The sequence below is a fragment of the Bacillus sp. WMMC1349 genome, from assembly GCF_013155385.1.
In the GTDB taxonomy this organism is placed as follows: domain Bacteria; phylum Bacillota; class Bacilli; order Bacillales; family Bacillaceae; genus Bacillus.
The window spans coordinates 2,406,718-2,637,403 of record NZ_JABJUQ010000007.1; the positions used below are offsets into that span (position 1 = coordinate 2,406,718).

Annotated in this window: 234 protein-coding genes, 1 tRNA gene, 1 other RNA gene, 13 pseudogenes, 1 riboswitch and 4 other annotated features (1 of these 254 cut by a window edge); of the genes and pseudogenes, 52 read left to right on the forward strand and 197 right to left on the reverse strand. The window is 38.7% G+C overall.

Going from position 1 to position 230,686, the window contains the following annotated elements:
* Positions 1-344 precede the first annotated feature (344 nt).
* Positions 345-710, forward strand: a complete 366-nt coding sequence (locus HOO54_RS14685; protein ID WP_253907798.1) for a YoqO family protein — start codon at positions 345-347, stop codon at positions 708-710.
* A 24-nt stretch (positions 711-734) separates the two neighbouring features.
* On the opposite strand, the gene HOO54_RS14690 is transcribed toward HOO54_RS14685, so the two are convergent.
* The 3 genes from HOO54_RS14690 to HOO54_RS14700 form a co-directional block, all read right to left on the reverse strand.
* Positions 735-3,851, reverse strand: a complete 3,117-nt coding sequence (locus tag HOO54_RS14690) for a bifunctional cytochrome P450/NADPH--P450 reductase (protein WP_172299593.1) — start codon at positions 3,849-3,851, stop codon at positions 735-737.
* 57 nt (positions 3,852-3,908) lie between these two features.
* A complete protein-coding gene (locus tag HOO54_RS14695; RefSeq protein ID WP_172296541.1) occupies positions 3,909-4,484 on the reverse strand; it encodes a TetR/AcrR family transcriptional regulator in 576 nt (191 codons plus the stop codon).
* Between the two features lie 194 nt (positions 4,485-4,678).
* Complete coding sequence (locus tag HOO54_RS14700; RefSeq protein WP_172296543.1) at positions 4,679-7,759, reverse strand: S8 family peptidase; 3,081 nt, start codon at positions 7,757-7,759, stop codon at positions 4,679-4,681.
* 304 nt (positions 7,760-8,063) lie between these two features.
* On the opposite strand from HOO54_RS14700, the gene HOO54_RS14705 reads away from it, so the two are divergent.
* Positions 8,064-8,213 carry a YjcZ family sporulation protein gene (locus HOO54_RS14705; protein WP_172296545.1) on the forward strand — a complete coding sequence of 50 codons (150 nt, stop codon included), beginning with the start codon at positions 8,064-8,066 and terminating at the stop codon, positions 8,211-8,213.
* A 193-nt stretch (positions 8,214-8,406) separates the two neighbouring features.
* Here the strand turns inward: HOO54_RS14705 and HOO54_RS14710 are convergent, their stop codons facing one another.
* The 7 genes from HOO54_RS14710 to HOO54_RS14740 all read right to left on the reverse strand — a co-directional run bounded on the left by HOO54_RS14710 (position 8,407) and on the right by HOO54_RS14740 (position 13,024).
* The gene (locus HOO54_RS14710) at positions 8,407-8,550 is read right to left on the reverse strand and encodes a hypothetical protein (protein ID WP_172296547.1); all 144 of its coding nucleotides are present in this window, start codon (positions 8,548-8,550) and stop codon (positions 8,407-8,409) included.
* 161 nt (positions 8,551-8,711) lie between these two features.
* The gene (locus HOO54_RS14715; protein ID WP_172296549.1) at positions 8,712-8,861 is read right to left on the reverse strand and encodes a YrzI family small protein; all 150 of its coding nucleotides are present in this window, start codon (positions 8,859-8,861) and stop codon (positions 8,712-8,714) included.
* A gap of 376 nt (positions 8,862-9,237) precedes the next feature.
* Positions 9,238-9,471, reverse strand: coding sequence for a YrhC family protein (locus HOO54_RS14720; protein ID WP_172296551.1), 234 nt, complete (start codon positions 9,469-9,471; stop codon positions 9,238-9,240).
* An 82-nt stretch (positions 9,472-9,553) separates the two neighbouring features.
* Positions 9,554-10,696: a bifunctional cystathionine gamma-lyase/homocysteine desulfhydrase gene (locus tag HOO54_RS14725; protein WP_172296553.1), complete on the reverse strand. Its 1,143-nt coding sequence runs from the start codon at positions 10,694-10,696 to the stop codon at positions 9,554-9,556.
* 1 nt (position 10,697) lies between these two features.
* Entirely contained in the window at positions 10,698-11,621 is a 924-nt protein-coding gene (locus HOO54_RS14730; RefSeq protein ID WP_172296555.1) for a PLP-dependent cysteine synthase family protein, read from the reverse strand.
* A gap of 42 nt (positions 11,622-11,663) precedes the next feature.
* Entirely contained in the window at positions 11,664-12,362 is a 699-nt protein-coding gene (gene mtnN / locus HOO54_RS14735) for a 5'-methylthioadenosine/S-adenosylhomocysteine nucleosidase (RefSeq protein ID WP_172296557.1), read from the reverse strand.
* Positions 12,363-12,376: 14 nt separating this feature from the next.
* Entirely contained in the window at positions 12,377-13,024 is a 648-nt protein-coding gene (locus HOO54_RS14740; RefSeq protein WP_172296559.1) for a class I SAM-dependent methyltransferase, read from the reverse strand.
* A gap of 177 nt (positions 13,025-13,201) precedes the next feature.
* Between HOO54_RS14740 and HOO54_RS14745 the strand changes: the two genes are divergently transcribed.
* A complete protein-coding gene (locus tag HOO54_RS14745; protein WP_172296561.1) occupies positions 13,202-13,402 on the forward strand; it encodes a DUF2536 family protein in 201 nt (66 codons plus the stop codon).
* A gap of 37 nt (positions 13,403-13,439) precedes the next feature.
* On the opposite strand, the gene HOO54_RS14750 is transcribed toward HOO54_RS14745, so the two are convergent.
* The 16 genes from HOO54_RS14750 to HOO54_RS14825 all read right to left on the reverse strand — a co-directional run bounded on the left by HOO54_RS14750 (position 13,440) and on the right by HOO54_RS14825 (position 29,735).
* Positions 13,440-14,153: a YrrS family protein gene (locus tag HOO54_RS14750; protein WP_172296563.1), complete on the reverse strand. Its 714-nt coding sequence runs from the start codon at positions 14,151-14,153 to the stop codon at positions 13,440-13,442.
* Between the two features lie 64 nt (positions 14,154-14,217).
* Positions 14,218-15,972, reverse strand: a complete 1,755-nt coding sequence (locus tag HOO54_RS14755) for a peptidoglycan D,D-transpeptidase FtsI family protein (RefSeq protein WP_172296565.1) — start codon at positions 15,970-15,972, stop codon at positions 14,218-14,220.
* A gap of 53 nt (positions 15,973-16,025) precedes the next feature.
* Complete coding sequence (gene greA, locus HOO54_RS14760) at positions 16,026-16,502, reverse strand: transcription elongation factor GreA (protein WP_172296567.1); 477 nt, start codon at positions 16,500-16,502, stop codon at positions 16,026-16,028.
* A 236-nt stretch (positions 16,503-16,738) separates the two neighbouring features.
* The gene (gene udk, locus HOO54_RS14765; RefSeq protein ID WP_172296569.1) at positions 16,739-17,374 is read right to left on the reverse strand and encodes a uridine kinase; all 636 of its coding nucleotides are present in this window, start codon (positions 17,372-17,374) and stop codon (positions 16,739-16,741) included.
* A 6-nt stretch (positions 17,375-17,380) separates the two neighbouring features.
* The gene (locus tag HOO54_RS14770) at positions 17,381-18,649 is read right to left on the reverse strand and encodes a peptidase U32 family protein (RefSeq protein WP_172296571.1); all 1,269 of its coding nucleotides are present in this window, start codon (positions 18,647-18,649) and stop codon (positions 17,381-17,383) included.
* A gap of 14 nt (positions 18,650-18,663) precedes the next feature.
* Entirely contained in the window at positions 18,664-19,593 is a 930-nt protein-coding gene (locus HOO54_RS14775) for a peptidase U32 family protein (protein WP_172296573.1), read from the reverse strand.
* Complete coding sequence (locus HOO54_RS14780) at positions 19,580-20,182, reverse strand: O-methyltransferase (protein ID WP_253907799.1); 603 nt, start codon at positions 20,180-20,182, stop codon at positions 19,580-19,582. The genes HOO54_RS14775 and HOO54_RS14780 overlap by 14 nt, the downstream gene beginning before the upstream one ends.
* Positions 20,183-20,412: 230 nt before the next feature.
* Entirely contained in the window at positions 20,413-21,501 is a 1,089-nt protein-coding gene (gene mltG / locus HOO54_RS14785) for an endolytic transglycosylase MltG (protein ID WP_172296577.1), read from the reverse strand.
* A gap of 168 nt (positions 21,502-21,669) precedes the next feature.
* The gene (locus tag HOO54_RS14790) at positions 21,670-21,951 is read right to left on the reverse strand and encodes a DUF1292 domain-containing protein (protein ID WP_172296579.1); all 282 of its coding nucleotides are present in this window, start codon (positions 21,949-21,951) and stop codon (positions 21,670-21,672) included.
* Positions 21,952-21,963: 12 nt separating this feature from the next.
* Complete coding sequence (gene ruvX, locus HOO54_RS14795; protein WP_172296581.1) at positions 21,964-22,380, reverse strand: Holliday junction resolvase RuvX; 417 nt, start codon at positions 22,378-22,380, stop codon at positions 21,964-21,966.
* 2 nt (positions 22,381-22,382) lie between these two features.
* The gene (locus tag HOO54_RS14800) at positions 22,383-22,649 is read right to left on the reverse strand and encodes an IreB family regulatory phosphoprotein (protein WP_172296583.1); all 267 of its coding nucleotides are present in this window, start codon (positions 22,647-22,649) and stop codon (positions 22,383-22,385) included.
* An 82-nt stretch (positions 22,650-22,731) separates the two neighbouring features.
* A complete protein-coding gene (gene alaS / locus HOO54_RS14805; protein ID WP_172296585.1) occupies positions 22,732-25,368 on the reverse strand; it encodes an alanine--tRNA ligase in 2,637 nt (878 codons plus the stop codon).
* A gap of 333 nt (positions 25,369-25,701) precedes the next feature.
* Positions 25,702-26,778 carry an AI-2E family transporter gene (locus HOO54_RS14810; protein ID WP_172296587.1) on the reverse strand — a complete coding sequence of 359 codons (1,077 nt, stop codon included), beginning with the start codon at positions 26,776-26,778 and terminating at the stop codon, positions 25,702-25,704.
* Between the two features lie 72 nt (positions 26,779-26,850).
* On the reverse strand, positions 26,851-27,756 hold the full coding sequence (locus tag HOO54_RS14815; protein WP_172296589.1) for an ROK family protein: 906 nt from the start codon (positions 27,754-27,756) through the stop codon (positions 26,851-26,853).
* A 39-nt stretch (positions 27,757-27,795) separates the two neighbouring features.
* Entirely contained in the window at positions 27,796-28,758 is a 963-nt protein-coding gene (locus tag HOO54_RS14820; RefSeq protein WP_172296591.1) for an acetylxylan esterase, read from the reverse strand.
* Positions 28,759-28,760: 2 nt separating this feature from the next.
* Positions 28,761-29,735: a glycoside hydrolase family 113 gene (locus tag HOO54_RS14825; protein WP_253907686.1), complete on the reverse strand. Its 975-nt coding sequence runs from the start codon at positions 29,733-29,735 to the stop codon at positions 28,761-28,763.
* Between the two features lie 414 nt (positions 29,736-30,149).
* On the opposite strand from HOO54_RS14825, the gene HOO54_RS14830 reads away from it, so the two are divergent.
* On the forward strand, positions 30,150-32,294 hold the full coding sequence (locus tag HOO54_RS14830; RefSeq protein ID WP_375335840.1) for an alpha-galactosidase: 2,145 nt from the start codon (positions 30,150-30,152) through the stop codon (positions 32,292-32,294).
* 221 nt (positions 32,295-32,515) lie between these two features.
* Here HOO54_RS14830 and HOO54_RS14835 read toward each other — a convergent pair whose 3' ends face one another.
* The 12 genes from HOO54_RS14835 to cymR all read right to left on the reverse strand — a co-directional run bounded on the left by HOO54_RS14835 (position 32,516) and on the right by cymR (position 43,920).
* Positions 32,516-33,358 (reverse strand): carbohydrate ABC transporter permease, encoded by an 843-nt coding sequence (locus tag HOO54_RS14835; RefSeq protein ID WP_216664910.1) that lies wholly within the window; start codon positions 33,356-33,358, stop codon positions 32,516-32,518.
* A gap of 44 nt (positions 33,359-33,402) precedes the next feature.
* Positions 33,403-34,290, reverse strand: a complete 888-nt coding sequence (locus tag HOO54_RS14840; protein ID WP_172296597.1) for a carbohydrate ABC transporter permease — start codon at positions 34,288-34,290, stop codon at positions 33,403-33,405.
* Between the two features lie 215 nt (positions 34,291-34,505).
* A complete protein-coding gene (locus tag HOO54_RS14845) occupies positions 34,506-35,813 on the reverse strand; it encodes an ABC transporter substrate-binding protein (protein WP_172296599.1) in 1,308 nt (435 codons plus the stop codon).
* Between the two features lie 177 nt (positions 35,814-35,990).
* The gene (locus tag HOO54_RS14850) at positions 35,991-37,001 is read right to left on the reverse strand and encodes a substrate-binding domain-containing protein (RefSeq protein ID WP_172296601.1); all 1,011 of its coding nucleotides are present in this window, start codon (positions 36,999-37,001) and stop codon (positions 35,991-35,993) included.
* A gap of 122 nt (positions 37,002-37,123) precedes the next feature.
* Positions 37,124-37,237, reverse strand: coding sequence for a DUF3918 family protein (locus HOO54_RS14855; protein ID WP_172299597.1), 114 nt, complete (start codon positions 37,235-37,237; stop codon positions 37,124-37,126).
* Between the two features lie 27 nt (positions 37,238-37,264).
* Positions 37,265-37,456, reverse strand: coding sequence for a hypothetical protein (locus tag HOO54_RS14860; protein WP_172296603.1), 192 nt, complete (start codon positions 37,454-37,456; stop codon positions 37,265-37,267).
* Positions 37,434-37,934 (reverse strand): PRC-barrel domain-containing protein, encoded by a 501-nt coding sequence (locus tag HOO54_RS14865; protein WP_172296605.1) that lies wholly within the window; start codon positions 37,932-37,934, stop codon positions 37,434-37,436. The genes HOO54_RS14860 and HOO54_RS14865 overlap by 23 nt, the downstream gene beginning before the upstream one ends.
* 88 nt (positions 37,935-38,022) lie before the next feature.
* Positions 38,023-40,389, reverse strand: coding sequence for an SF1B family DNA helicase RecD2 (gene recD2, locus HOO54_RS14870; RefSeq protein ID WP_172299599.1), 2,367 nt, complete (start codon positions 40,387-40,389; stop codon positions 38,023-38,025).
* A gap of 62 nt (positions 40,390-40,451) precedes the next feature.
* On the reverse strand, positions 40,452-41,102 hold the full coding sequence (locus HOO54_RS14875; protein WP_172296607.1) for a tetratricopeptide repeat protein: 651 nt from the start codon (positions 41,100-41,102) through the stop codon (positions 40,452-40,454).
* A 100-nt stretch (positions 41,103-41,202) separates the two neighbouring features.
* Complete coding sequence (gene mnmA / locus HOO54_RS14880; protein WP_172296609.1) at positions 41,203-42,318, reverse strand: tRNA 2-thiouridine(34) synthase MnmA; 1,116 nt, start codon at positions 42,316-42,318, stop codon at positions 41,203-41,205.
* Between the two features lie 26 nt (positions 42,319-42,344).
* Positions 42,345-43,484, reverse strand: a complete 1,140-nt coding sequence (locus HOO54_RS14885) for a cysteine desulfurase family protein (RefSeq protein ID WP_172296611.1) — start codon at positions 43,482-43,484, stop codon at positions 42,345-42,347.
* Between the two features lie 19 nt (positions 43,485-43,503).
* On the reverse strand, positions 43,504-43,920 hold the full coding sequence (cymR, locus tag HOO54_RS14890; RefSeq protein ID WP_172296613.1) for a cysteine metabolism transcriptional regulator CymR: 417 nt from the start codon (positions 43,918-43,920) through the stop codon (positions 43,504-43,506).
* A gap of 333 nt (positions 43,921-44,253) precedes the next feature.
* On the opposite strand from cymR, the gene HOO54_RS14895 reads away from it, so the two are divergent.
* Positions 44,254-45,519, forward strand: a complete 1,266-nt coding sequence (locus HOO54_RS14895; protein ID WP_172296615.1) for a replication-associated recombination protein A — start codon at positions 44,254-44,256, stop codon at positions 45,517-45,519.
* A gap of 47 nt (positions 45,520-45,566) precedes the next feature.
* Here the strand turns inward: HOO54_RS14895 and HOO54_RS14900 are convergent.
* The 6 genes and pseudogenes from HOO54_RS14900 to HOO54_RS14925 all read right to left on the reverse strand — a co-directional run bounded on the left by HOO54_RS14900 (position 45,567) and on the right by HOO54_RS14925 (position 50,771).
* Positions 45,567-46,067 (reverse strand): annotated as a pseudogene (locus tag HOO54_RS14900) (SF0329 family protein).
* Positions 46,064-46,828 (reverse strand): tRNA threonylcarbamoyladenosine dehydratase, encoded by a 765-nt coding sequence (locus tag HOO54_RS14905; protein WP_172296619.1) that lies wholly within the window; start codon positions 46,826-46,828, stop codon positions 46,064-46,066. Before HOO54_RS14905 ends, HOO54_RS14900 begins: the two are co-directional and overlap by 4 nt.
* Positions 46,829-46,922: 94 nt before the next feature.
* A non-coding RNA gene (gene ssrS / locus HOO54_RS14910) (6S RNA) lies at positions 46,923-47,119 on the reverse strand.
* A gap of 65 nt (positions 47,120-47,184) precedes the next feature.
* Entirely contained in the window at positions 47,185-48,963 is a 1,779-nt protein-coding gene (gene aspS, locus HOO54_RS14915) for an aspartate--tRNA ligase (protein WP_172296621.1), read from the reverse strand.
* 15 nt (positions 48,964-48,978) lie between these two features.
* A complete protein-coding gene (gene hisS / locus HOO54_RS14920) occupies positions 48,979-50,247 on the reverse strand; it encodes a histidine--tRNA ligase (RefSeq protein WP_172296623.1) in 1,269 nt (422 codons plus the stop codon).
* 68 nt (positions 50,248-50,315) lie between these two features.
* Positions 50,316-50,551, reverse strand: a binding site (T-box leader).
* Between the two features lie 58 nt (positions 50,552-50,609).
* A complete protein-coding gene (locus HOO54_RS14925) occupies positions 50,610-50,771 on the reverse strand; it encodes a YrzK family protein (protein WP_172296625.1) in 162 nt (53 codons plus the stop codon).
* A 228-nt stretch (positions 50,772-50,999) separates the two neighbouring features.
* On the opposite strand from HOO54_RS14925, the gene HOO54_RS14930 reads away from it, so the two are divergent.
* Positions 51,000-52,193, forward strand: a complete 1,194-nt coding sequence (locus tag HOO54_RS14930; RefSeq protein WP_253907687.1) for an N-acetylmuramoyl-L-alanine amidase family protein — start codon at positions 51,000-51,002, stop codon at positions 52,191-52,193.
* 41 nt (positions 52,194-52,234) lie between these two features.
* Here HOO54_RS14930 and HOO54_RS14935 read toward each other — a convergent pair whose 3' ends face one another.
* From HOO54_RS14935 to HOO54_RS14970, 8 genes are all read right to left on the reverse strand, one after another.
* On the reverse strand, positions 52,235-53,548 hold the full coding sequence (locus HOO54_RS14935) for a TcaA 3rd/4th domain-containing protein (protein WP_172296627.1): 1,314 nt from the start codon (positions 53,546-53,548) through the stop codon (positions 52,235-52,237).
* Positions 53,549-53,707: 159 nt separating this feature from the next.
* The gene (dtd, locus tag HOO54_RS14940) at positions 53,708-54,151 is read right to left on the reverse strand and encodes a D-aminoacyl-tRNA deacylase (protein ID WP_172296629.1); all 444 of its coding nucleotides are present in this window, start codon (positions 54,149-54,151) and stop codon (positions 53,708-53,710) included.
* Between the two features lie 12 nt (positions 54,152-54,163).
* Positions 54,164-56,365, reverse strand: a complete 2,202-nt coding sequence (locus HOO54_RS14945) for a RelA/SpoT family protein (protein ID WP_172296631.1) — start codon at positions 56,363-56,365, stop codon at positions 54,164-54,166.
* 172 nt (positions 56,366-56,537) lie between these two features.
* Positions 56,538-57,050 (reverse strand): adenine phosphoribosyltransferase, encoded by a 513-nt coding sequence (locus HOO54_RS14950; RefSeq protein ID WP_172296633.1) that lies wholly within the window; start codon positions 57,048-57,050, stop codon positions 56,538-56,540.
* Between the two features lie 17 nt (positions 57,051-57,067).
* The gene (recJ, locus tag HOO54_RS14955) at positions 57,068-59,404 is read right to left on the reverse strand and encodes a single-stranded-DNA-specific exonuclease RecJ (protein WP_172296635.1); all 2,337 of its coding nucleotides are present in this window, start codon (positions 59,402-59,404) and stop codon (positions 57,068-57,070) included.
* Positions 59,405-59,467: 63 nt separating this feature from the next.
* Complete coding sequence (locus HOO54_RS14960) at positions 59,468-59,743, reverse strand: LapA family protein (RefSeq protein ID WP_172296637.1); 276 nt, start codon at positions 59,741-59,743, stop codon at positions 59,468-59,470.
* A gap of 342 nt (positions 59,744-60,085) precedes the next feature.
* A complete protein-coding gene (secDF, locus tag HOO54_RS14965) occupies positions 60,086-62,299 on the reverse strand; it encodes a protein translocase subunit SecDF (protein WP_172296639.1) in 2,214 nt (737 codons plus the stop codon).
* 39 nt (positions 62,300-62,338) lie between these two features.
* Positions 62,339-62,635 (reverse strand): post-transcriptional regulator, encoded by a 297-nt coding sequence (locus HOO54_RS14970; RefSeq protein ID WP_172296641.1) that lies wholly within the window; start codon positions 62,633-62,635, stop codon positions 62,339-62,341.
* Positions 62,636-62,750: 115 nt separating this feature from the next.
* On the opposite strand from HOO54_RS14970, the gene spoVB reads away from it, so the two are divergent.
* On the forward strand, positions 62,751-64,304 hold the full coding sequence (gene spoVB, locus HOO54_RS14975; RefSeq protein WP_172296643.1) for a stage V sporulation protein B: 1,554 nt from the start codon (positions 62,751-62,753) through the stop codon (positions 64,302-64,304).
* A 7-nt stretch (positions 64,305-64,311) separates the two neighbouring features.
* On the opposite strand, the gene HOO54_RS14980 is transcribed toward spoVB, so the two are convergent.
* A complete protein-coding gene (locus HOO54_RS14980) occupies positions 64,312-64,944 on the reverse strand; it encodes a DUF421 domain-containing protein (protein ID WP_172296645.1) in 633 nt (210 codons plus the stop codon).
* Between the two features lie 148 nt (positions 64,945-65,092).
* Here HOO54_RS14980 and HOO54_RS14985 point away from each other — a divergent pair, with 148 nt between their 5' ends.
* On the forward strand, positions 65,093-65,476 hold the full coding sequence (locus HOO54_RS14985; protein WP_172296647.1) for a TIGR04086 family membrane protein: 384 nt from the start codon (positions 65,093-65,095) through the stop codon (positions 65,474-65,476).
* 67 nt (positions 65,477-65,543) lie between these two features.
* On the opposite strand, the gene yajC is transcribed toward HOO54_RS14985, so the two are convergent.
* The 7 genes from yajC to HOO54_RS15020 form a co-directional block, all read right to left on the reverse strand.
* Entirely contained in the window at positions 65,544-65,804 is a 261-nt protein-coding gene (yajC, locus tag HOO54_RS14990; protein WP_172296649.1) for a preprotein translocase subunit YajC, read from the reverse strand.
* 36 nt (positions 65,805-65,840) lie between these two features.
* On the reverse strand, positions 65,841-66,986 hold the full coding sequence (gene tgt / locus HOO54_RS14995; RefSeq protein ID WP_172296651.1) for a tRNA guanosine(34) transglycosylase Tgt: 1,146 nt from the start codon (positions 66,984-66,986) through the stop codon (positions 65,841-65,843).
* 28 nt (positions 66,987-67,014) lie between these two features.
* The gene (gene queA, locus HOO54_RS15000) at positions 67,015-68,043 is read right to left on the reverse strand and encodes a tRNA preQ1(34) S-adenosylmethionine ribosyltransferase-isomerase QueA (protein ID WP_172296653.1); all 1,029 of its coding nucleotides are present in this window, start codon (positions 68,041-68,043) and stop codon (positions 67,015-67,017) included.
* 39 nt (positions 68,044-68,082) lie between these two features.
* Positions 68,083-68,283, reverse strand: coding sequence for a DUF2905 domain-containing protein (locus HOO54_RS15005; protein WP_172296655.1), 201 nt, complete (start codon positions 68,281-68,283; stop codon positions 68,083-68,085).
* Positions 68,276-69,280 carry a Holliday junction branch migration DNA helicase RuvB gene (ruvB, locus tag HOO54_RS15010; protein ID WP_172296657.1) on the reverse strand — a complete coding sequence of 335 codons (1,005 nt, stop codon included), beginning with the start codon at positions 69,278-69,280 and terminating at the stop codon, positions 68,276-68,278. Before ruvB ends, HOO54_RS15005 begins: the two co-directional genes overlap by 8 nt.
* Positions 69,281-69,291: 11 nt before the next feature.
* The gene (gene ruvA / locus HOO54_RS15015; protein WP_172296659.1) at positions 69,292-69,897 is read right to left on the reverse strand and encodes a Holliday junction branch migration protein RuvA; all 606 of its coding nucleotides are present in this window, start codon (positions 69,895-69,897) and stop codon (positions 69,292-69,294) included.
* Between the two features lie 101 nt (positions 69,898-69,998).
* Complete coding sequence (locus HOO54_RS15020) at positions 69,999-70,532, reverse strand: BofC C-terminal domain-containing protein (protein ID WP_375335841.1); 534 nt, start codon at positions 70,530-70,532, stop codon at positions 69,999-70,001.
* A gap of 215 nt (positions 70,533-70,747) precedes the next feature.
* Between HOO54_RS15020 and HOO54_RS15025 the strand changes: the two genes are divergently transcribed.
* Entirely contained in the window at positions 70,748-71,395 is a 648-nt protein-coding gene (locus tag HOO54_RS15025; protein ID WP_172296661.1) for a phosphotransferase, read from the forward strand.
* Positions 71,396-71,759: 364 nt separating this feature from the next.
* Here the strand turns inward: HOO54_RS15025 and HOO54_RS24380 are convergent, their stop codons facing one another.
* From HOO54_RS24380 to nadB, 12 genes and pseudogenes are all read right to left on the reverse strand, one after another.
* A complete protein-coding gene (locus tag HOO54_RS24380) occupies positions 71,760-72,197 on the reverse strand; it encodes an ATP-binding cassette domain-containing protein (protein ID WP_253907688.1) in 438 nt (145 codons plus the stop codon).
* A 124-nt stretch (positions 72,198-72,321) separates the two neighbouring features.
* Entirely contained in the window at positions 72,322-73,668 is a 1,347-nt protein-coding gene (locus HOO54_RS15035; RefSeq protein WP_172296663.1) for a sensor histidine kinase, read from the reverse strand.
* The gene (locus HOO54_RS15040) at positions 73,665-74,336 is read right to left on the reverse strand and encodes a response regulator transcription factor (protein ID WP_172296665.1); all 672 of its coding nucleotides are present in this window, start codon (positions 74,334-74,336) and stop codon (positions 73,665-73,667) included. The genes HOO54_RS15035 and HOO54_RS15040 overlap by 4 nt, the downstream gene beginning before the upstream one ends.
* Positions 74,337-74,638: 302 nt before the next feature.
* Entirely contained in the window at positions 74,639-74,818 is a 180-nt protein-coding gene (locus HOO54_RS15045) for a small acid-soluble spore protein H (RefSeq protein ID WP_172296667.1), read from the reverse strand.
* Between the two features lie 94 nt (positions 74,819-74,912).
* Positions 74,913-75,343, reverse strand: a pseudogene (locus HOO54_RS15050) (DinB family protein).
* Between the two features lie 282 nt (positions 75,344-75,625).
* Entirely contained in the window at positions 75,626-75,916 is a 291-nt protein-coding gene (locus HOO54_RS15055; RefSeq protein ID WP_309244880.1) for a hypothetical protein, read from the reverse strand.
* Positions 75,917-76,023: 107 nt separating this feature from the next.
* Positions 76,024-76,749, reverse strand: coding sequence for a YebC/PmpR family DNA-binding transcriptional regulator (locus tag HOO54_RS15060; protein WP_172296669.1), 726 nt, complete (start codon positions 76,747-76,749; stop codon positions 76,024-76,026).
* A 93-nt stretch (positions 76,750-76,842) separates the two neighbouring features.
* A complete protein-coding gene (locus tag HOO54_RS15065) occupies positions 76,843-77,484 on the reverse strand; it encodes a YhcN/YlaJ family sporulation lipoprotein (RefSeq protein WP_172296671.1) in 642 nt (213 codons plus the stop codon).
* Between the two features lie 157 nt (positions 77,485-77,641).
* A complete protein-coding gene (gene safA / locus HOO54_RS15070) occupies positions 77,642-78,685 on the reverse strand; it encodes a SafA/ExsA family spore coat assembly protein (RefSeq protein ID WP_172296673.1) in 1,044 nt (347 codons plus the stop codon).
* A 106-nt stretch (positions 78,686-78,791) separates the two neighbouring features.
* Positions 78,792-79,901 (reverse strand): quinolinate synthase NadA, encoded by a 1,110-nt coding sequence (gene nadA, locus HOO54_RS15075; RefSeq protein WP_172296675.1) that lies wholly within the window; start codon positions 79,899-79,901, stop codon positions 78,792-78,794.
* A 24-nt stretch (positions 79,902-79,925) separates the two neighbouring features.
* Positions 79,926-80,759 (reverse strand): carboxylating nicotinate-nucleotide diphosphorylase, encoded by an 834-nt coding sequence (gene nadC / locus HOO54_RS15080; protein WP_172296677.1) that lies wholly within the window; start codon positions 80,757-80,759, stop codon positions 79,926-79,928.
* Positions 80,740-82,314 (reverse strand): L-aspartate oxidase, encoded by a 1,575-nt coding sequence (nadB, locus tag HOO54_RS15085; RefSeq protein WP_172296679.1) that lies wholly within the window; start codon positions 82,312-82,314, stop codon positions 80,740-80,742. Before nadB ends, nadC begins: the two co-directional genes overlap by 20 nt.
* A 98-nt stretch (positions 82,315-82,412) precedes the next feature.
* Between nadB and HOO54_RS15090 the strand changes: the two genes are divergently transcribed.
* Positions 82,413-83,591: an IscS subfamily cysteine desulfurase gene (locus HOO54_RS15090; protein ID WP_172296681.1), complete on the forward strand. Its 1,179-nt coding sequence runs from the start codon at positions 82,413-82,415 to the stop codon at positions 83,589-83,591.
* A complete protein-coding gene (locus HOO54_RS15095) occupies positions 83,560-84,102 on the forward strand; it encodes a transcription repressor NadR (RefSeq protein ID WP_172296683.1) in 543 nt (180 codons plus the stop codon). Before HOO54_RS15090 ends, HOO54_RS15095 begins: the two co-directional genes overlap by 32 nt.
* Before the next feature lie 121 nt (positions 84,103-84,223).
* Here HOO54_RS15095 and pheA read toward each other — a convergent pair whose 3' ends face one another.
* The 10 genes and pseudogenes from pheA to tnpA (HOO54_RS15145) form a co-directional block, all read right to left on the reverse strand.
* Positions 84,224-85,075 carry a prephenate dehydratase gene (gene pheA / locus HOO54_RS15100; RefSeq protein WP_172299609.1) on the reverse strand — a complete coding sequence of 284 codons (852 nt, stop codon included), beginning with the start codon at positions 85,073-85,075 and terminating at the stop codon, positions 84,224-84,226.
* Positions 85,076-85,081: 6 nt separating this feature from the next.
* Positions 85,082-85,528 carry an ACT domain-containing protein gene (locus HOO54_RS15105; protein WP_172296685.1) on the reverse strand — a complete coding sequence of 149 codons (447 nt, stop codon included), beginning with the start codon at positions 85,526-85,528 and terminating at the stop codon, positions 85,082-85,084.
* A gap of 54 nt (positions 85,529-85,582) precedes the next feature.
* A complete protein-coding gene (gene obgE / locus HOO54_RS15110; protein WP_172296687.1) occupies positions 85,583-86,869 on the reverse strand; it encodes a GTPase ObgE in 1,287 nt (428 codons plus the stop codon).
* Between the two features lie 32 nt (positions 86,870-86,901).
* Positions 86,902-87,471: a sporulation initiation phosphotransferase B gene (locus HOO54_RS15115; protein ID WP_172296689.1), complete on the reverse strand. Its 570-nt coding sequence runs from the start codon at positions 87,469-87,471 to the stop codon at positions 86,902-86,904.
* Between the two features lie 193 nt (positions 87,472-87,664).
* A complete protein-coding gene (gene rpmA / locus HOO54_RS15120) occupies positions 87,665-87,946 on the reverse strand; it encodes a 50S ribosomal protein L27 (protein WP_172296691.1) in 282 nt (93 codons plus the stop codon).
* 12 nt (positions 87,947-87,958) lie between these two features.
* On the reverse strand, positions 87,959-88,300 hold the full coding sequence (locus HOO54_RS15125) for a ribosomal-processing cysteine protease Prp (RefSeq protein ID WP_172296693.1): 342 nt from the start codon (positions 88,298-88,300) through the stop codon (positions 87,959-87,961).
* 13 nt (positions 88,301-88,313) lie between these two features.
* Positions 88,314-88,622 carry a 50S ribosomal protein L21 gene (gene rplU, locus HOO54_RS15130; protein WP_076762987.1) on the reverse strand — a complete coding sequence of 103 codons (309 nt, stop codon included), beginning with the start codon at positions 88,620-88,622 and terminating at the stop codon, positions 88,314-88,316.
* Between the two features lie 12 nt (positions 88,623-88,634).
* Positions 88,635-88,710 (reverse strand) — a sequence feature (ribosomal protein L21 leader region).
* Between the two features lie 216 nt (positions 88,711-88,926).
* Positions 88,927-89,793, reverse strand: a complete 867-nt coding sequence (locus tag HOO54_RS15135) for a M50 family metallopeptidase (RefSeq protein WP_172296695.1) — start codon at positions 89,791-89,793, stop codon at positions 88,927-88,929.
* A complete protein-coding gene (locus tag HOO54_RS15140; RefSeq protein WP_172296697.1) occupies positions 89,786-90,565 on the reverse strand; it encodes a peptidoglycan DD-metalloendopeptidase family protein in 780 nt (259 codons plus the stop codon). The genes HOO54_RS15135 and HOO54_RS15140 overlap by 8 nt, the downstream gene beginning before the upstream one ends.
* A gap of 386 nt (positions 90,566-90,951) precedes the next feature.
* Positions 90,952-91,212, reverse strand: a pseudogene (gene tnpA / locus HOO54_RS15145) (IS200/IS605 family transposase); the annotation flags it as partial.
* Positions 91,213-91,365: 153 nt separating this feature from the next.
* Here tnpA (HOO54_RS15145) and HOO54_RS15150 point away from each other — a divergent pair.
* Positions 91,366-92,016 (forward strand): PTS sugar transporter subunit IIC, encoded by a 651-nt coding sequence (locus HOO54_RS15150; protein WP_309244909.1) that lies wholly within the window; start codon positions 91,366-91,368, stop codon positions 92,014-92,016.
* Positions 92,017-92,143: 127 nt separating this feature from the next.
* Here the strand turns inward: HOO54_RS15150 and minD are convergent, their stop codons facing one another.
* The 11 genes from minD to HOO54_RS15205 form a co-directional block, all read right to left on the reverse strand.
* Positions 92,144-92,950, reverse strand: coding sequence for a septum site-determining protein MinD (gene minD / locus HOO54_RS15155; protein WP_172296701.1), 807 nt, complete (start codon positions 92,948-92,950; stop codon positions 92,144-92,146).
* A gap of 2 nt (positions 92,951-92,952) precedes the next feature.
* Positions 92,953-93,633, reverse strand: coding sequence for a septum site-determining protein MinC (minC, locus tag HOO54_RS15160; protein WP_172296703.1), 681 nt, complete (start codon positions 93,631-93,633; stop codon positions 92,953-92,955).
* A gap of 54 nt (positions 93,634-93,687) precedes the next feature.
* Positions 93,688-94,206 carry a rod shape-determining protein MreD gene (mreD, locus tag HOO54_RS15165; protein WP_172296705.1) on the reverse strand — a complete coding sequence of 173 codons (519 nt, stop codon included), beginning with the start codon at positions 94,204-94,206 and terminating at the stop codon, positions 93,688-93,690.
* Positions 94,203-95,114, reverse strand: a complete 912-nt coding sequence (mreC, locus tag HOO54_RS15170) for a rod shape-determining protein MreC (RefSeq protein WP_172296707.1) — start codon at positions 95,112-95,114, stop codon at positions 94,203-94,205. The genes mreD and mreC overlap by 4 nt, the downstream gene beginning before the upstream one ends.
* A gap of 31 nt (positions 95,115-95,145) precedes the next feature.
* Positions 95,146-96,156: a rod shape-determining protein gene (locus HOO54_RS15175; protein ID WP_172296709.1), complete on the reverse strand. Its 1,011-nt coding sequence runs from the start codon at positions 96,154-96,156 to the stop codon at positions 95,146-95,148.
* An 88-nt stretch (positions 96,157-96,244) separates the two neighbouring features.
* Positions 96,245-96,934 carry a RadC family protein gene (gene radC / locus HOO54_RS15180; RefSeq protein ID WP_172296711.1) on the reverse strand — a complete coding sequence of 230 codons (690 nt, stop codon included), beginning with the start codon at positions 96,932-96,934 and terminating at the stop codon, positions 96,245-96,247.
* Positions 96,935-96,972: 38 nt separating this feature from the next.
* Positions 96,973-97,545, reverse strand: a complete 573-nt coding sequence (locus HOO54_RS15185) for a Maf family protein (RefSeq protein ID WP_172296713.1) — start codon at positions 97,543-97,545, stop codon at positions 96,973-96,975.
* 238 nt (positions 97,546-97,783) lie between these two features.
* A complete protein-coding gene (locus HOO54_RS15190; RefSeq protein ID WP_172296715.1) occupies positions 97,784-98,773 on the reverse strand; it encodes an SPOR domain-containing protein in 990 nt (329 codons plus the stop codon).
* Between the two features lie 197 nt (positions 98,774-98,970).
* The gene (locus HOO54_RS15195; protein ID WP_253907689.1) at positions 98,971-99,714 is read right to left on the reverse strand and encodes a prepilin peptidase; all 744 of its coding nucleotides are present in this window, start codon (positions 99,712-99,714) and stop codon (positions 98,971-98,973) included.
* Positions 99,715-99,825: 111 nt separating this feature from the next.
* Positions 99,826-101,121 (reverse strand): bifunctional folylpolyglutamate synthase/dihydrofolate synthase, encoded by a 1,296-nt coding sequence (locus HOO54_RS15200; protein WP_172296719.1) that lies wholly within the window; start codon positions 101,119-101,121, stop codon positions 99,826-99,828.
* 67 nt (positions 101,122-101,188) lie between these two features.
* Positions 101,189-103,831 (reverse strand): valine--tRNA ligase, encoded by a 2,643-nt coding sequence (locus tag HOO54_RS15205; RefSeq protein WP_172296721.1) that lies wholly within the window; start codon positions 103,829-103,831, stop codon positions 101,189-101,191.
* Between the two features lie 58 nt (positions 103,832-103,889).
* Positions 103,890-104,119 (reverse strand) — a binding site (T-box leader).
* Between the two features lie 174 nt (positions 104,120-104,293).
* Between HOO54_RS15205 and HOO54_RS15210 the strand changes: the two genes are divergently transcribed.
* Positions 104,294-104,488, forward strand: coding sequence for a hypothetical protein (locus HOO54_RS15210; protein WP_172296723.1), 195 nt, complete (start codon positions 104,294-104,296; stop codon positions 104,486-104,488).
* Between the two features lie 12 nt (positions 104,489-104,500).
* Here HOO54_RS15210 and ysxE read toward each other — a convergent pair whose 3' ends face one another.
* The 8 genes from ysxE to hemA all read right to left on the reverse strand — a co-directional run bounded on the left by ysxE (position 104,501) and on the right by hemA (position 113,303).
* Entirely contained in the window at positions 104,501-105,523 is a 1,023-nt protein-coding gene (gene ysxE, locus HOO54_RS15215; RefSeq protein ID WP_172299611.1) for a spore coat protein YsxE, read from the reverse strand.
* A gap of 27 nt (positions 105,524-105,550) precedes the next feature.
* Positions 105,551-106,942: a LysM peptidoglycan-binding domain-containing protein gene (locus HOO54_RS15220; protein WP_172296725.1), complete on the reverse strand. Its 1,392-nt coding sequence runs from the start codon at positions 106,940-106,942 to the stop codon at positions 105,551-105,553.
* 129 nt (positions 106,943-107,071) lie between these two features.
* On the reverse strand, positions 107,072-108,367 hold the full coding sequence (gene hemL / locus HOO54_RS15225) for a glutamate-1-semialdehyde 2,1-aminomutase (protein ID WP_172296727.1): 1,296 nt from the start codon (positions 108,365-108,367) through the stop codon (positions 107,072-107,074).
* A 24-nt stretch (positions 108,368-108,391) separates the two neighbouring features.
* Entirely contained in the window at positions 108,392-109,366 is a 975-nt protein-coding gene (gene hemB, locus HOO54_RS15230) for a porphobilinogen synthase (protein WP_172296729.1), read from the reverse strand.
* 3 nt (positions 109,367-109,369) lie between these two features.
* Positions 109,370-110,158 carry a uroporphyrinogen-III synthase gene (locus HOO54_RS15235; RefSeq protein WP_172296731.1) on the reverse strand — a complete coding sequence of 263 codons (789 nt, stop codon included), beginning with the start codon at positions 110,156-110,158 and terminating at the stop codon, positions 109,370-109,372.
* On the reverse strand, positions 110,151-111,089 hold the full coding sequence (gene hemC, locus HOO54_RS15240; protein WP_172296733.1) for a hydroxymethylbilane synthase: 939 nt from the start codon (positions 111,087-111,089) through the stop codon (positions 110,151-110,153). Before hemC ends, HOO54_RS15235 begins: the two co-directional genes overlap by 8 nt.
* A gap of 37 nt (positions 111,090-111,126) precedes the next feature.
* Positions 111,127-111,957 (reverse strand): cytochrome c biogenesis protein, encoded by an 831-nt coding sequence (locus HOO54_RS15245; protein WP_172296735.1) that lies wholly within the window; start codon positions 111,955-111,957, stop codon positions 111,127-111,129.
* A 5-nt stretch (positions 111,958-111,962) separates the two neighbouring features.
* Positions 111,963-113,303, reverse strand: coding sequence for a glutamyl-tRNA reductase (gene hemA / locus HOO54_RS15250; protein WP_172296737.1), 1,341 nt, complete (start codon positions 113,301-113,303; stop codon positions 111,963-111,965).
* Positions 113,304-113,488: 185 nt separating this feature from the next.
* On the opposite strand from hemA, the gene HOO54_RS15255 reads away from it, so the two are divergent.
* Complete coding sequence (locus tag HOO54_RS15255) at positions 113,489-113,974, forward strand: hypothetical protein (protein ID WP_172296739.1); 486 nt, start codon at positions 113,489-113,491, stop codon at positions 113,972-113,974.
* Positions 113,975-114,227: 253 nt separating this feature from the next.
* Here HOO54_RS15255 and yihA read toward each other — a convergent pair whose 3' ends face one another.
* From yihA to ilvE, 14 genes are all read right to left on the reverse strand, one after another.
* A complete protein-coding gene (yihA, locus tag HOO54_RS15260; RefSeq protein ID WP_172296741.1) occupies positions 114,228-114,815 on the reverse strand; it encodes a ribosome biogenesis GTP-binding protein YihA/YsxC in 588 nt (195 codons plus the stop codon).
* Positions 114,812-117,136, reverse strand: a complete 2,325-nt coding sequence (lon, locus tag HOO54_RS15265) for an endopeptidase La (protein WP_172296743.1) — start codon at positions 117,134-117,136, stop codon at positions 114,812-114,814. The genes yihA and lon overlap by 4 nt, the downstream gene beginning before the upstream one ends.
* 195 nt (positions 117,137-117,331) lie before the next feature.
* Positions 117,332-118,987, reverse strand: coding sequence for an ATP-dependent protease LonB (lonB, locus tag HOO54_RS15270; protein WP_172296745.1), 1,656 nt, complete (start codon positions 118,985-118,987; stop codon positions 117,332-117,334).
* Positions 118,988-119,354: 367 nt separating this feature from the next.
* Positions 119,355-120,620, reverse strand: a complete 1,266-nt coding sequence (gene clpX, locus HOO54_RS15275; protein ID WP_172296747.1) for an ATP-dependent protease ATP-binding subunit ClpX — start codon at positions 120,618-120,620, stop codon at positions 119,355-119,357.
* Between the two features lie 257 nt (positions 120,621-120,877).
* A complete protein-coding gene (gene tig, locus HOO54_RS15280) occupies positions 120,878-122,152 on the reverse strand; it encodes a trigger factor (protein ID WP_172296749.1) in 1,275 nt (424 codons plus the stop codon).
* Positions 122,153-122,364: 212 nt separating this feature from the next.
* Complete coding sequence (gene ddcA / locus HOO54_RS15285; RefSeq protein WP_172296751.1) at positions 122,365-123,366, reverse strand: DNA damage checkpoint antagonist DdcA; 1,002 nt, start codon at positions 123,364-123,366, stop codon at positions 122,365-122,367.
* Between the two features lie 145 nt (positions 123,367-123,511).
* A complete protein-coding gene (leuD, locus tag HOO54_RS15290; protein ID WP_172296753.1) occupies positions 123,512-124,111 on the reverse strand; it encodes a 3-isopropylmalate dehydratase small subunit in 600 nt (199 codons plus the stop codon).
* Positions 124,112-124,123: 12 nt separating this feature from the next.
* On the reverse strand, positions 124,124-125,542 hold the full coding sequence (gene leuC, locus HOO54_RS15295; RefSeq protein WP_172296755.1) for a 3-isopropylmalate dehydratase large subunit: 1,419 nt from the start codon (positions 125,540-125,542) through the stop codon (positions 124,124-124,126).
* 13 nt (positions 125,543-125,555) lie between these two features.
* Positions 125,556-126,668 carry a 3-isopropylmalate dehydrogenase gene (gene leuB, locus HOO54_RS15300; protein ID WP_172296757.1) on the reverse strand — a complete coding sequence of 371 codons (1,113 nt, stop codon included), beginning with the start codon at positions 126,666-126,668 and terminating at the stop codon, positions 125,556-125,558.
* Positions 126,669-126,693: 25 nt separating this feature from the next.
* Positions 126,694-128,250, reverse strand: coding sequence for a 2-isopropylmalate synthase (locus HOO54_RS15305; protein WP_172296759.1), 1,557 nt, complete (start codon positions 128,248-128,250; stop codon positions 126,694-126,696).
* Positions 128,237-129,265, reverse strand: coding sequence for a ketol-acid reductoisomerase (ilvC, locus tag HOO54_RS15310; protein ID WP_172296761.1), 1,029 nt, complete (start codon positions 129,263-129,265; stop codon positions 128,237-128,239). Before ilvC ends, HOO54_RS15305 begins: the two co-directional genes overlap by 14 nt.
* A 23-nt stretch (positions 129,266-129,288) precedes the next feature.
* Positions 129,289-129,807 carry an acetolactate synthase small subunit gene (gene ilvN / locus HOO54_RS15315; RefSeq protein ID WP_172296763.1) on the reverse strand — a complete coding sequence of 173 codons (519 nt, stop codon included), beginning with the start codon at positions 129,805-129,807 and terminating at the stop codon, positions 129,289-129,291.
* Positions 129,804-131,528 carry an acetolactate synthase large subunit gene (gene ilvB / locus HOO54_RS15320; protein WP_172296765.1) on the reverse strand — a complete coding sequence of 575 codons (1,725 nt, stop codon included), beginning with the start codon at positions 131,526-131,528 and terminating at the stop codon, positions 129,804-129,806. Before ilvB ends, ilvN begins: the two co-directional genes overlap by 4 nt.
* 115 nt (positions 131,529-131,643) lie before the next feature.
* Positions 131,644-131,900: a binding site (T-box leader), on the reverse strand.
* A gap of 4 nt (positions 131,901-131,904) precedes the next feature.
* Positions 131,905-132,819: a branched-chain-amino-acid transaminase gene (gene ilvE / locus HOO54_RS15325; protein ID WP_172296767.1), complete on the reverse strand. Its 915-nt coding sequence runs from the start codon at positions 132,817-132,819 to the stop codon at positions 131,905-131,907.
* Positions 132,820-133,191: 372 nt separating this feature from the next.
* Between ilvE and HOO54_RS15330 the strand changes: the two genes are divergently transcribed.
* On the forward strand, positions 133,192-133,413 hold the full coding sequence (locus tag HOO54_RS15330) for a hypothetical protein (protein WP_172296769.1): 222 nt from the start codon (positions 133,192-133,194) through the stop codon (positions 133,411-133,413).
* A gap of 37 nt (positions 133,414-133,450) precedes the next feature.
* On the opposite strand, the gene HOO54_RS15335 is transcribed toward HOO54_RS15330, so the two are convergent.
* Complete coding sequence (locus HOO54_RS15335; protein ID WP_172296771.1) at positions 133,451-133,933, reverse strand: hypothetical protein; 483 nt, start codon at positions 133,931-133,933, stop codon at positions 133,451-133,453.
* 1,289 nt (positions 133,934-135,222) lie between these two features.
* A pseudogene (gene tnpA, locus HOO54_RS15340) lies at positions 135,223-135,537 on the reverse strand (IS200/IS605 family transposase); the annotation flags it as partial.
* A 298-nt stretch (positions 135,538-135,835) separates the two neighbouring features.
* Here tnpA (HOO54_RS15340) and HOO54_RS15345 point away from each other — a divergent pair.
* A complete protein-coding gene (locus HOO54_RS15345; RefSeq protein ID WP_375335809.1) occupies positions 135,836-136,249 on the forward strand; it encodes a hypothetical protein in 414 nt (137 codons plus the stop codon).
* 594 nt (positions 136,250-136,843) lie between these two features.
* On the opposite strand, the gene HOO54_RS15350 is transcribed toward HOO54_RS15345, so the two are convergent.
* Positions 136,844-137,356 (reverse strand): hypothetical protein, encoded by a 513-nt coding sequence (locus HOO54_RS15350; protein WP_172296777.1) that lies wholly within the window; start codon positions 137,354-137,356, stop codon positions 136,844-136,846.
* 266 nt (positions 137,357-137,622) lie between these two features.
* Complete coding sequence (locus HOO54_RS15355; protein ID WP_172296779.1) at positions 137,623-138,066, reverse strand: cell wall hydrolase; 444 nt, start codon at positions 138,064-138,066, stop codon at positions 137,623-137,625.
* A 542-nt stretch (positions 138,067-138,608) separates the two neighbouring features.
* Here HOO54_RS15355 and HOO54_RS15360 point away from each other — a divergent pair.
* The 3 genes from HOO54_RS15360 (at position 138,609) to HOO54_RS15370 (ending at position 140,333) form a co-directional block, all read left to right on the forward strand.
* Positions 138,609-139,154, forward strand: a complete 546-nt coding sequence (locus tag HOO54_RS15360) for an NADPH-dependent FMN reductase (protein WP_172296781.1) — start codon at positions 138,609-138,611, stop codon at positions 139,152-139,154.
* 166 nt (positions 139,155-139,320) lie between these two features.
* Positions 139,321-139,764 carry a hypothetical protein gene (locus tag HOO54_RS15365; RefSeq protein WP_172296783.1) on the forward strand — a complete coding sequence of 148 codons (444 nt, stop codon included), beginning with the start codon at positions 139,321-139,323 and terminating at the stop codon, positions 139,762-139,764.
* 284 nt (positions 139,765-140,048) lie between these two features.
* Complete coding sequence (locus HOO54_RS15370) at positions 140,049-140,333, forward strand: hypothetical protein (RefSeq protein ID WP_172296785.1); 285 nt, start codon at positions 140,049-140,051, stop codon at positions 140,331-140,333.
* 333 nt (positions 140,334-140,666) lie between these two features.
* Here HOO54_RS15370 and HOO54_RS15375 read toward each other — a convergent pair whose 3' ends face one another.
* Positions 140,667-141,899 carry a cytochrome P450 family protein gene (locus HOO54_RS15375; RefSeq protein ID WP_172296787.1) on the reverse strand — a complete coding sequence of 411 codons (1,233 nt, stop codon included), beginning with the start codon at positions 141,897-141,899 and terminating at the stop codon, positions 140,667-140,669.
* Positions 141,900-142,105: 206 nt separating this feature from the next.
* Here HOO54_RS15375 and HOO54_RS15380 point away from each other — a divergent pair, with 206 nt between their 5' ends.
* The 4 genes from HOO54_RS15380 to HOO54_RS25395 all read left to right on the forward strand — a co-directional run bounded on the left by HOO54_RS15380 (position 142,106) and on the right by HOO54_RS25395 (position 144,290).
* On the forward strand, positions 142,106-142,465 hold the full coding sequence (locus HOO54_RS15380) for an MmcQ/YjbR family DNA-binding protein (protein WP_172296789.1): 360 nt from the start codon (positions 142,106-142,108) through the stop codon (positions 142,463-142,465).
* A gap of 198 nt (positions 142,466-142,663) precedes the next feature.
* A complete protein-coding gene (locus tag HOO54_RS15385; RefSeq protein ID WP_172296791.1) occupies positions 142,664-142,849 on the forward strand; it encodes a DUF4177 domain-containing protein in 186 nt (61 codons plus the stop codon).
* Between the two features lie 924 nt (positions 142,850-143,773).
* Positions 143,774-144,196, forward strand: a complete 423-nt coding sequence (locus tag HOO54_RS15390) for a DUF2247 family protein (protein WP_253907690.1) — start codon at positions 143,774-143,776, stop codon at positions 144,194-144,196.
* Positions 144,186-144,290 carry a DUF2247 family protein gene (locus HOO54_RS25395; RefSeq protein ID WP_253907691.1) on the forward strand — a complete coding sequence of 35 codons (105 nt, stop codon included), beginning with the start codon at positions 144,186-144,188 and terminating at the stop codon, positions 144,288-144,290. Before HOO54_RS15390 ends, HOO54_RS25395 begins: the two co-directional genes overlap by 11 nt.
* A 456-nt stretch (positions 144,291-144,746) precedes the next feature.
* Here HOO54_RS25395 and HOO54_RS15395 read toward each other — a convergent pair whose 3' ends face one another.
* Positions 144,747-145,562, reverse strand: a complete 816-nt coding sequence (locus HOO54_RS15395; protein WP_172296793.1) for a hypothetical protein — start codon at positions 145,560-145,562, stop codon at positions 144,747-144,749.
* Positions 145,563-146,347: 785 nt separating this feature from the next.
* Between HOO54_RS15395 and HOO54_RS15400 the strand changes: the two are divergent.
* Positions 146,348-146,859 (forward strand): annotated as a pseudogene (locus tag HOO54_RS15400) (SMI1/KNR4 family protein).
* Positions 146,860-147,180: 321 nt separating this feature from the next.
* Here HOO54_RS15400 and HOO54_RS15405 read toward each other — a convergent pair.
* From HOO54_RS15405 to HOO54_RS15415, 3 genes are all read right to left on the reverse strand, one after another.
* Complete coding sequence (locus HOO54_RS15405; protein ID WP_172299613.1) at positions 147,181-147,612, reverse strand: SMI1/KNR4 family protein; 432 nt, start codon at positions 147,610-147,612, stop codon at positions 147,181-147,183.
* Between the two features lie 220 nt (positions 147,613-147,832).
* Complete coding sequence (locus tag HOO54_RS15410) at positions 147,833-148,336, reverse strand: hypothetical protein (protein ID WP_172296795.1); 504 nt, start codon at positions 148,334-148,336, stop codon at positions 147,833-147,835.
* A gap of 216 nt (positions 148,337-148,552) precedes the next feature.
* On the reverse strand, positions 148,553-149,239 hold the full coding sequence (locus HOO54_RS15415) for a hypothetical protein (protein WP_309244910.1): 687 nt from the start codon (positions 149,237-149,239) through the stop codon (positions 148,553-148,555).
* Between the two features lie 649 nt (positions 149,240-149,888).
* On the opposite strand from HOO54_RS15415, the gene HOO54_RS15420 reads away from it, so the two are divergent.
* From HOO54_RS15420 to HOO54_RS15430, 3 genes are all read left to right on the forward strand, one after another.
* A complete protein-coding gene (locus HOO54_RS15420) occupies positions 149,889-150,065 on the forward strand; it encodes a hypothetical protein (RefSeq protein WP_172296799.1) in 177 nt (58 codons plus the stop codon).
* A 365-nt stretch (positions 150,066-150,430) separates the two neighbouring features.
* Positions 150,431-150,757: a hypothetical protein gene (locus tag HOO54_RS15425; protein WP_172296801.1), complete on the forward strand. Its 327-nt coding sequence runs from the start codon at positions 150,431-150,433 to the stop codon at positions 150,755-150,757.
* Between the two features lie 19 nt (positions 150,758-150,776).
* On the forward strand, positions 150,777-151,394 hold the full coding sequence (locus tag HOO54_RS15430; protein WP_172296803.1) for a hypothetical protein: 618 nt from the start codon (positions 150,777-150,779) through the stop codon (positions 151,392-151,394).
* Positions 151,395-151,497: 103 nt separating this feature from the next.
* Here the strand turns inward: HOO54_RS15430 and HOO54_RS24390 are convergent, their stop codons facing one another.
* Entirely contained in the window at positions 151,498-151,755 is a 258-nt protein-coding gene (locus HOO54_RS24390; protein ID WP_309244911.1) for a helix-turn-helix domain-containing protein, read from the reverse strand.
* 273 nt (positions 151,756-152,028) lie between these two features.
* On the opposite strand from HOO54_RS24390, the gene HOO54_RS15440 reads away from it, so the two are divergent.
* Positions 152,029-152,211 carry a helix-turn-helix domain-containing protein gene (locus tag HOO54_RS15440; RefSeq protein ID WP_216664786.1) on the forward strand — a complete coding sequence of 61 codons (183 nt, stop codon included), beginning with the start codon at positions 152,029-152,031 and terminating at the stop codon, positions 152,209-152,211.
* Positions 152,212-152,259: 48 nt separating this feature from the next.
* Complete coding sequence (locus tag HOO54_RS15445; RefSeq protein ID WP_172296805.1) at positions 152,260-152,970, forward strand: alpha/beta hydrolase; 711 nt, start codon at positions 152,260-152,262, stop codon at positions 152,968-152,970.
* Between the two features lie 426 nt (positions 152,971-153,396).
* On the opposite strand, the gene HOO54_RS15450 is transcribed toward HOO54_RS15445, so the two are convergent.
* The gene (locus HOO54_RS15450; protein WP_172296807.1) at positions 153,397-153,615 is read right to left on the reverse strand and encodes a helix-turn-helix domain-containing protein; all 219 of its coding nucleotides are present in this window, start codon (positions 153,613-153,615) and stop codon (positions 153,397-153,399) included.
* Between the two features lie 114 nt (positions 153,616-153,729).
* On the opposite strand from HOO54_RS15450, the gene HOO54_RS15455 reads away from it, so the two are divergent.
* The 3 genes from HOO54_RS15455 to HOO54_RS15465 all read left to right on the forward strand — a co-directional run bounded on the left by HOO54_RS15455 (position 153,730) and on the right by HOO54_RS15465 (position 154,744).
* Complete coding sequence (locus tag HOO54_RS15455) at positions 153,730-153,876, forward strand: hypothetical protein (RefSeq protein WP_172296809.1); 147 nt, start codon at positions 153,730-153,732, stop codon at positions 153,874-153,876.
* Between the two features lie 203 nt (positions 153,877-154,079).
* Positions 154,080-154,271 (forward strand): hypothetical protein, encoded by a 192-nt coding sequence (locus HOO54_RS15460; RefSeq protein ID WP_172296811.1) that lies wholly within the window; start codon positions 154,080-154,082, stop codon positions 154,269-154,271.
* A 329-nt stretch (positions 154,272-154,600) separates the two neighbouring features.
* Entirely contained in the window at positions 154,601-154,744 is a 144-nt protein-coding gene (locus tag HOO54_RS15465; RefSeq protein ID WP_172296813.1) for a hypothetical protein, read from the forward strand.
* A 112-nt stretch (positions 154,745-154,856) separates the two neighbouring features.
* Here the strand turns inward: HOO54_RS15465 and HOO54_RS15470 are convergent, their stop codons facing one another.
* From HOO54_RS15470 to HOO54_RS15490, 5 genes and pseudogenes are all read right to left on the reverse strand, one after another.
* On the reverse strand, positions 154,857-155,165 hold the full coding sequence (locus HOO54_RS15470; protein ID WP_172296815.1) for a hypothetical protein: 309 nt from the start codon (positions 155,163-155,165) through the stop codon (positions 154,857-154,859).
* Positions 155,166-155,391: 226 nt separating this feature from the next.
* Entirely contained in the window at positions 155,392-155,622 is a 231-nt protein-coding gene (locus HOO54_RS15475) for a helix-turn-helix domain-containing protein (protein WP_172296817.1), read from the reverse strand.
* A gap of 94 nt (positions 155,623-155,716) precedes the next feature.
* Positions 155,717-155,851: pseudogene (locus tag HOO54_RS24395) on the reverse strand (peptidoglycan-binding domain-containing protein); the annotation flags it as partial.
* A 185-nt stretch (positions 155,852-156,036) separates the two neighbouring features.
* Complete coding sequence (locus HOO54_RS15485) at positions 156,037-156,417, reverse strand: pre-toxin TG domain-containing protein (RefSeq protein WP_375335810.1); 381 nt, start codon at positions 156,415-156,417, stop codon at positions 156,037-156,039.
* A 49-nt stretch (positions 156,418-156,466) separates the two neighbouring features.
* Positions 156,467-156,802: a hypothetical protein gene (locus HOO54_RS15490; RefSeq protein ID WP_172292303.1), complete on the reverse strand. Its 336-nt coding sequence runs from the start codon at positions 156,800-156,802 to the stop codon at positions 156,467-156,469.
* Between the two features lie 108 nt (positions 156,803-156,910).
* On the opposite strand from HOO54_RS15490, the gene HOO54_RS15495 reads away from it, so the two are divergent.
* Positions 156,911-157,399 carry a hypothetical protein gene (locus HOO54_RS15495; RefSeq protein WP_172296819.1) on the forward strand — a complete coding sequence of 163 codons (489 nt, stop codon included), beginning with the start codon at positions 156,911-156,913 and terminating at the stop codon, positions 157,397-157,399.
* Positions 157,400-158,160: 761 nt separating this feature from the next.
* Here the strand turns inward: HOO54_RS15495 and HOO54_RS15500 are convergent.
* The 3 genes from HOO54_RS15500 to HOO54_RS15510 all read right to left on the reverse strand — a co-directional run bounded on the left by HOO54_RS15500 (position 158,161) and on the right by HOO54_RS15510 (position 159,244).
* Complete coding sequence (locus HOO54_RS15500; RefSeq protein ID WP_216664787.1) at positions 158,161-158,331, reverse strand: hypothetical protein; 171 nt, start codon at positions 158,329-158,331, stop codon at positions 158,161-158,163.
* A 145-nt stretch (positions 158,332-158,476) separates the two neighbouring features.
* Positions 158,477-158,905 (reverse strand): SMI1/KNR4 family protein, encoded by a 429-nt coding sequence (locus tag HOO54_RS15505; protein ID WP_172296821.1) that lies wholly within the window; start codon positions 158,903-158,905, stop codon positions 158,477-158,479.
* 12 nt (positions 158,906-158,917) lie between these two features.
* Positions 158,918-159,244: an HNH/ENDO VII family nuclease gene (locus HOO54_RS15510; protein WP_172299617.1), complete on the reverse strand. Its 327-nt coding sequence runs from the start codon at positions 159,242-159,244 to the stop codon at positions 158,918-158,920.
* Between the two features lie 49 nt (positions 159,245-159,293).
* Between HOO54_RS15510 and HOO54_RS15515 the strand changes: the two genes are divergently transcribed.
* Together HOO54_RS15515 and HOO54_RS24400 are read left to right on the forward strand one after the other, a co-directional pair.
* A protein-coding gene (locus tag HOO54_RS15515; protein WP_172292672.1) for an IS3 family transposase occupies positions 159,294-160,444 on the forward strand; the annotation gives its coding sequence in 2 pieces (ribosomal slippage) (positions 159,294-159,555 and positions 159,555-160,444; 1,152 coding nt in all).
* A gap of 149 nt (positions 160,445-160,593) precedes the next feature.
* Positions 160,594-161,163, forward strand: a complete 570-nt coding sequence (locus HOO54_RS24400; RefSeq protein WP_253907693.1) for a hypothetical protein — start codon at positions 160,594-160,596, stop codon at positions 161,161-161,163.
* A 312-nt stretch (positions 161,164-161,475) separates the two neighbouring features.
* Here the strand turns inward: HOO54_RS24400 and HOO54_RS25200 are convergent.
* Together HOO54_RS25200 and HOO54_RS15525 are read right to left on the reverse strand one after the other, a co-directional pair.
* Positions 161,476-161,799, reverse strand: a pseudogene (locus HOO54_RS25200) (transposase).
* Entirely contained in the window at positions 161,739-162,476 is a 738-nt protein-coding gene (locus tag HOO54_RS15525; protein WP_375335811.1) for a transposase, read from the reverse strand. The pseudogene HOO54_RS25200 and the gene HOO54_RS15525 overlap by 61 nt, the downstream one beginning before the upstream one ends.
* A 166-nt stretch (positions 162,477-162,642) precedes the next feature.
* Here HOO54_RS15525 and HOO54_RS15530 point away from each other — a divergent pair, with 166 nt between their 5' ends.
* Positions 162,643-163,521, forward strand: a complete 879-nt coding sequence (locus tag HOO54_RS15530; RefSeq protein WP_172296823.1) for a tyrosine-type recombinase/integrase — start codon at positions 162,643-162,645, stop codon at positions 163,519-163,521.
* A 118-nt stretch (positions 163,522-163,639) separates the two neighbouring features.
* Here the strand turns inward: HOO54_RS15530 and HOO54_RS15535 are convergent.
* From HOO54_RS15535 to HOO54_RS15565, 7 genes are all read right to left on the reverse strand, one after another.
* Positions 163,640-163,713: transfer RNA gene (locus tag HOO54_RS15535), tRNA-Arg, on the reverse strand.
* 110 nt (positions 163,714-163,823) lie between these two features.
* On the reverse strand, positions 163,824-164,345 hold the full coding sequence (locus tag HOO54_RS15540) for a YfcE family phosphodiesterase (protein ID WP_172296825.1): 522 nt from the start codon (positions 164,343-164,345) through the stop codon (positions 163,824-163,826).
* Entirely contained in the window at positions 164,342-164,941 is a 600-nt protein-coding gene (locus HOO54_RS15545) for an XTP/dITP diphosphatase (protein ID WP_172296827.1), read from the reverse strand. Before HOO54_RS15545 ends, HOO54_RS15540 begins: the two co-directional genes overlap by 4 nt.
* Positions 164,942-164,966: 25 nt before the next feature.
* Positions 164,967-165,707, reverse strand: coding sequence for a ribonuclease PH (gene rph, locus HOO54_RS15550; RefSeq protein ID WP_172296829.1), 741 nt, complete (start codon positions 165,705-165,707; stop codon positions 164,967-164,969).
* A 101-nt stretch (positions 165,708-165,808) separates the two neighbouring features.
* Positions 165,809-166,906 (reverse strand): GerMN domain-containing protein, encoded by a 1,098-nt coding sequence (locus HOO54_RS15555; RefSeq protein ID WP_172296831.1) that lies wholly within the window; start codon positions 166,904-166,906, stop codon positions 165,809-165,811.
* Positions 166,907-166,996: 90 nt separating this feature from the next.
* Positions 166,997-167,737, reverse strand: coding sequence for a sporulation protein YunB (yunB, locus tag HOO54_RS15560; RefSeq protein WP_172296833.1), 741 nt, complete (start codon positions 167,735-167,737; stop codon positions 166,997-166,999).
* Positions 167,738-168,024: 287 nt separating this feature from the next.
* Positions 168,025-168,699, reverse strand: coding sequence for a hypothetical protein (locus HOO54_RS15565; protein ID WP_172296835.1), 675 nt, complete (start codon positions 168,697-168,699; stop codon positions 168,025-168,027).
* Positions 168,700-168,919: 220 nt separating this feature from the next.
* Here HOO54_RS15565 and HOO54_RS15570 point away from each other — a divergent pair, with 220 nt between their 5' ends.
* Positions 168,920-169,135 carry a hypothetical protein gene (locus tag HOO54_RS15570; RefSeq protein WP_172296837.1) on the forward strand — a complete coding sequence of 72 codons (216 nt, stop codon included), beginning with the start codon at positions 168,920-168,922 and terminating at the stop codon, positions 169,133-169,135.
* 189 nt (positions 169,136-169,324) lie between these two features.
* Here HOO54_RS15570 and HOO54_RS15575 read toward each other — a convergent pair whose 3' ends face one another.
* Positions 169,325-170,107 (reverse strand): thermonuclease family protein, encoded by a 783-nt coding sequence (locus tag HOO54_RS15575; protein WP_172296839.1) that lies wholly within the window; start codon positions 170,105-170,107, stop codon positions 169,325-169,327.
* Positions 170,108-171,414: 1,307 nt separating this feature from the next.
* Positions 171,415-172,581, reverse strand: a complete 1,167-nt coding sequence (locus HOO54_RS15580; RefSeq protein ID WP_172296841.1) for an MFS transporter — start codon at positions 172,579-172,581, stop codon at positions 171,415-171,417.
* Positions 172,582-172,682: 101 nt separating this feature from the next.
* On the opposite strand from HOO54_RS15580, the gene HOO54_RS15585 reads away from it, so the two are divergent.
* Positions 172,683-173,552: a LysR family transcriptional regulator gene (locus HOO54_RS15585; RefSeq protein ID WP_172296843.1), complete on the forward strand. Its 870-nt coding sequence runs from the start codon at positions 172,683-172,685 to the stop codon at positions 173,550-173,552.
* 339 nt (positions 173,553-173,891) lie between these two features.
* Here HOO54_RS15585 and racE read toward each other — a convergent pair whose 3' ends face one another.
* From racE to HOO54_RS15605, 4 genes and pseudogenes are all read right to left on the reverse strand, one after another.
* A complete protein-coding gene (racE, locus tag HOO54_RS15590) occupies positions 173,892-174,710 on the reverse strand; it encodes a glutamate racemase (RefSeq protein ID WP_172296845.1) in 819 nt (272 codons plus the stop codon).
* 7 nt (positions 174,711-174,717) lie between these two features.
* Complete coding sequence (locus HOO54_RS15595) at positions 174,718-175,161, reverse strand: MarR family winged helix-turn-helix transcriptional regulator (RefSeq protein WP_172296847.1); 444 nt, start codon at positions 175,159-175,161, stop codon at positions 174,718-174,720.
* A 157-nt stretch (positions 175,162-175,318) separates the two neighbouring features.
* Positions 175,319-175,405, reverse strand: a pseudogene (gene gerE / locus HOO54_RS15600) (spore germination transcription factor GerE); the annotation flags it as partial.
* Between the two features lie 33 nt (positions 175,406-175,438).
* Positions 175,439-176,962, reverse strand: a complete 1,524-nt coding sequence (locus HOO54_RS15605) for a recombinase family protein (RefSeq protein WP_172296849.1) — start codon at positions 176,960-176,962, stop codon at positions 175,439-175,441.
* A 514-nt stretch (positions 176,963-177,476) separates the two neighbouring features.
* Here HOO54_RS15605 and HOO54_RS25205 point away from each other — a divergent pair.
* The 5 genes from HOO54_RS25205 to HOO54_RS15625 all read left to right on the forward strand — a co-directional run bounded on the left by HOO54_RS25205 (position 177,477) and on the right by HOO54_RS15625 (position 181,752).
* Positions 177,477-177,560: a putative holin-like toxin gene (locus tag HOO54_RS25205; protein ID WP_375335842.1), complete on the forward strand. Its 84-nt coding sequence runs from the start codon at positions 177,477-177,479 to the stop codon at positions 177,558-177,560.
* A 480-nt stretch (positions 177,561-178,040) separates the two neighbouring features.
* On the forward strand, positions 178,041-178,481 hold the full coding sequence (locus HOO54_RS15610; RefSeq protein WP_172296851.1) for a DUF5082 domain-containing protein: 441 nt from the start codon (positions 178,041-178,043) through the stop codon (positions 178,479-178,481).
* Positions 178,478-178,738, forward strand: coding sequence for a DUF5344 family protein (locus HOO54_RS15615; protein ID WP_172296853.1), 261 nt, complete (start codon positions 178,478-178,480; stop codon positions 178,736-178,738). The genes HOO54_RS15610 and HOO54_RS15615 overlap by 4 nt, the downstream gene beginning before the upstream one ends.
* A 20-nt stretch (positions 178,739-178,758) precedes the next feature.
* Complete coding sequence (locus tag HOO54_RS15620; protein ID WP_172296855.1) at positions 178,759-181,041, forward strand: T7SS effector LXG polymorphic toxin; 2,283 nt, start codon at positions 178,759-178,761, stop codon at positions 181,039-181,041.
* The gene (locus tag HOO54_RS15625; RefSeq protein ID WP_172296857.1) at positions 181,042-181,752 is read left to right on the forward strand and encodes an SMI1/KNR4 family protein; all 711 of its coding nucleotides are present in this window, start codon (positions 181,042-181,044) and stop codon (positions 181,750-181,752) included.
* A 661-nt stretch (positions 181,753-182,413) separates the two neighbouring features.
* Here the strand turns inward: HOO54_RS15625 and HOO54_RS15630 are convergent.
* The 5 genes from HOO54_RS15630 to HOO54_RS25210 all read right to left on the reverse strand — a co-directional run bounded on the left by HOO54_RS15630 (position 182,414) and on the right by HOO54_RS25210 (position 184,568).
* Positions 182,414-183,340 (reverse strand): peptidoglycan-binding protein, encoded by a 927-nt coding sequence (locus HOO54_RS15630; RefSeq protein WP_172296859.1) that lies wholly within the window; start codon positions 183,338-183,340, stop codon positions 182,414-182,416.
* A 61-nt stretch (positions 183,341-183,401) separates the two neighbouring features.
* Positions 183,402-183,665 carry a phage holin gene (locus HOO54_RS15635; RefSeq protein WP_172296861.1) on the reverse strand — a complete coding sequence of 88 codons (264 nt, stop codon included), beginning with the start codon at positions 183,663-183,665 and terminating at the stop codon, positions 183,402-183,404.
* Between the two features lie 16 nt (positions 183,666-183,681).
* A complete protein-coding gene (locus HOO54_RS15640) occupies positions 183,682-183,951 on the reverse strand; it encodes a hemolysin XhlA family protein (RefSeq protein ID WP_172296863.1) in 270 nt (89 codons plus the stop codon).
* A gap of 81 nt (positions 183,952-184,032) precedes the next feature.
* On the reverse strand, positions 184,033-184,308 hold the full coding sequence (locus HOO54_RS15645) for a hypothetical protein (RefSeq protein WP_172296865.1): 276 nt from the start codon (positions 184,306-184,308) through the stop codon (positions 184,033-184,035).
* A gap of 86 nt (positions 184,309-184,394) precedes the next feature.
* Entirely contained in the window at positions 184,395-184,568 is a 174-nt protein-coding gene (locus tag HOO54_RS25210) for a hypothetical protein (protein ID WP_172292305.1), read from the reverse strand.
* Between the two features lie 141 nt (positions 184,569-184,709).
* Here HOO54_RS25210 and HOO54_RS15655 point away from each other — a divergent pair, with 141 nt between their 5' ends.
* Positions 184,710-185,036, forward strand: coding sequence for a lectin (locus HOO54_RS15655; RefSeq protein WP_172296867.1), 327 nt, complete (start codon positions 184,710-184,712; stop codon positions 185,034-185,036).
* A gap of 206 nt (positions 185,037-185,242) precedes the next feature.
* On the opposite strand, the gene HOO54_RS15660 is transcribed toward HOO54_RS15655, so the two are convergent.
* From HOO54_RS15660 to HOO54_RS15710, 12 genes and pseudogenes are all read right to left on the reverse strand, one after another.
* Positions 185,243-185,428 carry a hypothetical protein gene (locus tag HOO54_RS15660; RefSeq protein ID WP_172296869.1) on the reverse strand — a complete coding sequence of 62 codons (186 nt, stop codon included), beginning with the start codon at positions 185,426-185,428 and terminating at the stop codon, positions 185,243-185,245.
* Between the two features lie 143 nt (positions 185,429-185,571).
* Positions 185,572-186,026 (reverse strand): annotated as a pseudogene (locus HOO54_RS24950) (sigma-70 family RNA polymerase sigma factor).
* A 12-nt stretch (positions 186,027-186,038) separates the two neighbouring features.
* Positions 186,039-186,170, reverse strand: coding sequence for a hypothetical protein (locus HOO54_RS24780; RefSeq protein WP_301539289.1), 132 nt, complete (start codon positions 186,168-186,170; stop codon positions 186,039-186,041).
* Positions 186,171-186,273: 103 nt separating this feature from the next.
* Positions 186,274-187,092, reverse strand: a complete 819-nt coding sequence (locus HOO54_RS15670) for a hypothetical protein (RefSeq protein ID WP_172296871.1) — start codon at positions 187,090-187,092, stop codon at positions 186,274-186,276.
* A gap of 116 nt (positions 187,093-187,208) precedes the next feature.
* Positions 187,209-187,892, reverse strand: coding sequence for a hypothetical protein (locus HOO54_RS15675; protein WP_172296873.1), 684 nt, complete (start codon positions 187,890-187,892; stop codon positions 187,209-187,211).
* Between the two features lie 90 nt (positions 187,893-187,982).
* On the reverse strand, positions 187,983-188,285 hold the full coding sequence (locus tag HOO54_RS15680; protein ID WP_172296875.1) for a hypothetical protein: 303 nt from the start codon (positions 188,283-188,285) through the stop codon (positions 187,983-187,985).
* Positions 188,286-188,298: 13 nt separating this feature from the next.
* On the reverse strand, positions 188,299-188,532 hold the full coding sequence (locus tag HOO54_RS15685; RefSeq protein ID WP_253907695.1) for a hypothetical protein: 234 nt from the start codon (positions 188,530-188,532) through the stop codon (positions 188,299-188,301).
* A gap of 232 nt (positions 188,533-188,764) precedes the next feature.
* Positions 188,765-189,041 (reverse strand): annotated as a pseudogene (locus HOO54_RS15690) (hypothetical protein); the annotation flags it as partial.
* On the reverse strand, positions 189,038-189,229 hold the full coding sequence (locus tag HOO54_RS15695) for a hypothetical protein (RefSeq protein ID WP_172296877.1): 192 nt from the start codon (positions 189,227-189,229) through the stop codon (positions 189,038-189,040). The gene HOO54_RS15695 and the pseudogene HOO54_RS15690, both read right to left, overlap by 4 nt.
* 85 nt (positions 189,230-189,314) lie before the next feature.
* Positions 189,315-189,515 (reverse strand): YqaI family protein, encoded by a 201-nt coding sequence (locus tag HOO54_RS15700; protein ID WP_216664915.1) that lies wholly within the window; start codon positions 189,513-189,515, stop codon positions 189,315-189,317.
* A 127-nt stretch (positions 189,516-189,642) separates the two neighbouring features.
* Complete coding sequence (locus HOO54_RS15705) at positions 189,643-189,900, reverse strand: YqaH family protein (protein WP_172299625.1); 258 nt, start codon at positions 189,898-189,900, stop codon at positions 189,643-189,645.
* 54 nt (positions 189,901-189,954) lie between these two features.
* A complete protein-coding gene (locus tag HOO54_RS15710) occupies positions 189,955-190,095 on the reverse strand; it encodes a hypothetical protein (protein WP_172296879.1) in 141 nt (46 codons plus the stop codon).
* Between the two features lie 491 nt (positions 190,096-190,586).
* Between HOO54_RS15710 and HOO54_RS24785 the strand changes: the two are divergent.
* The 4 genes and pseudogenes from HOO54_RS24785 to HOO54_RS15725 all read left to right on the forward strand — a co-directional run.
* Positions 190,587-190,646, forward strand: a pseudogene (locus tag HOO54_RS24785) (transcriptional regulator); the annotation flags it as partial.
* Positions 190,647-190,826, forward strand: a complete 180-nt coding sequence (locus HOO54_RS24790) for a hypothetical protein (protein WP_301539290.1) — start codon at positions 190,647-190,649, stop codon at positions 190,824-190,826.
* Between the two features lie 353 nt (positions 190,827-191,179).
* Positions 191,180-191,530 carry a YjgN family protein gene (locus HOO54_RS15720; RefSeq protein WP_172296881.1) on the forward strand — a complete coding sequence of 117 codons (351 nt, stop codon included), beginning with the start codon at positions 191,180-191,182 and terminating at the stop codon, positions 191,528-191,530.
* Between the two features lie 97 nt (positions 191,531-191,627).
* Positions 191,628-192,091, forward strand: a pseudogene (locus HOO54_RS15725) (ImmA/IrrE family metallo-endopeptidase).
* On the opposite strand, the gene HOO54_RS15730 reads toward HOO54_RS15725, so the two are convergent.
* The 6 genes from HOO54_RS15730 to HOO54_RS15755 all read right to left on the reverse strand — a co-directional run bounded on the left by HOO54_RS15730 (position 192,084) and on the right by HOO54_RS15755 (position 196,847).
* The gene (locus tag HOO54_RS15730) at positions 192,084-192,290 is read right to left on the reverse strand and encodes a helix-turn-helix domain-containing protein (RefSeq protein WP_172296883.1); all 207 of its coding nucleotides are present in this window, start codon (positions 192,288-192,290) and stop codon (positions 192,084-192,086) included. The pseudogene HOO54_RS15725 and the gene HOO54_RS15730 overlap by 8 nt on opposite strands.
* Before the next feature lie 154 nt (positions 192,291-192,444).
* Positions 192,445-193,140 carry an SDR family NAD(P)-dependent oxidoreductase gene (locus HOO54_RS15735; protein WP_172296885.1) on the reverse strand — a complete coding sequence of 232 codons (696 nt, stop codon included), beginning with the start codon at positions 193,138-193,140 and terminating at the stop codon, positions 192,445-192,447.
* A 24-nt stretch (positions 193,141-193,164) separates the two neighbouring features.
* Positions 193,165-193,620: an acyl-CoA thioesterase gene (locus HOO54_RS15740; RefSeq protein WP_172296887.1), complete on the reverse strand. Its 456-nt coding sequence runs from the start codon at positions 193,618-193,620 to the stop codon at positions 193,165-193,167.
* Positions 193,621-193,680: 60 nt separating this feature from the next.
* Positions 193,681-194,445: a succinate dehydrogenase iron-sulfur subunit gene (gene sdhB, locus HOO54_RS15745; protein WP_172296889.1), complete on the reverse strand. Its 765-nt coding sequence runs from the start codon at positions 194,443-194,445 to the stop codon at positions 193,681-193,683.
* Positions 194,442-196,205, reverse strand: coding sequence for a succinate dehydrogenase flavoprotein subunit (sdhA, locus tag HOO54_RS15750; RefSeq protein WP_172296891.1), 1,764 nt, complete (start codon positions 196,203-196,205; stop codon positions 194,442-194,444). Before sdhA ends, sdhB begins: the two co-directional genes overlap by 4 nt.
* 33 nt (positions 196,206-196,238) lie before the next feature.
* Positions 196,239-196,847, reverse strand: coding sequence for a succinate dehydrogenase cytochrome b558 subunit (locus HOO54_RS15755; protein WP_172296893.1), 609 nt, complete (start codon positions 196,845-196,847; stop codon positions 196,239-196,241).
* Between the two features lie 296 nt (positions 196,848-197,143).
* On the opposite strand from HOO54_RS15755, the gene HOO54_RS15760 reads away from it, so the two are divergent.
* Positions 197,144-197,587 carry a YslB family protein gene (locus tag HOO54_RS15760; RefSeq protein WP_172296895.1) on the forward strand — a complete coding sequence of 148 codons (444 nt, stop codon included), beginning with the start codon at positions 197,144-197,146 and terminating at the stop codon, positions 197,585-197,587.
* Positions 197,588-197,906: 319 nt separating this feature from the next.
* Here HOO54_RS15760 and HOO54_RS15765 read toward each other — a convergent pair whose 3' ends face one another.
* The 13 genes from HOO54_RS15765 to zapA form a co-directional block, all read right to left on the reverse strand.
* Positions 197,907-199,139, reverse strand: coding sequence for an aspartate kinase (locus HOO54_RS15765; RefSeq protein WP_172296897.1), 1,233 nt, complete (start codon positions 199,137-199,139; stop codon positions 197,907-197,909).
* A 129-nt stretch (positions 199,140-199,268) separates the two neighbouring features.
* Positions 199,269-199,450, reverse strand: a riboswitch (Lysine riboswitch).
* Between the two features lie 65 nt (positions 199,451-199,515).
* Positions 199,516-201,288 (reverse strand): excinuclease ABC subunit UvrC, encoded by a 1,773-nt coding sequence (gene uvrC / locus HOO54_RS15770; RefSeq protein WP_172296899.1) that lies wholly within the window; start codon positions 201,286-201,288, stop codon positions 199,516-199,518.
* 130 nt (positions 201,289-201,418) lie between these two features.
* Positions 201,419-201,733 carry a thioredoxin gene (trxA, locus tag HOO54_RS15775; RefSeq protein ID WP_172296901.1) on the reverse strand — a complete coding sequence of 105 codons (315 nt, stop codon included), beginning with the start codon at positions 201,731-201,733 and terminating at the stop codon, positions 201,419-201,421.
* A gap of 161 nt (positions 201,734-201,894) precedes the next feature.
* On the reverse strand, positions 201,895-202,872 hold the full coding sequence (locus HOO54_RS15780) for an electron transfer flavoprotein subunit alpha/FixB family protein (protein ID WP_172296903.1): 978 nt from the start codon (positions 202,870-202,872) through the stop codon (positions 201,895-201,897).
* 47 nt (positions 202,873-202,919) lie between these two features.
* Positions 202,920-203,693, reverse strand: a complete 774-nt coding sequence (locus tag HOO54_RS15785) for an electron transfer flavoprotein subunit beta/FixA family protein (RefSeq protein WP_172296905.1) — start codon at positions 203,691-203,693, stop codon at positions 202,920-202,922.
* Positions 203,694-203,717: 24 nt separating this feature from the next.
* Positions 203,718-204,491 (reverse strand): enoyl-CoA hydratase, encoded by a 774-nt coding sequence (locus HOO54_RS15790; protein WP_172296907.1) that lies wholly within the window; start codon positions 204,489-204,491, stop codon positions 203,718-203,720.
* Positions 204,492-205,091, reverse strand: a complete 600-nt coding sequence (locus HOO54_RS15795) for a fatty acid metabolism transcriptional regulator FadR (RefSeq protein ID WP_172299627.1) — start codon at positions 205,089-205,091, stop codon at positions 204,492-204,494.
* 147 nt (positions 205,092-205,238) lie between these two features.
* Positions 205,239-206,918 (reverse strand): AMP-binding protein, encoded by a 1,680-nt coding sequence (locus HOO54_RS15800; RefSeq protein WP_172296909.1) that lies wholly within the window; start codon positions 206,916-206,918, stop codon positions 205,239-205,241.
* 205 nt (positions 206,919-207,123) lie between these two features.
* Positions 207,124-207,528 carry a DUF350 domain-containing protein gene (locus HOO54_RS15805; protein WP_172296911.1) on the reverse strand — a complete coding sequence of 135 codons (405 nt, stop codon included), beginning with the start codon at positions 207,526-207,528 and terminating at the stop codon, positions 207,124-207,126.
* Between the two features lie 18 nt (positions 207,529-207,546).
* Positions 207,547-209,904: an endonuclease MutS2 gene (locus HOO54_RS15810; RefSeq protein ID WP_172299629.1), complete on the reverse strand. Its 2,358-nt coding sequence runs from the start codon at positions 209,902-209,904 to the stop codon at positions 207,547-207,549.
* 16 nt (positions 209,905-209,920) lie between these two features.
* A complete protein-coding gene (gene polX / locus HOO54_RS15815; protein ID WP_172296913.1) occupies positions 209,921-211,636 on the reverse strand; it encodes a DNA polymerase/3'-5' exonuclease PolX in 1,716 nt (571 codons plus the stop codon).
* A 117-nt stretch (positions 211,637-211,753) separates the two neighbouring features.
* Entirely contained in the window at positions 211,754-212,287 is a 534-nt protein-coding gene (locus HOO54_RS15820; protein WP_172296915.1) for a CvpA family protein, read from the reverse strand.
* Positions 212,288-212,295: 8 nt separating this feature from the next.
* On the reverse strand, positions 212,296-212,553 hold the full coding sequence (zapA, locus tag HOO54_RS15825; protein WP_172296917.1) for a cell division protein ZapA: 258 nt from the start codon (positions 212,551-212,553) through the stop codon (positions 212,296-212,298).
* A gap of 147 nt (positions 212,554-212,700) precedes the next feature.
* On the opposite strand from zapA, the gene rnhC reads away from it, so the two are divergent.
* Both rnhC and HOO54_RS24415 read left to right on the forward strand, forming a co-directional pair.
* Entirely contained in the window at positions 212,701-213,633 is a 933-nt protein-coding gene (rnhC, locus tag HOO54_RS15830) for a ribonuclease HIII (RefSeq protein ID WP_172296919.1), read from the forward strand.
* An 11-nt stretch (positions 213,634-213,644) separates the two neighbouring features.
* Positions 213,645-213,743 (forward strand): annotated as a pseudogene (locus HOO54_RS24415) (hypothetical protein); the annotation flags it as partial.
* Between the two features lie 165 nt (positions 213,744-213,908).
* Here the strand turns inward: HOO54_RS24415 and pheT are convergent.
* From pheT to HOO54_RS15845, 3 genes are all read right to left on the reverse strand, one after another.
* Entirely contained in the window at positions 213,909-216,323 is a 2,415-nt protein-coding gene (gene pheT / locus HOO54_RS15835; protein WP_172296921.1) for a phenylalanine--tRNA ligase subunit beta, read from the reverse strand.
* A 14-nt stretch (positions 216,324-216,337) separates the two neighbouring features.
* Positions 216,338-217,372, reverse strand: a complete 1,035-nt coding sequence (gene pheS / locus HOO54_RS15840) for a phenylalanine--tRNA ligase subunit alpha (protein WP_172296923.1) — start codon at positions 217,370-217,372, stop codon at positions 216,338-216,340.
* A 353-nt stretch (positions 217,373-217,725) separates the two neighbouring features.
* Entirely contained in the window at positions 217,726-218,478 is a 753-nt protein-coding gene (locus tag HOO54_RS15845) for a TrmH family RNA methyltransferase (protein WP_172296925.1), read from the reverse strand.
* A 115-nt stretch (positions 218,479-218,593) separates the two neighbouring features.
* On the opposite strand from HOO54_RS15845, the gene sspI reads away from it, so the two are divergent.
* Positions 218,594-218,806, forward strand: a complete 213-nt coding sequence (sspI, locus tag HOO54_RS15850; protein WP_172299631.1) for a small acid-soluble spore protein SspI — start codon at positions 218,594-218,596, stop codon at positions 218,804-218,806.
* A gap of 32 nt (positions 218,807-218,838) precedes the next feature.
* On the opposite strand, the gene cstA is transcribed toward sspI, so the two are convergent.
* The 9 genes from cstA to abnA all read right to left on the reverse strand — a co-directional run.
* Positions 218,839-220,635, reverse strand: a complete 1,797-nt coding sequence (gene cstA, locus HOO54_RS15855; RefSeq protein ID WP_172296927.1) for a carbon starvation protein CstA — start codon at positions 220,633-220,635, stop codon at positions 218,839-218,841.
* A gap of 443 nt (positions 220,636-221,078) precedes the next feature.
* Complete coding sequence (gene arfA / locus HOO54_RS15860) at positions 221,079-222,587, reverse strand: arabinosylfuranosidase ArfA (RefSeq protein WP_172296929.1); 1,509 nt, start codon at positions 222,585-222,587, stop codon at positions 221,079-221,081.
* A 24-nt stretch (positions 222,588-222,611) separates the two neighbouring features.
* Positions 222,612-223,454 carry a carbohydrate ABC transporter permease gene (locus HOO54_RS15865; protein ID WP_172296931.1) on the reverse strand — a complete coding sequence of 281 codons (843 nt, stop codon included), beginning with the start codon at positions 223,452-223,454 and terminating at the stop codon, positions 222,612-222,614.
* Complete coding sequence (gene araP, locus HOO54_RS15870) at positions 223,454-224,398, reverse strand: arabinooligosaccharides ABC transporter permease AraP (protein WP_172296933.1); 945 nt, start codon at positions 224,396-224,398, stop codon at positions 223,454-223,456. The genes HOO54_RS15865 and araP overlap by 1 nt, the downstream gene beginning before the upstream one ends.
* Positions 224,399-224,431: 33 nt before the next feature.
* A complete protein-coding gene (gene araN / locus HOO54_RS15875) occupies positions 224,432-225,712 on the reverse strand; it encodes an arabinooligosaccharides ABC transporter substrate-binding protein AraN (RefSeq protein WP_216664916.1) in 1,281 nt (426 codons plus the stop codon).
* Between the two features lie 27 nt (positions 225,713-225,739).
* Positions 225,740-226,903: a sn-glycerol-1-phosphate dehydrogenase gene (locus tag HOO54_RS15880; protein WP_253907805.1), complete on the reverse strand. Its 1,164-nt coding sequence runs from the start codon at positions 226,901-226,903 to the stop codon at positions 225,740-225,742.
* A 35-nt stretch (positions 226,904-226,938) separates the two neighbouring features.
* Positions 226,939-227,625 carry an L-ribulose-5-phosphate 4-epimerase gene (gene araD / locus HOO54_RS15885; RefSeq protein WP_309244881.1) on the reverse strand — a complete coding sequence of 229 codons (687 nt, stop codon included), beginning with the start codon at positions 227,623-227,625 and terminating at the stop codon, positions 226,939-226,941.
* 25 nt (positions 227,626-227,650) lie between these two features.
* On the reverse strand, positions 227,651-229,330 hold the full coding sequence (gene araB / locus HOO54_RS15890; RefSeq protein WP_172296939.1) for a ribulokinase: 1,680 nt from the start codon (positions 229,328-229,330) through the stop codon (positions 227,651-227,653).
* 626 nt (positions 229,331-229,956) lie between these two features.
* A protein-coding gene (abnA, locus tag HOO54_RS15895; protein WP_172296941.1) for an arabinan endo-1,5-alpha-L-arabinosidase AbnA crosses the window boundary here: on the reverse strand, positions 229,957-230,686 show its 3' portion. It continues 215 nt past the right edge of the window; only the last 730 of its 945 coding nucleotides appear in the window; the start codon falls outside the window, past its right edge — the gene reads right to left on this strand; it ends in the stop codon at positions 229,957-229,959.

Genomic DNA, 230,686 nt, shown 5'->3' on the forward strand with positions numbered 1-230,686 from the left:
TATTTCCAGCTTGTGCTTAACTGCATCAAGCGATTTTTGATCAAGCTTTCCGTGGCTAGGCCACTACAACGATTTTGAAGATATCCAATATGATAGACGACTGTTGAGCGATTTTTAACAAGAGCTGATATTCGAGTTACATTTCGGTCAAAAATCGTAAATGTTTGAATAAAAAATGGATTGTTGCTGAGCTAAACTTTCTTTACAGAATGCCGATACATAAATCAAAGCCAGTATGGTTGTTCCCCCTCGATAATCTTTCTTTTTCCAAGTAACACATGCAGTATACCATGCTGGCTTTTTCCCTTATACCTGCCTATAATCATGAGGGGGGGATACTGTTGATGAAAAAAATTGGTTTTTATGGATTTTTGTCGTCTGTCTTATTGAACATATTTTTAACAGACAACTTTGTAAGTGATGTCATGTCCATCGCAAGTTTTGTTTTTATTTTAATGTACATGTGGGATTTGATTAAAAAAGACACTATAAAAGTAATTGTCTTAAAAGGGATTATGGTCATTATTTCAACGTTTTTACTGGTGTTTGTGATCATGAAAGGCCAGAAATTCATTTCAAGTCTTGCATTTCTCAATGGTTGGGAAACCATAGCTAAAATCGTTTATATTTTATTCGTGTTGATCTTAATATCCATACCGATATCTTACATAAATAACAAGCTGGAGAATTTAGACAAAGAGACATCTTGATATAAGAATGTCTCTTTGTACTTTTTAGCTCCATACATCTTTCACATAACGCATGTCTGTTTGCAGTTTATTCAACCAGTTTTCTGCTTCAACCTCATTTGTTTTAAAGATTGTTTGATAAGCATCTCGAAGCACTTTCTCAACGTCAGGCGCCATGCGATTGGCATCACCGCAAACGTAGAGATATGCACCATTACAAAGCAAATCGATAAGTTTTTCTTCATCTTCCTTCATCAGATCTTGCACATATGTTTTCGGACGATCTTCACACCGAGAAAAAGCTGTGTGCAGATAGACAATCCCGTCTTCTACCGCCTTTTCCAATTCATCTTGATAGAGATAGTCCTGTTTAGGATGTCGACAACCAAAATAAAGGTGAGCTTCACCAAGACCTGCCCCCGCTTGTTTTTGATTAAGCCGTGCCTGCAGAAAGCCACGAAATGGAGCAATCCCTGTTCCCGGTCCAACCATAATAATCGGTGTTTCAGGATCTTTAGGCAGTTGAAAACCAAACTGTGACTTGTGAATAAAGCAAGTAACACCGTCTCCAGGAGAAAGCATCGCCAGATAGTTTGAGGCAACTCCATCATAATGACCGTGCCCACTCAATGCTGGACCGCTGACAACGGCAACAGTAATGCTTGTTTTTCGCTGATTTTGCCGCGGTGAGCTTGAAATAGAATAATATCTTGGCTTAAGTGGTGGTAAAAGTGAGAGAAAACGGGCAAATGGTAGTTCACAAGCCGGGTATTGTTCCAGCAAATCAAGCAATGATAAGCGCTTGGTCAAGACAACCTTTTGATATGTTTGATCGTTTAACAGTTCTTCCAATTCTCGTTTATGGGGTGGACATGTTGTATGAACAGCTAATTCTCGTATTTGTGCTCTTGTTGCAGGTTCTTGCAATTCAACACAGTTTTCAAATAGATTAATCAGATCGACCGGTTGGTTTAAAGGTAAATGAGCAACATCACGGCGACTGTTAATCTGGATTTGTTCATTTCCGCTTAGTTCAAAACGCTTAAGCACTCGGTTCATCAACTTAGGACGATTTTTTGGCAATACACCGAGATGATCACCTTCAGAAAATTTGATTCCTTCAGGCAAAGATACTTCAATATGACGGGTACTTCTTCCGCTCTTTTCTTGCTGAAGTTCACGGTTTGTTAATACTTGGGCTGTAAAAGCATTGTAAGTTTGGGCAAGCGGTGAGGCTGGTGTTGCATTGATCCACTCAATCGACAGGGAGTGTCTGTCTAATTCTCGTTGATCATCTTCATGTAATGAGAATGTCTTCCGTAAATTTGTCCATAAACTGTTTCGCCAAGTTTCAAACTGATGTTCAAAGTGAGCGTTTACATCACCTTCTCCGAGCATCTGCAGCCTTGTCGCTCCTTTTTTTTCAAAGAGGCTGTCTATCAGACGGGGAATCCGCTGATAAGTACTTGCCCAGTTACGATTTCCACATCCAAATACAGCATATTTAATACCGTTCAAATCTACTTCTTGGTCCTGTTCAAGCCAATTGACAAATTCACGTGCATTGTCAGGTGGATTTCCATTATAAGAAGAGGTAATCACAATCATCGCCCCCTCTTGCGGCATCTTTCCCTTATATTTGTCAAGGACTTCCACCTTGCATTTATATCCTTGAACACTCGCTTGGTCGGCAATCTCTCCCGCAAGGCTTTCAGCGGTTCCAAGGTTTGATCCATAGAGAACGAGAAGTGGTGTTCCATGGGCATGTTTTTCCATCTGTTGTGACCTGCGTTTTTCTGTTTGCTTACTTTGTACCTTCCTGTTTCTCTGTTTCACACGCATCGTAAATCCTTCTGGCTTGATCGTTAATGACTCTTTGATTGTGAGTTGGTAATTTGAATAATCGTCAAGCTCAAAGTGTTGAAGAATCAGACCGAGCACCATTGTTGCTTCATGAAGAGCAAATTGCATACCAATACAGGCCCTCTGACCGTTCCCAAACGGTTTGTAGGCATGCGGCGGAATGTTTTCCATCTGTTCAAACCGCTCAGGCCGGAATGCTTCGACATCTTTTCCCCAAACACGTTGATCCCGATGTAAAACCGGAGCTAAAACCGTCACGTTTTGTCCTTTAGGAATCAAATATTTTCCACCGATCACGGTTTCTTCTTTGGCATAGAGTGAAAAACCGGGAGCTGTCGGCCACAGTCTTAATGATTCATTTAAAATCATTCGAATATATTTCAACTGCTTCACCTGTTGATAAGAAGGTTGAGGATCTGTCAGGACGCGATCGGCTTCATCATACGCTTTTGTTAAAATATCGGGATGCTTCAGCAGAAGATAGAGTGCAAAGGATAACAAACCGCTCGTTGTTTCATGCCCTGCAATTAAGAAAGTAATCATTTGATAGCGGATGTTTTTGTCATCAAGTTTTTCTCCTGATTCAGGATCTTTTGCATGCAGCATCAGAGAAAGCAAATCATTCCCGGTTTTGTCGGCATTTTGTTTTCGCTTAGCAATAATCTGATCAACATAAGAAAACATCAGCTCAATATCACGGTTAAAATTCCGCCTTGTTTTGAACATCAGCTGATCTTGCACAGCCAGACGTTTCATTTGCCGCATCGATTCATTTAAACCACGCACCATACTGATGATGAAAGGATGCATCTTTTCTCGATAAAAACTATTAAAACGGTAATTGAAACCGCATAAACCGATCGTGTCCAATGTAAGTCGGGTCATGTCTTCAGGCACATCAATATTATCGTTCTCATGTAACCGAGACCATTTTTGGATGAGCTGCATGGCAATATCAAGCATCATCGAATGATAGCCTTTCATCGCTCTTTGGCTAAAGCTTGGCAACAGAATGTTGTGTGCTTTCTGCCAATTTGGTTCTTCTGTCCAGCTTGTGAATAAACCGTCACCTGCAAAAGCCCGAACTTTCTGAAGTCCTTTAGACAAGTTTTTGGCAAATCGAGATTCATCACAAACCTCACTAGCCAATTCACAGTTAGAAATAAACACGACATCAGTGCCAGAAAACTTAAATCGATAGATCGGTCCCATCTCAGCAGCAATTTTCCATAAAGACTGAGTTGGTTTCCCTTTGTCAAGTAATGGCAGATTCCCAAGCGGCCCATATGTTTTTGGCATAGGAATTTCGCTTAGTTGATTCACTTCACATCATCCTTTCTTTTAAAAATTACCATGTCATCCATGACACTTAATCGCATTCCAAGAACTGTCTTCAATTTTTTCAATTAATTCACAGGGTATTTGGATTTCCCCAGCTCTTACTAGCTTTTGAATATTCACAAAGATACCGAAAACAATCGCACTCAAAATATCGGAAGGCAGTGAACGAATCATGTTTGCCCGTTTTCCTTTTTCAAAAAATAAATAGATAAAATCCAATAGTTCATTAAGAACTTCGCGGCTTTTTTCTGTTAAATAGTGCGCAGTCTTATCAATTTCTAAAAAATAGAGCGCATCAACATTTTCTTGAGAAAACTTGAACAGACTGCGAAAAATGTGCTGAAATTGCTCGTAAACACATCCTGAATATGCCGGATACCCTTTTTTCAATTTTTTCATAAAGCGCTTGACACTTTGTTGAAATAACACATTGACAAGATCTTCTTTGCTGTCAAAATAACGGTAAATCGTCCCGGTCCCGACATTTGCCTTCTCCGCGATCATCGGAATCGTTGTTGCATCAAAACCGCGCTCTGCGAACAGGGCGAGTGAAGCATCAATGATTCTGTCATATTTGCTTTCTGGTTCCATTAAAAGTAACCTCCTTCGAACGGAATGAACGTTCATTCCGCTTGTTACATTTGACAGCCACTCAAAAAAACCTTTTTTAACAAAGCAAAAAAGTAAAATCAGGAAGTTTATATTATGTGGTCCATAGGTATTTTTGCATATTTAAATCAGCCATCAAAAAAAGAGCTGCTTTAACACAGCTCCCTCTGCTAAACCTATTTTGCTTTTTTGACCTTGACTTGGCTCGCTTTGCTCGCATTTCCAGCTTTGTCAATTGCGATAACTGTCAAAATCGTTTTTGGCTTTTGCTTTTTAATTTTTACAACATATTGGCCTTTTTTATTCACTCTGCCAGTGCCAATTGTTTTTTTGCCAACTTTGATCCTTATATTGGCATTTGCTTCAGCTTTTCCTTTTACAGTGGTGCTTTTATTTGTCACGCTATTAACCTTTGGTGCAGTAGGCGGTGTTTTGTCTTTTACGGTCGTTTTCGTCGCTTTGCTAATATTTCCGGCTTTATCTTTTGCTGTCACAGTGATTGTTGTTCCTGCTTTTTGTTTGCTGACTTTCAGACGAAATTCACCTTTGCCATTTGCTTTGCCAGTACCAATCGTTTTCCCTTTCACTTTTGCGATAACTAACGCATTGGCTTCCGTTTTACCTGTGATGACCTTGCTTTTATCAGTGACTGAATGAATTTTTGGTGTACTTGGCGGAATAGCGTCAGCCACTATGACTTTGACATCGCCGCTTTCCCTGTAAGTATCTGCAGAAGCAGACACATATAAAACCGTATATTCTGTTTGTTTCTTGACTTTTACTTTAAAAATACCTGAAGAATCAGCTTTTCCGGTCGCAATGATTTTTTTGGATTGATCCTTCACCTGAACTGTATAACCAGGTAACGTTTTCCCTGTCACATCAATATCTTTGTTGGTGACGCGTTTTACCGTTGGTTTTTGTGGTGCTTTTTCAACAATGACTCTGACTGAAGCTTCCGCCTGACCGCCTGAAGCCAGCACATGGAGAACTTGATTTGTTTGCTGTACCGGGATGTTCACTTTAAATGTTCCAGAGTTCCCTGCTTTACCCACACCTAATGTTTTATTTCCGCTGACTACTTTCACAGTTGAACCGCTTTTAGCTGTACCCGTAACGGCTGAATGGCGATTTAACACAGGGTTGACTTTCAAGTTGAGTTCAAAGACACTAAACGCATAAAATGCATTGAGCTTACCCCAGCCAGAAATGATATGATATCCAGGTACTTGCACGTCAGGTTCTCCATCAAAATCAATGTCATCACGATAAGGATTATCCTCTTCATTAAATGTGACATCAGCAGTTGTTTCCTTCAAAAACTTTGCCACCTGGTTCGGTTTTAATGACGGATTTTGTGAAATGAGAAGCCCAGCGACAGCAGATACGTGCGGTGCTGCCATCGATGTTCCACTCATATAAGTGACATTGCCATCAGGAACAAGGCTCGGAATATCACTTCCCGGCGCGACCAGGTCAAGCCCTTTACCATAGTTGGAATAGTCTGAGACAAGGGCTAGTTGATTGGTTGCTCCAACTGAAATCGTATATTTTGAAGATGCGGGATAGGAGAGTTCTGAAGCGCCCTCATTTCCACTTGCAGCAATCACCGTCACATTTTTGCTTTGTGCGTATTTCAAAGCATATTCAATCACCCTGCTGTACGGTCCGCCAAGGCTTAGATTAATGACTTTTGCCCCGTGATCGACAGCATAGATAATCCCATAGGCAATTTTTTCAGTATCTCCCTCCCCTGAACGATCCAAAACTTTCACTGGGAGAATTTTCGCATGCGGATTAATTCCAGCCATTGAATAATGATTATCAGCAGCTGCTGCGATAATCCCGGAAACATGTGTGCCATGTCCGTTATCATCCATTGCATCCCCATTACGGCTAATATAATTAAATCCGGATTCTTGTTCAACACTGGCACTTAAATCTTGAAGTGTATGGTCAACACCTGTGTCAACAACAGCAATCACTGTATTTTGAAGCGGTTTGTTGACCAGAAGTTTCTGAAGTTTTTCAAATTGAATATCTACATGCTTGCTGCTGTTTTTAAGTGACCATTGATAAGGATACTGAACATCAGCTGATAACGCATGATACTGCTGAACTGGTTCGATAAATTCCACCTCAGGCAACCTCGATATTTTACCAGTAGCGGCTGCGTGATAGCCGTTTGTATGGTGTTGATCCATTTCCACCACATACATATTTTGAAACATTTTATTTTTTGAGACGGAGTCGACAGTGCCAGCCCCGAAAGATTTCACTTTCGCTTTGAAAGAACGCAATCTTTTGTGATCTTTTAATTTCACAATATAGCGATTTTTTGTTGCGATTTTTAAACTTGAATTTGTAAGACCTGCTTTTTCTAGTACTGTTGACACTTTACTGCCTGCCAAATCTTCAATTTTAATATCTTTTATGATTTGATCCATTTGTTTTTTGAGTGCTTCAGGAACGGCATCACGTACTGTTTTGTGAAGGCGATAGATCGCTTTTTGGTCCTCTTTTGTTATCGTATATTGACTCGCCTGTCCGTTTTTTGCGATATCGGCAAACAGCGATTTCAATTGAACTAAATCGCTAGACACCGTATTCTGAATTGATTGTTTAGACAGCATTTTTGAACCTATGAAGGGAGCAGCTTTATCATATAAAGAAGACCATTTTTTTCCTTTATCGGTTTTTTCAAACAGATGATCTCTAATCATGCTCAAATGTTTGTAGCTTGTCTTTTCTGGTGTGCTTAATTCTTCTTTCTGTTGGTCTAATGGGGAAAGGGTGACACCTTGATAATTGATGGTGTAAGGGATGTCTTGATGTTGTAAAGTTTCTTCTTGATTATTTTCGATCTTGATATAGTAGGGACCTTTCCAAGCGATTGGAAAGTCGATGACTGCGGGAATCTTTGGATAGGAATAACCGATATACCGAGCAAATGTATGACCTTTAATAGCATTCTCTAAGCTGGAATAAATCGAGATGGTCAGCTCTTTTTCTGATTGGAGTTTGATGCGAAAGTGTGTGTAATTTGCGATTTCCTTTTGTTGAGGCTCTATTTTATACCAATGTTCTTTTTCTTGATTTTTAAATACTGTATTCACTGATGAACTGTTAGTTAATGTCGTTTCTTTGAAAGATGATTGGTTTTCTGCCGCCATGGTCTTTACAGCAGGAAACTGTCCAAATACAAGTGTAAACATGAGCATGAAAACAAAGAAAACGCAAACCTTTCTTTTTTCCATATGGCACACCTCCGCCAAATTTAGTTAAACATATTCACTTTGCTAATATTAAACCATGATTATCAACTTATTGGAATAGTTTTCTGTTAAAAGCCAACCTATGTACTAATAGAGGTGTTAGAATTCATAGTGCCAGACGGTCATTTGTACCTATGTCTTGTGTATGTATAACAGAAAGTGAATGGGCAGGGCGCGGCAAACTGGAGGATCTTTTTTCGCGAAGTGATCTATCCGCCCTATCAATTTTTCTTATAAATGCATAGGATGTATGGAAATTTAACTTTAAAAAGGTGGTGCTATTTTTATGGGCTTCGGTTTTGGATATCCAGGTCGCTGCTGCGGTTATGGCGGCGGATACGGTTATGGCGGCGGAGTTGGCTATGGCGGTGGATTCGCGCTCATCGTCGTTCTTTTCATTCTCTTGATCATTGTAGGCGCATGCTGGGCGTACTAATTAGGAGATCTTACCCTGTCATTGCTTGCGCATAATGAGATTGATTTCTCTTTTTCCGTAGAGACTAAATCTTGTCTTTAACAGCACTTTGCTGAGGACTTGCTCGCATCTAATCCGAAAAGGAACAGAGAACGACGTTTTCTGTTCCTTTTTCGTAGAAAGCGGTCAGGAAGAATTCCCCCTACCTGCTGGATTACCGATAAGGCAACCAAAAACCGGCTCGTCGAGTTCTTTCAATTCTTCGTCGGCGATATGGATTACCATAACCATGCTTAAAAGAATGTGGCATAGATGAATAACCATGACCGATAAAAGACATTCTGTGATCTTTCATCATGAATCTGCATCCCTCTCTTATGTTTTTAATATTCATATGCAGATCATTGAAGGATGGACCTACTTAAAGAAATAGCTAAACTTGATCTTTCTCCTGTGTATAATGTGCCAGCAGTTCCCTTCTATACATCATAGCAATCTCTCCTTTCATTCTCGTTTTGATTAGCGTTGGCTATTCAAATAAAGATACTTTAACTGCCGATCTTTCATTTCATTGTACAGCTGTTCGATCTGATGTTCTCGTTCATACTCTTCTGGACTTTTAAATTTTTTTTGAATCGTCAGTGTTAAGAAGAATAAATTAATCGTCATATCACTCACCTCCTTTAAAGTTTGCTACAAAACATAAAACAACCCGCAGATCATTTGACAAACCTGCGGGTGCAAACAAAAACCGCCAGACAAAAACAAAACGATGTCTTTATCTTGCGAGAAGGAAAGCGTATTGTTCTAACTTCCTAACGTATTTTGTAAAAAGCAATGGTTAAGGAAGGGCACAATCTCTCCCACAGGTTGAATGAAACATATATTCACAAGGTCTAGTGTATGTAGTTAATTCCGATTTCATGTTCATCAACCTCCTTACTTTTTTGATTACTTTGTAAGTATATCCATCAACTTCCTATTTGTAAACCTTTTTTTCAAAAAATGGACATAAAAAAATACAGAAAGTCTTAAGACTCTCTGTTTATGATTCTTCCATTTCATCTAATTGTCTTTTATATTTGAGTGAACGCTTAACACAAAAGAAAGCACCCGCTAAAAAACTGCATGTCGCAAACATCATCACCGATTGTTGGAATAATGTTAGCCCTTGATTAGGGATGATGGTGCCGATATACAAAAAAGTACTGACACTGAGTAGTGTAAAGGCAAACTGCTTGTAATCTTCCATCAAGGCTTTTACTTTTTTCTTATGCATATGATCACCTGTTTAGATTCATATAAGATATGATTTAGAATAACATAGCATAACAGTTTGCAGGACATGTAAATTCAGGTAATCAAGCAAGCGGAGCTAATCCTTGTTCTAAGTCTTCTAAGAGATCATCAATATCTTCAATCCCAACGGAAACGCGAATCAAGCCATCAGTAATGCCCAGCTCAAGACGACGATCTTGCGGAATTGATGCATGAGTCATTCGTGCAGGCACCGAGATCAAACTTTCAACAGCGCCTAAACTTTCGGCGATCGTAAACAGTTTTAGTCTTTCTAAAACAAGGTCGACATGTTGTTCCTTCCCGATGTCAAATGAAAGCATTCCACCAAATCCTCTGCTTTGTCGTTTGGCAACGTTGTGACCGGAATGGGACGGAGAACCTGGATCATACACCTTTTGCACAGCTTTATGACTTTCTAAATATCGGCCGATTTTCCGAGCATTGTGCTCATGAGCTTCCATTCTTAAGGCTAATGTTTTCATGCCTCTCATAAGCAGCCATGCGTCCTGAGGTCCGAGAATGCCTCCTGTAGAGTTTTGAATAAAATGAAGCTGTTCCCCTAATTCTTTAGTAGCAGTCACGACTAGTCCGCCAACGACATCACTGTGTCCCCCCAAATATTTAGTTGCACTGTGAAGAACGATGTCAGCACCAAATGAAATCGGGTTTTGAAAATATGGTGTATTAAACGTATTATCAACAATGAAGAAGAGCCGATGGTTTTTGGTTATTTCAGAGACTTTTTGCAAATCTGTAATTTTTAAAAGCGGATTTGTTGGTGTCTCAATGTAAATGGCTTTTGTGTTTGGTTTGATCGCATTTTCAATATGATCGATACTGCTTGTGTCGCAAAATGTTGTTTCAATGCCCATGCGGTTAAAGACTTTCGCCATGACTCGATATGTTCCACCATATACGTCATCTGTTAAAATGATATGATCACCATGGTTAAATAGCATCATGACCGCACTTATCGCAGCCATTCCGGAACTAAACGCATAACCTGCCGCTCCCCCTTCAAGCTCGGCGATTAAAGATTCCAGTGCCGCTCTTGTTGGGTTTCCTGTTCTTGAATATTCATATCCTGTGTGCATCCCTGCTCGCGGTTGTTTATAGGTGCTGACCTGATAAATGGGAACTGAGACAGCACCGGTTATTTCATCACCTGTGATTCCACCGTGAATCATTTTCGTTTTTTGTTTCATACTAAATGCCTCCTTCATATATTTTTTTGCTTACATAACGGTCACTACTATCAGGAAATATCGTCACAATATTTGTGCCTTCTGTCGCATGTTCAGCTTCTTTTAATGCGGCAAATAAAGCGGCACCTGATGAACTTCCAATCAGAAGCCCCTCTTTTTCCGCTGCCTCTTTCACAAGACGGAAAGCATCTTGATCGGAAACGGTATAAATCTCATCAAAATGGCTTTGATCCATATATTCAGGTATGAATTCCATTCCGATCCCTTCGGTTTTATGCCCATGCGGCTCTCCTCCGTTTAATATTGAACCCTCCGGTTCAACAATCACCGTTTTAATGGACGATCTTTTTTCTTTTAAAAACCGTGCAGTCCCGGCAAATGTACCACCTGATCCGGCACCCGCAACAAATATATCAACCTTGCCATCAAGATCATTCCAAATTTCAGGAGCAAGCGTTTTATAGTAAGCCAATGGATTTACTTGGTTTTTAAACTGCAAAAAACAATGGGAATTGTCAATCTGTTTCTCAAGTTCAAGTGCCTTTGCGATCGCCCCTTTCATCCCTTCACTTCTTGGTGTATGAACAATTTCCGCACCTAGTGCTTTCATGATCGCTTGTTTTTCCATACTAAAATGTTCAGGAACACAAAAAATCGAGTGGAGACCGTACTTTCTGGCAGTTAACGCTAAGCCGATTCCTGTATTACCAGCCGTAGCTTCAATTACAGTACCGCCTGGTGTTAACTTTCCAGAAGTGAGTGCATCTGTAATCAACATGTCTCCCAACCGATCTTTAATGCTCCCGCCCGGATTCATCATTTCAAGTTTTGCATAGACATTAACACCTTGAGGCGTTTGAAAATGCAACAGTTGTAAAAGTGGTGTTTGCCCTATTAATTGTGTGACATCTGTGATGACATTCAACGTTTTCTCCTCCTTTTCAAAAGAAAGGGAAGAGCTCCCTCTCTATTCATTGATTTTTTTTACCATCCGAAGTACAAGTTCTGTTGAATGTTTTGCAGCCTGTTCCAGGAATTGATCAAACGACACTTCCGACTCTTTTCCAGCAATATCTGAAAGTGCTCTAATCACAACAAACGGAACAGTGAATTGATGGCAAACTTGTGCGACAGCTGCTGCTTCCATTTCAACAGCATACAGATTTTCAAATTTACTGCGGATGAATGCTACCCGTTCTGGATCACTCATAAAGGAGTCACCAGTAGCAATCGTTCCTTTCACAATTTGAATATGCGAAAGCTCTCTAGCTTCTTCCTCAGCTATTTTGATTAATTGGCTGTCAGCCTGAAAAGCGGCTGGTAATTGAGGGACCTGTCCATATTCATAATCAAAAGCTGTCACATCAACATCGTGGTGGCGAACTTCAGTGGAAATCACAATATCACCGACATTTAATGCCTGATGAAATCCTCCGGCTGATCCAGTATTGATGACATAATCCGGTTTAAAGCGGTCAAGTAAAATCGTTGTACTCATGGCAGCATTTACTTTACCAATGCCTGATTTCAATAAGACAATCTCTTTTTCTTCATAGCTTCCGCTTGTAAATTCACAGTTTGCAATCACTTCTGTTTTTGATTGTTTTAATTGGCTTCGTAGAATTGTCACTTCTTCTTCCATTGCTCCGATAATGGCAATCTTCATATGTTAACATCCCTTCAAGTTTTCATTTTTACTGCTTCCATTACCCAGACAAAATCATTATATTGTTGAAAGGTGGTCCTGAAATGTTCTGAAGTGAAAATCGCTTCCATTTCAGAAATCGTTGGATAATGTTCTGTTTCAAGATCTTCTGCCAGTTGATAAAAGCCATTCTTTTTCGCATTTTCGATGGCAGCTATGAAGGCTTTGTGATCGCTGAAGACAGTATCAGCAAACACTATTTTACCATGCTCGTTAAGGATATTTCTATATCGCCTTATCGCTTCTCGTTTTTCTTGATTTGTCAAATGGTGAAAAGCATATGAGCTGACAATTGTATCAGGAGAAAACGAAAGTGATGGAAAATCAATGAAATCACCATCTGTAATAACTACATGTTCAGGTAGCTTTTGTTTGGCAATTTCCCTCATTGTTTTTGATGGTTCAATCCCTAATACTTGTTTTTCAGCAGCGGCTAATTTTGCTGTCAAATTTCCAGTTCCGACACCAAATTCGAGAACCTTAGAGCCCGAATGTTTGACAACATCACTCAGAATCTTTTCATAGTTGCGGAATACCTCTCGATATTGAATATCATGGCCTGCCACTGTATCATCATAGGATTCTGCCCAATTTTCAAATAATGGAATGAACTCTCTTCCCACTGGTTTCACTCTCCAATCTTTATAATACCTATAAGTATAGTATGAATTTAATCATGAATTAGTTCTTATCATAACATATCGGACTTTTATTTTGGTAGTAAAATGTGTTTACTTCTTGTCAGAGACAAACTTCTTTGCTTTAATAAGGATTGACTTGAAGTATTGGAGGATGAGATGATGCCGTTTGAACTAGACCTAATCAAAGATAAAATCGAGTTTTTTGAAGCACTGACTTTGGAAGAGCTTGAAAAGAAAGTGAATCAACAGATTGAAAATAACCAAGCACTTTTACTAAAGGTCCATTCGGTTTCTCACCAAACAGCAGTGATGGATAGCCATGTTTTGTACAGTGCAGTCGTTCATTTTAAAGCTGAATAGTTAAAAAGCGGCCGGTTCGTAAACCGCCGCTTTTTTATCATTTCAACTTTTCAACCTTTGTTGGTTTCCACCCTTTACCATCAACCCATGTAATGGCTACCTGATATTTCTCGCCGCTGTCAGTCGCTTGAATCGTTCCTTTTGCATCTTGAGGAGTACCATTATTTCCAACCCAAAGCACTGTCATATTGTCTTTGGAAACGCCTGTTGCATATGAGATTGCTTCTAACATTTCCGCCCAGTCTTGGGATGATGAATCATATGTTGCAGTATGTGCCCCACTCTGTTTTGTACCAATCGGCTTCCAATCTGGATTAATAATCGTTTTTTCAACGTTAGGGCTAGAGCCTCCTTCTGTTATTTTTGCTCCTTCAAACGGATCTTTTGCTTTGTCTTTTTCATCATCTGAGGCTGTCTCTTTATCTTTTTTTGAATCTGAATCACTTTTTTCTTTCTCATCTGAAGCAGAGTCATTTTTTTCTTTATCGTTGGAATCCGTTTTTTCTTTGTCTTTTACATCTTCATCAGATGTTTGATTTTTCTTATCTGAAGCAGGTGCTTCTGTTGTTTGTTTCGTATCGTTTTTGGAACCGTCTTCCTGTTGCGCTTGCTCTTTCGGGCTGTTCATCAACAGGTTGGTGGCAATGACGACAATTAAAACCAATACAACACCTATTAAAATGTTAAGCACAAGATTCGCTTTTCTGCGCTTATCACGATTTTCAAATCGAGATTCCCTAGTTTTGCTCAAATTCTTTGCACTCCTTTTTCCCTTACGCCTCACTTTTTATTTTACCATCACCTGAGGCATTCTTCTATGTCTTGTTCTTTTCAATTTTATATACTATTTTAACAATATCATAAAATATAGCGTTTGTCGCAGCCTTGCCCTCTGGTGTGTCCATATCAACAACTACAAGTGCATATTTTGGTTTGTCAGCCGGAAAATAACCAGCAAACCACTTATGGTAAAGCCTTTTTTTATCTTCTGTGAGCTTACCTGTTTCCGCTGTTCCTGATTTCCCAGATACATCAAAAGGTAAGTCACGGAAACGTCTGCCTGTCCCTTTACGAGATGTCACAACTTTTCTAAGTAGTTTTTGCAGCCTTTGTGCTGTATAATGATCGATTGTGTCTCCAGACAAGTCTTGATCTTTAAATGAGGTCATCAATGTACCATTTTTATATTCGATCTGATCAGCGACTTTAACTTGTTTTTTCTCACCACCTCTTGCAATGGTTGCCATCATATTGGCAATTTCTAAAGGCGTTAGCTTAACATTTTTTTGTCCAATGGCGGTTTGCGCAATCGCTTTCTTCACTTTCTTATCATGTTGATCACCCCAGATTGCCCCTGTTCCTTCATGATAAAGTTGCTTAAAGTCATCTTGATGAAAAAGAGACCCTTCCCAGCCGACTTGCTCAGTTAGTCCGAGTTTACGAGAGGTATCCTCAATAATAGAGTCTTTTTTTTTCATTAACTGCTGTGCTAGGCTTGTAAATGTATAATTGCAGCTTTGGGCAAAACCTTCTTCCAAATTCAGTTTCCCTTTGTCTTCTCCAGGTTTGCCGTAAAGATTCAAATTGCAGTTGAACGTTTTTGAAGGATGATCTAATCCTGTTTCGATCGTTGCTGCAGCAATGACAGTTTTAAAAACAGAACCTGGATACATTGGGGTCAACATGTAGTTTTGTCTCGTTTTTTGCGATGCCATGTTTAAATCAGGTTTACTAGCTATCCCAAGCAGACTGCTTTTTTCGATATCAAGAAGAATCGCCCCTCCCTTTTTTAAATGATGGTCATCCAAAGTTTGTTCCAGCGACTTTTGCATTTCCTTATCTAATGTTGTTTTAATTTGTAATGGATAAAATGGATTTGCATCTGCAGTATATTTGACGTCCATGCCAAACAAAGGGTTACCCAATCCATCAACATGATACAACAGTTTTGTGTCTTGTTCAGGAAGTAATAATTCGTCAAATGTCCGTTCCAAACCAAAGGTGCCAATTTTCGTTGAGATCGATAAATCTTTTTTGTGCGGATACTTGTTGCGAAGGAGTTGCGGGTCTTGGTTTGTCATCCCAATCGTATGGGAAGCCAATCTGCTTTTTTTGGTTTTTTCTATGTATACGCCATATATTCCGGGATATTTCAATTTATTAATTTTTTCAAGCATCATCTTCGATATTGAGCCTTTTTCATTTTTGGTAAGGATGATCGGTTTTTTTGCTTGTTCTAATTTATGGTTGATCTCCACTTCTGACATATTTAAAATATCGGCAGCATCCTTAATCGGCCATGGTTGCTTTTTCAAAAAAGGAAATAGTACAATTGCAGGTTTTTGGCTAATCGTTAGGGGCTTTCCGTTACGATCTAGAAAAGCACCTCGCCCATCAGATATTTGAACCTCTTCTGTACGCTGTTTAACACTTTCCTGAATTAAGTTGACATTCCATTTAGAAAATGACTCCGTGAAAAACAATTGAATTTCAGCAAGTCTGACAAGTAAAAGAAAAAGTGCGGACGTGATCAAAATCGATATCCATATCATTCGCTTTCGCAATTTCATATAAAAACACCTCATCCACATTGTGGACGAGGGTTTTCGTTACTAAACGGATTTTATGAAATTTTCACAATTTTTACAAGCAAATCTCCACCAGGCGTCTGAACAGTCACTTTATCTCCAGCCTGTTTACCGAGAAGGCTTTTGGCAATCGGAGAATCGTTGGAAATTTTCCCTTCAAAAGGATCTGCCTCTGCACTCCCTACAATCGTGTAGGATTCTTCCTCTCCATCAGGAAGTTCTGTAAAAGTAACGGTTTTACCAAGTGTAACGATGTTTGAGTTCTCTCCATCATCTTCAATGATCTTTGCGTTACGAATCATATTATCAAGTGTTGTGATACGCCCTTCAACAAAGGCCTGCTCTTCTTTTGCTGAATCATACTCAGAGTTTTCGGAAAGATCGCCGAAACTTCTTGCGACTTTGATTCGTTCAACTACCTCTTTACGTTTAACCGTTTTCAAATACTCTAGTTCTTCTTCAAGTTTTTGTTTCCCTTTTTCTGTCATCGGAAAAACTTTCTCTTGTGCCATGTTCCTTCACTCCTTCTAGTTGGTCCCTCATCACTTGTATGTGAAGAGTATAGACTGAAATATACAAGAATGAGGACAACCTATGTCCCCTTCTTCTCCCCCATATTTGTAAAGAATTGTGTACCGGATGGAAGGGTTCCGATAAATCGTGCATATACAGTTAAAGAAGGGCGCACGAGATCCCTTCAATTTCTATACATAATATGGTCAGAGTTGTGTTTGTCTATGCTATGTTATTATAAAATCGCATTTTGTTCAAGAATTGTTTGTATTTTTGTGACCATCAAGTCGATGGCAACCCGATTTTGGCCACCTTCCGGAATAATAATATCAGCATAACGTTTTGTCGGTTCAACAAATTGGTTATGCATCGGCCGAACGACAGAAATGTATTGTTCGATAACAGATTCAATTGAACGGCCTCTTTCTTTAATATCCCTGAGCATCCTTCTGATGATGCGAAGGTCTGCGTCCGTGTCGACGTAAAGTTTGATGTCCATTAACTCGCGAAGCCTCTCATCCTCAAGCACAAGGATTCCTTCCAAGATAATAACATCTTTCGGCTCAACATGCACGACTTCTTCTGAACGAGTATGCAATTTATAATCATAAATCGGCTTTTCAATCGGGCGATATTCCAGCAATTCTTTTAAATGCTCAATCAAAAAGTCATTATCAAATGCAAGCGGGTGATCATAGTTTGTATTCAGTCTTTCTTCAAATGGCAGATGACTTTGATCTTTATAATATAAATCTTGTTCAAGCATTAAAATCGAGTGACCTTTAAACTGTTCATATATGGCTCTTGTGACACTCGTCTTACCAGAGCCTGAACCTCCCGCTATACCAATGACTATCGGTTTCTTCCCCATTGCCAGTTATTGCCCCTTTCTCATCATGTTGCTCGGATAAATCTTTTGGTTCATTTTAAATTTGACGATTTGCAGGGGATGGCGGGCTGCATCGATTACATTGCCTTCTTCGTCCCATATCGTTTCAATTTTACTTGTGTAATTCTCGATTTCCGGACCGAAAAATTCAACTTCGTCTCCAGTTTTAAAGAAATTCCGCTGTTGGAGTGTCACCATTTTCGTTTCTTCATCATAATCAAGAACAAGTCCAACAAAATCGTACGTTGTTTTTTTGCCGTGAATGCCGAACATCTGCTCTTCATAGCCAGGTGTTCCTTCAAAGAAAGCCGGTGCTGTGTCTCTGTTTGCACATTTATCAAGTTCTTTCAGCCACTCTTCTTTAATCACAAATCCTTCAGGATCTGCACAGTAGCTGTCAATTACTTTTCTGTACACACTAACAACTGTTGCAATGTAGTGAATCGATTTCATTCGTCCTTCGATTTTCAGGCTGTCAATTCCCATTTCAATCATTTGCGGAATTGATTCAATCAGTTTCAAATCTTTAGGACTCATCGCAAACGGAGCGTCTTCCTCTTCATAAAGCGGAAGCGATTTTTCGCCTTCCTCTTGATATAAATCATAATCCCAACGGCATGATTGACAGCATCCGCCGCGGTTTGAGTCTCTAGCTGTCATATGGTTGCTTAGTACACAGCGTCCTGAGTAGGCAATACACATAGCACCATGAATAAAAGTTTCAATTTCAATATCTACTTTTTCTTTCATTTCTCTAATTTCAAGTGCACTTGTTTCCCGTGCCAGTACGACACGCTCTAAGCCTTCCTCTTTCCAGAACTGGACAGCCTTCCAGTTTGAAAGGGATTGCTGGGTGCTTAAGTGAACCTCTAACTTTGGTGCGACTCTCCGACATGTTTCAATGATCAGCGGGTCAGCAACGATAATCCCTGAAATGCCCGCGCCTTGTAAATCTTTCAAATAGTCCTCAAGACCATCGATGTTTTCTTGATGTGCGAAAATATTTGTTGTGACATAAATTCTAGCGCCATACTGTTTTGCAAATTCAACACCTTCAGCCATTTCTTCGATTGAAAAATTATCTGCATTTGAACGGAGTCCATATTCACGTCCGCCGATAAACACAGCGTCTGCACCATAATGAACGGCAATTTTCAACTTTTCTAAATTGCCTGCTGGAGCAAGTAGTTCAGGCTTTTTTGTAATGACGCGTTTCCCATTCACAATGTTGGAAATTTTATCTTGAACTGCAGACATGGTTATCCCTCCTTTTAATATACTGTTTCTTTGAAAAAGAACCCGGTATCAAGATTGCGGTTAACGGGTTGCAAGCTTTCGATCTGCTCAATCCATTCGTCTTTTTTCTCTTCATATGCATCTCTGTTTGAGATGTATAGGTCGATGGCTTCACGATACATTGCTGTAACTTTCGTTAAATAGTCTACAGATTTCAATATGCCGTCTATTTTAAACGAATCGATTCCGGCATCAATTAATTCCTCAAGCTCATCAATGATACATACATCATTCGGACTCATAATGTGGGTGCCGTTTTCATCTTCGAAAATCGGATATTTATTGCCGCGTTCTTTATCATGGAGATACATGCCTGTTTCTTTTTTCTTGCCTTCTATATCCATAGCTTTCCCTTGATATTCAAAATAGTTTCCGATCAATGACCGTTTTGACTGAAACATACATGTCATGCCATGCACATGAATTTCAATTTCAACTTCAGCATTAGCTTTAATGTCAATGATGCTGTCCATATTGAGTTCCCTTGCTAATACTGCACGTTTTGCACCTTTTCTTCCCCAGTAATTGCAGGAATGGTGGTTGGTTGCTGTTGTTTCAGTGTTCCAGTGGAGTTTCATGTTTGGTGCTGATTCCCTTGCAGCCATTAAAACGGCTGGATCACCGAATACAACTGCATCAGCACCTGCTTCCTCCAAGAAAGACAGATAATCATTTAATTCCGAAACTTTATCATTATGAAAAATGGCATTCATTGCAACATAGACTTTTACACCCATTTTATGGGCCAAATGAATTGCCTCTTTTACATCATTTCTAGAAAATTCACCCGCTAAGCGTAAGCCATATTTTTGTTCACCGATGATAAAAGCGTCAGCCCCGGCTTCGGCCAAAGGTTTGATATCACGAACAGCTGTCGGTGTCACAAGCAGTTCAGGCTTTTTCATATTTGTTCACCTCTTTTTTACTAACGGCTAAGCCATCTCCGATCGGTAAGATCGTTGTTTCATAATCGGGATGTTCCATTAGCCAATGATTAAAAAGATCTATTTTCTCAACAAGCTTTTTAATTCGTTTGTTTTCAATTTGACTATGATCTCCCGGGACAAGCCCTTTGAACAAAACATTATCAGTAAAAATAATCGCATCTTCTGACAGCATCTGCTCATATAAATTGAAAAATTTCTGATACTGTCCTTTTGCAGCATCAATAAACAGTGCATCATATGGAGCCATCGATTGAACGGCAGCGGAATCGCTGAGTGCATCTCCAAAAAACACATGAATTCTGTCTTCCAGCTGAAATGCCTGAATATTTTTGATCGCTTCCTGGTATCTCTCTTGATCACGCTCGATTGTGAAAATTTCCGTTTGCGGGAGTTTTAGTGCCATTCTAATGGCTGAATATCCAATCGCCGTACCAATCTCAAGAATTTTTTTCGGACTTTTTAGTGATAATAGCTGCAGCAATACTTCAATGCCTGCCGGTTCCATAATCGGTACATTGTGCTCTTTCGCATAAGCCTCAAGTTTCATCACTTCTGCCGGCCGCGGCTTTATGAGTTGTTCCAAATAGCCGGTCAGCTCTTGATATTCGATTTTCACGGGCAGATGGCCTCCCTTTCATAAAAAGAGCTTTAGGTCAGATGTTTTAGAACTACCTAAAGCAGTGAATGTCTTTTCCTCAATAAACAACCCGATATATTCTACCACAAAACGTTTAAATATGCTAACAAAAGGAGAGTATTTTTTACTCTCCTTAGCAGCTAATGATTTTTATTGTTGGTGATATATTTTCTTTTAGCTTTACTATGCTCTTTAAATGTTTTTGTAAAAACAACTTCTCCATCTTTCTTAGCAAGGAAATAGATATAATCCGTTTTATCAGGATTTAAAGCGGCTTCCCAGGCTGTTTCTCCAGCATTAGAAATCGGTCCCGGTGGAATTCCTGCGTTTTTGTACGTATTATAAGGGGAATCTACTTTAAGATCCTTATAAACGACACGGCTTTTATGTTTTCCCATTGCATATAAAACTGTCGGATCGGTTTGCAGTGGCATTTTTTTACGCAAACGATTATAAAACACACTCGCAATCTTGTGCCTGTCCACTTTTTCAGTTGCTTCTTCTTCAATCAGTGAAGCCATTGTTAGTGTTTTATGCACAGACAGTTTTTTGTGTTTCATTTGTGATTTATATTTGTCTGCCAGATGAGCAGTTGGTTTAATCATCGTTTCAATTATCGTTTCTAATGTCGTATTTGGATCATGAAACGGGTATGTTGCTGGATAGAGATATCCCTCTAAAGGATGTTTCACTTTTTTAGCTAAAATTTCTCCTGTGATCAGATTCGGATACTTATGCTTTAATTTGCTGATAAATTGTTTATTATCAAGCTTTTTCATCACTTCTTGTTCGGAGTAATGGGTCTGTTTGGCGATAATTTCAGCAATTTGACTAAGCTGTTTCCCCTCTGGAATCACAAGTTTAAAAGCAGGTACATTTGAAGCGTTTGTCAGTTTGTCAATGATTTCAGTTGGTTCCATCGCTTGGTTGAGCTGAAAGTTTCCAGCTTGAAACCTTGATGCATGTTTATACTTTGCATAAAAAATAAATACTTTTTCATTTTTAATTAAATGTTGCTCCTTTAATTTGGCAGCAATTTTTGAAAGCGATGAACCCTCTTTAATATAAACATTTATAGCTTTTTTATTATTTTGATCGACAGGTTCAAGTGCCGATTTCACGTAAAAGGATAAGCCACCTGCGATAACAATGAAGAGCAGTGCCACCACAGCTATCCAAAGCTTCAGTTTATTTTTTCGTGGCTTTTTTTTAGATTGATCTGCAAACATGTAGTTTTTCCTCTCCTTCCAAGCTATATACTACATGATTCTGCAATTATTTACAAAAGATTTCTTAAAGCTCTTTTCTTTTAATATGGGTTTTTTGGAATATAGACAATCACTTTTTTTCTCATAAAAAAAAATGCACCACCAAATTGTTGGGGTGCAGTTTTTATTTTATTCGTCTTCCTCATCGGCTAAAAACGTATTGAGCGTCTCTTCGATTAATTCCCATTCTTCATCTGTTTCAACCGGCATTAATTCACCGTCTTCACCGTCTTCGTTCGGAACAAAGCTTGAAGCATGGATCTCAATTTCTTCGTCTTCTTGTGCCTCAACCGGATAATATAAGACATATGATTTATCAAACTGATCACTGTCAAACGTAAACAGCACCTCACAAAGCTGTTCATTCCCTTTATCATCTACAATCGTAATATTTTTTTCTCCGTGTTCCATTTCTTCACCTCGTTAGTTTAGGCTGTCAAGATACCCTTGAAGGATCATGACAGCTGCCATTTTGTCAATCACTTTTTTTCGTTTTTGTCTGCTTACATCAGCTGAGATCAGCATCTTTTCAGCTGCCATTGTTGACAGGCGCTCGTCCCAAAGGACAACAGGAATGTGAAACGTGTTTTCCAAGAGCTCCGCAAATTTTTGGCTGGCTTCACCCCGCGGACCGATTGAACCGTTCATATTTTTAGGAAACCCGAGTACAATTTTGTCAATTGTATAGTCTTCCGTTAATTGAGTAAGACGGTTCAGCCCGTAGTCGCCACTGGCTTCATCGATTTTAACGGTTTCGATTCCCTGTGCTGTCCAACCCATTTCATCGCTCATTGCCACACCGAGCGTTTTTGAACCTAAATCAAGACCTAATATTCGCATGTTTACGCCTCTTTATGCTGTTCTAAATACGATTTAACCAATTCCTCGATTATTTCGTCTCTTTCAATTTTCCGTATTAAATTACGTGCATCTCGATGCCTTGGAATATAAGCGGGATCACCTGATAGTAAGTATCCGACAATTTGGTTAATCGGGTTGTAGCCTTTTTCCTGAAGTGCATCATGAACGATAATTAGCACTTCATTCACATTTGTTTCCATTGAATCATCGGAAAAGTTAAATTTCATTGTCTTATCAAATGAGCTCACCGTTTTGCACCTCTTTCCCAAATTCACAGGCAAACTTTTAGCCTGGATTCTTCCTATCACCATTCTACACTAGTTTGACTGATTATAAAACGGATTTCACCCATTCTTCAGCAGAAGATAAAGCTTCTTCCAGCTTTTCAGGCTGTTTCCCTCCTGCCTGCGCCATATCAGGACGACCGCCACCACCGCCGCCGCAAGCTTCGGCAACTTGTTTAACAAGTTTTCCTGCATGAAAACCTCTTTCTATTAAATCTTTTGTAACTCCTGCAGAAATATTCACTTTTTCATTATGAACAGCTCCAAGGACAATAATACCAGAACCTAACTTGACCTTCAGTTCATCAACCATTGTACGAAGATGATTCATATCCTTCGCATTTACTTTTTCTGCAAGCAAGTGAATACCATTTATATCTTTTACCTTTGCCAAGATTTCACCAGCTTCTTTATTGCCGAGCTTACTTAGCAAGGATTCGTTTTCTCTTTGCACATTTTTCAAATCAGCTTGTAATGCTTCAATCCGTTTGGGAACTTCTTTCAGATTCGTTTTCAACATGTTTGCTGCATCCTCAAGCAGTTCAAGTTTGGAACTCATTTCCTGATAAGCTCCTTTGCCAGTAACAGCCTCAATCCGACGGGTACCTGCACCTATACCTGATTCAGAAATCATTTTGAACAGTCCGATTTCAGCCGTGTTTTTCACATGGCATCCTCCACATAGTTCAATACTGTAATCTCCTGCTTTGACAACACGAACGATGTCTCCATATTTTTCTCCGAACAAAGCCATTGCACCGAGTGCCTTTGCTTCATCAATCGGTTTCAAATCAATTTCGACTGGAATTGATTCCCAAATTTTTTCGTTGACTTTTGTTTCAATGAGTTCCAATTCTTCTTTTGTTACCTGCCCGAAATGAGAGAAATCAAAACGAAGACGGCTGTCTGACACAAGTGACCCCGCTTGGTTCACATGTGTGCCTAACACATCTTTTAAAGCTTGGTGCAACAGGTGTGTCGCTGTATGGTTTTTGACAATATCCTGTCTAAGACGTTCTGTCACTTCTGCTGCTACTTGCATCCCTTTTGCAATGGTTCCACTTTCAACAATCCCTTCATGGAGATGTTGTCCGTTCGGTGCTTTTTTAACATCTGTGATGCGAACCATGACTTCTTCGCTTTTTATCCAACCTTTATCACCAATTTGACCGCCGCTTTCAGCATAAAACGGAGTCTTTTCTAAAATAAGTTGAACTGTGTTCCCTTCGTGAACATCTTCAACAAGTTCTCCATTTTGAAGAACTGCAGCAACTTTCGTGTCAGATTGAAGTGTTGCATAACCGACAAATTCACTTTCAATCGTTAGATCACGGAGAACACCGCCTTGAATTTGCATGCTTCTAATATCTTGACGAGCTTGACGAGCTCGATCACGCTGCTTTGTCATTTCATGTTCAAAACCGGCATGATCGACTTGCATGCCTTCATCTTCAGCATATTCTTCAGTCAATTCGACAGGGAATCCATACGTATCATAAAGTTTAAAAATATCAGCACCAGAAATGATGCTGCTTCCTTTAGCTCGCTCTTTTTGAATGACTTCAGAGAGAATCGCCAACCCCTCATTAAGGGTCTCATGGAAACGTTCTTCTTCTGTTTTAATGACTTTAGCAATAAATTCAGCTTTTCCTTTCACCTCAGAGTAGAATGCCGCCATAATCTCAGCCACAACTGGAACAAGCTCATACATAAACGGGCGATGAATATTGATTGTTTTAGCATAGCGGACAGCCCGGCGCAGGAGTCTTCTGATCACATATCCGCGACCCTCATTAGACGGAAGGGCTCCATCACCTACTGCAAAAGCAACCGTGCGAATATGGTCGGCGACAACTTTAAAAGCGGTATCCTTTTCTTTGGATATTCCGTATTTTTCTCCAGAAATCGATTCAGTTGCTTCAATAATCGGCATAAACAAATCGGTATCATAATTGGTTTGGGCATCTTGAATAACAGAAACCATTCGTTCAAGACCCATCCCGGTATCAATGTTTTTCTTTGGTAGTGGAGTGTATGATCCATCAGGATTGTGATTAAATTCAGAAAAAACGAGATTCCAAACTTCAAGATATCTTTCATTTTCTCCACCAGGATAAAGTTCAGGATCAGCAAGATCATTTCCATAAGCCTCACCACGGTCATAGAAGATTTCTGTATTCGGACCGCTTGGACCTTCGCCGATATCCCAAAAATTCCCTTCCAGCCTAATAATACGTTCTTCTGGAATACCGATTTTCTTCGCCCACATTTCGTAAGCTTCATCATCTTCGGGATGGACTGTCACAGATAGGCGTTCTGGATCAAAACCAATCCATTTTTCATCTGTTAAAAACTCCCATGCCCACTCAATCGCTTCTTCTTTAAAATAATCGCCGATTGAAAAATTTCCAAGCATCTCAAAAAACGTATGATGGCGCGCTGTTTTTCCAACATTTTCGATATCATTTGTTCGAATCGATTTTTGCGCATTACAAATCCGTGGATTTTCCGGGACGATGCGGCCATCAAAATATTTTTTTAATGTTGCGACCCCGCTGTTAATCCAAAGCAGAGACGGATCTTCATGCGGGATGAGTGAAGCACTCGGTTCTACAGCATGTCCTTTCTCTGTAAAAAAATCTAAAAACATTTGACGCACTTCTGCGGATGTTAATGTCTTCACTTGTTTTTCCTCCTTTATATGATCACAGCAATATAAAAAAGCTCCCGCCCTATGCAAACATGCGTTTACACAGGGACGAGAGCTTCTCTCGCGGTACCACCCTGATTATGGACAAAAGACACGTTGCCCATCACCTTAAAATCCGAATAACGCCGGATAAAAACGGCAGGATTTCGCCTGCACTCAGGATTAGCTTCTACTGACCGTCTGCTTAAGCTCTTTCAGCGCTAATGGAGCTTTTCTCTAAAAGCAGGGCTTCAGTATACTCGGATCCATCAATCGAGATACGTATATGTCTATTCTCAGAAATTATAGACAACGAATACAGTAATGTCAATCTTCAACACAATTAAGCTTTTTTCTTGCAACTAAAAAATGGATGACTGTTACTTTTAATACCGCCATTACCGGGACTGCGAGAATCATCCCGCTAATACCAGCCAGTTCACTGCCTGCAATCAGCCCCAGCATGATCACGATAGGATGCATGTGAAGACTTTTTCCAACAACAAACGGACCGAGAATATTGCCTTCAATAAATTGCAAAATTAAAATGGTTATCACGACGATCAAGACCAGTTTTGTTGATAAGGCTGCGGCAATCATCACAGCTGGGATTGCCCCAATAACAGGTCCAAAATACGGGATGACATTTGTTGCGCCTATAATAAGACCTAAAATAAGCGGATATGGAATGTCAAAAAACCAGAAAGACAGGCTCGCTCCAAGACCAATAGCCATACACACAAACAGTTGTCCTCTTATGTAATCACCGAGAGAATCATCTACATCCCGAATGAATTCACCGCCTTTTTTCCTCCATGAAGGGGGTGTCAAATACCAGACCGCTTTTTTCATTGTTTCAATATCCTTTACCATGTAAAAAACCAAGAATGGGATGACGATGGCAATCAATAGATAATCCAAAACATAACGGATACTTTTAATTGCGTGCTCTACCCAATTTGCGATGAATTCTTCCATTTGATTGACAAACTTATCAACTCTGTTATGCATCCCATCAGGCCAGCCATCTGTGTGATGATGAAGCCCGTCCAACATTCTTTCATATGATGCTGCAAAAATCGGAATACCTTCAGACAGGTCTGTTAACTGTTTCATGATAATCGGTATTCCTTTATATAAAGCCCAGCCCACTCCCCCGAAAAAAAGAATATAGATAATGAGAATACTCAATGTTCTGGGGAGACCTTTTCCATGCAACCACTCCGTAATCGGAAGCAATAAATAAGATATAAAAATAGAGATGATCAAAGGGATAAAAATTGATTTAATGATAAGCCAGAACGGTGACCATAATAGATCAAGCATCATAAATACGTATACTGTTAAAAGAACCAGTAAACAAATCGCCACCCATAATAATAGCTGAACCGGCTTTTGAAGCATCACCCTCACCTCCTCTATATGTTTTGAGGAATATGAGGTATTATTTTGCTCTATTTTTTTCTTTTTAACCGATTAATCTTGATCATCCTCTGTTTGTTGCTGTTTCATATAGTGACACAATGCACCAACTTTTCCCGCTTCGTTTTCAAAAAAACATCTATCAATCTCTGTCGTTTGTACGGCTTCTGGCCAAATCTGCCTGACCCGCTGTACCACTTCATCTATAACACTGGTCTGAGCACTAATCCCCCCACCGATCAGGATCTTTTCTGGTGCCAATGCATGAATGATATTGACTGCCCCCACTGCAAGAGCATTGTAAAAAGACTCGATTGCCGTTTGCGCATCAGCATCCCCTTGAGCCGCCAACTCAAACAATTCAATTCCGTTCACTCTTTGCTTTGTTTGATCGTAAAAGTTTTCTGTCAAAGAGCGCGCTGAAGCGAGATTGCTAAATGAGTAACGATCAACGACCGTATGAAGCCGATCATCGAACTGAAGTGTCATTAACCCAAATTCACCGGCTAATCCATTTCGTCCACGAACCATTTCACCATTTATAAAAATACCGCCTCCAATACCGGTTCCAACTGTTAAGCAAACAAAGTTCTGGCATCCACGTGCATTCCCTTTCCATTTTTCAGCAGCAGCGGCACAATTAGCATCATTATCAAGCTCTATAGGAAGCTTGAGATCTGAAAGTTCTTCTTTAACGGAGTGATGTTCAATATCCTTAACTGCTCCAGCGAAATAGACATAGCCAGTTTCGCAGTCAACTGCCCCTGGAATGCTAAGTGCGATCCCTTGAATATCATATTCTGTTTGATACGTTTGAACAATTGTTCTTAAAGCAGAAAATGTCTCGCCACTCCCTTGAACTGGGGTTGGTGTTGAGCCAGAATGAAGCATCGTTCCGTTATCATCCATTATTGAATATTTAATCGATGTACCGCCAAGATCAATTACTGCATAAGTCATTGTGTGTTACCCCCATTAGATTCATTTTTCTTGCCAGTATTATAAGCGGCTCATCTGTTGAAACATCAGGTCCGCTGCACCTGGTAAGTGCTCATGTCCATATTCATGAAACAGAAGCATTTCTTTTGATGCAGATATTTTATTGTAAGCTGCAAATTGTGTAGAAGGTGGACAAATCATATCTTTCATTGCTAACGCCCACCAAACATGTCCTTTAATACGTGGTGTGAGATGTTGAATATCAATAAATCCAAGTCTCTGAAATACTTCTTCTTCATGATCATGATTTGGATCACGCGTTCTAAAATAAGCAGCTATTTCTTCATAAGCTGATTGTTGAATGTCCATATCTTCCCACACACGTCTGTAATCACTTAAAAACGGGTACACAGCTGCAACTTCCTTTATTTCCGGGACAAGAGCTGCGCATGCTAGTGCAAGCCCCCCGCCCTGAGATGCTCCACAGGCACCAATTCGGCTTGCATGGATATGCTCCATTGACTGTAACACCCTGACAGACTGCACTGTATCGAGAAAGACGTGTCGATAATAGAGCTGATTTGGATTCGGGTCTTCAATACCTCGAATCACATGACCGCGCAAAGTCGGTCCTTTAATGGTAAGCGTATCTTCTGAATCTCCCCCTTGGCCACGGCAATCCATCGCAAGTACCGTAATTCCTTGTGCCGCATATGGAAGCTTATCAAGCCAGTCACCGCTGTCAACGGAATACCCGTGAAACATGACAAGCCCTGGAGAGTCCGGTGTTACTTGTTTGGGGCGAACGAATTTAGCATGAATTGTTGCATTACCTGTTCCGGTAAAATAAAGATGATAACAATCGGCAACATCAGATGTTATTGAAGCAGGTATCAATTCATATTCTGTCGATAAATTTCGCACCTCGCGAATTCCCTTTTCCCAATATATATCAAAGTTATCTGGCTTTATGCTTTTCCCCATGTATTTTTTTAATTGTTCAAGCGGCATATCAATATGCACAACTAGTTCCCTCCTGCTTGATAAAATTCGGCAATCACCTTTTCAGCCGGTTTTCCATATACGTCATAGCCATCATCAAGATGGGCTTCGTCTTCTTGATAAAGTTCTGTTCTCCAGTCCCAAAGACCGAAGCCTTTAACCCATGGGCGTTTGTGAGTTGTTTTAAACATTTCTTGATAAAATTCAGCCTGTTCCTTAGTATTGGTCTGTCCTTGATGTAACCAGTCATTCGGTATAAGAGATGAACCAGATCTTGACGGACAACCAGCTTCAGCAAAGAAAAATGGTTTTTTAAAAGGGGTTATGATCTTTTCAATCCGATTCAGCTGACGCTCCCAGTCATGAATGGGGTAATAGCCACTGGATGAAATAACATCGACCGCATCCCACCATTTCACATTTCCTTCTTGATACTTATCTGTGTTATAAGAAACCAAACCACTGTAAACTTGCTTAATGCTTGAAATCAGCCGCCGCCAATCATGTTCACGTCGCTCTGACTGTACCATTTCACAGCCAACGATATGCATATCACAGCCTGTTTTCTCAGCAATACGTGCATAATGAAGCTGATAGTCTGTATAAGATGCAAACCAATCCCCCCACTTCGGTTCACAGGGGACATCGATGTCAAAAAAATTGATATGAGCACGCCAAGTTCCATCTCTCACATTGACAGTCGGTTTCATGATGACACGAAGCCCTAGGGACTGTGCATAAGAAATCCATTCTATTAATTCGTCATCAGATGGGAAGTGATATCCTGTAAAATCTATTTTTGTTGATTGAGCTGTATCTTGTTGTGCAGCAAGTGCAATCACAACATGCGTGCTATATGTACGTTCTTTCATTAAACGAAGTGATATCTTAGCTTTTTCTGTGAGCAATTTTCCTCTTCCACTTAACCATCCGTATGTAAACCCTTTAATAGTATCCAATCCGCTCACCCTTTCATCATTGATAGTACCCATCTCCATTTATACTCTCTCCATGTGAGCCTTACCGGTCTGCCGCATGAAAAGATCGTACAATTAATAATTGCCTTGCCCAATAGACCTTCTCTTATTTTGCAGAACATGATCAATGTGAGTTTTCCAACAATCGGTTCCCAACTGTATTTCACGCTATCCCTTTCATTTTTCCGCTATCATTCGGACATACTTGTTCCGGTCGAATCTAGCTCATGCCGTCCCTACTTAGTTTAGTGATGCTGCCGCGATCAATAAAGTGATCGACATCCCAACACCCCCAAACAAATGTTTATTTTATCTTAAACTAATCGATAACTTAATTCAATAATTTTTCATAAAATAAAATTAAGTAATTTTATATACACAGTTTTCTAATTCTTTTATAATGAAAATGAATTCATGTGGAAAGGAATGATCGAATTGCCTATTTATACTCATGATGCCGAAAAACTGTTTCATCTTCAGGCTGGCGAGTCAAGTTATATCCTGCAAATTGTAAGCGGTTTCCCAGCCCATGTTTACTGGGGGAGAAAACTAGATGATACCTCTTCTCTCACTTCACTTTTCAGTCCTCGCCAGTCAGATGGAATTGACAGACTCCCTTTAGAGTATCCGCAGTATGGCTCAGGTGATTTTCGCTCACCTGCTTACCAAATACGTCTAGCCGATGGGAGCCGCATCACAGAACTTGTCTACAAATCCTATCGTTTAGTAAAAGGAAAAGAAAAATTACAAGGCCTCCCCGCCGTCTATGTCGAAAATAGCGATGAAGCCGATACACTTGAAATCGAATTGGCTGATACATATTCTGGAGTGTCCGTTGTACTGTCATATACGGCCTTTACCGATCTAAACGTGATTACCCGCTCAGCCCATTTTATTCACCATGGTCAAAGTACGGTATACTTAGAACGTGCCTTAAGCGCAAGTATTGACTTTCATGATGACCAGTATGATCTTATCCATCTTTTTGGCACATGGACGCGGGAAGGCAATATTGAGCGCAGAAACCTTGCACACGGAACCATTTCAGTAGATAGCCGCCGCGGTGCTAGCAGTCATCAACATAATCCGTTTATCACTTTACTCAAACCTGAGGCAACAGAAGATTATGGTGATGTCTATGGATTGAACCTTGTCTACAGCGGAAATTTTCAGGCGGAGGCAGAAGTGGATCAATTTGATCAAACACGTGTTAACATCGGACTCAATTCATTTGACTTTGAATGGAAGCTCAAGCCAAACCATACCTTTCAAACCCCAGAAGCAGTACTCGTTTATTCACCTGACGGGCTTGGCGGGATGTCCAGAACTTTTCATCACTTGTATCGAACAAGGCTTGTACGAGGTATGTTTCGGGAGAAAAAGCGGTCTGTGCTTGTTAATAATTGGGAAGCAACTTATTTCGACTTTAATGCTGAAATAATTGAATTGATTGCCAAAGCAGGTGCAGAACTTGGTATAGAACTATTTGTGCTCGATGATGGTTGGTTTGGAGAACGAAATGATGATAAAACATCGCTCGGTGATTGGGTTGAAAATCCAACAAAGCTCCCAAAAGGCCTGAAAGACTTAGCAGATCGCGTTCAACGCTTAGGTATGCAGTTTGGTCTTTGGGTTGAACCTGAAATGGTGTCACATGATAGCAATCTATACCGAAACCACCCCGACTGGTGTCTGCATGTAAAAGGGCGCCGACGCACACTGGTGCGAACACAGCTCGTTCTTGATCTATCACGCCAAGATGTTAGAACATATTTATATGAACAGTTAAGCACCTTGTTCAGAAAAGCACCCATTTCATATGTGAAATGGGACATGAACCGAAACATGACCGAAATCGGCTCACCCGCATGGCCAGCTGATCAACAGAAAGAAATCAGTCATAGATATATGCTCGGTCTTTATGAGCTATTGGAAACGTTAACACTCGAGTTCCCCCATATTTTGTTTGAAAGCTGCGCAAGCGGTGGAGGACGGTTTGATCCGGGGATGCTCTACTATATGCCTCAAACATGGGCAAGCGACAACACAGATGCTGTTTGCCGTCAAAAAATCCAGTATGGGCTAAGCCTAGTCTATCCACCAAATTCAATCGGTGCACATGTTTCAACTGTCCCAAACCATCAAGTAGGCAGATCCACCCCGCTTAAAACTAGGGGAGATGTCGCTATGATGGGAACGTTCGGGTATGAGATGGATGTGCGTCAATTTAATGATGAAGAAAAAGACATAGTAAAGAAACAAATTCTTCGCTATAAGAAAATAAGACCACTCATACAAAAGGGCGATTTTTACCGCTTAAAAAGCCCTTTTGCAGGCAATGAAACGGCATGGATGTTTGTTTCCCAAGATCAACAACAAGCTGCCGTTTTTTATTTTCGAACTTTAGCAAAAAACCATTATGTGCCTAAACGGCTTCGTTTAAAAGGTCTTCGACCAGATAAACAATACAAAATTGAACAGACTGGAGAATCTTTTAGCGGGAATAATCTCCACGAAGCAGGGCTTCCATTACCATCATTACATGGTGATTTCGTGAGTGCATCCTTCTTTTTATCATAAATTTTTTTAAAACCCCCTAAGGTAGGTTGTTTGCCTTAGGGGGTTTTTTATGGAAAGACATGTTCTATAAATCCGAGCTTCGTTTAAATCGCACAGCCGAGACGTGAAAGGGCTAAAACATGATAAGTCCGAGCACCTTCAACAGATTTAATGCAAAACGGCTTTAGCCCGGTGAAATACAGGGCTAAAGCCGTCTAGTATATGTTAAGTGGTCTTTTACTCTATTTAACAGATCCTTGAGAAAAGCCATTATAAATATATTTTTGCAAGGCGGTAAAAGCAATGGCTGTAGGGATGATGGCAATCATGACGCCAGCAGAGATGACTTCCCACTGAGCTCCATACGGCCCTTTAAACTTAAAAAGGGCGGTTGAAATGACTTGAAGATCTGTTTTCGGCATATATAAAAACGGAGTATAAAAATCATTGTAAACAGCAACACCTTTTACAATAATAACAGTAACAATTGCTGGTTTTAATAGCGGCAAGACGATTTTCCAATAAATCTGCCAATATGATGCACCATCAAGCATAGCTGATTCATCTAGTGAAACCGGAATCGAATCTAAAATTTGCAGAAAGATATAGACTGCAATAATATCCGTTCCTAAGTATAAGATAATGGCTGCTAGACGTGTATTAAACAAGCCTAGTTCATTAATAATTTGAAAAGTGGCTACTTGTGTCGTAACACCGGGAATTAAAGCCGCCAGTAAAAATGCACCCATAAGCAACTTTTGACCTTTAAACTGGAAACGGTGCAGGACAAACGCAATCATTGATCCAAGCAATGTCGCCCCTACAATCGACACAACCAAAATAATGATTGTATTCATAAACCCCAACAGCATTTTCCCTTCTACAAATGCACGAGCATAGTTATCAAAGTTAAGCCAATTGCTCGGGGGTGTCAATGGTCCTGTGGATGCGTACTCACTGCTTGTTTTAAAAGATGCAAAAAAGACGACAAGGATCGGCAGCAAAGCCAACAATCCGCCTACAAGCAGTGACAAATATTTAAAAATGGAACCTGTACTAGAAAACACCCTAAGTTTGGCAACCATTTTGTAATCGGGTCCATGATCTTTTTTTGGTGTTGGCATCTGACTCATGACGAACGATCCTCCTTAAAAGCCGCACGCTGTATAACAGTCACAATGATGACGATCAGAAGCAAAATGACAGCCATCGCTGAAGCTAAGCCGACTTTTCCATATTTAAATGCCAAATCTACTGTTTTAATGACAAACGTTTCACTGCCATTTGCTCCGCCTGTCATAATAAAAGGAATTTCAAATACACTGATTGCCCCGCTGATGGCAAGAATAATATTCAATTGAATAATTCGGCTAATACTTGGCAAAATGATATAGCGGAATTGATGCCACCGATTTGCCCCATCCATTTCCGCAGCTTCATAAATCTCATTCGGGATGGAAGAAATCGCACCAAGAAAGATAATAAAGTTAAATCCCATATAGCGCCAAATAGATGTTCCAGCAAGGGAAATGTTAATCATATCAGGATCCCCCAACCAATGAGTAACAATACTTCCAAGACCTATCATCTGTAAAACTGTGTCAAGTGTCCCTTCAGGACGGAAAAAGATCATAAACATAAACCCGATCGCAACACCGTTCAGCAAATAAGGGAAAAACAATATACCTTTAAAGAAGTTCTTCATTCTGACTTTAAAACTTAATATGGTCGCAAAATACAAGGCTAGTCCTAACTGGACAAATGTCGCCACAAAATAATATAAACTAACTTTAAAAACTTTAAAGTATTCTGGATTTGTAAAAATACTTATATAGTTTTCAAGTCCGACCCAATGCTTCTCTTTACTGAAGCCATTCCAATCCGTAAAACTATAATAAATCATATTAAAAACAGGCAAATAAGCAAAAGTAATCAGTAAGACTACAGGCAATATCGAAAAGGAAATAATGATGATTTTACGTTGTTTGTGATATGATAGATTGGAAAATTTAAACATTAGATGCAGCACCCCCTTATCATTGTATAAGAGGCTGTCCTTAAAGTCGTGTGGATGAATAAAAATTGGGGAATTTGCTCGCTTTCCGCGGGCGATCCGCGAGCCTCCTCGGAGCTCGTTCCTTGCTCCTCTTGGGTCTCGCCTGGCTCGCTGTTTCCGCAGGAGTCTCGCAATTCCCCCTGATTTATGTTGAAAAAGGACTTTTTAGACAGCTCCTACTTTTTCATGATTTTTGTTCTTGCTTTATTCCAAGCTTTATTATATTGCTCTGCTAGTTGGTCAAAAGATTCACTTCGATTTCCAATTCCAGCTTCTACTATCGTCTTCTTATTTTTCTCAAGCCAAAAACCAATTTCCGCTTCTTTATCGATTTTATCCATTAGACCTTTTTGACCTTCTTTAGCTGGTGTAAGCAATTTAAATTCCACACCCTCTTTTTTATAATGCTGAAGTTCATCTGGTAAAGGTTTATCTTTTGCAGCACTAATTCCACCCGCCTGTTTAACAGAGTAATCAGATTCATGGATAAACCAGTCTACCCAAGCTCTTGCAGCTTCTTTATTCTCACTATTTTTGTTAATGGCTATTTGGAAGTCTGCACCAAGCGGAAAAATCACCTTGTCTGCATTTGTTGGAAACGGCATAAAACCGATGTCATCTGGGTTTTCTGCCACTCCTTTAATTTGATCAACTGCCCATGAACCCATGACCATCGTTGCTATTTCACCTCGACCCAGCATCGCTTTAGAAGACTCCCAATCCGTTGTCAGCGGATCTTTCTCAATAAGACCTTGCTTCGCTAAATCATACATCAATTTATATGTTTGATAATGAGGTTTTCCTTTTGCGAATGGATCATTTTCATTTACCATTTTCACATTATAATAATCCGGGTCCCCAGCGACAGTCGTGATGACACCTTCCCATTGTGTAAGCGGCCAACCGCTAGCATAGTTTGTATAAAGCGGAACGGCATCTGTGCTATTTTTTACCTTTTTAAGCGCTTCCATTAAATCATTAAAAGTACGGGGCAATTTTTTGATACCAGCTTTTTCAAATACTTTTTTGTTGTACACAATACCAGTGTAAGTGACAGCAATTGGAATACCATAAACTTTCCCGTCTACAGCACGTTCCTCAACACCCATATATTTTTTCTCCATATCCTTTAAACTGCCGAGAGGCTCAAAGTAATCAGGAATATCAGCAATTGGCACTTGTGTCGGAATTAATAAAACATCTCCATAATCCTTTGTGTTCATCCGCGGTGTAATTTGCCCTCCGTAATCTGCAAGTGCTTCAAAAGATACTTTGACATTCGGGTATTTCTCTTGAAACTTTTCTGCATATTTTTGAAATACAGTATCAACAATATCAGTTCGTTGTGTAATCACTGTTATATTACCGCTGATGTCTTTTTCACCTGTACCGGATTGTTTCTTTTCAGAACCGCAGGCTGACAGAGTCCCAGTAATGAGCAGTCCTATCATAAGCGAAATCAACCACTTCATTTTACTTTTCATTTTAATACCCCTCCACAGTTTTATTAAGTTATCGATAAACTTAATTATAATTTTAGAATGGTACCGCTTTCCTGTCAACCTAATTTTAATCTGTTACTTATTTTTTTAGTTAACCGATTAATTTCAAACAACACAAAAAACTTGCAGTTTCTGCAAGTTCTTGTCCTTCTTTCATATTTAATTTTTTACTTCGCTGACAGACTCCCGATAAATCACTTTTCCTTTTACAAGAACACGGCCAAATTTTATTGTGGAATCATTCAGCTTTTCATACATAAACTGCGCAGCCGTTATTGCCATTTCTTCAACATTGACAGCAACTGTCGTCAAGCCGGGGGAGCCGATTGTAGCATATACATCATTGTCAAATCCAACAACAGACACATCCTCAGGCACCAGATATCCAAGAGAGTTCAGTTTGTTAATTAAAAGCCTTGCAACTTGGTCATTATTACAGACAAATGCACTTGGCATCTGTTCAGGAAGATTGATGTCTATTAGTTTCCCTTCTTCATCACGATCATTTAATACAAAAGCTTGATTTAATTGAATTCTATGTTCAAGAAGTGATTTATAATAACCTAAATACCGATCTTGAATACTGCTTGTGGCATACAAATTGCCAACATAGCCTATCTGCCTGTGACCTTTGCTAATCAAATAGTTTGTTATATCATATGCGCCATAAAAGTTATCTGTAATCACAGCATCCATATTGGCATGTTCATCGTAAAAATCCATAAATACGACAGGAATATGAACCGAGTTTAACATATCAATATACTCTTTTGAAATTTGTCCTAAAATAATCAGTCCGTCTACTTTGTGTTCCAAATATATACGCGGCGGGGTTACTGCTTTTTCATCGTGTAAACTTAATATCTGTAGAATCCCATAGTAACCCTTTTTTTCTAATGATTTTGAAAGTGATTGGTAAACATTCAAATAAAATGACTGAACCATCCCGGTGAATCGTTCAGGGATCACCACACCAATATTATAGGAACGACCATCTTTCATGGAACGTGCCAAAGTATTAAAGCGATACCCCATCTCTTCGGCAGCCTGTTTTATCTTCACTTTTAGTTCGGCACTGACTCCTTCTTTATCATTCAACGCTTTTGATACCGTCACACTGCTAACACCAAGTTTTTCAGCGATATCACGCATTGTTATATTTGTTTTCAAGCTCATTTCTCCTCACCAAACGAATTGTTGTTTATCGATAACTTTAGTTTATTGTCCACAGAACTGTTTGTCAAATGACGTGTAAAAAACAGCTTGCAGAAAATCCTGCAAGCTGTTATCAATTAAAACATTCTCATCATTCGTCTTCTCGTCCGTCTCATACCTCTTTTATTGAACATTGTCGTCATAAGAGCTCCGGCTCCCAGTGCTAAAAGAGAAGTCACTGTCCGATTCATATTCAATCTGCGCATCTCCTTTCATCATTAAAAATTGATGCTGCGTTCATCTTCAGAAAATAAATCGTCCAGACTGCTTAATGTTCCATCCTCTTCTACTTGATGAGTCGAGATTATTCCTTTCGAAAGGGTCAGCTCGATAAAGCATCCCCAACAATAATATTGATTCACACCGATTTTTCCGATGTTTTTACTTTTACAATTCGGACATATTAGCATTAGAACACACCTCTTGTTCATTCAAGACAATTGAGTTTTTGCCTACTTCAAGCGGTTCACCTGATGAGTGAACTTGTTTTTTTTCACCCGAAAGATCAGCAAAAAAACCGTCTGAGAGTTCATATGCTACGATTATGCCCGAGTCAGATGCAAAGTATACATCTTCCAAAATCCCCAAAGAACTTCCCTCTTTTGTTTTGACCATTTTTTGTTTGAGTTGGTCATAAGAATAGCTGTTCTTAGGGATTGGCATCGGTTTAAATTGCGTGAAATCAACATAGACACCATTACTGTTAATGTCAGTAACAGAGGGAAGCGGAAGCAGAGAACGATGATGATAAAATCGTCGTTTCTCCTCCATAATAAAACCGAGACATGTCCCTTCATGTGAAAAACAAATATCTGTAATGAGCCCAAGTAAAAGAGTTGACTGTCTGTCGTAAACATTGAGTCCTTCCAATTCATTGCATGTTCTCAAAGTGTGATCAACCACCTTTTATTGAACAGTCTTATGTTCTGCTGAAAGGTAAAGACTCATACGATGAAAAGGATTCCACTTAAACAAATTATTTCACCTCTTCTTCCATAAAATCAAAAGGTGTAATACCTTCCATACCGATATTGGCGTCATACACGCTGAAAGGCAGCTGTTTTTGAAGTGCGACAAGTTCCTCATCCTCTTTTTCCACTGCCTGATAAAGCCTTCTTTGAAGAGATGTTTGCCTCAGTGATGAATCTTTATTTTTCACACCCCATTCCAGGGCTTCTTCTTCTCCACATAAAATAAGAAATTGTTTACTTCTTGTAATTGCCGTGTAAAGTAAGTTTCTTCTCAGCATTCGATAATAGCTTCTCACAACAGGAAGAATAACGATCGGGAATTCACTGCCCTGCGATTTATGAATTGAACAACAATAAGCATGGGTAAACTGATTAAAATCCTTTTTTGTAAAAGTCATTTCATTTCCATCAAACGAAATGACAGCCATGTCTTCTTTTTCTGTATTTTCTTTTGCATAAAAGATTGAAACGATTTCACCCATATCACCATTGAAAACATTGTTTTCCGGTTGATTGACTAGCTGAAGGACTTTATCACCCGTCCGATAAACGACATCTCCGAACTTCAGTTCTCTTCCCTTCGGTTTCGGCGGGTTTAAAATATGCTGTAAAGCTACATTTAATTCATTTATGCCAGCTGGTCCTTTGTACATTGGTGCAAGTACTTGAATGTCTCGTGCTGAATATCCTTTTTGCAAAGCATTTTTCACGATTTTTTCGATAACATCTTTCATTTGGTGTTGACGGCAACGGATAAATGAACGATCTTTTGTAGAGGCTATTAAATTTTTAGGAAGTCTGCCTTGTTTCATCTCATGCGCCATTTCGATAATGGAAGAACCTTCAGCTTGACGGTAAATATTAGTTAATCGAATTGATGGGACAATATCTGATGCTAACAAATCTTTTAGAACTTGCCCGGGACCTACAGATGGGAGCTGATCTTCATCCCCTACCATAATGACCTGAATTCGGTCAGGAATCGCTTTGAATAATTGATTTGCAAGCCATATATCAAGCATGCTTGTTTCATCGATAATCACAAGCCTGCCTTCAATTGGATGATCCTCATGATATGTAAATCCATCAGCACCATTCCAGCCGAGAAGCCTGTGAATCGTTACGGCGGGCAGCCCTGTTGACTCACTCATCCGTTTGGCCGCTCGTCCTGTGGGAGCAGCGAGAACAAAAGGAAAAGTTTCATCTTTTTTATAATCAGCCGGATTTAAACTTAAACCGTGAAGCTCACTATACAATTCGACAATTCCTCTGATGACGGTCGTTTTTCCTGTACCAGGACCACCGGTTAAAAGAAGTAAAGGTGACATGATCGCTTTTTGAATGGCTTCTTTTTGAGTTGGTGCATATTGGACCTGCATTCGTTCTTCAAGTTGACCTAAAGCAAGCAAAAATTCTGATTCAGGAAATTGTTCATCATACTCAGTTTGCTCTATAATTTTCTGCACCTTTTTGGCAAAGGTTCGTTCCGCATAATAAAGTGACGGATTATAACATCTGTCTTCTTCAATGAATAGCTCTTTTTGTTCACCAAGTAAAATGATCTGATCTGCTACATCCATTTCTAATACTTTTTCTTCACTTGCTGACTGGTTTAAAAGTTTCATCGTCTCTATGATCAGCTGTTTTGTCATGATGTAAGTGTGACCTTCTTGAAGGCAGGTCACTTCAATCGTATATAAAACAGCCGCTTTAATTCGTTCTTTATGTTTCCCCGAAATACCGATTCTGTTGCCGAGTTCATCAGCTTTAATAAAACCGATTCCTTCTACATCCTTGACAAGCTGGTATGGGTTTTCACGGATTTTCTCAAGTGTTTCTGCTTCATACACCTGATAAATCTTCATGGAAAGCTGAGGCCCAAAACCAAATTCATTTAAGGACATCATGATTTGCTCAAGTCCTTGGTGCTTTTGAAGGAGAGATGCTAGCTTATCTGCCTTTTTCTTTGAAAGCTTTGGCACTTCATAGAGCACTGTAGCATCTCCTAAAATCTTGTTAATTGCTCCTTCACCAAGTTTGTTGACGATTTCCTGAGCAGTCTTTTTACCGATCCCTTCAAATAAATCACTAGATAAATACTGAATTACACTTTCCTTTGTCGCTGGAACTTCTTTTTTAAAATGATCTGCTTGAAATTGCAAGCCAAACTTCGGGTGGGAGGCGGTTTTTCCATAAAATGTGTAAATTTCTTCTTCTAAAACGATTGGAAAACAGCCTGTGACAGACACGCTCTTATCTTCGAAAATCTCTGATGTTTCCTGAACTTTCACCTTCAATACCGTATAAAAATTTGTTTCATTACGGTAAATAACAGCCGTTACCATTCCTTTTAAAAAAGAAGCTTCATCCATTTGAATTTGTTGCGGGTTTTGCTGTTTCACAATCTTCCGCCCTCCTTTCTTTTAGCCCTTGATCAAGCTTGTTCCAACAGTTGTTTTGCACGGATACTTAGCAGATGATCAGGTTGAAGCTCGAGTGCCTGATTGAGCATAGCGAGCGCTTGTTCACGTTTTTCTTGATATGCATACGCAACACCTAAATTGTAATATGCATCTGCATGTGAGGGGTTAGATTCCGTTACCTTGGAAAACTGGGCAATTGCCTCATCAAGTATGCCTTCATTGGCAAGACACAACCCATATTGAAACCTTGCCTCAGCGTCGGCTTCATTCAGTTCGGTTGCCCTTTGTAAATATGGCATGGCTAGTTTGGGCTGATCAAGCTTCATAAGTGAAGTGCCAAGCATAAAAAACAAATCACTGTTTTCCAGACCTGTTCGATACGCCTTTTCGAACATGTCCTTTGCCTTAAGATAATCTTCTTTTATCACATAAACATTTCCAGCTCCATAGAAAGCCGCTCCTGCGTTTTGATTGAGGCTAATCGCCTTATCATAAAATGCGAGCGCCCTTTCCAATTCACCGACCGCCGATAATAGATTAGCAAAGTTAATATATGGAACAGCATCACTGCTATTTTCATCGATTGCTTTTGTAAATGCTTCTGCAGCTTTTTCAAAATCTCCTTTTTGCATGGCCTCTATTCCGATTTTGTTGTAATCCAACAGCTTTCTTCCTTTCCTGTTTCTATTTGAAAAAAAAGCTATCGACATGATCTCGACAGCAAGCAACCTCGAGCTGCTCATCGCCCGAGGTTATTTATGTTTATACATACCACAGTTTTTTTCCGTCTTTATATACATCATCAATTGTCCCTCCGCCAAGACATTCTTCGCCTTTGTAAAACACAACTGCTTGTCCAGGTGTGACAGCTCTGACTGGTTCTTTAAAGACGACTTCCGCCTCATCACTTCCTGTCATTTTGACCGACACTTCATGATCAGCCTGACGATAACGGAATTTAGCTGTACAGGAAAATTCACCTTGATCATTGATACCATCACGGACAAAGCTAACATTTGTCGCCGTGATTTTATCTGAGTAAAGCAATGGGTTGTCAAACCCTTGGTCAACAAACAAAATGTTTTTTTCTAAATCTTTTCCAACAACAAACCATGGATCGCCGCTTCCACCGATACCGAGCCCATGCCTTTGACCGATCGTATAGTACATCAAACCGTCATGTGTACCTTTGATCTCACCGGCCATTGTTTGCATTTCTCCTGGTTGTGCGGGAAGATATTGGCTAAGGAACGTTTTGAAATTTCGTTCCCCGATAAAACATATTCCTGTGCTGTCTTTTTTCGCAGCTGTTGCCAGTCCAGCATGTTTTGCAATTTCACGGACACGGCTTTTTTCCAGTTCACCAATTGGAAACAGCACTTTACTTAGCTGCTCTTGGGTTAGCTGATTTAAGAAATAAGTTTGATCTTTATTTTCATCAAGCCCTCTTAGCATTTTCACATGGTCAGACGTACGAGCGACCCTCGCATAATGACCTGTCGCTAAATAATCGGCTCCAAGTGATAGAGCGTGCTCTAAAAAAGCTTTGAATTTAATTTCTTTATTACACATGACATCAGGATTCGGTGTTCTACCCGCTTTATATTCGTCAAGAAAATATTGAAAAACTTTTTCCCAATATTGTTTTTCAAAGTTCACAGCATAATAAGGAATTCCAATTTGATTGCAAACTTTTATCACATCATCATAGTCTTCAGTTGCAGTACAATAACCATTTTCATCTGTGTCATCCCAGTTTTTCATAAAGATTCCAATTACATCATACCCTTGCTGTTTTAACAAAAGGGCTGCTACAGATGAATCAACACCACCGGACATCCCGACGACTACCCTGGTATCTTCAGGCCGTTTCGTCATTTTTATCAACTCCAAATCTTTTAAACCTAAACTAAACGGTTGACAATCTTCGCAAGCTCTTCAGCTGCCTGCTTGATTTGTTCTTCAGTATTTCCAAGACCGAAACTGATGCGGATTGAAGAAGTCAATTGACTTGCCTGTTCACCAAACATTGCAGAAAGAACATGAGAAGGAAGCACTGAACCGGCAGTGCAGGCAGAACCACTTGACACAGCAATCCCTGCCATATCCAAATTGACGAGAAGTGCTTCAACAGACACTCCTGGAAAATACAGATTTAAAATATGCGGAAGACTGTCCTTCATACTCCCATTCACTTCAAAAGTGACCCCTTCAGATTGGAGTGTTTTGATGATGATTTCTTTGAAGCGGCAGTAAAGTGCTGTTTTTTCCTGTCTTTCTTGTTTTAAAAGCAAAACAGCTTCTCTCAATCCAACAATACCTGGAACATTTTCAGTACCAGCACGGCGTTTTCGCTCTTGTTCACCACCGAAAAGAATCTGAGTAAGTTTTACTTTTTCATTGACATATAAAAAGCCTGTCCCCTTCGGTCCACTTAATTTATGCCCGGAGACAGACATCATATCAATATGGCTGTCTTTCACATCAATCGGCAAAAATCCAAATGCTTGGACAGCATCTGTATGAAACAATGCCTGATGGTCTTTTAACAGTTCACCGATTTCGGCAATCGGCTGAAGGGTTCCCACTTCATTATTTCCATACATGACTGTGACAAGGATCGTATCATCTTGCAATGCCTCTTCGACCTGTTTGCTAGTTACCCGGCCATTTCGATCCACATCAAGGTATGTAATAGCAAAACCCATTTGTTCGAGCTTTTGACAAGTATGAAGAACAGCATGATGCTCAACCTTTGTTGTAATAATATGACGCCCTAGTGACTTTCTCGCTAGTGAACTTCCAAAAATAGCCATATTATCAGCTTCAGTACCACCGCTTGTAAATACAATTTCATGATGAAGTGCGCCGATCTCTTCAGCAATCAATGATCTTGCTTCATCAAGCCATTTGCGGCTCTCCCTGCCAAAAGAATGAATACTTGAAGGATTCCCAAAATTTTCCGTTAAATAAGGCAGCATTTTTTCGACAACACGAGGATCAGTCGGAGAAGTCGCTGCATGATCTAAATAAATCCGTTCCATCCTAAATTACACCTCTATCTTAAATATAAAACATATAAGCTTCTTGCTCGCCTTCCGTATAACTTGCTAAGTCCTCTAATGTTGTATTATCAAGCACTTCCTTGACGGCATCACGGATCTTAATCCACAATTGACGTTTTGCTGGCTCTTCATTTTCTAGAACTTCCACTGGACTGATAGGTCCTTCTAAAACACGAATCACATCTCCTGCCGTAATCGTTGAAGGTTCCCCGCCAAGAATATAACCGCCATATGCTCCACGAATACTTTTGACAAGTCCTGCATTTCGTAATGGGGAGACAAGCTGCTCTAAATAGTGTTCAGATAAGTCGTTTGTCTTGGCAATGCTTTTCAAAGAAGTCGGACCTTCCCCATACTTTTTCGCAAGCTCAATCATAATCGTTAACCCATATCTACCTTTAGTTGAAATTTTCAAATTAAACACCTCTACAAAAAAATGCCTTCAGGACGAAGGTACTCGGCGTTTCCCGCAAGACGAGAGAACTTCTAGCCGAGTTTCCACCTGGATGAAAGGACTCGACACCCTTATGGAACCATCTTAAAGTTACCGTCCACCTTCGCTTTATTCGTTTCATATGTCATATACAAAGGCCGTTTGCCTTATCCGTCTAATAGATTACAGGTTATTATAGCACACTTTGTATGAACTTTCATTTTACAGTTATTATTCAGCTTACCATATTCATTTCTTTTCTAATCGCTTTTTTTTCGGTACTCTATAAAAAGAAAAGATTCAGGAGAGATGATGATGAAACCATTAGCATATCGAATGCGACCAACGAAAATTGAAGAGATTCTCGGGCAAGATCACTTGGTGGGAGAAGGCAAAATCATTCAGCGAATGGTAAAAGCAAAACATTTATCTTCCATGATATTATACGGTCCTCCCGGTATAGGAAAAACATCGATCGCAACAGCAATCGCTGGAAGCACAAGTATTGCATTCCGAAAACTGAATGCGGTCATACATAATAAAAAAGATATGGAAGCGGTTGCGGCTGAGGCGAAAATGTCAGGACAGGTCATTTTAATATTAGATGAGGTCCATCGGCTTGATAAAGGCAAGCAAGATTTTCTTCTACCTTATTTAGAAAACGGAATGATCACAATGATCGGGGCAACAACGGCTAATCCATATCATGCGATCAATCCAGCAATTAGAAGTAGAACACAAATTTTTGAACTGCATCCTTTACAGGTAGATGAAATTAAAATAGCTATTAAACGGGCACTCGATGACGAGTATCGAGGACTTGGTTCTTATCACATCACGATCGATGAAAAAGCACTTGAACATTTCTCGACAGGCTGTGGCGGAGATGTCCGCTCCGCCCTAAACGCTGTCGAGCTTGCTGTCTTATCGACAAAAGCGGATGAACATGGCCATATTCAGATCTCCCTTGAAACAGCAGAGGAATGCCTTCAGAAAAAAAGCTTTAGCTATGATAAAGATGGTGATGCTCATTATGATGTGATCTCAGCCTTTCAAAAATCAATCAGAGGATCTGACGTTCATGCTGCACTCCATTATTTAGCAAGACTAATTGAAGGAGGAGATTTAGAAAGCCTTGCAAGAAGACTTCTGGTCATCGCTTATGAAGATATCGGACTTGCAAACCCTCAAGCTGGTGGAAGAACACTTCAAGCTATTCAAACAGCAGAAAGAATCGGTTTTCCCGAAGGGCGTATTCCTTTAGCAAATGCGGTAATTGAACTATCTTTATCCCCGAAGTCTAACTCAGCAATCCTTGCAATCGATCATGCGTTAGCTGATGTTCGTTCAGGGAAAATCGGTGATGTACCAAGTCATTTGAAGGATGCCCATTATAAAGGGGCTCATGAACTTGGAAGAGGGCTTGAGTACAAATATCCACATGATTATCACAACGGCTGGGTAGAACAGCAATATTTGCCTGATCCACTGAAAAATAAAGTGTATTATCAGCCAAAACAAACAGGAAAATTTGAACTTGCATTAAAGCAAGTATATGAAAAGCTAATGAAGAAAAAATAAACCGATCTCTCTTCCCTCTTTTTAAAAGAGGGAGACAGACCGGTTTTTTAGTTAACTGCTTCCGCTTTTATTCTGAGTTGATAAAAGAATTGGACGATGTCGTGTTCATCATGAATCAGCTGTTTCATTTTTAGCAGCCTGCGTTTTCCCGTTCTTTTATCAAGCATACCAAGCATTCTCACAATAGGATCCGGAGAAGATAGTGTTTGATCAATACTGTTTGAAAAATATTCGTCAAGGGCATACCAAAAGTGATATTTTGAAAAATATCCGGCATCATTTGCCTGCGCAATCGCTAGTTCCTGAATTTGTTCAATATTCTGTTCCTTTCCAGAAGTCCATAAATTTTTTTGGCGAATATACATTTCAGACATCGTCTTCAAGGAACACATGCTAAAAGCATCTTTTTTATCGATCATCACATAAACTCTACCCATTTGATCGTGAGCTTTTCAGTAGCTTGTTATTTGAAAAACGACGCGGTTTTTCAAACTTTCACACATGAAGTTAGTTAATTGTTTTTTCTGTTTGCTCCATTTTTGTATCATTTATCTTTGACTCGTTTAATCGGAATATCTTTCACAAGTTCCATAACAACATGACCACCCATGATTAATCCAGAGACAGATGGAACAAATGCATTTGAAGACGGCGGCATTTGTGCTTTTCGAATTTTAGCCTGATCATTTCCAACCTCTTTTCGGACATCTTCACGGATAACAATCGGACTTTCATCTGAAAAAACAACAGTAACACCCTTTTTAATGCCTTCTTTTCGAAGCCTTGTCCGAACCACTTTTGCAATTGGATCAGTATGTGTTTTTGAAATATCGGCTACTTGAAATCTCGTTGGATCTGTTTTATTAGCCGCTCCCATACTTGAAATGATCTGAATATTTCGCTTGAGACATTCTTTCATTAAGTGAATTTTATAATGAATCGTATCTGAAGCATCAATGACATAATCCAATTCGTAAGAGAAAAACTGCTCATATGTTTCTTCTGTATAAAACATTTTTAAAGCAATACAATCACATTGTGGGTTAATATCAGCGATTCTTGCTTTCATTAAGTCGACTTTCGGTTGACCAACAGTTGAAAGCAGAGCCGGCAGCTGACGGTTTACATTTGTAATGTCAACATCATCTTTATCAACCAACACAATTTTACCGACACCAGAGCGAGCAAGAGCTTCTGCTGCGAAAGATCCAACCCCGCCGATTCCCAAGACGGCGACCGTGCTGTTTTTTAAAATATTTAATCCTTCTTTACCTATTGCTAATTCATTTCGAGAAAACTGATGTAACAAGAAACTCACTCACCTTTATGTACAATTACCGATAGTATGATATCAGCACTTATTGTGTATTCAATATATCACAACATCTAAAAATTTAAACACAAAAAGTCCCAATTGTGCCGTTGTCGTATTCCATCGTTTTGATCCCGCTCTCAGCAGGTGGGTGTTCTGTTTCAAACGTGTTGCAAGTCCTCTAACTCCTAAGATAGGCTGAGGCATTTACTCAGATTGAAAACGGCGAACTCCCAAGTAAAAAATGTTCGGTCAAAACTAGGTTTACAACAAACACATCAGGACTTATTTGTAAAAATCATATCATATGTTCCAGTGATTTTCAATGGAATGATCAGCTGTAGATTTTACCTTTATTGCCGATCTTTACTTTTAATTAAAAGGTCTAGCTCATCAAGTTGAGCGCTGTCCACTTCACTTGGAACTTCAGTCATTAAGCAGCTTGCACTCGCCGTTTTTGGGAATGCAATCGTATCTCTGAGGTTGGAGCGGCCGCTTAACAACATCACCAACCGATCAAGACCAAGGGCAATTCCACCGTGTGGCGGTGCACCATATTCAAATGCCTCTAGTAAGAAACCAAATTGTTCTTGCGCCTCTTCTTCCGTAAACCCTAGAAGTGCAAACATTTGATCTTGAACATCTTTTTCAAAAATACGGATTGAACCACCGCCAAGTTCATAGCCATTTAAGACAAGGTCATAGGCTTGCGCTTTTATCTTTTCGGGATGTGTTTCAATCAAATGAAGATCTTCTCGGACAGGCATTGTAAATGGATGGTGTGCTGCATAGAAACGTCCATCCTCAGCATCATACTCAAGCAGCGGCCAATCGACTACCCATAAGAAGTTATACATACTTTCATCAATGAGCTGCAATTGTTTGCCGAGCTTTAGGCGTAACTCACCAAGTGCTTGGTTGACCACTTTCAGCCGATCAGCAACAAACAATAGCAAGTCTCCTTCTTCGGCCTTAAGTGCTTCTTTAAGACTTTCTTGTTTTTCATCAGCAAAGAATTTTGCAATTGGTCCCTTAAGACCGTCCGCTTCAGATTTTAGCCAAGCCAGTCCTTTTGCTCCATAGTTTGCGACGAATTCCCCAAGCGCATCAATATCTTTGCGCGAGAAGTTTGCAGCCGCTCCTTTTACATTAATCGCTTTAACTGCCCCACCATTAGCAACAGCTGATGAGAACACTTTAAAATCAGAATCCTGAACAACTTCAGAAATATCGGTCAAAAGCATGCCAAAGCGCGTATCAGGTTTATCAGATCCATAAAGGTTCATCGCCACATCATAGGACATTCTTGGAAGAGGGAGAGAGATCTCCATCCCGCAAGTCTCACGCATCACTTCCGCCATCATTTCTTCGGACAGCTTCATAATGTCCTCCTGACTCATAAATGATGCTTCAATATCAATTTGTGTAAATTCCGGTTGACGGTCAGCCCGTAAATCTTCGTCCCTAAAACAGCGAGCAATTTGGTAATAGCGGTCAAACCCAGATACCATTAAAAGCTGTTTAAAAAGTTGCGGAGATTGTGGAAGTGCATAAAATTCCCCTTTATGAACGCGGCTTGGTACAAGATATTCGCGTGCTCCTTCAGGTGTACTTTTTGTCAATACAGGTGTTTCAATATCAAGAAATCCATGATCATCCAAAAACCGGCGCACAGATTTTGTTACATTATGACGCATGCGCAAAGTATTAAACATTGCCGGGCGACGTAAATCGAGATAACGGTGTTTTAAGCGAATATCTTCTGAGACTTCAGCAGCCTGATGATCAATAGAAAAAGGTGGTGTTTTTGCCGTATTCAGTACCGTGACTGATTCTGCCTGAATCTCAATTTTTCCGGTTTTTAAGTTCGGGTTAATCGTTGCTTCTGCCCGCGCAATGACTTTACCTGTAATATCAAGGACATATTCGCTTCTAATCGTTTCAGCAATAGCCAGTGCATCTTTAGAAACATCTGGGTTAAAGACAACCTGTACAATACCAGAACGGTCTCTTAAATCGATAAAAATCAGACCTCCGAGATCTCGTCTTTTTTGAACCCAACCTTTTAGGACTATCGTTTCTCCGATCGCTGTCTCTGTAATTTCGCCACAATAATAAGTTCGTCCAAACAAATCGATTCTCTCCTTTTAACTATTTTCTTTTATAAAAGCAATCAACTCATCAAGCAAGATTTCTTGCTGTTCCCCTGTTTTGGCATCTTTAAGTTTGATTTTTTGCTGATTTAATTCATCCTCACCTAAAATGGCAATATACTTTGCATTCATACGATCAGCCGATTTAAACTGACCTTTCATTTTTTTCTGCTCGTAATCCATTTCAGCAGAGATCCCTGCTTCTCGCAACTTATAGAGAAGGGATACTGAATAGTCTTTTGCCTGTTCTCCTAATGTGACAATATAGCAATCGATTCCTTGATCGGCAGCAATCTTGATATCTTCAGCATCAAGTGCAGCTAGCAGACGTTCAATACTCATCGCAAAGCCGATACCAGGTGCTTTCGGTCCGCCAAATTCTTCAGTTAATCCGTCATAGCGTCCTCCTCCGGCAAGTGTTGTGATCGCACCAAAACCTTTCGCATTACTCATGATTTCAAAAGCGGTATGGTTGTAATAATCAAGTCCTCTTACAAGATTCGGATCGATTTCAAACGGTATTCCAATATCTGTTAAATATTGCTGAACTTTTGCAAAGTACGCTTTAGACTCATCATTTAAATAATCAAGAATAGATGGGGCGGACTTCAGCAACTCATGATCTCGGTCCTGTTTACAGTCCAAAATCCTTAGCGGGTTTTGCTTTAGACGTTTTTGACAGTCACCACAAAACTCACCAATTCGCCCTTCAAAGTGATTGATTAATGCCTCTCTGTGAGCATGCCGACTTGTTTTATCACCAAGACTATTTATGACAAGTTTCAAATTCTTCAACCCGGCTTTCCGGTAGACGCTCATGGCTAGTGCCATCACTTCCGCATCAATTGCCGGATCACTAGAGCCGATCGCTTCAATCCCGAATTGATAAAACTGACGGTAGCGTCCGTTCTGCGGCCGTTCATAACGGAACATTGGACCGATATAGTAGAGCTTTGTCGGCTGAATTGGATTTGCAAACAGTTTATTTTCAACAAACGAACGGACTGCAGGAGCTGTACCCTCAGGACGAAGGGTTAGGCTTCTGTTCTTTTTATCCGCAAATGTATACATCTCTTTTTGGACGATATCAGTCGATTCTCCTACACCTCGCGAGAATAATTCTGTATGTTCAAAAATCGGTGTCCTCATTTCTTTATATTGGTGCGTATGGCAAATTCCTCTTACAATTTCTTCAATATACTGCCAACGCTCTGACTCTCCAGGAAGAATATCCTGCGTTCCCCTTGGTATTATAAACTCCATTTTATAGCCTCCTCATCAGTTACATATCTATATAATAAAAAAACCCTCGATCCTACTATAAAATAAATAGTAGGGACGAGAGTATACCCGTGGTGCCACCCTAGTTGGAACTTAACAGTTCCCACTTTCAATCCTTTAACGCAGGTTCACGTCCTCCGCCTATGTACTGTGCTCATGGACAGCTTTCAGCGGGAAACCTTCGGAGTGTTCATTCGCGTAAAATACCGTGCAGACCGCTTTCAGCCTAAGGCGGTTCCTCTCTTCCCACGTACTCTTACCTACTATGCTCCATCAACAGTTCATTTAAATATGTATACTAATTTATATAATAATACGAGGTTACCATATTGATGTCAACCCTGTTAGCGTTTCTTTTTATTTTTCATCACCTCTTTTAATGTCATTCCCAATTCTGGCGCAGTCTCTTCTAAAAAGCCAGCACTTTCAGGATCATTATGATCTTTCATCTGTAAATTCCCTTCTTGTTCATGGATCGCTTTACCCATCTGATGATTATATCTCAATGTAACTACCCCTTTTTTTCTATAGTATGAACAAACCATTTTCATTTTATTTAAAAAAAGGCAAGGAAAAAAAGATCCTGGACAAGAAGTATGTAATCCACCTGAAAGGAGTGATAAAAAATTCGTTTTGAAAAAAGCTCAAGCTTCATATTATCGCTAGTGTTAATCACTCAAGTTTCATTTTTCACTCAACTTGAAACAGCTTCGGCAAAAACTGAGGAAGCAGTCATGGCTCATAATAAAGTCAATGTCAGAAGTGCACCAAAACTAGATAGCGAAATCATAAGTGTTATCAGTGAAAATGACAGCTATCCGATATTGGAGCAAAAAAGCAACTGGATTCAAGTCAAATTAAACGATGGACAAACAGGCTGGGTGATGTCAAAGCTAATGGAGAAATCAGAAGAAGCTGATTCTGATGATAACAGGATGACAACATCTGATTCAGTTTTAAAAGACAAACGAGTAGGTACAGTCGGCGTTTCCACCCTTAATGTCAGAAGCTCTGCTTCCCAGCGGGCCCCCATTATTGCAACCTTAAAACGACATCACAACATAACCATTACAAACGAAAGAAACGGTTGGTATGAAATTGATTTTAATGGACAAACAGGCTGGGTTGGAAGCCAATACATCATCTTCAAAAACAGTGGTCCAGAATCAACACAAAAGACCATTATTATTCATGGTGATACCAATATCAGAAGTGAGCCAACAACCACCTCTCTCATTGTCAAGCACGCTAAAAATGGTGAAGTATATCCTATTTCCGCTACAAAAGGTGATTGGTATGAAATCACCTTGGCAAACGGAACAACAGCATATGTGGCAAATTGGGTTGTCCAGACGTCTAATCAAGATCGTATAAATATAGATAGCGGTTCTGTTCAACATAAAACGATTGTTATCGATGCAGGACACGGAGGATATGACAGCGGGACCATTGGAACGCAAGGCACTCTTGAAAAAAACTTGACACTTAATACAGCCAAGCTTTTGGAGAAAAAATTGAAAGACGCTGGAGCCAATGTGTACATGACCCGTGATGACAATTTTTTTGTGAGCCTTCAGTCGCGGGTAGAGATCTCTCATCAATGGAATGCAGATGCTTTTATCAGCATTCATTTCGATAGTTTCACTCATTCTTCCGTTCGAGGAAATACAGCCTATTATTACAGCACAGTTAAAGATCAGAAACTTGCAGCGGATATTCAATCTGAGATCGAGAAACAATCGTCACTGCCAAGCCGTGGCGTTCTGTTTGGCGATTATTTTGTTTTAAGAGAAAATAAACAACCAGCTGCTTTGTTTGAACTCGGCTATTTAAGTCATCCCCAAGAAGAAGCGATCGTCAGTACGAATGATTATCAGGAAAGAGTGACAGAGGGGATCTTAAGTGGACTCGAAGATTATTTTAATTAAATAAAGCAGGGAAACCATTGTATAGTTTCCCTGCTAGTTGATCAAAAGTTTGTTTTTTCTACTTCCTTACTTGTCATATAATCATCACCATTGGAATAATCAATCTCTTCATTTTGAATCATCCACGTTTTTTTGTTTTGATCATATTCTAATGTAATACTTTCTTCGGAGAACTTTTCCTCCATTTCTGTATCGATATACTCATAAACTTCCCTACTTTTTTCATGAAATTCAACTGGAATATGAATCAACTGACTTCCACCGCTTCCATTTTCATATTTTGCAGCTGAAAAGTCTATCCTTGTCCCAAGTGCTTTCCCTTCAAAATATTTTTTTGAGTCATAGTCATTTATCGTTTCAGTATACGATTTTTTTAAGTTTTCAGATACGTTTTTCAATTTTTTTATGTCTTTTGATGACTTGGCAGAGATTCTATTTTTGGCAAAATCATTTATTGCTGTTTTTATGTTATCCTTTACATCATGATTCACTATTGGGTCAGGCGTTAAATCATAGCCTTTATAACTTTCGGTTGAACCAATTTTAACCAATTCACTTTTCCCTTCCCCCCAAGGGAACTCTACCGCACCTTGTAAAGTTATACCATCTTTTACAGGTCCGAAAGAAGTCGTTTCTTTTATCTGTGTTCCTGTTTTTTTCCCATTCACTAATAACTCGGTGTTAGGAATTGAAGATGAAACGTTTACAGTATGACCAGAAAAATTCAGACTAACTGTGTCCTCAAAATCGTCAAGATCGAATAAAGTCACTTCACTTTCATCACTTACTGAGGTATATTCAAATTTCTTTTTTCCTTCTGCTTTATAGACACCAGGACCATATAAACCTAATACTTTGGAACTTTTATTGTTCATATCAATTTTTTTACCATTAAAAATAACAGAAGCCCCTTTTTCGGCATGAACTTCTACTTTAAATCCCCTAGCTTTAATCGCATATTTATCTCCAAAAAGACCTTTTTCTTTTGCAATGTAAAATGGACCGACATTAGAAATGCTGTCACCTGGATACATTTGCGAAAACATATTTGATGCTTTGCCATCTGACTCATAATAACTGGCTTGTGCATTCAAAAGTTTCAGCAAATCGTCAAAATGATGATTGTCCTTTTTTAAGTATGTAATGATACTTTGAGCATCCTTTTCATCCCAATGTATATCATCGTTTTCAAGCTCAACTAGCTCCACGAGACCTTGAGCATCATTGCTTTGAACTTTTTCCTGAAATTCCTTTGCTAAATTAGATGGCGAAGCTGAACGCCCAAAAATTAAAAATAAAATGACACTTAATGCTAGAATAAAACCGCCAATATAAATCCATTGTTTCTTTTTCACAAAATTCCTCCTCAAAGATTATCAAAAAATCATTTAAAAAATTATTATACATGAAAAAAATTGCTACAGCTCCCAATCATTTATCTAAGGCAAAGTTTCCATAGATAACATTAGAAAACTTCAGCAATCACATAGTTACTATTGCGTAGAGAAATCCCCCTAAACTTTTGAATCCATAATCAATGTAACGGGTCCGGAGTTTGTTAATTTGACTTCCATCATTTCTCCAAATCTGCCTGTCTCAACAGACACTCCTTTTTCACGGAGAAGTCTGTTCCATTCCTCATATAATTGCAACGCCACATCGGGTTTGGCGGCTTTTGTAAAGTTAGGCCGCCTCCCCTTTTTCGTTTCACCGTATAATGTAAATTGTGATACTGATAATACCGAACCGCTCACATCCAACAGGGAAAGATTCATTTTCGCAGCTTCGTCCTCAAAGATACGCAGATTGACGAGCTTCTCTGCTAAATAGACGGCATCCTCACTCGTATCTTCATGAGTCACCCCAACAAGCACCATCAGACCGAGACCGATTTTACCAACGATCTCACCGCTTACTGATACACTTGCATCTGTGACTCGCTGAACAACTAATTTCATGACGGCTCCCTCCTAGTTCATCACCCTGCGTACTGAATAAATATCTCTGATCTGTTTAATCCGTTCGACAACTTTATGCAAATGATTGATATTTTGTATAAAAATCGCCATATGAATCGTTGCCACTTTATTGCGGTCAGACTTGCCCGAAACAGATGAAATATTCGTTTTCGTTTCATTGACGGCTTGGAGTACTTCATTTAACAGGCCTCGTCTGTCATAGCCTAATATTTCAATTTCAACATTGTATTCTTTTCTCCGCTGTGTTTGTGGCTCATGTTCCCATTCTACTGGAATAAGACGGTCAAGCGCTTCATTTGTCAAAACATTCGTGCAATCTTCGCGGTGTACAGATACACCTCTCCCCTTCGTAATAAAGCCGACGATCGGATCACCAGGAACAGGGTTACAACACTTAGACAGACGGATTAATAGGTTGTCCACACCTTTAACACGTACACCAGCTTCACGTTTTTTTCCTTGGTACGGCTTTGTTTCAGCGGTCACTTCCTGAACGTTCTTTACTTGTTCTTCCTGATCCCGCATTTTCCGTTCTTTTTCTGTCAGACGGTTTGCGACTTGCAGCGCTGTAATTCCGTTATAACCAACAGCAGCATACATATCTTCTTCATTTGTGAAGTTAAATTTGTCAGCTACTTTTTGCAGGTTTTCAGCTGTCAATACATTTTTTACTTCAAAGTCCAAGTTTTTAATCTCTTTTTCGATCAATTCTTTACCTTTTTCAACATTTTCTTCCCTGCGCTGTTTTTTGAAAAACTGACGAATTTTGTGCTTTGCCTGAGATGTCTGTGCAAGATTGACCCAGTCTTGACTGGGACCGTATGAATGCTTGGAAGTCATAATTTCGACAATATCTCCGGTACGCAGCTTATAGTCGAGTGTAACCATTTTGCCGTTCACTTTCGCCCCGATTGTTTTATTACCGATTTCTGAATGGATCCGATAAGAGAAATCGATAGGTACTGAACCGGATGGGAGCTCAATCACGTCTCCTTTTGGTGTAAAGACGAACACCATGTCTGAAAACAAATCGATTTTAAGTGATTCCATAAACTCTTCCGCATCATTTGATTCATTTTGAAATTCTAAAATCTCGCGGAACCATGATAATTTTTTCTCGAAGCTTGCCCCATCATTAACATTTTTACCTTCTTTATAGGCCCAGTGAGCTGCAATCCCGTACTCGGCAATTTCATGCATTTCAAACGTTCTGATCTGCACCTCGAGCGGGTCTCCTTTTGGTCCAATAACTGTCGTATGAAGCGACTGATACATGTTCGGCTTTGGCATTGCAATATAATCTTTAAATCGACCAGGCATCGGTTTCCAGCATGTATGGATAATCCCCAGCACTGCATAACAATCCTTAATACTATTGACTAAAATTCGTACTGCAAGCAAATCATAGATTTCGTTAAACTGTTTGTTCTGCATCGCCATTTTTCGATAAATGCTATATATATGTTTAGGACGTCCAGAGAAATCTGCTTTGATGTTAACCTCTTCAACGCGATTCCTCACTTCATTGACAACTTTTTCAACGTACAATTCTCTCTCTGCCCGTTTTTTCTTCATTAGATTGACAATCCGGTAGTACTGCTGTGGATTTAAATATCGTAAAGCGGTGTCCTCAAGCTCCCACTTAATTTTTGAAATCCCAAGGCGATGCGCGAGCGGGGCGAATATTTCCAGTGTTTCATTGGAAATTCTCCGCTGCTTTTCCTGTGGTAAATGCTTCAGTGTTCGCATATTATGAAGACGGTCTGCCAACTTAATCAAAATAACGCGGATATCTTGAGCCATTGCCACAAACATTTTGCGATGATTTTCCGCCTGCTGCTCTTCTTGCGATTTATATTTAATTTTTCCAAGCTTTGTAACACCATCGACAAGCATCGCAACTTCTTCGTTAAATACATTTTTTAAATCATCAAGTGTTACACTCGTATCTTCCACAACATCGTGAAGAAAGCCCCCCGCAATCGTTGCTGGATCCATTTCTAGATCAACTAGAATTCCTGCTACCTGGATCGGATGGATAATGTAGGGCTCACCTGATTTGCGGTACTGTTCGCGATGCGCGTCTTCCGCGTATTGATAAGCGTCTCTTATAAAAGCAATATGTTCATCGGAAAGGTAAGCTTTTGCCCTTTCAATGACTTGCTCAGCAGTTAATACTTGTTCGTTCGCCATGGAATCACCTTTTTTATATTGAAAACTGTATTGTAATTATTATCAAGAAAAATGTCACAGATGTAAAGAGAAGAAATTGAAAAGGACAAAAAAAACCGTTCTATCACATTTTTTAGAGAATAGGAAAAAAGCACTCGCATGTCATGAGTGCTTTTTATAGTATAAAGTGTGTTTAATATTGCATCAAGGTTAACATATCATATCCGTTCAGTTTTTTTCTTCCTTCAAGATATGTCAATTCGATGAGGAAAGCGATTCCGGCAACAACACCGCCAAGCTCTTCAACTAGCTTAATCGTTGCTTCAATCGTTCCTCCGGTTGCAAGAAGGTCATCTGTAATAAGGATACGTTGCCCTGGCAATATCGCATCTTTGTGGATCGTGAGGACATCCTTTCCATATTCTAAGCCATAGTCAACTTTTATGACTTCGCGAGGCAGTTTGCCTTCTTTACGAACTGGCGCAAACCCCACACCAAGTGCGTACGCAACCGGACAGCCAATAATAAACCCTCTTGCTTCAGGGCCGACGACAAGATCTATTTGCTTTTCTTTTGCATAGTTTACAATTTGATCTGTCGCATAGCGATAGACTTCCCCTTTATCCATCAGTGTTGTAATATCTTTAAATTGTACGCCTTCCCTTGGATAATCCGGTACAATTGTTACATACTTCTTTAAATCCATCTGTTTTCATGTCCTCCTCATACTTTCATAAGCATTATCTGCTGATCCAGCCACTGTTTAAGCTCGTCTACTGAAGAATATCCGAGCTTTTGATCCACTTCAATTAAGCGCTGTTTTTCCTGATAGGTTGTTGAATCTGTTAAATCCCGTTTTTCGGGTTGATAAGTAACAGTTAAAACACCATTCTCTATTGTAACAAAACCGAGCTCAAAAAACACCTTTGTCATAAAATCTATTGTGTCTTTTGTCCAACCTTTAAATTTCGCCAATTCCCCGCCATGTTTTGCCAAATCAAACGTGCGTCTTTTAAGAAGAAACCCATAATACCATCTAAAATATTCTCTTGTCGGTACGGTCGAAAAAAAATGTTCATCAGATTGATAAAAAATCAGATAGATTCGCTCTAGCTGTTGACCTTTAATCGTTTGATAAAACAGCTCAATCGATGGTGGCATATCAATGAAAACCGCGTAACGACCATGTAAATGAAGCTGAGTTGCATCTATTTCACCTTTGATCAAAACCAACTCATTTTTAAAACCGAGCCTTGTTAAGGTTGACTCTGTTTCCTCTCGAAAACAAACGATTGTCCGTTTTTCCGGGTCTAGTTTTAAAATTTTTTCTTCCCATGACCGCTTTCCCCGCAGATCGAACAGCTGCCACTCTTGAACAGCTACATCTTTTAACATAAGCTGCGGTTTTTTTCTATTGTTCCATTCATTGATCGATAACCCACCAACAAGGGAAATGTTTGTGCCTGTCACAATTTCTTCTTCAATTTCACCTTTATGAAAACCGATACAGTCTAACTTCATTTGTCCATCAGTTAACACGAGTTTTAAATGATTCTGATTAGCACCAATTTTTCTTGCTTCATCAACCTTAGCACCATTGAGTAGAACAAACGGCTTTGGATTCCCTGTTCCGAATGGGGCAAGCAGATTCATTTCTGCAATACTGTCAAGTGTAATATCTTCTAGACGGCAGGAAAGATCAATATCTTGAACAGGAATGAAGTCAGCTGTTGTCAAAACAGCTGCAGCTTGTCTATTTATTCTTTCTCTTAATGCACTCACATGATCAAGACTTAATGTCATACCTGCAGCCATCGGATGTCCACCAAAATGCGGAAGGATATCCCGGCATTCTGAAAGGTTTTGAAACAAATCGAACCCTTTAATACTCCGGGCTGAACCTTTGGCAATTCCTTTTTCTTCGTCGATACCAAGAACAATCGCAGGCCGATAATAGCGCTCAACAAGCTTTGAAGCGACGATTCCCACGACCCCGGGATTCCAGCCTGAACGAGCCACAACGATTACATGTTGCTCCAGGCCCTGTTCTTCTATCATTTGAATAGCTTCTTCTGTCATCTGAGCGACGATTCTTTGTCGCTCCTTATTTAGATCATGAATAGCTTCTGCTAGTTCCTGTGCTTCTGCTTCATCTTCTGTATTTAATAGATGAACAGCCGGGTCTGCCTGCTCAATTCTGCCTACTGCATTAAGACGCGGCGCAATCTGAAAGCCGATTGTTTCTTCATCTGCATCGTGAATATTTGCTCCTGCAATTTTTGTCAATGCTTTTAAGCCAAGCCGATTCGTTTTCCTGAATTGCATGATTCCCAGCTTGGCAATTTGTCTATTTTCATCATGAAGCGGCACAAGGTCTGCAATTGTTCCAATTGCACAAAGATCAAGAAGCTCATCTGGCACCTCACCACAGAGCGCATGAGCAAGTTTAAATGCCACGCCAACACCAGCCAAATCTTTAAAAGGGTAACGACAACCAGGTTGTTTCGGATGAATGATCGCATAAGCATGAGGCAAAACAGGACCAGGCTCATGGTGATCTGTGATAATCAGATCGATTCCGAGCTCATCGGCAACTTCCGCTTCATGTACAGCAGCAATACCTGTATCTACGGTAATAATCAAAGAGTACCCTTGTTCTTTGATTTGGCGGAAAGCAGCTTCATTAGGACCGTATCCTTCTTTAAAACGGTCAGGTATATAAAAATCGACTTCTGCCGAATATTTTTTCAAAGTCTGTAATAGAACAGTCGTGCTTGTCACACCGTCGGCATCATAATCTCCATAAATCATCATCTTTTCACGCTTTGCAATCGCCTGTTTAATTCGCTGTACAGCTTTTTCCATATCTTTCAGCAGATACGGGTCGTAAAACTGAATATCCTTACCATACAAAAATGAAGCAGCTTTATCAGCTGTATCATAGCCTCTCATAACAAGCAATGAGGCGGCTAGCGGAGTAATCTCCAATTGCTCGGAAAGTGACTTCGCCTTTTTTGTGTCAGTTGTTTTCACATCCCAACGCATTTTTGACGCTAACATAATTTCACCCCTCAACCACCCTATTATACTCGAATGACTTGAGGGGATTCAATTTAAATCTCTCTATTCTCGTTGTTCTGATATAAGGGATTGATCCTCTTCCGTTTTTTTTGTTTTAAGTGTCTTAAGTTCTTTCTTTAGCCTGATGATCTGAAAGGCACCGGTCAAGCCGGTAATGAGCGCCCCCATCAAAACGCAAGCCAAAATAATAAGAATTAAAGGCCATTCAGCCGTCCCAAACAGAAAATCAACTTTTACAGGCTCTACATTCATGACCGCAAAAATGGCAACAACCATTGTAAAAAAAAGAGCTGTGATGATTGTCCATTGTTTATACATCGCAAGTCCCCCAATCCACATCGTTTTTCGAATAGTTTTGCCCGCCGCACTCCGTTTTAAAACAAACGTAGGTGAAGTAATCGTTCGTTGATATTTTTTTATTTCCCTACTAGATTTGCAGGCAAACACAGATGTGTATCTTTAAACTTGATTTCACGACAAAATGACATGGGACAATTCTTTCTTCTAGCCAACTTACTGCACAATTGTACTCAATGGCTTAATCAAAATTCTTGTTGCCACTAATCTGGAGTTTCTTCCAACTCTCAAGAATGCCGGCAACTTATGTTCACTTCAATCCATGATAAAAAGACTGCCCAACATGGACAGTCTTTTTTAAATTTAGCTTTGTTTGGCTTTTTTGAGTTCTCGCCCTTTCCATACAAGCCATAATTGAGCAGCAATATAAAGTGAAGAATAGACTCCGCTTAACAAACCGATGAGCAGGGCTACAGAGAAGTTTGTAATCGATGCTGCACCGAATACAAAAAGGGAAATGACCGCAATGACAACTGTTAACACAGTATTGATTGAACGTGCGAACGTTTGCTGTAAGCTTAAGTTGACAATATAGGATAGGTCCTTAAAGCTTTTCGGTTTGCGTTTTTTCATTTGTTCCCTAATTCTATCAAATGTAACAATCGTATCATTAATCGAATAACCAATAATCGTTAGCACGGCAGCAATGAAGGTAATATCAACTTCAAGCCTTGTAATACTAAAGATTGCAATAATGAAAAATGCGTCATACAGTAGTGAGGCTATTGCTGCAATCGCCATCTTGTATTCGAAGCGAATCGACACGTACAAAATGATGCCGATAGAAGCAATGATAACTGCTTTCAAGGCATTTTCAGCAAGCTCTTTTCCGACAGTCGGCGATACGGTACTTACATTTGGTTCCATGCCATACTTATCTTTGAAGTAGTCTTTTACATCAGCAATTTTTTTCTGACTTGGAACACCGACAAATCTTGCAACACCACGATCTTTTTGATCGCCGGAAAGAATGATCGAATCCGCCTTTAGACCGAGCTCCTTAAAGTCTTTATTTAGCTCTTCAACAGCAAGGCTTTTGTTGCCATGAACTTCAATTCGTGCGCCACTTGAAAAGTCAATGCCAAGATTTAACCGGAAAACAAACAAGATGACAATACCTGCTATTAAAACAATACTTGAGAACGCGAAAAACCATTTTCGTTTCCCAACGAAATCCCATTTATCAAATGGTGTCGGTGGTTCTGTATGTTCATCTGTTTTACTAATATCTAAAATATCTTTTTTATGGACACCAAACCAGCCTTTTTTACGATCAAGCCAGCGGCTTTCCACCAATAAAGAAAGCAAAAATCTTGATAGAAAGACTGCTGTAATAAAGCTTGTCAAAATCGAAAGAATCAACATGGTTGCAAACCCTTTAACAGAGCTTGTACCAAAAATGAACAGAACGATCGCTGCAAGCATTGTTGTAATGTTCGCATCAAAAATAGTTGAAAAAGATCTTTTATTCCCAGCTCTAAAAGCTGATCGCACTGACTTACCAAGCTTTAGTTCCTCTTTTATCCGCTCATAGGTAATAATGTTCGCATCCACTGCCATACCTACACCGAGTATAAGTGCAGCTATTCCCGGAAGTGTCAGGACAGCATTCATCCAGTCAAAAACTTGAAGCGTAATGTAAATGTAAACAGACAGCGTAATGACCGCGACAACTCCTGGCAGCCGATAGTAAAGCAGCATAAATAAGAAAATAATAGCAACTCCTATGACTCCTGCAAATACGGTATCATTCAATGCCTGTTCACCAAACTGGGCACCGACAGATGTTGAATACTCTTCAACCAATTTAACCGGAAGAGCACCTGCATTCAATATGCTTGCCATATCTTTTGCTTCTTGAACAGTGAAATGCCCTTCGATCATGACATCAGATGTATTGAGTACTTGGCTGACATTAGGTGCTGAAATATATTTATGTTTTTCTTTGCGCGACTCTTTTTTATAAGAATCACCTTTTTTGTAATCAAGCCAGATGACAAGTTGATTATTCGGCTTCATTCCAAGCACTTTTTTCGTTACTTTACCAAATTTATCGGCATCTTTCAGTTTGATCGAAACGATCGGTTCATTTGTATCTGGTTTGAATGCCTGTTTTGCTCCGTTTTCAACGAGATCAGCGCCATTTAAAAGCTCTTTGTCATTCGTGTCTCGGAAAGAAAGCTCAGCCTGTGTTGATAAAATCTCGCGCGCTCTGTTCTGGTTATCAACACCTGCTAACTGAACTCTAATTCTGTTGTTCCCTTCGATTTGAATATTGGGTTCACTAACTCCCAAGACGTTAGCTCGACGGTTCAGCGCTTCAACAGTACTGATCAATGCATCTTTGTCGATTTTATCCCCTTTTTTTGCAGGTTTCACATCATACAAAACTTCAAAACCGCCTTGAAGATCAAGCCCCAGGCTAATATGATCAGCTGCCGGCTTCGTAAACATTCCCAATCCTGTACCGATTAATAAAACGGTAAGGAAAAACGCAATCAAGCGTCCTTTTTTCATTATGTATATCCTCCTTAAATCAAACCGATAAATCGATGATTACTTCAGCAGTTCATCAAGCAGGTTCTGCCCTTCTTTACTGTCGAGTAAATTAGACGTTTTAAACGATTCTACGGTTGCAAAATTCATAAATTCGCCAATTTTAACTGCTAATATAGCATCTGCCAATTTGTAAATTTGAACATCTTTAAGATTTCTCCATTTCTTATTCAATAAGAATGACCACAAATCCTCTATTCTCACATCACCATAACCAAGTATTCTAAACTCTTCTAACTTACTGAGAAGAAACGGTTTTAAGTGATCCTTATACAAGTCAGCAGGATGTTTGTCCATGATAAGCCACACTCCTTTCAAATTTTTTAAGAGAGACTTGTCATGCTTGGACGATGTATGCGCATATCCTATTGTATATGATTAATGCTTGTTTGAGAAGGCAGGGGACAAAGAAATGACCAAGCAGAATTTTTTAAAAGGAACACTCATCTTAATAGCAGCAGGATTTATCACAAGAATACTCGGTTTTATCAACCGGATCGTCATTGCCCGTTTTATCGGGGAAGAAGGTGTGGGTCTTTATATGATGGCTGCACCCACTTTTTTTCTAGCGGTAACTCTCACACAGTTCGGTCTCCCAGTTGCCATCAGCAAGCTTGTAGCAGAAGCAGAAGCACGCAACGACCATAAGAAAACAAAACAAATTTTAGTGATGTCTCTTGCCATTACTGGTACACTCAGCGCCCTTTTCACCCCGGTGTTTCTCATTTATGCACCGCTGATGGCTGAGACGCTATTCACAGATGCGCGAACACTCTATCCGCTATTGGCTGTAGCACCAGTCGTTCCGATCATCGCGGTCTCAAGTGTACTGCGAGGTTACTTTCAAGGAAAACAAAATATGCGCCCATTAGCCATTTCTCAAGTGATTGAACAAATGGTTCGAATATCACTTGTCGCTGTCTGTACAACAGCATGTTTACCGTTTGGAATCGAATTTGCCGCAGCCGGAGCCATGCTTTCTTCGGTGTTTGGTGAACTAATCTCACTGCTCTATTTATTGATTGCTTTTAAACATAAAAAGAAAATCCGAATCAGAAGACGCTTTTTTCAGTCATTAAAATCTGGGCGACAGACGTTTTTCGAACTAATGAGTGTGTCTTTACCAACAACAGGAAGCCGATTTATTGGCAATCTTTCCTGGTTTTTCGAACCTATTGTTGTCGCCCAAAGCTTGGCAATTGCTGGTATTGCAACTTCAGCAGCTACAAGACAGTATGGTGAGCTGACCGGATTTGCGATGACTTTGCTCACACTCCCCAGTTTTATTACTTATTCATTGTCAACAGCGCTTGTTCCAGCCATCAGTGAAGGAATTGAACAAAGAAAAATGCAGGTCGTAGAATACCGGCTTGAACAAGCGATGCGGCTCTGTTTATTAAGCGGGGGGATTTCAGCTGTCATTTTGTTTTCTTATGCAGATGAACTTGTCACTGTTATGTATGGCGCTTCTAACGCGTCAATCTATGTCAAAGTGATGGCGCCGTTCTTTTTGCTGTACTATTTTCAAGGACCCCTTCAGGCGGTTTTACAAGCTTTAAATTTAGCAGGCGCAGCGATGATGAACAGCTTAATAGGTGCTCTCGTCAAAACAGGACTCATTTTTATTCTTGCTTCAAGACCTTCATTAGGCATTATGGGTGCAGCACTTGCCATTTTGACCGGTATCGTCCTTGTCACCTTGCTGCATGGTGCAACGGTCAGCAAAGTGCTGCCAATCAGCATCAACTTAAAAGAGTATAGCATGTCATTTGCAGTCATCTTCCTTTGCGGCTGGATGAGCATCTTATTTAAACAACATTTGTTCCTAGATCAACCTGAACCTGTACGCCTCCTATTTTGCATCCTGCTTTCAAGTTGCGCGTACATGTCCCTTTTGATCATCTTCGGGCTCATTAAAAAAGAAGAACTTCAGCGCTTTCCTTTGATAGGTCGCTGGATCTCTTAAAGTCTTCTTAATTCTTCATATCAATAAAAATAGCACCTTTGTGATATGAACAGTAAGAAATATGAGAAAAATGATGATGACCTTTTTCGGCAAGCCTTTGTTCTAACCATTTTTGATCTTTGCCAATCCGTGCTAAATGTTCTTTTTGAACGATTCCATCAATTATTAACGGAAATTCAAGCGGGGGATCTGTTTTTGTAAACACTGAAAGCTTTCCAGTTGGCTCTAGAATGGCATATGACACATCTGAGACTCGCTCTATATTTTTGTCGCGAAGTTGAGTCATCAAATCATCAAAGTTATAGCGTTGGCTTCTCATCGCCCGTTCATCAATTTTCCCTCTATCAATAATAATTGTCGGTTTTCCATCAAGAAGATGGCGAATTTTTTCGCTTTTCATTGAGATATACGCAAATACAATTTGAATTAATGTTAACACAAGAATGGGGACAATTGTTTTTAAAAGATCGTCATGAACATTCTCAATTGCCAAAACGGCAATTTCTGCCATCATGATAAAAACGACGAGATCCAATATACTTAACTCCCCAATCTCTCTCTTTCCCATTAAACGAAATAAGATAAAAATAACACTATATAAAATAACTGTCCGAAACGCCAGAGCATAGATTTCTGCCAAACAACCGCCTCCTTCCACCGCAATATATCTCTCACTAGCTTTTGTCAAAAATCCGCTTTTATGTACAAAAGCTCTTCTTGGCATAGTCTATTTTCTTACTGTTCAGAATACATTTTAAAAGACGAGCCATTCAGAAAGGAGGTACGTAATGAACGAACCAAAACAAGTTGGCAAAGGGATTCTTTATAGCTTAGTTGTCGTGTTTGCATTAATGTTTGTGGGAAGCCTTCTCATTTCACTATTACTATCCTTTACATCATTATCTGAAAGCTCATTCAGCTGGCTTATTACCTTAGTTTCTTTTATCACATTATTTATTGGCGGCTTTATTTCAGGGAGAAAAACCCAGGAAAAAGGCTGGTTAATTGGGGCTTTGACTGCTCTTTGCTTCTCACTTACAGTCCTCTTGTTTCAATATCTTGGTTTCGGAGAAACGTTTAATCTTGAACAGATTTTGTACCATGCTGGCTTTCTAGGGATTAGTGCGCTTGGCGGTATATTCGGAGTGAATTTGCAGGGGAGTCGCACATAAAGGGTAAAAAATTAGGGAGCAGTTTGATCTGCCCCCTAAAATTGCTTATGTATAAGCCGTTTTCGTACTATTCAGCTGACACCTCTCGAACTGCGCGTCGGTCGAATGTCAAAAGTGTATGATCGCCTGCTTTGATGACAACTTTGTTCTCATCAATAGCATCAACGACACCATGTAGACCACCGATCGTGATGACTTTATCACCTTTTTTCATTTCCTGCTGCATTTGACGAACAGCTTTCTGCTGCTTTTGTTGTGGACGGATAATCAAGAAATAAAAAACGGCAAAGATTAAAATGATCGGAAGCAATGTAGCTAACATCTCCATTATGTTTCACCCCTTTCAAATGATATGTTATGCGTTTTAGAAATTTTTCGCATTTGGCTGGTTAAAACCGTAGCGTTCAAAAAACTCCTCTCGGAAATCACCTAAACGATCTTCACGAATGGCGTCTCTTACTTGCCCCATTAATTTTAACAGAAAATAAAGATTATGATAAGAAGTTAGACGAATTCCAAATGTCTCATTGCAACGAATCAAATGTCTGATGTATGCCCGAGAATAATGACGGCATGTATAACAGTCACAGTGTTCATCAACTGGACGAAAATCCCTTTCATATTTGGCGTTTTTTACAACTAGACGTCCTTCACTTGTCATCAATGTTCCATTGCGCGCAATCCTAGTCGGGAGCACACAATCAAACATATCAACACCGCGGATCGCTCCATCAATTAGAGAATCTGGTGAGCCGACTCCCATCAAATAGCGAGGCTTATCGGCTGGCAACATAGGTGTTGTGAACTCAAGCACTCGGTTCATGACATCCTTTGGTTCTCCGACGGACAATCCCCCTATAGCATAGCCTGGGAAATCAAGCGAAATCAAGTCTTTCGCACTCTGTTTTCGCAAATCTTCATATTCGCCACCTTGAACTATTCCAAAAAGACCTTGTTCATTAGGTCGTTTGTGAGCGGTGAGACATCTTTCCGCCCAGCGGCTCGTCCGTTCGACAGACTTTTTCATATAATCATACTCAGCCGGATATGGTGGACACTCGTCAAACGCCATCATAATGTCAGAGCCGAGCGCATTTTGGATGTCCATTGCCTTTTCAGGGGACAAAAACAGTTTATCCCCGTTCAAATGATTGCGGAAATGAACCCCTTCTTCTTCGATTTTCCGAAAGTCGCTTAACGAGAAAACTTGAAAACCGCCTGAATCAGTTAAGATGGCACGATCCCAATTCATAAATTGATGAAGGCCTCCAGCTTCTTTAACAATCTCATGGCCGGGTCTCAACCAGAGATGATATGTATTGCTTAAAATAATACCGGCACCCATTTCTTTCAGGTCTTCTGGTGCCATTGTTTTAACAGTGGCAAGCGTTCCTACTGGCATGAAGGCAGGTGTTTCAAATGTGCCATGGGGGGTATGGACTTTCCCCAGCCGTGCTCCTGTTTGTTTACATGTTTTAATGAACTCATAGCGTATTGGTTGCTGCGACAAAAATGAGCCCTCCCATCTTTCTGAAAATTTATTTGATGAACATGGCATCTCCAAAACTGAAGAAGCGGTATTCGTGTTCGACTGCCGTCCGGTAAGCTTTCAGCACATGCTCTCGACCCGCAAGTGCACTGACAAGCATAATAAGCGAAGATTTTGGTAGATGAAAATTTGTAATCATCCCATCAATCGCTCTAAATGAATATCCGGGATAAATAAAAATTGATGTCCATCCTCTCGCTTCTTTCAGCTGACCGTCATGTTCTGAGCAAATCGTTTCAAGCGTTCTTGTCGAGGTTGTCCCAACAGAAATAATTCGCCCTCCGCTTTTTTTAACATTATTAAGGAGTGCTGCGGTTTCCGCTGTCATTTCATAAAATTCAGCGTGCATATCGTGCTCTTCTACATTTTCAGCACTTACAGGCCGAAAGGTTCCTAAACCGACATGAAGGGTTATAAACGCGATATGGACACCTTTTTTCTTAAGAGTATCTAGAATCTCTTCTGTAAAGTGCAAACCTGCTGTCGGCGCGGCTGCAGACCCTTGCTTTTTCGAGTACACTGTCTGATAGCGTTCCTTGTCATCAAGCTGCTCTTTAATATATGGGGGTAATGGCATTTCACCAAGGGAGTCCAGAACTTCGTAAAAAATTCCTTCATACTGAAATTTTATTTTTCTGCCGCCATGATCAAGCTCCTCTGTACAGATTGCTGTTAAGCGCCCATCTCCAAACGTCAGAACGGTTCCGCGTTTGACCCGTTTTGCAGGTTTGACAAGGGTTTCCCACTCGTCCCCTTCCTCTTGTTTTAACAGGAGCACTTCAACTTTTGCACCCGTCTCTTCTTTTATGCCGAATAAGCGAGCTGGCAACACCCTCGTATCATTCAACACAATGCAATCACCAGCATTTAAAAACTCGATGATGTGTTTAAATGTACTATGCGTCATCTCGCCTGTTTTTTTATCCAACACCATCAGTCTTGATGCATCCCGCTCTTTTAAAGGAATTTGAGCAATCAAACGTTCCGGCAAATCAAAATCAAACAAATCTACTTTCATTTTTTTCACCTTATTCTGTCTATATACTGATTTGAAAAACTATTTCATCCGTCCAAAGATCGAAAATAACAAAGACAAGATCACACTAATGACAATACATGTTACAACTGGAAAGAAAAATGTTATATTGCCTCTTTTGACAAAAATATCGCCTGGCAGTTTACCAATGACTTGCATGATGAAACCAGCGGCAAATAAGACAGCCCCTAAAATCATTAATAGTTTTGGAAACTCAGTCATGATGCGGAACCTCCATCTTAAAATGAAGATAAACATCTGGTGTTACGATTCGTCCCCGCGGTGTCCTTTGAATGAAACCGATCTGTAAAAGATACGGTTCATAGACATCTTCGATTGTATGTGACTCCTCTCCGATCGTTGCTGAAATCGTATCAAGACCAACAGGACCGCCATTAAATTTCTCAATCATTCCCATTAATAGTTTGCGGTCAATATGATCAAGACCGAGCCGATCAACTTGAAGACGTTCCAGTGCATCGATCGCCACTTCCTCAGTGATCAGATTGTTCCCCAAAACTTGTGCAAAATCCCGGACCCTCCTTAACAGCCTGTTGGCAATCCGCGGTGTTCCCCTAGATCTTCTTGCGATCTCAAGGGCTGAGAGGCGGTCGATTTCAATTTCAAACAATTCCGCCGTTCTGACTACAATTTCTGAAAGTTCATCTTGGGTATAATACTCAAGCCTTGACAAAACACCGAACCTGTCCCTTAGCGGAGCCGTCAAAAGCCCCACTCTAGTCGTGGCACCGACGAGTGTAAAAGGGGGCAAATCAAGCCGAACAGAACGTGCCGAAGGTCCTTTACCAATTACAATATCAAGGCAAAAATCTTCCATTGCCGGATAGAGAACTTCTTCAATTGATCGATGGAGGCGATGGATTTCATCAATAAATAATACATCTCCCGGTTCAAGGGCAGTTAAAATCGCTGCCAAATCACCTGGACGTTCGATTGCTGGTCCTGATGTTGTCCGAAGACTAACACCCATTTCATTTGCGATAATTGCAGCAAGCGTTGTTTTTCCAAGCCCCGGAGGTCCATATAATAAGACATGATCTAACGTCTCTCCCCTCATTTTGGCAGCTTTGATGAAAACCTTAAGATTGTCCTTCACCTTGTTCTGACCGATGTACTGTGATAGTTTTTGCGGCCGCAAACTTTGCTCTATCACTGACTCATCATTGTCTAATTCACTTGATAAAAGCCGCTCATCCATTGACCATCACCTTACTTTAATAATTTTTGCAAAGCTTTTTTAACATATTGATCTGTTGAAAGAGCACCTTCTTTTTTCAAATGCGGCAACACTTTTTTAATCTCACGTTCAGAATAACCAAGCGCACCCAGTGCTTCAAGTGCCTCTTGAAGAGCTGCTTCAGCTTGATGAACTTGTTCTCGTTCCTCATGATGAAACAGGTTGGCTTCAGTTGATGGAATGAAATCTGTCAATTTTCCTTTTAAATCAAGAATGATCTGCCTAGCCGTTTTTTTCCCTACACCAGGGAATTTAATCAAAAATGCTTCATCCTCACACTCAATCGCCTCAATTACCGCACTAGGATCTCCGGAAGCAAGGATCGCCAGCGCTCCTTTCGGTCCGATTCCCGTCACATTCAGCAATTTTGTAAACAGCATTTTTTCTTCTCTCTTGGAAAAACCGTACAGAGAAAAAGTATCTTCTCTTATGTAATGGTATGTATAAATTGTTTCTTTGCTGTTTTCTTTATAAATAAATGGGTTAGGCGTATAAATCTGATATCCGATTCCGCCGTTCTCAATGACAATATATTGGGGTGACACATAATCAATGGTCCCCTTCACAAATTCGATCAATATTCATTCACCTCTTTGACTGCTCTTCATTGTAACATAAAACAGGCAAAGCTAGAATGAAAAAGTTAACATATGTTCGCTCTAAAAAAGACATAACAGTGTCATGTCTTCAGATCTTTCACATGTTGTTGATGACCAAATGATTTTACAGATTCAATGACATGCTGAAATTCTTTTTTGGTTCTGTAGCGAATTCCTTTCTTCAGGTCATCTGCCAGCCGGCTTTCAAGCCGTTTTATATCAATCTGAAAAAAAGACTGAATCGGTTCAGATAAAAGCCCTGGGCGTCCATGAAACGTTGAAATGACCCCATCCTCTGTCACACCAATATAACCGTTTGTCTTGCTTAGCGGAGAAATGTCGTCGATCTGTTTGCGAAACAACATAAATCCCTCTTTTTGATCGACAAGACGCCATTCTTTATAAATCGTTTTAAAGTTCTCTATTTGATCAAAGGTCTCTTGTTTTTTCTCAATACCTACATCCCCATCCAAGTACACTTTTTCCAGTTGAACCTGAACTTTCGCCTGTTCTCTATCATTTGCCACAGCAGCCTTTTCTTCCAAACCAAATAATAAACTAAAAAACAGTAAAGAACTCATTCCTATCAAAATTTTTCGTCGGTTCACAAACATCACCTTCTTTTTTACCTTCAAAGTATCATTCATAGTTTGACCAATGCTTTCAAAAATTAATCGTTTATGTTGTTTGTCTTTGGGGATTTGTCAAACTTCCCCTCATACTTTACATCTAAACCCATGGTACAATACTTTTAAGATGAAAAGTCTGCAATTGTCGTGTATAACAACATTATAGAGTTTTCATTTAAAAAGAAGGTGAACTCGGAGACATGACTAAAGTACAAAAATATTCAGAAGCCGTTATATATAATACGAAAAAGAAATTTAACAAGCTTGTTCAAAAACCTGCCGAACTCGAATTAATTGGAAAGGGACGAAGTGCCTATGTTTTCAAGCTGAGAGAACAAGGAAAAGACATGGCATTGAAAATCTTTTTTCCTGAGTTCAAAGAAGTGGCAGAAAGGGAGGCAGACATATACAAAAATCTCGCTGATTCCCCTTATTATCCGGATATTTATGAAACAGGACCTTCATATATTTTAATGGAATATATTAAAGGACATACCTTTTATGAATGTTTAACAAAAGGAATTCAGATTGAAGAAGAAATGATTCAGGAAGTGGACAGTGCCTTACAGGATGCAAAGTTAAAAGGGCTAAATCCTTCTGACATTCATCTTCGCAATCTCATATTGACACCGTCCGGAGCGGTGAAAGTAATCGATGTCGCAAGGTTTTCGCAAACTAAACAATGCACACAATGGGAAGACTTAAAAACCGCTTATCAAAACCTTTATAAAAATAAGAGATTCCCGCAAAAAGTCCCGAAATTGTTGATGGAAATCATCGCTTTTCTTTATAAAAGAAACTGGCTGCAAAAACAATGGGCTGCAAAGAAAAACAATTTTTACTCATGAAATAAAAAATCAGAGTTGCAGAACAGCAACAAACGCCATCAGTCTGCAACTCTGGTTATGATAATTAGATTTGCCCTGAGCTTGCAGTTGATATGCTGGTCAAAATTTAAAAAAGAAGCTGTCTAAAAAGTCCTTTTTCAACATAATTCAGGGGGAATCGCGAGACTTCTAGCGGGAACCGCGAGCCAGGTGAGACCGCATAGGAGCAAAGAACGGGCTCCGGGAGGCTCACGGATCGCCCGCAGAAAACGAAACCCCCCCATTTTTATTCATCCACACTTCTTTCAGGACACCCCCTTTTTCGATTGAGGTAAAAATAATGATGCTAAGATAGATAGAAACCATCTTACCAGATAAACCTCACCTAGATTTGCATCAGAATGAAAAAAGCATAAAAAATAATGTACATAGCAAACGATGAGATCATAAATTTAACGGATTTTTTTTTCAAACTAAACGAGCTCGAACCCAACCCATCATTCAAGATGATGGCTATAAATGTTGTAAAAGTTAATCCAAGTGCTAGCACTGCAATCAAAAAGAAAACAATATCCATCTTAGGTCCTCCCTGTTTATCTTCAAGATTTCCGAGAATAAATATAAAGTCCTGCTGCTGAAATATTAAGCCAATTCGCTCTAACTCGACGCCCGAAGCGGGAGGGAAAATGTCAAGCAGCATCTTCAGCAAAGTTGTTTTTCCGGTCCCATTCGATCCTAAAAGTCCGCCTTTTTCTATAGAAAGAGCACTATCGTTTAAAATTTGTTTTTTGTTTAACAATAATTCAAAATTTTTTATCCGCAAAGTTTGAGATCTTCCTGACAAAACCTTTCATTCATCTGTCTTTAACTATAAAACCCCGCGGTTAAAAAAGCGCGATCTCAAGTTTAAATTTCGTTTAAATTTCAAAACAAAAAAGCAAGAAATCTCAATGGTTCCTCACTTTAGATATAATAAACAATGATCCGTTCGACCTGCTTTTCACTTCACTTTGAAGATCCATTTGTTTCAGCATCATCTCGATAATCGATAGACCAATACCGACACCTTTTTTCTCAGACATGGATTTAAAGCCAGGTCCTTTGTCTTTAACAATTAGAACTGGATAACCGTCCAATATTTTAGTTTGAACAGCTACATATTTTCCCGAATGAGCATGACGTAAAATATTTTGAAACAAATTATCAAGAATTCGTTTAAGCCAGATCTCGTCAACATCCCATATAATTGGTTCGTCTAAATCAATGTCGATTGTGAATTGCTCTTTTTCAAAAATCGGGTACCATGCACTTAAAGAAGAGCGGATAATCTTTAATATATCGTTGCGCTTTTTTGTAAGTGGCAGTTTCCCAGCTGTCAGTAGTGCATAAGAAGACAAGTTGTCGATTAAATGATCCATAAAATCAATCTTATCGTTAATCACCTGTAATGAATGCTTACCTTTTTCACCTAGACGTTCATTATGTATTGAAAACGTATGCCCTCTAATAATTGTAAGCGGTGTCCTTAAATCATGCGATAAATCGGCAATTAAATTTCTGCGGATCTCTGCTTCCTTTCGCTCTTTTTTCCTGCTAATTCTCAATTCTTCAACCATTTGATTATATGAAAGCTCGACTTCCCCTAATTCATCATGCTGCTTGATCTCAATTGTTTTTGGTATTCCGTCATGATCCTGCTTTTTCATATACTTTTGCAGTTCAATTAACCGTTTACGAAGTTTAGCAAAAAACAGCCATGAATTTAATATAAAAAATCCAATCATGCTAAACAAGACAATATACCATAGATATGTATACTTATCTCTTAATACTTCCCACTTTGTTCCCACAAGCGATTTAGGCGTCTCTAATATCACATAACCATAATCATCTTTTCCTTCTAAATAAGCTTGTAACACTAGGTATTTTTTTTCATCATCATGGAGCATCTTAAGTGCACCACTTACTGTCAAATCAGTTTTGCCTTCAGGATAACGTGGTGATGTGGAGTATATTACTTTTCCTTCACGATTCATCCATATCATTTCAGAATCCTTGTATCGTTCTATTCTATTAAAATATGAGAAGATTTTCTGATTTGTTTTTCCTTTTAAAATTGCAACATCTCTTTTTAATTGGCTTTCAATTTGGCTTGGTAGATAATGCGTTACACTCCTATCATCAATCATATAATTTAGCGTAAAAAAATAAATAAAATTGACGCCCAAAAATACGATTGGAAAGAAAAAAACAGATAAAATAATATTCAGCAAATACTTGGTCGATAATTTCATTGTTTGATTCTATAACCGATGCCCCTGATGGTTTCTAAGATTTCAGGGTCATTTGGGCTGTTTTCAATTTTTTGACGCAGATGCCTAATATGTACCATTAATGTTTTATCACCTTCTATATATGGTTGTTTCCAAACATTTTCATATATTTGCTCCTTTGTCAAAATTTGATTTGGATGCTGAATCAAAAGGAAGAAAATCTTAAACTGTTTATCAGTTAATAACACTTCCTCTTTAGTTCGATTGTCTATAATTCTTTTTTCTTGTAGATCAATTTTCAAATGTTGAATTTCAATCTTTTTCATTTCAACTTTATCAAACCTTCTCAGAAGCACTTCTATTCGTGCTTGTAATTCATCAGGATGAAATGGCTTTGTGACATAATCGTCTGCAAAACCCAGCCCTTTCAGTTTATCCTCTAAAGCAGTTCTCGCAGTTAAAAGCAAAATCGGAACTTCCGGATGAATCTCCTTCATTCTATGTCCGATCGTAAACCCGTCTAAGCCTGGTATCATAATATCAAGTACAACTAGATCTATTTTATTGATATAAGCTTCATAACCATGTGAAGATGTCAGCCAAATGATTTTATATCCCTTTTTTTCAAGGTCTTCCTTCAAAAATTGACCAATCTCCCGATCATCTTCGATACATAAAACTGTATTCATCAAGACACCTCTAAATAAAATGACATATATTTTCATATCTTCCATTTTTAAAATAACATAGAAGCGCAACTTTTTAAACCGAAAAGATGAACGAAAAATCCCATAATTCAATAAATCAGAACATTACATTTATTTATAAAAAACTAGTTCTTATTTGCCCCTATGTTTTCAGCTATTCGATTGGTTAAGCTCAATTCTAGATCATCTAGTCCAATACATGAAACCAAGGCATTAAAAAAATTCCTTAGGCAAACAAATTTTTAGTACTTCATCTGTCTACCTTAAGGAAGCTTTTCAACTTTTTAATGTTCTTCTAATTTTCCCACCGGTACATCCTGTTCTTTCTCAGGTTGATCGAGTGGATAAATTCTGGCTGTTTCGTTTTGCTGATCAACATGCTGGATATAAATTTGTTTACCATTATACGTAACATCCACCATCACTGGAGATTCGACGATTTCTTGGGCACGTTGTGTATTCAACCTAAAATCCTCCTTAACCATTTTACTTATAATGTGCACGATTCCTACTTTCATATTCATTTTTTGGGATTCTTTCAGGCTGATCTCATACACATTAGCGAGGTTTAACGTATAACGGCAGATCAGCGTGCCCGATTTCACGCACATACACAAAAAGATTGCCTTTATGATGAATCTCACGGTCAATCGCCAACTGAAAGAGCCGCTTGAGCAAATTCCTTTTGTCCGAATATATTCGTCAAGTCAATTTCACGGTCTAATTCTTCATCTGTAAAAGATTCGAGCAACTTTTTCGTTTTTTCCGTATAAGATGTGGCTAACTCATCAAGGCTTGTCTCGGTCTCTTCTAGGTTTTTTTAAAAAGCTTCCGAGTTCCCTTCTTTAGCGTTCAATGTAAATTGATAGAACGAAAACAGTTTCAGTCGGTTTGTAGTCAATATGTTGTTCATCAATTTTTCGAATCAGCTCTTCTGTAACATTGCGGTGTGATCGAAATTTTTGAAGGATACGGTTTTTCCGTTCTATTGTTTATTCATTTCCAAATATTTCATGATAGCAATCGTAACATAATTTTCCTCATCTGTTTAATATTCATTTTCTTCATCATCTAACATAAAATTTCCATTAGCTCTATTTCCTAACATAAAAAATGGGGGGGAATTTTCCTGCTTTACGCGGGCGATCCGCGAGCAGCCATTCCTTGCTCCTATGGGATTTCGCCTGGTTCGCTGTTCCCGCAGGAGTCTCGCAATTCCCCCTGTTCATGTTGATAAAGGACTTTTTAGGCAGCTCCATTAGCCAACTATGTTATTGTTCTCCTTCGTTTTTATTGATCGCTCCAGAAGTTGAGTCATTTATTTGCCCCAGTAAATTAGCATTCAAGTTGTTAATATTTTGAATATATTCGTTAATGTTGTTTTGAATTGATTGATTTAATTCTGTGTTCTCCATTTTTGTCCAGTCCATTTGTTTTATATCCAGATTGCTATTCTTTTGAACTAATTCTAAGATCGCTTGGCCAAGACCGCTAATCTGGTTGTTCATTCTCTCAATCAGTTCTGCTGTTTCGACATCCGGTTGTTGGTTGTTATCAGCCACTTTAATCCCTCCTTTCTTCTAAAATGTCCTTTTTAATATATGACTTGAGAACATAACTTGTTTCCGCTTTCGTTTGAAAACGAAAGAAAAATGACGCTTCATCAGCGTCATTCATGAACATTTGTATAGACTTCTTGAACATCATCATCCTCTTCAAGCACGTCAACGAGTTTTTCAATCTTCTCCTGATCTTGTTCAGCGATTTCAGCATACAAATTAGGAATCATAGTGATTTCAGCGATAGCGAGCTTGTAACCGCGTTGATTCAATCCGTGTCTAATTTCTTCAAATTGCTCAGGTTCTGTATAAATTTCAAACAGCTCATCACTTGTTTCAAGTTCTTCGGCACCAATTTCAATAAGTTCAAGCATGAATTCATCTTCATCTGAGTCAAGTTCCTCTCGCTCAATCGCAATGTATCCTTGTCTGTTAAACATATATGACACACAGCCTGTTTCCCCAAGATTTCCGCCATTTTTGCTAAAAGCGGTTCTGACATTTGTTGCTGTCCGGTTTTTATTATCTGTTAAACATTTAACCATAATTGCAACACCAGCTGGTCCATAACCTTCATAAGTAATTTCCTCGTATTGGTTTCCGTCTTGATTTCCAGCAGCTTTTTTTATCGCACGGTCAATGTTATCGTTCGGCATGTTGGCATTTTTGGCTTTATCAATCGCAAGACGAAGGCTTGGATTTGATTCTGGATCAGGTCCACCCGTTTTAGCAGCCACATAAATTTCTTTGGCAAGCTTCATAAATATCTTTCCGCGTTTAGCATCCTGTGCATTCTTCCTCTTCTGGATATTCTTCCATTTGGAATGACCAGCCATATTCTTTTGCCTCCCATCCAGTCTTTTATGTACTACTTTATCTGTTTTACTCTGTTTTTGTAAAGAAAATGCCGGGGTAGCCCCGGCATTTTGTTAGCGGTTTCCTAAACGACCATTTCGAATGTCGCCACGATCCCGTAAGTTTTGAGGATTGTCATTCATTTCCCGAAACCTTGTAAATAGGGTATTATCTTTGACGACTTGAACCGTTCTCTTTCCAGCATACTTTTTGGCTGTTTTTCTGATTTGATTTCTTTCAGCATCTGTTAGTCGTTCGTCAGCACGCACTGCAATGATGGCGGTTTCGTCTGTTACAACGACTTGACAATCATCAATTTGATTCATGTTGTTGATCCGTCCGGTGATATTCCTGGATATTCTTAGATTTTCCGGTCTGTCATACCTCATATTTGGTGTGCCAGTCGTATCTGTTAAATGGTTGTGATAATTCATATCCCCTCTGCTATACGTTCCACCGCGTGTTGGAACTTGAACATCCCGACGATTACGGTCTGTTACATTTGTTGTGCCGTTTCGCCCATCCATGTTTTCAAGCATATCTGTGACAGGACCGTCATTATCCACTCTGTCATTCCGATCTCTGTCATTTGTATAATAACCGACTGGACGGGTATTGTCTTGATTTCTCGTATCCATCGCATTGTTAGTTCCACATGCAGAAAGACCTGCAGTCAAAATTAAAATCCCTGAAAACACCTTTAACTTGTTATCCAAAGTAAGCCCCCCGTTAAACCATTAATTTTGAGCATATTCTGCTCTTCTTTAAAATGTGCTTTAACGAGGAAGACTAACCTTGTTAGTTATAGACAATCCAAAAAGCTTTTTTTAAAAGCATGAAAAAAGGAACGATGGTTCATCGTCCCGTTTTAGATTAGTCCTCATCCTCTTCAGGTCTGTTAAACATTTGACTTGTTTGTGGTTGCTGAGTGTAGCCTCCCATATAAGGAGTTCCCATTTGCGGCATCTGTCCGTATGGTACGCCTCCTGGGTAACCTCCCTGAAATTGGCTAGGACCTCCACATCCGCAGTCTGGATCACCGTTAATGTTCGGCTGACCTGTGTAACCGTAACCTTGTGGGGTGAATCCCGGGTAGGCGGGATACTGTCCCTGATATGGATATTGTCCCATATAGCCTGGAGCTGTTGGCGGTTGTTGATAATATGTTTGGCGACTATCGTTGTCATAATCCAAATTGTCATCTCTTTCAAATCCTCCTGGATTCATATAACCAGCCTGAGGCATGTAGGGCATTTGAGCAGGGTAAGGATACCACGGACCAAAACCTGAGCCAGGAAGGATTGGTGATACAGGTATCCAACACCCAGGATAAAACGGATATGGCTGAGGATAATAACCAGTAGGATATGGCATTCCTGAAGGCATTTGACTTTCCATTCCTCCTTGGGGTTGCTGAGACATATTCGGATTCGGATAGTTGACATTTTCCATATTATTCTCCTCCTCATTTCTCCATTGATCATTCTTGATGGATGATTGCTTTTGAGGTTCATACGGCCTTGGAGGTACAGAAGATTGATGTAACTGGCTTACATTTTGATAAACACCAGAAATATCCCCTTCCGGCAAATCGCTCCCTCCAAACTTAGGAACAGGTGGGACATATGGAACAGAAGGCTTTTCCTTCGGTTTCGTATCTTCGATGTCAACCGTTGATGTCGGTTTTTCATCTGCAAATGGATGTTGTGGTGGTTTTGGAAACTCCTTTCTCATATTGACTTGTTCCTCTTTCTTAACTGGCACTGCTGCTGACGGCACCTTTATTTTCATGCCAGGCATGATCAAATCGGGATTGCTAAGTTGTGAATTTAATGACTTTAGCTCCTTGAAATCCACTTCATATTTTTGTGCAATGTTTTCCAGAGTGTCGCCTTTTTGGACAATATGAATTTTCAACGTTTTCCCCTCCTATGCAAAAACGTGAACGTACACATAAGATTAACTAATATGTTTCCTCACAAATTTATGCACAGTCAGAAGGGGTTATGCTAAAAACTTGTTTTTAACTAATATTTAACATCCGGTTTAATGCACTTACAGCATCTAATGTGATCTCTTTGTCTACTCGAATCATACCAGTCGGTTGACCTTTCTCGATTTCTTCTAAAGACCATAATAAATGAGGAAGGTCGATTCTGTTCATTGTCAAGCATGGACACATATCGGGATTCAGTGATTCAATTTGTTTGTCAGGATGATCCTTGATAATTCGCTTGACAAGATTCATTTCTGTTCCGATCGCCCATTTACTGTTTGGTTCTGCTTTGTTAATCGTATCAACGATTTTTTTGGTTGAACCGTTGTAATCGCTGAGCATCACGACTTCATGAGAACATTCGGGATGAACGATCACATTGATTTCCGGGTCACGCTCTTTTATATTTCTGACATTATCAACCGTAAATTTTTCGTGAACTGAGCAATGTCCTTTCCAGAGTATTATTTTCACATCTTGAATATCGCCTTCATAGATCAGTTCTTCCGCAATAGGATCCCATACTGCCATCTGGCTGAGCGGAATACCTAGATCATAGGCTGTGTTACGTCCAAGGTGCTGATCAGGTAGAAATAAAATCCGCTCTTTTTTCGTCAGTGCCCATGTTAAGATACGGCTAGCATTTGATGATGTCACTGTTGCACCGCCATTTCTCCCGGTAAAAGCTTTAATTTCAGCAGTAGAATTCACATATGTTAACGGTATCATCGTGTCACCATAAATTTTAGTTAACTTATCCCACGCTCTGTTTGTCTGCTGCATATTTGCCATATCAGCCATCGAACAGCCAGCTCTCATATCAGGCAAAACGACAACCTGTTCTTTGTTTGTCAGCATATCGGCAGTTTCGGCCATAAAATGAACACCACAAAACACAATGTATTGCGCCCTTTTATTGGCTTGGGCTATTTGTGCTAGTTGCAGTGAATCCCCTGTTGCATCAGCAAATTGAATCACTTCATCTTTTTGATAATGGTGACCAGGAATAAACAACTTTTCACCAAATTTTTGTTTAATCCGCAAAATTCTTGTCACCATTTCCCCTTCTGACATTTCCTTGTAATAGTGGGGAATCATGCCGCTGTTTGCTTGATTGATTAAGTTTAAAATAGACATTTATTTCCTCTCCATTCTCATTTTTTAAAGATCGATATTCATGCTAATATCAAGACTTTTCACAGAATGTGTCAAATAGCCGAGTGAGATATAGGACACACCTGTCCCCCTGTAAGTAGGGAGGTTTTCATATGTTATACCGCCTGAAGCTTCCGTTATTATATGACTAGGTGTCATACTCGCAAATTTTTTTACAGTTTCGGGAAAACAATTGTCAAACATGATAATATCTGCTTTTGCTTCAATTGCTTCAACAAGCTCTGTTTCAGACTCGATCTCCACTTCAATCTTTATCATATGTCCACATGTCGCACGGGCTTTTTCAACCGCTTGTAAAATCGAGCCACACGCTGCAATATGATTATCTTTTATCATGATCCCGCCATCCAATCCGAAGCGGTGATTGTAACCTCCACCTGTTTTGACAGCATATTTTTCAAGCATTCGTAACCCAGGGGTGGTTTTTCTTGTATCACAAATTTTAATATGTGGATCATTTAAATGGTTTACAGATTGTTTTGTTAACGTTGTAATACCCGACATTCTTTGAATAAGATTTAAAATGACCCGTTCCCCTGTCAGAAGTGAAGCGGCCGGTCCTTTAAGCCGAGCGATGATGTCGCCTTTTGTAAGCGATTCTCCATCCTTTTTATGCATCGTCACCAAAATCGTTTCATCCATCAGGCTAAAACCTTCTTTGATCACCATCTCTCCGGCAAAAAAGCCATTTTCCTTTGCAATGATAACGGCATCACATTGATGATCCCCTTCAAAAACAGCCTGAGAAGTGAGATCTCCCCAGCCAATGTCTTCCTTAAAAAATTCGACAAGCATTTGTCTAAGCTTGAGCAATTGCATGGTCTCCAATCCCTTCATTTTTTCTAATCTTTATACCGTCAACTGAATGAATGATTTGTTTTCCTTTCCAAATCGCATCGTCTTTCACCGGAAAATCTGAGCGATAATGCCCGCCTCTGCTTTCTGTACGAAGTAATGCAGATTGTGTCATCAGTTTGGCTGTTTGCCAAACATGTGACAGCTCAAGTTGTTCATTTGTGATTTCTTTCACATTTATAATTTGAACTGGCAATTGTTCAAGCCAATTTTTCATCTTTAATAATTCAGGAGCTGTACGCACAATTGATACACATTTTGTCATCTTTTTCTGTATGTCTTCCAAAGTCGATTCTGGGACAGCAAATACGATCTCTTCAGGGTTGTGCCGTTTTTTATTCACGACAGGGAGATTTTTTTTGCTTTGTATACGCTCCGCAGCTCTTCTACCGAACACAAGACATTCTAGTAGAGAGTTGCTTGCCAGCCGATTAGCACCATGAAAACCGGTACAGGCTGATTCTCCAATTACATAGAGGTTGGGAATCGTTGTTTCTCCCCACTTGTTGACAGAAACTCCTCCCATTAAAAAATGCATTCCTGGTGATACAGGAATTTGACCTTCTTCTATTGGGATACCAGCTTTTTCACAAAGAGAAGAAATGGTTGGAAAGCGACTTTCAAAATTTGATATGTTTCTAATATCTAAAAACAGGCGAGCTCCTTCTGTCTGTTTTTGATGTAAAACTCTTGCCACAATGTCCCGGGGTGCCAAATCTTTTAGTGGGTGAACACCATCCATCACAGATTGGCCATTTTGATCGATTAACACAGCTCCTTCCCCGCGAACAGCTTCAGAAACAAGCCCATATGAAACGCCATCACTGATCAGGAGTGTTGGGTGAAACTGAACGAACTCCAAATCGGTCAGCTCTGCTCCAGCCCGATAGGCCAAAGAAAGCCCGTCACTTGTGACAGAACGGTTATTGGTATTAATTTGAAATAGATGACCGCAGCCTCCTGCCGCAATGACCACATGATCCGCTTTTCTAAGGTGGGTTTTTCCAACACTATCTTTGGTCCAAACACCAGTACACCGTCCATTTTCAACCGATAAGTCAGCTACAGTTTCATACTCCTTCAACATGACATGTTCACCGAGCTGTTTCAATAAGTACTGGATTAACATCCGTCCTGTCGCATCTCCTCCAGCATGTAAAATCCGGTTCATAGAGTGCGCTCCTTCTTTGCCAAGCTCTAGATTTCCGTCATGATCCACATCAAAAGGGAAATGTTGCTTGATCAATTCGTGAACAAGCCGTTTTCCATCTGTAATTGCACCTTTGACAATATCAAAATGATTGTGGCCACAGCCTGCATACAGTGTATCTTCTATATGTGAATAGCTTGTATCTTCTGCTAATATCGATGTGGCAATGCCCCCTTGTGCAAGTGTTGAATTGCTGTCATTGGCTGATTTTTTTGTAATGACAATGACTTGATATGAAGGCGGCATAGCCGCAGCCAAAGATAAAGCAGCCGCACCAGCACCGACAACAATAATTGTCTGACCAGACATGTTGACTCCTCCTGTAAATTTACATCTGTCTTGACACCTATATTTACATATCGATAAAATAAACTCAAGTACTTTTTATAGAATGGGAGACTCTGGATGTGATTTATCTTGATTATGCAGCGACAACACCGATCTCAAGTAGTGCCTTACAAACATTTGAAAAACTAAGCACAGATATTTATGGTAATTCTAGCAGCCTCCATGATGCTGGAGGCAAAGCAGACAATATTCTGAAATACTGTCGTAAGACATTGGCAAAACTGATCAACGGTGATCCTGAAGGAATTTATTTTACAAGCGGTGGAACGGAAGCCAACTTTTTAGCGATTCATTCGATTTTAAATGGTCTTCCTTCGGAGAAACGTCATTTTTTAATGACAGAAATGGAACATCAGTCAATCCATATCTTAAAGCAGCAGTTGACCATGCAAGGATTTGAAGTCAGTACAATGAAACCAAATGCTGACGGAGTGATGACAACTGATATATTGAAACGGCACCTTCGTCCAGAAACAGGTCTTGTATCGATTCAGCATGCAAATTCGGAAACAGGTGTTATTCAGCCTCTGCGCGAACTTTCCTCTTATCTGCATCGGCAAGGAGTGCTCCTGCACAGTGATGCTGTTCAAACATTTGCGAAAATTCCAGTCAACGTTTCAGATCTTGGAGTTGATGCTTTATCAATTTCAAGCCATAAAGTATACGGTCCAAAAGGAACAGGAGCGGTCTACATGAAACCCGGTGTCAACTGGAAACCGGTCTATCCTGGAACCCTGCATGAAAAAGGCTTTCGCAGTGGCACTGTCAATGTTCCCGGTATCGGCGCTTTTATTGCGGCAGCTGAGTGGACGAACAATCAAATGAATGAAGTATATGAAAAACATCAGAAGCTGCGAAACCACTTTTTACAAGGGCTTGTGAATCGGAAACTCCCAGTTTCGCTCGCCGTTTCTGCGTCGGCAAATAGTGAAGTGCTTCCCCACATTTTAGGTTGTTTTTTTGATGCTTTTGAAGGACAATATGTTATGTTGGAATGTAATCGACACAATATCTGTATCTCAACAGGAAGCGCATGTTCAGCCGGCTACCATGAACCTTCAAACACGATGAAGGCTCTGAATATATCAACAGAACAAGCGCTTCAATTTATTCGAATTTCCTTTGGTTATGACACATCCAAAGAGCATGTCGATCAATTGCTAGATGTTTTTTCAGCTATGAATGATGAGAAAGGAGACTATCGGATTGGCAGAGGAAATGAAACTTACGGGAGCTGAGCGGCGAAAACAACTACTCATTTGGCTAAAAGAGTCACAAACACCTTTAACAGGCAGTGAATTGGCAAAAAAATCTGCTGTTTCAAGACAGGTGATCGTCCAGGATATCTCTTTATTAAAAGCCAAAAATGAACCGATTATCGCTACAAGTCAAGGATATATGTATTTACACTCCCAAGCTAATGAAAAACAACCTGTTACACGCATCATCGCATGTGAACATGGGCCAGAAAGAGCCGAAGAAGAACTGAATCTAATTGTCGATTTTGGGGTAACAGTTAAAGATGTCATTATTGAACATCCTGTATATGGAGATTTGACAGCTTCTATCAGAGTGAGCACAAGAAAAGAAGTGAGCGACTTTATTAAAAAAATTTCTTCAACAAATGCCGCATACTTATCTCAGCTTACAAACGGGACCCACCTTCATACACTGGAAGCGGCTACTGACGAAAAAATTGACCAAGCTTGCGAAGCTCTAAAAACAGCTAATATTCTTATACCTGAATGAATTTAGAATAGAGTAGTACTTGACAGAGAAACGATAAAAAAACTGGCGGACATCTCCCCGCCAGCTTTTATTATGAATCTCTTCCGATTGTTCAGCACTGCGGAGGAGTTTTTTCATCATTTTATAAACGATAAGTATGGTACGTCCCCAGCATCTTTACTTTACAACCTAAGGCTTCAAGTTCAGCGATCGCCCCAGGAAGCAAAACTTCATCTAAGCTCTTCTCAATATCGATGATAAAAAAATAATTTCCTAATCCAGTTTTTGTCGGACGGGATTCAATTTTAGAAAGATTCAAATTTCTCCAAGCAAAAGCGGACAACACTTGATGAAGTGCTCCTGACCTATCTAGAGGAAGAGTGACCATCAATGTCGTCTTCGGTCTCGATGTTAATAACGGATCGACTTGAAATGAAATATGTTGATCAGGGTGAAGAATCACAAACCTTGTATGGTTATCCTGATAATCATGGATGTCGCGTTTCACAATCTCTAATTGGTAGGTTTCAGCTGCTATTTCGTTGGCGATCACAGCAATGTTTTTTTCCGGATGTTCGCTCACATATTTTGCCGCTGCTCCTGTCGAAGTGGCATATTCAAATGAGACCGATTGAAAATGACTGTGTAAAAATTTATGACATTGTGCAATCGCATGTGAATGAGAATAAATCGTTTGAATCTCTTTCCAATCTGCTTTTTTAGAAGGATGAACAAGTAGATGCTGGCGAATCGGAGCCGTGATTTCACCAACAATATAAAGTGGCTGTCCATGAATTAAATAATCAATCGTTAAATTGACTGATCCTTCAAGTGCATTTTCCAGCGGAACGACAGCCAAATCAATTTCCCTCTTCATAGCAGCATCCATACAGGCTGGGATTGTATGATATGGTTGGTGTTTGGCATGCAAAATCGAAGAACGCACAGCTAAATGGGTAAACGTAGCTTCTGGACCTAAATAACCAACTTTCATCATCACTTATGCACCCGAACCTAATATTTCGACTTTTTCGACAAATTCTAGTTTTCTTAATGTGTTCATCAGCAAATCAATATTTTTATTCATTCCTCTTGTGCTGACAGATAAGGTGACATTAGCTCTTCCTTGAAGCGGTATCGATTGATGGATTGATAGGACATTGCAACCCGATTCAGCCACAACCTGAAGTAAATGGGACAGTGTTCCTGAACGGTCCTCCAAATGAAAAAAAAGAGTGATAATTTGCTCCTTAACCATTGTGTAAAAAGGAAATACTGCATCCCTATACTTATAAAAAGCACTGCGGCTCAAATCGACTTTTTGTACTGCTTCTGCTACAGATTCGGCTTTCTTCCGTTCAATTAGCTTTTTAACTTCAAGTGTTTTCTTCATCGCCTCTGGCAATACGTCTTCTCTGACTAGATAAAAGATCTCCTCTTTCGCCAATTTCTCTCTCTCCTTAAAATACGGAGAGCCTGCATGGGCAAACTCTCCTGATGATCAGTCAATAAATTCGAATTCAAACTTCAGCAATCGGATGATATCCCCATCTTTTGCTCCACGTTTTCTTAATGCGTCATCAACGCCCATTCCGCGTAACTGTCTGGCAAACCGTTTGACAGACTCATCTCTTGAGAAATCCGTCATTTTGAATAAGCGCTCAAGTTTGGCGCCGCTCAAAACAAAGGTACCGTCCGGATCACGGGTAATAACAAATGACTCCTCTTCATCCTCAAGTTTGTACATAACCCTGTTTTCAGCCAATTCTTCTTCATCATAAAGCGGAAATTCCGGTGTTGTTTCCAAACGATTAGCAATCTCAAACAACAGATCCCTTAACCCTTGTTTCGTAATCGCACTGATTGGAAAAACAGGATGGTCATCTGTTAATTTCCCCTTAAATATGCGAAGATTTTCTTCTGCTTCAGGCATATCCATTTTATTTGCAACAATAATTTGCGGTCGTTCAGTAAGTCTTAAATTATATTGTTCAAGCTCTTGGTTGATGGTCTGATAATCTTCATATGGATCGCGACCTTCTAGACCTGACATATCAATCACATGAACAATCACTCGCGTTCTTTCAATATGTCTAAGAAATTGATGTCCGAGACCAACACCTTCATGAGCCCCTTCAATTAACCCGGGCAGATCGGCCATCACAAAACTTCGGCCATCTTCCGTTTCAACCATTCCAAGATTTGGAGCAAGTGTTGTAAAATGATAATCTGCAATCTTGGGCTTTGCTGAGGAAACAACCGATAGCAGTGTTGATTTCCCAACACTTGGGAAACCGACAAGGCCGACATCAGCTAAAACCTTTAGTTCAAGCACCACATAACGTTCTTTTCCTGGTTCACCATTCTCTGAAAGTTGAGGTGCTGGATTTGCAGGTGTTGCAAACCTAGTGTTGCCGCGTCCGCCGCGTCCGCCTTTTGCAATCACTGCTTCTTTGCCATGTTCAGTCAAATCGGCGATCACTTGTTTTGTATCATCATCAATAACAACTGTACCAGGCGGAACTTTAATGACCATATTTTCAGCATTTCTACCATGCTGATTTTTTGACATGCCATGTTCTCCACGAATCGCTTTAAAGTGTCTTTGATATCTAAAGTCCATCAATGTACTGAGACCTTCATCCACTTTAAAGATGACGTCTCCACCGTTTCCTCCATCTCCGCCTGCCGGACCTCCTTTTGGTACATATTTTTCACGGCGAAAAGCAACCATGCCATTCCCGCCGTCTCCACCTTTAACATATACTCTTACCTGATCAACAAACATATTGTCCTCCGTTCTATTCCTAAAAACCCGTTTTACTTCATATCGATTTCTACCAGACATTCGTGATCTGACACATCGAACTGTTTAATGTCATAAAAATCTTCTTGTGACCGTTGAAATTCTTTTAATTTTGTCAGGCTTGTAAAGACACCGTGAAAATCCAAAAAAATCACGAAATTCACATCAGATCTGTCAATCTGCAGTGTGATGGTCAGATGGTTATCAGTGCCTTTTAAAACGGACTCATCAAAAATACGCAATAGTTGTCCGATTAGACATACAAGCTTATCATCATAAGACGATAAATCTCTGACTTCTCCAAGTACTTCATATTCAAGTGTCAGTGAACGAGCCTTCCAATTAAATGTAAGTAATTCATAAGCAAAACGCGGTATTTTCAGATTTGAAAGCTTTGATTCATGCTGAGCTTCAATGACCGCTTCTTCGATAATTTCAAACACACGGTCATACTTTTTTAATGTTAAGTTTCCTTTAATCAACTGCAGTTTATTCATCCAATCATGTCTTGAATGGCTAAGTAAGTGAACAAGCTCAGTTGTCAATACTTTATGATCCAATTTATTTTTTGACATTTCTTCCATTTTAGCACTCCCAATCATTAGGTCTCTTTTTTAGGAGTCTGATTTTTGTTTGCACTTTGAATTATAACAGAGAAGGTCATGTAATTGAAACACGTTTATGAAGCAGATGAGATGAAATCCCATTCTTGGGGTAGTGGTTATATTAATAAATATGTAAAAAACTCCAGTCTCAAACGACCGGAGTTTGTCTAGGTTAGGCTACAGGATATACGCTCACTTTTTTGCGGTTACGACCAAAACGTTCAAACTTAACAGTTCCGTCGATTTTAGCAAATAGTGTATCATCTCCACCGCGACCTACGTTTTCACCTGGGTAAATTTTCGTTCCGCGCTGACGATAAAGGATAGAACCGCCAGATACGAATTGACCATCTGCCCGTTTAGCACCGAGGCGTTTCGCTTCAGAGTCACGTCCGTTTTTAGTTGAACCTACTCCTTTTTTAGATGCGAAAAATTGAAGATCTAATCTTAACATGTAACTCACCTCCTATATTCTATTTGTTGTTACTTTTAAGTAACGTTCATAATCTCGTTCAATGGTTTGTAGAGAAACCAGCATACCTTCGAGAAGTAACTGAGCTTTATGATGAGCCTCCTGATCCGTTTCATCCGGGAATTTAAAATGTATAAAACCACCGTCTTCCCCGAGATCAAGAAGCGGGTCAATACCTGTCAACTTCTCGACCGCATTGATGGCTCCAATGGTAACAGCTGATGCTCCCGCACAAACGAGATCCTGTCCACGTTTAGCAAAATTCGCATGACCCGACATTTCAAAGGATAAAATCGCTTCGTTCGATTGGGACCTTGTAATTTTTACGTGAATCATATTTTTCACGCCTTTAAGCGTTAATTTTTTCGATTACAACTTTAGTGTAAGGCTGACGATGACCTTGTTTTTTATGTTGGTTTTTCTTTGGTTTGTACTTAAATACGGTAATCTTTTTAGCACGGCCTTGTTTTTCAACTTTGCCTGTTACCGTAGCGCCTTCAACCATTGGGCTACCAACTTTCACGTTTTCACCGCCGATAAACAATACGTTGTCAAATGTAACTGTTTCGCCAGCTTCAGCAGCAAGCTTTTCAACATATACAGTTTGACCTTCTTCAACTTTAATTTGTTTTCCGCCTGTTTGAATAATTGCGTACATCTCTGCACCTCCTAATAGACTAAGACTCGCCAGTCAGCAGGGGGCTATAGTAGCACTTAACACCTGCGCTGAGCGGTTGTAGCAATGGTGCTACATCCATAACATAAAAAACTATACCAAAATCAATAGTGAATGTCAATGCTTTTTCCCAGTTATCAATATAATGAAGTAGCTGAATATAACCACAAATATTTGTGAATACAGCAAGATCACAAGAAACCGTTATATATTCAATTCCTCGTATCACTAAACCTACAGGAAGCGCTGAACCCCAAGAAGCGAGCGAAATGTAAATCGGGGTCGTTCATAAAGCCATCATAAGCTCTTCCATTGAAGATGTTGTATGCTTGTTAGCAAAGTAAGCGTGAAGAACTTCGTTTTCATCAAGCTGACTCATTTTTTTTCCGTCTTTTTCTATTACAATCGGATGCTTGCAGCCTCTCTTAAATCTAAGCATCACATCATATATTTGATCACTGGCACAAACGATGATCGGTTTCAACTGAAAAACCTCTCTATCCTTTCCATAATAACGCTCCAGCAAAAAGCGAATATGGCTATAATGACGATCACGGTATTCCTTGTATAAAGAGACAGACAGAAATGTCAGCAACACCCAGGCACTTAGTTGAGAAGGGGAAACCAGCAACACTCCCCCAATAAATAAAGCGCAGGTAAAACATGAAAAGATCAACATCATTCGTTGTGCTTTTTGATATGGATAGTATTTTGAAAAAAGAAGAAACATGAGTTTTCCTCCATCAAGCGGCCAGACCGGGAATAAATTAATCACCAAAATGGTCAGATTGTAAAATGTAAACATTTCAAATAATTGATGTCCGATAATTGCATTGACTGACAAAAACCAAGCCGCAGACTGAAGCCATATATGCTGCAGCGGCCCGGCCAGAATGACAACAACTTCTTCATTTAACGGTCTATTACCATGTTCATCAACCTCAAGTGTACCCCCGAAAGGCAGCAAGAAAATCCGCCTGATCCTCCATGAAAAATAAATAGCAGCAGTAGCATGGCCAAGTTCGTGAATAAAAATAATGATCATTAAACATAATAATGGTTTAATATGCCCCGTCATTAAACCAAGCGCCATTACAAACCATAGCAGAGGATGAATATGGAGCTTTGTCATAAGCTCTGTCCATTTAGTCACCAAATGATATCACCTGTATCGGATCAACAAATTCTTCCCCCTGTTTAATCGCAAAATAATAAACACCCTTATGATCTTTATTTTGCTGTATCGTTCCTAGTTTGCTTCCTTTATCAACAAAGTCATATAAAGCAACATTTGTTTTTTTCAATTGCCCGTAGTAACTATAGCTATTATCCGCATGCTGAATGACAATGGTTAAACCTGTCTTAGGATTTTTATTCATCTCAATGACATAGCCTTCTTTCATACTCTCAATTGCTTCACTCTCTGTTTCCACTTTAATTCCTTGCCCAGAAAATTTCTCTTGGACCTTTCCCATTGCAGGTGTAACGAGTCCTTGGTTGACTTCAACTTGATTTGGTTGTTTACTATTCTTCGGCTGAAATATAGCCAGCGGGTGTCCAAATGTAGATTCATACCAATTACTGAGAGAAGCAAATTGAAATTCCTTAGTGAAAATTTGACTGACGACCGGCTTTATTTGCTTAATAGGTTCAAAGTGACCTTTATAAGCTATTGCAGAAACAAGAACAAGACAAGCGGACAAAAGTGATTTGATGATGAGTGCATCAGCCTTTATAAGCGGATGTTTACCATTTATTAAATGGGAATGCCCTTCATATACAGGTTTTCCATCTTCCTCTGAAAAGGCAGTCCAAACTGGCGGGTGTTCGTGTTTTTTGCTGTCCGCCTGTTTCGTTCCTAGCGGCCTCTGCTTCCTTTTTTTAGCGATTCTTTTACGAACCTCATGTGCTCTTCTATGACTCATAACCCCCATCCTTTACATTCAGGTTGTTTGTACCATCGTATGTCTTGTCCAATCCATTTATGCAGGCAAGAATCGTCATAGAAGAAATACCTTCGTGTGTGAAACCGTGGAGTGAAATGGAGGTAACAGAGATGATAACGGTATTCATCTTGTTGAAAAGGAATTTGAAAATATGACTTGTACTCCATGAACTACCCCCACTTATCGACCTTGCAGTTTGATTGAAGTGGGAGATTCTTGGGAACAGAGCGTACTTGTTGACGTATTTCTTTGCCAACAGAGGTTTCTCTTATTGACCAAGCTATCCCCGTAGATTCCTACGGTTCTATATTTAAGCCTAAACTTCTTGACCAAAACATTTCTTTCCACAGCTTTTTTCTAACCTACGGAAAACCTTTTTTGATTAATCGTGAACTAGCACTTTTATAAGCACTAATGAACTTTGATAATTCAGTGTTAGGATGTGCTTTGAACAGAATGTGAACATGGTCTTTATCATGATTCCACTCAACTAGAGAGATATTGTATTTCTCACCTAGCTTTACAAACATATCCTTAGCATAGTCAGATACTTTATCATCAAAGACTTCTCTACGATATTGATAATACATTGAGAATACTGAATGATTATTACTGTCTAATTTCATTACAACAACAGCCTTTATCTTATATAAGACTGTATCCTTAAGGTATGAAGTAGACAATAAAATAGCCTTTAGGACATTCATCTCCCACCTATCGTTTGGTTTCGCCCTTCACACGACTGAGGAGGGAGTCTTCTGTCGGAAAACGATAAAAAAATACCAAACATGATCAAATTATTTTTAGCACCAATGTTGACAGTCTTTATTTCATCAGCTCTACTATTTACAATCGTCGGCCCATTAGGACGCGAATTAGCTGAAGGAATCACTTCAACACTGTTGTGGATTACACAAAACTTAGGTATTTTCGGCTTTATGTTCTTTGCTGGAATTCAACAAATTATCGTGATTACAGGGTTGCATCATGTTATTGGTGCAGTTGAAGCACAACTCCTTACAGACACAGGAAAAAACTTCATCAACCCATTAATGTCAGTAGCTTTAACGGGTCAAGGCGGAGCAGTATTAGGATATGTTTATTTAAAAAGAAAAGATAACAAAGTGAAACAAATTGGTATATCAGCATTTGGATCAACACTTTTTGGTGTCTCAGAACCGGCGATATTCGGAGTTACATTAAAATACAAATTCCCGCTCATTGCCGGCTGTATTGGTGGAGCACTTGCTGGAGGATATGTTTATTTAAGCAACCTGACAGCAATAGGATTCGGAACAACAGCTCTTCCAGGTCTTGCGATAGCTGCAGCAGAGAACAATGGGCATCTTCACTATCTCATCGCTCATTTAATCGCATTGACAGCCGGAGCTGCATTAACCTTCTTATATGGAAAAATACGAAAAAAATAATCTTAATAGTTAAAAAAGCCGTGATTTAGCATGGCTTTTTTATTTGCTTAAAATATCCTAGTTTGTTTGGAAAGTAAAAAAGCTTGTCATTAAAGCTAATTTTAGCCTTACCTGACAAGCTGATCGTTTAAGCACGTACACCAAAAAATGATTTAATTTTAGCAAAAACACCTTTGTTGACTTCTTCGAAAGATTGTAATGGCACAGACTCCCCAAGAACACGACGTGCAATATTACGGTATGCAATTGATGCTTTGTTATTCGGATCCATTACAATAGGTTCTCCATTGTTAGATGCTTTTATCACATCATCATCATCAATGACAATCCCAATGAGTTCGATTGATAAATGTTGAATCACTTCATCAACATCAAGTGTATCACCGTTTTTCATTAAATGATTGCGAATCCGATTAATAATCAAACGAGGTGATTCAATATGTTCTTCTGTCTCAAGAAGACCGATAATCCGATCGGCATCTCTGACAGCCGAAACTTCTGGTGTGGTCACAACAATTGCTTTATCTGCCCCTGATACAGCATTTTTGTAGCCTTGCTCAATGCCTGCTGGGCAGTCGATCACAATATAATCAAAATCCTGTTTTAACTGCTGAATTAGTTTGACCATTTGTTCCGGTAAAACAGCTGATTTGTCACTTGTCTGGGCTGCCGGAAGCAAATAAAGGAGATCATCAAAACGTTTATCTTTTACAAGTGCCTGATGGATTTTACACCTTTCTTCAACAACATCCACCAGATCATAGATAATTCTATTTTCAAGACCCATGACAACATCTAAGTTACGCAAACCGATATCTGTATCCACAAGGCAAACCCGTTTCCCTAAAATTGCTAAGGCGGTGCCGAGATTTGCGGAAGTTGTCGTTTTACCTACTCCGCCTTTTCCCGAGGTTATTACGATAGCTTCACCCAATTTTACATTCCTCCCTCAAGCCTTGTTAAACCAGGTCTTAAATGAGCTAATTTTTGAAGACGGTCAATGACCATATTCTCATTTTCATCTAAATAAGCACATTCCATGGTGTTCTTTTCTTGGATGTGGTCTGGGGAGCGATTGAGCACATGATTGATTCGCAATTGAGTTGGTCTCATGTCAGAAGCCGCAATAACAGCTCGTGTATTTCCATTAAAACCAGCGTGGGCAATCCCTCTTAATGAGCCGAGGATAAAAATATTCCCTCCAGCTATCACCATTCCTCCAGGGTTCACATCCCCTATTAAAAGCAAATCACCATCTGTTTCCAACACTTGTCCCGAACGGACAATTTTAGCGACAGATATCACTTCACTTTCTTTTTTTAAGCGAATTGCTTCTTTTTTGGTCATAACTTCACTTTCAATGGAATGGATAAACAGATTCTGTTTGTCAGTGATGACTTCGGTCAGTTTTGCTTCTTGTTCCTTTGTTATATAACGGTAGCCAAGTTTAACAAGTACACTGATTTTCTGATTTTTTCCACCCATATCATGTTTGAGTGACAGCACATCCTGAAGACCGTGTAGTAATTCTTCAAAAGAGCAATTGTCATCAAGATGAAGTGTTAGTCCATTTTTTGTTCCTTTAATTGTTACGTATTGGTGTTTTTGGGCCTTCACAGTGCTCACCTCAACATCATACTCATTTCGACATCGGTAGATCAATATCCTTTTTTACTCTTCCCGAAGCTCTTTCTTAAGGCTGGTAAAAAACAATTTAAACGGATAAACAAGTAAACTTCCTACAACAGCATTTAAAGCTAAAGTCGGCAATAACCTATTAATCACAAATTGATGAAATGACATCATTTCTGGACGCAGCAACATTTGCACACCATATTGATAAAACTCGATGACGCAGACAGCTAGTGTTGCAAGAAAAACAACGACAATCGCATTTGTTTGTAATACTTTAAATGCTTTTGATAATAAATAACATATACCAGCAAAGCCAAACATATAGACCCCTAAAAGATCTGTATAATTAATATCATATAACAATCCGAAGATAAATCCATATGTAATAGCAAAATTTTGTTTTACATATGCTGTCATGAAAACTAAAACAAGCAAGAGAAAGCGCGGGATCAACTGCTGATCTTCGTTTACAAAAGGAAATCTGATAAAGTCAGCATATATGCTGTCAGACGCCAAAACAAACATCATCACGACCGGGAGAAGGAATCGCTTCACGAACCTTTCTCCTTCTTCTCTTTCATCTGATCGATGTCAGCCGTATCCAAAGTCCGGTCAATGACAATGACATTATCAATATTGTAAAAATCAGCAGCAGGCTCCACATAGGCGATTTTCGTTAAACCGTAAGAATCTGGTTCAACATCTATCACTTTTCCGATGACTAAGCCTTTCGGAAAGACTCCACCAGCCCCAGAAGTTTCAACGAGATCCCCTTTTTTCACTTTTCTTTCTTCATCAGGTTCGATAATTTCCATTGACAGCGCCTTTTTGTCAGAATCATATCCATTAATGATACCATTGACTGTTTTTTTGCCTTTGTCTGCTGCAATAATAGTAGAAATTCTATTATTTCTGTCTGTTGCACTTAAAAGCTGAACAGTCGAAGTGAAATTATTCACTTTCGTACTTTTAATTTTGCCAAGTAGATTTCCTTTTTCATCTGTAACAGCCATATCTTTTTCGACTCCGTGCTTGGCTCCCTTATTAATCGTGATCATGTTCCACCACTCGTATTTATCTGGATTTCTGGCAATAACAGTCGCTAATATCGGATTGTAATCTCGAATTGATTTTAAGTGTCCTAGTTGTTCTCTTAATGACTTATTTTCATTTTCAAGCTCCTGCAACTTTGCTTCATATTGTGTTTGTCCGTCGAGTTTTTTCCGCAAGCGTTCATTCTCATCATAGGTGTTTTTTAAATCTTCTATATTTTCAAAGAAGCCCGCAACAAACTGAGCGGGCGTATGAAAAATGGTCTGAAATACACCAGTTGTATCGCCAATAAATTTTTCAGGCCAAGTTGCATTACGGTCATTTTTTAACGAAAACCCAATCATTGCCACCAAAATAATGATACAAAGGAGTAAAAGCATCAACCGTTTATTAGTAAAAAACTGCGGCATGATTTATACACCTCTTCTATTCCCTGTGTAATTAATTTTTCCCTTTAAATAAATGAATTTGTTCAAGAGCTTTACCTGTACCGATTGCTACACAGTCAAGAGGATCTTCAGCAACTATAACCGGCATTTTCGTTTCTTCACTAATGACTTTGTCCAAACTGCGAAGCAGTGCGCCACCACCTGTTAATACAATACCACGGTCCATAATATCAGCCGCAAGTTCAGGCGGCGTTTTTTCAAGGGTGTTTTTTACTGCTTCTACAATGGCAAATACAGTATCATGAAGTGCTCCAGTAATTTCTTTTGCAGTGATTTCAATCGTTTTCGGTAATCCTGTTAATAAATCACGACCGCGAATTTCCATAGTTTCAGGTTCTTCAGTGACTTCAGCAGAACCAATATCAAGTTTGACAGCTTCAGCTGTACGATCCCCGATCATTAAATTATAAGTTTTTCTAATATAAGTAATGATCGCTTCATCCATTTCATCACCAGCGACTCGAATAGACTGGGATGTTACAATTCCACCGAGGGAAATAATAGCTACTTCAGTTGTTCCACCACCAATATCAACCACCATACTTCCAGTTGGTTCCCAAACCGGAAGATTTGCGCCGATAGCTGCGGCAAACGGTTCTTCAATCGGATATGCATCCCTTGCTCCAGCCTGACGTGTGGCATCAATAACTGCCCGTTGTTCTACCGCTGTGATCCCTGAAGGTACACAAACCATAACATAAGGTTTTCTGGCAAACAATCCTTTGTTTTTAATGGCCTTACTAATATAATGTTTCATCATCGTTGCTGTTGTTTCATAATCAGCGATAACCCCGTCTTTCATAGGGCGAAGTGCCACAACATTTCCTGGCGTTCTGCCGATCATGTTTTTCGCATCGTTTCCGACAGCCACAATTTGTTTTGTGTCTGTTTGAAGCGCAACAACAGATGGCTCCCTGACAACAATTCCTTTCCCTTTCACAAAAACCAGCGTGTTCGCTGTTCCTAAATCTATTCCAAGGTCTCTAGTACCAATTCCAAACATTTTTATGTATCTTCCCTTCTTCAAACAAAATTCCTAACACAAAAACCCATAAACACTATTATAGCTTAATTTTGTGAAAAATACAGTGTTACAAATAGCCTTTTTCTTTTAAGCTCACAAATTTTTGATCACCAATTATAATATGATCGAGTAATTCAATGCCAAGCAGCTGTCCACTTTCATTAAGACGCCTTGTTACATCTATATCTTCCTTGCTCGGTGACGGATCTCCTGATGGATGATTATGGACACAGATAAACGAAGCAGCCGACCGCTTTAAAGCTTCTTTAAACACTTCCCGAGGATGGACGATCGAAGAATTTAAACTTCCGATAAAAACCGTGCGTTTATGAATGACTTGGTTTTTAGAATTCAGATAAAGGCAAACGAAGTGTTCCTGTTGTAAAAAGCGCATATCTTCCATTAAAAAATTTGCCGCATCTTCAGGAAAGCGGATGACATAACGCTCTTCATAAACCAGTTTATGAATACGCCGTCCAAGCTCAAGTGCCGCCAATATTTGAACAGCTTTTGCACGACCAATTCCAGATATACTAGAAAGTTCTTCTACCGAGGCTTCTTTTAACAAACGCAACCCGTCAAACGACTGGAGAAGCCGGGTTGAAAGCTGTAAAACCGACTCTTTTTTAGTTCCGGTGCGTAGAAGAATCGCCAATAGTTCATGATTCGATAAACTTTCTGCTCCTATGTTTAAAAGCCGTTCTCTTGGCCTTTCATCTTCTGGGTAATCTTTTAGCTTTAATGTCTGATCACTCATGTTAAATCCTCCCTGATGTCCCTTCTCGTTTGGGTTCATCAATTGGAGTGAAGCGCAAAATTTTTCAGCATTCTCATCGTTTTAGAAATTGGCAGTCCAACAACTGAATAATAGTCTCCTTTTATTTGTTTCACAAAAAGCGCGCCTTTTCCTTGTATACCATAAGAACCTGCTTTATCAAACGGTTCTCCTGTTTTGATATAGGCACAGATATCTTCTTCTTCAAGGGGCCAAAAAGTGACTTCGGTTTCATTATAAAAAGTGACGGACTTGTCGGTTGACTTGATGCAAACACCTGTAAACACAGAATGTGTTTTTCCGGAAAGCATCCTCAGCATCCTTTTAGCATCTTCAGTATCTTTAGGCTTTCCCAAATAAACATCATCAAAACAAACAATAGTGTCTGCACCAAGAACAACAGCTTCCGGATAACGTTCGGCTATTTCCTGTACCTTTTGTTCCGCCAACCATTTGACGTTTTCTTCAGGTGAAAAGTTTCGATTTATTTTTTCCTCCGTCTCACTGACAACAATGTTGTATGGAATTTGCAGAAGATCGAGAAGTTCTTTTCTACGTGGGGATTGTGAGGCCAAAATAAACGGTTTTCTCATATATAAAGCAATCCTTTCATGGGTTTTTGAGTTAGAAAATGGATACCTGTCTATCCTACCAAAAGAAATCGGGTGCTACAATTTCAGAAAAATGATGATTTGATGACAAAATCTAAAAATCAGAGCTTTACTGTTTGCGGTTCCATGTTGTAAACTTCACAACACTTGACAACTTTCAGTGATCTATCAAAAAAATAGAGCACAAACCATGGTCTCGGTCTGTGCTACTAATCTTAACTTATTTGAGTTGATTTAATAACAATTGCTGGCTTTTCCAGCCATTCTCTGCAGTCGGTTTTTTTAGTAAATGTTCTACTTTATGTAGGCTGTTTTTCAAACTTTGATTGTCTCCTGAGGTTTGGACTTTGTCCGTTTCCGCTTTGAGTTCAGCGATATTTCCCGCACTTACTTCAGCTCCAAGAATCGCTTTTGATGATAGTTCTACAGCCTTTTCAAATGCTTGGGACACGTTTGAATCTAGCGAAAATGATAGTTCCTTTCCGCCCCAAGCATCAAAATCGCTCTCTTTTAAGATTTGTTCGAGCTGTAATGTGATTTGTTTTTCGCCAGAAAGGCCCCCAATGACATAATGGCCATCATCTCTTGTCAATGAGATTGCAGCATAACCATTACTGATGATTTGAGAAACTAAGGATTCCGCTCCTTCTTTTGCAGAGAATTTCCCAACTTGAACGACAAAAGTTTTAAAATGGTGGTTTCCTTTAGCAGCTTCACTATTCCCGCTACTGTCACCTGCTTTAACTGGTTTGCTTTCGTCTGTATCAAAGCTACCGGTTGCTGGAACTGCTTCTTTAGTTGTTGAGAGGTTCAACGCAAACACTCCAAGTCCTGTACCAAGTAAAATCGCAAAAACAATTGTTGTTGCAAATCGCTTCATAAAATAGCCGAATAAACCTTTTGATTTTATACTTCCCTTATCATGCATTTTCTTTTTAAAGGGAGTGACTACTTTAGGATCTTCTTGCAAGTCCTCATCAGGTGAAACCCAAGTGAATTCATCTGTTTCAGGTGTTTTGTCTTCTTGTGATGCGGATAGTTCTTGCTCTGCTTTCCGTTTTTCTTCCCAGTTTGAAAAAATCAGTTTTTTCTCTTCATTGCTTTTGGATAACTCTTCTTCTGTTCCGTAAATAATCTCTTCTCTGCCATTGATCATCACCCTAAGCGGTTCATTTTCATTCGATATGACCTTGCTTCTCCGTTTTTTCATAGACTTCCCTCACTTTCTAGTTGTGATGTTTATGAAGACGGCATTCTACCGTTTTTATGCAAGCAACCGAGGGCAAGCCACTAGAAAGGAGGAGATTTCGGGCGGCTTGTCCCTCTTATTGTTCACACTCTATCACAGCTGATTAGAAAAAGAACAAGACTTTTGTCGTCTCAAAAAAAAATGTTTCGTCAATTTTTTCAACCAAAAGCAAACTGATGATAGAAATTGATTAAATGTTCACCATAAAAATAACTAAGTAAAGATCCGATCGAAATGGCCGGCACAAAAGGTAGAGGTTCTCTTCTGTTTAATTGCCCTGCAAACATCGCAATAAGGGCAAATACCGTTCCGATCGTTGCGGAAAGAAAAAAAGCGAGTAACACTAGTCGATAGCCAAGAACAAGACCAAGGACAGTAAACAATTTTATATCTCCGCCGCCAATACCACCTTTTGTGAATAGAGCAGTGATTAGCGGTAGCAAGCAGCCACAAACAGCACCTGTTAAACTGGAATGCCAAGGATCAAGCGGAACAAATATTCGTCCAAAGATGAAAAATGGCAGAAAAAAACAAAGTACAATATTAGGAATCACCATATACATAACATCAGATACAAACACGATCATGAATAACGAAATGAGCAAAAGTGCTATGAATCGTTCCCCCTCTTGATCAAAGCATATATATGCCTGAACAAAAAGCATTGCGGTTCCCAGTTCTATAGCTGGATGAACAAGCGAAATAGCGCTTTTACATCGTTTACATTTTCCTCTGCAAAACAAATATGACAAAATGGGAATACGTTCAAGAAAAGTTAGTTTTTGAAGACAGATAGGGCATGAAAAACAGGAGGGAAACAAAGAGATTTTTTTAGGTATACGACGGCCAGCAATATGAAAGAAAGAACCCAATAATGCACCTGCAATAAATAAATAGATCATAAACATCAGCCTCACCTTATGTTTGCCTTTTATATTAGCAAACTCGAAAAGGTAGCGCTTTTCTTAAAATATAAAAATGCGTTCTCAGCTAAAGCTAAAAACGCATTTTTATTAAACGATCATCGATCTGACTGCAGAAATAAAATAAAGCGAACCAGTGATAAGCACTATTGCATCATCATCCTGTCGTGTTTCCTCAATAAATTGGAAAACGGAATCGATTGCTTCGTTATAGGTTTTATGAGTTATTTGACACTGTTCAAACAGTTTTTGAGCTGATTCAACTCGCGGGAAGTCAAATGAGGTAAAATGAATAGATGAAGCAAACGTCTCAACTCTGCGGATCATGGCTTGATATGGTTTGTCTTTTAAGGCACTAAAACAAACATGGATGTTCCGTCCCTTAAAATGGGCCGCTACTGTCTCAGCGAGTCGATCAACACCTTCCTGATTGTGTGCTCCATCGATATATGTCAGTGGCTTATCCAATATTTTTTCAAATCGGCCTGGCCATATTGCTTTTTTGATGCCAGAACGAAGCATTTCTTGATCAATGACAGCATGTTTTTCAGCTGTGAGCCATTCGGCTGCTAAAATGGCTAAGGAAGCGTTTTGTCGTTGATGAACGCCAATAAGGCTAGTTTCTATGTTTTTATATTGATGTGCCAATGTGTTCAAGGAAAACTGTTCACCGCTAGGTAAAGAGTGTTCCTCATACAGTTGACAAGAATCATGAAGGGACATATAAAAAGCGGCATTTTCCTCGGCTGTATGTTTGATAATCTCAGTTGCCTCAGGTTGATGAACCGCTGTTAGGACAGGAATGCCGTGTTTAATGATTCCTGCTTTTTCCCTGGTGATCTCCTGGATTGTTTCACCTAAAATAGCGGTGTGATCATAGCCGATTGATGTGATGATACTTAAGATGGGTTCTACGACATTTGTAGAATCAAGTCGACCACCAAGCCCGGTTTCTAAAAGAACAAAATCAGTTTTACGGTACTTTGCAAAATATAAAAATGCACAAGTCGTAATAATTTCAAATTCAGTCGCTGCACCAAGTTCAGTTTTTTCAAGTTCAATCACAAAAGGTTTGATTTCATTGAAAAGTGCTGTCCACTCTTCATCAGAAATAGGAATGCCGTCCACACTGATTCGTTCATTGAATGTAATGATGTAAGGTGAAGTAAACGTCCCTACTGTCATACCGGCTTCATTTAAAATCGAACGAATAAAAGCGATTGTTGACCCTTTTCCATTCGTACCAGCTACATGGATGGCCCTCAGTTTTTTTTGCGGATCTCCAAGCGCTTTCAGCAACCACTCCATTCGTTCTAATCCTGGTTTCACACCGAATTTAAGCCTTCCGTTAATCCAGCTGATCGCTTCAACAAACGTTTTAAACAAGCCTGTCCCTTCCCTTCAATAATAAAGGTGTTTTCCAGTATGACTGTGACCGGAAAACACCTCGTGTTTAGTTTTTCAATTCAGTGATTCTTTTTTCTACTGCTTCTCGTTTTGCCGTATAATCAGCTTCTTTCGCCCGCTCTTCTTCAATGACATGTTCAGGTGCTTTTTTCATAAAGCCTTCATTGTTTAATTTTTTCTGAACCCTTTCAACTTCCTTCGTTAGTTTATCAAACTCTTTTTGAAGGCGGTTGATTTCTTCATCGATGTTAATGAGCCCTTCAAGCGGCAAAATCAATTCGGCACCTGAGACAACGGCGGTCATTGCTTTATCAATCATCTTCAGATCGGTTCCAATTTGGAGCAGACTCGGATTTGTAAAGCGCTCAACATATGAACGGTTTTCTTCAAGGCGTTCAGCAATTTCGACTGTATTTGTTTTAATATAGAGCTCAATCTGTTTACTTAGTGGTGTATTCACTTCACTGCGAATATTGCGAACAGACCGAATCACTTCAACAAGAAGTTTCATATCGGCAGCCGCTTGTTTGTCGGTGAATTCTTTCACAACTTTTGGCCATGTTGCAACAGTGATGGACTCCCCTTCATGAGGAAGATGCTGCCAAATTTCTTCTGTCAAGAAAGGCATAAATGGGTGAAGGAGACGCATCGTTTGGTCTAAGACATATGCTAAAACAGAACGGGTTGTCTTTTTGGCGGCTTCATCATCTCCATAAAGCGGAAGTTTGGCCATTTCAATATACCAGTCACAAAATTCATCCCAAATAAAATTGTATAGATGGCGACCAACCTCACCAAACTCATATTTTTCTGCAAGTTGTGTCACCGTTTCGATTGTTTCATTTAATCTTGTTAAAATCCATTTATCAGCAACTGTTTTTTCACCAGTTAAGTCAAGTTGTTCATAAGTCATTCCATCCATATTCATCAAAGCAAACCTGGATGCATTCCAAATCTTATTGGCAAAATTCCATGTTGATTCTACTTTTTCGAAACTAAATCGTAAATCCTGTCCTGGTGAGCTTCCAGTTGCTAGGAAATAGCGCAGGGAGTCAGCTCCATATTGATCGATGACTTCCATTGGATCAACACCATTACCAAGCGATTTGCTCATTTTGCGACCTTGATCATCGCGAATTAACCCGTGAATTAAAACGTCTTTAAACGGTCGTTCCCCAGTAAACTCGATTCCTTGAAAAATCATTCTTGATACCCAGAAGAAAATGATATCATATCCTGTAACAAGAACATTTGTTGGATAATATCGTTTGAAATCTTCCGCTTCCAGATCAGGCCAGCCCATTGTTGAAAATGGCCATAAAGCCGAACTGAACCAAGTGTCAAGAACATCATTGTCCTGTTCCCAGTTTTCTGCATCTACGGGATCTTCTAGCCCGACATAGACTTCTCCAGTTTCTTTATGGTACCATGCTGGAATACGATGTCCCCACCAAAGCTGACGGGAAATGCACCAGTCACGAATATTCTCCATCCAATGAAGATATGTTTTTTCAAAGCGATCAGGTACAAACTGGACTTTTGTTTCTTTTCGTTGTTGTTCGATCGCTTGATCAGCAAGCGGCTGCATTTGTACAAACCATTGTGTTGAAAGGTAAGGTTCAACGACAGCACCGCTCCGCTCACTGTGACCAACAGAATGCATATGCTCTTCAATTTTGAAAAGCACACCCTGCTCTTTCAAGTCTTTGACAATCGCTTTGCGGCATTCAAAACGATCCATTCCTTTATACTGAAGTGCACGATCATTCATTGTTCCATCTTCATTCATCACAAGAATGCGTTCTAAGTTATGGCGGTTTCCAACTTCAAAGTCGTTTGGATCATGAGCCGGTGTAATTTTTACAGCACCTGATCCAAATTCCATATCGACATAATCATCCGCCACAATCGGAATGTCTCTTCCGACAATTGGCAGAATCAATGTTTTTCCGATTAAATGCTTGTATCTTTCATCCTCTGGATGGACAGCAACTGCTGTATCTCCAAGCATTGTTTCCGGACGTGTTGTCGCGATTTCAATTGAACCTGAACCATCTTTTAACGGATAACGCATATGGTAAAAGGCACCTTGAACATCTTTGTAAATGACTTCTATGTCAGACAAGGCTGTTTTCGTTGCAGGATCCCAGTTGATAATATATTCTCCGCGATAAATGAGCCCTTTTTCATAGAGTTTGACGAACACTTCGCGGACAGCTTTTGAGAGACCTTGATCAAGAGTGAATCGTTCTCTTGAATAATCAAGACCAAGACCGAGTTTTGCCCATTGACTGCGAATGAATTGGGCATATTCCTCTTTCCATTTCCATGTTTCTTCAAGAAATTTTTCCCGTCCTAGATCATAACGGGTTTTCCCGTCTTCACGAAGCTTTGCTTCAACCTTGGCTTGTGTAGCAATTCCGGCATGATCCATCCCTGGAAGCCAAAGAACATCATACCCTTGCATTCGTTTCATTCTTGTCACAATATCTTGCAACGTAGTATCCCAAGCATGCCCCAAATGCAGTTTTCCTGTTACATTTGGTGGCGGAATGACAACTGAGTATGGCTCTTTTTCAGGATCGTTAGTAGCTTCAAAAAACTTGCCATTCACCCAATATTCATACCTGTCTTTTTCAATTGCGGCCGGATCATATTTTGTCGGCATTGTCAATTCTTGTTTATCCATTTTCAAACCTCCAGCAAGTAAACGGCTGATCAATAGAAAAGAGTCCTCTTTATCCTATTTAAAGGACGAAGAGAACTCTCTCGCGGTGCCACCTTTTTTCATGAATGCTAAACAGCATCCACACACTTAAATGGGTAACGGGGCTTTCCCGAATTTCTCTACTTTTCGTTCAAGAAATTGCGCTCCTGGGCGACCTTCCGAAACAGATGAACTGAGAAACCTTTCAGCGGACGGATTCCCTCTCTGTATGCGTCTTGTTTTCGTACTCTTCCCATTCACAGCGAATATCTATTGATCTTTTTAGCACGTACTTTTTCTTGTACTTATATTACTAAACTTTTTTAGTTTTCGTCAATCATCTTTTCCGTTTTTCTCTCACTTTATACCGGTTTAGGCCATGCACACGGGGTTAATGTTTTCATATAATACTGTAACAAAACGGAGAGGAGGGGGAAACAGAAGATGCGAAAAAGGTTCACAACACACTCGCTTCAACCTTGGCTAAAACAAGTACGGCTTGTTGCTGTTCAAGTTGTTGTTCCGATTACAATCTTTCATGGCATTCGAACCATTTTCTTTCCGACGACATTTGACGTTCTCCTTCTAGGAATTCTCATTCTCATAGCATGTGCCGTTCATCTTGACTGGTTTGAATAAAAGAAGTCCGCATCAAGGTGATGGGGACTCGGTTTCTTCCTGTAATTTTCGGTTTTGTTCTGTTTCATAAATATTGGTGACAAGCGGCTCCGTATTTTTCATTTTCCAATAAGCTTTTAATAATCTCACACATCCCTCTCTCTCTCTGACACTTTGGTCTGCATGATAATATTTCAGTCTGGTAAACATCGATTCTGGATAAGCGAGATAGCTTAACAATAAACTGATTTCCTCTTCCCGCAGTGGATATGCTTGATGATACGTATAAAACCAATTCACACATTCTCTACACATCACAGGATTCATATTAAACAGTCTTGAATAAAACACGATCAGATCATGATGAGGAGGAGCATAACCCGCTTTCTCAAAATTTGTCAAATGCCCGACTCCAGTATCATTGTAGACAAAATGCCGAACAGACAATCGTCCATGGTTTAAAACAATTCTTGAAGACGTTTGATCTTTGATTATTTCTTGCCAATCTTTAAGACGATCAAGGGCAAAATCACAAGCCGAGATTGTTTCCTGATAATACATGACAGCTTGAAGTTGAAACGGAGACATATACCATTCTTTTTCTGCCGCGGTGACAAACTCCTCATACTTGATTTTTTCCGCTTCCCACTTTCGCCTTGTCTGTTCATAATGTTGAAGGATATCCTCTTTTCTAATTTCCACCTTTTTCTCTGTTTTTTGATGAAGATGAGCAATTTCTTTAAATAAGTATTCATGTTTTTGATCGCGTTCTACTTCTTTTTCCAGAGCGAGCCATGGCATTAAATAGAAAAAACCAGTACTCGCTTCAGTCAAAAAGTCTCCTTCGCGATTCCGGTAAATAGGAACAAACTGTCTATAGCCTTTTTTCTCGAGTTCAATCATTTGTTCTGTAAAACGGCTATTCCTCGAAGTTTCTAATGCTTTTAAGGCAAAAATACCGTGATTCGTATATACTTTCTTCAACTTTTGACTGACATCTTCTATATACTCGGCCGTCAAACCATACCAGCTTAATATAGACTGAATATCCTCCATTTCACTCACCATAAGTTTATGCTTACCTTAGGCATGGCTGCTATTATAATCGGGAATATAAAGGATTTGCCCTTCTTTTAGTTCCTCATCAATCGAAAGGGAATTTAACCGTATGAGCTGTTGAACATTGATGTCATAACGTTCACACAGAAGATCAATTGTATCATTTTGCTGAACGATGCACATCTTCATACGTGAAAACTCCTCCTCTCCCTGTTTTGTAAACAGTTTCGTTAAATAGAGAGCATTGTCATTCTCTTTAGCTGGAGCATCAGATTCCTCTTCATCTCTAGGCTCTTCAGTTTTTTCCTGTTTGTAAAACGAGTATTCGGGAATTTCAATTGCCATCTCCGCTTCTTCCGCTTCTCGTTCTTCTTCACACATTTCCTGTTTGACTTCTATGTCAAAAGACTCTTCATCACCCTTATCTTCTTCATCTTTTAACAGACGAGGCACATCAAAAAACTCAGTTTCCTTTGTTTCCTCATGCTCAGAATAAGAACGGTAAACGGGTTCAAGTTGTTTACTTTCATCCGTTTTCAACTCTTCTTTTTTTAGTTTTTCTTGTGCAGATTGCGGTGGTGCAACATACGGTTTTTCTCCTGAGAAAGATGGAGATTCTTCATTTTCATCCGTTTTCAACTCTTCTTTTTTTAGCCTTTCTTGTGCAGATTGCGATGGTGCAACATACGGTTTTTCTCTTGAGAAAGATGGAGATTCTTCACTTTCATCCGCTTTCAACTCTTCTTTTTTTAGTCTTTCTTGTGCAGATAATGATGGAGTTACGAACGGTTTTTCTCCTGAAAAAGCTTGATAAATGGGAACTGTTTCTTGATCTTCTTTATTAACCTCCTCATCCGTTATTTCATCATGAAGATTGGCAAAATCGCTGGATTCTTCCGACTTCTCTTCCGCATTTGAATCAGACCTGTCAATCGGTTCAAGTTCTTCTTCAACAACTGCGGAAGTCTGGGAATGTTGCGCTTCTTCCGTATCCCCATTCATGTTCAACAGCCCTTCAATCGCCAAATCTGCCTGAATGGTCAGCATTCGCGGATCTGTCAGTTGGTAATCAAAAGCATCGATAAAAACAAAGACATCATTCAAGTGGTTGACTTTATTTTTTGGAATCGTAATATCGACCGGAAAACAATGTGTCAGTTCAGCAATCCCCTCCTCTTTTAACCTGACCTCTTCCACAACTCGGCTTGTAGCAGGCAGTTCAGCATACTCCCTGGTTTGATCTATGTTGTATTCGCCTGTCAGCTCTAATGACCCGCGGATAGATACATAATCATTCACTTCCTGAACAGAAATGTCAGGATCCAACGAAATAGATAACAATTCTAATACTTCCTGTCCTTTTTGAAAACAAATGGACTCTTCTACAGAAAATTGCAATCGATTGTTTTGCGACAAATTAATATCCTCCCTTCACCTAATTTTTAAAATTAGATGTCAGTAAAGATGTATGAAAAAAAGCGGGAGAATATGAACAGAAAAATTTCTATACAAAAAGCCGCCGGTACCCCGGCAGCTCTTATTGAGTTACTCTGAACGACTAATTTTAGAAAATACTCGTTCAACAGCTGTAATTGTATGTTCAATATCTTCATCTGTATGAGCGGTTGATAAAAACAGCCCTTCATACTGGGACGGCGGAAGAAATACACCTTCATCAGCCATTCCTTTATAATAGTTGGCAAACAAGTTCAGATCTGATTGTTTGGCCGTATCATAATTGATAACAGGTTCATTTGTAAAAAAGAAACCGAGCATTGAACCGGCGCGATTGAACGTATAAGGAATTCTATTTTTCCGAGCCGCTTCAGAAATACCTGTTTCTAATCGGTCTGCTTTTCGAGAAAATTCGCGGTAAGTATCTGGTGTCAGCTGTTTCAATGTTTCAAGTCCTGCCGTCATTGCAAGTGGATTACCTGATAGTGTGCCCGCCTGATAAATCGAGCCGCTCGGTGCAACCTTTGCCATGATTTCGGCTTTTCCTCCGTAAGCACCTACAGGGAGTCCGCCTCCGATCACTTTGCCAAGGCATGTCAAATCAGGTGTCACACCAAAATAGCTTTGAGCACAACGATAATCTACCCGAAAACCAGTCATGACCTCATCAAAAATCAAAAGCGACCCATATGACTCCGTAAGCTCGCGAAGCCCTTCCAGGAAGCCTTTAACAGGCGGAACAACTCCCATATTCCCAGCGACCGGTTCAACAATAATACCAGCAATATCCTCTCCAAATTCTTCAAAGACAAGTTTTATACTTTCCAGATCATTGTATGGAACGGTAATTGTATTTTTAGCAACACTCTCAGGAACCCCAGGGCTATCAGGCAAGCCAAGCGTTGCGACTCCAGAACCTGCTTTGATCAGCAGTGAGTCCCCATGTCCATGATAACAGCCTTCAAACTTAACAATTTTATTACGGCCCGTATAGCCTCTAGCAAGCCTTAATGCACTCATCGTTGCTTCTGTACCAGAACTGACCATTCGGACGATTTCAATAGATGGTACCCTTTCAATGACGAGCTCAGCCAGCTTGGTTTCAATCTCTGTCGGTGTACCGAAACTTGTTCCAAATTGAGCAGTTTTCTGAACAGCGCTTATCACGTTTTCATTGCAATGTCCCAAAATCAGCGGTCCCCATGATAAGACATAATCAATGTATTCATTTCCATCAATATCATAAATTTTAGACCCTATGCCCCGTTCCATAAAAATCGGGTCCATATTGACTGATTTAAACGCGCGAACCGGACTGTTCACTCCACCCGGCATCACCTGTTTTGCTTTTGCAAAAGCCGCTTTAGATTTTTCATAGCTTCGCAACTCAAAAACCTCCAATCATTTCCCTTATTCCGCCATCCATTTTGCCGCATCTTTTGCAAAGTATGTAATGATTAAATCACATCCTGCTCGTTTCATACTTGTCAGCATTTCGATGACAAGTGCTTTTTCATCGATCCAGCCGTTTTGAGCAGCTGCTTTAACCATGGAATATTCTCCGCTTACATTGTAACCGACAACAGGCAGCAGACAGTCATTTTTCACTTCGCGAACGATGTCAAGGTAGGACAGTGTCGGTTTGACAATGAGAAAATCCGCACCTTCTTCAATATCTGATTTTGCTTCTCTTTTGGCTTCCAATCGATTTGCATAATCCATTTGGTATGTCTTTCGATCTCCAAACTGCGGACTGCTTCCAGCAGCATCCCTAAACGGACCATAAAATGCACTCGCATATTTAACTGCGTATGACATGATAGGAATATTTGTAAATCCTTCTTGATCTAGAGCTTCTCTTATAGCAGCGACAAACCCGTCCATCATGTTGGATGGAGCAATGATATCTGCACCTGCACGAACTTGACTGACAGCCGTTTTTGCTAAAAGCTCGAGTGACTCGTCATTTAGAATGTCGCCGTTTTCTACAATACCGCAGTGACCGTGGTCTGTATATTCACAAAGACATGTGTCAGCGATCACAATCAGGTCAGGAAAATCTTTTTTTATTTTTGAAATCGCTTTTTGTACAATTCCATGATCATGGTATGCCTCACTGCCGACATGGTCCTTATGTTCGGGAATCCCGAAAACAATAACCGCTTCAATACCTAGACGGATAACCTCCTCGATTTCTTTTTTAAGCATGTCTAACGAAAGCTGGTACACACCTGGCATAGAAGGAACTTCACTTTTTATTTGGTCTCCCTCCGTGACAAAAACCGGATAAATAAAATCGGATACACTCAATTCAGTTTCTCTTACCATTCGCCGCATACTTGCTGAAGAGCGCAACCGACGATGTCTGTGAAAAGTTGTTTCCATTTGTCATTCTCCTTTTTTTGAAATGCTGCACATTTTATCAAGCATTCCATCGATTGTATAAACACTTGGCATAAATGAAGGAATTCCATATTGATCCAGTGCCTGTTTAGTCAAAGGTCCGATGCTGATAAAAGCTGTTTGATGTTTCAGCCATTTTTTGCTGTCTTCTCTCATGATGTCCATGAATGTATGTACAGTTGAAGAACTTGTAAACGTCACAAAATCAAATGATTCAGATTTGGCCGTTTCTTTCAATTTTAGAATCCCATCACTGTCTGGAACAGTCTGATATAAAATTGATTCTGAAATATCAATACCAAGAGGAGCAAGGGTATCTTTAATGACATTTCGTCCTAAATTCCCCTTAATCACCATCACTTTATCATTCTGGCCAACCTTTTCTTTTAATGCCTCTGCCAATTGTTCAGCTACATAGAGATCTGGCACAAGATCAACTGCTATATGTCTGTCTCGTATATAGCGAGCAGTTTTTTCACCGACAGCAGCAACCTTTGTTCTATGTTGAGCTGAAAAGCTAATCCCATACCTCTCCAAATAAGAAAAAAAGAATTTTGCACCGTTGACACTCGTAAAAACAAGCCAATCCGTCTGTTCAAGATCCGCTTGGAAGAAACTTGCTTTTCTCGAAGACATGGCGGGGCGAAACGAAATTAAAGAGGTTAATATCGCTCTCCCCCCCAATGCTTCTATCTTTTTTCCAAAAGACCTGGCTTGTGCTTTATGGCGGGTAACCAGCACCTTCTTCCCTTGTAAAGGCAGATGATCATTCATTGCTGTTTAGCTCCTGCTTGACACGATCGATTAAAGTTTTCGCTCCTTTTTTCGACATGCTTTCCGCGCATTCAATCCCGACAGCCGCTGGATCTAAACCTCTCACTTTTTCTCTGTATACCGTTTTCCCGTCAGGTGAAGCGACAAGACCTGTTAATTCAATCAGACTTTCTTGGCTCATCGTCGCAAACCCTGCAATCGGAACTTGACAGCCACCTTCCATCTTTTGAAGAAAAGCACGTTCTGCCATAACCGTTTTTTCGGTATAATGATCATTCAACATTGATAGTAAAGACAACAGTTCTTTGTCTGCAGATCGGCATTCTATCGCCAATGCCCCCTGTCCAACGGCAGGCAGACAATGCCCAGGATGCAAATATTCTGTCACTACATCATCGTTCCAACCCATTCTCTTCAAACCTGCGGCAGCTAAAATGATCGCATCATAGTTTTCAGTTTCAAGCTTTTTCAGCCTTGTGTCGATATTTCCCCTAATCCATTTTATCTCAAGATCAGGACGAATTTGTAAAAGTTGTGCGCTTCTGCGAAGACTGCTTGTGCCAACAATTGCTCCTTGTCGAAGTTCTGCAAGAGTTTGTTGCTTCTTAGAGATCAACACATCACGAACATCTTCCCGTTTTGGAACACATCCAATCATCAGACCTTCTGGGAGAACTGAAGGCATGTCTTTCATACTGTGAACAGCTATATCAATTTCTTCTGAGAGCATAGCCTGCTCAATCTCTTTGACGAAAAGCCCTTTCCCGCCAACCTTTGATAATGTGACATCAACAATCCGATCACCTTTTGTCACAATTTCCCTAATTTCAAATGTTAGAGCTGGATTTAATTCCTTCAGCTTTTTGATGACCCATTTTGTCTGAGTCATCGCCAGTTTACTTTTTCGTGAGCCTACTTTGATCTTTCTCATCCGTTAAATTCCCCCCTTCTTCCGCTCGAAAAACCATTTAACTAAACCAATGAAATCGTGAAAAACTCCCGAGCAAAAAGAAATTGATTAAGAGGACCAGAAAAGATGCGGTATTCAATAAAGCCGCAATCCTCCCTTTTTGTTCTCTGACAATTCTTATAAATAAATAATATCCATATAAACAGAGGAGCACAATTGAACCCAACACTTTCGGGTCTGTCCAGTACAACGTTTCAAGTGAAGCATATGACCAAATAATCCCCAATATTAAGCTCAAGAGCAACATTGGTACACCGATAATATTATGGATATAGGCCAAGTAATCAAGCTTTGATAGATCTTCAATTCGCAAAAGCCATTTACCCCATTTTTTCTTCTTCAATAAATGGTACTGAAAAAGATAGAGCACAGAAAAAACAAATGACAAAGAAAAGGCTCCATAGGAAAGAATCGCCATTGTAATGTGAATAATTAAAAGCTCTGATACCAGCTTCCCTGACAGTTCTGCAGACTGTTGAAATGTCTGGGTAAACGTATGGATCGCCACAATAGAAAATCCGATTACATTTGTAAAGAAAATCAAAAAATCGACTTTTAATAACTTTGTTAAAACAAGTGATAATGTCACAAGCACCCAAGCATAAAAATAGAGACCTTGCACATTATTCAAAACAGGAAACGCTTCTGTATACCACATAAAATAAACTAAATATGCCGTCTGTAAAATCCAAACAATAGAAAGCAACCAGAAGGCCATTTTGCCTGCCTTCCGGTTGTTCTGAAGAAAGTCTATAAAATAAAAGAGAACGCTTGCCGCATATAACAAAATCATACCTTCATTAAGCCGTGCTAACAATGTGTCTGTCATAGCTGTCACTCGCTCGCGATAGAAGTCAAACTTTGCTGCTTGTTAAGCATTTGAACTGGCTGGTATTCTTCGTCTGCTTCTTCAAGATCAAGATTGAAAATTTGCATGAACAAGCTGAGTTTCTCCTCTGCATCCTCTTCTGAAGCCAATTCTTTCACTTTTAAAATCGGATCGCGCAAAAGCTGGTTAATAATGCTTTTTGTATGCTTATTTAATAGCTTTTTTTCTCTTACACTTAAATGAGGTAGCTTCCGTTCAATACTTCGCATTGTTTCAGACTGAATGGACAAAGCTTTTTCACGCAATGCGGATATGACTGGAACAACTCCAAGCGTGTTTAACCATTCCTTAAAAGCGACAATTTCTGATTCAATGATTAGTTCTACCTCTTCAGCAACAGCCTGACGCTCTTTTAAGTTCTCTTCCACAATACCTTCAAGGTCATCGATGTCATACAAAAACACACCTTCTACATCATTAAGAGCCGGATCAAGGTTACGTGGTACAGCAATATCGACCATAAATAGAGGAGAGCCTTTACGGAGTTTATTGACGTGTTCGATCATATCTCTCGTCACAATATAGCCGTTGGCGCCAGTCGAGCTAATAAGAATATCAGCCTCCATTAAGGCACACTGTAATTCATTTAAACTTTTCGCCTCACCTGAAAACCGGTTGGCAAGTTCTTTTGCCTTTGAAAATGTCCGATTGATAACCGTAACCTGTCCGATTCCTTGACCATGAAGATTTTGGACAGCAAGCTCACCCATTTTCCCAGCCCCAAGAATCAGGACATGCTTGCTGGAAAGATCACCAAAGATCTTTTTGGCAAGTTCAACGGCAGCATAACTGACAGAAACTGCATTGGAAGCAATATCTGTTTCAGCGTGACAACGCTTTGCCACGGTAACCGCTTGTTTAAATAAATAATTGAAAACGGTGCCAATTGTCTTCTCTTCTTGAGCAAGCTGAAAACTTGTACGAACTTGACCCAAGATTTGGGTTTCACCAATAATCATTGAATCCAAACCGCATGATACACGAAAAAGATGTTCAACAGCTTGATCATTTTCATAAAATTTTAAATAAGGTGAAACATCTTCTTTTTTCATGCCGAACCAGTTCGCCAAAAACATTTTCATATAATAGCGTCCGGTGTGAAGCTGATCTACAACTGCATACAGCTCAGTTCGATTACATGTCGACACAATAATATTCTCAAGTACGCTTTTTTCTTTTTTTAATTGTGACATGGCTTGCCCCAGATCACATGCCTGAAAAGTCAATTTTTCACGTATGTCAACAGGGGTTGATTTATAATCCAATCCCACGACAAGTATATGCATAATGTCTGCCTACACCCCCAACACCCATCCAAATTAAAATAATTATAAGATAGAATTGATTTTCAAAACGATTATAACATATATTCACTTTTTTCTCTTCACATTTTGTAAAGAGATTTAAAAAAAGTCATGTGGTATAGTAGAAATTAGTTTTTATGTTCAAACAACATCAAGAAGGTGATCCTTTGAAAAAAAGTTCTATTTTACTTCCATGCTTGTTACTAGCCATATCGATTTACGCATTTTTACGATCTGAACAAGCCAGCCTGTTTACAGGGCAAAAAGAGTGGTTTGTCCTTGTCGCCTTAATCGGACTGGCTTTTTTATATCAAGGAAAAAAAGAAGCGGATTCCACACATTTTTATGCTGGTTCACTTATGAGTGCAATTGGGGTTTATTTCATCTTGAAAAAGCAATTATTTATACATATTGATGATTTTACGGCGATTGTGCTGATTTTTGGGGTTACTCTTTTATTCAAGTCTTTTCGTGAAAAGCAATATCAATTGGAAAGCCTTTTGCTTATAGCGATTGCTTTATATCTTTATTTCTACCGGCAGATTACCGGCTGGCTTCAAACAATGAAACCAGAGACCGTCTATATTGGAACTTATTGGCCTTTTGTGTTAGCCGCTGTCAGTTTGTTCTTATTATTGATAAAAAGAAAATAATGACTTGGGAGCTGTCTAAAAAGTCCTTTTTCAACATAAATCAGGGGGAATTGTGAGACTCCTGCGGAAACAGTGAGCCAGGCGAGACCCAAGAGGAGCAAGGAATGAGCTCCGAGGAGGCTTGCGGATCGCCCGCGGAAAGCGAGCAAAATCGCCAATTTTTATTCATCCACACGACTTTCAGGACAGCCCCTTTGTTAAACAAGAAAAGGGCGTCCAATAGTCAAAAATCGACTTTCAGGACAGCCCTTTCTTAACGGTTGATCGCTTGTTCAATCGCAAACCAAGCCTCTGGTTTTCCTTTTTTTGTCTCTGACGAAAACAGAATGAGTTCATCTCCCTGTTCAATCCTTAAGGTTTGCCTAACGACCTTGGCATGTTTGTCCCATTTTCCTTTTGGTATTTTATCGGCTTTTGTTGCGATCACGATTACCGGAATATCATAATGTTTTAAAAAGTGATACATCATGACATCATCTTGTGATGGGGCATGCCTGAGATCGACGATTTGTACGACTGCTTTTAATTCTTCACGCAGTGTCAAATACGTCTCAATCATCCGCCCCCATGCCTCACGTTCCGTTTTTGACACTTTTGCAAACCCATAACCTGGAACATCAACAAAATGGAGTATATCATTGATCGAGTAAAAATTTAAGGTTTGTGTTTTGCCTGGTTTCGAAGATGTTCTTGCTAAATTTTTGCGGTTAATCATTGTATTAATAAAGGATGATTTACCGACATTCGATCTCCCGGCCAGTGCGATTTCCGGCAATCCCCCTCCAGGGTACTGTTCTGGTTTAACCGCACTGATGATAATTTCTGATTTTGTTACTTTCATTTCTCTTCTCCCACTAGTGAATGCTTGAGAACTTCGTCCAAATGAGCTACAGGGATAAATGTCAGTCCTTCCCGTACACTTTCTGGAATGTCTTCAAGATCTTTTTCATTATCTTTTGGCATAATAATTGTTTTTAATCCAGCACGATGTGCACCTAAAGCTTTTTCTTTTAATCCGCCGATCGGAAGTACTCTACCTCTTAGTGTTATTTCACCCGTCATTCCGACACTACGGGAAACGGGACGATCTGTCAATGCTGATACAAGAGCAGTTGCCATCGTAATTCCAGCAGATGGACCATCTTTTGGAACAGCTCCTTCTGGAACATGGATATGAATATCATAGATTTCATGAAAATCGGGGCTGATCTTTAGTTCCTCTGCTTTTGAACGAACATAGCTGAAAGCTGCTTGAGCTGATTCTCTCATCACATCCCCAAGCTTTCCTGTTAAAATCAACTTACCTTTCCCAGGAGATAATGATACTTCAATTGAAAGCGTATCTCCGCCTACTGTCGTGTAAGCAAGTCCTGTCACAACACCGATCTGATCATCAAGTTCAGCCTGTCCATAGCGGAACATTCGTTTCCCTAGATATTCATCAAGATTTTTTTCGGTTACTGTCATTCGTTTTCTTTCACCTGAGACAATTAATTTGGCTGCTTTTCGACATACTGCCGCAATTTGACGTTCAAGACTTCGAACACCGGCTTCCCTTGTATAGTAACGGATAACATCAAGAACAGCCTGATCCTTCATCTGCAAATTTGTTTTTTTCAATCCATGTTCTTTAATTTGTTTAGGTAAAAGGTGATCTTTAACAATTTCCACCTTTTCTACTTCCGTATAGCCCGCAATCGTAATGATCTCCATTCGATCTCTTAGCGGTCCGGGGATTGTTCCTAAATTGTTAGCTGTTGCAATAAAAAGAACCTTTGATAAGTCAAATGTTTCTTCAATGTAATGATCACTAAAGTTGTGATTTTGCTCAGGATCAAGAACTTCAAGCATTGCTGAAGCAGGATCTCCTCTAAAATCTGAAGCCATTTTATCAATCTCATCTAAAAGAAAAACAGGATTAATCTTTCCGGCTTTTTTCATTCCTTGAATAATCCGGCCCGGCATTGCACCTACATAAGTACGGCGATGACCGCGAATTTCAGATTCATCTCTTACACCGCCAAGTGATATACGTACAAATTTTCGCCCGAGTGATTTCGCAATCGATTTGGCGAGTGAGGTTTTCCCCACTCCGGGCGGCCCAGCCAAACATAAAATCGGTCCTTTTAAAGACTTAGTTAATTTTTGGACAGCTAAATATTCCAAAACCCGATCCTTTACTTTTTCAAGACCGTGATGTTCTTCATCGAGAATTTTACCGGCAAGCTTTAAATCTAGACTGTCTTCTGTTGCATCGGTCCACGGGAGAGAAAGAAGCCAATCGATATAGTTGCGAATCACTGAACTTTCAGCGGAGCTGGACGGGATTTTTTCATATCTATTCAGTTCTTTAAATGCCGTTTCTTTCACATGATCAGGCATTCCAGCCGCTTCAATTTTATCTGTCAGCTTTTGGACCTCTCCAGTTTTACCTTCTTTATCTCCAAGTTCTTTTTGGATCGCTTTCATCTGCTCACGAAGGTAGTATTCTTTTTGTGTTCTTTCCATTGACCGCTTGACGCGTTGGCCGATTTTTTTCTCAATCTCAAGTACTTCTTTTTCGTTGTGAATAAGATCGATTACTTTGTTTAGCCTTGCTTTAACATCAATTGTCTCAAGTATTTCCTGCTTGTCTTTTAATTTAAGAGGAAGGTGAGAAGCAACGATATCCGCCATTCTTCCCGGTTCTTCAATATCTGCTACAGTGGCAAACATTTCAGCCGAGACCTTTTTAGAAATCTTTATGTATTGATCGAAGTGATCAAGCAGTGTACGCATAAGTGCCTCATCTTCTACGTCTTTTTCAGTGTCTTCATTTATTCGTTCGATCAGAACAGATGTATATTCATCTAGATCGTGATATTCGAGAATACGGGCGCGTTGAATACCCTCAACTAAAACGCGAATTGTACCGTTGGGTAATTTTAACATCTGCTTAATTTTCGTATAGGTCCCAAATACAAAAATTTCTTCTTCAGTTGGCTCGTCTATCGATATGTCACGTTGCGTTGCTAAAAAGATCATATGATCGTTCATCATCGATTGTTCAAGCGCCTGCACCGACTTTTCACGTCCTACATCAAGATGCAACACCATGGTCGGATAGACGAGTAAACCTCTTAAAGGGAGGAGCGGGATGTTTCGTTTCATTTCATCTGCCATTTAACTGACACCTCCGTGACTTTAGTATGAATCATTATAATACAATTTTTTTATCTCTGCACAAAATAAAATAAGTCTACTGTAGTATACCCTTTCTTTCACTTCTGAAAAAGGAAAAGATGTCCTATCAGAAAACTTCTTTTCAAGAAGCCAAGCTATTTGCTCAAAAAATCCCCATCCGGCAAATGATGAGGATTATACAGATTCTTTTTTAATGCCATCACTGTCTGGTTTTTCTGAAGGGGGATTTACTAGAGATAAGTCTAACACTTCTTCCAACGTTTTAACCGGAATGATGTGAATCCCTTTCATTTGTTTTAAGATCGATTGAACATTTTCATTTGGAATGATGACCGTTTTAGCACCTGCCAGTTTGGCTGCTTTAATTTTCGGGATCACACCACCGATCGGTTTCACTTGTCCGTGCAGGCTGATCTCTCCTGTCATTGCAACTGTGTGGTCGATAGGAATTTTATGGATCGCTGAAAAAATACCGACTGCCATTGCAATTCCTGCTGATGGACCATCAACAGGTATCCCGCCTGGAAAGTTGATATGAATATCATAATCAGATGCTTTAACACCCATTGTTCTTAAAACAGTCATAACATTTTCAAGTGAACCCTTTGCCATGCTTTTTCGACGAATCGATTTTGTCTGGTTGCCAATATTCTCTTCCTCTGCAATCCCGGTAATATTGATCGACCCTTTATCAAGCGCCTGATTAACAGTCACTTCAATTTCAAGCAAAGCACCGCTGTTTGGACCATGAACAGCCAGACCATTAACAATACCGATCTGTGGTTTTCTTCCGATTTTTTGTTCGTACTTCGGGGTGAGTTGACTGGAATGGATAACCCATTCAATATCCTCAATAGTTACTTGTTCACGTTCTTCAGTCAGAGCCATTCCGGCAGCGATTTGCATCATATTAACGACTTCGCGTCCATTTCTTGCGTAATTTGTCAGAAGGTTGAGACCTTCATCTGTAACAAGTTTATTTATTTTTTCTGCTGCTTTTTTCGCAACTATTTTCAATTCAGGTTTTTCAAGATCCCTGAAAAACACTTCAAGACATCTGGAGCGAATTGCAGGCGGAATTTCTTCAGGCATTCTTGTTGTTGCACCAATTAATCTAAAATCCGCTGGTAATCCATTCTGGAAAATATCATGAATGTGTTTTGGAATTTGGGTGTTTTCCTCACTATAATAAGCGCTTTCTAAAAATACTTTTCGGTCTTCAAGAACCTTTAGCATTTTATTCATTTGAATCGGATGAAGTTCACCGATTTCATCGATAAATAACACACCCCCATGCGCATGTGTGACAGCACCCTGTTTTGGCTGAGGAATACCTGCCTGACCCATTGCTCCAGCTCCTTGATAAATCGGATCATGAACTGACCCAATCAACGGATCAGCGATACCCCTTTCATCAAAACGCGCTGTTGTCGCATCAAGTTCCACAAATACAGAGCCTTCTTGAAACGGTGAACACCGATTTTTTTTCGCTTCTTCCAAAACAAGCCGCGCAGCTGCAGTTTTTCCCACTCCAGGGGGACCATATACGATGACATGCTGGGGATTAGGGCCGCAAAGAGCGGCTTTTAGTGCTTTGATTCCATCTTCTTGTCCGACAATGTCTTGAAAATTTGTCGGTCTTACTTTTTCTGATAAAGGTTCTGATAAATGAATGGCTCTCATCTTTCTGAGCTGTTCCATCTCTTTTCTGGACTCTCTATCTATCGAGACCTTTTGTGTTCGTTGGTTTTTAAGCAAATTCCAAAAATATAAACCGATGATAATGCCAAAAAATAATTGTACAAAAAGTGCAATACTAGTCCAACTCAAACTCTGGTCCCTCCCTGAAATGGTTTCGTTCATAATCGTCTGTCAAATAGTATTTCCTGATCAAGAAGGGAATAAACGTTTAGCCGAGATAATTTTGTTATAATTTACAGTTCTGTTTTTCACTTTGACATTATACGGGAACGGACTAACTATAACCTTTATTCGGTTAGATGATGTTTCATTCAGCCATTACTATTTGCTAAGAAACACGTTGAAATATACAAAAAGTTGAAGTAAGACGTGTTCGGCCATATTGTATTGTGATACGACATTAGCCTGGCTCTTTTTGAAACAATAAAAAAGCAAGCGGAGAAACACGACTTATGTTTCTTCACTTGCTTTCATTTTTATTGGACAGTCCTAAGACTTAAGCAGATGTTTTTTTATTTTTTTTTACGACAGTACCATCTTTTAATACAAGACGGGGTGGTTCACCTTCAGTAACCGTTTCACCCGTGATGACACATTTTTCAATATCGTCGCGTGACGGTAGATCAAACATGACATCAAGCATGATTCCTTCAATAATAGAACGAAGTCCACGCGCTCCTGTTTTGCGTTCAATTGCTTTTTTAGCAATTTCTGTAAGTGCATCATCTTCAAACACAAGTTCCACATTATCCAATTCAAGCATTTTCGAATACTGTTTCACAAGGGCATTTTTCGGTTTTGTCAAAATGTCAACCAATGCTTCTTCATCAAGTGGCTCAAGACTAGCGATAATCGGAAGTCTGCCAATGAATTCCGGAATCAGTCCGAAACGAAGTAAATCTTCAGGAAGGACTTTGGAAAGAAGTGTTTCTTTTTCCAGTGCTTCATGTTTGTTATCAGAGCCGAAGCCAATCACTTTCTGACCGAGACGACGTTTAATGATTTGCTCAATCCCGTCAAAAGCTCCACCACAAATAAAGAGAATGTTGGTTGTGTCGATTTGGATAAATTCTTGATGCGGGTGCTTTCTTCCACCTTGAGGAGGAACGCTAGCAACTGTGCCTTCAAGAATTTTAAGCAGTGCCTGTTGGACACCTTCTCCTGAGACATCACGAGTAATTGATGGGTTCTCTGATTTTCTTGCGACTTTATCAATTTCATCGATGTATATAATTCCTTTTTCGGCTTTTTCCACATCATAGTCTGCTGCTTGAATAAGCTTAAGCAAAATATTTTCCACATCTTCACCGACATAGCCTGCCTCTGTAAGAGAAGTAGCATCAGCAATCGCAAACGGTACATTTAAGATGCGAGCTAACGTTTGCGCAAGAAGTGTTTTACCACTCCCTGTCGGACCGATCATCGAAATATTACTTTTTGACAGTTCGACATCATCGACCTTACTGTTGGAATTAATCCGTTTATAATGGTTGTAGACAGCTACAGCCAGAGATTTTTTCGCCTGATCTTGACCGATTACATATTCATCAAGAATTTCACGAATTTCCTTTGGTTTAGGGACATCTTTAAATTCTACTTCCTCTTCTGAACCCAGTTCTTCCTCAACGATTTCTGTGCAAAGTTCAATGCACTCATCACATATATATACACCAGGTCCGGCGACAAGCTTACGTACCTGTTCCTGTGTTTTTCCACAAAACGAGCATTTTAATTGTCCTTTTTCCTCGTTGAATTTAAACATTCTTTCACCCCTTATATCCTTGTCATTGGTGTTTCTCAGTCAGAGAAACATCTCTTGTAAAGCTTCGTTCGATTATGTATCTGCATTTTACCATACTTTTTGTGATTCTGGACCGCTTCCGCTCATATTCAATATGTATGTTGATCAGCTCGACATTATCTATCTTTCCCAAAGAAAAGGCGATAAGTCAAAATTGTATAAAACAAGGCACGAAACATTCGCGCCCTTGTTTTATTATGATTATTTCACGAAACAGATTAACGGTTTTCTACAAGGAAATCAATGGCTTTGCGAACTTTCAAGTCCTCTTTCATTCCATCTGTAGATCCGATCGCTTGCTTAATATTTTCAACAGGCATTTGATAAGCCTCAGCTAATTTAGAAACTTCCTCTTCAACTTCTTCATCTGTCACTTGAAGATTTTCAGCTTTTGCAATGGCTTCAAGAGTCAAATTCGATTTAACGCGTTTTTCAGCGTCTTCTTTCATCTGCTCTTTCAGCGCATCTTCATCTTGGCCTGAGAATTGGAAGTATAGCTCTAAATTCATACCTTGCATTTGTAGACGCTGTTCGAACTCTTTCATCATGCGGTCAAGCTCTGTTTGAATCATCACCTGAGGAATACTGACTTCAGCATTTTCAGCAGCTTTCATGATTAGTTCTTCGCGAAATTTTGCATCCGCTTCATTCTCTTTTGTTTCTTCAAGACGTTTTTTCGTTTTTTCAGTTAGTTCAGAAAGTGTTTCAACTTCTTCATCAACATCTTTTGCAAACTCGTCATCAAGATCAGGAAGCTCTTTTGTTTTAATTTCGTGAATTTTCACTTTGAAAACAGCAGGTTTACCTGCTAAGTCTTCCGCATGGTATTCCTCTGGGAATGTCACTTCAACTTCTTTTTCAGCACCGGCTTCAAGTCCGGCAAGCTGCTCTTCAAAACCTGGAATGAAAGAACCTGAACCGATTTCAAGAGAATAGTTTTCTGCTTTACCGCCTTCAAACGGTTCGTTGTCAACAAAGCCTTCGAAGTCAAGGACAACAGTATCGCCTTCTTCTGTTTTACCGTCTTCTTTGACAACAAGTTCTGCTTGACGCTCTTGAAGAGACTTAAGTTCATTTTGAACATCTTCATCGGTTACGGCTGTATCGTCTTTTTCAATACCGAGTCCTTTGTATTCACCAAGTTTCACTTCTGGTTTAACTGTGACTTTTGCAGTAAAAATCAAGTTTTCGCCCTTTTCGATTTTTTCAACATCGATCTCCGGACGGTCAACAGGTTCGATACCCGCTTCTTCAATCGCTTTCGGATATTCGACTGGAAGTAAGATATCCAAAGCATCCTGATAAAGTGCTTCAACACCAAAACGCTGTTCAAACAGACCGCGCGGCACTTTTCCTTTACGGAATCCAGGGATGGATACTTTTTTCACTACTTTTTTAAATGCATCATCAAGCGCTTTATTAAAGGTTTCAGCAGTTACCTCAACCGTTAAAACGCCTTCGTTTCCTTCTTGTTTTTCCCATTTTACTGACATGTGTTTCCCTCCAAAATCTATTCAGGTTGTGTCGGTTTTCCATTTTAAAACAAGCTAACGGCTACGTCCAAAGAAAGCTCTTCAGTTTTTGCACTTCCTAAACAGCCATCATTATGTACAAGTCTATAATGAAACTATAGCTGCAAACGGAACCATCCGTTTTTGCAAATACAACCACTATATTATAACATAATGCTTTCTGCTTTCAACATTTACAAATAAGAAAATTCTTCTATGTTCTTTATCGTTGCACACGCTTCTTCAAGAAGATGATCATCAAATGAATAAAGTATGCGGAGTTCATCTTTTTCAATATCAATACCGTGCATTTCATAACCGACTTTGTGCAAAGCAGCAGCCCAAAGCTGGTCATCTGAAAATTTGGGTTGAAAAGGGTATAACACATATAGGTGTCTGCGCCATAACCCTTCAACAGCTTGATAAAGCGAAGGGTTTTCATTCCCTAGCGTGTCATCCAGCACATTGAGAACATTCTTTAATACCGGCACCATGTCCGGTTGAACCGCTTTATTCGGGTGGATCGTCATCATTTCGCCAAATTTTGTGACCGATACCGGTTTTCCATAGTCTGATTCCGCAAGTAATTGCAAAATCATCGTTTTTACAACGGGATGACCATTTTGGTTTTGTAAAATCGTTTTTAATAAACCGATGAATTTTGTTATGTTACGATCCTTTAACGTGTGAACTAGCTTAACCTGTTCCTCCGTATTGTTTAACAAACTCTCCTGAAATTGTCCCTCCAATGGTTCTTCTGTCATATCCTCGATATCAGGAGCCTCTGTCATCTTGCGGCTGAATTCAAGCAGTTTATAAAATTGTTCTGCACTTTCAGGAGGTAGTTTGTTTTCTTGGAGCACAGCTTCGAGCGTTTCTTTTACTTTTCCATATTGTCTCAACTGAATTAAAATCGTCATATACACTTGCAAAACTGTAAAATAGTGGCCATGACCTTCCTTTAACATTTTTTCACAAATTCCTCTAGCTTGTTCTAACTCACCGATTTCCAGGAAGCAGATAGCCATTCCTAAATATAGATCTGATTCATCATTGTCATAGTTTTTGGCCTCAGAAAACAGCTGTAGCGCCTCATGATATTTTTTTTCCTTAAGGGCAAACATTCCTTTATGGACTAACCGCTCCTTTACATTAGGAAACGGGATGATCTTTGAGTTTTTCTTGTCATGCTTCATTCCTTAGTTCCTTTCAGGCACTTTATTTTTATCAAGTGTAACAACCTGAGCCGCCAAAAACAAGGAAACTAAGGTTGGCTCTTTTTTAAGTCCTTTGCGCTCTCTCTAGAAAAAAAGCTTCCGAAAAATATCGGAAAGCTTTTGTTTAAACTTGAAGCCAGGTGCTTCGCTGATTTTCAAACTGTTCAATTTCATCTTCGAGCAGTAATGTTAATGAAATTTCATCATAGCCATTCATCAGCATTTCTCGCCAATGCTGGTCAACTTCAAATGGAGTCTGTTTTCCGTTATCATCTGTCAGCATTTGTTCTTGGAGATCAACTGTCAGTAAACAAGACTGATGCTCATATTGCTCTAAAAACCCTTTCCATATTTCATATGGCAAACGAATGGGCAGCATCCCATTTTTAAAGCAATTTTGATGAAAAATATCAGCAAAAGACGGGGCAATGATTATTTTAAAACCGTAATCGCCCAATGCCCATGGTGCATGCTCTCTTGAAGAACCACAACCAAAGTTTTCACCTGCAATTAAAATGGAGGCTTCTTCATATTCAGGTTGATTAAGTTCAAACTTAGGATTGGGTTTACCATCTTCTAAATACCTCCAATCAAAGAAAGCAAAACGCCCATATCCTGTCCTTTCAATCCGTTTTAAAAATTGTTTAGGAATGATTTGATCTGTGTCTACATTAATTCTATTTAATACAGCCACTTTTCCAGTATGTTTTATTAAAGGCTCCATGTATACACTTCCTTATACAACTGTTTTCTCGCAACCATATTTTCTAACATCAACAAAGTGTCCGTGAATGGCTGCCAGTGCAGCCATTGCCGGACTGACAAGATGGGTTCTGGCGCCTTTTCCTTGTCTGCCTTCAAAATTCCGGTTGGAAGTAGAAGCACAGCGCTCACCTTCAGGGACAACATCGTTATTCATACTCAAGCACATGCTGCATCCCGATTCTCTCCATTCAAAACCGGCCGCTTGGAAAATCTCATGAAGTCCTTCTTTTTCAGCCTGAAGTTTGATGCTTTGCGAGCCGGGGACAATCATTGCCCTGACACCGTCAGCTACCTGTTGACCTTTTATCATTTCTGCCGCCTGCCTGAGATCTGTCATCCGTGAATTTGTACATGACCCGATAAAAACATGTTGAATTTTGATATCTTCCATTTTTTCGTATGGTTTAAGACCCATATATTTATAGGCATGCAATGCTTCTTTTTTGTCATCCTCACTGTCAAATGCTTCAGGACCTGGAATCACTTCACTTATTGGTAATACCATTCCCGGATTAATACCCCATGTGACCATTGGGGCAATCTCATCTCCATCTAAAACAATGATCCGATCATAAATAGCTCCGGGGTCAGTACGCAAACCTTTCCATTCTGCGACAGCTTTATCAAATTCCCTGCCTTTCGGAGCATATTTTTTTGATTTCACATACTCAAAGGTGATATCATCAGGTGCAATGAGTCCGGCCCTTGCCCCAGCTTCAATTGACATATTGCAAACTGTCATCCGTTCATCCATTGACATGTTTCGAAACACTTCACCGGTATATTCAATAATATATCCTGCACCAAATTTAACCCCATATTTCCCAATAATAGCAAGAATCACATCTTTTGCTGTTACACCTTTTTGCAGTTTACCATCAACACGAATTTCAAGTGTTTTCGGTTTTTGCTGCCAAAGCGTCTGGGTTGAGAGAACGTGTTCGACCTCACTTGTTCCAATTCCGAAAGAGAGCGCACCGAATGCTCCGTGTGTTGATGTATGACTATCACCACAGACAATCGTTTTTCCCGGAAGTGTTAAACCAAGTTCAGGTCCAATGACATGAACGATTCCCTGATCAACACTTGCCAAATCCGCCAGCCGGATACCAAACTCTGCACAGTTTCGTTCAAGTGCACCAATCTGACGTTTGGCGATTTCATCTTTGATCTCATAACGATTTACAGTTGGAATATTATGATCCATCGTCGCAAACGTACAATCAGGTCTCCTGACTTTTCTCCCTTTTTGCCTTAATCCTTCAAATGCTTGAGGTGAAGTGACCTCATGTATCAAATGCAGATCAATATATAAAAGATCTGGTTTTCCTTCTCCTTTTTTGACAACATGCTGATCCCAAATTTTTTCGATGATCGTTCGCGGCTTCATCGGCTTTCCTCCTTTAAACATATGCGGACATGATATTAGAAATCGCATGATCATCTGCCAATGCGGCTTTTACTGCTTCTGTCATCGACTTCGTACTACAATCAGTCGCACCTTTTGCTAAATCCTTCGTCCGTTTGCCTGATTGCAACACTTGATCAACTGCCTGCTCCACGGCTTGCGCCTCTGCTTCAAGTCCGAATGATGTGCGGAGCATCATAGCTGCCGATAAAATCGCAGCCAGTGGGTTTGCGATATTTTGTCCTGCAATATCAGGTGCTGATCCATGTATTGGTTCATATAAATGAAGCCCTGAACTTGATAAGCTTGCTGAAGGAAGCATTCCAAGCGAACCTGTTAGCATAGATGCTTCATCACTCAAAATATCACCGAACATATTTTCAGTGACGATAATATCAAATTGAGCTGGCGCCTGAATGAGCTGCATTGCCGCATTGTCAACAAGCATATGATGAAGTTCGACATTTGGAAACTCATCTGCAATTTCTTCGGCAGTTTTTCGCCAAAGTTTGCTAGATTCAAGGACATTCGCTTTATCAACCGATGTTACTTTTCCTTTACGAGCTTGCGCCATACGAAAGGCTTCCCTGATGACTCTTTCCATCTCCGTTTTTTTATAAAACAGTGTATCAACAACTTCCTGACTGCCATTTTGATTGACATATTGCTTACTCGGCTTTCCGAAATATAAGCCACCTGTTAGTTCTCGAACAATCACAAAGTCAACACCTTCGATATACTCCTTTTTTAATGGTGAGGCACTAGCAAGGCTTTCAAACACTTTAACTGGTCTCAAGTTCGCAAAAAGATCGAGCTGTTTGCGAATGCTTAACAATCCTTTTTCAGGTCTTAATTCAGAAGGATGTTGATCCCATTTAGGCCCACCTACCGCTCCGAGTAAAATGGCGTCCGCAGCTTTACAGGTGTTAACTGTTTCTTTAGGAAGCGGCACACCAGCCTCATCAAGTGCTGCTCCACCAATTAGCCCATATTCAAACTCAAATTGATGCTGATAATGTTCAGCAACACTTTTCAGGACATCTACAGCAGCCTCCAATACTTCAGGACCAATTCCATCACCGGGCAAAAGCACAATTTGTTTTTTCAATTGAAACAAACTCCTTTCTTCTTCATCATGATCCTACAGCTGCTTGTTTTGATAATCTTTCGGCATTCGACTGGAATATGAGAAACCGGTTGACTGCATTTATATACGCTTTTGCGGATGCTTCAAGGACATCTTGGGCAACTCCACGGCCCCCTGATTCTCTTCCATTCATCATCACTCTGACATAGACTTGAGCAAAAGCGTCCTGCCCCTTTCGATTAGATTGAATTCTATAATCGAGCAGCTGAACTTCTTTTTCTATACAGCGCTTCAGTGTATTGTAAATCGCTTCGACACTTCCGGCTCCTGTCGCCGCTTCCTGAATGATTCGTTCTGTTTTCTGTTCTCTCAGTGAAACCGTTGCTGTCGGTACTTGTGCAGTACCATAATGAACTTGCAGCGAAAGAAAATCATAGCCAATTTTGCGGTCTAGTGCTTTCTCTTCCAGAATAAGAGATATGAGATCTTCGTCTGAAAATTCTTTTTTCTTTCCGGTTAAATCTTTGAATATTCCGAAAAGTCTATTTGTTTCTGCCTCAGCAAATTGAAAACCTAAGTTTTGCAGTTTATCTTTAAAAGCATGGCGTCCAGAGTGCTTTCCAAGGACAAGGGCGTCCGTCTTAACGCCGACTAGTTCAGGAGAGATGATTTCATAAGTTGTTTTTTCTTTGAGAAAGCCATCTTGATGAATACCGGATTCATGAGCAAATGCATTGACACCGACAACCGCTTTATTTCTTGGGACAGCCATTCCCGTCAACTCGCTTACTAAATCACTTGTCCGTTTGATTTGATCCAATTGTATCGTTGATTCCACTTGATAGAAGTCTTTACGTATATAAAGAGCCACAGCAATTTCTTCAAGAGATGCATTTCCTGCTCTTTCACCAATTCCGTTTATCACTGATTCAACTTGATCTGCTCCATTTTCAATTGCAGCTAAGGAATTTGCAACAGCCATCCCTAAATCATTGTGACAATGGGCAGAAAGCTTGACGCTATCTAAGTTGGGGACATGTTCTTTCATATAACGGAAGATATGTCCATACTCGGCAGGTGTTAAATAGCCGACAGTGTCAGGCAAGTTGATGACATCAGCTCCGGCATCAATGACATCACTAACGATTTTGGCTAAAAAAGGAAGATCTGTTCGACAAGCATCTTCAGCTGACCATTGCACAACCGGGAACTTCTGTTTTGCATATTTCACCATGGCCACTGCCTGCTCTAAAACTTGTTCCCGCGTTTTTTTCAGCTTATATTTTAAATGAATGTCAGATGTAGCAATAAAGATGTGAATTCTTGGCTCAGCTCCACCCTTAAGTGCTTCCCAAGCTGAATCAATATCCCCTTTGACAGAACGGGCAAGCCCTGTTACTGAACAGTTTTTGATGGTTTGTGCAATTTCTTTCACTGCATTGAAATCTTCAGGGGATGAAGCGGGGAACCCCGCTTCCATTATATTAACCCCCAATTTTTCAAGCTGCTTGGCAATTGTCATCTTCTCCTGCGTGTTCAAATTGACGCCTGGTGACTGCTCACCATCTCGAAGTGTCGTGTCAAAAAAATTAATTTTGCGCAACCGGAATCACCGTTTCCTTTCTCTTGCCCTGTTTAACAAAAGGCATCATTTCCCGAAGCTTTCTGCCGACCACTTCAAGTTCATGCTCGTTTTCACTAGCCTGAATCGCATTAAAACGAGGACGGTTCACTTGGTTTTCAACGATCCATTCTTTCGCAAATGTTCCGTTTTGAATATCTTTTAATACCTCTTTCATCCTCGCTTTGACGTTTTCATCAACAACCCGCGGTCCAGAAATAAAATCTCCCCATTGGGCCGTGTCAGAAATGGAGTATCTCATGCCTGCCAAACCTTCTTCATACATCAAATCAACAATCAATTTCAATTCGTGCAAACACTCGAAGTATGCTAATTCAGGTTGATAACCGGCTTCTGTTAACGTTTCAAAACCTGCTTTGACAAGGGATGTCAGTCCCCCACATAAAACAGCCTGTTCTCCGAATAAATCTGTTTCAGTTTCCTCCTTAAATGTTGTTTCAAGCACACCAGCTCTAGCGGCACCAATCGCTTTTGCATAGGCGAGCGCTTTATCTTTAGCAACACCTGTTACATCCTGATAAATGGCAAACAGTGCGGGAACACCTGCACCTTGTTCAAATGTTCTTCTGACAAGATGTCCCGGTCCTTTCGGAGCAACAAGAAAAACATCAACATCTGCCGGCGGAACGATTTGATGAAAATGAACATTAAATCCATGGGCAAACACAATTGAATTGCCAGCTTTAAGTTCCCCTTTAATTTCGGTTTCATATACTTTTTGCTGTTGTTCATCAGGCAGTAGGACCATGACGATGTCCGCTTGTGCCGAAGCTTCCTTAACCGTAAACACTTGATGACCATCTTCTTCAGCTTTAGTGAATGACTTCCCTTTCCTAACACCAACAATCACATCGACTCCGCTTTCCTTTAGATTCAATGCGTGAGCATGGCCTTGTGAACCATATCCAATAACCGCCACTTTTTGACCTGCCAATACGTTTTCTTGAATGTCACCGTTATAATAGACTTTTACCATTTCAATCTCTCCCTTTTTTTGTTTTATACAATAGATAATGCTTTAATAGAGGCCGGTTTTTGCTGAGTTCCCCTTGCAAAAGCCGTTGTACCTGTTCTGGCTACCTCTTTAATCCCGTATGGTTTCAATAATTCTATTAGTGCCTCAATCTTGCTGGATTCACCCGTCACTTGAATGACAACACTATCTTTGGCAACATCGACAACAGATGCCCGAAATGGCTCGATCACACCGTTTATTTCAGTTCTGCTTGACGGAGGAGACACAACTCTGATCAAAGCCAGCTCTCTTTGCACAATTGATTGATTTGTAATATCTGTCACTTTGAGGACATCAATCTGTTTGTTTAATTGTTTTGTTAGCTGTTCAGTTTCTTTTTCATTTGCCACATGAACGACAAATGTAATTCTCGAGATTCCAACTGTTTCGGTGTGTCCCACTGTAATACTTTCAATGTTGTAATGCCTTTTTGTAAATAATCCTGTTATTCTGTTTAATACACCGCTTTGATTCAGCACTGTCAATGTAATGATTCTCTTCACGGTTTCACCCCCACCATTTCGTGTAATCCTTTTCCGGGCGCAACCATTGGAAATACTTTTTCAGCTTGTGTGACATGAACATCGATGACCATCGGTTCATTTGCTGTCAAAGCAGTTTTCAACTTTTCTTCCGCTTCTTCTTCAGATGTAATTCGAACGCCTTTGATGCCGTAAGCTTCTGACAGCTTGATAAAATCCGGCTGAGACGTAAATTTAGAATGTGAATAACGTTCATCATAAAAGATTTCTTGCCATTGCCGGACCATCCCAAGACAATTGTTATTTAAAATGACCACTTTGATCGGAAGTTTCAAATCATAGATGACTGATAACTCCTGTAATGTCATTTGAAAGCCTCCGTCCCCAAGTACAGCAACAACTGTTGCATTTTGATCTGCCAGCTGTGCTCCGATCGCCGCCGGAAGACCAAATCCCATTGTGCCAAGCCCTCCTGATGTCACCCATCTGTTTGCTTTTTTAAATGGATAGAATTGTGCCGTCCACATCTGATGCTGGCCGACATCCGTTACTAAAATCGCTTCACCTTTTGTATAACGGTGAATGTACTCGATTAGTCTCTGTGGTTTAAAACTAGCCTCTCCACTTTCTTCATACCAAAGCGGATATTCGTTTTTCCAACTGGCAAGCTGGGCTTTCCATTCATCAGAATCACTAGGCTTTCCATTTTGTTTCAGCAGCTCTGTTAAAACAAGTTTGCTATCGCCAACAACCGGAATATGGGTATGAACATTTTTGCCGATCTCAGCCGGATCAATATCGATATGGGCGACTTTCGCATATTTTGCGAAATGCTGCAAATTCCCAGTCACCCGATCATCAAAACGAGCGCCAATACTAATCAATAAATCACTTTCGTACAAAGCCATGTTAGCAGCATAAGTTCCATGCATTCCTGCCATTCCGAGAAAAAGCGGATGGTCTGCCGGAAAACCGCCAAGCCCTAAAAGTGTATGAGTTACTGGAATTTGCTGCTGTTCAACATAATTTTTTAATTCTTCTGACGCTTTCCCATGCAAGACACCTGCTCCAGCCAAAATAACCGGTTTTTTGGCTCCGCTTACCGCCTCAACTAGTTTTCTGATTTGCAAATAATTCGGTTCTTTCGTCGGTTGATAGCCTGGCAGATCAATATCTTGTTCATAGCTAAACTCACCTTCTAAGACTGCAATATCTTTAGGAATATCGATTAAAACAGGACCCGGCCTTCCCGTCGTCGCAATGTGAAAGGCTTCTTTAATGATGCGCGGAAGGTCTTCAGTATTTCGAACCTGGTAACTATGTTTTGTAATCGGCATTGTGATCCCAAGAACATCTGCTTCTTGAAAAGCATCAGATCCGATAACAGAAGTTGCTACTTGACCAGTGAAAACGACTAATGGCAATGAATCAATCATTGCATCAGCAAGACCTGTCACAAGATTAGTCGCACCAGGACCTGAAGTTGCAATGACAACCCCCGGTTTCCCAGAAATTCTCGCATATCCTTCTGCTGCATGAATCGCCCCTTGTTCATGACGTGTCAGCACATGAAATAACTCAGATTCGTACAGTTTGTCATAAATCGTCAACACTGCCCCGCCCGGATACCCATAGATGACTTCAACCTTTTCTTTTTTTAAAGCTTCAATCAGCATTGACGCCCCTGCCATTGTTTGTGTACATTGGGCATTTTCTGCATCCAACTGTACATTCGTTCCCATTTACCTTCCTCCTCATCACTGCAAGTTATTAGTAATATGCGATGTCCAAGCATGCTTTTATAGCTAAAAAAACCTTCTCACCCACAATTGACACTGCTTTTCATCATCACAGGTCAAAAGGGGCGAAAAGGCTTTTCTTTCCGCGGTACCACCCTTGTTCACGGCTTTTCAGCCGTCTCTTGGATAAAAATTATCCGAGTGATAACGAGTAAACTTATTCACGCTCACCCGGCCAACCCTACTAAACATGAAAATCGTTCAGGCTGACACTCAGAGGGGAGTTCACTGCGAAGTCCATCACCGGTTTCCAGCATTCCCGGCTCTCTGCGGATGGAATATTTCGCTGCTACTTATCCTCTTCTACGTTTGTCTTTATTTAACTGACATTTAAACTTTGATCTTTAAAGTTTACTTTTTCTCCGTCACGTACAACACGCTCACGAAACTTTTCAAGCATCTTATTTGTATGCAGACCCGGCTTACCATCTCCAATTTTCCTTCCGTCTACTTTAACAACTGCAATCACTTCAGCAGCTGTTCCGGTTAAAAACACTTCTTCAGCTGTATAAACATCATGACGGGTAAACGGCTCTTCACTCACTTCGTAGCCAACCTCTTTCGCCATCTCAATGATGGCATTGCGGGTAATGCCTTCAAGTGCTCCGATATATCCAGGTGGTGTTAACAGTTTCCCGTTTTTATAAATAAATACATTATCAGCTGAACCCTCAGCCACATAGCCTTGGTCATTTAACATCAGCGCTTCGCTGACCCCCGCTATCTGTGCTTCAATCCGGACAAGAATATTATTTAAGTAGTTTAAGGATTTGACTTTTGGGCTTAAAACATCCGGCCGATTCCGTCTTGTTGGAACTGTTACAATTTCAATTCCTGTTTCATACAAATGTTTTGGGAATATTGCTAATGGTTCGACAATTATGATGACACTTGGTTTTTGACAGTTTCTTGGATCAAGTCCAAGATCTCCTACTCCTCGAGAAACAACCAAACGAATATAAGCATTATTTAGCCCATTTTTCTCGACTGTTCTAAGAACATGTTCTGTCAGCTCTTCCTTTTGGTATGGAATATCAAGCATAATTGACCTTGCCGAATCATAAAGTCGATCCATATGTTCTTTCATTTTAAAAATATTACCGCTGTAGACTCTGATCCCTTCAAACACCCCGTCTCCATACAAAAACCCATGATCATAGACTGATATTTTGGCATCTTCTTTTTTAACCAGTACATCATTTAAAAAAATCCACCGGTCTTTCTGGTCCCCCATGCCATTTAGCACACCTTTCCGTTTTAAATAGTCACTAAAATCATGATGCAGGAACCCGTTTATCCCACGATCATTTACCGGGAAAAATGATTTGTTCTTTTGTTTGAACTCATATTACGCCCCTTTACAAGCAGTGTCAACCAGATTTTTTAAAATTATTTGATAATTTAGATTTATTAATAAATTTGAATCCGCTTTCATTATTGGTAATAAAGGAAATTCAACGAAAAAAAATATTTCTCCATATTTATTAAGAATACAGGAATTGAATTGACATTTATACAATTTTGTCAGTTTTTATGACAAACAAACAATTTAAAGTTATTTTCCATATCATGTTACATAACAAAAGTTTTGAGGTAGGTGAATATCATGAATCAGGACATCAATCAACACTTGTCTGAATCTCGTCAATACTCAGATGACTCAGCTCCATATGTTTACAATCCCAGTCTTCACCCAGGCAGCATGTTGTATTTTCCATACGGTGCTGTTTTTCAAACTCCCATTATTGGGGTATTTCTTCCCGGTAGTGTGCCCTATTACGCAACACCTAGTTTTGTCGGAACTTTTGGTGTACATCGGTTCTTGTAAAAAAAAGAGCCGTGTACGGCCCTTTTTTCTCTCATCATTATTGTAGAGGCTGCTGAAATTGTTGGTTTTGCTGGTTTTGCTGGTTTTGTTGGTTTTGTTGTTGACCCGTTTGACCTTGCTGACCAAATGATTGTTGAGCTTGGTGAAGAGCATGGCTCATTTGGTTCATTGCCATATTTGTTTGAATCCCTTGAACCGCTTGATTTAATTGTTGAATAGCTTGTTGAATGCACTGGAGAACTTGTTGATCTGTTTGCTGCATTTGTTGTTGAGATTGTGAACTAAATTGTTGGATTTGCTGCTTTAATTGATTAAACCCTTGACCATTTTGTTGAGATTGTCTATTTTGCCCTGACTGTTGTGAACCTAATTGTGAAACGATATTTTCAAGCTGAGCAAGTTGTTGTTGAATATTTCCAAATTCTTGAGCTAGCTCTGTATCTGTTATCACTTTACCAAGCATTTGTGTATGCTTTTGTTTTTGCTTCTGTTGATTTTGTTGTTGCGTATTTTTTGTCATAAAAAATCCTCCTTAAAATTGTTCACACCCTTTATCATTTTCATTAATGTTAAAAAGATAATAGGCAATTTAAGGAATACACTTTAGAATGGTAATCATGTCCATGTTAAAAAAAAGCGAAAAAGCATAATCTTTATTGTGAGAGCAGATTTGATTTTTGATTAGGATTTCATGTCGGCAATGACTAGACTCAAAAATCATCTTTTTTTTAAATGGAAAATGAATAATATGATGGTTGATGCGATAAACTTATTATCTCAGCCATTTGTGAATAATGACCATAACATATATATGAATAAACATTCTGAACCAGCTAGGAATAAGAAGCCGAGCTTTTAGGACCTTATCTGAAAGTTTCCCCCATTTTCTCCATCGCACTATATGAATGAAGCTGTTCTCAAAAGAAAGTTGACTCATTTTCTATAATATCGTTGTTTATACAGGAGCCTATGCACGCCACACAAACTCAAGTCGCTTGTCCAGACTTTCCGCTCTGCAACAGACTAAATAGCGGTATTCCAGCTCAGTTTCACGAATGGACCCAGATGGGTCACAGAATCGCTGTCACCCTGAGTGTGATCACTACCCTTCATGCCGTGAGACATTACCAAGAAGAGAATGTAGTGGGGCTGGATCATTTCCCTAATCTTGATTGTTCTTCAAGTAGTTTCAGGAATTCTCGTTATTTTGACTAGATTAGATCTGGGATTTGCACTAGCCTATGCTTATTTATGTCTTGTCTATTTGGGATTCTCAGTTATTTCTTAATTATTGATGGTCCATTATCGACAATAGATTCTGACTTAGACATTGCAATAGGAGCTGTCTAAAAAGTCCTTTTTTACATAATCCGGGGGGATTTGCGAGACTCCTGCGGGAACAGCGAGCCAGGCTGGCGGATCACCCGCGAAAAGCGAGCAAATTCCCTAATTTTTATTCATCCACACTACTTTCAGGACACCTTAGATTTCACGCGGCACTACGGGATTAACCGGTAGTATAAGTCCATTTGTGATGCGAGAAATAGATCTCTGCATCACTTACTTTCCTGTGTACCGTATGCCCGGTCAATTTATCAAAAATAAGAATAAAATTGCATGAGTGAACAAGACGAGACCTGTTTTTACCCATTTCTTTGTAAATTTGAACTACCCCCACTTATCGACCTTGCGGTTTGATTGAAGTGGGAGATTCTTGGGAACAGAGCGTACTTGTTGACGTATTTCTTTGCCAACAGAGGTTTCTCTTATTGACCAAGCTATCCCCGTAGATTCCTATGGTTCTATATTTAAGCCAAAACTTCTTGACCAAAACATTTCTTTCCACAGCTTTTTTCTAACCTGCGGAAAACCTTTTTTGATTAATTGTGAACTAGCACTTTTATAAGCATTAATGAACTTTGATAATTCAGTGTTAGGATGTGTTTTGAACAGGATGTGAACATGGTCTTTATCATAATTCCACTCAACTAGAGAGATATTGTATTTCTCACCTAGCTTTACAAACATATCCTTAGCATAGTCAGATACTTTGTCATCAAAGACTTCTCTACGATATTGATAGTACATTGAGAATACTGAATGATTATTACTGTCTAATTTCATTGTAACATCAGCCTTTATCTTATATAAGACTGGTAAACAAAATAGCCTTTAGGCTATCGCCGAACCGACATTCATCTCCTACCTATCGTTTGGCTTCGCCCTTCACACGACTGAGGTGGGAGTCTTCTGTCGGAAAACGATAAAATTCAAACCCTTTCAAATCCATTTTTACTCAATATTTATGAAATTTTGGATTAAAAATATTATCTCTATCCCTTCCCGCTCCAGTATAATAATATTTAAAAACGCGCACATCACTGCAAAATACATGCACTGTGGAATTTGCTGCAATTAGGAAGTGGGACATTTGATTACTTATCGCGGTCCGATCGAAAGACCGATCGTAAATCCTAGTGATGAATTTGTAAGAAATATTATCTTTAAGAAAACCGAAGATTATTGGAAGCAAGGAAGTGGGGATTCAAGCTTTGAAATAGAAGGGTGTGATGAATCGTTTATTCTGTTTTATGATGAACCATATGGTTTTTTTATCATGAGGCACCCTGACTATTTAGTTCCATTAAATAAAAGTATTGAAATAAAAACAGTGGAACATTTCGTTGGAGGAGAAGCAATGCATGTTCCGTCCTGTAGTTATCTAAATAGAGATTTAGCATACAAAGTAATAAAAGAGTTTATGGCAACTAAGACAATCCCTTCTTTCATAGAATGGACAGATTTATATGAGATAGATTTTGACCATGGGTTTTAAAAAAATGAGGAACGGAAAATCAAGTGAGAAGGTCACCCGACAACTTACAAAAAAAACGAACACAACTCTGGTAATGCTCTATTAAGAAAAATAGAAGAAAGATAAGATGATGAAAACTTTTTTGTACTTAAAAACATTTGAGCAATGTATACCCTATAGAGATAGAGGAAGATTCGTTAATATAGATCGTTTACTATAGGTGTTGGATACTACTCAGCCTTCACGCATGATTGTTTATATCTGTTTGCTCAGTTAGAGGTAAATATGAAAAATCATGAGGAAAGAAAAGATCTTTTCGGAATTTATAGGAAATTGTTGAAACAGTTGATTTAGAAATTGATAATGAATCGTAGTATAATTTTTCGCATACACATCTTGATTTTTATAGAGTTGGCAAACACGCACTCAAAAAAGAAGAGGGCATATAAAAGCTCATATCGCTTTATATCATGTAATTTTAAAACAATCATTAAATACTATCTCATAATCAAGATCATTAACCGGTTGCTCTCTTATACACCAACTCAGTTTTCCTTTGTTTTGAAAATACTTTGTCTACTAGATTTTTAAATCCTATAGCTTAAAAGATTGATTTCACCAATAAGTAATAGCATAAAATATTTCTTTTGGGTTTGGATCGTGTTCCAAGTATCCTCCATAACGAGAAACAAGAAAACCATAGCTAAAATCTTGACCAACAACCCATAGATCATTATTATTGATTAATCCCCATAATAAACCAAAGTTCTTTATGACCCATTTTCCGTCAACAAGGAAAAATGGACTGTTGTCATCTATCTCCAAAAGCAAATAAACTTGTTTCTCTTCAATATCTATTCCATCTATAAACTGAATGACCTCTTGTTCCCAACTAAATTCCTTTCTGAAATCACTATACCTAGTTACAAAGTCCCCTTTATGTAAATCAAAGTTCCATTTTTCGTGAACTTTATTTAAAATCTTTTCTCGTTCAGGTGATATAATAACCTCACTTTTGTTAATAACAGTTGCCAATTTTTTCGGCAGCAAATCCATCAATTTGATTTTAAGACTTTTTTGTTTGTTTATTTTTAGTTTTTGTTTTAAAAGTTTTTGTCGGTCAATCATTATCTTACCCCTAGCTGATTCTACTTTTTATCAGATATATTAATTATTCTATCAATGAGAAAGAAGGAATGTCTAGGAGAGGTTCGAAACATGATGAAATGAAGGTTCACTAAACACATTTCTTCAAAGAAACATAAAGTGTTTAAGTGTTTAAACACCCATGATGAGGGTGTTATCAAAACTTTAAGGACAATACATAATTGATACGTCTACTATATATTGCCCTTTTACTAATATATAATTCATGTAAACTCACTCAAGATAAGTTAACTTCCAATATAAACACTTTCACATGTTCCAGGTTTTGGTTCATAATAACAATGATTTTTAAATTGACCAGTTAAAGGTTGACCATACCATGTTGGAGGACAAGGACGATACGGATTAAAATACCAAAGAGCAAATTTCCCCGGGTGTTGTCTCCAATAATCTAAATTCTGTTTTGCTAATTTTTTTTCAACAGATCGCGCTCTTTGATAAAATACATTACCTTTTTGAACAGCTTCAAAAGAATAATTTCCTCCTTGCACTTGATAAATGACTTGTGGAACTGTTCTTAAGTCTTTAAAGTCTAAACAATTTGCTTTAAGACGATTAACAATAACATTGCCAACATATAACATCCCTAATTTTCCTTCACCTTCGGCCTCCGCTCTCATCATCCTTGCCATTAAGTCAACGTCCGAACTTCGATAGGCTGCTCTTGGCATTTTTCCACCCCCTACACATAGTATGAAAAAAAATGATGTTCATGTCATCGTTTATTTCAGTTTTAAGTACGGTTCTAAATACTCTTATAAAAGACCATAAAGTCCTTTAATTGTTTACTTTCTTTTAGAGGTTGGTGGCTTTACATCTTGGGGGTAGGAGCTTTTCCTAATTGCTTTCGGTGCCGTAAATTGAATAGAGCAAAAAACTAAACCCCAGTCAAAGATTGCATTTTTTCTTTTTCTAACCTTTTATCTAGTTTGCTATTACCTAGACCTTGTTAACTACGTGGTTCATTTTAAATATTCTCCGCCATGAGGATCTATAGGGTTTTGTAATGCCTATAATAATTTCATTACTCCATTTATTTCGGCTTTAATCCCATTAAACATGAATATATTATGTTTTATCATGTAATGAAAATTAGTTCGTGTTGTGTTGCACCATCATTCCCCTTATCCAATATATGATTAATTAACTCGATAGTTCATTATTTTTGACGCTCCTATATTTCAACAGGTATTCTGTCTGTAGAGGTGATAATATGAGCAGACAAAAAAAGATAGTAGCAATTTCAGGAAGCATTCGAACAGGTTCATCTAACACTAACATATTAAAGGCTTTAGCAACCTTTATTCCTGAAGATATTGAATATACGATTTATAACGGTATAAAAGAGCTTCCCCATTTCAATCCAGATGTCGATCAAATGAACCCGCCAGCTGTCGTTAAAGATTTTCGAAATTTGCTAAATGAGTCACATGCACTTATTATTTGTACACCAGAATATGCAAAAAGTGTACCAGCAGTCTTGAAAAATTCACTAGAATGGCTTGTTTCTTCAGCCGAACTTTATAAAAAACCCGTAGCTGTTATCACAGCTTCTCCATCAATAACGGGAGGAGACAAAGCACATGAGTCTTTACTGCTTACATTAGGTATGCTTGATGCTACAATTGTTAAATCTGGATCGCTATTAGTTCCAACTGTACGAACAAAATTCAATGACGATGCTACAGTAACTGATGAATCTACTAAACAAGCACTTATTGCTTTAATTAGTAGTATAGTTGATGAAATACATCATTGATTTGTGTGTTAATTGAAGGGCCTTAATAAAGGCTTTTTTTTGTTACTTTGAAAAAGTTTAATACTAAATTTGTGTCTAATATATGAAATTCAATTTTATGGAAAGGATACTTATTTGTTCCATAGAATTCTTTTAATATATCAAAATTTAAAGGAGGAAGTTAACGATGATTAAAAAACTTGGATTACTACTGGTATTAACAACAGGTATGTTACTGTCAGGAGCTGTTGGAGCATCGGCTGAAACAACTCATACCTCAAAAGCTGAATCGATTAGCCCCATCAAAGTTCACCCGCAAGGTATGGCCCATACTAGATATGAAAAAAGAGGAGACAATTACTACTTCAAAATCTTAGCTTTGCAATCTCCATTTAATCTAAACTATTATCTACGAGTTGCTTGGACAAATGACAACAAAGAACCAAACAGCTATAATACTATTACTTATGTGGCTGCGACTGCAACCGGAAACTCATATGATGTAGTATCCAATGGAGTAAGCACTTCAGTAGTAGAACATTATTTAACCTCTGGAAAAGATAAAGTTTACGGTTGGGCTAAAGCTAAAAACGGAAAATGGTATTCAGCAGGTGCCCTTCCTTTTAAATAATTTATAGTTGAGTTTCCGCTGATTATACTTTGTAAGGTGGGAAATGGGTATCGACCTCTCCATCCCACCTTACAAAGAAAAACTACCCGGAAATCCCACAATCAGAATATTGTAATTTAGGAGCGACGCTGCAAATAAGGGAGTCGCTTTTTTTGCGGTTGGAAATAATAAATTGTCCATTTTTTTGAAAAATAAAATGATTAGGCTGTGGTATAAACGCCTAAACATAAAAGGCAAACCCACATATCTAGATCATGTACCGAAAAAAACCCAAGAAAAATTTGATGTACTACGATGATTATGATGGTTACTCTGTTAATTATTCTCGTGTTTTTGAGGGTTTAGTCGGTCAATTCCATTCTCTTCCTGTTAATTTAACATTACCAAATGGTCGTGTGCTTCCTGCCTGTACACGAGTGTTTATACACAGGGTAGGATATACTCAAGCTGGTCAAGAATTAGTTACAATAGTATTTCCATTTGAAGTTGGCGGTAACTGCATAAGCGGTTCTGCTGTAGTTTCGGCTACTCAACTTGGAGTTGGCGGCGGAATCCAAACATTTAGATAAGTTGTTATTTTCATTATGTTTTTAAGTGTTAATGTTATTTTATTAGGGGTTGGCAAGTCTGGTAAATGCAAAAAATCAAGCGAGTGGGGATAAATCTAAGTAAGTCTTATTGCACTTATCTTCATTTAATGAAACAAATTCAATTTGTTTCCAAAACATATGTTTAAACCGCTATGTTGTGAACAATGGAAGAAGCCTCATGACCTTGTTCATCAATGGGTTTGAGGCTTATCTGCTATGACAACCCAAGGAGAGATTCGAACTCCATCGACTTTTAAAACACCGATCACATTAACCGGGTACCTCTGTTTTTTAGCTATTAATGTATTTAAGTTAGAAACATAACGGCAACTCTTCTAAAGCTCTCATCAGAAAAGTCCCCTTCCATTTCATCACTTCCTTCTCACCTTTAAATCTAATATTGGGGAAACGCTGCAATAATGTAGAAATAGCAATCTTTGCTTCCAAACGGGCAAGTTGTGCGCCAAGACAAAAGTGACTACCGTGACCAAAGGCGATATGACGATTGTTCTTTCTTTCAATATCAAAATGATCAGCATTCGAGAATATCTTTTCATCACGATTAGCAGATGCTAATGAAATGATCACCAAGTCTTTTCTTTTTATTTCTTGCCCATGTAATATAAACGATTCAGCTGCCCAACGCATAGTTGTTAATTCGACAGGACTATGAAATCGCAATGCTTCTTCTATGGCAGAATCAATTAAGTCTGGGTGTTGACGGAGCTTTTGTAATTGACCCGGGTGACAGAGAAGTGCAAAAGTCATATTGGTAATTAAGTTAACGGTTGTTTCATGCCCTGCAACGATAAGGAGCATAATTGTCGAGAATAACTCTTCTATGCTTAATTTTGTTCCTTCGCTTTCCGCTTGGATAAGTGAACTGATTAAATCTTCAGCAGGTTGATTCCTTTTTTTATGAACTAAAAATTTCAGATACTCTGCAAATTCATCTATTTTTTCATTGTTTACTTCTAAGCTTTCTGGAGTGTTGGAAAAATCAATAATAGCCTGTGACCAAACCCTGAACTTTTGTTGATCTTCAAGCGGAATACCAAGCATTTCACTGATCACAATAATCGGTAAAGGAAAAGCGAAATCATCTACAATGTTTATGGAATGTTTGTACTCTACTTTATCTAATAAAGTATTAGCGATTTGTTGGATTCTATCTTCAAGCTGTAAAATGACGCGAGGAGTAAATGCTTTCTGGACAAGGGACCGCAAACGGCTGTGATCAGGGGGATCTGAGTTCAACATATGTTTTGTTAAAGGTTCCTCATTTTCTAAAAAAACAGGACGTTTTTCATTTTCAGTTAACACATTTTCAACATTTTTCTTTAATCTTGCATCCTTTAATAGATATATTGCATCATCATATCTCGTGATAAGCCAACCGTCACCCAAATCTCCCAAAGATATCGGATAAACAGGATAAGCTGAACGTAACTCTTTGTAAAAATTATAGGCTTCGTTTTTAAATTCTGTTGAAGACAATTGCATTTCTGACAATACACTGTAGCTCTTCACACCTTTTAAAGTCATAAACCAACCTCCTTCTCAACCTCAACATGGATATTGTCAATTAAACCCCACATTAACATTATAAACCATAACAAAGTGATTTAGGAAGATATGAAAAACACTTTTTGAAAATCGGAAAACCCGAAAATTATTCACATTAATTATCAGTATATTTATAATAGAATTGTAAAATAATTTATGACCCATTTTCAAAAGGAGAACATTAAATGGTAAAAGAAAAATTACATTCATATTGCTTGAACCTACTTGGAACAACACATGATTATCAAGAAGATTGGCAAGCGGATCGTTATCTAGTCGGCGGAAAGATGTTTGCATTAATAGGTACAGATTCTAAAAAAAAGCCGATCATAACTTTAAAATGCGAACCGAACTATGCCAAAGAATTGAGAGAGAATGATGAAGGAATTATTCCTGGCTACTATATGAATAAAACACACTGGAACTCTATTTACTTTGACTCGAATTTATCTAATGAATTATTAGAGCATCTTATTTTACATTCATATAACTTAGTATTTGAAAAATTAACAAAAAAAGTCCAAAAACAAATAATGTCGAAGTAGTTATGAAGCTATAATAAAATATGAACCAACCCGCTTTAAATAATGAGAGTGCCTGCCCTGTAGATACTCCCACCTTAACTGTTGTCGGCTTTGCTGTTCAATGATTTAAATCGTCATTCACTAATTTGTTAAGATTCCGAAACTATCAACCTAATTGATCCGTAAAATAACTAATACCTAAGCTGGAGGTTTAAAATCATGTATGAATATAAATTTGTAAAAGTTGAACTTAGTAAATTGAACCGTAAACCCAAAGAAAATTACCAAGATATCATCACTAACCATGCGAAAGAGGGATGGCGATTGGTTCAAATATTCGCTCCAGCAACTTCTGGATATGGTGCTGCTTCACATTTTGAAATTATTTTTGAAAGACCTTTTTGAACTTCCCACTGTCAAGTAGCCAGTAGAAATAACGAAAAGCATTAAACGGTTTTATTCCTGTAATAGGTCTGAAACCGTTTCGTTTTTCTTGTAGACGATGTAGTATACATGCTTCTTAAAGACCTCGCAAGGTTACATCTCTGTGTCTCCGTTGTCAACTGGTGTGTGTTCTAAATTTTTCAATCCTTTCTTATATGTGGCTGAGGTGGTATGAAAGCTTTTCGTTTAGAGGGTGTGCATTTGCCGCTGTAGGTTCAAAGTTCTTTATTTTCTCTAATGACATGCCATTGGACTTAGATGTAGTATTCAACGAAGGTGGCTCTTATAAAATCGTACACCGGACACTGCAATCCCCATATATTTGAAAAAACCAATGGAAACTACAGTTCTCACTAATCAATCATATCGATCTCACCAGATCTCATTCATATCTATACCATAATCCCAAAGATACAATCTTCAATTATGGCATCGAACTTGTAATGAATTGAATAACGATAGTAACAAGAACTAAAAATATCATGAAACAACTTGAATACATTAACAGTTTGCCTACTAATTCTTCTTTACTTATTAATTTAGAGCAGATAAAACCTAAAATAATAGAAACCAGCCAAATGAGTATCCCTATTGTAGAAAATAAGTAAGCTGAATTTTTTACCCATAAAAATAAAATTACAGAATGAAATAGCATGATAAATAAATTGATATATTTCAAAATGACACGCCCCACAAACTTATTAACTTCGATTAGGAACCATTGCTTGCTTCCTTTTTTTACATGTAATTGTTATCATTTCATCTCAGATCTTTTTATCTGTATCACTTTAAATAGCAACAAACTCATGTGGATAAAAAGCTTTTTGAAGATAAGATTCAAACAGGTTTTTCTAATCATAATTTAACAAGATAAGGTGATATACAATGTATTATTCTATAGATATTTTAAATAAAAGTAAAATAAATTACGACTGGAAAACAATATATATAGGTTTAGAGATTGGTATAATTGAGAATAGTGAGGTAACTAATTATGCTGTTGAATTTTTATCTATTCATCAAGAATGTGATAATCCGTTAGTAATAGATCTTGCATGTGGACATCATGATGATATTGAGTATCAGACAACACTTAAGAATATATTAAAAGACTTATATGGTGAAAGCGTATTAATTGACTCTAGTAATTGGAAATACGAAAAAAGAAAATGGAGAATTGCTATTCTAGTCCATTTAAAAGAAATGCACCAAAATGAACCTAAAGAATTATTAAATAGAATTGCTATGGTTTATGCTGACTTTGGTTACCAAAGATATGGAAAGGTTTATTCATTATATGCCTCCTAAAGATGGCTATAACTCATTGCTGTACTCTAAAGAAGAGAATATAGATAGACTACTTCGCTTTTTTAATGAGTTTCTAAATGATGAACAACGATAATTTGACACTATCGTTTACTGTTTTTTCCTTTATCAATTTTAATGCTGGTATTTTGCTGACTTTCAACTAAATAAATGAGAAGTTTAACTGTGTCAAAAAAACTCACATGATCGACTATCTTATCAAAAAAGCTTCAGATTAACTGATTGAATATATTGTTACACATTTATGGTGAAAAAGTAAAAGATAGATGAACAGGAATGAAATACCTGAATTACCTATCCCTTTCCTGTCCGCCAATTACCTCATATACCTTAAACAACACAACCGTTAGTTTCAACAACTTTCTTGAAATTTGGATCCGTAATTGTTTAAAAAACTTCTAATCAATAAGAAATTTCCTTCATTATCAATCAACATAAAACATCTTTTAATATATGGAGTTCTCCCAAAACTATCAAATATAAAAAAATATTTAAGAAGTACGAACTAATAATTTCTTACATTCCTGCATTATTACTTCTTCCATAACTCTTCTGTCTTAATCACTCTATAATCTTTATTCTGAACCGTATATCTCATGGTAGGATTATTGGGATACGAAGCATTTCCACTGAAGCTCGTAATTTCTACGTTTTTATCATTTTTAATAAATTGTTCATAGCTTCCACCAGCCCCACCGATATTTGTAAAGTGTAATGTTATTGTATCATTGGAAGTTCCTTCCTTGACTAAACTCCACAAATCTCTTCGATAATTTTCCCATACAATTTCTTTTGAAACTTCATTATCAGAATTCTTAAAAGTGTTCTCCCAAAAGTTAATTGCTTCCTCCATGCTTCCCCATGCATTTTGTTGAAAAGTAAATTCAATAAGCTGTCCATCCGGTACCGTACCATCAGCTAAGTATTTGTTGTAAGCCTCACCTTCAACAGTTATGCCTTCAAGACTGCTGCCCTTTTCTTTTAACAACAAGGCATGTTTCTTGCCTTCATTATTTTTTATCGTCACAACAATATACCCATTGCGATCTTTATCTTCAGCGATCACATAAGAGAAATGATACACGTAATTCACTACTAATTGTCCTCTTTTAAAGTACCATGTGCTACTTACCCCATCCTCTTTCCCTGTTCCCGTCCAAACACCCTTGACGTACTCACTCGCCTTTGACAATGTTGAACTTTCGGATTGTGATATCATTTCTCTCTCCTTTTCCATTTTTTGTTTGGTGCTTTCTGTGGAAGTTTTGGCAGATTCATCAGTCGTATTTCCGCATCCAGAAAGGACTGCCGCAAAAAGAAATACTAAACCAACTATCATATTTTTCATTTTTATTAACTCCCTTTGCTGTATCTTTTAATGATTTGATCTATCAACTAATATTATATATCATGTTTTATACAATGTTTACCTAATCGTATAGTATTTAAAGAGCAGGTTGTCGGTTATGGGCCTATTTTTTCAAAACGCTAATCTATCTTAAATCATAACAATTTCGCTCCATTCGGGCATCTACATATGTAGTATTTGGATGAAGACTTGTTTAATCTTTTTCTAAACGTTTTTTCTTAAAAAAATTCATTAGTGTTCCATATTGAGATGTTTTTCGCGGGGAGCTCTCTTCTGACATCACTACTTGTATACTTGGAAAAGGAGCAAAGGCTTATATGGTACAGTAAAACACAAGAATGCGAGCTGTCACTGTGTAGAATATGTTTGGGTGTTAAATATCAGAGCGAACAAGTGGTCAAAATGAAACACATTATCAGGATAGATTCTCTACGTTCAAAATCGATTGATCTAGCACATTAAATAACTATTTATTTACCATTATTTAGAAGCGATCACAACGAAGAACGAATGGTAACTATAGCTAATGCACAAATAAAAAATTTCTAAAGATGAAAAGAGCGGAGCATTGAAAATAACCTATTATGCTATACTAACCATATGGAAATCAAAATGCGAGACTCCTGCAAGGAACGAGCTTCGAGGAGGCTCGGGAAATTGAGAAAATTCCCTCGATTTTCATTCATGTACACTACTACTTTCAGAACACCTCTATCGTATGAGCATTTTGTTTACAGAGAAATAAAAATCTTGTAAAGTGAGGGATGCACTTGACCAGTTTTGTTCAAAATACTGTGAAGGGCTTAAAGAGTATAATAGATCGAAATGGGGCAATCAAGTGTCTTAGGGCTAGGGGAAAATTACAGAAAACCTTATTATATTCTCAGATAACGGAGCCTCCCAAAGTGACATACAAGCTTTTGAATCGCAACATCATATATCTTATATCAGTTTTTTAACTCTACATAATGGAGCCAGAATTTTCGATTTTCTTATAGATGGAGAAAATATTGGTGGAGGACTCCATTTATTCAACCTAAAAGAAATTGACAATCAGCTAAAAGATGTCGAATTTTATAAAGATTTCAACGGGATTCCAATTGGACATTTATTGGAAGAGTGCTACTTAATGATCGATAGGGACAGACTCAATGCTGGAGATCCCAACTACCTGTATTTACTTGAGGACGGCCTAGAGTATGAGCCACTAAATTTGAATTTTGAGATATTTTTAGATCGGTATATTATGTGTCATGGGGAGCCATTTTGGGATTGAAAATACTACACAGCTGAAAATTATTATCGGACATGATTTAGGCAGCGACTTTAGCGAACTGAACCTTAAATTAAACGATTTTCAAGGAAATTTTCCACCAATATGAAAGTTTCTTCAGCTGGACTGAACGTTGCAGACAGCTTTATTAAGTTTTGCCATTCAACATTATATCAGCGTTCCAACGAAAATCCGCTAGTTGCAGCCAGAAACTGCAATCCAATCTCTTGTGCCAGTTAACCATCAAAAACTTTGATTCAAAACTAGTTTATGTTTTAAAAAACCTTGAAAGGCTATAAAGCCAATCAAGACCTCTAAACTTTTTCAAATGGCTAGTAAAATATTCACACCTATATTATTCACTAATAATTCGGATAGTGATGGTGCAATTTTTACTGCCTCTTTAATATCCAAATCTCCGAACCTGTTATAGTATATCCCAAAACCATCTTTACCCTGTAGATAGATTAATGCACCACCTCCTTCGTCATCACCAATTGCGAGGGAATTCGGAAGATATTTCTGCACTTCATAAGCTTCATTCATTTCTATGCACCCAGCTGCTCCCCAAATACGAATATACATTTGTTCACTAACATTAAATTCAATCTCTGAAGCTAACTGAATGATTTCTATATATTCTATAGGTACATCTATTGCTGAAAAATCTTGGAGAGCATTAATTTCTTCTTCTCTCGAAGGAGATTGTCTGGCCTCAATTGTGTACACACTACTGATTTTATTTAGTATATTTATTAATATCAATCCTTTCACCAACATCGAATAATTGAGAACATCTTATATCGACAGTTTAAAGCTACTAAACCAAACAAGTTGTAGGTGTTGGGCGATGAAAATGGCTTTACAACGCTAGAAGGAGTGTTAAAAAAGTGAGTATAATAGACGATTTTGATCATGATTATATTGAATCTAGTAGATATCGGTAAAATATGTAATTAAAAGTTCTTCTCTCTCTTTATCGGTCATGAGATTTAGGAAAAATGCATTCCAATAAAAGAAAACATAAAGTTAATCCTAATGATAATATAAAGTTGTCACTACTTCCAATAGAACACATAATGCCAACTATATAAATAAATAAAAACTTAAATACAGAGGCAAATATAAATTTGAAAAAGTTGTCTCCTATTAGGTGTCTCCCAACAGCCACAAAAATGTTATCAATAGTAAAAGCATAAACAACCATACATACACTCATCATCACAATCTGATTTAATCCTATTTTTAAATCAAAGAAGCTTCCAAGCACATTTGCTGATCCTGTTGCAAATAAGATGATCCCCATGATGATTGCAGTTGGAATTAGTGATAAAACCAAAGCTGCTATTATTGTAGATAATAAAAATTTTTCATTTGTATTTTTTTCTTCAGCTTCTTTCCTTTCTCCTCTGTATATAAAAATAAAAAAGACGACGAGAAACAAAGCATAAATTGCTAACGTCATAACAGGTAGATTCAATATACATCTCTCCCATTACCTATTAAAATATAATAAGCTGTCCGTAAACAAAATTGGTGTTAATTCAATTACTATAAGAAATTCCAAAAAAGAAAACATATAAATCTAGACACTGGTTTATTTTGTGAATGTTTTATTTCATTACTTCTCTTGTTTAGAGGCTGCATCATAAACAATCCGTTTTAAATCTCTCCATATTTAGGTAAAGGTTTTTGATTATTCATAGTAATAAGACTTAGTCCACTCATATTCCTTACCGTTGTCGGTACACCATTTAACAAATCCATTAGATGATTCATTTTTAAATCCTATCCAATCATTCAATAAATTCTTATAATATGTTAGGTCATCGTATATACCCTTTTTATACTGCTCATTCACCATTCTATTATTAAGACTTTCAATTTTATCAATGAAATCCTTATCCTCTTCTATATCACCTAGATATAAATCTTCTGAAATATGATGAAAGGAATACCAAAGATAATAGAAATATAAATCAATCAGCTCTAATATGGCTTTTTGTTCGCTATTTCCACCTTTTTCAATTGCCAATTTTAAGTAATCTGCTTTTTGCTCAGTATTTAAAAAAAGACCGTACCATCTATATGGTCTTGAATCATTATGGTTTGAAATCATCCAATCATCTAGTAGAGGTTTCAATATTTTCTCCTCTAACGGGTGTACAAGAACATGATGTATATTTTCAGAGATTTCAAATAGACCGAAAAGCCAAGATCCAAATTGTTGCTGTTCTTCTGTATTCCATTTATTTACTTCTTCGATAAATGAATTTAATGATTTAAAAGATTCTTTACGCAGTCCTTTTTCTTTTAATAGACAAAAATTTTTAAATAACGGATACTCATTTAAGCGTTCACTTTCAATTATATTTATTAACACATTTTTCAAAATTCTCCACCCTCTTATCTTCCTTGAATCTTAATCGTAAACACCTTGTCATGTTCAGCCTTAAAAGAGGAACTTTGTTATAAGTATATTTTTTTCGCCCGGTGTATTGAATTTTTAAATGTTGCTATTAATGCGATGATTCGAAAAGCATACTTTATTGTATCAATCCAATTTGCAATCAATGTTAAATAAAAATTGATATCGTTCCCCATCCCTAGAAGTAAAACAGCAAACCATTACTCCCTAGAACTCTGTTTTCCTTATAATAACATAAAAAAACAAAGCAATCTCTTACACTCGATCTTTTTGAAACCTTTCCATTACTTATCATATAGATCATCTCTAAAACTGTCTTTTCTTTTAATGAACATTTTAACATCAAATTCATGTGTTTCTCTCTTTACCAGAATTGCGTTCTTGATACAGCCGAAATACGAATATTTTCTCATTCCTTATATTCAAGGCCATCATCAGAAAAAATAACAGTTCTATACGACTATTCCAGTTTCTTTACTTCTTTCTTGTGATCAATCTGTATATTCCTTATTTGGAGTCTGATAAAGATTTCCTTGAAGGATAAAGAAGATTTACAGAAGCTAAGCTGAACAATGCACTAAACGCCTATAAAACGACGAAAGGCATGCAAGTCCTGAAAATGACGGAAATGGACACTTACGACCTTTACGCTTCAAACTACTTTAGGGAAACCTTCACAGGTAAAGATATGTTTAGTGAGAAAGTCTCAGCGAAAAAACAAACCCTCAATTTTATTGATGCTACATTAAGTGTGCTCGGAGCAAAACAGCAGCCAGGATAAAAACTGTAGCCAAACCAAGTCAGAGCAGGATCCATCTCATCTGATGTGAGTCTGTAATCGGGGGATAGCGTGATGTCAATCGGCATGTTTTTCGTCATCTTCTTCGTTAATTTTTTATAAAACCGTAGCAATTCGTTCGCTTACGCTCACTCTTGCAGATGTTATTAATCGTGATATATATCTTTTAATAAAGAATATCCGCGCGAATGTATATGAGCGCTATTATTTAATGAGTATAGATAATGAATATAGTAAATGAGTATAGTTCGTCTATCGTTTGAGTAAGGGACGGGTTCACCTCATAAACCCCTGGATTCATTTTCAAATTCATTCGGTATCGGAAGTAGCACGTACAAGTTCGATAATTGCCCTCTTTCTTTACTCCTTCTTTCACTAAAGCGGGAGAACAATATTTAAACAAAAAATTAAAAGGTAATGGTCATAAAATACATAAAGCAAAATATGGAAAAAGAGTTGTTGATGTGTATGTTATAAAAACAAATTGGGCACATGAATCCAAAGTAAGTTATGCAACAAAAACAAAATTCATAAAAAAACAAATAGATAAAGATGTTTGGCTAAAGAGAGTTGACGGCGTTGAATGGCACTTTTTTAAAAGCGCTAAAACCGGTAAAATAGGAGCAAGTAAACCAATTCTAAATTATTTGAAAAAGAATAAAATACATAAATAACTTCCTAGGAGGTAAGTAAATGGATTATCCTTTGACAGCACCACCATTTAAAATGAAAGACTTTGAAGAGATGACAAAAAAAGAGGCAAATGAATTCTTTGATTGGTTCATTGAGGAAATCCCATCTCGAATTGAGGTTTTGAAGGAGCAAACAGAACATAAGATTAAGCTAGATTATTCCAAAGAATCTCTCATTGACTTGTTTACTTGGTACTTATCTCAAATTACAGTTTATGAGCTGTCTGAAGAAGAAATTCAAGCGAACCTAGACGATTTATGTCAATACCCTGATTTTGTTTACGAATCTGAAAAAGAACGTTTATTGAAAAATCCAGTAGAGCTGAAAAAAGAAAACTATACGTTAGCAATGGATATCGCTATATATTATGGAGAGGTCATTATAAAAAATTTTCCACAAATTCAATGGACATTCTTCACGAAACCTAAGTCACAGTCTGATCTAAATGAACCAATTCTTTGTTTTGAAGAAAAAGGAGAAGATAACTGGTTCGAAAGAAATCCGAGAAGCTTAATGAAAATTCTCATTCAAGAAATCAAAAGAAATGAGGCAACAAACACATCTTTGTACGAAACTTTTTTAATGGATGCTGAAGATATTCTTGGTGAAAATGAGTAGTTTGAAAGAGTGATCCCAAATTGGGGTTACTGTTTTTTGTTGTCTTTTAGAAGTATCTTACAAGAAAATAGAATACGATGGTTCATTCGCAATTTTAGACGCTTCAGCCGTTGTCTCCGTAAGTTCTGGCACGTTCCTCCCGCGTGGTCATTGTCGACTGGTCAATCGGCAAAATGACAATAATATTGGCGCCGTGACCGCCGTTAATCTTCCGTGTTGTTGCGATCTTTTTGATAATCGAGAGTGATGCGAGTTTGTTTACAACACGCCGAGCAGTTTTGACGGACTTTCCGATGAGCTTCGCTAGAGTGTCCGCTTTTAGATGCGCTGCTCCAGCGAACTTGACCGCATAACGAGCAATCGTTTTGAGTGTTAAGCGATCAGTGTCATTAAGTTCGTATGTATTGCGTTGATATTTTCGTAGACAGCCGTGTTGAGTTCAACCGTTGAGTCGAACGTTTGGTGTTCCGATAAATAATGCATATCGATTCCGCCTACCGTAATTCACGTTTAACGTAATTACAATTACACTAAACGAATTGCCATTTACGGTTTTCGTAATTTTTTCTTTATCGTATACTACGGTTATAAAAAGTCGAAAGGGGGGACACGAATACGTCTTCGTCTAAAAGAGTTGCTCGAGGAGCACGGATACGAACAGAAAGATATCGCAGAGGAATTACAGTTATCGATGCGAGCAGTAAGTGAATTATGCTCAGGTAAAACGAAGAGATACCCGAAGGAAACACTTGAGAAGATTATTGATAAATTTAATATCACTGATATGAATGAATTATTTGAAGTTCGAAAAGAGTAGAAGTTTTAAAAAAGGCCATGTTTTAAATAGATATGGAGGATATATGTAATGATAAGACATAATTTAAAGATAGAAAATATTCCAGCAATTTTGTGGGGGGACACATCAGATAAGTTATTTATAGTTGTGCATGGTAATATGTCAAATAAGGCAGATGAATCGATTATTGTATTTGCAGAAGAAGCAACAGCAGTAGGTTATCAAGTTCTTAGTTTTGATTTGCCTCAACATGGTGAACGTAAAGATGATACTTATCTTTGTAAAGTTCAAAACTGTGTTCAAGACCTTAATAAAATTATGACATATGCAAAATCGTTATCAAATAATATAAGCATTTTTGCTTGTAGCATGGGAGCATATTTCAGCCTATTAGAATATTGTCATGAGCCATTGAATCAGTGTTTGTTTCTCTCTCCTGTGGTAAATATGGAACGTATAATAAATAATATGATGACATGGTTTAACGTAAGTGAAAGTAGACTAAAAATAGAGAAAGAAATTTCCACACCTATTGGACAAACTCTCTATTGGGATTACTACTGTTATGTGAAAGAACATCCTATTATTGCTTGGAATAATCCGACTTCAATTCTCTATGGTTCAGGAGATAACCTGTGTGAGTTTGACATTGTATCTGAATTTGCTAAACGTTTTAAATGTGATTTGCAAGTAATAGAGAATGGAGAACATTATTTCCATACTCAGGAACAATTGCAATATCTCAGACAATGGCTAAAAAACCATATATACGTTAAATGATAATAGAAAATGGTTTAATAGAAAACAAATGGCTTTCCACTCCGTCGCTTACGCTCCTACGTGTCCACGGATATTATTAAGACCTTTATCGCGATACAATTATTTATACAATATTCATGCTTGCGTTTCTCGGGACGGAGTGAAACGTAGTTCCCGCTAGTCTTCGACTTCAGAAGACTAAGAAGTGATCACGGACTAAAAATCGCTGTATCCCTTGTGACTGTGAGCGCCAACCCTATTTTTTATTGTACGAAGAAAGTCGTGTTTTTTGCCGATTTGTACGAATAAGATCGCATTCATTCTCAATTATGTTTTCATAATTGAGAATATAGCGTTAATTCATCGATCCTTTTCTGACTTTTTACGTATTATTATTCATAAAAAACGTATATTTATTCATTGTTAGAACGAAGAAACAGACGCTAATTATTCGTCAGCGTCTTTAACTAAATCGATAAGCTCCCGGATATCAGTTATATTTAACGCGGTTGCAATCCGCCCAAGATGATCGAGTTGTACCCGTTCTCTATGGCCGCGATACATTTCGCTAATAGCAGACGGTCGTATTCCGGTTAGCTCCGCTAGTTCCTTCTGCGTCATATTTTTTCTATCTAGCAGCTCGGCTAGTTTTAACTTAACGATCATTGTCTGCACCTCCCTTCTATTATTATAACGTAAAAACGATATTTCTCCAAATAACCTATTGACGTTATAACGTATATACGGTATAATATAATTAACGAAAGGAGGTGAACGTAATTGATTGACATAGTCATGAAGCTTTCGGCAATCACCGCATCTCGGCTCGTTATTATCAAGATCTCCCTTGAACTACGAAAGATGCGAAAAGAAACCGAAAGCAAAGAGCGACGGCTTCCGACCAAGAAACACTGTCGCCGCACATAACCAAGAGGGGCACAAGCCCCTTGTCAATCAATTATAACACGAATGAAACGAATTCATACAACGGAAATTTTGTTAGTCGTCATCATGCTCGTCTGGATTGCGAATATGAACTTCGGCCGGCTGTCCGTTCTGGACTACGTCGGCCTCGGTACAACGCTTGTTTTAGGCGTACTTCTATTTTTAAAATCGAGGGGGAAACGATAATGAGGCTTTATATTAAACGTTTGTGGTCCGGTACACCAACGCTAACGCCGCAGCAGACAGAGCATATACTCGATATCTATGAGCGCCCGTTCACACCATTCGAAGACGGAGGGCGAGCATATCGGATCGGCTTTAATACGGCACTTACTTGTTTCGGCTATTTAATTGCGGATAAAGACACTGAATCTTAAACGAAATCAGACGTTTTTCAGCCGCCGATACCTAGTATATCGTAGCAGGATTCCGGCGGCTCCTACGCTTTAATTTCGTGTGAAAAATGAGGATCAACAAAATCAGATCGACAATGTACAGGTCGGCTAAAATTTAAATAATTCAGAGCAGTCCTCTATACAAGGGTATGGCGATGTCTCATCTGAATATAAATAGGATCAACAATAAAAGGCAGTTTTGTTTGAATCTTGACATTGATAACTGCTTGTTTTTATGCAAAAATTGGTTTTAATTGCACCACCAATGATATAATTGGAATTGGGAAAGCTTTAAGAAAGGAGAGGTTATTTTGAAGAAGATTATTGACAATAGAGGGGAAGAGCATGAGTGGAAGCTTATACTTGCAACAATTTGTTCTTTTATTACTTTTAAAAAAATCCCGAAACTGGAACGATATAAAAACAAATTAAAAGGTACATTTACACCTTATTAGAAAATGGAACTGTTCGAAATAATAACTCAACTGCTGATATTTCAGCGTTTGTTAAACGCAAAAAGGGTGTTCAATAGTCAAAAATTGACTTACTGGACAGTCCCGTTTTTTTTTATTTACAAATTAAATCTGAAATCATTTTCGGGCCACTTTTTCCATATCGAGAACAATAAGCACTTATCCCCTTATCTTTTAAAAAATTTGCTAATTCAGCTCTACCTAAGTTAAATAATGCTCTTATTGCAAGACCTATAAGAATTGCGGGAAGAGCATTAGGAGTGACTTCATACTCACCATCCGTAACAATAATCTCTTGTTTTACAGCCGCACTATCCATTTCAGTACTTGCACTAGATGTTATTGGGGACAGAACTAAAAGCATTACAATTAGCGCCAGCAAAAATTTGGTTATTCTAACCATCTAAATCCCTCCTTATTTTATGACACACTTAATATAATTCTTCCTTTTTTGACAAGTACCTTTTTTTGTGTAAATTTAGTGGTTATTTGGATTATAAATACACTCGATAAAGTTATTCCTAAACTTTGGTATTACCAAATTATTAATTTAATGTAAACGTAGTAAGAAAGGTACAATTGGAAAAAGGATTCCCCATCAAAAAAGCCCTTCTCATTAGAGTTGGGCTTCATTGATCATATGGCCGGTATTTTTTCCGACCGGCTTCTAATTCTTTTTTCTGTGCTTCCACATGCCTCAAGAGAAATAAAGCCACAGAACCGATCTTCTTTACAGGCTTCAGCTTATCGGAAGTCACTAAAGCACTTAAACGCTGCCTTGTGACTCCGAGTAATTCACAAACTTCAACCGAAGTCAAAACTTCTTCTTGAATAAACTTAATTTTTTCGTTTTCTGTCATGTCTCTTCTCGCTCCAAATCATAATTAAGCCTTTTAGTAATATGACGATTACAGCCAGATATAAAATGATGCTTGTGATCATACCAAAAGTTCCGGCTTTTTGTTTCGCCTTCGTCTTAGGCCCGTAAATATCATCCGCAGCTAGTCTATGCATAAGCTGGAACCGTCTAACCGCATCTTTTGTTTTAGGACCATAATAACCATCAATCCAGTTATTCTTCGCTCCTTTGTGCTGCCAGTGCTACTTGAATCTGCCGGACAGCTACCCCTTTTCGTCCCAATCACGACCTCTTCACGTTAAACAGTGCAAGCAACGTCTTATCCGGCACCTTCGCCTGTCGATAAAACACGTTAGGATTAAACGTAAATCTCTCCGGCTCACTACCGACCTTAATGCGTGCAACAACGAATTCTCTATCGAATTTCAACATTTTGTAAGTTGTTGAATGTTGCGGTTGTTTTATAGGCAGTTAGTGCTTTGTCTGCGGTTGAGATAGCTTTTCCGGCTTTATATGCACCATATACGCCCTTCGCTCCTTTAGCGGCACGCCCAGCCCACCCGACAACTGGAATAAATCCAGCTGCGGCGCGTTGCCCGGCTGTCAGCTTTTCACCTGTAACCGGATCAACGCCGTCCTTCGCTCTCTTATAATCATAATACCCACTGGCTTCCCCGACAAATGTTTTTGTTCCATCCAAGGCTTTTCGTTGATCGGCTCTTTCAATTAAAGTACTGGCTTCAAAGACTTTAGCTGAACTGTCTAACTCATTGTTTTTCTTTTTCTTGTCTGCCATCACATTAAAAAGCACTAATGAATGCAAGGAAAGCGATAAAGGAATTTAATTATTTAGAACCCACGCAAGCCAAACGCTCCAAGTGCCGATAAAGCATGGTTAAGACTTTGCTGTTTTTGTTCAGCAGAAACTTTATTCCCAAACACATCTCGGCTCGCCCAAGCGTATCTGGCGTTACTTCAATCGCAGCTGCCAGTTCCTTTTTATTAAACCATCGAATACGTTTCGGATTGTTCTCGAATGGATTCGCACACAAAGCGTTTGTTTCGTAATGGACGAACGGTAGCATTCGATAAATCAGACCGATGTCTGTCGCTTTGACTTCGCCGCGTAAACCTTTACTGAGTTCTGACTTCCCGCAGTATTTAAACACCCCAATCTGCATATCAGCTAGTGCGATCCAACTGTCTACAATCTCAGCCTGTCCTCTAAAAAACTACTTTGGCTTATTAGAAAGCCATTGCAATTAAATTATTAAATAGGAGGAAAATGTATGAAGAATAAAAAGAAAATTGTTTCAGTTGTTCTGAGCGCTACACTTCTTACTTCTTTCTTTGGAACATCAGGTGCATTAGCATCTGGGAAGACAATGCCAGATAGACCCGTTCCTGTAAAAACGGTTGTTCATAAGAAAATGCAATACCCCATTGTTGCTCAAACTCAAACTATTCCTGTGAGAAATGTACCTATAAAAACAATTGCTAATGTCAATGGGAAGTTCCAGACCCAAGGAGCGGTTTCATGGACTTATAGAATTGTGAAAAATGCTTTGAGACATGGTGGATGGCTTCTTTCTCAGGTATTAAGACCTTTATCTCCGAGAGTTGCCGCATGGGTTAGGAAAAATTCTGCGAAAATTGCTAAAATAATGGACAAGGGTGAGAAATGGTCTGAAAATCAATTTTATAGAGCATTCAGAGCAATGGGTGCTCCACCTGATATTGCAAGGGCGTTAGCAAAATTCATCATTTCATTACTTTAATAAGATTAAAATTTTAAGAGAGTGCTATTGAGTATTCTTCTCATGGCACTCTTTCTAGTGGAGGTTAAGCATGACTATCTTTACAGTTTTATCACTCTCTATATTGTTTTGTTTAGTTGTTGCGTGTCTAATTTTTATGATACTCATAAAGAAAGAAATTATAGACAATCCCCCCAATGCAATAGCTCCCATAATATTGATTTCACTCATAGGGTTTTGTCTATTTCTTGCTATATTTATACCAAGCTTCATTATTTATTTCGTATCACTAGGAGTCAACCGTTTTATAGGTGATTATGTTCTTTATAACACTCGATCTGAATTATACATATTTTCTTTGATAACAAGCATGTTAGCATTTGTTTATATGATCATTTTTATGTTCGTTGTTAAAGGTCTTTCAATCCTTCTAAAACTGTCTAAATGGTTGGAATATATATTAGAATTTATGTTTGCTTGGATTGCGGTATATGTCTCCATAAAATATGTAACAAATAGCGATTTTAGCAACGTGTCTATATTTCAAGAGGGAGAACTTCTTCTGTCCTTCTTTATTACATTTTTATTCTCAGGGTGTGATATTCTTTTTTCTAGTCTAGATGATATATCAAAAGAAAAGTCAGGATAGACACAGTCTTTAGACTGTGTCTTGTTAAAGAAGGAAGATCATTGATTAAGTGCTAGTTCTCCACTTCCTCGAACCAAAATCACCCTACTTGTAAATAATAAAACACCCAAAACAAGTTGGGTACCTCGGCTAATTAATCATTTAGTGAATCATCATCTAACCAAACAGAAACAATTCCATCATCTTCATCAGTTTCTGAATCCTCCTTAATAAACAAACTTTGAATAAAGTCATTAAATGTATTGGCTATTAAAAAGGTATCTTTAATTCCGTTTGTTAGTTTTAGTTTGAAATACCTTTTCATGTTCTTCTCCAGTTTTCTTTGTAAACCATATCGGATTATTTATAAATAAGTATAGAGAGTGTCACCTTGAAGATCTTTCGGAAATTCTGTCTAGCACCCAACTTGCTTTGAAGTATCGGTTAGAAAAATACGCTTTATATATGATTTAATCTTCTTCCCAATTGTCTATTGCTTCTTGAAAACTATCTTTCAAATATTCATTAAAACTATCAAATCTTTTAACTTCTTTTTTACTTGTATCATCCCACCTTATGACATTATGACCATCTTCAGTATCAAGACAGTAAACAAACTCATCCACATTTTCAATGACTAAGTATTTTTTAGGTAAACCAAATCTTCTAAACCGTTCTGTCTCATCTACTACGGAAGCATATCCATCCTTTTCCACGCCTAAAACATCAACTCCACAAATCCCACCAGACCCAAATGTTTTAACAAATTCCTTATACTCACAAGGGAATTTACACCTCAACTTCCTTTCAGATAAACTAATCTCTTCATTTGTCACATTTCCAAAAAAATCTCCTTTTTCTTCATATGCATTTATCATTTTTAAAATTTGATTATCCATGTAATTGCCACCTCAATCTAAATTTTTTGATCTCCAAATCCAATATTTTTTTCTAAAATTATTGTATTGTTTATCTAATATTTCATCGTTTCTAAAGCTGTCTCCATCTTCTATAAACCCATGTAAAATCTTTTTGTATTCATCGTGTGTAGTGGCTACAATTTCAACCATATTTCCCGATTCCTTTTGAATTAAATGATGAAGTTCAATTTGCGACTCTATTCCGTTTTTGTCAACTGCAAAAGGTGCCCGACCTTTTGCTTTAGGCGTTTTGGGCGTATAAGACCAATCTACATCGTTTTTCTGATAAACTGATGTTAGTCTAATAATTGGACACAGAGAATAGAGATTTTTATACTGAAACTAATAATTTTTAGGAGTGTCCAAAATGAACGGAAAAAGATACGATAAAGACTTTAAAATCTATGCTGTTAAGATGGTTGTGGAAGATGGAAGAAAGGTAGCTGAAGTTGCACGAGAGCTAGATTTAGTTCATCAAACTTTGCATAAGTGGGTGGATAAGTATAAGGAAGAGCAGGAGGATGCCTTTGTAGGAAGTGGGAATCTTAATCCCAAGGATCAAGCTAATTATGAAAAGGATAAACGTATTCGTGACTTGGAAGAGGAGGTTTCCATTTTAAAAAAGGCTATGGGCATCTTCGCAAAAAACCAGAAGTAATTTATGACTTCATCGAAAAACACCGACACGAGTTCCGTGTAGCGAAGATGTGCGAAGTATTAGGTGTTTGGAAAAGTGGTTATTATGACTGGAGGAATCGAGATAAGAGTGAGCAGAAAAAGCGTAGAGAAAAGCTAACAGCCGAAGTGAAGCGTGTTTATATGGAGTCCAAGAGAAGGTATGGTAGCCCTAAAATCACTGAACAATTAAAACAAGAGGGTTGGGATGTATCTCAAAAGACTGTTACTCGTATCATGAGCGAGAATGACTTGCGGTCTAAAACGGTGAAAAAGTACAAGGCGACGACAAATTCTAAGCATTCTTATCCTATTTATCCGAATGTATTGAAGCAAAACTTCCACGTAGACAAGCCTGGAGCTGTTTGGGTTGGTGATATAACCTATGTATGGACAAGAGAAGGTTGGTTGTATTTAGCTACGATCATGGACTTATTTTCAAGGAGAATCATCGGTTGGGAAATGAGTAGACGTATGACGAAGGAATTGACCATTACAGCTTTGAAACGGGCGATAAACCAGCAGCCACCACAGAAAGGGCTTATTCACCATTCCGATCGAGGTAGTCAATACGCAGCGTATGACTATCAAGCAGTTCTAAGAGACTATAAGATTACGACAAGTATGAGCAGAAAAGGTAACTGTTACGATAATGCGTGTATTGAATCTTTTCACAGTGTGATCAAGAAGGAGCTCATATTCCATCAGAAGTATCAAACACGAGCAGAAGCAAAAAGAAGCATATTTGCCTATATCATGACCTTTTACAACTACAAACGTATTCATTCATCTATTGGTTATTTATCACCGATAGCTTATGAGAAAAAGTATGCGCAAAAGTGAATGCAACTGATAGAGTAGAAGTTTAGTTACCTCTTAATAGAAGGAATGGGAGAATGCCGTTCCTTCTATTAAGAGGACAGCAAGCGAAGCGCGGTAGCCTTGACAATAATTTAATATTTTAAGTGTCCAATATCTTGACATAGGTCCAAATGTCTAAAGAGCAGAAGAAAACATTTGACGAAGTTTTACAAGAACAGGTAAAGATATATGGAGTGGAAGGTGAAGAGAAAGAGGTATTTGAACAAGGACTTATAGATTTTTTTGATAAGGACTCAGAAACTTACAATGATTTAAATGCTTCTCAGAAAAATTTAGAAGAAGCTGTTGAAGAGGAAGCTAACAAATCTGCATTTGGAAAGAGTATATTATCTTACTCTTTTGGTATGAAAAAAGCAAATGCATTTAATCTTAAAGGAAAAGTAAAAATCGGTGTTAAATTCGCTGGTGCACTATTGAACATTGCTATTGGTGTCGCTATAGGTGGTGGGGTTAGTGCAATCCAATCATTTATTATTAATAAAGGAAAGAAGGAAGCACAGAAAATATTTACCAAAACAGTGACGAGCCGTTTAAAAGCTTGGGGTGCTAAAAAGCTAGCATTTGTTATAGGCACTGCCGTACTTATTGCATTAGATTATTTAAATGTTGGTGGACAAATTGCTAAACAGATTGACAAGAGAGACAGAAAACCTAATAATGGTTGGATAGAAATCTATTAAAGGTGCTGGATCATGAAAAAACTTTTAAAGTTTATCACGATAATGACTATAGGACCGATTTTTCTTTATTATTATAATATGTTTATGCCTAAAAATTTTCTATATTTTGTTGTAGGCATTCCTATTGTTTTTCTAGGTTATGAATTGATTTCAAAGCTCTTTGATTTCAAAAAAGATAAAAGTGATGACCGATAATTTCTTAGAAATTCGATTGATTTTAAAAAGAATCACAACTAATTTTAAGGAGGCTGGGACATAACTAGCTTCAAATAGTGAGAAGGTGAATTTGAGCGTACTCAAATTCACCTTTCTCTATTCTTGCGTGCATATTTTTCTATTGTCTTCGTTGTTGGCAGCGAATTTTCTTAAATTCACTGCCATTAACGCGAGGCCCATTTCGGTTTCTACCTTCGATTTTCCTCGTACAGAAAATCGAGTAAAATGCAAACTAGCCTTCAAAAATCCAAAAACTGGTTCCATATCGATTTTGCGTTTTCGATAGATGGCTCTCGTTTTCTCTTCTGAAAGCTTCACTCTTACATATTCTTTTTGCTATTTCCATTTTTCATTTACCATTAGTTTTCGATTATTGCCCTTTCTTGCTTTTGTACATGATAAACGGAAGGGGCATCCCAAACAGTCTTCACACTCGTAGATTTTGAAATTCCGTTGGAAGCCTGTACGGTCACTGCGGCAGAATGATATTGAAATTCAAGACGTTTCTGATTTGGACAAGTATATGTATCTGTCTCCTCATCATACTGCCAGTTATCGGGATTAAATTTGTTTTGTTTATACTTTTTCTTTTGTTCCTTCAAATACATGTTATACGTAATAAGTGCTTCTCGATTTCTGTTCGCAAGGATATCATGAAAATTTTGTTCACTACCATAACCTGCATCTGCAACAAGGTGTTTCGGTAACTCGAAATAATGCTGTTCGATCTCATCTAGAAATGGAATTAACGTACGTGTATCTGTTGGGTTTGAAAATAAACTATAGGCAAGCGAGTATTGACCTTCCGTTGCGATTTGTACATTGTAACCAGCTTTCAATTGTCCATTTTGCATATAATCATCTTTCATTCTCATAAATGTTGCATCTGGATCTGTTTTTGAATAGCTATTACGTGTACCAAAGATTTCAAAGTCTTGTTGGTATTTCTGTTTTCGCAAAACTAAATCAGTCAGCTGTTTACGGACTTGTTTTGGGTACTTGCGTTCACTTCTTAAGACTTTTCGTTCTGTAGTGTCTGATGATGCTTCAATTTCTTGACCATACTTAGTTACGACATCATCCACTTTTTGAACCAATTGAGTGAGTTCTTCCAATGATAACTGTTCATCGTCTTCACGTTCAATTTTAGGTATGATGCAATGGCTGGATAAATATGCGAATGACTCAGACTCACTTAGCCATGATACTCGTCGAGATTACATTCAAGTTATGGAAACCCGTGTCCTTCCAAAGTATGGACACATGAAATTATTTGAAATTAAAACGATTCATATTCTCGATTACCTTAGTGACCTAAAAAAACCAGAAGGGGCCCGATTAGATGGAAAGTCTGGTTCCCTTTCAACATCTAGAATATCTAATTGTTATAAAGCCTTTAATAATGTATTGCAACGGGCAGTTGAATGGAAATTTATAAAAGAAAATCCAGCTGCCGCAGTTGTCCCTCCCAAAGTCAAAAGTAAAAAAACTGACGTTTATTCCAAAGATGAGATTGCTTATATATTTAAACGGCTAAATGATTATTCTTTTATATGGCAAGTCATGATCCCTCTTGCATTCGTCACAGGGGCTCGTGAAGGTGAATTAGCAGCTTTAGAGGAGAGACACATTAATTTAGAAAAACCGTCCATATATATTGAACAGGCTATTGTAGAAGTGAAAGGAAAAGGTGTTGTTATTGCCTCAACTAAAAATGAACGAACACGGCATATTTCAATACCAAAAGACGTAGCCACTTTACTTAAAAAATTAATTCACATCAGGAAACAAGAGAAATTTCAAGCAGGCTCACAGTGGGAATGGGGAGATCATTTATTTCTTTTCGGAAATGAAGTTGGCAAACCAATTCGCCCAGATTCAATTAGCCAGTGGTGGAGACGTTTCACTCAAAAAAAGAAAATTACGCATATTCGATTTCATTCTCTTAGACATAGCTCTGCTACTCATTTGATAAATGAAGGAGTACATGCAAAAGTAATCCAAGAAAGATTAGGGCATACAAAGATGGACACCACGATGTCGATATATGCTCATGTAATAGAAGAGGCTGACCAAAAATCAGCCAAACATTTTGACGATTTTTTCAAAAGCCAAACAGCGGGTGGAAACTCAAAAAATTAAATCCGCTCCCAATTCGCTCCCAAAACTCATATTTAAGCCAAAAAACGAACAGAATCTCAATAAAATATAAAAGCCCCAAACCCTTGTCTGTCAAGTGGTTTGAGGCTTTTATGCTTTACGTCCCAGGAGAGATTCGAACTCCCGACCGACGGCTTAGAAGGCCGTTGCTCTATCCAGCTGAGCTACTGGGACATGATGTTTATTTTTCAAATATCAGCGACAAGATTTATTATATGCGCTTTGGTCCATAAAGTCAATAAGTTTTTTCATTTTTTTAGGATGAGGAAGAAAAAAATTCTTCCTCATGAATTTGGTGACATTTCGTAATGGTTTGTTAAGCTTTCTATTTCATGTCCGTCTAAGTTATAAAAGCGGACTGTTGCTTGAGCATTGTCAATACTTAGTATAGCATAGGTTTTGTCTTTTCGCACTCGCGGCAGGCGGATACTGCCGGGATTGATCAGCAGTTTTCCGTCCATCAGCTCGCTACCTGCGATATGGGAATGGCCGAAACAGATGATATCGGCTCCTAGTTCATTAGCTCTGTAATAAACATTTAAAAGTGATTGCTTAATGCCATACAGATGTCCATGTGTAAAAAAGAGCTTTCTTGACCCGACTTGAATCATCATTTCATCTTTAAAATCTGCATAAAAATCGCAGTTCCCTTTTACTGTATGGTATGGAGCGAGTGCTGGGTGAGCTGGGTCAAGCTCTGAATCTCCACAATGGATTTTCATGTCTGTATCCTTTTCATGCCGTTTAGCGATCGTTTGTAATTCACCTTCTAGACCGTGGCTGTCACTCACAATCAGAACCTTCATTTTGGTTCCTCCTGATCCAATAATATAGATAGTTTTTCTAACGCATCTGCTCTATGGCTAATTTTATTTTTCTCCTCGTTTGAAAGCTGTGCCATTGTTTGATCTTTATCTTTGACAAGGAAGATCGGATCATAACCAAAACCGTTTGCTCCTTTTGGTGCTTCGGTGATATATCCTTCAACAACACCTTCAGTCGTTTTCGTTTTTTGACCCGGGACACTTAAGGCAAGCGCACATCTAAACCTTGCTGAACGGTCTTCTTTTATTGTCCCTTCAAGTTCCTTCAAGACTTTATTTAAGTTTGCAAGATCATTTTTTTCTTCACCTGCATAACGGGCAGAAAAAATCCCTGGACGACCGCCAAGATAATCAACTGACAGACCTGAATCATCAGCAATCACCATCTTGCCTGTCGCTTTTGAAATTTTTTCTGCTTTTATAATTGCATTTTCTTCAAAAGTCTGTCCGGTTTCTTCAATATTTTCTGTATAACCGATATCTGATAAAGATTTGACATCATAGCCCCTCGGTGTAAGGATTGCTTTAAATTCTTTAACTTTCCCTTCATTCTTTGTGGCAATGATCACTTCTTTCATTTTTCTATCAAACCTTTCTCACATTTTATTGTTGAATGTCAGCCACTAAATCTCCAAGAACTTCTTTTTGTTTTTCAATCAGCTCCATGATTCCTTTTTCAGCCAGAACTAAAAGCCCATTCAGTTCATTTTTTGAAAAAGTCGCTTCTTCCCCTGTTCCTTGAAGCTCGACAAAACGCCCTTCTCCAGTCATGACCACATTCATATCAACCTCTGCACTTGAATCTTCCTGATAATTCAAATCCAACATTAATCCTTGCTCTTGATCAATTCCAACTGAAGTTGCAGCTAGAAAATCCGTGATCGGCATCTGTTTTAATGTACCGTTTTTAACAAGCCTTCCAACAGCCAAAGTCATTGCGGTAAATGCACCAGTGATCGAAGCAGTTCTCGTTCCACCATCCGCCTGAATGACATCACAATCGATCCAAATCGTTCGCTCTCCTAGTTTTTCTAAATCTACTACTGCTCGTAAAGCTCGTCCAATTAGCCTTTGAATTTCCATCGTTCGACCAGAAATTTTTCCCTTTGACGATTCTCTAATTGTTCTCTGATTTGTTGCGCGAGGTAACATACTGTATTCTGCTGTAACCCAGCCCTTCCCTTCCCCTCGCAAAAAAGGCGGAACTCGATCTTCTATAGATGCATTGCATATCACTTTAGTTCCGCCAACTGTGATGAGTACCGATCCTTCGGGATGTGTGATAAAATCGAGCTCCATTGTTACAGGACGCAATTCGTTATCTTCTCTTCCATCATATCTCATAGTTAACCTCCGCTTATATGTACATCACTTTCAAACTGAATAAAGAAAGAGGCAGCACTAAACGCTTACCTCTTTTTTTATAGTATATCAAAAATTCCTTATTAAAAACTACCTGTGTTAACTTGACTCGGTCTTGAAACAGGCTTTGAAAGTTTTTCGCCTTTTTCATTTACAAGATCGTTCTTCCCATTTATCGTAACAGACACTTTTTTAATATCTGGTAACTCTGTTAATGTTAAAACAATACTGTTTAGCACCTCATCTGAGATCACTTTTTTCTCTCCATCTGCACTTCCGTAGATTGCCTTATTAAAGTCCAATGTTACATGCCCATCTTCAAGTGTCGGTTCGTTATTCAGTCTTACATTTTTTTGAAAATCAGACAGCAAACCGCTTTTTTTGCTTGGTCCATCTGTCAGTTCTTTAATTGCTGCTGTTACTTGATCAGGTTCTTCTGATCGTTTTGTCACAGGTACATAATACGGTCCTTCATCAGACTCAGCCAAATAATAAACAGTCACAGGGTGTGTAGCCGTCATATCAGCTACAGCAGACATTTCTAGATTAATACCGTCTTTCCGACTGAGATCTGCTGAAATCGGTGTACCATTGACCGGCATTTCTTTTAACTCATGGCCGTTCATACGAAGTTTTATTTTATCAATCGAATTAAATTGTGTTAGCGTCCATGTGATAGACTGCATAATTTTCTCTTCGTCTTCTGCCTTATAATTTTTAAATTCATTGGAGAAATCAGCAACTGCTGTCCCGTCTTCTTTGATGTCAACGTTTACTGTTGTGTCCGCCGGTAAAACCGCTCTAAATCCATTAGGAAGAATGTTTGAAACAGGTCCTCCATCAACGAGATATTCGAGTGCCTGTTTTGCCGTCCCTTCCTGTTTTGGAAGTGGAAGTGTCTGCGGTGTGACATAACCGTTTTTATCAATCAAGTAAAGTTCTCTCATCACTGTGTCATTCATTTTATCTTCACTGGTCTTTTTATCGTTTTGATTGTTTGGTTTTTCTTCTTTCCTTTCCAACTGTTGATCTTGATTCTTATCCTCTTTTACATATGTGATATCCTGCGGCGGATCGATTTCCTCCGAGGCTTTGTCTGACTGGAATAACCCGCACCCAGAAAGAAGTAGCGCGGAAGCCAAGACAGTAACCGCGATTCCTTTCATTCCTTTTTTCAGCATGCTTTCCCCTCCTAAGACAGTTTGTACTGCTATGTATACGAGCCTATTTATTGAATTAGACCCGTTTTTCTTAAATTCATTGGACTTAGGTTACTTGCCTTTAGGAGGTAAAGTAATAGCCGGTGAACCATTTCCATTATAATCTGGAACTTCACCAGGGATAAATAAATCACCTACTTTAATGTTTGATACGATAGACGTATCTTCAGTCAAAGAAGGAATCGCCACTTGAATTTCAACATTAATGCGCACAAATATTTCTAAATAAGTATTGTTAATCCCGGTACTCGTTAGTTTTGTCTTTAATTCTGGTTCAACACTTCCGAGAAGAGTCATGTTAATAGGCATTTTAGGACCAAGATTTGCAAATAAGGCATTTTGGGTTGCTGCACCTAAAGGAATATAATAAATAACGGATTTGTTATTTTTCGTTAAAGCATTCTTAGATCCTTTCATTTGGTTTGTTTTGACCCCAAGATTGTTTTGAATTCCTGTTGTCAATTCTGTTAGAAGTTTATTATAAATTGATGGATTGAAACTATAAGTCGGTTTATTTTTATCACCACTTTCATGTATAATGATTAACTTATTAATATCAATATCCTTTGCATGGTGATGGATCGCTTCATTAACAGCTTCTGTTGCTGTATCTTTCACTTCATGTTTAGCAACACTCATGATAATCGGTTCGATAATAGCAGACACCAGCCAAAGAGAGCAAAGATTTATGATTAAAAAAATAACACAGGTTGCTAAGAATAGATGTTTAGGAGAGACAGGTCCCCTATGCTTTAACTTTAACCTTGGCCGATACCTCTTTCGTAAAACCACTGCTCTCCCCCCTCTTACTTATCACTATGCGAGTCCTCTTTTAAGTTTGCCAGTTGTTTTAATTTACAAATCAACTTTCTAATAAGTAAGTCAGAAAAATTTAATGACAAACCAAAATATTGAAGGAAAGAAGAGAGTGTACTACCAGAGGGATTTCAACAAAACTGTGAAGTGCCATTAGAGTCGTTAAATGGATATTTTATCCAAAAAGTAATTAAAACTTTTCTAAAAGAGCGTATTCGGTTAAAGTCATATGAGATCGATAGTCAGAGTTTGCAAGTGAAATTTTAGTCTTGTGAAAAAATTATTTTGAAAAGCTTCTCATTGTCATGAGAGAATATCATTGCCAATTCCACTTCATCTAAAACAGCTCCCCACCTAAACAAAATATCTCCATCTTTACAAAGCTGAGATACTAAATTTTCTAAATCGAAGGTATTATTTTTGTTTTTGAAGGTTATTTCAAATAGCTGGCTTATTTTTTGTTCCTCCATTATATTTTCTTTTTCAGTAGCAAATATGAGGCTCCGGTTTGGGAACTGATCAATTATTTTTAAAACAATATCTAAATGTTCAATCTTAAATTGGGCCAAGCTAGAGTAAAATGATACTCCATCTAAATCAATTTCTACTTCAGGTCCTTTATTTAAGTAAGTTGTGTTCCATTTACAATCAATGAGCTTCCAAACCTTTTTATATTTTTCAATTCTAGAATTTTCATTTTCAATCTCTATATTGATAAAAAAATAAAAATTATACTTTTTTAAATCTATATCATGAAATATTTTACGAATGCCTGTAGTGCACTGTTTTAAAAAAGTTTCTTTAGCATGTTCATCTTCTAGCAATTGAGATGCATTCATACTAAAAACAGCAATTTTTTGAGTTTCTTTTATTTTTTCTTTCTTAAACCATTTAAAATAATTAAAAATATCTTTTTGTTTTTCATACCATATCCTCATAGGTTACCTCTCACTGTATAATGAATCATCATGATTTCATTAAAATGAACATCCTTAAATGAACTCTTCCATGATAACGGACAATCTTGTCAATATCAATCTCCTCTCAGTAACCAGAATGACTCCAAGATGTTATACTTTTTTCAAGGGCGGGAAACTATGTATTTGATTCGATTCTCTAATTTTTGGTGTGTAATTTTTAAAAAGGAGTGAATATAAAGTGGTTGTTGAATTAAATAAATATATTAATGAACGAATTAAAAAACTAACAGCTTGCAAATTAGAAACACTCAAATTATTAAAAGTTACGGTCAAAACAGAAGAAAAGTTAAATTTAGATGCGGAAAAAGATTTGCTGGACAAAAAGATGAAGTATTATATCGCAACTGGTGCATTGGCAGAGTTGGAAGAACTGAAGAGAGTATTAAACGGTTAGAAGTTTTCTGTTTGTAGATGAGGGGGTTAGCTTTAATTTTGGGCAACTTCTATAAGTTTTGGGATCAGATATGAGAAAAGGGCTGTCCAGCAAGTCGATTTTTGACTATGGATGCCCTGTTCACGTTTAACAAATGGTGATATATCAACAATCTTGAATTATTGCTCTTTTCGGACAGCTCCTTTTCATTTAGCGTTCACAAGCGTATTGATCATGATCGCGATCAAATTTAGACTGGTAGGCAGGATGAGAACGAGGTACACCATTTGGATATTTCTTTCTTAATTCAGTGCAATTTTTAAAAACTTGGGAGGCAACGCCTTTTTTAGGAGCACTCTGTTTTGGAGTTGGCTTAGACTTTTTAACTTTTTTAGATGCACCAACAACGCATCCTTTAAATCCTTTATTAGTCACATAACGAGAATTACGCCAGATTCCAATCTTTTTGTTTTTAGCAATACTCTCAACTTTTTTGTATTGTTTAACATATTTTGTATTTGGCGGATACACATAAGCTACTCTGGCAAGCCCAGCTTTCAGTAGATTTTCTTGAACGGACCTTCCGTCGACATATACATAGGCTAGCAATCTTCCATATTTGTCAGTACGACTTCCTTTATCGAATTCCAATTGAAGTTTACCTTTGCTGACTAGTTCTCTATTCTTTTTTGAAGCGTCTTTCCCATATGGCTGAACACATGTATTAGGCTTTTTTGTTTCTGGAGTATCAACCAATAAATAGCGAACTGTTTTTTCTTTACCCTTGTATTTAACTTTAATCGTATCTCCATCGACAGCATGAACAAGTGTGACAGAGACACGTTTTGCGCTATGATCTTTTCCTTGTTTTTTCTTTGTTTTAGTTACTTTTTGAGCTGCAAGAACTTTTTTCTCCCCTTGATCCTTAAAAGTACAACCTGCTATTGAAAAACTTAATATTAACGCAATGCTTGCCAAAATCCACTTCTTCAATTTAAACTCCTCCTATTCTTCAAACATATATATAATCGACTAAAAAAAACAAAATTTCAAGGGGAAAATACAATTTTACGAGAACCAAGCTATAATTGTGCATAAATGAAAATAATGAAAATCGGGAAATTTGCTCGCCTTCCGCGGGCGATCCGTGAACCTCCTTGCTCTTGCGGGGATCGCCTGGGTAGCTGTTTCCCGCAGAAGTCTCGTAATGCCTCTGATTCATGTTGATAAAGGACTTTTTAGACTGTTTTTATAATTGTTGTCGAAATACCTTATCATTACATAACACTAAAATTTTGCACAACAAAAAACCTACCGATTTTCAGGTATCGTAGTTCTAAACCAGTTACGAATAGGTTGATGCTGTTTCTTAGTTATAGGTTATATTGTATGAAATAAGGTGAAAAGCCACTTTCAAGAATTTATTCATACAAGCGATAGACGCAACTAATAATCGACTAAGTAATTGCCATCTAAACCCGCTAAGTCATCTCGGTTTGAATCATATCATGAAGTTGTTTATGATTTCCCTTATAGAGTTTGATGAGAACTTCATGATTTGAGAAAGGATCTTAAACGATCAAAAAGCGTTACAAATGAGATTCCAACAAATCAACGAAAGAAACCAGTTCCTCATCCCTGATTGATCCTGTAAAAGACATTTTTACTCAGTGGCAATCAGATGATTAAGCCGCTCGGCTCAGACGGGAAGTTCGTCTTTCTAAACCTCAATTTATCTCAGTAAAGTGTGCGACCTTCTATCATGGCCTATTCAAACCAACATTCATATCGTAAACGAGAAAAACTGATACACTAAAACGTCGAAGAAAAAAGCTTACGGACTCTATGTACATAGATAAAGTTAAGGAAATAGGGATTATAGATTTCGGTAAAAATGATGAACCAGATCAATTGAACAGAAAAAAAGATAAGAGGGAAAACCCCCTTATCAATCACAATGTTCATAACGTCCGTACCAGTCTCCATTCCAGAACTCAATACCTTTTAAGTACCATGTTTTTCCGTTATGATTATACGTACTGGGGATTTCATTTCTTGAAGAATACGGTCCTACTTTAAGCTTCACATGCTGTTGACTTTATTGTATCAGATTGAATGTTTGAACTAGCAGCAGAAGTAGAAAATGTAGGAAACTTTTTCAATTTCATTTTCAACACCCTTATTTAGATTTAATATACTTACTTGAATTCTCAATTTCAAAATAACCCTTGTTAATATTTAAATAAGCAAACCGTCTTGAACCTACAACCATTACGCGGTTTGTGTTTGGTGTCTGTTTTTTAATTAATCAAAGTTTTATTTAAATAGAAAGAATACCTGATAAAAATAAGTGCGATTGCTACGAATAATCCAGCAATCCAACTCAAATTTAATATATTAATATATTGAATAATGATTCCACCTAACGCAGATCCCAACATCATTCCAACATTCATTAATGCAGTATTAAAACTTAGTACCGTTTCAGACGATTGCGGTTTTAATGAAATTAAATAAAATTGCTTTGCTGGTGTTGTTGTCCAAGTCGCTGCTCCCCAAAATGCCAGTGTGATAAATACCCCTTCTGTTGAGTACTGTGTAAATGTTAGTACAAACAAAGAAATGATATGAATACATAAACTAAGTGATATCGTTCGATTTGGTCCCCACTTGTCTACTGCATATCCCCCAAAACGTGAACCAATAAAAGCAAAAGTGCCTAAAACAAATAAAGCAATACTCGTCATCTCTATGGAAAAACCGGCAGCGTTACTTAACAACGGGGAGATATAAGCAAATACCATCGTGTAACCTAATATCCAAAAAATTGTAGTTGTTAATCCAGTAATAACTCTACTATCTTTGATCATTTGAAGCTGTTGCTTAAACGGCAGGGGCTGATTTCCTTTAATACAAGGTAATATTTTATAAAGTGTTACTAAAAGAGGACCCGTACTGAGAGCAATGATAAGAAAAATGTAATGCCAATCTAAATAACCGGCTAAAAATGTCCCGATCGGCACTCCAAGTACTAATGAGACAGTAAACCCAGTAATAACGGTTGCCATGGCACTGCCTTTTTTTTCTGGGGTTGCAATTCGAGCAGCGTAATTGGTTGCAACTACAATATATAATCCTCCACTCATCGCCATGATGACCCTAGATAACATGAGAAGTACAAGATTGCAACTAAAAAATGCAATCAGGTTACCGACAATAAATGAAAAGATTGCATATAAAAGTACTTTTTTACGATCAAACTTAGAAGTTAACATAACCAATACTAATGCCCCTATAGCATAAGATAAAGAATAAATTGTGATTAACTGACCAGCGATTGAAATAGAAACATCTAAATCAACAGAAATCAGTTCCAAAATTCCCGAAACAACAAACTCTGCTGTTCCTGTCACAAAAGCTCCTACAGCTAAAAGTATGATGGTTAGCTGATTTATATTGCTTTTCATTTTGTACAGCTCCTTCATAATTGAAATGTTGTTATTATTTTAAGTCTCGTGTTAACATAAGTAAAATTGATATTTTTAATGAAAGGTATGAGTAATTACTCATGAGTATTGTTCGATTCGAAATCATTGCAAAAGTAGTAGAGTTAGGAAGCTTTACAGAAACTGCCGAAAAGTTAAATATGACGCAATCAGCAGTGAGTCATGCTGTTGCCAGTCTAGAATCCGAATGGGGTGTTTCCCTATTAATTCGTGATCGTAAAAAAGGGATAAAGCTTACTGAGATTGGGCAAAAAATCCTTCCGCATATAAGAGAAGTATTGAAAAGAATTGAAATAATCAACCAAGAAATTGGGTTAGCGACAAACTTAGAAACCGGGATTATTCGAGTTGGCACTTTTGCGAGCGCTTCTTCCTGCTTATTGCCTAGATTGCTTGCAAAATTTCAGAAAAAACATCCTAAAATAGAATTTAAGTTTTATGAAGGGACATATGAAGAGATTACAGAATGGTTACAATCTGGAATAATAGATATTGGTTTTGTGGTAAAAGGAAAATCAAATCCATATTTTGAGCTTGTTCCTCTCATAAAAGACAACATGGTGGTAGCTTTTCATCCAGAACACAGATTTCGCTCAACAGACATGGTGAACATGGATGATTTAATAGAAGAGCCATTTATTATGCCAACAGGGATGTACCAATCATATGTAGAAGAAATATTCGAGGAAGCGCATATTAAGCCATCTACTCGCTTTGAAGTACACGATTGTACAACAATCGCTAATATGGTGCAAGAAGGGCTTGGCATTACCATCGGACCAGAATTATTTTTAAAGACTCAACAAAATATAAAGGTCAGTAAACTAAATATTAAAAACTGCCGTGAAGTCTCACTTGCCTGTCATTCTATTGCAAATGCCTCCCCTGCTGTAAAGGAATTTCTTATTGTTGCAAAAGAAGTTTTTGACTAAGGATCAAAATAAAACTGATTAACCATGGATTGCTAAAATACTTATCTGTTTCCATTTGTAGGCAGAAAACCAAATTAATTGATTTAAGTTACTGGAACAGGAAAGCGAAATTTAATAATTGTATAGATGAATTTTTAGCGACCAGATATCAATTCAACTATCCAACAGCTTGATAGTCAATGCAGTTTTGTAAATGACACTCTACATAGTAGCAGATTCAGGTGTCAATATAGAAGTGGGTGATTGGTACTATATATGTGATAATATGAAAAAAGATAGCAGATCACTTCGTTAAGACGCTATACAAATAAGAGTTTGCCGTTTATCGACAAACTCTTATTATTTCACAAACGTTTCTTGAAGAGAAATACTTTCTACATTTTTCACTTCATAACCAAGCCAATCGTTTGCTATTTTTTTAAATCGATCGCGATCTCCAGTAGTAAAAAATTGGTGTTCACTACAAAATGGGGATTGATTTAATAAACCCTTGTAAGACAAAATCGTACTGACCTCTCTAGCAGTCTCATCTCCAGATGAAATGATATTAACGCGTTCACCCATATAGCGCTGAATCGGATCTTTTAAAATCGGGTAATGCGTACATCCAAGAATCAGTGTATCAATTGAAGAATCTCTGAGTGGATACAATGAAGATCTGACAATCTCATCAGCTGTTTCATCTAAAAATTTTCCACTTTCGACAAACGGCACAAACATTGGACAAGCTAGATTTTCGACAGTTAGATTGCCATTTAGTGACAACAGTGCCGCTTCATATGCTCCACTTTTTATTGTATTTTCTGTTCCTATAACACCGATCCGCTGGTTTTCTGTTACTTTTATCGCTGTTCTGGCACCTGGTTGAATCACGCCGACAACAGGAATATGAACTTCGGAAGTGATTTTTTCTAAAGCTATAGCAGTTGCAGTATTACAAGCAATCACAAGCATTTTAATATGGTAATGCTTTAATAAGTAATGGGTTAGTTCCCTTGTATATTGGAGCACTTCCTCTTTTGGACGCGGTCCATAAGGACATCGTTTCGTGTCTCCGATGTAAATAATATGTTCTTTTGGCAGCTGTCTCATTATTTCTTTTGCAACAGTTAAGCCGCCAACTCCTGAATCAATAACTCCTATCGGTTGATCCAACAAAATCGCCTCATTTTCTATTCATTTCCTGCTGAAGTTTGATTAACATTTTTTCAAAAAGCATGATTTCTTCCTCAGAAAAAGTTGTTAGCATGTTTTCCAAATAATCTTGCCGTTTTTGAATCACCTCTTGAATAATCCGTTCGCCTTCTGACAAAAGGTGAATCCGGACGACCCGTCTGTCAGTCGGATCTTTCACCCGCTCAACAAGGTTATTTTTCTCCATACGGTCAATTAAATCTGTTGTAGTACTGCATGCTAAATACATTTTCTGAGATAATTCACCAATTGTCATATCGCCGTATTCATAAAGCCATTGCAAACCGACGAACTGAGGTGGGGTAATTGTATATTGGGTAAGAATTTCTCTTCCTTTTTGTTTAATAATACCCGAAATGTGTCGAAGTGATTTTTCAATATCTGCAATGTGGTTCAAAGAAGCTTTCGAATTCATTTTCACTACCTCGCTCAACCTCGTTGTTTTCAAAACACTTTAGTCTATTTTCCTTCTTTTCCACAGAAATTGCAAGACTTCAACTTGAATATACACGTTCATTTCATAAAATAAATAACCGGTTCCCTTCTTTTCAAAGAAGGAATACCGGTACAATTTAGAGCTCTAGCTCACCCATTCGAAGAAGCTCAACAACAGCTTGCGAACGGCCTTTCACACCCAATTTTTGCATAGCATTCCGTATGCATACCTGTGGCAAACCGAAGGATGAACAAGCTCATTTGAAGTTGTAGAAAAAGTCAACTGTTCCATCTTTATGTATAACCAATTTATCAATTAAAACTGTAAATACATTGTATAAGTCCTGCTCCGTATTTTTCAGCTGTTCAAATGCATGTTGTATATTTGAAATATCAATGCTCTTCTCTTCTTCTCGTTCAAGCAGAAATAGATCATCATTCAATTTTTGAATTTGGTCTTCAAGTTCTTTCCGCTTTAATTGGAATTCCTCTTTAGATATGAGCGCATCTTCAAGATATAATTCAATTAAACGCTTTTTCTTCTCTTCAGCATTTTGAATTTCATATGTCATCAGCTTAATCTTTCTCTTTTTACGCTCTCCAAAATCATTTTTAAAATTTAATTTGAATGTTTTCCCTTTGGCATTCAGTTTTTTGATGACCATGGCACGAAAATCCTTATATTGTATCGGTGCATGGTTGATACAGAGATCTTTCCCTCCGCGGCGGTATGCGCTACATTTCAAATAGTTAAATTCTGATTTTTCACCATTCTGCTTGTATTTATATGAAGGAAGAACAACCATCTTAGACCCGCATTCTCCACAGACCATTTTCCCTCGAAGCTCATTCCGAGGAGAAAAACTTCTTTTAGCTAATCGCCGTTTTCGATTATTAGCCTTTTCAAACTCTTCTTCTGATATAATTTTTGGACACCATTCTTTATAAATGGTCCATTTTTCTTTAGGATTCCTCATGAATTTTTTCCGTCCGCCACTTTTAACCGTTGTATATCGATTTGCAACGAAAACCCCGCAGTAAATCGGATTTTTTAAAATACGTTGAACAGTGGTCAATTGCCATTTATCAGATATTTGCGGCTTCACGATGTTACCAAGGCCCAACTCTTCATTTAATTTATATACAATTCTCTTATGTCCGTAGCCATGATGATTGTAAAGAGAAAAAATAAGACGTATAACATCTGCTTCTTCTTCATCGATGACAAGATGTTTACCTTCTTTTTTAAAACCAAAAGGAATCCTTCCCGAATGTTCTCCCCTTCTGGCCTTTGCTGCTAGGGACGCACTGGCTGCAACTGATACAGTTTGTGGATATTGAGCTGCAAACATTGAAAACATTTCAAATTTCCATGAATTCTTTCCTTCTGTTAAACTATCATATCCTTCTTCAAGTGTTACCACTCTTACACCATGAGCAAGAAGAACTTCACGTATTTCTAGGGCATCTTTCAAATCACGAGCCAAACGGCTAACAGACTTAAATATCACCATTTTTAACTTGTGATTTTTGGCTTTCTCTAAAATGAGCTGCATCGCTTTTCGATCAAGTAACACAGTTCCACTTATCCCGTCATCTAGCTGAATCGCTTCATCTTTCCATTCATAATTGTTTTGTTCAATCCAGTGGTGACAAATATCAATCTGGTTTTCTTTCGATGAAATTTGCTCATCTTTATCTGTAGATACACGTACATAAACAGCGTAAGGATAGTCATCAAATTTAATAAGCTCCTGTGTGTCTTTCTCTTCGAAGATCATACGCTCGCCCCTTTTAGCAAATGGTACATGATAAGGAAATTATATCATAATAGGTGGTGGATTCCCAGCCAAAAGACAAACAAGCGTTCTTGTTTACTTTAGGGTATGACACGCCTTTATTCCTAGATAGAAACTATGTCTTGTGACATTAAAGACTGCACCATCAGGAAACAGAAAAAGCAGATCTTTTAAAGACCTGCTTTTTGGTAACTAATTAGTTAATATCATTTTGAATCATTTTTTTCTGATTTGTCTAAGAAAAAAGAAAACCACATTATACTTATCAACCCAGCTATTCCGAGAATTCCAGCCACTATATAAGCCCACATTGGTATGTCCACTGCTTTTCCTCCCTAATGGATAACAAAGTAGATATGTAACTAACGCTAGAATGAAAGCTTACGAAGTTCTGTTGATCACGAGGAATGATATGGTAAAATATTCTTTGTATATAAAGTTCGGCTCCCTCAAGGGTGGTCTGGCTCACTCCCTATGAAAGGGGGTGAAGCTCATGATGTCGACCTTTCAAAGTATATCTTTGATGTTATTGTTCGGGATGTTTATCCTGGCATTGTTGACATACATTAAAAAGAAGTAGACCTCCCCTTGAGCCGCCATACTTTTAGGGAGGTCAGAAAGTTTTCTTGATCTGGAGCCAGCCCCTTTTGGGCCAGCTTTGTATACACTGACTCGACTGCTACCAACAGCCGGGTCTTTTTTAGTTTATGCAATTTCTTTAGAATTTATCCTTACCTTTATAATAAGTCAAGAAACAATTTTTTGCAATGAGATAGCGCCAAAACCAGCTTTTCAAGTTAGTGATCCCCCCTCTCTTCTCGTCAGGGTGTCTGCAAAGGTCTTTAGAACTGTTATCTTAAGGTTAACTTTGAATCCAAGAAGACACCCACTAATAACTGAGTCTATTTAACTATTTAAAAGCAGAACATTAGTTCTTTTTTTGACCAAAAAGAGCCTTACGGTCTATTTCAGTTAGATTGTTTTTATTCTATTATTGAGAGTGCGGGAAAATGCAGGGATAAAACTGCAATTCATCCTTTTTAGTATTGAGGTGAAACAAATGAGTAATAAAAGTACAGTAGATAACTTTCACAGTAAGCTTACCCAGCTGAATAATGATATTGATGAACAAATTAGAAAATTAAGAGCAGCAAAAAAAAAAATTCAGCAAGAACATGAAGAAGGTATTGTCGAAATTAGGCAGATTTTGAACCCACATCTTGATGAGCACTGGACTGGAGAGTTCGGTAGGAGCTTTGATAAAGAGCGAGATGAAGCCCATACATCAATGCATGATATCGTAAATGAAGAGTACTTAGAGTATATAGAAGATATCGAGAGTGAAATTTTCAAATTGCAACTAACGAAAGGACATCTTGCAAAAGCAGCAATAGATATACGTGGGGCAGAATATTTATTAGGACTAGGAGAAAAAGCAGTTGATGAGCTGAACAATAAAATAAGCTCAATTAAAAATAAATGGAGTGAGTGGTTTTCATGACAACTATTAAACTGAGACATGACATTGTCAACAAAAGTCTGAATAATGTAATGCGAGAATTAGATACCTTGGAGTTGGCAAAGCTAGGCTTTTTGGGCAAAAATAAATCATCCTTCACGACAAAGTACCACAGCCGAGAGAAAGCCATCCATAAAATGATTGGCGAATACAAAAAAGCGGTTGAAAAGAATGTCAAGGATGTGAAAGGCAATGTCGATTTATTGAAAGAACAGGACAAGGCGATTGCCAGAAAATAAATTGGGGAAAGGGAAATTCGATGGCCAAAGATAAAAAAAATAAAAATAAAGATAAAGCTAACGAGTTGGACAGTTCCGCTAAAGTCTTTGAGGCAAGCACTGTAATTGAAACAGCCGATGTACGAAAAAAGCAATATGGTGTTCTTGAAGATCAGCTGAAGAATCTAAAAATAGCTTTTCTCGAAGTGGTCAATTTAGGTGATAGCTTCACAGGAAAAGGCGCAAACAATATTAAAGACTTCTTTAGTGCGCAGGCTGAGGTTGTTGACAGTTGGTTAATTCTCGTAAAATCACAGATTGCTTTTTTTAACGGAATTGAGAGTATAATTGAAAAACATAAACTATCTGATTCATACATAGAAATGTCTTTTTTAAATTCAGAGCTGAACAATGCAAACACAAAATCGCTCGAAATTGTCGCGAATCTGCACAATAATATGGCTAAGATTATATCCGATGTAAAGGATAACGTTGACCTACGCTTGTGGACACCAGATGATTTCTCAAACAAAATGGCAACAGCGCAAGTCACGCGATTAAATGCTATGAATGCTGTAGATGAGCTTGATAAATCTCTGATATCTGAATATACTCTTTTAGAAATGGAAGACATCAGTATACTCGAAAAATATACAGCATTGATTCAATCAACAAGTAATGGAAAAAGTGCCTCTCCCATGTATTTTGATAAGAAAGCTTTTCACAATAATAAGTTTTATAAAAATTCACGAGAAATTGATAAGCAGGGAACTGAATATATCAAAGCAAAGAAACAGATAGAAGAAGCAGAAAAACAACAGGAACAAAGAATAAAAGAGCTAAAGGAAAAACTTGATGATATCCTAATTAGTGATGATGAATATCTGAAGATTGCAGAAGAGATTGGAACTGAGAATCTTACAAAAGAGCAAAACCAACGCTATGCTTCACTTAAATTCAAAAAAATGGAGCAAGAGAAGACCCTCGATGGGCGCATCCAAAGAGGCATCGAGCAAGGTACGAAAGAAGTATTCCTCGATACAGCGAAAGGAATTCGCGATACTATAGAACATCCAATAGAGACGTTAGAGGGCATTTTCTACACAATTCAACATCCTAAAGAAACGTTAGAAGCTGTGGGGCACGAGATTAAAGAATCCTTCGTGAGAGACGTCATCAATGGTGATGCAGAAAGCAGGGCAAAATGGTTTACCTATGGTGTTGGAACAGTCGCGTTATCCGCTGCCGGAACAAAAGGAGCTGACAAAGTAGGTAAGTTAGCACAGGCTGGAAAGCTTGGCAAGACTGCATCTAAATTATATAAAGTCTCTAAAAAAATAGAACACAAGTCGCTTAAAGTTCAGAAAAAAGCTCTTGAAAAAAGTGTAAAATACTTCGAGAAATCTAAGCAAAAATTTGCTGCAAAATTAAAAGGGCTACAATTAAAAAAACCACTTGAATCAAAATTGCAGTTTGCGGGAATTTCTGTGACAGATGCTGCTGATGAAGGTAACCTCTCTCATAAAATGTCGAATTCTAAGTCAGACCATTCGTCACAAAAAATTGAGAAGAATAAAGAAGCAACCAAAAGCACTGGAAAAGTTACCGAAAAACACGAAGACAAGAATGTTCAAAAAGGCAAGCACGGTGACGGAGATCCCAAAACTCCGCATCAATCAAAATCAAAACCACATGAGTCAGTTCACAAGGTGGAAAAGCCTCACGAATCTAATAAAGATGCTGGAACCGTTTCTGGGAAGCATCCTCATGAGTCTTCTAAGCCGAAGAAGCATGAGCCAGGGGGAGATGCTGACAATGGAAGTAAGGGTACGGGTGATGCAGGGACACCTCCTCGATATGGTGAAAGAAAAATATCAGATGAAGAGCGTGAATTTTATAGGAGATTAACTCCAGATGATAAAGCAAGAGATAAGGTAAATGAAGGTCTAGATGAATCAGCATTACCAATACCAGATCCTGTTCTTCCTGGAAAAGAAATGACGAAACGGTTTGAGCCTGATCATATTGTAGCTTATGATAAAATAATCCATATGGATGGCTTTGATACGCTGACAGATAAACAAAAGCGCGAGGTTATAAATAATTTAGACAACTTTGAAGGTCTAAGCAGAGCTGCTAATGGTTCAAAGCAAGATAAGACTTACGAAGAATGGACTCACTATAAAAAAGGTAAGCCTGGAGAAATTGAAGTCAATCCTGAGTTTAGAAAGAGAATGATTAAAAAAGAAAAAGAGATGGAACGAATATTACAAAAGCAAATCGATGATTTTAATAAACAAAACTTAGATAAAGGAGATGGTTAAATGGAACAAAAGATTGATTATCTAAGAAAATTTAACAAAAGTGCTCGCATAATTTCAAAGGATGAAGTTGATGACATTGCAGACTTAATTCCTAATTCTTGGCTTGGACTTTTTAAGGAGGATAATGTAAATAATAGAATTAATATGCTATTGGGAATCTGGAGAAAGTATGTAGAAAAAGAATTAAGCACTACAATAAACTATTTGACTAATAATCTTGAAAATATTGAATTGCTTGAGATTGAGGGGCGACGTTTTACAAGATATTCAATTTTATATACCATAAAAAAACCAAATAGTGGTGTAACATATTATGAAGGACGAAATCCACAAGAGGATTTTTATAATGATGAATTAGAAAAGAACTGGTTTAAATTTCCTGAATCAATCAGGAAATTCTATGAAAATGTGCACAATGGATTCTACTATTATGCCAGTGTCTCTATGGGGTTAGAACCTTTGGAATCAGTGACATTTTTAGGAGATGATGATTTTGATTGGAGTATTATCGATGATTTGAAAGAGCCAATGCAAATTGATTTAAACACCTCCTTTGGTTTTTTTAGTAATGGGATGGGTTCTTATATTGCGCTGGATTATAAGAACTGTAATAATGAAAATGCCACTTTTTGGTCGGCAAAAACACAGCCTAGATATAATATAAATTTTTGGGATCATGTAGATGAATGGATTGTGATTGGTTTTGAGTAGAAGTAACTATTAAAAGATGACTGCAAAATAGAAGATTTAGATAGAGAAAAAAAGAGAGGCTTTGTAGAGAAAAAACTCTGCAAGGCTTATTCTTACTACGGATGGAATACGGCATGGGCAAAAATAGATGGGGCAGCAATCGTTGACGAGGATATTAAGGAGCTCAAGTTGATTTAGGATTATAATAAAAGGATATAATAATGGTGGTTGACCTTATAATACTAGCTACTTGTTAAAAAGGTAAAAAAGGAGTGATTCACTAAGTAGGCCATTGATGATAAAATTTATTAGAATATGTGGGTTTATTTAGGAATTAAGTTTGTTTCAAGAAGATAAGGATGAATTTTCAGCTAGATTATCGCTTAGTGGTATAGAAGGCATCCAGCTAGATTCTATAACTCGTGATGGTAAGCAGGAATACTAGCTTGGTTGCAGTGACAATTAAATATAAACTACTACACTTTCTACTTGATTTAAATTTACACATGAAATAAGAAAACAAACTTGATCATAAGAAAATGAATGAATCCAATAAATAAAAGGAAAAATTTTATGTTACGTTAGACATTGAATAATTCTAAAGTGAAATTTAACTCATGATGGTAGTACCATCAAGGAGTTGTATAACAATATAAGGAACCCTCTTCACAGAGGGTCTTTTTCATGCAAACAACCTTGTCCAAGTAGCTCTCCCAGCAATCCCATCGACAGACAGACCGTTCGCCTTTTGAAAAGCTCTCACAGCCTTCTCAAGTCCATGACCAAAAATAGAATCAAGACCATTCACATCATATCCCTTACAGATTAGCAATGCTTGAAGTATCCAAGTGATATTTCCTTTCGCTCCCTTACGGACATTTACGACAGCCACACGAGTTTTCGGTCCCCACTCCCCATCTACGACAAGGCCTGCATGAAATTGCTTATTTAATTCGGTCTGGAAGCCCTTAAGCAAAGCTTTATATGTTTCAGGCCCTTGATAACCGTCTACCTTAATATTTAACTTATAGCGTTTATTTAACGTACTCTGAATCGTTCTAACAATCGCACGACCGCCACTGGAAGATGACTTCTTTGAAGACTGCTTCTTAGTTGATGTAGGAATGGCAGGTGTTTTATTGTTTACTTTTGATACGAGAACCGGACGTTTACCAGCTTGTAATTGCCTTAAAGTTAAACCGCCCGTCATCTCTAAATGTGGGTAATCTTTAAAGCTGTTCCAATCCCCTCCCCATGCAAATCCTAAAGCCTTTGCGATTTGAGCAACTCTTTTCCATTTTTCATCGACAGTCCAAATCGCTGTTTTGCCATCTGAGGATAATAAAACATAATCGACTGCTAAACCATAATTATGATTGGATTGTCCGGCTTTAGCTTTAGTCACAATCTTCCCTGATGCAGTACGTCCTTTTGCATACAGCTTATTTTGTTCCGCAAAAGAACGATAGCCAGACGTCATCTGTACATAAATGTTCTCTTTATATGCCCTTTTGATGACTTCGATTGCTGTTTCTTTCACTACCGGATGGATTCCAGATCCCATATTCCGAACAGAACGGTCAATCAATGCTTCTAGTGATACTGCCATTGTAAAACACCTCTATTTTTTATTTTCAACCATTAAAAGAGGCTGCCAACCGGCAGCCCTCTCATTTTGTTAATCCGTTTTGTTTTAACACTTCTTTTTGTTTCTTCCCTTTCTCAGTCACATAGTTGTTTTTATACCAAGCGACAACTGCCGTAACGATCGTAAACACTGTAGAACCGACCAAATACAAAGCATCCGCCACCGTGTTCACTTGATCTTCACTAATTGGCAAAGCGCCCTTTCCGAACATCATCAAAGTCTGGTTTACCAGTGCAATAAAAAGAAGCACCGTCCGAATGACTGTGCCTTTGTCAACGTTTTTCATATTGTTTTCCTCCTTCTTATTTCTGCAAGAGATTATAAAATAATGCAATCGTTCCACCGATCACACCAGTGCTGATTGCTGTAATGATTCCGCCCGTAATGCTGCGCTTAATCCAAGTGGTGTTTTCTTCAATTTTGTTCAGCTTTTCATTGATAGATATAATCTGTTGATCGTGTCGGTCCGTCGTCCTCTCCAGAGTGCTGACACGTTGCTCCAGTGCTTTATGATTACCTTTCATCTCTGTCATCTCTTTTTGAAAAACATCTATTTCATTTGTTTGTGACATCCCCTAACCTCCGTTCTACACTGCTTTCACCCCTTTCGAGGTAAAATAAAAAAGCCGCCTATTTCGCCGCTTTATGGTGAATTATGTTTTATTTTTGCCTTTCGAGCCGTTGACATCCTCCATGTTCACCTCATCATGAGTCTGTGAATGGCCTACGCGCTCTTCTTGAAGCTCCTTTTTCAACTTTTCGACTTCCTGCTCTAAGTTCTGCCGCTTTTGCTTTTCTCGCATGTAAAAAGCCTTGACCTCTGCTAAATCATTATGTGCTTGATCTAAAGTCTCTTTGTATGCGGCAGATTTCAAAACTGTCAGCTCATACTGTTCCTCTAACTGTTCATATGACGGCATGTTTGTCATTTTAATTTCCTCCGTATTCTTCGTCCGGGAAGGCATCCCCGCGTGGATGGTTCATGATTTCCGTGCGTTCACCCTTTGTCAGAATCTCATTTATCACAATGATGTGCATTTTCTTCGTTGTCACGGTTCCATTCAGCCAGCAAGGTATTCTGGTTTCCCTTTGGTGCTGCGCCTGCTTTGACACCCCGTATTTTGGCAAGATCTTTGTATTTCATGCCTTTCACGTAGTATTTTTGTGCCTGAATATGCTTTTCTGACATCTACATTCACCCGCCGCCCCCTTCTCGGTTATGTTTGTTTCGGAAATTAAATTTCTTGAGCTATTGTTATAAATCAAAATGGACTTGTAACAAGGTTGGATTTTTTCCATATATTTATAAAAAAGCTAAGGAGTGTTCTTTTTGGATCGCCTACTTCCAGGTCAATCACTTAACTCGGGTGAAAGTATACAATCGCCTAATGGCCAATATACATTGATTCTCCAACAAGACGGCAACCTTGTTTTATATGGCAGAGGTCGAGCACTTTGGTCTAGTGGAACTCATGGTAGAGCAGTTAGATTTGCAATTATGCAAACTGATGGAAATTTTGTCATATATGGTTATCCAAGTGCAATTTGGGCAACAGGAACTGTTGGATGGAACAATGCCTATTTAGTTTTACAAAACGATGGTAACCTAGTCATCTATGGTCAAAAAGCAGCTTGGGATACTGGCACAAATGTTTGATCACCAATAAAGAGTCTCAGTAATATTTCTGAGACCTTTTCTCAACTCATATAATGTATCTTTTCTTTAAGTTTTAAAAATAATCTCTCCAAACCGCATCCACACTCAGAGGCCTTCACCACCACCAATCGTATTATCTGAGATTCACTGGACACGGTTTATAGGGAAAATAAAAAAGCATCCCTCAAGATGCCTTTAAAAGAATTTTATTTTTTTTTCACAACAAATTGCGTTACAAGTCGCATATTAACATTTACAATACGCTTACCTTCTTCAAACTCATACCAATGTTCACATTCTTGTAATTCTTTTATAAGTACTTTCTCAGATTCCGCAAATATCTTAGCAGTTATAATTTCATTGTCGTACCAAAATTCAACTTCAAATTTCATCATCTTTCACCTCCTGCTTTATTATCAGACAAGAGGTCTAGAAATGGAACCAATCGCAAAATTTGTCGAACGAAAACCATTCTCACGATATTTGGTATTGTGGTTAACCAAGGATTATCTACCTCCCCGTCCTGCCTTCCATTTTACACTATAGATTTTTCAGGATTCAACAATTGCATAAACCGGCAATTTTGGCACAATTGGCAAATGATTTCGTCTTTCATTCTTCGTACAGTTTCCCTTGATATACCAAGGTGAAATTCAATGGCTCTGTAGCTCAATCCTTCCATCATGCAATCATATATAACTTTGTGCTGTTCTCCCTTGATCGTTCTGGCTGCTGCTTCTATTGCATAAACACGCTCCTCAAAATGTCGCAGACGTTTAAAGAACGTTCTTCTCTTAAGTCCATTTCCCTCAGTTCAGCCTGACTCTCCCCAGGGCTTTCCTTTGGCATAGCAGCATCCAATCCATACTTAGCGACACCCCACCTTCTCATCGGAATTTCAGAACTGTAAAGCATTTTTTGTAATCTATGAACCTCTTTTGCCATCCAGTGATAGTGATGAATGAGATTCTCAATCTCTTTTTTATTCACGATTAATCCCCCTTATCGTTGTCTGAATACCCCGCCTTTGGCTCTCTCTTGTAGATGGGCTTGTTTGTAATCCATCAAATAATTCAAATCACGATCAGTCAACTTCTCTGGCTTTTTCTGAAGCTTGTGTTTGGTTTGTTTCATGTTGTTCCTCCTTCTCTGACAAAGAGAAATAAAAAACGGACACCAAACGAACAGCGTAATTGCTGTAAGTTCAGTGTCCGCAGGCTTTCAGTCTTGGACTTTATTAATTTTCGTCTTCTATAAACATCGTTTTATCACAAAGTTCCTCTAATTTTATAACCTTTGTTTCTGTACATAATTTTGGATTCGATTCATTTCCTAATAAAATTAATTCCTTGTTAATCGCATGTAATACATACCACTGTCCTTTTTCATGATTATGTCTCTCCTCACTTATTGGAATGTTGTGTTGACTTTCTTGTTCATATTCTTCTTTTATAAAAATATGTTTTTCTTTTGACCATTCAAGTAGCTTGGATACAGACTTCATTAAAACTGGTATTGGTAAAGATAAAATAAAGGAAACAACCAGTATAACAATTAGTTTATCTACCTGATTCCCCCCTTCAGTACTTCCAACTATAAACCCATTAAAAGCAAAATAGAAAATACTTAAACAAATAACAAAAGTTATAGCAAGGAGGCACCTGGCCCAATAAGCTTTGAAAAAATTTGAAATTCTTGAATCCTCTTCTTTATATTTAGGGTCATTAAGCAAAAATATCAATACAAATAATAGTTCCCCAAATATACCGAAAACTGTACCCACTGATGAAGATGAATTTATATCGACTGTCCATTTTGGTATACCTGTTAAAATTACAATAGAAAAGAAAAACGATGACCAAAATGCTGTATGCCAAAGATGACGCCAAATCATTAATAAAAACAATTTCTCTTTAGAAAAAAGCTTCTTTTCAAATATATTTGCAGATAAGAGAGTGATTGGTCTAAGTTTTGCAACAAAAATGTAAACCAAGATACCTCCGGCAGCTATATAACCGGGTAATCCAATACTTTTTAGTAAACTAAACACATCCAAAATTTTCCCACCCTACTTAGTAGTCATATTATGTATTACAAATTATCAGTCTATAGATCTTTATTATTTTGCGTTAAAAATGTAATCTTTAAAATCACAATTTCTTCTTATATCTTTTATTTTTGTGATGTATGATCCTTCTCTAAAAGATAATTATAAAGAAGAGTTTCAAGTAATTTATATCCTTTATGATAACCAGGGGAATTGGCCCCTATCATAGATACAATAAAACCAAAAATTACAATGAAAATAATATTTAAATATAAAGAAAAGTCAATTTTAGGTTGATTTAAAAAAGCTACAATAGATCCTGCAATAAAACTAGGAATTACAACTTTTAAATATGATTTAAAGGTGTACGATTCTAGGGTAGAATTTTTAGCTTTTAATAAAGGTAAGATATATTTTTCAATATCATTAGTAGAAAATGAACTTTTCTCTAAACGCCTTCTAAAAGCTTTGTAACATAACGCGTATCGCAAATGATAATAACCCTCGTATTCACCCAATCTGTAAAATTTATTAAGTTCCCTTCCTAAATAAACAGCGTAAATTGCTAGACCTAAAAGAATACAAAGAATTAAATAACCAATATCTAGTTTAACAATTATGGGTAAGATATCAACTAAATACGTAGCAATATAAATAACCGAGAGAATAAAAAAACGAATAAAAATTTCTTTCTTTTCTCTTTTATCCTTTTCTGTATGTAAAAAAGGAGAGTCCCAAAAAATATTCTTAAAACTCCGTGCTTTATCAATCTCTTCCTTTAAATCATATAATTCCTTATTTATATCCATAAGATAACCCTCCCTATCCTATAACTGTATATTTACGATTAAAATAGAGATGGGTTTCAATTAACCGAACAATTGCATACTAATACTGTTTTATATATCCCTTTTTTCCTTAACCTCTTCCTCTGCAACATGCAGAAACATTGCAGAAGCCATAGAAACTAGAATTATCAACATCGTAATAAACTGCTTAAAATCATCGATAAATCTATCAACGTAAAGAACAAGGCAGCTTCCACAAAGGAGAAAGAAAATTGTTTTAAAGAACCAGTTATCAACGGCTGTCATGATCACAGCGCACATCGTAATGCCTATGATCAGCGAATATTCTCCGATTTCGGGTTTATACACCCACAGATAGCCTGTGAAGAAGCCACCGCCAAGAACAATCAACACCGCTTTTATAACCTTAAGTTCTTTTATTTTTATCCCCCTCGTCTTCGTCAAATAGCATTTTAAAGGTGTTCTCGATCATATCAATATGTCTTTCAATCTGTTCATTTGTCATTTCTTCAAAATCTGGTCCATGTCCAGGAACATGGACAGACGACGCTTTTTCGATCATCCGTTCCCGTTCGATATAATTTTCGAAATCTGCATCAAATTCCTCTTCCGTCATATTGCACTGGAAACAATCGCACATTATATCATTCTCCTTCCCTGCTCCCGTCGCTCATACTATCCCTTCAAGCAATTTCAAAATGTCGTCTATATCCTTTTCCTCGATATAATAACGTTTTGCTCTTCAGCATATGAATTTGATTTTTTGCATGACTGTTACCCATTCTTGTAAAGCGCGTAAATTCCCGGCGCTCCCGTCACCGTCAGCTCCTTTTCAGCCTGTTCGATAAGAAAGTTCAGAGCGGCTACCTCTATATCGCCTCAGCCAGTCGGATAGAAGGACCAGATACTTTTGAACCCCCACGCGGATATTCATAAACTGCATTTTCTGCTAACAGTCTTCTTTCACAGGCTTTCTTAATGCGTTCAAAAGCTGCATAAACATCACGAGGAAACTTTTTTGCCATAGCCATACATAGCCGCTTGTACTTCCTGTGCCCGACGGCTTACTATTGCTTCTGTAGTAACGCTTGTGGTCTGCTTGCTTTCCGGAACATAGTCTGAATAATCAACCTTAGATAATCCGTTCATTTTGCTGCCCCCACCTTTCTTTTATAGGCTTCTGTGCCTAGCTTTTGCCATTCTCGATAAGCATCCATCGAAGGGAAGCGAAATAGAACCTTTCCACGCTTATCGATAAAGATAGAACCTCCAACCTGTGTCAGCCGGTCTTGATCACCAGGTCTTTCGCTAAATGGTGCAGTGATTGCTTTTGCCATATTCAAAACCCCCTTGATTTTTTAAGAGTCGTTTGATAAACTATTTTCATCTTTATTTTTCTTTTTTTTTTTCGCCATCGCCCACTTATCCTGTGAGTGGGCTCTTTTTTTTATTGCCCCGCAAAAAATTCAAACCTCTTTCCAAGTTCTCTATTAAAATCTCTTCTCCACAATCAATGACATAATCATCCGTTGGCATCACTTCATCTTCAAAAAAATCTTTTTTTGTTTCTGGTTCTGTGAGTCTGTCATGCCAGTTGTTTAAAACCATTGGATTTTCAATCATTATTATTCTCCTTTCTGTATTTGGCTGCTCTTTCATCCCATAAAATATGTAGTTCTGGATAGTTTCGTATTCTTGCACACCAAGCGAACTTCTAACACCTTGACTGGTTTATGAACAAAGTGAACCATCAATTGACATACCTCCGTATGACTGCTAGATTGACGCCTCTTTGTTGCATTTTCATAGCTGTTTGATACAACTTCCCTTTGTTTGCTAGACGGCTGATGTCCTCAGTTAACACTTTGATAGTTCCGGCTAAACTTATCGCCTCTTCATAATCACTATCTCTTAATGCTTCTAAAAGCATGGTTGACAAATCCTCAGCTGATTCTATTTTCCGTTTCACCCGTGGAACATCATCTTTAAAAAAGTCGCCTGTATTCAGGCTAAAACCTCCTGAGGGCTTGTCCCATAAAAAAAGGGGAAGCAAAAAAATGATTTAAACTTTGAGTTTTAATTCTTTATCTGTCGTGAAGTAAGGCTCAAATGCTTTTCGGAAACACTCCTCTCGATCCATCGTGCCGTATACTTCTTTTCCAACTTTGAGGTTTGTTTTCTTTTTCTTTTTTTCTTTTGCCATTAAGATCACCTCACTTCAATGTATTCACGTTGGACAGTTGGACTGACCTGATGATTATAATGTGTTTGTTTTTGTGATGTTACATCACATTTTTCTATAAAAAAATGGATTCATTAAACTCCAAGTCTTCCTCAGTCTTTGGGCCACGTTAACACTTGGCTTTTGTCCATTTTCAATTTTCGTATAGTGAGATATTTCCATTTCAGATTTAATAGCAACTTCAGCATGATTGTCATCTTTACGTATAAGATATTCTTTAAGTCAACTGTTTGTATCCACAGATCAAAGCGTCTCCTTTGTGATGATTCAACACAATTATTTTTTGTGATTCTTTGTCACTTAAAATAGAGTTAAATTTGTAAGGAGCTATTTATATGACTTTAGGAGAAAGAATAAGAATATTTAGGAATAAACAAAGTCCACGGCTCTCCCAAGAAGCATTGTCAAAAAAACTTGGTTTGAATCGAGCTACTTAGCCGAGATATGAAACAGGGGACAATGAACCTGATTACGAAACCCTTATAAAAATCGCTGACTTTTATGAAGTATCCTTGGATTATTTAATTCGAGGAGTAGATAAACAAGAGAAAGATAAAGTCTTCACCGAAGAAGCAAAGCCAAAATTATTTATTGCTGCCCATGATGGTAAAGTCACTGATGAAATTGTTGATGCTGCTCTTGAAATCTTCGTCGAACAATTGAAGGAAGGCCGCAAAAAAAAATCTGATTAAGCAAAGGTATTGCAATGTCCTATATATATCTTTGTTTATTCTGTTTAAATTCTGTTTACTAATAAGATTTGGATTCTCATCCGGATTGGATCAGAATCCTCTTTTGGAAAGTTAAATTTTACAAGTCGATAAATCCTTTAATATCAATGGTTTCAGCCTTTGTCTTCATCTGGATTCTCTTTCGGAAAAAGTGAGGTTTGGAACCATTTGTAAATGCCCTCAAAAAATTTCGGGGGATTTTGTGTTTAAAAAACTGGTGAAATATTAAATTTATTGGATTTTTTATTGAAAAAAAGTGTAATTTGACCTATGATAAAAGACGCAATAACAAAATGAACTGGAGGAAAATTTTGATGTCAGAATCAAACGTTGCTGTGAATGTGAATTTAAATACTGCTACAGGAAAATCATATTTTGATGGTGGATTACTTCAATACATTGGGTGGGTTATATTAGGTACTTTAGTAACAATATTCACTCTAGGAATCTGTTATCCTTGGGCATTAACTATGATTTTTGGATGGAAAATAAACCATACTGTAATCGAAGGTAGAAGATTGAAATTTAATGGGTCAGCCATAGGTCTATTTGGATTATGGATAAAATGGTGGTTTTTATGCATTATTACTTTAGGTATATATAGTTTTTGGATTTTTATTTCTCTTGAAAAATGGAAAACCAAACATACTACTTTTGTAAATTAGTGCCCCTCTTATGAGGGTTTTCTTTAAGCCCCAAAACAGAACTTAAGTTCCTAATTATATTACAAAATTTAACAATAGAGATTAGGAGGAATCCGCCTTGCTGTATACTAATAGTCACTTAGAAGATTGGATTGAAAACCTGTACAAAAAAATGAACATCACTCAACCCGATCAAATCAGCTTAGATCGTATTGCTGAGGCGTTGAATATTAAAGTTGTACTCAAGTCTGCTCCTAGCTTTTCTTTTAAATACAATGAAATGTATACGATTTCATTAGACGACCGAAAAAATAATCATGAACAATGGGATGATTTTTCTCATGAATTGTGCCATCCCTTCAGACATGAAGGTGATGAAAAAACAGGACAGACTATCTTGAATACCAAGCAAATTATTTTTCATATCACTTTTGTATTCCCACTTTCATGCTCCGAAAAATGAAATTTCCCCATAATCTATATAACACTGCTCATGTTATTGCCAAGACATTTAAAGTATCTGAACCATTTGCCAAAATCCGTTTAGATATGTACTTCAACAAAGTTCGCCTCATCATCTAACAAAAAAGAGCCTATAAAGGCTCTGATCCGGTTTGCTACAGTCATGCATAGCATTGGAAATGTGATTACGAACAGTTTTTTCACTTATAAAGAGCTCGCTTGCGATTTCCTTTGTTGTTTTGTCTTGAACGAGCAATTCGAACACTTCTCTTTCTCTCTTTGTTAGCAGCGGCTTTGATTGAAACTCTTTCTCCTTCAAGTATTGTAACCCTCCTTGCTAAGGTGAGAGCTGATCTGAAACGAATGGGTTTCGATATAGTCGTGATATCATATGAAATATCCATAAGGTCGGTGACGCTTCTGAAGGAGAAAAGCAGAAACGCAGACACCTATTTTTCTCTTTTAGCCTTAACTTAAGGAAGGCATTTTAAAATCCAAGCGATTAGCCGCCATCTTTTCGTGACATATACATGTGCTTTCTTTTTATGAACAGCTCTAATGATTTGCTCTGCCGCCTTCTCAGGAGAAGCGGACCAAAACAGCTTATCTCCTTTTGCCATTGCTGTATCGACAAAACCAGGCTGGATTTCAGTAATTGCGATATTTCCTTTGAATCTTTTCACTTTTTGTCTCAGACCTTGTAAATAATTTGAGACAAAAGCTTTTGAAGCGTTATAGGTGGCGGCGTGGCCGTTTCCTCTTAGTGCGGCAATCGATGATATGCCAATGAGATGACCATGTTCATTTTGAATAAAGTGATTCAAAAACAGGTTTGAACATGCTACAAATCCTGTCACATTTACATCAATCGTTTCTTTTTCTTTTTCCCAATTCAATTCGTGTTCTAAATATCCGACACCAGAACAAATAAAGACTGCATCCACTTTTCCTAGTTTATTCATCAAATCTGTTAGTTGTTTATTGACTTGTTCACTGTCAGCCACATCTAGTTTCTTTATAGATGAAGAATTGGGCAGTTCTTGTTGCAATTTTATTAACAACTCTTCTCGTCTTGCCACAAGCCCTAATTGAACTCCCTTTGCTGACAGGTTTCGAGCGAGAGCTTTACCAATACCGGAACTGGCGCCTACCACCACCGCTGTTTTCATTCTTATCCTCCCTTAAATTATTTCTCAGGAAATGTCTAAACTGGATAACCTTTGTTTTTCTTCTTTTGTCCAGTTTGCAGGGGTTCCTTTTTCTTTTGCGATTTTTACAATGACAGTATGACCTGTAAAACAAGGGATTCCCTCTTCGTTTTTAGCTAAGTAATGAAGCATGACTGAAGTTGTACCAACTGATGCTGTTTTAACACCAATTTTTAATGTCTCATGGAGCATGATTTGTCTGAGATAATCACATTGCTGGCTGGCAACCACCACGATTGCACCGGTGTGTCTCCCATCCATTTCGATCCCTAATTGTTTAAGATAAGCAATTCTTGCTTCCTCAAAATAGATAAATGGCGTCACATTGTTCATATGTCCAAACATATCTGTTTCCGAAAAACGAACATTTACTTCATCAAAAAAGCGAAATGATTCACACCATTCTTCAAATGGCTCTCCAATATAACCTGGTAGTTTCAATGTTTTCCATCCCCTTTTTATAAATGAAAACACCTCTTCAAAACAGAAGAGGTGCGTTCTTTACTCTGTGTGGTCGCTTCCAAAGAAGTTTTTAAATGCTTGAACGGTCGTATCTCTGTTTAATGCTGCGATTGATGTTGTGAGAGGAATTCCTTTCGGACATGCCTGAACACAATTTTGTGAGTTTCCGCAATTGGCCAAACCGCCGTCTCCCATAATAGCCTCCAACCGCTCCGACTTATTCATCGCCCCTGTCGGATGGGTATTGAACAAACGAACTTGTGAAAGTGGGGCAGGTCCAATAAAGTTTGATTTATCATTAACATTTGGACATGCTTCAAGACAAACCCCGCAAGTCATACATTTTGATAGTTCATAAGCCCATTGCCGTTTTTTTTCAGGCATTCTTGGTCCAGGTCCTAAATCATATGTGCCATCAATTGGAACCCATGCTTTAACTTTTTTTAACGAATCAAACATCTGGCTCCTGTCTACTTGAAGATCGCGGACAACCGGGAAAGTTTTCATCGGCTCTAGACGTATCGGCTGTTCAAGTTTGTCAATTAATGCTGTACAAGACTGCCTTGGTTTTCCGTTAATGACCATTGAACAAGCGCCGCATACTTCTTCCAGACAGTTCATGTCCCAAGCTATTGGTGTAGTTTTTTCCCCTTCTGCATTTACAGGCTTTCTTCTAATTTCCATTAGTGCAGAAATGACGTTCATATTCGGCCGATAATCAATTTCAAACTCTTCCTGATAAGGAGTGGAGTCTGCAGTTTCCTGACGAGTGATAATAAATTTAATGGTCTTTTTTTCACTCATGATTTCGCCACCTTCTTCTTCGAATAATCCCGTTTACGTGGTGCGATTAATGAAACATCAACATCTTCATAATGAAAATTCGGTGCTTCAAACTCCCCTTTATGTTGAGCCATTGTTGTTTTTAACCATTCCTCATCACTACGTTCAGGAAAATCTGGTTTATAATGGGCACCGCGGCTTTCATTTCGATTGTATGCACCAATCGTGACTACCCTTGCTAGTTGCAACATATTGCGAAGCTGACGTGTAAACACAGCACCTTGGTTACTCCATTTGGCGGTATCATTAATATTGATATTTTCGTAACGTTCTATTATTTCTTGAATTTTATCATCTGTTTCTAATAGTTTGTCATTATGGCGAACAACCGTCACATTATCAGTCATCCATTCGCCAAGCTCTTTATGAAGTACATAGGCATTTTCATCGCCGTCCATCTTCATAATGTCTGCCCATTTTTCCTCTTCTTGTTTAATATAATGATCATAAAGTGAAGAAGAAAAATCTTCAGCAGATGTTTCTAATCCCCGAACATATTTGACAGCGTTTGGTCCTGCTACCATCCCGCCATAAATTGCAGATAAGAGAGAGTTTGCCCCCAATCGATTTCCACCGTGCATGGAATAATCACATTCTCCTGCGGCAAATAGTCCCGGGATATTTGTCATTTGGTCATAATCGACCCACAAGCCACCCATAGAGTAATGGACAGCCGGAAAGATTTTCATTGGCAGCTTACGTGGATCGTCTCCCATAAATTTTTCATAGATTTCAATAATACCACCCAGTTTAATATCAAGCTCTTTCGGATCTTTATGGGAAAGGTCGAGGTATACCATGTTCTCGCCATTAATTCCTAGTTTTTGTCTAACACAAACATCAAAAATTTCACGGGTCGCAATATCACGTGGCACGAGATTTCCATAGGCTGGATATTTTTCTTCAAGAAAATACCAAGGTTTTCCGTCTTTATAAGTCCAGACACGTCCACCTTCTCCACGGGCTGATTCACTCATCAGTCTCAATTTGTCATCCCCTGGAATGGCTGTCGGGTGAATTTGAATGAATTCGCCGTTTGCGTAATATGCACCTTGCTGATAAACGATTGAAGCTGCAGATCCTGTATTGATCATTGAATTTGTTGATTTTCCAAAGATAATCCCCGGTCCGCCAGTTGCCATAATAACAGCATCCGAACGGAAAGAGTCAATCTCCATTGTTGTTAAATTTTGTGCGACGATGCCGCGACATGTTCTGTCATCATCAAGCACAGCACCAAGGAATTCCCAGCCTTCATATTTTGTCACAAGTCCCTCAACTTCAAAGCGGCGGACCTGTTCATCAAGTGCATAAAGAAGCTGCTGTCCTGTCGTTGCTCCAGCAAATGCCGTCCGATGATGCTGAGTTCCTCCAAATCGTCGAAAATCGAGGAGACCTTCAGGTGTTCTATTAAACATCACTCCCATGCGGTCAAGCAAGTGAATAATCGATGGAGCTGCCTCACACATCGCCTTCACTGGCGGCTGATTAGCCAAAAAGTCGCCTCCATAAACCGTATCATCAAAATGCTCCCAAGGAGAGTCGCCTTCCCCTTTTGTATTAACCGCACCATTGATTCCACCTTGCGCACATACTGAATGTGAGCGTTTTACTGGAACAATGGAAAATAGTTTTACACTTGTTCCTTTTTCCGCTGCTTTAATAGTCGCCATCAGACCTGCAAGTCCTCCGCCGACAACGATGATGCTTGAATTACTCATGCCAAGCCCACTCCCTCTAGTAATCTAGTTCTTTTACACAAATGCCAAAATCGCTCTTAGTCCTACATAGGACAACACAACAAAGACTCCCATTGTCACAAACGTGGATATTCGCTGTGATCGCGGAGAAACGGTAATTCCCCAAGTGACAGCAAACGACCATAAACCGTTTGAGAAGTGGAAGATTGTTGAAAGGACACCTACAATGTAAAAGCCGAGCATAATTGGGGAGCTTAAAATATGAGCCATCATGTCAAAATTTACTTCTGCCCCCATTTGGGCAGCAATCCGTGTTTCCCAGACATGCCAGCTGACAAATATTAAAGTTATAATTCCTGTAAACCGCTGTAGAACGAACATCCAGTTTCTCATGTAACCAAACTTATTCGTGTTTACTTTTGCTGTAAATGCTATATAGATGCCATAGACAGCATGATAGACAAGCGGAAGAAAAATAACAAATATTTCTAAAGCATACCTGAAAGGCAGGCTTTCCATAAAATGAGCAGCACGATTAAATGCTTCCTCTCCCCTTGCCGCAAAATGGTTGACAACTAAATGTTGAATCAAAAAAATGCCAACCGGTATGACCCCAAGCAAAGAATGTAGTCTCCGATACGCAAACTCTCTGTTCCCGGCCATTGCTTTACCCCCTAGTTGATAAGTGCATCCGTATTGAAAGGCCTCCTATCCCCATTTGTCTTCAATAGCACTTTGTTAAGTTTTTATGACAATTTCATTTTACTCCTATGAGAAAAACGCGTCAAGAAAACGCGTTCATAAATTGTAATTTTCTAAAACTTAAAGATATTTTTGAAAATTTTATTTTATTAGAAAACAAATATATCAAATTTTTCTTTTCAAAAGTTCATCTTTTCTGTAATCTTTTACCCCATTTAAGCTATAATAAACGAAGGAAAGAGGGGGAGTCATAAGATATGAAGAAATATGAAGAAAACTTAGAAACATTAAAAGAACTGGAAGTCTCCGCATATGCTTACGAACTAATCAGAGAAATCGTGCTACCTGACATGCTGGGACAAGACCATTCCGATATGATGTATTGGGCGGGTAAACATCTAGCCCGAAAATTCCCACTCGAATCATGGAATGATATCCCTGCGTTTTTCCATGATGCAGGCTGGGGCACTCTCACAATGGTCTATTCAAAAAAACAGGAGTTGGAATTTGAACTTGAAGGCCCGTTAGTCTCAAACCGACTTAAATTTCAAAAAGAACCTTGCTTTCAGCTCGAAGCTGGATTTATCGCTGAACAAATTCAGCTAATGAATGAACACATCACAGAATCATATGAACAAGTGAAAAAAAGAGCGGAAAAAGTTGTTTTAATGGTGAAATGGGATTTACAAGATCCAAGCTAAGGTAATGATAAAGAGGCTTCTCCAGCCTCTTTATCTGTTTCGCTGATGATTGCTTCGTTTTTCAGTTCTGACGAAGCGACTTAGCTCGCCGTCACAATTTGTGCAGATCGCTCACTTCATATAAATTTATTCGTTAGTAAGGTCGCTACTAGGAAACACACTATAAAAACTACTACATTTATATACCTCTATTCCTTTCAACATTTTTTTACTCTCTCTTAGAAATTGCTGTTTACATTTCATAAAATGAGTGTGAGTCCAGAAAAAAATAAGCGACCTTAGCTTGGGAAAATCAAGTTAAGGTCGGCTCCCTTTACAATTACTTACTTTCTACAGTTATTTTTGATAACTCAAATGCATCATGCAAAGCTTCAACAGCTTTTACCATATCGTTCTCATGAATGACAGTTGATACTTTAATCTCTGAGGTGCTTACCATTTTAACCTGAATATTGTTGTCTGCAAGAACCGCAAACATCTTCGCAGCTACACCTGGGTTAGAAATCATGCCGGAGCCAACGATCGATACTTTTGCAAGACTGTTTTCAGTTTCAATCTGCTTATAATTCAATACATCTTTGTATTTTTCAAGGACTTTAACTGTTCTTGAGCAGCATTCTGTTTTGACGGAAAATGAGATTGATGTTTCACTTGTGTTTGTGACAGATTGAATAATAATATCCACATTGATATTTTCGTTAGCAAGCGTTGTAAAAATAGTAGACAATGTCGTTAATCCACTCGGAAGTCCGCATACCGTGACACGTGTCATTTGATCTTCAAACGCAATTCCTCTTACGACTAAGTTCTGCTCCATTGGCGATTCCTCCTCAATTAATGTGCCTGCTGTTAATTCTGTACTTGACCGAACTTCCAGGGTGACCTCATAGTTCTTTGCAAATTCAACAGCTCTTGGATGTAGGACACCCGCTCCAAGATTAGCAAGTTCAAGCATTTCATCGTAGGAAATCCCGTCAAGCTTTCTAGCTGTGTTCACATAACGTGGATCTGTTGTAAAAACTCCTGGCACATCTGTATAAATATCGCATTTGTTCGCTTTTAGGGCAGCAGCTAGGGCAACAGCTGTAGTATCAGACCCGCCTCTGCCAAGCGTTGTGATTTCCCCTTCGTCAGTGATCCCTTGAAATCCTGCGACAACAATGATTTTCCCCTCTTTTAAATGTTTTTTCAGCTTCGTTGTTTCAATATGGGTAATTCTCGCATTTCCATAAATGCATTCTGTTTGAATACCGGCTTGCCACCCTGTAAATGAAACAGCATGATGCCCTTTTTCTTGCAATGCCAATGTCAATAAAGAAATGGTTACTTGTTCTCCGGTTGTCAAAAGCATGTCCATTTCTCGCTGGCTTGGCTGCTCAGCCATTTCTCTAGCAAGTGCGACGAGTGAATCTGTTGATTTTCCCATAGCTGAAACAACGACAACAACATCATTGCCTCTTTGTTTTTCTTCAATGACACGGTTAGACACATTTAAAATTTTTTTCACCGATCCTACTGAAGTTCCACCAAATTTTTGAACGATAAGCCCCATCTCATACCACCCTTTTTAATTTCGTTCGTGCATATTTGTATGGAGAGTACTTTTACAGTTTTTGCAAACAAAAAAACAATGAGAGAAGTCCCCCATTGCTTTAATCAACAAAAATGCCGATGTTATAAACAACGAGATAGCCCTCCAAGAAAGAGACTTTCTTGACAGCCTTTCATTTATTCAATGAAAAGCCAGCAAATAAAACAGATGGATGTTTAATCGCTTCGGCGACGCTCCCCTTTCAACCTTCTTCCTCGAAATCCACCTTTCTCAGAAAGCCTACTCTTGAAGTTCGCACCTCTATCTTCACCATATTACACGATCTTCATTATGAAATTATTAAAAATTTTACCAGATCCCTTTTAAAAATTCAATACTATTTTTTTAAAGCTTCCATAATCAGTTGTGCTGTCGTCTGCGGAATTCCCGCTTTTTGTATATCTTCAACACTTGCTTCCTTCATTTTTTTTACAGATCCGAAGTGTTTTAACAGTAACTTTTTCCGTTGTTCACCAACACCGGGAATGCCATCTAACACAGATTGAAAGGCACTTTTGCCCCGCAGCTGTCTGTGAAAGCTGATTGCAAATCGGTGCACTTCATCTTGAATGCGCTGAAGTAAATAAAACTCCTGACTATTTCGTTCAAGCTGTACGATCTCAAGTGGATCACCAATGACAAGATTTGCTGTTCGGTGTTTATCATCCTTGACCAACCCTGCTACAGGTACATGAAGGCTGAGTTCGTTTTCAAGAACATCAATGGCGGCTGAAACTTGCCCTTTTCCCCCATCAATTAAAATCAAGTCTGGGAGTGGCAAATTTTCTTTTAAAACCCGTGTATATCTCCTTCTAACGACTTCACGCATTGAACCGTAATCATCAGGTCCTTCAACCGTTTTAATTTTATATTTTCGATATTCTTTTTTATGCGGCTTACCATCAAGAAAAACAATCATCGCTGACACGGGATCAGTTCCTTGAATATTTGAATTATCGAATGCTTCAATTCTGTATGGTGTGTAAATGTTAAGCGCTTTGCCCAGTTTTTCGATTGCGCCGATTGTCCGTTCTTCATCTCGTTCGATAAGCGAAAATTTTTCTTTCAAAGCAAGTTTTGCATTTTTATGGGCTAGTAGAAGCAAATCTTTTTTCGCTCCTCTTTTTGGTTGACGGACATTTGCTTCCAAAAGTGCTTCAATCATTTCTTTATCAACGCTGTCAGGCACCAAAATTTCTTTCGGGATAAAATGGTTATTTTTTGAATAGAACTGCCCGATAAATGTTAGAAACTCTTCTTCTGCCTCTCTGTATAAAGGAAACATACTGACATCTCTTTCAATCAATTTACCCTGTCTGACAAAAAAGACTTGAACACACATCCACCCTTTATCATATGAATATGCAAAGACATCGCGGTCTACTAAATCATTCATTGTCATCTTTTGCTTTTCCATTATTGCCTCAATATGAGCGATCTGATCGCGGTATTCTTTTGCTCTTTCAAACTGAAGCTGTTCAGATGCCTCCATCATCTTTGTTTCGAGTTCTTTTTTGACTGCACTGTAACCGCCTTTCAAAAAGCGGCTAATTTCCTCAGTCAATTGTCTGTTCGTATCTTCTGAGACATCATACACACATGGAGCCAGGCACTGCCCTAGGTGATAATACAAACAGACACGGTCTGGCAGCTTTGCACATTTTCTGAGCGGATAGAGACGATCAAGGAGCTTTTTCGCTTCCCTTGCAGCCTGTACATTAGGATATGGACCAAAGTAGCGCCCTTTATCTTTTTTAACATTTCGCGTCACAATGAGTTTTGGATGCCGTTCATTGGTGATTTTGATGAAAGGATAGCTTTTATCATCCTTTAGCATCACATTGTATTTAGGATCATATTTTTTTATTAAATTCATTTCGAGGATCAGTGCTTCGATATTCGATGAGGTGACAATATATTCAAAATCTTCTATTTCACTGACGAGCCGCTGTGTCTTCGCATCATGAGACCCGCTAAAATAGGAGCGAACTCTATTTTTCAAGATTTTCGCTTTCCCAACATAGATCACGGTCTGCTGCCTATCTTTCATCAAGTAACAGCCCGGCTGATCAGGAAGAATCGCAAGTTTTTCTTTAATTATTTTATTCATCAAAACCCATCCTTGTTTCGATTTTACTTGCTTATAGTTTACCATGACAAATCATACGTTCTCCACAACTGGGGTTTTATATCGTATAAAAAAAAAGCGATCCCAACGGAATCGCCCTTACTCCCTTATATTATAAATGTTTGTTAACCAGTTCTTCCAAAACTTCTTTTGGCTTAAATCCGACAGATGTTTCAGCTACTTCACCGTCTTTTAGTACAAGTAAAGTCGGAATACTCATCACACCGTATTTACCTGCTGTTTCCTGGTTTTCATCAACATCAATTTTTACAATTTTTAATTTATCTCCCATTTCCTGATCCAGTTCTTCAAGTACAGGGGCAATCATTTTGCAAGGTCCACACCAAGGTGCCCAAAAATCTACAAGAACGACACCTTCATTTGTTTCACTTGAAAATGTTTGATCTGTTGCTTTTACGATAGCCATTCTTTCATTCCTCCAATTGTGAAATTATGCTTTTTAGTATAGCATCTCCCTTTATTTCACGCTAACATATTGCTTCTTGAATATACGTTTCCCCATTTGTAACGTTTTACACCTATCATTTTCAAGCTGATAAAAAAAACCGACCAGCTGGCCGGGCTTTTTTAAGTGTTAACACTCAGCTTTTTAAACTCTTCTGTCAAAAGCGGGACGATTTCAAATAAATCTCCGACAATGCCGTAATCTGCAATGTTGAAAATATCTGCTTCAGGGTCTTTATTAATGGCTACAATAATTTTACTGTTAGACATCCCTGCCAGATGCTGAATCGCTCCTGAAATACCGCAAGCGATATATAGATCAGGCGTCACAACCTTTCCAGTTTGACCAATCTGCAATGAATAGTCGCAATAATCTGCGTCACACGCACCACGTGAAGCACCTACTGCGCCTCCAAGCACCTCTGCCAGCTCTTGTAATGGTTTAAAGCCGTCTGCACTTTTGACGCCACGTCCACCGGCAACAATAATTTTCGCCTCAGACAGGTCGACACCTTCGGATGTCTTTTTAACCACTTCTTTAATCACAGTTCTAATGTCTTTCAAGTTTACGGAAATGCTATCAACCGTTCCTGTTCGACTTTCATCTTTTTCAAGCGGTTCAATGTTATTCGGTCTAATTGTTGCCAAAATCGGCTGATCTGTCGAAACTATTTTTTCAAATGCTTTACCTGAGTAAATAGGTCTAGTAAAAATAATATTTCCACCAGTCATGCTTACATCAATCGCATCTGAGACTAGCCCAGCATCCATACGGGCTGCAAGTTTTGGAGATAAGTCTTTACCCATTGCTGTATGTCCAAAAACCACTGCATCTGGTTTTTCTTGTTCCAACACAGCCAGAAATGCTTGAGAAAAACCATCTGCCGTATAAGTTTTTAAAGCTGGATCTTCCGCAAGTAAAACTTTATCGGCACCATAATGAATCATTTCATTTGTAAAATCTGAAACAGATTCACCAATTAAAACCCCGATGACCTCTCCGCCTTCTGCAATCTTTTTTCCAGTAGCTAATGCTTCAAAGGTAACATTTCTTAATGAGCCGTCACGGCATTCTCCCAACACAATCACTTTTTTGCTCATGTCTATTTCCCCCTGTTTTTTAAATAACCGTTCATATCCCGTTAATTTTAAATAACCTTTGCTTCGCTTCTCAGTAATGACACAAGGTCTGTTGCCTGTTGTTCTGGATCACCTTCAAGAATTTTACCTGCTTCTTTTTCGGGCGGCAAAAATCTTTCAATTGTCTTCGTTTTTGGAGCAACATCATCTTCATCTAGATCAAGATCATCCAATTCCAGTTCTTCAAGAGGTTTTTTCTTCGCCTTCATAATCCCCGGTAGTGAAGGATAACGAGGTTCATTTAATCCCTGCTGAGCAGTGACAATTAGGGGCAGGGACGTTTCGATGATTTCAAGATCTCCCTCTGCATCACGTTCTGCTTCAACTTCATTCCCATTTACGGTCAGCTTTGTAATCGTTGTAATACAAGGTATCCCAAGCAATTCAGCCAAACGCGGTGCAACTTGTCCCGAACCACCGTCAATAGCCACATTCCCACCAAGAATGATGTCAAATTCACGGTCTTTTAAATAGTGATAGAGAATCGATGAAACCGAATATTGATCAGATTCCTCTACATCATCCTCAACATTGATCAGAACAGCTTTATCACACCCCATTGCTAACGCTGTTCTAAGCTCTTTTTCAGATTCTTCTTCACCAACAGTGACGACTGTAATCTCACCACCATGTTCCTCTTTTAGTTGAAGTGCCTCTTCAATTGCGTATTCATCATAAGGATTGATGATAAATTCCGCACCATCTTCGTTGATTTGCCCTTGATCGATCTGAATTTTTTCCTCTGTGTCAAACGTGCGTTTCATTAAGACATAAATGTTCATCTTTTCATCCCCCATGTTTTCTTGTTATTCTCCCTTAAAATGCGGTTTCCGTTTCTCTAAGAAAGCTTGGATCCCTTCCTGTGCATCTTTAGATCGAAATAATTCACTAAAACGCTTTCCTTCGAGCTTTAGACCTTCTTCATAAGAATGTTCTTTCCCTGTATGAAGCAATTCGATCACATATGCTAGTGTCTGTGGACTTTTTTCCGCGAATTTAGCTGCGAGTTCTTTGCCCTTTACAAGAACTTCAGCTTCATTTTTCGTTAAAATGGTCACCAGTCCATATGAAAATGCTTCTTTTCCAGAGATCGGTTCAGATGTTCCGATCATTTCGAGCGCTTTTGCGGTTCCAACATATTTCGGGAGACGCTGTGTTCCCCCATAACCAGGAATAATTCCGAGGTTCAATTCTGGAAGGCCAAGCTTTGCGTTTTCCTCTGCTATTCTTATATGGCAAGCCATTGCAAGCTCAAGTCCGCCCCCAAGAGCAGCTCCATGAATAGCTGCAATTATCGGTTTTGGAAAGGATTCAATTTCTTCAAAAACTTGATGGCCTTTATTGGCGAGATTTGTATCAGCTTGTTCCATTAATGAAGTAAATTCTTTAATATCAGCACCTGCTGAGAAAAATCTGCCCTCCCCATGAATGACGATGCTTCTCACGTTTCGATCCTCTTTAAGCTGATCGAGACAGACAGAAAGATCTGTCAGCACCTTTGTAGACAGCGCATTTGCAGGCGGATGCTGAATGGTGATCACCGCAATATGGTCTTCTGTTGACAGCGATAATGTCTTCATCTAGATTCCCCCTTTTTCACCACTGCTGAAACCATGAATTAACAGTTCATGGATACTGTCTGCCAGTTGTGGCAGATCGTATTTTTGATCATTCATCACCCAAGTTGTCACCGTTTCATCAATAGTTCCGAAAATCATCTGTTTTGCTAAACGAACATCAAGTGTACGTCTAAATTCTCCAGTTTCTTTTCCTTCGGTGATGATATCCTCTAAAATCATTAAGTAACTCTTCAGAATTTCATTGATTTTTAAACGCAGATCCAAATTGGACTGTCGAAGTTCTAATTGGGTCACAATCGCCAAATGCCGGTCTCCACTCAGCAGTTGAAAATGCTTTTTGATAAACAAAGAGAGCTTCTCTGTTGCTGAATTTTTCACTTTCATTTCTTCATTCATTTGTTCGATAAACTGACCCATCTTCTCTTTAAATAAAGAAATAAGAATATCTTCTTTATTTTTAAAATAAAGATAAATGGTACCGTCAGCCACCCCAGCCTGCTTAGCAATTTTCGAAACTTGAGCCTGGTGATAGCCTTTTTCTGCAATCACAATTACAGCTGCGTCAATAATCTGCATATACTTCGGTCTCTTTTGTTTCAATTGGCTTCGTTCCTTTCCATCTAATGAATGAACACTCATTCATGACTCAATCGTAAATAAATTTACCGATTTTGTCAAGGATGAAAAGAATTTTTCCCTTCATTGATCTTTTAAAAGCCTGCCGTTTTGTATACAGCAGGCTTCATTTTATGCCTTCGCCTTTTCTTCATCTACTAGCGCTCTTCTTAATATCTTACCGACTGCTGTTTTTGGCAGTTCATCTCTGATTTCATATATTTTCGGGACTTTGTAGGGTGCTAAGCGTGATCGAGCATATTCATCTAATTCCTTCTCAGTTATTGTAACATGATCTTTTAAAACAACAAACGCTTTCACGGTTTCTCCCCTGTATTCATCAGGTACTCCAATGACAACAGTCTCCTGAATAGCTTCATGTTCATATAATACTTCTTCAATTTCACGCGGATAAATATTATATCCACCTGCGATGATCATGTCTTTCTTTCGATCGACAATATAGAAAAAACCATCTTTATCCATGTAACCGATATCACCGGTAAACAGCCAGCCATCCTTAAGTACAGCTGCCGTCTCCTCAGGATTATTCCAATAACCTTTCATCACTTGAGGACCTTTCACAACAATTTCTCCACGTTCATACGGTTCTAGAAAACCACCGGTTTCTTCAGAATAGATTGCCGCTTCTGTACCAGGCCATGGACAGCCAATACTTCCCGGCTTGTTCAAATCCCAAATCAAGTTGGAATGGGTGACTGGTGATGCCTCAGATAATCCAAATCCTTCAACAAGCTTTCCTCCTGTAACTTTTTCAAACTGTTGTTTCACTTCAACTGGAAGCGGGGCAGAACCGCACAAACAGCTTTTAATGGATGATAAATCATACTGCTTAATATCGGGATGATTCAATAAAGCGATATAGATAGTAGGAACACCGGGAAAAATGGTTGGTTTTTCTTTATCAATCGTCTTCAACACTGTTTGCGCATCAAATCTAGGCAGGAGAATCATTTCGTACCCTTGGTTAATCGTCAAATTGATGATTGCCATCATCCCATACACATGAAAAAATGGAACTAGTCCGAGCACTTTTTCTTTTCCTGTTTCCAATTTGTATGACCATGTGACACATTGTTTAATATTGGCTAAAATGTTACAGTGTGAAAGCATAACAGCTTTCGGCGTTCCCGTTGTCCCCCCAGTATACTGCAATACTGCAATATCATGAAAAGGGTCAACCTCAATATTTGGAGGACCATTTGGAATAGGACGTTTCATTATCGTTCGAAAGAAGTGTGTCGATTCATTTTCAGTGATTTCAATTGAAAACTGCTCCTGTTTTTTTTGAACAAATGGATAAAACATATTTTTTGGAAATGGCAGAAAATCTTTCATACTGGTGAGGATAATATGTTTCAAATTTGTCAACGCTTTCATTTTTGATGTAACCGGGTAGAGGTTATCAAGCGTAATCAAAATATCCGCTTCGCTGTCTTTTATCAAATGTTCAAGCTCTCTTTCCTTATAAAGAGGATTTGTTTGAACAACGATGCCTCCAGCGAAAAGCACGCCATAATATGCAATGACAGCCTGGGGACAGTTCGGCAACATAATGGATACTCTATCACCTTTCTTAAGACCAAGAGACAAGAGATAATCGGCGATTTTTAAAGCTTCCTCGTAAACTTGTTGATAGGTGCTTTTTTTTCCGAGAAAATGAATGGCTGTCTTTTCAGAAAATTGTTGTGCGGATTGCTGTAGGACGGAATGGAGTGTTTGATCTTCAAAATGTAGTTCATGAGGAATTTGTTCGGGATAGTGAAGCAACCACGGTTTTTCAACTGACATAAAACCCCTCCTTATCAAATGACTGTTAATTAAAGTATACCAAATCAAATTCAGAAAGTAATGATTTTTTAAAAAAGGCGCCTGAAAACTTAAATTTCAGGCACCTTTTTTCAGGCAAAAAATATTATATAAATAATACCAATCATAATAAATACCCCTGCGATGCACAATAAGACTTTTGCTAATTTCTCCATCTTTACTCCCCTTAAATACCTGCGGCCACGACAAATGACAAGCCGACAGAGATGACAAAAGAAATGAAGCCGACAGCGCGGTTGTCATTTTCAATTTCCTTGTCAATTTTGAATCGCGGTGTCAAGAATTCAAAAATAAAATAGCCGATCAACAGCAAAGTGAAGCCAAATATTCCCCAGCCAATCATTTGCAGCAAGGAATTATGCTGACTGATCGATTTTTGTAATATGTTGGCGATCCCTAAAATTTTTCCTCCTGTTGCCAATGCCACCGCAAAGTTTCCTTTTTGTATCTCTTCCCAGTTTTTATATGAGGTCACAAGCTCAAAAATCGTCAAAAATATAACGAGGCAGAGAATGGATACACTGTAATAGGCAGCAATTTCAACCAGATCGTTTTCCCAAAACTCTTTCATACCGATTTTAACTCCCTTTTATTTTAATTCGACAATCGTAACTCCTGATCCTCCTTCTCCCGCTTCACCGAATCGGGTCTTTTTTACATTTCTGTGAGATTTCAAAAGATCTTGAACACCTTTTCTAAGTGCACCGGTTCCTTTTCCATGAATAATTGATACCCTTGGATAGCCGGCGAGAATGGCATCATCCAAATATTTTTCGACACGGTGAAGCGCGCTGTCATAGCGCTCTCCTCTAAGATCGAGTTCAAGTGATACGTGATAATCTTTTCCTTTAACCGCAGCAATTGATGTTTGTTTCTCTTGTTCAGGTGCTGATTTTATAAATTCAAGGTCTTTTTCTTTTACTTTCATTTTCAGAATCCCGATTTGGACATTCCATTCATTAGCACCTGTTTTTTCAAGCAATGTTCCTTTTTGACCAAAGCTCAAAACTGTGACTTCATCACCCTGTTTTAATTCCCTCTTGCTGCTTTTTTTCTGAACCGGTTTCTTTGCCTTTTCAAATGAAGGCACAGCACTTTCCAAACGTTTTTTTGCTTCAATCAACTCATGGTCTTTAAACGTTTTTTGCTCTGCCTTTATCATTCGCAGAGAGCGGATAATGTCATCAGCTTCTTTCATCGCTTCCTTGACTTTTTCAGCTGCCTTTTGTTCAGCTTGCTCATACAGCCGGTCTTTTTTCTCCTGCCATTCGTTGATTTGCTTTTGTAGATCGCGATGAAGCTTTTCAGCCTCAGTACGGATCGCTTCCGTTTCAGTCAGTTCTGCTTCCGCTCGTTTTTTACTGTCTTCCAGTGATGCGATCATCGTGTCGACTTCATTGTGTTCAGTCGTCATTTCTGACTTCGCACGACCAATTACATGCTCAGGAAGACCTAGCCGTTTTGAAATTTCAAATGCATTGCTTCGACCGGGCACACCGATTAACAATTTATAAGTTGGCGAAAGGGTTTCGATATTAAATTCAACACTTGCATTGATTACATTTTCGCGATTATAGCCGTATGCTTTCAGTTCAGGATAATGAGTTGTAGCGATGACGCGCGCTCCTGTTTGGTACACTTCGTCAAGAATACTGATCGCAAGTGCGGCCCCTTCCTGAGGATCTGTTCCTGCTCCCAGCTCATCAAATAATATCAAGCTGTTTTCTGTCATATCTTCCAAAATGTCAACAATGTTGACCATATGCGAAGAGAACGTACTTAAGCTTTGTTCAATCGATTGTTCATCACCGATATCGGCAAAGACTTGATCAAATACCGCTATTTCCGACCCCTCTTCTGCCGGAATATGAAGCCCGGATTGTGCCATCAATGTCAATAAACCGAGTGTTTTCAGGGTAACTGTTTTTCCACCTGTATTTGGTCCAGTGATCACAATTGTTGTGTAATCTCCCCCAAGTACTATATCATTTGGAACAACCTCTTTGATGGGCAATAATGGATGTCGTGCTTGAATCAATCTGACATAGCCGCGGTCATTTACACTTGGTTTGACTGCTTTTGTCGCCTTTGCGTATTTTGCTTTTGCAAAAATGTAGTCTAGAATTTGCAAAATGTGTACATCATGAAAAAGCTCAGCCGTGTGTTCAGCTGTTTTTTCAGTCAGCATCCGTAGTATCCGTTCGATTTCTTGTGTCTCATTTACTTTTGCTTGACGAAGCGAATTGTTCATATCAACGATCGCTTGAGGCTCAATAAACAATGTTGCACCTGAAGAGGACTGATCTTGAACGATTCCTCCATAGCTTGACCTGTATTCCTGTTTAACCGGAATCACGAAGCGGTCATTGCGGATCGTGACGATCGTATCTGAAAGCATTTTTTGTGCTGAAGATGATCGCAGCATCGCTTCAAGTCTGTCTCTAATCCTTGATTCAAGCGTCCGTAACTGTGTCCTAATTCCTCTTAATTTTTCTGAGGCACTGTCAAGTACTTCTCCATAGTCATCGATACATGATTGAATCGCTTTTTCTAACTCTGACAGCGGGATCAGTTTTTCCGCATACTGGTGAAGAAAAGGAATCTCAAGTCCATCAGCAAACAGACTTTCTAGAAAATGCTTCATTTGTTTTGTCGCATATAAAAGACCCGATATTTCAGTAAACTCCGCCGGACTTAAAACACTGCCAATCTCTACTCTTTTTATCGCTTTCCTAATATCAGTCAAACCGCCGAATGGGGCATTTCCTTTTAATCGTATAACGGTAGCAGCCTCATCGACTTCTTCTTGCAGCTTTTTCACCTCATCTAACGAACATGACGGTATAAGATCAAAAATGATTTCTTTGCCTAAAGATGAAGCTGTATATTCCGCAAGCTGTTCCTTTACTTTATCAAATTCAAGTGCTGATAGCGCTTTTTGTTGCAAAATCAATTAAACCTCCTTAAGAACGATGGCGCGATAAAAACGTACGGACCTCTTCAAGAGAACGAGCATTCAATACGTTCGCTTTTTGAGTCCATCCTTTTCTCGCTGCCATAACACCTGTTTTCATATCATATAGCATGTCCTTGCTATGGGCATCTGTATTAATGACGAGCGTCACCCCGGCAGCATTCGCTTTGAGCAGATGCTCCATTCTAAGATCGAGCCGCGCAGGGTTAGCATTTAATTCTAATGCTGTGTTTGTTTTTTTCGCGAGCTCAATCAGTTGATCGATATCGACTTCATAGCCCGCTCGTCTTCCAATGAGGCGACCTGTTGGGTGAGCAATGATATCAACGTGCTGATTCATTAGGGCTTGTTCCAGTCGTTTCATGATAACATGCTGCGGCTGAGAAAAGTTTGAATGGATCGAAGCGATAACAAGATCCATTTCTGCTAGCAGTTCATCATCATAATCGAGTGTTCCATCAGGTAGAATATCCATCTCAACACCCTTAAAAATATGGAAATGAGTAAATTCTTTGTTCAATTTATCAATTTCCTTCGCTTGCTTTCGCAGTCTTTCAGGTGTTAAACCATTGGCAACTTTTAAATATTGCGAATGATCGGTTATGGCCATATATTGATAGCCTTTCGCTATACAGGCCTCAGCCATTTCTCTAATTGAGTAAGCACCATCACTCCACGTTGAGTGCATATGGAGATCACCCTTTATATCTTCAATCGAAACCAGACCTAGATGATCTTGATATATTTCAACTTCTTTCCCAGACTCTCTCAGTTCAGGAGGGATAAAGGGTAGTCCAAAGTGTGCAAAAAATTCTTTTTCACTAGAAAAGGTTTGGATGTCTCCTGTTTCAATGTTCTCGACCCCATATTCACTAATTCTTTCGCCTTTTTCTTTAGCAAGTTGGCGCATTTTAATATTGTGATCTTTAGAACCCGTAAAATGGTGGAGTGCTGTCGGAAACTGGTCTTCAGTCACCAGGCGGAAGTCAGCGCTGATTTCTGATTCAAATTGAAATAAAAGCGATACTTTCGTATCTCCTGCTGCAATGACTTCTTTCACATTTGAAAGATTTAACAGACCTTCGCGAACAAGGCTGTGATCAGTGACTGCAATCATATAATCAAGATCTTTCACCGTTTCTTTAGCTCGCCGCAGGCTTCCGGCTCGTGAAAATTTTATCAGACCGGGCAGCCCATTGAGCTGTTCTTCAATTTCTTCTGCAACTGCTAAAGCAATTCCAATCGGGTATCGTTCTGGTCGTTTCCCTACTTCACCTAAAGCTTGAAGAATCTTTTCTTCCGTTTTTTTTCCGAACCCAGCCAGTCCTTGAACTTTGTGCTCTTCACAAGCTTCCTTTAATGAAGACATATCACTGACACCCAACTCTTGATATAGTTTAGCAATTTTTTTACCGCCAAGCCCTGGCAATTTCAACAGTGGAATCAGTCCCTCTGGAACCTCCTTTTTTAAACGTTCGAGTGTTCCAGATACCCCTTGATCTATGTATTCCTTGATGACAGCATATGTTCCTTTGCCAATTCCAGAAAGAGACATCATATCATCGATTTCAGACAGGCTGCGGTCATCTTGTTCAAGGGCTGCAGCTGCTTTTCTGAAAGCGGATATTTTGAAAGGGTTGTCTCCTTTTAGTTCCATATACATTGCAATCGTTTCAAGCAATCGAATAACATCTTTTTTATGCATGTTTTCACCTCTTCGTATCCCGTGTCCTAGTACTAATCATACAAATTTTTAGATATTCCGACAACAAACCAGCAGATTGGCTTTAAAAAAACTCCCCCGAAAAACAGAGAAGCTTTACTAAGATCCGTACTGATGCATCATTTGTTCTAGCAAGTTTGACAAAAACGGTGTTTTATAAACAATCAAATCAGCCAGCATCGAGCTAGCCATCATATTGTGCAACTCATCAATTGGCAAGAGCGCACCGACAAATAAAATGATAAAAACAAATAAATAAATTTCTACTAAGCCAAGCAGAGCTCCAAGTATCTGATTGATCTGCTTAATGACTGGGATCCGTGCAACAGCATCTAAAAATGATGCAGCAATTCGCAAAAGAATGATTGTCAGGATAAAAAGAATGAGAAAGGCAATCATGTTGTAATAAGCGCTTTTAAGACTGCCATTAAAAAATGAAAATGCTGCCTGACCACCTGAAAAATCCGGCGCTGGAATCCAGCTAAGTTTTGGGGCAAGATCACTATAATAGACTCCTGCTACAGCGATGGCAACAATGAATGTCACCAGGCGGATACATTGGCGAATAAAGCCTCTTTTAAGACCGATCAATAGGCCGGAAAACAGTAATATGATAATGATGGTATCTAACATCGTGATGTTCAATCCTTTTCTTTTAGTTGTCCTTTTAATCTTTCAAGTTCTTCTTTCAATTTCAAATAATCATGTACTACATTCACAGCTGTTAATACAGCAAGTTTATTTATATCAAGATACGGATTTTTTTCATTGATTTCTCTCATTTTATCATCCACAATTGAAGCAACGTGCCTCATATGGCTTTTCGTTTCATCGCCGACAATTGTGAATTGCTGACCGTATATGTCAACTGTTGTTTTTATTTTGCGACCATCAGACAACGTTTCTCCTCCATTCTGATTGCGAGAATCCTAGTTTCTATCATAACATGTTTAGAGATTGAATGAAACGATCAGCCCTGCTGTGATGATACATCTGTGAATATATTGTACGCCCCATTCGTTCGTTTTAAAAAGGAGATGAAGTTCATGTCACATTCAGTTTTAAAAGTAAGCCAATCTGTCATAGAAAACATGAAAACATATTATCAAGCTGATATCACTTCCCTTTCTATCCAAGGAGCCGTTTTTCAGGCAAAACCTCAAGGTTGCACCATTACAGCATATCGATCTGGAAAGGTTTTGTTCCAAGGAAAAAATGCTGGTAAGGAGGCAGAGCGCTGGAATGAAGCTGCCGAGAGACCCACGGACAAAAAAACGGTTTCCAAAAAAAGTATACCTTCCATCTATCAACCGCCCGAAGGTATTAGTTCAATGTCTGTCATCGGCTCTGATGAGGTTGGAACAGGAGACTATTTCGGCCCAATGACCGTTGCCTGTGTATATGCTGAAAAAACAAAACTTCCGCTTTTACAAGAACTTGGTGTCAAGGATTCAAAACATTTGAAAGACCCGCAAATCATTCAAATTGCGCGTGACTTAATTAAAACAGTCCCTTACAGCCTCTTGGTCTTGAGGAATGAAAAGTATAATGAAATGCAGGAAAAAGGAATGAGTCAAGGAAAAATGAAAGCCCTCCTGCACAACCAAGCGATTACAAACCTCCTTAAAAAACTGGATGGAACACGCCCAGAGGCGATTTTAATCGACCAATTTGCTGAACCGACCGTTTATTTTAAACACCTTGCAGGCAAAACTGCCATCAAAGAGCAGACATATTTTAGTACAAAAGCAGAAGGCATCCACCTCTCTGTCGCTGCTGCATCGATTATCGCCCGCTATTCATTTTTAATGGAGATGGACAAGCTTTCGAAAGTAGCGGGAATCACGCTGCCTAAAGGAGCGGGAGCATTAGTAGATCAAGCAGCGGCAAAGCTGATTAGACAAAAAGGTGTGACTGTGCTTCGTCAGTTTACAAAACTGCATTTTGCAAATACGGAGAAAGCAAAACGGATGGTATAGAGCTGAGAACGGGTCATATTTTCCCAAGTGAGCCTCAAGAGCTACATTTCAATCGTGTCATGCAAAATATTGAAAATCTAGATTTAAAGGTGATCAAACAGAAAGATTGATAAAAATATGACTGAGTGGTGGGTTGCATTATATTGGTGCATCCCGCTTCAGCCGTTGATATGACAAATAATCGAGTGAAATATTAACGTGAAATCGGACGAACCAGTCCTAAAAAAAATAGCCAGCCCCGACTTGATCGAGAACTGGCTTTACATCGCTTTCTTTTATCCTCTCAACACAGCTTGATACGCATCCTCGAGCGCTTTCAGCACTTGACTGTGAATTTCTGTGACTTCTTCCTCTGTCAACGTTTGTTCCGGATTTAAGTATTGCAGGCTAAAAGCGACCGATTTTTTGCCTTTTTCCATATGTTCGCCTTCATAAACATCAAAGACATGCACTTCATTCAATAATTTGCCCCCAGCTTTTTTAATGACATCCTCAAGTTGACCACTTGTAATCTCTTTGCTGACGACTAGTGCAATATCCCGTGTAACAGAAGGATACCTCGGTATAGCCGTATATGTGATATCTGCTACATCCAGTGCAAACAGTTCATGCAGATCAAGCTCAAAGATATAAGTTTCAGGGAGATCCAGTTCTTTCTCAAAGAATGGATGAAGCTGGCCGATGAAGCCGACTAAAGCCCCGTTGTATAATATATTGGCTGTCCGTCCTGGGTGTAGCTCTTTTCTTTCAGATTGAACAAACTCGATTCCTTCATGAATACCAAGCTTTTCTAACAGGCCTTCGACAAGTCCTTTCATAACAAAGAAGTCTACCAACTTTTTCTCACCTTGCCAAAGGTTTTTATGCCATAGTCCAGTGACAGCCCCAGCAACATGTTCTTTTTCAACCGGTTTTGTTTGTTCTTCCACTTTATAGAAAACAGAACCGATTTCGTAAAAAGCTACTGAGTCGCTTTGCCTTGCCAAGTTGTAAGCAGCTGAATCAAGCAAATTCGGGAGCAGACTTTGTCTTAAGACACTTCTTTCCTCACTCATTGGCAATGAAAGGAACGTTTTAAATGACTTTTCAAGAGAAAAGGCAGTTGCTTTTTTGTCATTTGTTAATGAGTATGTGATGGCTTGAGAAAGACCCGCTCCCTCTAAGAAACGTCTAACTTTTCGCCGCTTTGCTTGATAAGAGGTCAACCCACCAGCAAAACCTGTTAATTCAGGAAGTGTAGACGGAATATTATCATACCCGTATAGTCTAGCAACCTCTTCAATTAAATCTTCTTCAATTGTAATATCGCCTCTTCTCGACGGAACAGTGACGATCAAATCAACCTCTGATGTTTGAATAGAAAAACCTAGCTTTTCAAAAATATGAACCATTTCTTCTTGACTGATCGACATACCAAGAACTTTTGTTACTTTTTCACTGGACAGACTGATGGTATTTTCTTTGATAGCAAGATGATCTTCTACAACCGTCCCTTCTAAAACGACACCGCCCGCGTATTGACTGATCAAATCCGCTGCACGTTCTGCAGCAAGCAGCACACGCGCTGGATCAATTCCTTTTTCAAACCGGATGCTTGACTCACTGCGAAGACCAAAATCTTTGGAAGCCTTACGGACTGTCTGACCATTAAAGTATGCCGCCTCAAGCAAAATCATTGTTGTATCTTCGCGAACTTCAGATTCTGCTCCCCCCATCACACCAGCGACAGCCTGCGGAATTGAACCATTTGTAATGACAAGGTGCTCAGGTGTTAACGTTCTTTCCTGTTCATCAAGTGTGACAATCGTTTCATTTTCGAAAGCTTTCCGGACAACAACTTCTTTTGAACCGAAGCGATGATAATCAAAAGCATGGAGCGGTTGACCGTATTCGAGAAGAACAAAGTTGGTAATATCAACAACATTATTGTGCGGTCTAATTCCAGCGTTGATCAGCTTTGTTTGCATCCACAGTGGGGATGGACCAATTTTGACATCCTTGATCATTTTTGCTGCATATAAAGGATTAGCTTTCTTATCATCGATCTTGACCGAGATATAATCTGCCGCTTTTTCATTTCCTGCTTGATAAGAAATTTCTGGAATCTTGACTTTACGACCAAGGATTGCTGCTACTTCATAAGCAACACCAAGCATATTCATCGCATCAGCACGGTTTGGTGTAAGCCCGAGTTCGAGTACCGCATCATCAAGCGCCAAGTTTTCAAGTGCATTAGTGCCTGTTTCAGTCTCACTTGGAAATACGAAAATCCCTTCCGCATATTCTTTTGGTACAAGTTTCCCTTGGATACCAAGCTCTTGTAAAGAACAGATCATCCCATGTGATGCTTCACCGCGAAGCTTCGCTTTTTTAATTTTAAAATTTCCCGGCAACACTGCACCGACAGTGGCAACGGCTACCTTTTGGCCTTTATCAACATTTGGAGCCCCACAGATGATTTGAACAGGCTCATCAACACCAATATCGACAAGACACTTGTTTAATTTATCGGCGTTTGGATGCTGTTCACGTTCAAGAACATGCCCGATCACAACACCTTTTATCCCTTCGCCTTTATATTCAATTCCTTCAACTTCGATTCCGCTTCTCGTTATTTTTTCAGCAAGTATTTCAGGATTCATTCCGTCTAAATCTACGTATTCTTCCAACCATTTATATGAAACAAACATTGTGCGTCCTCCTTTTAAGCCTGTTTAAACTGGGATAAAAATCTAACATCGTTTGTATAAAAGTGACGAATATCATCAATACCATATTTCAGCATCGCGATCCGTTCCACACCCATTCCAAATGCAAATCCTTGATATTCTTTAGAATTGAATCCTGCCATTTCAAGCACATTCGGATGCACCATTCCCGCGCCAAGTATTTCAATCCAACCGGTTTGTTTACAAACCGAACATCCATTCCCCTCGCATTTGAAACAGGAGACATCCACTTCGACAGATGGTTCTGTAAACGGGAAGAAACTTGGGCGTAATCTAATTTCACGTTCTTCACCGAACATCTTTTTCGCAACCGTTTCAAGTGTTCCTTTCAGGTCACTCATACTGATATTGTGATCCACACAAAGCCCTTCAATCTGCATAAACTGGTGGGAGTGTGTTGCATCATCATGATCACGGCGGTACACTTTTCCCGGACAAATGATTTTTACAGGACCTTTTCCTTGGTGTTTTTCTAGAGTACGTGTTTGAACTGGTGAAGTTTGCGTTCTCATCAGTGTATCTTCGGTAATGTAAAAACTATCCTGCATATCACGGGCCGGATGTTCTTTTGGAAGGTTGAGTGCCTCAAAATTGTAATAATCTGTTTCTACTTGAGGACCTTCTTCAACGGAATAACCCATACTAATAAACAGGTCTTCAATGTCTTCGACAACAATTGTCAATGGATGCGTAGCACCTGTTTTGACAGGGCTTCCTGGAAGTGTCACATCAATCGTTTGCTCTTTTAGCTTTCTTTTGACTTCTTCCTCTTCAAGTTTGGCATTTTTTTCAGCAATAGCAGCGGCAATTGTTTCCCTGACTTCGTTTGCCAATGCGCCCATTTTTGGTCTTTCTTCTGCTGAAAGCTTTCCCATTCCCCGAAGCACTTCTGTAATCGGACCTTTTTTCCCAAGATATGCAACTCTGACATCATTGACTGTTTTTAAAGAATCTGCAGCTACTACTTTAGCAATTGCTTCTTTTTCAAGCCGTTTTAACTCTTCTTGCATTTTTGAATTCCTCCTTTTATGTAAAAAACCTAATTTTCGGCAATAAAAAAGCCCCTTTCCGAATGAAAGGGACGAATCGTGGCCCGTGGTACCACCCTTTTTAAGAAACAAAAAAACTTTGCTTCCTCACTTCATTAATATAACGGACGATTGAATCCGGTTCACCTTTACACATCCAGTGATGTGGTCCAAGTGACAACTCAAGAGGTGAAACGTTTTTTAACCTGCCATAAAAATGCTTTCAGTCAAGGCACTTTTTCCCTAAAAAGGCATCACGGTCAAAAACAGCCTCTATCACTGTTTTTACATATAATAAATTTAATTATAGTGAATTATATCGTCTGATGCAATGGTTATCCGCGAAGATGATAAAGTAATATCGCTGTGGCAGCTGCCACATTGAGAGACTCCGCTTTACCATAGATCGGAACGAAAAGATTGCGGTCAGTTTGGGTTAGCATTTCTGGATCAACACCTGAACCTTCATTTCCGATTAAAAGGGCGAATGACTGTGATGGTTTCACCTCTTGATAGGGAATTGCATTTTGCAGCGCAGTCCCATATACAGGGATGTTTTTCTGTTTTAGTTGTTCCATTAATTCAGAAAGCTCAAATTTTATGATCGGTAGGTGAAAATGTGATCCTTGGGCAGATCTCAGTGTTTTGCCATTGTATGGATCGACCGTCCCAGGGCTGAGAACGACAGCATCGATCCCAGCGGCATCGGCTGTCCGAATGATCGTTCCTAAATTGCCGGGATCTTGGACTCGATCGGCAAGCAACAATTTTTCATATTGGAAAGGATTGTTCTCCGTTTCCGACATTCGACAAACGGCTGCAACAGTTTGAGGTGTCTCTGTTTCGGTGATTTCTGTAAAAGCATCCTCACTTAGGATGTAGCAAGAAACAGATAGATCCAGACCATCTGGAAAATTCGCTTCCTCTGTAACCATCACTTCCAAGACAATCCCAGGGGTTTTCAGTGCTTCCTCGACAAGGTGCTCCCCTTCAATGATATAAGTATTGGTTTTGGTTCGCTCTTTCTTGCTATGAAGTTTTTTCCAATCTTTGACTTTTTGGTTTTTAGCAGATTCAATTCGTTTCAAAGCGTTTGACTCCTTTGTCTGACAATAGCTACATTATATCTCATCATTGATACATATTAAACCTGTCAATCGTGCAGAATAGTAAAAACAAGTGATGAATGGAGTGAAAGTGAAAATGGATTTAAATTTAAGAAACGCAGTTATTTCTAATGTCACAGGAAATACACAAGATCAACTAAAGTCTACAATTATCGATGCGATTCAAAGCGGTGAAGAGAAGATGCTGCCCGGTTTAGGCGTTTTGTTTGAAGTGATTTGGAAGCACGCTTCAGATTCGGATAAAGTCGAAATGCTCGAAACTTTAGAGCAAGGATTAAAAACACCATAAACCGGAGGCCGTTTGTGCCCCCGGTTTCATTATTAACGAGGAATAGATGGTTCCATTCTTAAGGTAGGATCACGCCACATTTCAATCCATTTTTTTAGTGCACTAACCATAATAATCAATCCCAAAAGAAGCATGATAATCGATAATATACCGTTTAACATACTATAGCCAGCAGCTTCCGCGTTAAAATAAACGTGGCTGATCATCCAGTATCCTGCATAATTAACAGTGATATATAAATAGCTTAGCGGGATCAGACATGTCAACATATAGCGCCGTTTATCCGCAATTTTCAGGATGACAGTCGCTCCGATAATGAGACCGACAGATGCCATCAGTTGATTGGAGACACCGAACAGTGCCCAAATCGAACTAATGTCACCGGAATATAGTAAATATCCCCACATGAAACAGGCAAGTGCACTTGCAATGACTGAACCCGGGAGCCAGTCCGTTCTTTTAAGCGGTTTGTATAAATCCCCAAAAAAATCTTGAATTAAATAGCGAGCCACTCTTGTTCCCGCATCAATGGCCGTTAAAATAAACACCGCCTCAAACATAATCACAAACTGGAAAAAATATGATGATAAATGACTGAAAAATGGAACATCAGTAAAAATGTAAGTCATACCAACAGCAAGTGTAACGGCTCCGCCTGTTCGCCCCTCTAAATTCAGACCAATTTCCTTACTGAGCTCAGGTAAATGCACAACATCAATGCCAAGTGTCCGAAACATTTCCGGAGAACTGTTAATGGCAAAATAATCACCTGGTTGTAAGGCTGTCGCCGCAATCAAAGCCATAATGCCCACTAAACACTCGACAAGCATTGCTCCAAAAGCAACAAACTTCATATCACTCCATTTGTTTAACATTTTCGGTGTCGTACCTGAACCAACAAATGCGTGAAACCCGGAGATTGCCCCACAAGCAATCGTAATCGAAATAAACGGCCAAACAGGTCCTGGTGAGACAGGTCCACCGCCACCTGTAAACTCTGTAAAGGCTGGAAATGGGATTGCCGGATTGACGATAAACACCCCAGCAATCAAAGCAATGAAGACACCGATTTTCATAAAACTGCTTAAATAATCACGAGGTGCAAGCAGAAGCCAAACAGGCAGTGCAGCTGCAAAAAATGCATAAATCGGCAGTACGATCGCAAGTGTCTTTGTGTCAAGTGTCAACACTTCACCGAGCGGCGTATTGGCAATAGACGGTCCAACAAATACACCAATCATTAGCAACATGAACCCTACTGTTGATGCCAGTTTTAAGTTGCCTGTTTTTTTATAAAACAAACCAACACCCATAGCTATCGGGATCGTGATGGCAACAGAAAACGTCCCCCACGGGTTATGTTCGAGCGCGTGGAGGACAACCATTGATAAGCCTGCCATAGTAATCGTAATAATGAATAGCATGGCAAGCCCTGTGCAGAATCCGGCAACAGGTCCCAGCTCCTCTTTCGCCACTTCTGACAGCGACTTCCCATTTCTTCGCATTGAAGCAAATAATACGACAAGATCATGAACCGCTCCCCCAATCACTGCTCCGATTAACAACCACAACAACCCAGGTAAATAGCCGAATTGTGCCGCTAAAATCGGTCCGACAAGCGGTCCTGCTGCTGCAATAGCTGCAAAATGATGTCCAAAAGACACCCATTTGTTTGTCGGTACATAATCTTTGCCATCTTCCTGAAGATGAGCAGGTGTCGGTTTGTCATCGTTCACCTTCAACACTTTCACCATCATAAATGTTCCGTATAAACGGTAGGCGATCGCCAATAGACAAATAGACGCGATCACAATCGTAATAGCATTCATCCAATTTCTCCCCCCTCGTATCCTTTTTAACATATCTCATATTTTTTGTAAGCGCAATCATTTGTTTGATACGTTCGTTAAAAATCTGAACTCGTTATTGAATGCCGAAAGGAAAAAGCTTTACATCTGTTTATGGCATTGGGCATACAGTCAACCTTTTACCCCTATTATCTAAGAAATTTGATTAAAACTAGTGTGGATGAATGAAATCGGGAAGTTTGCTCGCTTTCCGCGAGACCCCGCAGGAGGCTCCAATGTCTCTGATCCATGTTGATCATCATCTTTAAACTTAATTATTTCAAAAAATTCCGGTACCAATAACACCATTACACCTTCTGGAGCCAACCATGTAATATGGAGTAGTGAATCATGTTTTTTCTGTACAAAATAGTAAACACCTTCAATTATAATCAATTGAAGGTGCACTTCTATATTATGCTGTTTTATGATTTCTTCAATCTCAACACATTCCAGGAAAGCTTCGGCAGACGAGACTTAAGTATACCATCACACACATGAGCATCTCCGCAGCTGTGTGGAACTACATTGTTTCTGTTTTCTTGGTTGGTTCCTTTCACATCATCATGTTTAAGAACGATATGTTCTATCACAGTATAGCCAGCAAAGCTCCTCATATCTGCTTCCAAGTCTAAGCTGCTGTCAGTCGCCCGGTTGACCGCAAAAACGGTTAACTCTTCGGCTTCTTCATTGAAAACAGAGACAGACTCTAAGTACGGTACATCTGTAAAGTCTTTACTGTCATACTTTGGAGATGAAACAACTGATTGCAATACAGTTCCCCGTCCATAAATAGAAGCATGCATAAATGGATAGAAAATTGTCTGACACCAAGCCTCTCCACCTTTGTCAGTCATAATCGGCGCAATCACATTGACTAGCTGAGCCAAGCAGGCAATTTTGACACGATCTGCATGCTTTAGCATTGTGATGAGCATACAACCGACCAGCAGGGCATCCTCAAAGTTGTATATGTCTTCAAGAAGGTGTGGTGCTTTTGACCAGCGCTCAATTTCTTTGTCTTGCTCGTTAGAATGATACCAGACATTCCATTCATCATAAGAAAGATGGATCGTTTTCTTACTGCGTTTTTTCGCCTTCATATAGTCACAGACAGCTACAACCGTTTTGATGAAATGGTCCATATCAAGCGATTTTGCCAAATAGTTGGACAGATCATTTTCTTGGTTTCCATAATAGGAATGCAGAGAAATATACTCAACATGTTCATACGTATGATCAAGCACAGTCGTTTCCCAGTCAATAAATGTCGGGATTGCACTGCCAGAGCTTCCACAGGCAACCAGTTCAATCGATGGATCTGTCCACTTCATCACTTTTGCAGTTTCGGCAGCAAGTCTTCCATATTCAGCGGCTGTTTTATGACCGATCTGCCATGGTCCATCCATCTCATTCCCGAGACACCATGTTTTAATGTTGTGCGGCTCTTTATATCCGTGAGACTTTCTAAGATCACTGTAGTATGATCCTGAAGGATGGTTGCAATATTCTACAAGATTGCGAGCTGCGTCAATTCCTCTCGTCCCAAGGTTAACCGCCATATTCACCTCGGCTCCGACCAACTTCGCCCAATCCATAAATTCATTTGTACCGATTAAGTTTGGTTCTGTCGTTCCCCAGGCCAGATCAAGTCTTGTCGGACGTTTTTCGACAGGACCAACACCGTCCTCCCAGTTATATCCTGATACAAAGTTTCCACCTGGATAGCGAATAAACGGTACTTTCAACTCTTTTACTAATTTAATAACATCTTTTCGGAAACCAGCTTCATCAGCTTCAGGATGACCGGGCTCATAAATTCCTTCATAGACAGCTCTGCCAAGGTGTTCAACAAATGAGCCATAAATCCGCGGATCAACTTCAGCAACTTTATATTGTTTATCAATCGTCATTTTCGCTTTCTTTTCAGTCAAATTAACCATTCCTTTCAGATTTGATTACCCTTTAATTCCACCAGCAGTAAGGCCTGAAATAAAATATTTTTGGAAAAACAAGAAAATCAAGATAACAGGCAAAATCGCCAGGACAGATCCTGAAATGAGCATGTCATAGTTGTTTCCATACGGACTAAGTAAAGTAGATAATCCGATTGGAAGCGTAAACATTTCTTTTGACCGTAAAACAATTAATGGCCATAAAAAATTGTTCCAGCTGTTTAATGATTGAAGAATGATCATTGCACCAAAAGCCGGCTTCATGAGCGGTGCCATAATCCGGAAGAAAATCCCGAATTCTGTGCAACCATCCATCCTTGCTGAATCAAGCAAATCTTTCGGTAAACCGAGCGCATACTGCCTAAAGAAAAATACAGCGACAGGAGACACAATAAACGGGAGAATGACGCCGGTATATGTGTCAGAAATATGCAATGAAACTGTCATTTTAAATAACGGCAGCATTAAGATTTCAATTGGTACCATCATGATCAAGAGCACAAGAACAAACAGCAGATTTTTCCCTTTAAACTGATATACAGCAAGCCCGTATCCAACTAATGAAGAAAACAACAGTGTTAAAACGGTGGAAATGACCGTAAGGAACAAGCTGTTTGTGAACCATTTAAAATAGATGCTTCCACCGTTAAACAAATATGCATAGTTATCAAGGCTTAAAATATCGGGATCTAGCTTTAAATTAAGCCCGAACCGAAGCAATTCTGATGATGGTTTTAGCGAGCCGAGCAACAAACAGAGAAGCGGAAATACAAACAAAAAACTCAAAATTGCAAACAGAAAAATAGAAGCTATTTTTGCAATGTTTAAACCTCTGGCAGGACCCATTAATAGCCCTCCTTTTTAAATGAACCAGACAGTTTTAATGAAATCAGACTTGCGATTAAAATGATGAGCAAAAGCACAATGCCAATCGCTGAGCCATAGCCCATATTGTTGTAAGCAAGACCTTGTTGATAAATATATCCGACCATCGTCAATCCGATATTTCCTGGAGAGTTGTTTTGCCATAGCACATAGCTTTCTTCAAACATCCGAAAACCGCCAATAATGCTAATGGTTAAAACATAAACGGTGACGGGTTTTAAAAATGGTAGTGTAATATGATAAAACTTCTTCAAAGTGCCGGCCCCATCCATTTCTGCTGCTTCATACAAATCCTTCGGAACATTTTGCAAGCCAGCCAAGAAATATAGTACATTGATGCCCATCCATCTCCAAGATGCCAGCAAAACCATTAAAAACATTCCGGTATGTTCATTATTCAGCCAGTTTTGTGGTGAAGCACCAAGTTTAACTAAAATCGAATTAGCAAGTGATGTTTCCAACTCTCCAAAAATCAGCCGAAAAATAATTCCCGCTACAATCGTTGAAGTCAAAGCCGGGATGAATAAAGCGGATTTAAAGACACTTTTAAACTTCACCAGTTTTGAATTCAATAAAACTGCAAGTATAAGCGGTACAGGTATTAAAATCAATAATGTCCAAAAGGTGTATTTGATCGTGTTGAAAAGTGCGGTAAAAAAAGTAGGATTATTTAATGCTTTGTAGTTATCCAGCCCAACAAAATGAATATCTCCGGGAAGGATGCTCTGAAAACTCATAATCAAAACGCTGATAAGCGGATAAAGAAAAAATATGCAAAAGGAGATGACAAAAGGTGCTGTGAAAATGTAAGGTGCTGCTTTTGCTGAATATAGAAAACTGCTTAGTTTTCTTTTTCTGCTCACCGGCGGAATCGAATGCACTGTGTCAGTTTTAACAGTCTTCAAGTTATCGCCTCGCTTTACCGTAATGAAAGACTACTATTGGCCCTTTACTTCAGCAGCTGCATCATCCAATGCTTCTTTTGGCGATTTGCTGCCATTTTTGATCACTTCAAATAAGACATTTTTATTGACCAAATCGGAAGTTTTCGCAAAATCCTCATGGAGATAAAGCGGATTTATCTCATCTTTTATCTCGAGAAGCATAGAAAAAATCTTTGTGCCGTTTTGGAAATATTCTGTATACTTATTTTGTTGTTTTAATTCTTTTGAACTCCATACATCCCATCGTATCGGATCAAATCCAAGGACAGTCCAGAGTTTCGTATTTCCTTTTTTCGATGCTTTAGCAAATTTCAAAAATTCTTTGGCTAATTTAACTTGTTTCCCTTGTTTCGGAATGACAGTCGCAGTTCCACCCATTCCCGCTGAGCGGTCTCCACCTTTTTTCCATGCTGGTAGCGGTCTGATCGCGATCTTTCCTTTTAAATCTGGCATATAGTCTATAAACCTGCCCATATACCAGATTGGCATTAAAACAGATGCCGCCCCGCCTTGATTCATGAATCCATAGTATTCTTCACTGTGATGAAAGCCTCCTGGTGCCGTGACTGCAATTTTATCTTTCTCTTTTAAATTTTTTACAAATTCAAGTGTTTTGACGTTCGTTTCATTATTTAAAATGAATTGACCGTTTTTATCAAAGTAACCTGATCCCTGCTGAGAAATTAGTGGCAAAAACGAATTGGAATCAGTCGTTTCAATTGTCGTCATCGGCTTACCGGTTTTTTTGACAACCTTTTTGCCTGCTTTGCGATAATCATCCCAAGTTTTGATGTCATCCGGGTTGACTCCTGCTTTATTTAAAATATCCATGTTATAGTACATCACAGTCGTACCCACATGGGTTGCAAGCCCATACACTTTTCCTTTTTTACTGTAGAGGGTCAGCCGTGCTTCCACAAACTTGTCACGATCGTCTTTAACCAAAGAAGTTAGATCTTCCAAAGGAATATCTGAACCTTTCAAAAAATTAGAGAAACGTGCAAGCTCAACATCAGCAATATCAGGAAGTCCTTTTCCTGCCAAAAGTGAAATGGATAGGTTATCATGCATTTGTCCATATGGATAGACAACGGTATTTAATTTAATCTTTCGGTCAGGATATGTTTTGTTCCATTCTTTCACCATTTCTGCATAAAACTGTTCATGCAGTCCATTAAACGTCCAAAATGTCAGTTCTGTCTCATCTGCTGTTTTGCCAGTGGTGGGGCTTGCTTTGCATCCTGTTAATAAGACATTTATCGTCAACAATATCATGAAAAATGAAAGGAACTTTCTCACGTTTTAACCCCTTCCATGCTTGATCTTAGGTAAAAGATCGTATTGGTTAATTATTTTCAAACCTGTATAACGGTCTCTAAGCTGATGAGCACAAGCAAGTGCCTCTGAGAGAAGAAATTCTTCAACATCTAGTTCTTTAAATTCTGTTGGACCACCAACATGTTTCATCCATTCTGCCATCTTCTGACCGCTCGGTAGTCCTTTATAAACAGAATGAATCGTTTTTTTCATTTGGTCATCATCAATATCTACATGAATGAGTGAGTGATAAATATCTGCCAGCAGGATGGACGCGCAGCCAACCTTAGCCCCATGGAGCACCTGCCGTTTTTGATTTTCCAAAGCCTTCATCTCCAAGAAGTGTGAAAGATGATGCTCTCCTCCTGAAGCAGATCTAGAATGATCGAGCATGAGCATGACAAGACCGGAGATCACCAGTGACTCCATTAATATCCGGATGCCTTCGTGTGTCTTCTCAGCCATCTCATCGATTCGAGCGAGACATTGATCAAGCACTGATTTTGTGATCCTCACAGCTGTCGGACAATAAGGCTCCGCGTTAAGTAAACGAGAGATTTCCCAATCAGCAAGCGATGTGATTTTACCTAGCATATCTCCAAATCCAGCGGCAACCATCTGTTGTGGTGCCTCACGAAGAATGTTGATATCTGCGAACAGAGCGAGCGGTGCTGTCGTTTGAATCGTCTGTTTCTTACCATTTAAAATGAGCGGTGCTCCCGCTGAGGTAAAACCGTCCACAGATGGAGCTGTCGGTACCGAAAGAAATGGAATCCCGCGCTGATAAGCACAAAACCGAACAATATCATGAATTGTACCAGCTCCTGCAGCTATTAATACGTCTGTATCAAGCGGTATACCGATTAATGCACTGACCAATGTTCTTTCATCTGCCGTGACATCGCCAGCCTTATTTGCTTCAAGTTGAAGTGAAGTTACCTCAGCTATTCCGTTAAGAAGAGACATCAGCTGTTTACCAGCAATCTGGTCCGTTATGTTATCGCAAACAATGACTATTTTTTCGAATGAAGCCGTTTTCACAAAGGATACCAATTCTTGATCTATGGCGTGTTCATCTATGACAATTTTTTCAATCGTAAGCGGAAAGTGATCGGCTTTACAATGACATGCACCTAACGTGTTTTTCATATAAGTGATCAGGTCATTCATAAAAAGCTCCTTCCTTATTGTCCGTAATATGCGTCGGTCCCATGTTTGCGGAGATAATGTTTATCTTGCAAAACATCTTTAATTGGACGAAGAGCTGGATTCAACACCAGTGAATGGTAAGCCATCTTTGCTACCTCCTCCAATACAACAGCATGTTGTACGGCAGTCAGGGCGTCTTTTCCCCAGCAAAACGGTCCATGGTTATAGACTAAGACACCTGGAATGTCTTGGGGATCAAGGTGCTGAAATGTTTCCACAATGACTTTTCCAGTATTCAGTTCATATTGTCCCATCATTTCTTCGGCATCCATTTCCCTTGTACAAGGAATATTTCCGTGAAAGTGATCGGCATGAGTCGTTCCCAATGAAGGAATATCTCTGCCGGATTGTGCCCAACTGGTTGCCCATGACGAATGAGTGTGAACAATCCCACCAATCATTTGAAATTGTTTATACAGATAGAGATGTGTCGGTGTATCTGAAGACGGTTTAAGATCCCCTTCCACAACCTCCCCATTCAGATTTAAAACGACTAAGTCTGCAGCGGTTAATTTGCTGTAAGGTACACCACTTGGCTTAATGACAACTAACTCTTGATCGCGATCAATTCCGCTGACATTTCCCCATGTAAACGTAACAAGCCGATACTCCTGAAGTTGCAAATTAGCTTTTAAAACCTGTTCTTTTAAAGCCTCCAGCACAGGTTGTCACCCTCCTTTTGGTGGTTTACTTCACAATAGACCTGATAGACTGGATGTTTTTTAGTTTTTTAAGACGCTTCATCACATGATTTTGTTTTCCAAAATATTGATAAAGCTCCGTGTACTCGGCATAAAGCTGATCATATAATGTAACATGTTCAGAATTCGGTTTGTACGTATAGCTTTTGACTTTTCCCATATGTCGGACAGCATCTACAATTTGATCATAACCGCCATTTTCACTTCCGGCTGCAAGCGCTCCGAAAATCGCTGATCCTAAAGCAGGTGCTTGTGGTGAACCAGATATGTTGATTTCCATGTTGGTCACATCTGCATAAATCTGCATAATGAATGGATTTTTTTCAGCAATTCCTCCAGCTGCATACAACTCTTCAATTGGCACACCGCTTTGTCGGAATGTTTCAATAATCATTCGCGTACCAAAAGCAGTAGCTTCAACTAGTGCCCGAAAAATCTCTTCCGGTTTTGTAGAAAGTGTCATTCCAAGCATCATCCCCGTTAGATCGGCATCAACAAGTGTCGAACGATTTCCGTTCCACCAATCTAAAGCAAGTAAACCACTTTCACCAATACGTAAGCGTTCAGCTTTATGACTGAGCAGATCAAAGATTGTCATTTCTGCCTGTTCTGCTTCTCTCATATATGCTTCAGGGACAAAATGATTGATCAACCAATGAAAATGATCACCTACACAAGATTGGCCTGCCTCATACCCAACATAACCCGGTAAAATGCCGTCTTGAACAACACCGCATATTCCTGGCACATTGCGAACATTTTCACCAAGTAACATATGACAGGTCGATGTCCCCATGATCATTAACATTTTCCCAGGATCCGTGATTCCGACAGCCGGAACTGAAGCGTGAGCATCAATATTGCCTACCGCAACAGCTGTTCCTGGCAATAATCCTGTTTTAGCTGCCATTTCTTCAGTCAATCCACCTGCTCTTTCTCCAATTGAATAAATGTCTTCTGTTAATTTTTCTTGAACAAGGTTTGTTAGTTTCGGGTCTAAAGCTGAAAAAAACGTTGTGGATGGATAACCTTTCTGATCGTTCCAAATCGCTTTATAACCAGCTGCACAGTTGCTGCGTTTTCTTTTGCCACACAATTGAAAAACGATCCAGTCACAAGCCTCGATTATTTCATCAGCAGCATCATAAATATGGGGTGCTTCTTCTACGATCTGCATCACTTTTGGAACAAGCCATTCAGAAGAAATTTTCCCTCCATATGTTTTGAGAAATGCTTCATTTCTTTTTTCAGCCAATTGATTTAAGCGATTTGCCTGCTCCTGTGCGGCATGATGCTTCCAAAGTTTCACATAACTATGTGGTTCACCAGCAAATTCATCTCTCATACAAAGCGGTATCCCAGCTTCGTCAATTGGCAAAATGGTACATGATGTAAAATCAATCCCAATTCCAATAATCTCGCTCGGATCTGCCTTTGATTGTTTTAATAGACTAGGAATCGTCTCTCCGAGCACATCTATGTAATCGGCAGGATGTTGGAGAGCCCAGTCTCTCGGGAGCGTTTGTTTTGTCCTAGGTAGTTGATCGTCAATCACTGCGTGAGTGTACTCTTTAACAGCTGTCGCTATTTCTTCTCCTGTTTTCACATCAACCAAGACAGCTCTTCCCGACAATGTTCCAAAATCAACCCCAATCGTCAATGCCATAAGTTATCCCCCTTAAAGCTTGTGAAACCGATATGCCGCTTCACTCCATTCAGTTCATTCCCGAAAAATCACCATTGTTGTATTACGGTTGATGATTCCTGTCATTTCTGCCAATCCACATGTCTGACCTCAATTGCCTTTTCACAAAACTTTTTGACTGAGTTGTGACCGCCTTAAAGTTAACGTTGAATCTTAAGTAATCGTTATTTAAGCCCCACAGATCGCCTTTGCGTGGCTTTAGACTTCTCTGAGCGCCTCCTCTCCAAATAAATGTTGTCTTTTTGACTTGATCAATAGACCAAGTGAATAAAGCGCTTACAAATAACATTAAAAATAAAATATTGGCATCAATGGAACCAATACACAATACGTTCGTATAATTATATAAACATATATATATTTGTACGAACAACTTTATTATATTCATAGGATTGCAAACTGTCAATTTAATTTTCAGTATTAAATATCTTTTTTTTAAAAAAAATGAAAATAGAAAAACAATTGTTAGCTCATAACCAGCATCCGCAAGCTAATTTTAGAGAAAATGCTAATAAAAAAAGCAAGTGGAAAACCCAACTTAAGTTTCCCACTCGCATACTTATTTGACAGTCTCATGCAAACAAGGCTTAAAACCAAGGCCAGCCTTTTGAATCCCAATACAGATCATTGATGAGCAATGTTGGTTGACCATTGTTAAGAGCATCATAGCCATGTCTAACAATCATTGAATTACCCAAAACATCTTGATGACCCGGGCCTTTCCAGCGTTCATTTCCCGAGTCTAATATCGTTCCCCCTCCATCCAACATCTTTTTGCCGCTCTTATCATAGTAAGGACCTACGATATTTTTCGAACGACCATAGGCTATTTTATACGTGCTGTTGACTCCCTGGCAACATTTATCAAACGACACGAATAAGTAATAATAACCGTTTCTATACGTGATATTAGGCGCTTCTATTGCTCCGCTGTGATTTGGCCTTGCTGCAATAGAATACAAGTTTCCAATCGGTTTCATTGTTTTTTTATCAAGTCTTGTCAGCTTTATCCCGCTCCAAAACGAACCGAAAGATAGCCACGGATTTCCGTCTTTATCAATGACTAAATCTCCATCAATAGCATTATAGTGATTGGCAGATGTTGTTCTGATCACCAATCCATCATCACGCCAATTTCCCGACGAAATTCTGTCAGTAGAGGCCAGACCAATCATCGATTGATTTGAACCAAATGAAGAAACTGAGTAATACATCCAATATCTACCGTTGTAATAACTGACATCTGGCGCCCATTGATTTTCTTCATGGTTGGGTACATACATTTTCCACCATGGTAACGGGGTTGAAAAAATACGT

Bases quoted from the DNA above. Each gene is read 5' to 3' on its own strand.
- HOO54_RS14685 (WP_253907798.1), top strand. From the start codon at position 345: ATGAAAAAAATTGGTTTTTATGGATTTTTGTCGTCTGTCTTATTGAAC.
- HOO54_RS14690 (WP_172299593.1), bottom strand. From the start codon at position 3,851: ATGCCAAAAACATATGGGCCGCTTGGGAATCTGCCATTACTTGACAAA.
- HOO54_RS14695 (WP_172296541.1), bottom strand. From the start codon at position 4,484: ATGGAACCAGAAAGCAAATATGACAGAATCATTGATGCTTCACTCGCC.
- HOO54_RS14700 (WP_172296543.1), bottom strand. From the start codon at position 7,759: ATGGAAAAAAGAAAGGTTTGCGTTTTCTTTGTTTTCATGCTCATGTTT.
- HOO54_RS14705 (WP_172296545.1), top strand. From the start codon at position 8,064: ATGGGCTTCGGTTTTGGATATCCAGGTCGCTGCTGCGGTTATGGCGGC.
- HOO54_RS14710 (WP_172296547.1), bottom strand. From the start codon at position 8,550: ATGATGAAAGATCACAGAATGTCTTTTATCGGTCATGGTTATTCATCT.
- HOO54_RS14715 (WP_172296549.1), bottom strand. From the start codon at position 8,861: ATGACGATTAATTTATTCTTCTTAACACTGACGATTCAAAAAAAATTT.
- HOO54_RS14720 (WP_172296551.1), bottom strand. From the start codon at position 9,471: ATGCATAAGAAAAAAGTAAAAGCCTTGATGGAAGATTACAAGCAGTTT.
- HOO54_RS14725 (WP_172296553.1), bottom strand. From the start codon at position 10,696: ATGAAACAAAAAACGAAAATGATTCACGGTGGAATCACAGGTGATGAA.
- mtnN (WP_172296557.1), bottom strand. From the start codon at position 12,362: ATGAAGATTGCCATTATCGGAGCAATGGAAGAAGAAGTGACAATTCTA.
- HOO54_RS14745 (WP_172296561.1), top strand. From the start codon at position 13,202: ATGCCGTTTGAACTAGACCTAATCAAAGATAAAATCGAGTTTTTTGAA.
- HOO54_RS14755 (WP_172296565.1), bottom strand. From the start codon at position 15,972: ATGAAATTGCGAAAGCGAATGATATGGATATCGATTTTGATCACGTCC.
- greA (WP_172296567.1), bottom strand. From the start codon at position 16,502: ATGGCACAAGAGAAAGTTTTTCCGATGACAGAAAAAGGGAAACAAAAA.
- udk (WP_172296569.1), bottom strand. From the start codon at position 17,374: ATGGGGAAGAAACCGATAGTCATTGGTATAGCGGGAGGTTCAGGCTCT.
- HOO54_RS14770 (WP_172296571.1), bottom strand. From the start codon at position 18,649: ATGTCTGCAGTTCAAGATAAAATTTCCAACATTGTGAATGGGAAACGC.
- HOO54_RS14775 (WP_172296573.1), bottom strand. From the start codon at position 19,593: ATGAAAAAGCCTGAACTGCTTGTGACACCGACAGCTGTTCGTGATATC.
- HOO54_RS14780 (WP_253907799.1), bottom strand. From the start codon at position 20,182: ATGAAACTTGAGGCTTATGCGAAAGAGCACAATGTACCGATTATGGAA.
- mltG (WP_172296577.1), bottom strand. From the start codon at position 21,501: ATGTTTGCAGATCAATCTAAAAAAAAGCCACGAAAAAATAAACTGAAG.
- HOO54_RS14790 (WP_172296579.1), bottom strand. From the start codon at position 21,951: ATGGAACACGGAGAAAAAAATATTACGATTGTAGATGATAAAGGGAAT.
- ruvX (WP_172296581.1), bottom strand. From the start codon at position 22,380: ATGCGAATATTAGGTCTTGATTTAGGTTCAAAAACGCTCGGTGTGGCA.
- HOO54_RS14810 (WP_172296587.1), bottom strand. From the start codon at position 26,778: ATGCTTCAAAAGCCGGTTCAGCTATTATTATGGGTGGCGATTTGTTTA.
- HOO54_RS14815 (WP_172296589.1), bottom strand. From the start codon at position 27,756: ATGACTTATGCAGTAATTGATCTTGGCGGTACATCGATTAAATATTCA.
- HOO54_RS14825 (WP_253907686.1), bottom strand. From the start codon at position 29,735: ATGGAGATGGGTACTATCAATGATGAAAGGGTGAGCGGATTGGATACT.
- HOO54_RS14835 (WP_216664910.1), bottom strand. From the start codon at position 33,358: ATGGTTGCCAAACTTAGGGTGTTTTCTAGTACAGGTTCCATTTTTAAA.
- HOO54_RS14840 (WP_172296597.1), bottom strand. From the start codon at position 34,290: ATGTTTAAATTTTCCAATCTATCATATCACAAACAACGTAAAATCATC.
- HOO54_RS14845 (WP_172296599.1), bottom strand. From the start codon at position 35,813: ATGAAAAGTAAAATGAAGTGGTTGATTTCGCTTATGATAGGACTGCTC.
- HOO54_RS14855 (WP_172299597.1), bottom strand. From the start codon at position 37,237: ATGAATCGGACAGTGACTTCTCTTTTAGCACTGGGAGCCGGAGCTCTT.
- HOO54_RS14860 (WP_172296603.1), bottom strand. From the start codon at position 37,456: ATGCTAATATGTCCGAATTGTAAAAGTAAAAACATCGGAAAAATCGGT.
- recD2 (WP_172299599.1), bottom strand. From the start codon at position 40,389: ATGGATGAAGCTTCTTTTTTAAAAGGAATGGTAACGGCTGTTATTTAC.
- mnmA (WP_172296609.1), bottom strand. From the start codon at position 42,318: ATGACGAAACGGCCTGAAGATACCAGGGTAGTCGTCGGGATGTCCGGT.
- HOO54_RS14885 (WP_172296611.1), bottom strand. From the start codon at position 43,484: ATGGAACGGATTTATTTAGATCATGCAGCGACTTCTCCGACTGATCCT.
- HOO54_RS14895 (WP_172296615.1), top strand. From the start codon at position 44,254: ATGAAACCATTAGCATATCGAATGCGACCAACGAAAATTGAAGAGATT.
- hisS (WP_172296623.1), bottom strand. From the start codon at position 50,247: ATGGAGTTTATAATACCAAGGGGAACGCAGGATATTCTTCCTGGAGAG.
- HOO54_RS14930 (WP_253907687.1), top strand. From the start codon at position 51,000: ATGGCTCATAATAAAGTCAATGTCAGAAGTGCACCAAAACTAGATAGC.
- dtd (WP_172296629.1), bottom strand. From the start codon at position 54,151: ATGAAATTAGTTGTTCAGCGAGTCACAGATGCAAGTGTATCAGTAAGC.
- HOO54_RS14945 (WP_172296631.1), bottom strand. From the start codon at position 56,365: ATGGCGAACGAACAAGTATTAACTGCTGAGCAAGTCATTGAAAGGGCA.
- HOO54_RS14950 (WP_172296633.1), bottom strand. From the start codon at position 57,050: ATGGATTTAAAGAAGTATGTAACAATTGTACCGGATTATCCAAGGGAA.
- recJ (WP_172296635.1), bottom strand. From the start codon at position 59,404: ATGTTAGCGTCAAAAATGCGTTGGGATGTGAAAACAACTGACACAAAA.
- HOO54_RS14960 (WP_172296637.1), bottom strand. From the start codon at position 59,743: ATGTATAAACAATGGACAATCATCACAGCTCTTTTTTTTACAATGGTT.
- secDF (WP_172296639.1), bottom strand. From the start codon at position 62,299: ATGAAAAAAGGACGCTTGATTGCGTTTTTCCTTACCGTTTTATTAATC.
- HOO54_RS14970 (WP_172296641.1), bottom strand. From the start codon at position 62,635: ATGGACAAACATCCTGCTGACTTGTATAAGGATCACTTAAAACCGTTT.
- spoVB (WP_172296643.1), top strand. From the start codon at position 62,751: ATGACCAAGCAGAATTTTTTAAAAGGAACACTCATCTTAATAGCAGCA.
- HOO54_RS14985 (WP_172296647.1), top strand. From the start codon at position 65,093: ATGAACGAACCAAAACAAGTTGGCAAAGGGATTCTTTATAGCTTAGTT.
- yajC (WP_172296649.1), bottom strand. From the start codon at position 65,804: ATGGAGATGTTAGCTACATTGCTTCCGATCATTTTAATCTTTGCCGTT.
- queA (WP_172296653.1), bottom strand. From the start codon at position 68,043: ATGAAAGTAGATTTGTTTGATTTTGATTTGCCGGAACGTTTGATTGCT.
- HOO54_RS15005 (WP_172296655.1), bottom strand. From the start codon at position 68,283: ATGACTGAGTTTCCAAAACTATTAATGATTTTAGGGGCTGTCTTATTT.
- ruvB (WP_172296657.1), bottom strand. From the start codon at position 69,280: ATGGATGAGCGGCTTTTATCAAGTGAATTAGACAATGATGAGTCAGTG.
- HOO54_RS15020 (WP_375335841.1), bottom strand. From the start codon at position 70,532: ATGTTTGTGAACCGACGAAAAATTTTGATAGGAATGAGTTCTTTACTG.
- HOO54_RS15025 (WP_172296661.1), top strand. From the start codon at position 70,748: ATGACTAAAGTACAAAAATATTCAGAAGCCGTTATATATAATACGAAA.
- HOO54_RS15035 (WP_172296663.1), bottom strand. From the start codon at position 73,668: ATGAAATTATCGACCAAGTATTTGCTGAATATTATTTTATCTGTTTTT.
- HOO54_RS15040 (WP_172296665.1), bottom strand. From the start codon at position 74,336: ATGAATACAGTTTTATGTATCGAAGATGATCGGGAGATTGGTCAATTT.
- HOO54_RS15060 (WP_172296669.1), bottom strand. From the start codon at position 76,749: ATGGCTGGTCATTCCAAATGGAAGAATATCCAGAAGAGGAAGAATGCA.
- nadA (WP_172296675.1), bottom strand. From the start codon at position 79,901: ATGTCTATTTTAAACTTAATCAATCAAGCAAACAGCGGCATGATTCCC.
- nadC (WP_172296677.1), bottom strand. From the start codon at position 80,759: ATGCAATTGCTCAAGCTTAGACAAATGCTTGTCGAATTTTTTAAGGAA.
- nadB (WP_172296679.1), bottom strand. From the start codon at position 82,314: ATGTCTGGTCAGACAATTATTGTTGTCGGTGCTGGTGCGGCTGCTTTA.
- pheA (WP_172299609.1), bottom strand. From the start codon at position 85,075: ATGAAAGTTGGTTATTTAGGTCCAGAAGCTACGTTTACCCATTTAGCT.
- obgE (WP_172296687.1), bottom strand. From the start codon at position 86,869: ATGTTTGTTGATCAGGTAAGAGTATATGTTAAAGGTGGAGACGGCGGG.
- HOO54_RS15115 (WP_172296689.1), bottom strand. From the start codon at position 87,471: ATGGAAGAAATGTCAAAAAATAAATTGGATCATAAAGTATTGACAACT.
- rpmA (WP_172296691.1), bottom strand. From the start codon at position 87,946: ATGTTAAGATTAGATCTTCAATTTTTCGCATCTAAAAAAGGAGTAGGT.
- HOO54_RS15125 (WP_172296693.1), bottom strand. From the start codon at position 88,300: ATGATTCACGTAAAAATTACAAGGTCCCAATCGAACGAAGCGATTTTA.
- rplU (WP_076762987.1), bottom strand. From the start codon at position 88,622: ATGTACGCAATTATTCAAACAGGCGGAAAACAAATTAAAGTTGAAGAA.
- HOO54_RS15140 (WP_172296697.1), bottom strand. From the start codon at position 90,565: ATGAGTCATAGAAGAGCACATGAGGTTCGTAAAAGAATCGCTAAAAAA.
- mreC (WP_172296707.1), bottom strand. From the start codon at position 95,114: ATGCCGCAGTTTTTTACTAATAAACGGTTGATGCTTTTACTCCTTTGT.
- HOO54_RS15175 (WP_172296709.1), bottom strand. From the start codon at position 96,156: ATGTTTGGAATTGGTACTAGAGACCTTGGAATAGATTTAGGAACAGCG.
- radC (WP_172296711.1), bottom strand. From the start codon at position 96,934: ATGAGTGATCAGACATTAAAGCTAAAAGATTACCCAGAAGATGAAAGG.
- HOO54_RS15185 (WP_172296713.1), bottom strand. From the start codon at position 97,545: ATGAGAAAACCGTTTATTTTGGCCTCACAATCCCCACGTAGAAAAGAA.
- HOO54_RS15190 (WP_172296715.1), bottom strand. From the start codon at position 98,773: ATGAAAAAACGGAGAAGCAAGGTCATATCGAATGAAAATGAACCGCTT.
- HOO54_RS15195 (WP_253907689.1), bottom strand. From the start codon at position 99,714: ATGATCTATTTATTTATTGCAGGTGCATTATTGGGTTCTTTCTTTCAT.
- HOO54_RS15205 (WP_172296721.1), bottom strand. From the start codon at position 103,831: ATGGATAAACAAGAATTGACAATGCCGACAAAATATGATCCGGCCGCA.
- HOO54_RS15210 (WP_172296723.1), top strand. From the start codon at position 104,294: ATGCGAAAAAGGTTCACAACACACTCGCTTCAACCTTGGCTAAAACAA.
- ysxE (WP_172299611.1), bottom strand. From the start codon at position 105,523: ATGGAGGATATTCAGTCTATATTAAGCTGGTATGGTTTGACGGCCGAG.
- hemB (WP_172296729.1), bottom strand. From the start codon at position 109,366: ATGGAAACAACTTTTCACAGACATCGTCGGTTGCGCTCTTCAGCAAGT.
- HOO54_RS15235 (WP_172296731.1), bottom strand. From the start codon at position 110,158: ATGAATGATCATCTGCCTTTACAAGGGAAGAAGGTGCTGGTTACCCGC.
- hemC (WP_172296733.1), bottom strand. From the start codon at position 111,089: ATGAGAAAGATCAAAGTAGGCTCACGAAAAAGTAAACTGGCGATGACT.
- HOO54_RS15245 (WP_172296735.1), bottom strand. From the start codon at position 111,957: ATGACAGACACATTGTTAGCACGGCTTAATGAAGGTATGATTTTGTTA.
- hemA (WP_172296737.1), bottom strand. From the start codon at position 113,303: ATGCATATACTTGTCGTGGGATTGGATTATAAATCAACCCCTGTTGAC.
- yihA (WP_172296741.1), bottom strand. From the start codon at position 114,815: ATGAAAGTAACAAAATCAGAAATTATCATCAGTGCGGTTAAACCAGAA.
- lon (WP_172296743.1), bottom strand. From the start codon at position 117,136: ATGGCAGATGAAATGAAACGAAACATCCCGCTCCTCCCTTTAAGAGGT.
- clpX (WP_172296747.1), bottom strand. From the start codon at position 120,620: ATGTTTAAATTCAACGAGGAAAAAGGACAATTAAAATGCTCGTTTTGT.
- tig (WP_172296749.1), bottom strand. From the start codon at position 122,152: ATGTCAGTAAAATGGGAAAAACAAGAAGGAAACGAAGGCGTTTTAACG.
- ddcA (WP_172296751.1), bottom strand. From the start codon at position 123,366: ATGAAGCATGACAAGAAAAACTCAAAGATCATCCCGTTTCCTAATGTA.
- leuD (WP_172296753.1), bottom strand. From the start codon at position 124,111: ATGGAGCCTTTAATAAAACATACTGGAAAAGTGGCTGTATTAAATAGA.
- leuC (WP_172296755.1), bottom strand. From the start codon at position 125,542: ATGAAGCCGCGAACGATCATCGAAAAAATTTGGGATCAGCATGTTGTC.
- ilvC (WP_172296761.1), bottom strand. From the start codon at position 129,265: ATGGTAAAAGTCTATTATAACGGTGACATTCAAGAAAACGTATTGGCA.
- ilvB (WP_172296765.1), bottom strand. From the start codon at position 131,528: ATGGGAACGAATGTACAGTTGGATGCAGAAAATGCCCAATGTACACAA.
- ilvE (WP_172296767.1), bottom strand. From the start codon at position 132,819: ATGGGGGACCAGAAAGACCGGTGGATTTTTTTAAATGATGTACTGGTT.
- HOO54_RS15330 (WP_172296769.1), top strand. From the start codon at position 133,192: ATGAATCAGGACATCAATCAACACTTGTCTGAATCTCGTCAATACTCA.
- HOO54_RS15335 (WP_172296771.1), bottom strand. From the start codon at position 133,933: ATGACAAAAAATACGCAACAACAAAATCAACAGAAGCAAAAACAAAAG.
- HOO54_RS15350 (WP_172296777.1), bottom strand. From the start codon at position 137,356: ATGATTGACCGACAAAAACTTTTAAAACAAAAACTAAAAATAAACAAA.
- HOO54_RS15355 (WP_172296779.1), bottom strand. From the start codon at position 138,066: ATGCCAAGAGCAGCCTATCGAAGTTCGGACGTTGACTTAATGGCAAGG.
- HOO54_RS15360 (WP_172296781.1), top strand. From the start codon at position 138,609: ATGAGCAGACAAAAAAAGATAGTAGCAATTTCAGGAAGCATTCGAACA.
- HOO54_RS15365 (WP_172296783.1), top strand. From the start codon at position 139,321: ATGATTAAAAAACTTGGATTACTACTGGTATTAACAACAGGTATGTTA.
- HOO54_RS15370 (WP_172296785.1), top strand. From the start codon at position 140,049: ATGTACTACGATGATTATGATGGTTACTCTGTTAATTATTCTCGTGTT.
- HOO54_RS15375 (WP_172296787.1), bottom strand. From the start codon at position 141,899: ATGACTTTAAAAGGTGTGAAGAGCTACAGTGTATTGTCAGAAATGCAA.
- HOO54_RS15380 (WP_172296789.1), top strand. From the start codon at position 142,106: ATGGTAAAAGAAAAATTACATTCATATTGCTTGAACCTACTTGGAACA.
- HOO54_RS15385 (WP_172296791.1), top strand. From the start codon at position 142,664: ATGTATGAATATAAATTTGTAAAAGTTGAACTTAGTAAATTGAACCGT.
- HOO54_RS15390 (WP_253907690.1), top strand. From the start codon at position 143,774: ATGTATTATTCTATAGATATTTTAAATAAAAGTAAAATAAATTACGAC.
- HOO54_RS25395 (WP_253907691.1), top strand. From the start codon at position 144,186: ATGCCTCCTAAAGATGGCTATAACTCATTGCTGTACTCTAAAGAAGAG.
- HOO54_RS15395 (WP_172296793.1), bottom strand. From the start codon at position 145,562: ATGAAAAATATGATAGTTGGTTTAGTATTTCTTTTTGCGGCAGTCCTT.
- HOO54_RS15420 (WP_172296799.1), top strand. From the start codon at position 149,889: ATGCAAGTCCTGAAAATGACGGAAATGGACACTTACGACCTTTACGCT.
- HOO54_RS15430 (WP_172296803.1), top strand. From the start codon at position 150,777: ATGGATTATCCTTTGACAGCACCACCATTTAAAATGAAAGACTTTGAA.
- HOO54_RS15445 (WP_172296805.1), top strand. From the start codon at position 152,260: ATGATAAGACATAATTTAAAGATAGAAAATATTCCAGCAATTTTGTGG.
- HOO54_RS15450 (WP_172296807.1), bottom strand. From the start codon at position 153,615: ATGATCGTTAAGTTAAAACTAGCCGAGCTGCTAGATAGAAAAAATATG.
- HOO54_RS15460 (WP_172296811.1), top strand. From the start codon at position 154,080: ATGAGGCTTTATATTAAACGTTTGTGGTCCGGTACACCAACGCTAACG.
- HOO54_RS15470 (WP_172296815.1), bottom strand. From the start codon at position 155,165: ATGGTTAGAATAACCAAATTTTTGCTGGCGCTAATTGTAATGCTTTTA.
- HOO54_RS15475 (WP_172296817.1), bottom strand. From the start codon at position 155,622: ATGACAGAAAACGAAAAAATTAAGTTTATTCAAGAAGAAGTTTTGACT.
- HOO54_RS15485 (WP_375335810.1), bottom strand. From the start codon at position 156,417: ATGGCAGACAAGAAAAAGAAAAACAATGAGTTAGACAGTTCAGCTAAA.
- HOO54_RS15490 (WP_172292303.1), bottom strand. From the start codon at position 156,802: ATGCAGATTGGGGTGTTTAAATACTGCGGGAAGTCAGAACTCAGTAAA.
- HOO54_RS15495 (WP_172296819.1), top strand. From the start codon at position 156,911: ATGAAGAATAAAAAGAAAATTGTTTCAGTTGTTCTGAGCGCTACACTT.
- HOO54_RS15500 (WP_216664787.1), bottom strand. From the start codon at position 158,331: ATGAAAAGGTATTTCAAACTAAAACTAACAAACGGAATTAAAGATACC.
- HOO54_RS15505 (WP_172296821.1), bottom strand. From the start codon at position 158,905: ATGGATAATCAAATTTTAAAAATGATAAATGCATATGAAGAAAAAGGA.
- HOO54_RS24400 (WP_253907693.1), top strand. From the start codon at position 160,594: ATGTCTAAAGAGCAGAAGAAAACATTTGACGAAGTTTTACAAGAACAG.
- HOO54_RS15530 (WP_172296823.1), top strand. From the start codon at position 162,643: ATGAAATTATTTGAAATTAAAACGATTCATATTCTCGATTACCTTAGT.
- HOO54_RS15540 (WP_172296825.1), bottom strand. From the start codon at position 164,345: ATGAAGGTTCTGATTGTGAGTGACAGCCACGGTCTAGAAGGTGAATTA.
- HOO54_RS15545 (WP_172296827.1), bottom strand. From the start codon at position 164,941: ATGAAAGAAGTGATCATTGCCACAAAGAATGAAGGGAAAGTTAAAGAA.
- rph (WP_172296829.1), bottom strand. From the start codon at position 165,707: ATGAGATATGATGGAAGAGAAGATAACGAATTGCGTCCTGTAACAATG.
- HOO54_RS15555 (WP_172296831.1), bottom strand. From the start codon at position 166,906: ATGCTGAAAAAAGGAATGAAAGGAATCGCGGTTACTGTCTTGGCTTCC.
- HOO54_RS15565 (WP_172296835.1), bottom strand. From the start codon at position 168,699: ATGAGGATATGGTATGAAAAACAAAAAGATATTTTTAATTATTTTAAA.
- HOO54_RS15580 (WP_172296841.1), bottom strand. From the start codon at position 172,581: ATGAAAAGCAATATAAATCAGCTAACCATCATACTTTTAGCTGTAGGA.
- HOO54_RS15585 (WP_172296843.1), top strand. From the start codon at position 172,683: ATGAGTATTGTTCGATTCGAAATCATTGCAAAAGTAGTAGAGTTAGGA.
- HOO54_RS15595 (WP_172296847.1), bottom strand. From the start codon at position 175,161: ATGAATTCGAAAGCTTCTTTGAACCACATTGCAGATATTGAAAAATCA.
- HOO54_RS15605 (WP_172296849.1), bottom strand. From the start codon at position 176,962: ATGATCTTCGAAGAGAAAGACACACAGGAGCTTATTAAATTTGATGAC.
- HOO54_RS25205 (WP_375335842.1), top strand. From the start codon at position 177,477: ATGTCGACCTTTCAAAGTATATCTTTGATGTTATTGTTCGGGATGTTT.
- HOO54_RS15610 (WP_172296851.1), top strand. From the start codon at position 178,041: ATGAGTAATAAAAGTACAGTAGATAACTTTCACAGTAAGCTTACCCAG.
- HOO54_RS15615 (WP_172296853.1), top strand. From the start codon at position 178,478: ATGACAACTATTAAACTGAGACATGACATTGTCAACAAAAGTCTGAAT.
- HOO54_RS15620 (WP_172296855.1), top strand. From the start codon at position 178,759: ATGGCCAAAGATAAAAAAAATAAAAATAAAGATAAAGCTAACGAGTTG.
- HOO54_RS15625 (WP_172296857.1), top strand. From the start codon at position 181,042: ATGGAACAAAAGATTGATTATCTAAGAAAATTTAACAAAAGTGCTCGC.
- HOO54_RS15630 (WP_172296859.1), bottom strand. From the start codon at position 183,340: ATGGCAGTATCACTAGAAGCATTGATTGACCGTTCTGTTCGGAATATG.
- HOO54_RS15635 (WP_172296861.1), bottom strand. From the start codon at position 183,665: ATGAAAAACGTTGACAAAGGCACAGTCATTCGGACGGTGCTTCTTTTT.
- HOO54_RS15640 (WP_172296863.1), bottom strand. From the start codon at position 183,951: ATGTCACAAACAAATGAAATAGATGTTTTTCAAAAAGAGATGACAGAG.
- HOO54_RS15645 (WP_172296865.1), bottom strand. From the start codon at position 184,308: ATGACAAACATGCCGTCATATGAACAGTTAGAGGAACAGTATGAGCTG.
- HOO54_RS25210 (WP_172292305.1), bottom strand. From the start codon at position 184,568: ATGTCAGAAAAGCATATTCAGGCACAAAAATACTACGTGAAAGGCATG.
- HOO54_RS15660 (WP_172296869.1), bottom strand. From the start codon at position 185,428: ATGAAATTTGAAGTTGAATTTTGGTACGACAATGAAATTATAACTGCT.
- HOO54_RS24780 (WP_301539289.1), bottom strand. From the start codon at position 186,170: ATGAAACAAACCAAACACAAGCTTCAGAAAAAGCCAGAGAAGTTGACT.
- HOO54_RS15675 (WP_172296873.1), bottom strand. From the start codon at position 187,892: ATGGATATAAATAAGGAATTATATGATTTAAAGGAAGAGATTGATAAA.
- HOO54_RS15685 (WP_253907695.1), bottom strand. From the start codon at position 188,532: ATGTGCGATTGTTTCCAGTGCAATATGACGGAAGAGGAATTTGATGCA.
- HOO54_RS15695 (WP_172296877.1), bottom strand. From the start codon at position 189,229: ATGGCAAAAGCAATCACTGCACCATTTAGCGAAAGACCTGGTGATCAA.
- HOO54_RS15700 (WP_216664915.1), bottom strand. From the start codon at position 189,515: ATGATTGAAAATCCAATGGTTTTAAACAACTGGCATGACAGACTCACA.
- HOO54_RS15710 (WP_172296879.1), bottom strand. From the start codon at position 190,095: ATGGCAAAAGAAAAAAAGAAAAAGAAAACAAACCTCAAAGTTGGAAAA.
- HOO54_RS15720 (WP_172296881.1), top strand. From the start codon at position 191,180: ATGTCAGAATCAAACGTTGCTGTGAATGTGAATTTAAATACTGCTACA.
- HOO54_RS15735 (WP_172296885.1), bottom strand. From the start codon at position 193,140: ATGAAAACAGCGGTGGTGGTAGGCGCCAGTTCCGGTATTGGTAAAGCT.
- sdhB (WP_172296889.1), bottom strand. From the start codon at position 194,445: ATGAGTGAAAAAAAGACCATTAAATTTATTATCACTCGTCAGGAAACT.
- sdhA (WP_172296891.1), bottom strand. From the start codon at position 196,205: ATGAGTAATTCAAGCATCATCGTTGTCGGCGGAGGACTTGCAGGTCTG.
- HOO54_RS15755 (WP_172296893.1), bottom strand. From the start codon at position 196,847: ATGGCCGGGAACAGAGAGTTTGCGTATCGGAGACTACATTCTTTGCTT.
- HOO54_RS15760 (WP_172296895.1), top strand. From the start codon at position 197,144: ATGAAGAAATATGAAGAAAACTTAGAAACATTAAAAGAACTGGAAGTC.
- HOO54_RS15765 (WP_172296897.1), bottom strand. From the start codon at position 199,139: ATGGGGCTTATCGTTCAAAAATTTGGTGGAACTTCAGTAGGATCGGTG.
- uvrC (WP_172296899.1), bottom strand. From the start codon at position 201,288: ATGAATAAAATAATTAAAGAAAAACTTGCGATTCTTCCTGATCAGCCG.
- trxA (WP_172296901.1), bottom strand. From the start codon at position 201,733: ATGGCTATCGTAAAAGCAACAGATCAAACATTTTCAAGTGAAACAAAT.
- HOO54_RS15780 (WP_172296903.1), bottom strand. From the start codon at position 202,872: ATGAGCAAAAAAGTGATTGTGTTGGGAGAATGCCGTGACGGCTCATTA.
- HOO54_RS15785 (WP_172296905.1), bottom strand. From the start codon at position 203,693: ATGAACATTTATGTCTTAATGAAACGCACGTTTGACACAGAGGAAAAA.
- HOO54_RS15790 (WP_172296907.1), bottom strand. From the start codon at position 204,491: ATGAAGACATTATCGCTGTCAACAGAAGACCATATTGCGGTGATCACC.
- HOO54_RS15800 (WP_172296909.1), bottom strand. From the start codon at position 206,918: ATGTCAGTTGAAAAACCGTGGTTGCTTCACTATCCCGAACAAATTCCT.
- HOO54_RS15805 (WP_172296911.1), bottom strand. From the start codon at position 207,528: ATGAAAGAGTTTTGGGAAAACGATCTGGTTGAAATTGCTGCCTATTAC.
- polX (WP_172296913.1), bottom strand. From the start codon at position 211,636: ATGCATAAAAAAGATGTTATTCGATTGCTTGAAACGATTGCAATGTAT.
- HOO54_RS15820 (WP_172296915.1), bottom strand. From the start codon at position 212,287: ATGTTAGATACCATCATTATCATATTACTGTTTTCCGGCCTATTGATC.
- rnhC (WP_172296919.1), top strand. From the start codon at position 212,701: ATGTCACATTCAGTTTTAAAAGTAAGCCAATCTGTCATAGAAAACATG.
- pheT (WP_172296921.1), bottom strand. From the start codon at position 216,323: ATGTTTGTTTCATATAAATGGTTGGAAGAATACGTAGATTTAGACGGA.
- pheS (WP_172296923.1), bottom strand. From the start codon at position 217,372: ATGCAAGAAGAGTTAAAACGGCTTGAAAAAGAAGCAATTGCTAAAGTA.
- sspI (WP_172299631.1), top strand. From the start codon at position 218,594: ATGGATTTAAATTTAAGAAACGCAGTTATTTCTAATGTCACAGGAAAT.
- cstA (WP_172296927.1), bottom strand. From the start codon at position 220,635: ATGAATGCTATTACGATTGTGATCGCGTCTATTTGTCTATTGGCGATC.
- HOO54_RS15865 (WP_172296931.1), bottom strand. From the start codon at position 223,454: ATGGGTCCTGCCAGAGGTTTAAACATTGCAAAAATAGCTTCTATTTTT.
- araN (WP_216664916.1), bottom strand. From the start codon at position 225,712: ATGATATTGTTGACGATAAATGTCTTATTAACAGGATGCAAAGCAAGC.
- HOO54_RS15880 (WP_253907805.1), bottom strand. From the start codon at position 226,903: ATGAAAAACACGTTAGGTGCATGTCATTGTAAAGCCGATCACTTTCCG.
- araB (WP_172296939.1), bottom strand. From the start codon at position 229,330: ATGGCATTGACGATTGGGGTTGATTTTGGAACATTGTCGGGAAGAGCT.